The sequence below is a fragment of the Pseudomonas sp. 273 genome (genome assembly GCF_029201425.1).
Lineage (GTDB): Bacteria > Pseudomonadota > Gammaproteobacteria > Pseudomonadales > Pseudomonadaceae > Pseudomonas > Pseudomonas delhiensis.
Map to the genome: position 1 here is coordinate 6,542,918 of NZ_CP116775.1, position 227,675 is coordinate 6,770,592.

At 68.2% G+C, this 227,675-nt stretch carries 189 protein-coding genes and 15 pseudogenes (2 of these 204 running past the window's edge); 113 read left to right on the forward strand and 91 right to left on the reverse strand.

Translation table 11 applies throughout. The annotated features are described in order from the left end of the window. The 4 genes and pseudogenes from PKO50_RS29965 to PKO50_RS29980 all read left to right on the forward strand — a co-directional run. Positions 1-588: pseudogene (locus tag PKO50_RS29965) on the forward strand (polyamine ABC transporter substrate-binding protein); it begins 515 nt to the left of the window's first position. 109 nt (positions 589-697) lie between these two features. Continuing rightward, positions 698-2,116 carry an aminotransferase gene (locus PKO50_RS29970; RefSeq protein WP_275628045.1) on the forward strand — a complete coding sequence of 473 codons (1,419 nt, stop codon included), beginning with the start codon at positions 698-700 and terminating at the stop codon, positions 2,114-2,116. Between the two features lie 53 nt (positions 2,117-2,169). After that, entirely contained in the window at positions 2,170-3,030 is an 861-nt protein-coding gene (locus PKO50_RS29975; RefSeq protein ID WP_275630547.1) for a helix-turn-helix transcriptional regulator, read from the forward strand. A gap of 359 nt (positions 3,031-3,389) precedes the next feature. Beyond that, positions 3,390-4,397, forward strand: coding sequence for an alpha/beta hydrolase (locus tag PKO50_RS29980; RefSeq protein WP_275628046.1), 1,008 nt, complete (start codon positions 3,390-3,392; stop codon positions 4,395-4,397). A gap of 194 nt (positions 4,398-4,591) precedes the next feature. Here the strand turns inward: PKO50_RS29980 and choV are convergent, their stop codons facing one another. The 4 genes and pseudogenes from choV to PKO50_RS30000 form a co-directional block, all read right to left on the reverse strand. Beyond that, entirely contained in the window at positions 4,592-5,770 is a 1,179-nt protein-coding gene (gene choV / locus PKO50_RS29985) for a choline ABC transporter ATP-binding protein (RefSeq protein ID WP_109933581.1), read from the reverse strand. A gap of 10 nt (positions 5,771-5,780) precedes the next feature. After that, positions 5,781-6,613 (reverse strand): annotated as a pseudogene (gene choW, locus PKO50_RS29990) (choline ABC transporter permease subunit); the annotation flags it as partial. Between the two features lie 41 nt (positions 6,614-6,654). After that, complete coding sequence (locus tag PKO50_RS29995) at positions 6,655-7,593, reverse strand: choline ABC transporter substrate-binding protein (RefSeq protein WP_109933582.1); 939 nt, start codon at positions 7,591-7,593, stop codon at positions 6,655-6,657. Positions 7,594-7,813: 220 nt separating this feature from the next. After that, the gene (locus PKO50_RS30000; RefSeq protein ID WP_275628047.1) at positions 7,814-8,740 is read right to left on the reverse strand and encodes a choline ABC transporter substrate-binding protein; all 927 of its coding nucleotides are present in this window, start codon (positions 8,738-8,740) and stop codon (positions 7,814-7,816) included. A gap of 330 nt (positions 8,741-9,070) precedes the next feature. On the opposite strand from PKO50_RS30000, the gene PKO50_RS30005 reads away from it, so the two are divergent. Then, positions 9,071-10,447, forward strand: coding sequence for an L-serine ammonia-lyase (locus PKO50_RS30005; protein WP_275628048.1), 1,377 nt, complete (start codon positions 9,071-9,073; stop codon positions 10,445-10,447). 367 nt (positions 10,448-10,814) lie between these two features. Further along, complete coding sequence (locus tag PKO50_RS30010; protein ID WP_109936774.1) at positions 10,815-11,918, forward strand: GlxA family transcriptional regulator; 1,104 nt, start codon at positions 10,815-10,817, stop codon at positions 11,916-11,918. Positions 11,919-12,240: 322 nt separating this feature from the next. Here PKO50_RS30010 and siaD read toward each other — a convergent pair whose 3' ends face one another. The 5 genes from siaD to PKO50_RS30035 all read right to left on the reverse strand — a co-directional run bounded on the left by siaD (position 12,241) and on the right by PKO50_RS30035 (position 16,832). Further along, positions 12,241-13,038 carry a biofilm regulation diguanylate cyclase SiaD gene (gene siaD, locus PKO50_RS30015; protein ID WP_218281466.1) on the reverse strand — a complete coding sequence of 266 codons (798 nt, stop codon included), beginning with the start codon at positions 13,036-13,038 and terminating at the stop codon, positions 12,241-12,243. Positions 13,039-13,042: 4 nt separating this feature from the next. After that, positions 13,043-13,423, reverse strand: a complete 381-nt coding sequence (siaC, locus tag PKO50_RS30020) for a biofilm regulation phosphoprotein SiaC (protein ID WP_089392861.1) — start codon at positions 13,421-13,423, stop codon at positions 13,043-13,045. Between the two features lie 25 nt (positions 13,424-13,448). Continuing rightward, positions 13,449-13,991 (reverse strand): biofilm regulation protein kinase SiaB, encoded by a 543-nt coding sequence (siaB, locus tag PKO50_RS30025; protein WP_109936775.1) that lies wholly within the window; start codon positions 13,989-13,991, stop codon positions 13,449-13,451. A 9-nt stretch (positions 13,992-14,000) separates the two neighbouring features. Continuing rightward, positions 14,001-15,995: a biofilm regulation protein phosphatase SiaA gene (gene siaA / locus PKO50_RS30030; RefSeq protein WP_109936776.1), complete on the reverse strand. Its 1,995-nt coding sequence runs from the start codon at positions 15,993-15,995 to the stop codon at positions 14,001-14,003. A gap of 186 nt (positions 15,996-16,181) precedes the next feature. Further along, positions 16,182-16,832, reverse strand: coding sequence for an HAD family hydrolase (locus PKO50_RS30035; protein WP_275628049.1), 651 nt, complete (start codon positions 16,830-16,832; stop codon positions 16,182-16,184). Between the two features lie 203 nt (positions 16,833-17,035). Between PKO50_RS30035 and PKO50_RS30040 the strand changes: the two genes are divergently transcribed. Together PKO50_RS30040 and PKO50_RS30045 are read left to right on the forward strand one after the other, a co-directional pair. Then, entirely contained in the window at positions 17,036-17,644 is a 609-nt protein-coding gene (locus PKO50_RS30040; RefSeq protein WP_275628050.1) for a type IV toxin-antitoxin system AbiEi family antitoxin domain-containing protein, read from the forward strand. Then, positions 17,595-18,500 carry a nucleotidyl transferase AbiEii/AbiGii toxin family protein gene (locus tag PKO50_RS30045; RefSeq protein ID WP_275628051.1) on the forward strand — a complete coding sequence of 302 codons (906 nt, stop codon included), beginning with the start codon at positions 17,595-17,597 and terminating at the stop codon, positions 18,498-18,500. The genes PKO50_RS30040 and PKO50_RS30045 overlap by 50 nt, the downstream gene beginning before the upstream one ends. Positions 18,501-18,520: 20 nt before the next feature. Here the strand turns inward: PKO50_RS30045 and PKO50_RS30050 are convergent, their stop codons facing one another. Then, entirely contained in the window at positions 18,521-19,063 is a 543-nt protein-coding gene (locus PKO50_RS30050; RefSeq protein WP_109936779.1) for a gamma carbonic anhydrase family protein, read from the reverse strand. 78 nt (positions 19,064-19,141) lie between these two features. Between PKO50_RS30050 and prlC the strand changes: the two genes are divergently transcribed. Then, complete coding sequence (prlC, locus tag PKO50_RS30055; RefSeq protein ID WP_275628052.1) at positions 19,142-21,187, forward strand: oligopeptidase A; 2,046 nt, start codon at positions 19,142-19,144, stop codon at positions 21,185-21,187. Then, the gene (locus PKO50_RS30060; protein WP_275628053.1) at positions 21,187-21,453 is read left to right on the forward strand and encodes a YheV family putative zinc ribbon protein; all 267 of its coding nucleotides are present in this window, start codon (positions 21,187-21,189) and stop codon (positions 21,451-21,453) included. Before prlC ends, PKO50_RS30060 begins: the two co-directional genes overlap by 1 nt. Positions 21,454-21,751: 298 nt before the next feature. Here the strand turns inward: PKO50_RS30060 and PKO50_RS30065 are convergent, their stop codons facing one another. Continuing rightward, positions 21,752-24,262 (reverse strand): EAL domain-containing protein, encoded by a 2,511-nt coding sequence (locus PKO50_RS30065; RefSeq protein ID WP_275628054.1) that lies wholly within the window; start codon positions 24,260-24,262, stop codon positions 21,752-21,754. 277 nt (positions 24,263-24,539) lie between these two features. Here PKO50_RS30065 and PKO50_RS30070 point away from each other — a divergent pair, with 277 nt between their 5' ends. The 3 genes from PKO50_RS30070 (at position 24,540) to PKO50_RS30080 (ending at position 28,843) form a co-directional block, all read left to right on the forward strand. Further along, complete coding sequence (locus tag PKO50_RS30070) at positions 24,540-26,165, forward strand: inorganic phosphate transporter (RefSeq protein ID WP_275628055.1); 1,626 nt, start codon at positions 24,540-24,542, stop codon at positions 26,163-26,165. 657 nt (positions 26,166-26,822) lie between these two features. After that, positions 26,823-27,884: a PA0069 family radical SAM protein gene (locus PKO50_RS30075; protein ID WP_275628056.1), complete on the forward strand. Its 1,062-nt coding sequence runs from the start codon at positions 26,823-26,825 to the stop codon at positions 27,882-27,884. Positions 27,885-28,129: 245 nt separating this feature from the next. Then, on the forward strand, positions 28,130-28,843 hold the full coding sequence (locus PKO50_RS30080; protein WP_275628057.1) for a carbonic anhydrase: 714 nt from the start codon (positions 28,130-28,132) through the stop codon (positions 28,841-28,843). Between the two features lie 245 nt (positions 28,844-29,088). Here the strand turns inward: PKO50_RS30080 and PKO50_RS30085 are convergent, their stop codons facing one another. Next, a complete protein-coding gene (locus PKO50_RS30085) occupies positions 29,089-29,727 on the reverse strand; it encodes a hypothetical protein (protein WP_275628058.1) in 639 nt (212 codons plus the stop codon). Between the two features lie 372 nt (positions 29,728-30,099). Here PKO50_RS30085 and coxB point away from each other — a divergent pair, with 372 nt between their 5' ends. The 4 genes from coxB (at position 30,100) to PKO50_RS30105 (ending at position 34,401) form a co-directional block, all read left to right on the forward strand. Next, positions 30,100-31,224 carry a cytochrome c oxidase subunit II gene (gene coxB, locus PKO50_RS30090; RefSeq protein WP_109934442.1) on the forward strand — a complete coding sequence of 375 codons (1,125 nt, stop codon included), beginning with the start codon at positions 30,100-30,102 and terminating at the stop codon, positions 31,222-31,224. Positions 31,225-31,237: 13 nt separating this feature from the next. Continuing rightward, positions 31,238-32,833 (forward strand): cytochrome c oxidase subunit I, encoded by a 1,596-nt coding sequence (ctaD, locus tag PKO50_RS30095; protein WP_009614691.1) that lies wholly within the window; start codon positions 31,238-31,240, stop codon positions 32,831-32,833. A 103-nt stretch (positions 32,834-32,936) separates the two neighbouring features. Next, positions 32,937-33,494 carry a cytochrome c oxidase assembly protein gene (locus PKO50_RS30100; protein WP_064581580.1) on the forward strand — a complete coding sequence of 186 codons (558 nt, stop codon included), beginning with the start codon at positions 32,937-32,939 and terminating at the stop codon, positions 33,492-33,494. Between the two features lie 19 nt (positions 33,495-33,513). Then, positions 33,514-34,401, forward strand: a complete 888-nt coding sequence (locus PKO50_RS30105; RefSeq protein ID WP_109934440.1) for a cytochrome c oxidase subunit 3 — start codon at positions 33,514-33,516, stop codon at positions 34,399-34,401. 86 nt (positions 34,402-34,487) lie between these two features. Here PKO50_RS30105 and PKO50_RS30110 read toward each other — a convergent pair whose 3' ends face one another. Continuing rightward, entirely contained in the window at positions 34,488-34,691 is a 204-nt protein-coding gene (locus PKO50_RS30110) for a twin transmembrane helix small protein (RefSeq protein ID WP_009614697.1), read from the reverse strand. Between the two features lie 74 nt (positions 34,692-34,765). On the opposite strand from PKO50_RS30110, the gene PKO50_RS30115 reads away from it, so the two are divergent. The 15 genes from PKO50_RS30115 to PKO50_RS30185 all read left to right on the forward strand — a co-directional run bounded on the left by PKO50_RS30115 (position 34,766) and on the right by PKO50_RS30185 (position 48,400). Then, positions 34,766-35,497: an SURF1 family protein gene (locus PKO50_RS30115; protein WP_275630548.1), complete on the forward strand. Its 732-nt coding sequence runs from the start codon at positions 34,766-34,768 to the stop codon at positions 35,495-35,497. Further along, positions 35,475-36,041 carry a hypothetical protein gene (locus PKO50_RS30120; RefSeq protein ID WP_109934437.1) on the forward strand — a complete coding sequence of 189 codons (567 nt, stop codon included), beginning with the start codon at positions 35,475-35,477 and terminating at the stop codon, positions 36,039-36,041. Before PKO50_RS30115 ends, PKO50_RS30120 begins: the two co-directional genes overlap by 23 nt. Before the next feature lie 37 nt (positions 36,042-36,078). Then, positions 36,079-37,152: a COX15/CtaA family protein gene (locus tag PKO50_RS30125; protein ID WP_275628059.1), complete on the forward strand. Its 1,074-nt coding sequence runs from the start codon at positions 36,079-36,081 to the stop codon at positions 37,150-37,152. 28 nt (positions 37,153-37,180) lie between these two features. Next, positions 37,181-38,086, forward strand: coding sequence for a heme o synthase (gene cyoE, locus PKO50_RS30130; RefSeq protein WP_089392843.1), 906 nt, complete (start codon positions 37,181-37,183; stop codon positions 38,084-38,086). Between the two features lie 178 nt (positions 38,087-38,264). Continuing rightward, complete coding sequence (locus PKO50_RS30135; RefSeq protein ID WP_109934435.1) at positions 38,265-38,900, forward strand: SCO family protein; 636 nt, start codon at positions 38,265-38,267, stop codon at positions 38,898-38,900. 637 nt (positions 38,901-39,537) lie between these two features. Further along, positions 39,538-40,656 carry a Re/Si-specific NAD(P)(+) transhydrogenase subunit alpha gene (locus tag PKO50_RS30140; RefSeq protein ID WP_089392841.1) on the forward strand — a complete coding sequence of 373 codons (1,119 nt, stop codon included), beginning with the start codon at positions 39,538-39,540 and terminating at the stop codon, positions 40,654-40,656. Positions 40,657-40,718: 62 nt separating this feature from the next. After that, positions 40,719-41,039 (forward strand): NAD(P) transhydrogenase subunit alpha, encoded by a 321-nt coding sequence (locus tag PKO50_RS30145; RefSeq protein ID WP_009614711.1) that lies wholly within the window; start codon positions 40,719-40,721, stop codon positions 41,037-41,039. 2 nt (positions 41,040-41,041) lie between these two features. After that, positions 41,042-42,493: an NAD(P)(+) transhydrogenase (Re/Si-specific) subunit beta gene (locus tag PKO50_RS30150; RefSeq protein WP_275628060.1), complete on the forward strand. Its 1,452-nt coding sequence runs from the start codon at positions 41,042-41,044 to the stop codon at positions 42,491-42,493. A gap of 190 nt (positions 42,494-42,683) precedes the next feature. Beyond that, positions 42,684-44,180 carry an acetyl-CoA hydrolase/transferase family protein gene (locus PKO50_RS30155; RefSeq protein ID WP_275628061.1) on the forward strand — a complete coding sequence of 499 codons (1,497 nt, stop codon included), beginning with the start codon at positions 42,684-42,686 and terminating at the stop codon, positions 44,178-44,180. A 357-nt stretch (positions 44,181-44,537) separates the two neighbouring features. Beyond that, a complete protein-coding gene (locus PKO50_RS30160; protein WP_089392838.1) occupies positions 44,538-44,744 on the forward strand; it encodes a DUF1127 domain-containing protein in 207 nt (68 codons plus the stop codon). Between the two features lie 345 nt (positions 44,745-45,089). Continuing rightward, positions 45,090-45,242 (forward strand): DUF1127 domain-containing protein, encoded by a 153-nt coding sequence (locus tag PKO50_RS30165; RefSeq protein ID WP_275628062.1) that lies wholly within the window; start codon positions 45,090-45,092, stop codon positions 45,240-45,242. A 95-nt stretch (positions 45,243-45,337) separates the two neighbouring features. After that, complete coding sequence (locus tag PKO50_RS30170; RefSeq protein WP_089392819.1) at positions 45,338-45,655, forward strand: DUF2388 domain-containing protein; 318 nt, start codon at positions 45,338-45,340, stop codon at positions 45,653-45,655. Between the two features lie 120 nt (positions 45,656-45,775). Continuing rightward, positions 45,776-46,069 carry a DUF2388 domain-containing protein gene (locus PKO50_RS30175; protein ID WP_109934432.1) on the forward strand — a complete coding sequence of 98 codons (294 nt, stop codon included), beginning with the start codon at positions 45,776-45,778 and terminating at the stop codon, positions 46,067-46,069. 37 nt (positions 46,070-46,106) lie between these two features. Then, positions 46,107-46,442 (forward strand): DUF2388 domain-containing protein, encoded by a 336-nt coding sequence (locus PKO50_RS30180; RefSeq protein WP_109934431.1) that lies wholly within the window; start codon positions 46,107-46,109, stop codon positions 46,440-46,442. Next, complete coding sequence (locus PKO50_RS30185) at positions 46,442-48,400, forward strand: DUF4105 domain-containing protein (RefSeq protein ID WP_275630549.1); 1,959 nt, start codon at positions 46,442-46,444, stop codon at positions 48,398-48,400. The genes PKO50_RS30180 and PKO50_RS30185 overlap by 1 nt, the downstream gene beginning before the upstream one ends. Before the next feature lie 362 nt (positions 48,401-48,762). Here PKO50_RS30185 and PKO50_RS30190 read toward each other — a convergent pair. Together PKO50_RS30190 and PKO50_RS30195 are read right to left on the reverse strand one after the other, a co-directional pair. Beyond that, positions 48,763-49,781 (reverse strand): annotated as a pseudogene (locus tag PKO50_RS30190) (energy transducer TonB). A gap of 67 nt (positions 49,782-49,848) precedes the next feature. Beyond that, positions 49,849-50,817: a CobW family GTP-binding protein gene (locus tag PKO50_RS30195; protein WP_275628063.1), complete on the reverse strand. Its 969-nt coding sequence runs from the start codon at positions 50,815-50,817 to the stop codon at positions 49,849-49,851. Between the two features lie 74 nt (positions 50,818-50,891). Between PKO50_RS30195 and PKO50_RS30200 the strand changes: the two genes are divergently transcribed. Next, positions 50,892-51,254 (forward strand): NADH:ubiquinone oxidoreductase, encoded by a 363-nt coding sequence (locus PKO50_RS30200; RefSeq protein ID WP_109931666.1) that lies wholly within the window; start codon positions 50,892-50,894, stop codon positions 51,252-51,254. A gap of 245 nt (positions 51,255-51,499) precedes the next feature. Continuing rightward, the gene (locus PKO50_RS30205) at positions 51,500-52,147 is read left to right on the forward strand and encodes a gamma-glutamylcyclotransferase (protein ID WP_275628064.1); all 648 of its coding nucleotides are present in this window, start codon (positions 51,500-51,502) and stop codon (positions 52,145-52,147) included. 1 nt (position 52,148) lies between these two features. On the opposite strand, the gene PKO50_RS30210 is transcribed toward PKO50_RS30205, so the two are convergent. Further along, complete coding sequence (locus tag PKO50_RS30210) at positions 52,149-52,364, reverse strand: DUF3079 domain-containing protein (RefSeq protein WP_089392812.1); 216 nt, start codon at positions 52,362-52,364, stop codon at positions 52,149-52,151. Between the two features lie 189 nt (positions 52,365-52,553). Here PKO50_RS30210 and PKO50_RS30215 point away from each other — a divergent pair, with 189 nt between their 5' ends. Then, complete coding sequence (locus tag PKO50_RS30215; protein WP_109933126.1) at positions 52,554-53,135, forward strand: alpha/beta hydrolase; 582 nt, start codon at positions 52,554-52,556, stop codon at positions 53,133-53,135. 202 nt (positions 53,136-53,337) lie between these two features. Here the strand turns inward: PKO50_RS30215 and fusA are convergent, their stop codons facing one another. From fusA to PKO50_RS30235, 4 genes are all read right to left on the reverse strand, one after another. Beyond that, positions 53,338-55,386: an elongation factor G gene (gene fusA, locus PKO50_RS30220; protein ID WP_275628065.1), complete on the reverse strand. Its 2,049-nt coding sequence runs from the start codon at positions 55,384-55,386 to the stop codon at positions 53,338-53,340. Positions 55,387-55,723: 337 nt separating this feature from the next. Beyond that, positions 55,724-55,996 (reverse strand): hypothetical protein, encoded by a 273-nt coding sequence (locus tag PKO50_RS30225; RefSeq protein WP_275628066.1) that lies wholly within the window; start codon positions 55,994-55,996, stop codon positions 55,724-55,726. A 167-nt stretch (positions 55,997-56,163) separates the two neighbouring features. Beyond that, entirely contained in the window at positions 56,164-57,213 is a 1,050-nt protein-coding gene (locus PKO50_RS30230; protein ID WP_275628067.1) for a low specificity L-threonine aldolase, read from the reverse strand. Positions 57,214-57,534: 321 nt separating this feature from the next. After that, positions 57,535-58,194 (reverse strand): hypothetical protein, encoded by a 660-nt coding sequence (locus tag PKO50_RS30235; RefSeq protein ID WP_275628068.1) that lies wholly within the window; start codon positions 58,192-58,194, stop codon positions 57,535-57,537. A gap of 168 nt (positions 58,195-58,362) precedes the next feature. Between PKO50_RS30235 and PKO50_RS30240 the strand changes: the two genes are divergently transcribed. The 4 genes from PKO50_RS30240 (at position 58,363) to PKO50_RS30255 (ending at position 63,603) form a co-directional block, all read left to right on the forward strand. Beyond that, complete coding sequence (locus PKO50_RS30240; protein ID WP_275628069.1) at positions 58,363-59,739, forward strand: L-serine ammonia-lyase; 1,377 nt, start codon at positions 58,363-58,365, stop codon at positions 59,737-59,739. A 10-nt stretch (positions 59,740-59,749) separates the two neighbouring features. After that, positions 59,750-60,469 (forward strand): helix-turn-helix domain-containing protein, encoded by a 720-nt coding sequence (locus PKO50_RS30245; protein WP_275628070.1) that lies wholly within the window; start codon positions 59,750-59,752, stop codon positions 60,467-60,469. A 299-nt stretch (positions 60,470-60,768) separates the two neighbouring features. After that, on the forward strand, positions 60,769-61,980 hold the full coding sequence (locus tag PKO50_RS30250; protein ID WP_275628071.1) for a M24 family metallopeptidase: 1,212 nt from the start codon (positions 60,769-60,771) through the stop codon (positions 61,978-61,980). A gap of 321 nt (positions 61,981-62,301) precedes the next feature. Then, positions 62,302-63,603, forward strand: coding sequence for an MFS transporter (locus PKO50_RS30255; protein ID WP_177412070.1), 1,302 nt, complete (start codon positions 62,302-62,304; stop codon positions 63,601-63,603). A 57-nt stretch (positions 63,604-63,660) separates the two neighbouring features. Here the strand turns inward: PKO50_RS30255 and PKO50_RS30260 are convergent, their stop codons facing one another. Then, a complete protein-coding gene (locus tag PKO50_RS30260; protein WP_275630550.1) occupies positions 63,661-64,677 on the reverse strand; it encodes a GlxA family transcriptional regulator in 1,017 nt (338 codons plus the stop codon). A 386-nt stretch (positions 64,678-65,063) separates the two neighbouring features. On the opposite strand from PKO50_RS30260, the gene glyA reads away from it, so the two are divergent. From glyA to PKO50_RS30300, 8 genes and pseudogenes are all read left to right on the forward strand, one after another. Beyond that, positions 65,064-66,317, forward strand: coding sequence for a serine hydroxymethyltransferase (gene glyA / locus PKO50_RS30265; RefSeq protein WP_275628072.1), 1,254 nt, complete (start codon positions 65,064-65,066; stop codon positions 66,315-66,317). 125 nt (positions 66,318-66,442) lie between these two features. Continuing rightward, positions 66,443-67,693 carry a sarcosine oxidase subunit beta gene (locus tag PKO50_RS30270; RefSeq protein WP_109934638.1) on the forward strand — a complete coding sequence of 417 codons (1,251 nt, stop codon included), beginning with the start codon at positions 66,443-66,445 and terminating at the stop codon, positions 67,691-67,693. A gap of 134 nt (positions 67,694-67,827) precedes the next feature. Continuing rightward, on the forward strand, positions 67,828-68,151 hold the full coding sequence (locus PKO50_RS30275; protein ID WP_009614657.1) for a sarcosine oxidase subunit delta: 324 nt from the start codon (positions 67,828-67,830) through the stop codon (positions 68,149-68,151). A 2-nt stretch (positions 68,152-68,153) separates the two neighbouring features. After that, positions 68,154-71,173: pseudogene (locus PKO50_RS30280) on the forward strand (sarcosine oxidase subunit alpha). Positions 71,174-71,291: 118 nt separating this feature from the next. Then, positions 71,292-71,927, forward strand: coding sequence for a sarcosine oxidase subunit gamma family protein (gene soxG, locus PKO50_RS30285; RefSeq protein ID WP_275628073.1), 636 nt, complete (start codon positions 71,292-71,294; stop codon positions 71,925-71,927). A 55-nt stretch (positions 71,928-71,982) separates the two neighbouring features. Beyond that, positions 71,983-72,839, forward strand: a pseudogene (locus tag PKO50_RS30290) (formyltetrahydrofolate deformylase). 338 nt (positions 72,840-73,177) lie between these two features. Beyond that, positions 73,178-74,377 carry a formaldehyde dehydrogenase, glutathione-independent gene (fdhA, locus tag PKO50_RS30295; RefSeq protein ID WP_109934634.1) on the forward strand — a complete coding sequence of 400 codons (1,200 nt, stop codon included), beginning with the start codon at positions 73,178-73,180 and terminating at the stop codon, positions 74,375-74,377. Positions 74,378-75,021: 644 nt separating this feature from the next. Continuing rightward, positions 75,022-75,594, forward strand: coding sequence for a DUF1993 domain-containing protein (locus tag PKO50_RS30300; RefSeq protein WP_275628074.1), 573 nt, complete (start codon positions 75,022-75,024; stop codon positions 75,592-75,594). A 39-nt stretch (positions 75,595-75,633) separates the two neighbouring features. On the opposite strand, the gene PKO50_RS30305 is transcribed toward PKO50_RS30300, so the two are convergent. From PKO50_RS30305 to PKO50_RS30315, 3 genes are all read right to left on the reverse strand, one after another. After that, on the reverse strand, positions 75,634-76,668 hold the full coding sequence (locus PKO50_RS30305) for an ABC transporter substrate-binding protein (protein WP_275628075.1): 1,035 nt from the start codon (positions 76,666-76,668) through the stop codon (positions 75,634-75,636). Positions 76,669-76,989: 321 nt separating this feature from the next. Continuing rightward, complete coding sequence (locus PKO50_RS30310; protein WP_275628076.1) at positions 76,990-78,372, reverse strand: aspartate aminotransferase family protein; 1,383 nt, start codon at positions 78,370-78,372, stop codon at positions 76,990-76,992. Positions 78,373-78,533: 161 nt separating this feature from the next. Beyond that, positions 78,534-80,024, reverse strand: coding sequence for an aldehyde dehydrogenase (locus PKO50_RS30315; RefSeq protein WP_275628077.1), 1,491 nt, complete (start codon positions 80,022-80,024; stop codon positions 78,534-78,536). Positions 80,025-80,309: 285 nt separating this feature from the next. Between PKO50_RS30315 and PKO50_RS30320 the strand changes: the two are divergent. From PKO50_RS30320 to PKO50_RS30335, 4 genes and pseudogenes are all read left to right on the forward strand, one after another. Beyond that, a pseudogene (locus PKO50_RS30320) lies at positions 80,310-81,244 on the forward strand (LysR family transcriptional regulator). 412 nt (positions 81,245-81,656) lie between these two features. Then, a complete protein-coding gene (locus PKO50_RS30325; RefSeq protein ID WP_109934367.1) occupies positions 81,657-82,685 on the forward strand; it encodes a DUF5924 family protein in 1,029 nt (342 codons plus the stop codon). Positions 82,686-82,758: 73 nt separating this feature from the next. Next, complete coding sequence (locus tag PKO50_RS30330; protein ID WP_275628078.1) at positions 82,759-83,598, forward strand: thioesterase family protein; 840 nt, start codon at positions 82,759-82,761, stop codon at positions 83,596-83,598. Positions 83,599-83,715: 117 nt separating this feature from the next. After that, a complete protein-coding gene (locus PKO50_RS30335; RefSeq protein ID WP_275628079.1) occupies positions 83,716-86,682 on the forward strand; it encodes an autotransporter outer membrane beta-barrel domain-containing protein in 2,967 nt (988 codons plus the stop codon). Between the two features lie 422 nt (positions 86,683-87,104). Here PKO50_RS30335 and PKO50_RS30340 read toward each other — a convergent pair whose 3' ends face one another. From PKO50_RS30340 to speB, 4 genes and pseudogenes are all read right to left on the reverse strand, one after another. Further along, the gene (locus PKO50_RS30340; protein ID WP_275628080.1) at positions 87,105-87,506 is read right to left on the reverse strand and encodes a GFA family protein; all 402 of its coding nucleotides are present in this window, start codon (positions 87,504-87,506) and stop codon (positions 87,105-87,107) included. A gap of 11 nt (positions 87,507-87,517) precedes the next feature. After that, positions 87,518-88,248, reverse strand: a pseudogene (locus tag PKO50_RS30345) (phytanoyl-CoA dioxygenase family protein). Continuing rightward, complete coding sequence (locus PKO50_RS30350; protein ID WP_275628081.1) at positions 88,245-89,171, reverse strand: LysR family transcriptional regulator; 927 nt, start codon at positions 89,169-89,171, stop codon at positions 88,245-88,247. The pseudogene PKO50_RS30345 and the gene PKO50_RS30350 overlap by 4 nt, the downstream one beginning before the upstream one ends. Before the next feature lie 74 nt (positions 89,172-89,245). Next, positions 89,246-90,202, reverse strand: coding sequence for an agmatinase (speB, locus tag PKO50_RS30355; protein WP_275628082.1), 957 nt, complete (start codon positions 90,200-90,202; stop codon positions 89,246-89,248). A 282-nt stretch (positions 90,203-90,484) separates the two neighbouring features. On the opposite strand from speB, the gene PKO50_RS30360 reads away from it, so the two are divergent. The 3 genes from PKO50_RS30360 to PKO50_RS30370 all read left to right on the forward strand — a co-directional run bounded on the left by PKO50_RS30360 (position 90,485) and on the right by PKO50_RS30370 (position 91,980). Continuing rightward, on the forward strand, positions 90,485-90,712 hold the full coding sequence (locus tag PKO50_RS30360; protein ID WP_089392790.1) for a CopG family ribbon-helix-helix protein: 228 nt from the start codon (positions 90,485-90,487) through the stop codon (positions 90,710-90,712). Next, complete coding sequence (locus PKO50_RS30365) at positions 90,709-90,990, forward strand: type II toxin-antitoxin system RelE/ParE family toxin (RefSeq protein WP_089392789.1); 282 nt, start codon at positions 90,709-90,711, stop codon at positions 90,988-90,990. The genes PKO50_RS30360 and PKO50_RS30365 overlap by 4 nt, the downstream gene beginning before the upstream one ends. Before the next feature lie 258 nt (positions 90,991-91,248). Next, the gene (locus PKO50_RS30370; RefSeq protein WP_275628083.1) at positions 91,249-91,980 is read left to right on the forward strand and encodes an RcnB family protein; all 732 of its coding nucleotides are present in this window, start codon (positions 91,249-91,251) and stop codon (positions 91,978-91,980) included. A gap of 40 nt (positions 91,981-92,020) precedes the next feature. Here the strand turns inward: PKO50_RS30370 and PKO50_RS30375 are convergent, their stop codons facing one another. After that, positions 92,021-92,302 carry a DUF2218 domain-containing protein gene (locus PKO50_RS30375; RefSeq protein ID WP_109934375.1) on the reverse strand — a complete coding sequence of 94 codons (282 nt, stop codon included), beginning with the start codon at positions 92,300-92,302 and terminating at the stop codon, positions 92,021-92,023. Positions 92,303-92,399: 97 nt separating this feature from the next. On the opposite strand from PKO50_RS30375, the gene PKO50_RS30380 reads away from it, so the two are divergent. Then, positions 92,400-93,317 (forward strand): LysR family transcriptional regulator, encoded by a 918-nt coding sequence (locus PKO50_RS30380; RefSeq protein WP_275628084.1) that lies wholly within the window; start codon positions 92,400-92,402, stop codon positions 93,315-93,317. Between the two features lie 58 nt (positions 93,318-93,375). After that, positions 93,376-93,831 carry a GNAT family N-acetyltransferase gene (locus tag PKO50_RS30385; protein ID WP_275628085.1) on the forward strand — a complete coding sequence of 152 codons (456 nt, stop codon included), beginning with the start codon at positions 93,376-93,378 and terminating at the stop codon, positions 93,829-93,831. On the opposite strand, the gene PKO50_RS30390 is transcribed toward PKO50_RS30385, so the two are convergent. From PKO50_RS30390 to dksA, 3 genes are read right to left on the reverse strand one after another with little or no spacing between them, the layout of a single operon-like run. After that, the gene (locus PKO50_RS30390; protein ID WP_275628086.1) at positions 93,828-94,445 is read right to left on the reverse strand and encodes a DUF1826 domain-containing protein; all 618 of its coding nucleotides are present in this window, start codon (positions 94,443-94,445) and stop codon (positions 93,828-93,830) included. The two genes, PKO50_RS30385 and PKO50_RS30390, sit on opposite strands and share 4 nt — an antisense overlap. Then, positions 94,445-95,647 (reverse strand): zinc metallochaperone GTPase ZigA, encoded by a 1,203-nt coding sequence (gene zigA, locus PKO50_RS30395; RefSeq protein WP_275628087.1) that lies wholly within the window; start codon positions 95,645-95,647, stop codon positions 94,445-94,447. Before zigA ends, PKO50_RS30390 begins: the two co-directional genes overlap by 1 nt. Positions 95,648-95,674: 27 nt before the next feature. Continuing rightward, positions 95,675-96,103: an RNA polymerase-binding protein DksA gene (gene dksA / locus PKO50_RS30400; RefSeq protein WP_275628088.1), complete on the reverse strand. Its 429-nt coding sequence runs from the start codon at positions 96,101-96,103 to the stop codon at positions 95,675-95,677. Positions 96,104-96,208: 105 nt separating this feature from the next. On the opposite strand from dksA, the gene PKO50_RS30405 reads away from it, so the two are divergent. After that, positions 96,209-96,616 carry a hypothetical protein gene (locus PKO50_RS30405; RefSeq protein WP_275628089.1) on the forward strand — a complete coding sequence of 136 codons (408 nt, stop codon included), beginning with the start codon at positions 96,209-96,211 and terminating at the stop codon, positions 96,614-96,616. Positions 96,617-96,958: 342 nt separating this feature from the next. Here PKO50_RS30405 and PKO50_RS30410 read toward each other — a convergent pair whose 3' ends face one another. Further along, complete coding sequence (locus PKO50_RS30410; protein WP_275628090.1) at positions 96,959-98,146, reverse strand: N-acetylmuramoyl-L-alanine amidase; 1,188 nt, start codon at positions 98,144-98,146, stop codon at positions 96,959-96,961. Positions 98,147-98,214: 68 nt separating this feature from the next. Between PKO50_RS30410 and folE2 the strand changes: the two genes are divergently transcribed. Genes folE2 through PKO50_RS30430 form a run of 4 tightly spaced genes read left to right on the forward strand, consistent with a single transcriptional unit; the run spans position 98,215 to position 101,529 of the window. Beyond that, positions 98,215-99,108: a GTP cyclohydrolase FolE2 gene (gene folE2, locus PKO50_RS30415; protein WP_275628091.1), complete on the forward strand. Its 894-nt coding sequence runs from the start codon at positions 98,215-98,217 to the stop codon at positions 99,106-99,108. Next, entirely contained in the window at positions 99,105-99,770 is a 666-nt protein-coding gene (locus PKO50_RS30420; RefSeq protein ID WP_275628092.1) for an ATP-binding cassette domain-containing protein, read from the forward strand. The genes folE2 and PKO50_RS30420 overlap by 4 nt, the downstream gene beginning before the upstream one ends. Beyond that, positions 99,767-100,633 (forward strand): metal ABC transporter permease, encoded by an 867-nt coding sequence (locus PKO50_RS30425; protein ID WP_109934385.1) that lies wholly within the window; start codon positions 99,767-99,769, stop codon positions 100,631-100,633. The genes PKO50_RS30420 and PKO50_RS30425 overlap by 4 nt, the downstream gene beginning before the upstream one ends. A gap of 23 nt (positions 100,634-100,656) precedes the next feature. Continuing rightward, a complete protein-coding gene (locus tag PKO50_RS30430) occupies positions 100,657-101,529 on the forward strand; it encodes a metal ABC transporter substrate-binding protein (protein ID WP_275628093.1) in 873 nt (290 codons plus the stop codon). Here the strand turns inward: PKO50_RS30430 and PKO50_RS30435 are convergent. Together PKO50_RS30435 and cfaB are read right to left on the reverse strand one after the other, a co-directional pair. Then, a complete protein-coding gene (locus tag PKO50_RS30435) occupies positions 101,526-101,987 on the reverse strand; it encodes a GNAT family N-acetyltransferase (RefSeq protein WP_275628094.1) in 462 nt (153 codons plus the stop codon). The two genes, PKO50_RS30430 and PKO50_RS30435, sit on opposite strands and share 4 nt — an antisense overlap. A 600-nt stretch (positions 101,988-102,587) precedes the next feature. Then, positions 102,588-103,754: pseudogene (gene cfaB, locus PKO50_RS30440) on the reverse strand (C17 cyclopropane fatty acid synthase CfaB); the annotation flags it as partial. 279 nt (positions 103,755-104,033) lie between these two features. On the opposite strand from cfaB, the gene PKO50_RS30445 reads away from it, so the two are divergent. Next, on the forward strand, positions 104,034-105,512 hold the full coding sequence (locus tag PKO50_RS30445; RefSeq protein WP_109933188.1) for an MDR family MFS transporter: 1,479 nt from the start codon (positions 104,034-104,036) through the stop codon (positions 105,510-105,512). Positions 105,513-105,533: 21 nt separating this feature from the next. Here PKO50_RS30445 and PKO50_RS30450 read toward each other — a convergent pair whose 3' ends face one another. Then, on the reverse strand, positions 105,534-106,835 hold the full coding sequence (locus tag PKO50_RS30450; protein ID WP_275628095.1) for an MFS family transporter: 1,302 nt from the start codon (positions 106,833-106,835) through the stop codon (positions 105,534-105,536). 615 nt (positions 106,836-107,450) lie between these two features. Between PKO50_RS30450 and PKO50_RS30455 the strand changes: the two genes are divergently transcribed. Continuing rightward, a complete protein-coding gene (locus PKO50_RS30455) occupies positions 107,451-108,776 on the forward strand; it encodes an OprD family porin (protein WP_275628096.1) in 1,326 nt (441 codons plus the stop codon). Positions 108,777-109,342: 566 nt separating this feature from the next. Here PKO50_RS30455 and PKO50_RS30460 read toward each other — a convergent pair. The 4 genes and pseudogenes from PKO50_RS30460 to PKO50_RS30475 form a co-directional block, all read right to left on the reverse strand. Further along, positions 109,343-112,473, reverse strand: a pseudogene (locus PKO50_RS30460) (CusA/CzcA family heavy metal efflux RND transporter). Between the two features lie 15 nt (positions 112,474-112,488). Beyond that, positions 112,489-113,739, reverse strand: a complete 1,251-nt coding sequence (locus tag PKO50_RS30465) for an efflux RND transporter periplasmic adaptor subunit (RefSeq protein WP_275628097.1) — start codon at positions 113,737-113,739, stop codon at positions 112,489-112,491. A gap of 25 nt (positions 113,740-113,764) precedes the next feature. Continuing rightward, positions 113,765-113,935, reverse strand: a complete 171-nt coding sequence (locus tag PKO50_RS30470) for a hypothetical protein (protein WP_275628098.1) — start codon at positions 113,933-113,935, stop codon at positions 113,765-113,767. Continuing rightward, positions 113,935-115,197 carry a TolC family protein gene (locus tag PKO50_RS30475; RefSeq protein WP_275628099.1) on the reverse strand — a complete coding sequence of 421 codons (1,263 nt, stop codon included), beginning with the start codon at positions 115,195-115,197 and terminating at the stop codon, positions 113,935-113,937. The genes PKO50_RS30470 and PKO50_RS30475 overlap by 1 nt, the downstream gene beginning before the upstream one ends. Positions 115,198-115,647: 450 nt before the next feature. On the opposite strand from PKO50_RS30475, the gene PKO50_RS30480 reads away from it, so the two are divergent. Together PKO50_RS30480 and PKO50_RS30485 are read left to right on the forward strand one after the other, a co-directional pair. Next, positions 115,648-116,322: a heavy metal response regulator transcription factor gene (locus PKO50_RS30480; RefSeq protein ID WP_275628100.1), complete on the forward strand. Its 675-nt coding sequence runs from the start codon at positions 115,648-115,650 to the stop codon at positions 116,320-116,322. Further along, on the forward strand, positions 116,319-117,704 hold the full coding sequence (locus PKO50_RS30485; protein WP_275628101.1) for a heavy metal sensor histidine kinase: 1,386 nt from the start codon (positions 116,319-116,321) through the stop codon (positions 117,702-117,704). The genes PKO50_RS30480 and PKO50_RS30485 overlap by 4 nt, the downstream gene beginning before the upstream one ends. Here the strand turns inward: PKO50_RS30485 and PKO50_RS30490 are convergent, their stop codons facing one another. The 8 genes from PKO50_RS30490 to PKO50_RS30525 form a co-directional block, all read right to left on the reverse strand. Further along, positions 117,705-118,025 carry a co-regulatory protein PtrA N-terminal domain-containing protein gene (locus PKO50_RS30490; RefSeq protein WP_089390785.1) on the reverse strand — a complete coding sequence of 107 codons (321 nt, stop codon included), beginning with the start codon at positions 118,023-118,025 and terminating at the stop codon, positions 117,705-117,707. A 359-nt stretch (positions 118,026-118,384) separates the two neighbouring features. Continuing rightward, a complete protein-coding gene (glmS, locus tag PKO50_RS30495; protein WP_275628102.1) occupies positions 118,385-120,220 on the reverse strand; it encodes a glutamine--fructose-6-phosphate transaminase (isomerizing) in 1,836 nt (611 codons plus the stop codon). A 21-nt stretch (positions 120,221-120,241) separates the two neighbouring features. Beyond that, positions 120,242-121,003 carry a DeoR/GlpR family DNA-binding transcription regulator gene (locus PKO50_RS30500; protein ID WP_109934903.1) on the reverse strand — a complete coding sequence of 254 codons (762 nt, stop codon included), beginning with the start codon at positions 121,001-121,003 and terminating at the stop codon, positions 120,242-120,244. Between the two features lie 438 nt (positions 121,004-121,441). Further along, a complete protein-coding gene (locus PKO50_RS30505) occupies positions 121,442-123,304 on the reverse strand; it encodes a GGDEF domain-containing protein (RefSeq protein WP_275628103.1) in 1,863 nt (620 codons plus the stop codon). Then, on the reverse strand, positions 123,301-124,164 hold the full coding sequence (locus PKO50_RS30510; RefSeq protein WP_275628104.1) for an endonuclease/exonuclease/phosphatase family protein: 864 nt from the start codon (positions 124,162-124,164) through the stop codon (positions 123,301-123,303). Before PKO50_RS30510 ends, PKO50_RS30505 begins: the two co-directional genes overlap by 4 nt. Before the next feature lie 11 nt (positions 124,165-124,175). Then, positions 124,176-124,817, reverse strand: a complete 642-nt coding sequence (dsbA, locus tag PKO50_RS30515) for a thiol:disulfide interchange protein DsbA (RefSeq protein ID WP_089390780.1) — start codon at positions 124,815-124,817, stop codon at positions 124,176-124,178. A gap of 154 nt (positions 124,818-124,971) precedes the next feature. Continuing rightward, complete coding sequence (locus PKO50_RS30520) at positions 124,972-125,580, reverse strand: c-type cytochrome (protein WP_109934900.1); 609 nt, start codon at positions 125,578-125,580, stop codon at positions 124,972-124,974. Between the two features lie 44 nt (positions 125,581-125,624). Continuing rightward, positions 125,625-125,915 carry a c-type cytochrome gene (locus PKO50_RS30525; RefSeq protein WP_109934899.1) on the reverse strand — a complete coding sequence of 97 codons (291 nt, stop codon included), beginning with the start codon at positions 125,913-125,915 and terminating at the stop codon, positions 125,625-125,627. Positions 125,916-126,132: 217 nt separating this feature from the next. On the opposite strand from PKO50_RS30525, the pseudogene yihA reads away from it, so the two are divergent. Beyond that, positions 126,133-126,764, forward strand: a pseudogene (gene yihA / locus PKO50_RS30530) (ribosome biogenesis GTP-binding protein YihA/YsxC). A gap of 303 nt (positions 126,765-127,067) precedes the next feature. Here yihA and polA read toward each other — a convergent pair. Beyond that, the gene (gene polA / locus PKO50_RS30535) at positions 127,068-129,806 is read right to left on the reverse strand and encodes a DNA polymerase I (protein ID WP_275628105.1); all 2,739 of its coding nucleotides are present in this window, start codon (positions 129,804-129,806) and stop codon (positions 127,068-127,070) included. A 74-nt stretch (positions 129,807-129,880) separates the two neighbouring features. On the opposite strand from polA, the gene PKO50_RS30540 reads away from it, so the two are divergent. From PKO50_RS30540 to PKO50_RS30555, 4 genes are all read left to right on the forward strand, one after another. Continuing rightward, positions 129,881-130,171: a DUF2782 domain-containing protein gene (locus tag PKO50_RS30540; RefSeq protein ID WP_109934504.1), complete on the forward strand. Its 291-nt coding sequence runs from the start codon at positions 129,881-129,883 to the stop codon at positions 130,169-130,171. Between the two features lie 34 nt (positions 130,172-130,205). Beyond that, positions 130,206-131,156 (forward strand): homoserine kinase, encoded by a 951-nt coding sequence (locus PKO50_RS30545; protein WP_275628106.1) that lies wholly within the window; start codon positions 130,206-130,208, stop codon positions 131,154-131,156. Between the two features lie 205 nt (positions 131,157-131,361). Next, on the forward strand, positions 131,362-131,847 hold the full coding sequence (locus PKO50_RS30550) for a hypothetical protein (RefSeq protein WP_109934502.1): 486 nt from the start codon (positions 131,362-131,364) through the stop codon (positions 131,845-131,847). After that, a complete protein-coding gene (locus PKO50_RS30555; RefSeq protein ID WP_109934501.1) occupies positions 131,844-132,089 on the forward strand; it encodes a hypothetical protein in 246 nt (81 codons plus the stop codon). The genes PKO50_RS30550 and PKO50_RS30555 overlap by 4 nt, the downstream gene beginning before the upstream one ends. 466 nt (positions 132,090-132,555) lie before the next feature. On the opposite strand, the gene PKO50_RS30560 is transcribed toward PKO50_RS30555, so the two are convergent. From PKO50_RS30560 to PKO50_RS30570, 3 genes are all read right to left on the reverse strand, one after another. Further along, a complete protein-coding gene (locus PKO50_RS30560; protein WP_109934500.1) occupies positions 132,556-133,242 on the reverse strand; it encodes an NrdJb in 687 nt (228 codons plus the stop codon). 16 nt (positions 133,243-133,258) lie between these two features. Beyond that, positions 133,259-135,406, reverse strand: a complete 2,148-nt coding sequence (locus PKO50_RS30565; RefSeq protein WP_109934499.1) for an adenosylcobalamin-dependent ribonucleoside-diphosphate reductase — start codon at positions 135,404-135,406, stop codon at positions 133,259-133,261. Positions 135,407-135,863: 457 nt separating this feature from the next. Continuing rightward, the gene (locus tag PKO50_RS30570) at positions 135,864-136,784 is read right to left on the reverse strand and encodes a zinc ABC transporter substrate-binding protein (RefSeq protein ID WP_275628107.1); all 921 of its coding nucleotides are present in this window, start codon (positions 136,782-136,784) and stop codon (positions 135,864-135,866) included. A gap of 70 nt (positions 136,785-136,854) precedes the next feature. Here PKO50_RS30570 and zur point away from each other — a divergent pair, with 70 nt between their 5' ends. The 10 genes and pseudogenes from zur to PKO50_RS30620 all read left to right on the forward strand — a co-directional run bounded on the left by zur (position 136,855) and on the right by PKO50_RS30620 (position 147,044). Then, positions 136,855-137,361: a zinc uptake transcriptional repressor Zur gene (gene zur, locus PKO50_RS30575; RefSeq protein WP_089392773.1), complete on the forward strand. Its 507-nt coding sequence runs from the start codon at positions 136,855-136,857 to the stop codon at positions 137,359-137,361. Then, positions 137,361-138,089, forward strand: a pseudogene (gene znuC / locus PKO50_RS30580) (zinc ABC transporter ATP-binding protein ZnuC); the annotation flags it as partial. The gene zur and the pseudogene znuC, both read left to right, overlap by 1 nt. Positions 138,090-138,170: 81 nt before the next feature. Further along, positions 138,171-138,959 (forward strand): zinc ABC transporter permease subunit ZnuB, encoded by a 789-nt coding sequence (znuB, locus tag PKO50_RS30585; RefSeq protein WP_275630551.1) that lies wholly within the window; start codon positions 138,171-138,173, stop codon positions 138,957-138,959. A gap of 37 nt (positions 138,960-138,996) precedes the next feature. Then, positions 138,997-139,371 carry a hypothetical protein gene (locus PKO50_RS30590; RefSeq protein WP_275628108.1) on the forward strand — a complete coding sequence of 125 codons (375 nt, stop codon included), beginning with the start codon at positions 138,997-138,999 and terminating at the stop codon, positions 139,369-139,371. A 178-nt stretch (positions 139,372-139,549) separates the two neighbouring features. Then, complete coding sequence (locus PKO50_RS30595; RefSeq protein ID WP_275628109.1) at positions 139,550-140,560, forward strand: methionine ABC transporter ATP-binding protein; 1,011 nt, start codon at positions 139,550-139,552, stop codon at positions 140,558-140,560. Continuing rightward, the gene (locus PKO50_RS30600; protein ID WP_275628110.1) at positions 140,557-141,222 is read left to right on the forward strand and encodes a methionine ABC transporter permease; all 666 of its coding nucleotides are present in this window, start codon (positions 140,557-140,559) and stop codon (positions 141,220-141,222) included. The genes PKO50_RS30595 and PKO50_RS30600 overlap by 4 nt, the downstream gene beginning before the upstream one ends. Before the next feature lie 45 nt (positions 141,223-141,267). Further along, positions 141,268-142,050 (forward strand): MetQ/NlpA family ABC transporter substrate-binding protein, encoded by a 783-nt coding sequence (locus PKO50_RS30605; RefSeq protein WP_089392767.1) that lies wholly within the window; start codon positions 141,268-141,270, stop codon positions 142,048-142,050. Positions 142,051-142,622: 572 nt separating this feature from the next. Next, positions 142,623-144,703 (forward strand): annotated as a pseudogene (locus tag PKO50_RS30610) (3-hydroxyacyl-CoA dehydrogenase NAD-binding domain-containing protein). A 9-nt stretch (positions 144,704-144,712) separates the two neighbouring features. After that, positions 144,713-145,903 carry an acyl-CoA dehydrogenase family protein gene (locus PKO50_RS30615; RefSeq protein WP_275628111.1) on the forward strand — a complete coding sequence of 397 codons (1,191 nt, stop codon included), beginning with the start codon at positions 144,713-144,715 and terminating at the stop codon, positions 145,901-145,903. Between the two features lie 10 nt (positions 145,904-145,913). Then, positions 145,914-147,044 carry an acyl-CoA dehydrogenase gene (locus PKO50_RS30620; RefSeq protein ID WP_109933197.1) on the forward strand — a complete coding sequence of 377 codons (1,131 nt, stop codon included), beginning with the start codon at positions 145,914-145,916 and terminating at the stop codon, positions 147,042-147,044. 223 nt (positions 147,045-147,267) lie between these two features. On the opposite strand, the gene PKO50_RS30625 is transcribed toward PKO50_RS30620, so the two are convergent. Beyond that, on the reverse strand, positions 147,268-148,053 hold the full coding sequence (locus PKO50_RS30625; RefSeq protein ID WP_109933198.1) for an IclR family transcriptional regulator: 786 nt from the start codon (positions 148,051-148,053) through the stop codon (positions 147,268-147,270). A 182-nt stretch (positions 148,054-148,235) separates the two neighbouring features. On the opposite strand from PKO50_RS30625, the gene PKO50_RS30630 reads away from it, so the two are divergent. Continuing rightward, positions 148,236-149,867: an AMP-binding protein gene (locus PKO50_RS30630; RefSeq protein WP_275628112.1), complete on the forward strand. Its 1,632-nt coding sequence runs from the start codon at positions 148,236-148,238 to the stop codon at positions 149,865-149,867. A gap of 50 nt (positions 149,868-149,917) precedes the next feature. Further along, positions 149,918-151,453: a 3-hydroxyacyl-CoA dehydrogenase gene (locus PKO50_RS30635; RefSeq protein WP_275628113.1), complete on the forward strand. Its 1,536-nt coding sequence runs from the start codon at positions 149,918-149,920 to the stop codon at positions 151,451-151,453. 531 nt (positions 151,454-151,984) lie between these two features. On the opposite strand, the gene PKO50_RS30640 is transcribed toward PKO50_RS30635, so the two are convergent. Together PKO50_RS30640 and PKO50_RS30645 are read right to left on the reverse strand one after the other, a co-directional pair. Next, the gene (locus PKO50_RS30640; protein ID WP_275628114.1) at positions 151,985-153,040 is read right to left on the reverse strand and encodes an aminopeptidase; all 1,056 of its coding nucleotides are present in this window, start codon (positions 153,038-153,040) and stop codon (positions 151,985-151,987) included. Positions 153,041-153,125: 85 nt separating this feature from the next. Further along, positions 153,126-154,217: an aminopeptidase gene (locus PKO50_RS30645; RefSeq protein WP_275628115.1), complete on the reverse strand. Its 1,092-nt coding sequence runs from the start codon at positions 154,215-154,217 to the stop codon at positions 153,126-153,128. Positions 154,218-154,286: 69 nt separating this feature from the next. On the opposite strand from PKO50_RS30645, the gene PKO50_RS30650 reads away from it, so the two are divergent. Further along, entirely contained in the window at positions 154,287-154,712 is a 426-nt protein-coding gene (locus tag PKO50_RS30650; protein ID WP_089392758.1) for a hypothetical protein, read from the forward strand. Between the two features lie 65 nt (positions 154,713-154,777). Next, a complete protein-coding gene (locus PKO50_RS30655; protein ID WP_275628116.1) occupies positions 154,778-155,212 on the forward strand; it encodes a hypothetical protein in 435 nt (144 codons plus the stop codon). A gap of 10 nt (positions 155,213-155,222) precedes the next feature. On the opposite strand, the gene PKO50_RS30660 is transcribed toward PKO50_RS30655, so the two are convergent. The 4 genes from PKO50_RS30660 to PKO50_RS30675 all read right to left on the reverse strand — a co-directional run bounded on the left by PKO50_RS30660 (position 155,223) and on the right by PKO50_RS30675 (position 157,158). Further along, the gene (locus PKO50_RS30660; protein WP_099049091.1) at positions 155,223-155,435 is read right to left on the reverse strand and encodes a DUF1161 domain-containing protein; all 213 of its coding nucleotides are present in this window, start codon (positions 155,433-155,435) and stop codon (positions 155,223-155,225) included. A 148-nt stretch (positions 155,436-155,583) separates the two neighbouring features. Next, positions 155,584-155,808, reverse strand: a complete 225-nt coding sequence (locus PKO50_RS30665; RefSeq protein WP_089392756.1) for a DUF1161 domain-containing protein — start codon at positions 155,806-155,808, stop codon at positions 155,584-155,586. A 124-nt stretch (positions 155,809-155,932) separates the two neighbouring features. After that, on the reverse strand, positions 155,933-156,148 hold the full coding sequence (locus PKO50_RS30670; protein ID WP_089392755.1) for a dodecin: 216 nt from the start codon (positions 156,146-156,148) through the stop codon (positions 155,933-155,935). A gap of 125 nt (positions 156,149-156,273) precedes the next feature. Then, positions 156,274-157,158 (reverse strand): LysR family transcriptional regulator, encoded by an 885-nt coding sequence (locus tag PKO50_RS30675; protein ID WP_275628117.1) that lies wholly within the window; start codon positions 157,156-157,158, stop codon positions 156,274-156,276. A gap of 288 nt (positions 157,159-157,446) precedes the next feature. Here PKO50_RS30675 and trpB point away from each other — a divergent pair, with 288 nt between their 5' ends. Both trpB and trpA read left to right on the forward strand, forming a co-directional pair. After that, positions 157,447-158,655: a tryptophan synthase subunit beta gene (gene trpB / locus PKO50_RS30680; RefSeq protein ID WP_275628118.1), complete on the forward strand. Its 1,209-nt coding sequence runs from the start codon at positions 157,447-157,449 to the stop codon at positions 158,653-158,655. Continuing rightward, complete coding sequence (gene trpA, locus PKO50_RS30685; protein WP_275628119.1) at positions 158,652-159,458, forward strand: tryptophan synthase subunit alpha; 807 nt, start codon at positions 158,652-158,654, stop codon at positions 159,456-159,458. Before trpB ends, trpA begins: the two co-directional genes overlap by 4 nt. 213 nt (positions 159,459-159,671) lie before the next feature. Here the strand turns inward: trpA and PKO50_RS30690 are convergent, their stop codons facing one another. Beyond that, on the reverse strand, positions 159,672-160,607 hold the full coding sequence (locus tag PKO50_RS30690) for an AraC family transcriptional regulator (protein WP_275628120.1): 936 nt from the start codon (positions 160,605-160,607) through the stop codon (positions 159,672-159,674). 305 nt (positions 160,608-160,912) lie between these two features. Between PKO50_RS30690 and PKO50_RS30695 the strand changes: the two genes are divergently transcribed. After that, on the forward strand, positions 160,913-161,227 hold the full coding sequence (locus PKO50_RS30695) for an antibiotic biosynthesis monooxygenase family protein (RefSeq protein WP_275628121.1): 315 nt from the start codon (positions 160,913-160,915) through the stop codon (positions 161,225-161,227). A 6-nt stretch (positions 161,228-161,233) separates the two neighbouring features. Here the strand turns inward: PKO50_RS30695 and PKO50_RS30700 are convergent, their stop codons facing one another. The 5 genes from PKO50_RS30700 to PKO50_RS30720 all read right to left on the reverse strand — a co-directional run bounded on the left by PKO50_RS30700 (position 161,234) and on the right by PKO50_RS30720 (position 166,731). Next, positions 161,234-163,615: a TonB-dependent receptor gene (locus PKO50_RS30700; protein WP_275628122.1), complete on the reverse strand. Its 2,382-nt coding sequence runs from the start codon at positions 163,613-163,615 to the stop codon at positions 161,234-161,236. Positions 163,616-163,980: 365 nt separating this feature from the next. Continuing rightward, positions 163,981-164,898: a FecR family protein gene (locus PKO50_RS30705; RefSeq protein ID WP_109932807.1), complete on the reverse strand. Its 918-nt coding sequence runs from the start codon at positions 164,896-164,898 to the stop codon at positions 163,981-163,983. After that, a complete protein-coding gene (locus PKO50_RS30710; protein ID WP_275628123.1) occupies positions 164,895-165,416 on the reverse strand; it encodes a sigma-70 family RNA polymerase sigma factor in 522 nt (173 codons plus the stop codon). Before PKO50_RS30710 ends, PKO50_RS30705 begins: the two co-directional genes overlap by 4 nt. Positions 165,417-165,508: 92 nt before the next feature. Further along, positions 165,509-165,838, reverse strand: coding sequence for a DOPA 4,5-dioxygenase family protein (locus PKO50_RS30715; protein WP_275628124.1), 330 nt, complete (start codon positions 165,836-165,838; stop codon positions 165,509-165,511). Next, complete coding sequence (locus PKO50_RS30720) at positions 165,835-166,731, reverse strand: LysR family transcriptional regulator (protein ID WP_275628125.1); 897 nt, start codon at positions 166,729-166,731, stop codon at positions 165,835-165,837. Before PKO50_RS30720 ends, PKO50_RS30715 begins: the two co-directional genes overlap by 4 nt. Positions 166,732-166,859: 128 nt before the next feature. On the opposite strand from PKO50_RS30720, the gene betC reads away from it, so the two are divergent. The 3 genes from betC to PKO50_RS30735 are packed head-to-tail and all read left to right on the forward strand — an operon-like array spanning position 166,860 to position 170,882. Further along, positions 166,860-168,368, forward strand: coding sequence for a choline-sulfatase (betC, locus tag PKO50_RS30725; protein WP_275628126.1), 1,509 nt, complete (start codon positions 166,860-166,862; stop codon positions 168,366-168,368). A 35-nt stretch (positions 168,369-168,403) separates the two neighbouring features. Beyond that, on the forward strand, positions 168,404-169,327 hold the full coding sequence (locus PKO50_RS30730) for a choline ABC transporter substrate-binding protein (protein ID WP_275628127.1): 924 nt from the start codon (positions 168,404-168,406) through the stop codon (positions 169,325-169,327). Between the two features lie 7 nt (positions 169,328-169,334). Beyond that, a complete protein-coding gene (locus tag PKO50_RS30735) occupies positions 169,335-170,882 on the forward strand; it encodes a SulP family inorganic anion transporter (protein WP_109932798.1) in 1,548 nt (515 codons plus the stop codon). Between the two features lie 271 nt (positions 170,883-171,153). Here PKO50_RS30735 and aroE read toward each other — a convergent pair whose 3' ends face one another. Both aroE and hemF read right to left on the reverse strand, forming a co-directional pair. After that, positions 171,154-171,975, reverse strand: a complete 822-nt coding sequence (aroE, locus tag PKO50_RS30740; RefSeq protein ID WP_275628128.1) for a shikimate dehydrogenase — start codon at positions 171,973-171,975, stop codon at positions 171,154-171,156. A gap of 63 nt (positions 171,976-172,038) precedes the next feature. Further along, positions 172,039-172,962, reverse strand: a complete 924-nt coding sequence (hemF, locus tag PKO50_RS30745) for an oxygen-dependent coproporphyrinogen oxidase (RefSeq protein ID WP_109932794.1) — start codon at positions 172,960-172,962, stop codon at positions 172,039-172,041. A 182-nt stretch (positions 172,963-173,144) separates the two neighbouring features. Between hemF and PKO50_RS30750 the strand changes: the two genes are divergently transcribed. Beyond that, entirely contained in the window at positions 173,145-174,122 is a 978-nt protein-coding gene (locus PKO50_RS30750) for a quinone oxidoreductase (RefSeq protein ID WP_275628129.1), read from the forward strand. Positions 174,123-174,329: 207 nt separating this feature from the next. On the opposite strand, the gene PKO50_RS30755 is transcribed toward PKO50_RS30750, so the two are convergent. The 3 genes from PKO50_RS30755 to PKO50_RS30765 form a co-directional block, all read right to left on the reverse strand. Then, on the reverse strand, positions 174,330-174,887 hold the full coding sequence (locus PKO50_RS30755; protein WP_109932790.1) for a Sua5/YciO/YrdC/YwlC family protein: 558 nt from the start codon (positions 174,885-174,887) through the stop codon (positions 174,330-174,332). Between the two features lie 44 nt (positions 174,888-174,931). Next, a complete protein-coding gene (gene dprA / locus PKO50_RS30760; RefSeq protein ID WP_275628130.1) occupies positions 174,932-176,026 on the reverse strand; it encodes a DNA-processing protein DprA in 1,095 nt (364 codons plus the stop codon). Positions 176,027-176,165: 139 nt separating this feature from the next. Next, positions 176,166-177,191 carry a LysM peptidoglycan-binding domain-containing protein gene (locus tag PKO50_RS30765; RefSeq protein WP_109932786.1) on the reverse strand — a complete coding sequence of 342 codons (1,026 nt, stop codon included), beginning with the start codon at positions 177,189-177,191 and terminating at the stop codon, positions 176,166-176,168. Between the two features lie 137 nt (positions 177,192-177,328). On the opposite strand from PKO50_RS30765, the gene def reads away from it, so the two are divergent. Genes def through PKO50_RS30790 form a run of 5 tightly spaced genes read left to right on the forward strand, consistent with a single transcriptional unit; the run spans position 177,329 to position 181,869 of the window. Continuing rightward, positions 177,329-177,835, forward strand: a complete 507-nt coding sequence (def, locus tag PKO50_RS30770) for a peptide deformylase (protein ID WP_089392736.1) — start codon at positions 177,329-177,331, stop codon at positions 177,833-177,835. 56 nt (positions 177,836-177,891) lie between these two features. Further along, positions 177,892-178,836: a methionyl-tRNA formyltransferase gene (gene fmt, locus PKO50_RS30775; protein ID WP_275628131.1), complete on the forward strand. Its 945-nt coding sequence runs from the start codon at positions 177,892-177,894 to the stop codon at positions 178,834-178,836. Continuing rightward, the gene (gene rsmB, locus PKO50_RS30780; protein ID WP_275628132.1) at positions 178,833-180,143 is read left to right on the forward strand and encodes a 16S rRNA (cytosine(967)-C(5))-methyltransferase RsmB; all 1,311 of its coding nucleotides are present in this window, start codon (positions 178,833-178,835) and stop codon (positions 180,141-180,143) included. Before fmt ends, rsmB begins: the two co-directional genes overlap by 4 nt. Positions 180,144-180,164: 21 nt before the next feature. Next, positions 180,165-181,538 carry a Trk system potassium transporter TrkA gene (gene trkA, locus PKO50_RS30785; protein ID WP_275628133.1) on the forward strand — a complete coding sequence of 458 codons (1,374 nt, stop codon included), beginning with the start codon at positions 180,165-180,167 and terminating at the stop codon, positions 181,536-181,538. Between the two features lie 13 nt (positions 181,539-181,551). Continuing rightward, on the forward strand, positions 181,552-181,869 hold the full coding sequence (locus PKO50_RS30790) for a tetratricopeptide repeat protein (RefSeq protein ID WP_275628134.1): 318 nt from the start codon (positions 181,552-181,554) through the stop codon (positions 181,867-181,869). A gap of 254 nt (positions 181,870-182,123) precedes the next feature. Here the strand turns inward: PKO50_RS30790 and PKO50_RS30795 are convergent, their stop codons facing one another. From PKO50_RS30795 to PKO50_RS30835, 9 genes are all read right to left on the reverse strand, one after another. Next, complete coding sequence (locus PKO50_RS30795) at positions 182,124-183,503, reverse strand: aspartate aminotransferase family protein (RefSeq protein WP_275628135.1); 1,380 nt, start codon at positions 183,501-183,503, stop codon at positions 182,124-182,126. Positions 183,504-183,516: 13 nt separating this feature from the next. Further along, positions 183,517-184,974, reverse strand: a complete 1,458-nt coding sequence (locus tag PKO50_RS30800; protein WP_275628136.1) for an NAD-dependent succinate-semialdehyde dehydrogenase — start codon at positions 184,972-184,974, stop codon at positions 183,517-183,519. 131 nt (positions 184,975-185,105) lie between these two features. Then, a complete protein-coding gene (locus PKO50_RS30805) occupies positions 185,106-185,759 on the reverse strand; it encodes a 7-cyano-7-deazaguanine/7-aminomethyl-7-deazaguanine transporter (protein ID WP_089392591.1) in 654 nt (217 codons plus the stop codon). Between the two features lie 442 nt (positions 185,760-186,201). Beyond that, positions 186,202-186,684, reverse strand: a complete 483-nt coding sequence (locus tag PKO50_RS30810; protein WP_275628137.1) for an Lrp/AsnC family transcriptional regulator — start codon at positions 186,682-186,684, stop codon at positions 186,202-186,204. 28 nt (positions 186,685-186,712) lie between these two features. Beyond that, entirely contained in the window at positions 186,713-187,729 is a 1,017-nt protein-coding gene (doeB, locus tag PKO50_RS30815) for a N(2)-acetyl-L-2,4-diaminobutanoate deacetylase DoeB (protein WP_275628138.1), read from the reverse strand. 4 nt (positions 187,730-187,733) lie between these two features. Further along, on the reverse strand, positions 187,734-188,924 hold the full coding sequence (doeA, locus tag PKO50_RS30820) for an ectoine hydrolase DoeA (protein ID WP_275628139.1): 1,191 nt from the start codon (positions 188,922-188,924) through the stop codon (positions 187,734-187,736). Between the two features lie 141 nt (positions 188,925-189,065). Then, entirely contained in the window at positions 189,066-190,058 is a 993-nt protein-coding gene (locus PKO50_RS30825) for a cyclodeaminase (protein WP_275628140.1), read from the reverse strand. Further along, a complete protein-coding gene (gene eutB, locus PKO50_RS30830; protein ID WP_275628141.1) occupies positions 190,051-191,043 on the reverse strand; it encodes a hydroxyectoine utilization dehydratase EutB in 993 nt (330 codons plus the stop codon). The genes PKO50_RS30825 and eutB overlap by 8 nt, the downstream gene beginning before the upstream one ends. 260 nt (positions 191,044-191,303) lie before the next feature. Then, positions 191,304-192,698: a PLP-dependent aminotransferase family protein gene (locus tag PKO50_RS30835; protein ID WP_109933010.1), complete on the reverse strand. Its 1,395-nt coding sequence runs from the start codon at positions 192,696-192,698 to the stop codon at positions 191,304-191,306. A 405-nt stretch (positions 192,699-193,103) separates the two neighbouring features. Between PKO50_RS30835 and ehuB the strand changes: the two are divergent. From ehuB to ehuA, 4 genes and pseudogenes are all read left to right on the forward strand, one after another. Next, positions 193,104-193,957: pseudogene (ehuB, locus tag PKO50_RS30840) on the forward strand (ectoine/hydroxyectoine ABC transporter substrate-binding protein EhuB). Between the two features lie 60 nt (positions 193,958-194,017). Beyond that, positions 194,018-194,662 (forward strand): annotated as a pseudogene (ehuC, locus tag PKO50_RS30845) (ectoine/hydroxyectoine ABC transporter permease subunit EhuC); the annotation flags it as partial. Positions 194,663-194,672: 10 nt separating this feature from the next. Next, the gene (ehuD, locus tag PKO50_RS30850) at positions 194,673-195,329 is read left to right on the forward strand and encodes an ectoine/hydroxyectoine ABC transporter permease subunit EhuD (protein WP_275630552.1); all 657 of its coding nucleotides are present in this window, start codon (positions 194,673-194,675) and stop codon (positions 195,327-195,329) included. A gap of 23 nt (positions 195,330-195,352) precedes the next feature. Continuing rightward, positions 195,353-196,186, forward strand: a complete 834-nt coding sequence (ehuA, locus tag PKO50_RS30855; protein ID WP_275630553.1) for an ectoine/hydroxyectoine ABC transporter ATP-binding protein EhuA — start codon at positions 195,353-195,355, stop codon at positions 196,184-196,186. Between the two features lie 392 nt (positions 196,187-196,578). On the opposite strand, the gene PKO50_RS30860 is transcribed toward ehuA, so the two are convergent. From PKO50_RS30860 to PKO50_RS30890, 7 genes are all read right to left on the reverse strand, one after another. Continuing rightward, complete coding sequence (locus tag PKO50_RS30860) at positions 196,579-199,032, reverse strand: TonB-dependent receptor (protein ID WP_275628142.1); 2,454 nt, start codon at positions 199,030-199,032, stop codon at positions 196,579-196,581. 115 nt (positions 199,033-199,147) lie between these two features. Further along, on the reverse strand, positions 199,148-200,098 hold the full coding sequence (locus tag PKO50_RS30865; protein WP_275628143.1) for a FecR domain-containing protein: 951 nt from the start codon (positions 200,096-200,098) through the stop codon (positions 199,148-199,150). After that, complete coding sequence (locus tag PKO50_RS30870; RefSeq protein WP_275628144.1) at positions 200,095-200,604, reverse strand: sigma-70 family RNA polymerase sigma factor; 510 nt, start codon at positions 200,602-200,604, stop codon at positions 200,095-200,097. Before PKO50_RS30870 ends, PKO50_RS30865 begins: the two co-directional genes overlap by 4 nt. Positions 200,605-200,705: 101 nt before the next feature. Further along, entirely contained in the window at positions 200,706-200,972 is a 267-nt protein-coding gene (locus PKO50_RS30875; RefSeq protein WP_089392578.1) for a PilZ domain-containing protein, read from the reverse strand. Between the two features lie 56 nt (positions 200,973-201,028). Continuing rightward, on the reverse strand, positions 201,029-202,342 hold the full coding sequence (locus PKO50_RS30880; RefSeq protein WP_275628145.1) for an Nramp family divalent metal transporter: 1,314 nt from the start codon (positions 202,340-202,342) through the stop codon (positions 201,029-201,031). A gap of 16 nt (positions 202,343-202,358) precedes the next feature. Continuing rightward, on the reverse strand, positions 202,359-203,246 hold the full coding sequence (locus tag PKO50_RS30885; protein ID WP_089392576.1) for a lysophospholipid acyltransferase: 888 nt from the start codon (positions 203,244-203,246) through the stop codon (positions 202,359-202,361). Positions 203,247-203,535: 289 nt separating this feature from the next. Further along, positions 203,536-204,084: a DNA-3-methyladenine glycosylase I gene (locus tag PKO50_RS30890; protein ID WP_275628146.1), complete on the reverse strand. Its 549-nt coding sequence runs from the start codon at positions 204,082-204,084 to the stop codon at positions 203,536-203,538. A gap of 183 nt (positions 204,085-204,267) precedes the next feature. On the opposite strand from PKO50_RS30890, the gene glyQ reads away from it, so the two are divergent. The 6 genes and pseudogenes from glyQ to PKO50_RS30920 all read left to right on the forward strand — a co-directional run bounded on the left by glyQ (position 204,268) and on the right by PKO50_RS30920 (position 212,169). Further along, on the forward strand, positions 204,268-205,215 hold the full coding sequence (glyQ, locus tag PKO50_RS30895) for a glycine--tRNA ligase subunit alpha (RefSeq protein ID WP_109935347.1): 948 nt from the start codon (positions 204,268-204,270) through the stop codon (positions 205,213-205,215). Continuing rightward, the gene (gene glyS, locus PKO50_RS30900; RefSeq protein ID WP_275628147.1) at positions 205,215-207,269 is read left to right on the forward strand and encodes a glycine--tRNA ligase subunit beta; all 2,055 of its coding nucleotides are present in this window, start codon (positions 205,215-205,217) and stop codon (positions 207,267-207,269) included. Before glyQ ends, glyS begins: the two co-directional genes overlap by 1 nt. Positions 207,270-207,349: 80 nt before the next feature. Beyond that, positions 207,350-207,886 (forward strand): D-glycero-beta-D-manno-heptose 1,7-bisphosphate 7-phosphatase, encoded by a 537-nt coding sequence (gene gmhB, locus PKO50_RS30905; RefSeq protein WP_177412100.1) that lies wholly within the window; start codon positions 207,350-207,352, stop codon positions 207,884-207,886. A gap of 13 nt (positions 207,887-207,899) precedes the next feature. Further along, the gene (locus tag PKO50_RS30910) at positions 207,900-208,667 is read left to right on the forward strand and encodes a lysophospholipid acyltransferase family protein (RefSeq protein WP_109935344.1); all 768 of its coding nucleotides are present in this window, start codon (positions 207,900-207,902) and stop codon (positions 208,665-208,667) included. A 169-nt stretch (positions 208,668-208,836) separates the two neighbouring features. Then, positions 208,837-209,640 (forward strand): hypothetical protein, encoded by an 804-nt coding sequence (locus tag PKO50_RS30915; RefSeq protein ID WP_275628148.1) that lies wholly within the window; start codon positions 208,837-208,839, stop codon positions 209,638-209,640. Between the two features lie 157 nt (positions 209,641-209,797). Next, a pseudogene (locus tag PKO50_RS30920) lies at positions 209,798-212,169 on the forward strand (DEAD/DEAH box helicase family protein). Positions 212,170-212,304: 135 nt separating this feature from the next. Here PKO50_RS30920 and PKO50_RS30925 read toward each other — a convergent pair. From PKO50_RS30925 to dnaA, 5 genes are all read right to left on the reverse strand, one after another. Next, complete coding sequence (locus tag PKO50_RS30925; protein WP_275628149.1) at positions 212,305-213,717, reverse strand: ATP-binding protein; 1,413 nt, start codon at positions 213,715-213,717, stop codon at positions 212,305-212,307. Between the two features lie 160 nt (positions 213,718-213,877). Next, positions 213,878-216,298: a DNA topoisomerase (ATP-hydrolyzing) subunit B gene (gene gyrB / locus PKO50_RS30930; RefSeq protein WP_109935341.1), complete on the reverse strand. Its 2,421-nt coding sequence runs from the start codon at positions 216,296-216,298 to the stop codon at positions 213,878-213,880. Next, a complete protein-coding gene (recF, locus tag PKO50_RS30935) occupies positions 216,295-217,401 on the reverse strand; it encodes a DNA replication/repair protein RecF (protein WP_109935340.1) in 1,107 nt (368 codons plus the stop codon). The genes gyrB and recF overlap by 4 nt, the downstream gene beginning before the upstream one ends. A 10-nt stretch (positions 217,402-217,411) precedes the next feature. Next, positions 217,412-218,518, reverse strand: coding sequence for a DNA polymerase III subunit beta (gene dnaN / locus PKO50_RS30940; protein WP_109935339.1), 1,107 nt, complete (start codon positions 218,516-218,518; stop codon positions 217,412-217,414). A gap of 37 nt (positions 218,519-218,555) precedes the next feature. Next, a complete protein-coding gene (gene dnaA / locus PKO50_RS30945) occupies positions 218,556-220,124 on the reverse strand; it encodes a chromosomal replication initiator protein DnaA (RefSeq protein WP_275628150.1) in 1,569 nt (522 codons plus the stop codon). 539 nt (positions 220,125-220,663) lie between these two features. Here dnaA and rpmH point away from each other — a divergent pair. The 7 genes from rpmH to mnmG form a co-directional block, all read left to right on the forward strand. Then, positions 220,664-220,798, forward strand: coding sequence for a 50S ribosomal protein L34 (gene rpmH, locus PKO50_RS30950; RefSeq protein ID WP_003100258.1), 135 nt, complete (start codon positions 220,664-220,666; stop codon positions 220,796-220,798). 14 nt (positions 220,799-220,812) lie between these two features. Beyond that, on the forward strand, positions 220,813-221,220 hold the full coding sequence (gene rnpA, locus PKO50_RS30955; RefSeq protein WP_074980762.1) for a ribonuclease P protein component: 408 nt from the start codon (positions 220,813-220,815) through the stop codon (positions 221,218-221,220). Beyond that, on the forward strand, positions 221,213-221,461 hold the full coding sequence (yidD, locus tag PKO50_RS30960) for a membrane protein insertion efficiency factor YidD (protein WP_043270141.1): 249 nt from the start codon (positions 221,213-221,215) through the stop codon (positions 221,459-221,461). Before rnpA ends, yidD begins: the two co-directional genes overlap by 8 nt. A gap of 2 nt (positions 221,462-221,463) precedes the next feature. Then, positions 221,464-223,212 (forward strand): membrane protein insertase YidC, encoded by a 1,749-nt coding sequence (gene yidC / locus PKO50_RS30965; protein ID WP_275628151.1) that lies wholly within the window; start codon positions 221,464-221,466, stop codon positions 223,210-223,212. Positions 223,213-223,279: 67 nt separating this feature from the next. Continuing rightward, positions 223,280-224,647: a tRNA uridine-5-carboxymethylaminomethyl(34) synthesis GTPase MnmE gene (mnmE, locus tag PKO50_RS30970; RefSeq protein WP_089392564.1), complete on the forward strand. Its 1,368-nt coding sequence runs from the start codon at positions 223,280-223,282 to the stop codon at positions 224,645-224,647. Between the two features lie 198 nt (positions 224,648-224,845). Beyond that, positions 224,846-225,889: a PDDEXK nuclease domain-containing protein gene (locus PKO50_RS30975; protein WP_275628152.1), complete on the forward strand. Its 1,044-nt coding sequence runs from the start codon at positions 224,846-224,848 to the stop codon at positions 225,887-225,889. A 605-nt stretch (positions 225,890-226,494) separates the two neighbouring features. Further along, on the forward strand, positions 226,495-227,675 hold the 5' portion of the coding sequence (gene mnmG / locus PKO50_RS30980) for a tRNA uridine-5-carboxymethylaminomethyl(34) synthesis enzyme MnmG (RefSeq protein ID WP_275628153.1). The gene runs 712 nt beyond the window's last position; the window shows 1,181 of its 1,893 coding nt (coding positions 1-1,181); it begins with the start codon at positions 226,495-226,497; its stop codon lies beyond the right edge, outside the window.

Here is a 227,675-nt window from a genome sequence, read left to right on the forward strand (position 1 = left end):
CTGCGGGGTGACCATCATCGACTCGCCCACCGACGTCATCCCCTGGCCCTGGCCTACCTCAAGCGCGACCCGAACAGCGCCAACCCCGAGGACCTCAAGGCCGCCCAGGACCTGCTGCAGTCGATCCGCCCGTACATCCGCAAGTTCGACTCCACCAGCTACCTCAACGGCCTGGCCAACGGCGACCAGTGCATGGCCATGACCTGGTCCGGCGACTACGCCACCGCCCAGGCCCGCGCCGACGAGGCCGGGGCCAAGGTCAAGCTGGGCTACTTCGTGCCCAAGGAAGGCTCGCTGATCTGGTTCGACGACTTCTACATCCCGGCCGACGCGCCCCACGTGGCCAACGCCCACAAGTTCATCGAATACATGCTGCAGCCGAAGGTGGCCGCCGACGTCAGCGACTACATCCGCTACGCCAGCAGCAACATCGCGGCCAAGCCGCTGCTGGCCACCGAGGTGCGCGACGACCCGGCGATCTACCCGGACGCCGAGACGCGCTCGCGGCTGTTCACCCAGAAGGTCCAGGGGCCCAAGGCCACCCGGCTGATCACCAGGACGTGGAATGCGGTGAAGACCGGGACCTGACATCTGTTCAAGCAAGAGCCCCCTCTCCCCAGCCCTCTCCCTTCGGGGAGAGGGCTGGGGAGAGGGAAACGGAATTAACGAGTTGAAACCGCACTATCGAGGTACTGTCATGACCACCCCATCCGCCGCCTTCTTCGCCCAGTTCGACGACGAAAAGCTGGTCGCCGCCGACAAGGCCCACTACGTCCACGGCTACCACGTGTTCGACGACCACCGCGAGAACGGCGCGCTGAACATTGCCGCGGGCGAAGGCGCCTACATCTACGACACCAAGGGCAACCGCTACCTGGACGCCGTGGGCGGCATGTGGTGCACCAACATCGGCCTGGGCCGCGAGGAGATGGCCGAGGCCATCGCCGGGCAGGTGCGCCAGCTGGCCTACTCCAACCCCTTCTGCGACATGGCCAACGTCACCGCCATCCAGCTCTGCGAGAAGCTCGCCGAACTGGCCCCGGGCGACCTCGACCACGTGTTCCTCACCACCGGCGGCTCCACCGCGGTGGACACCGCCTACCGGCTGATCCAGTACTACCAGAACTGCCGCGGCAAGCACGCCAAGAAGCACATCATCAGCCGCGTCAACGCCTACCACGGCTCCACCTTCCTGACCATGTCCCTGGGCGGCAAGGTCGCCGACCACCCGGCCGAGTTCGACTTCCTCAAGGACTTCATCCACCACATCTCCTGCCCCAACCCCTACCGCGCGCCGGAGGGCATGACCGAGGCGGACTTCCTGGAATTCCTGGTCAAGGAGTTCGAGGACAAGATCCTGGAACTGGGCGCCGACAAGGTCGCGGCCTTCTTCGCCGAGCCGATCATGGGTTCGGGTGGCGTGATCATCCCGCCGAAGGGCTACCACAAGCGCATGTGGGAGGTATGCCGGAAGTACGACCTGCTCTACGTCGCCGACGAGGTGGTGACCTCCTTCGGCCGCCTGGGCGCCTTCTTCGCCTCCGAGGACGTGTTCGGCATGCAGCCGGACATCATCACCACCGCCAAGGGCCTGACCTCCGGCTACCTGCCGCTGGGCGCGTGCATCTTCTCCGACAGAATCTGGAAGGTCATCGCCGAGCCGAACCAGGGCCGTTGCTTCAGCCACGGCTTCACCTACAGCGGGCACCCGGTGAGCTGCATCTCGGCGCTGAAGAACATCGAGATCATCCAGCGCGAGAACCTGCTGGAGCACGTCAAGGACGTCGGCGCCTACCTGGAGCAGCGCCTGCAGGAACTGGCCGGGCTACCGCTGGTGGGCGACGTGCGCTGCCAGAAGCTGATGGCCTGCGTTGAGTTCGTCGCCGACAAGCGCAGCAAGACGCTATTCCCGGAGGAACTGAACATCGGCGAGAAGATCCACCTGCGGGCCCAGGCCCGGGGGCTGCTGGTGCGCCCGATCGTGCACCTGAACGTGATGTCGCCGCCGCTGACCATCACCCGCGAGCAGGTCGACGAAGTGGTCGACACCCTGCGCGAGGCCATCCTCGAGACCGCCGAGGACCTCAAGCGCAGCGGCGACTACGCGGGGCATTGATGCGCGGACGCGGCGCTTTGCAGCTGGTCGGCGGCGGCCGTATGCTGCCGACCATGAGCACACCGGCCACCCCACTCGATGCCCCACTCAACAGCCCGGCCCTGCATGCCTGGCATGCGGGGCTGGCGCGCGCCATGGCCGCGGTGGCCACGGCGGAATTCCCGGCGCGCCTGGTGGAGGCGCTGAACGCGCTGGTGCCCATCGAGTCCTCGCTGTTCGGCCTGGAGCGCAAGGGCCAGCCGCCGCGCCACCTGTTCCAGCACGGCATCCCCGAGGCCTACCGCGAGCCGCTGACCGAGCGCTACTACGCCCGCGGCTACCTGCTCGACCCCTTCTGCCTGGCCATCGAGGGCGGCCTGGCCGAAGGCTTCTACCCGCTGGCGGAAATCGCCCCGGACGACTTCTTCGCCAGCGAGTACTACAAGACCTACTACCTCAAGTGCGGCTCGGTGGAAGACAGCCACTACATCGTCGACCTCGACGCCCAGCGCAAGCTCTCCCTGTGCGTGTACCAGGGCCGCAGCGGCGCGCGCTTCAGCGAGGCGCAGACCGAGCTGCTGCGCGCCGCCCTGCCGCTGGTGCGCGAGCTGTGCCGGCAGTTCGAGAGCCGCGGCGGCCTCGACCTGCTGCTGGCCGGCGGCGACGCCGGCGCACAACCGGCGGCGGCGCTGAACCGGCACATCCGCGAAGCCTTCATGAACTTCGGCGGCGACTGCCTGACCGAGCGCGAACGGGAAATCGCCCACCTGCTGCTGCGCGGCCACTCGGTGAAGTCCAGCGCGCGGGTGCTGGACATCTCGCCGGAGACGGTGCGCATGCACCGCAAGCACCTCTACACCAAGCTCGAGATCAACTCCCAGGCGGAGCTGTTCTCGCTGTTCATCGACTGGCTGACCCGCGACGGGCCGGCCTGAAACGCCGACCGCCCGGACACCCATCCATCGCGGACGGAGTCCGCTCCTACGGGGGAGTCCAGCAACTGTCTAACCGGCTACGCCGAGCGGCTCTTCGTAGGAGCGAGCTTGCTCGCGAACAGACTCCGCTGCGGGGCTCATTCGCGAGCAAGCTCGCTCCTACGAGAAGCCGTGCCCACCGGAATGGTAGGACCTTGTCCGCGATAGCCGGAACCCCCGGGCGCGATTCGCGGATAAGATCCGCTCCTACGCCGCCCCACCCGCGCCATTCACCTGGCGCGATGGCACCCACGCCCTTCCCAGCCCTGGCCCTCCCCAGGCATGCTAGGGCATTCCCCACGCCCTCCCGAGGAAACCCCATGTTCCGACGCTGGCTCCCCGCCCTGCTGCTGGCCGCCGCCCTGCCGCTGCAGGCCGCCGAAACCCGGCCGACCTACGGTCCCGAACTGGAACGCTTCAACTACGCCTACCCGGTGGGGCACTTCAGCTTCGCCTCCCAGGGCAAGCACGTGCACATGGCCTACATCGACGTGAAGCCGGCCAAGCCCAACGGCCGCACGGTGGTGCTGCTGCACGGCAAGAACTTCTGCGCCGGCACCTGGGAGGCCAGCATCGCCGCCCTGAGCGCCGCCGGCTACCGGGTGGTGGCGCCGGACCAGATCGGCTTCTGCAAGTCCACCAAGCCGGAGCACTACCAGTACAGCTTCCAGCAGCTGGCCAGCAACACCCACGCCTTGCTGGACAAGCTCAGGCTGCACAAGGTGACGCTGCTCGGCCACTCCACCGGCGGCATGCTGGCCGCGCGCTACGCGCTGATGTACCCGCAGCAGGTCGAGCAGCTGGTGCTGGTCAACCCCATCGGCCTGGAGGACTGGAAGGCCCTGGGCGTGCCCTACCGCACCCCGGACCAGTGGTACGAGCGCGAGCTGAAGACCAGCGCCGAGGGCATCCGCAAGTACGAGCAGGCCACCTACTACGCCGGCCAGTGGAAGCCGGAATACGACAAGTGGGTGAACATGCTCGCCGGCCTCTACAACGGCTCCGGCCACGAGCGCGTGGCGTGGAACTCGGCGCTGCAGTACGACATGATCTTCACCCAGCCGGTGCTCTACGAGTTCGGCCAGATCCAGGCGCCCACCCTGCTGATGATCGGCACCCAGGACAACACCGCGATCGGCAAGGACATCGCCCCCGAGCCGCTGCGCGCCAAGCTGGGCAACTACGCCGAGCTGGGCAAGCGCACCGCCCAGGCCATCCCCCACGCCACCCTGGTGGAGTTCGACAAGCTCGGCCACGCGCCGCAGATCCAGGACCCGCAGGCGTTCCACGCGGCGCTGCTCAAGGGCCTGGCCGAGCTCAAACATTGAGGCTGGCCGCACCGATGGGCTCTTCGTAGGAGCGAGCTTGCTCGCGAACCGCACGGCACCGCAGCCGCCGGGAAATCCGTTCGCGAGCAAGCTCGCTCCTACGAGAAGCCGTGCCGCCTGCGCCCGTACCGCGAACGGTTACGCAAAACGAAAACGCCGGGCATCTGCCCGGCGTCTTCGCTTCCTCGGCCCCGTCAGCCCAGGTTCTTGCCCAGCAGCGCGTGGTACAGCTCGCTGTCGCCGAGCACCCCGACCACACGGCTCTGCTCTTGCAGGACCAGCTTGTGGCCGGTCTGGTAGCGGATCTGCAGGGCGTCGCGCATGCGGATGTTGACGTCCACCAGGGTCGGCTCGTGCTTGAGCCTCTCCACCGCGTCGCCCGGGCGCCATTGCTGCAGGTCGATGATGTTGCTGCCCTGGCGCGCGGTCTTGATCTGGTTGGTCTCGGTGAGGCCGATCCAGCAGTCGCGGCCCTGGTCGAAGCACACCTCGCCGTCCTGCCGGCGGCACTGGTCCAGGCCGCGCATCAGGCTGGAGCCGCACAGCACGTTGAGCGGGTTGGTGTGGGCGACGAAGGTGCGCACGTACTCGTCCGCCGGGCTCAGCACGATCTCCTCGGGCTTGCCGTGCTGGATGATGCGGCCGTCCTTCATGATGGCGATGCGGGTGCCGATCTTCAGCGCCTCGTCGAGGTCGTGGCTGACGAAGACGATGGTCTTGTGCAGTTGCCGTTGCAGCACCAGCAGTTCGTCCTGCAGCTGCTGGCGGATCAGCGGGTCGAGGGCCGAGAAGGGTTCGTCCATCAGCAGGATGTCGCCGTCCATGGCCAGCGCGCGGGCCAGGCCGACGCGCTGCTGCATGCCGCCGGAGAGCGAGTCCGGGCGTTTGTCGCGCCACTGCGACAGGCCCACCAGCTCGAGCTTCTCGTCGATCACCTTCTTCCGCTCGTTGGCCGGGCGGCCCTGCATCTCCAGGCCGAAGCCGATGTTCTCGGCCACGGTCAGCCAGGGCATCAGGGCGAACTTCTGGAAGACCATGGCGATGCGCTTGGTGCGCATGGTCTTGAGCGTCGCCGGCGAGCAGCTGGCGATGTCCACCTGCTGGCCTTCGTGCTCGATCAGCAGCTTGCCGCGGCTGACCTTGTTGAGGCCGTTGATGCAGCGCAGCAGGCTCGACTTGCCGGAGCCGGACAGGCCCATCATCACGCAGATCTCGCCGCGGTTGACGTCCAGGCAGGCGTCCTCCACGCCGAGCACCTGGCCGGTGCGCTTGAGGATTTCCTCGCGGCCCATGCCCTGGTCGAGCAGCTTGATGGCCTCCTTGGTGTGGGTGCCGAAGATCACATCCACGTGTTCGAAGCGAATCGCTGACATAGTGCTTACCTCCCCGCAGCGAGCGTTGCTTGCACACCCGGTCGAGCAGGATGGCGAGCAGGACGATGGCCAGGCCGGCCTCGAAGCCCAGGGAGATGTCCGCGGTGTTCAGCGCGTTCACCACCGGCTTGCCGAGGCCGTCGGCGCCTACCAGCGCGGAGATCACCACCATCGACAACGACAGCATGATGCACTGGGTGATGCCGGCGCCGATGCTGGGCATGGCGTGCGGCAGTTCGATACGGGTCAGCAGCTGCCAGCGTGAGCAGCCGAAGGCCTTGCCGGCGTCCATCAGCTCCCCGGCACGTCCTGGATACCCAGGCAGGTCAGGCGGATGGGCGCGGCGATGGCGAAGATCACGGTGGAGATCAGGCCCGGCACCACACCCAGGCCGAACAGCGTCAGGGTGGGGATCAGGTAGACGAAGGTGGGCACCGTCTGCATCAGATCCAGCAGCGGCCGCAGCGCGGTGTAGAACCAGGGCTTGTGCGCCGCGAGTATGCCCAGGGGCACGCCGATGGCGACGCACACCAGGGTGGCGAAGATGACCTGGGCGAGGGTCTCCATGGTTTCCTGCCAGTAGCCCAGGTTGAGGATCAGCAGCAGCGAGGCCAGGGCGAACAGGGTCAGGCCGACGCTGCGCTGGATGAAGTGCACCAGGCCCACCATGATCGCGGTGAGCAGCAGCGGGTGGAACCACAGCAGGCCGCCGGTGACACCATGGATGAGGAACTCGAGGACATCCGAGATCTTGTCGAAGACCGCCGAGCCATGGCGGGTGAGCCAGTCGACGAAGGCGGCGATGTGCTCACCGAGGGGGATCTTGTGTTCAGTCAGAAACATAGTGCGGGCCCATCAAGCAAGGTGGAAGCGACCGGCCGAGGTCACTTGGCGAAAGCGACCTTGGCCGCGGCGAGCGCCGGCTTGCCGTCACGCGTGGTGACGCCAGCCAGCCAGGCATCGAGCAGTTCCGGATGATCCTTCAACCAGGCCTTGGCCGCGTCCTCGGGCTTCTTGCCCCCGTTGAGCACGGCGTCCATCAGTTTGTTTTCCATGTCCAGGGTGAAGGTGAGGTTGGTCAGCAGCTTGCCGACGTTCGGGCATTCCTGGACGTAGCCCTTGCGCACGTTGGTGTAGATGGTCGCGCCACCGTAGTTGGGGCCGAACACGTCATCGCCACCCTGCAGGTACTGCATCTTGAAGCGGGTGTTCATCGGGTGCGGTTCCCAGCCCAGGAACACGATCCACTGGTTGCGCCGGTCGGCACGGCCCACCTGCGAGAGCATCCCGGCCTCGCTGGACTCCACCAGCTTGAACTTGCCGAGGTCGAACTGGTTCTTGTCGATCATGCCCTGGACCAGGCGGTTGCCGTCGTTGCCCGGCTCGATGCCGTAGATCTTGCCGCCGAGCTTGTCGGAGAACTTGACGATGTCGGCGAAGTTCTTCAGCCCGCCGTCGTAGGCGGCCTGGGTGACCGCCAGGGTGTACTTGGCGCCCTCCAGGTTGGCCCGCACGGTTTCCACCGAGCCGTTGTCGGCGTAGGGCTTGATGTCGTTGGCCATGCTCGGCATCCAGTTGCCGAGGAAGACGTCGAGGTCCTTGTTCGCCAGCGAGCGGTAGGTCACCGGCACGGAAAGCATGTTCACCTTGGTGGTGTAGCCGAGCGATTCCAGCACCTGGCGAGTGGTCGCGGTGGTGACGGTGATGTCGGTCCAGCCGACGTCGGAGAAGCGAACCGTGCCGCACGACTCAGGTTCAGCGGCCTGAACCACCAGCGGCGCACTCAGGGACACTGCCAGCAGCAAAGACTTGCAACCTTTCATGAGCGTACTCCTCTGCGGGATAGGGCGATCTGCGTGGGTTTCTAGGTGGGCCGCGCCGGGACGCGGGCCCTTTCTTCGTCGATTCGGAAACGATCATGGAACAGGAAAAATCCGCCGCATACCGGGTGCGTCGCAACCAGTGCAGGCGAAGTCGCAATCAGCACCAGGGGTGTCGCATCCAGTTCCACGGCCCTGTTCCGACGGCCCGGGGACGTCGCCTTCACTGCTGGACGACGGCCTTGGACGGGGCCTGGGCGCGCGGCTGCACGCCCTTGAGCCAGGCGTCGCGCACCTGCGGGTTGGCCTGCAACCAGTCCTTGGCGGCCTGGCGCGGATTGCTCCGTTCATTGAGCACCGCGTCCATCAGGCGGTTCTCCATGGCCAGGTCGAATTCCAGGTTGCGCAGCAACTGCGCGACGTTCGGGCATTCATCAAGATAGCCGGCCCTGACGTTGGTGTAGACGGTGGCACCGCCGTAGTTCGGGCCGAAATAGGCATCGCCGCCTTCCAGGTAGCGCATCTGCAGGCGGGTGTTCATCGGGTGCGGTTCCCAGCCGAGGAAGACGATCGGCTGCTTGAGGGCGCCGGCGCGGCGCACCGAGGCGAGCATGTCGGCCTCGCTGGACTCCACCAGCTTGAAGTCGCCCAGGCCGAAGGCCTTGTCGGCGATCATCTTGCGGATCAGCTGGTTGCCGTCGTTGCCCGGTTCGATGCCGTAGATCCGGCCGCCCAGCTGCTCCTTGAACTTCGCGATGTCGGCGAAGCTCTTCAGGCCGGCGTCGTAGGCGTACTGGGGAACGGCGAGGGTGTACTTGGCGCCCTCCAGGTTGGCCCGCACGGTCTGCACCGAGCCATTGTCGGCGTAGGGCTTGATGTCCGCGGCCATGCTCGGCATCCAGTTGCCGAGGAAGACGTCGATGCGCTTCTCGGCCATGGCCTTGTAGGTATCGGGAACGGAGAGACGCTCGACCTTGGTGCGGTAGCCCTGTTCGCTGAGCACCAGGCGGGTGACGGCGGTGGTGACGGTGATGTCGGTCCAGCCGACATCGGCGAAACGGACCAGCGAGCAGGACTGTGGTTCGGCGGCCTGGGCCAGGCCTGAGCAAAGAACGGGTAACGCCAACAGCGACAACAGAAGACACTTCATGAGGTCAGCCTCTAGCAATTACGGGGAGGGGTCAAGCACAGGTCCGAAGGCGAAACCCTAGCCGTTCGTCGACCGTTCATCATGAAACACCCCGAAATATGGGGCTGTCGACTGATTGATGTTGTCTATCGACTGCGTCTCAAATCCGTAATTATTTGTCGCATTAGCGACACCAACTGGCACGATTCTTCCCATGTCGCACGCCGCGGCGCTTTTGGATAAGGCCAAGTCGGTGCCGGACGCCGGCATCACCGGCCGAGGGCCGATGATGCCCCGCATCGGGAGCGCCCGCGGGCGCTCCGCATCAGCCCAGTTCCTGCGGAGGCCGGCATGGCTATCAGTGTGTTCGACCTGTTCAAGATCGGTATCGGCCCCTCCAGTTCGCATACCGTCGGCCCCATGCGCGCCGCCGCCCTGTTCGTCGCCGCCCTGCGCGAACGCCAGCTGCTCGAGCGCGTCGAGCGCATCGAAGTGAAGCTCTACGGCTCCCTCTCCGCCACCGGCGTCGGCCACGGCACCGACCGCGCCGTCATCATGGGCCTGATGGGCGAATGGCCCGACCGCATCGACCCCGGCCAGATCGCCCCGCGCATGGCCGAGCTGCTCGGCAGCGGCGAGCTGGTCCTGGCCGGCGAACGGCGCATCCCCTTCGACTGGGTCCGCGACATGCGCCTGCTGGAGGAGAACCTGCCCTACCACCCCAACGCCATGAGCCTGGTCGCCTACGAGAACGGCCAGGAACTCCATGCCGACACCTACTACTCCATCGGCGGCGGCTTCGTCGTCGACGCCGGGCAGGCCGCCGCCGGCTCCCTCGACCAGGACAGCACCCGCCTGCCCTACGACTTCGACAGCGCCGCCGAGCTGCTGCAGCTGTGCCGCCGCCACAACCTGCGCGTCTCCGAGCTGATGCTCGCCAACGAGCGCATGTGGCGCAGCGACACCGACACCCGCGACGGCCTGCTGCGCATCTGGCGTGCCATGCAGGACTGCGTCAACAGTGGCCTCAAGGCCGAGGGCATCCTCCCCGGCGGCCTCAACGTGCAGCGCCGCGCCGCCCGCCTGCACCGCAACCTGCTGGAGATCGGCAAGCCCAACGTCATCGGCTCCACCCTCAGCGCCATGGAGTGGGTCAACCTCTACGCCCTGGCGGTGAACGAGGAGAACGCCGCCGGCGGACGCATGGTCACCGCCCCCACCAACGGCGCCGCCGGCATCGTCCCGGCGGTGCTGCACTACTACATGCGCTTCAACCCCGATGCCAGCGAGCAGGACGTGGTGGACTTCTTCCTCGCCGCCGCCGCGGTGGGCATCCTGTGCAAGAAGAACGCCTCCATCTCCGGCGCCGAGGTCGGCTGCCAGGGCGAGGTCGGCTCCGCCTGCGCCATGGCCGCCGCCGGCCTGGCCGAGGTCCTCGGCGCCAGCCCCGAGCAGGTGGAAAACGCCGCCGAGATCGGCCTGGAGCACAACCTCGGCCTCACCTGCGACCCCGTCGGCGGCCTCGTCCAGGTGCCCTGCATCGAGCGCAACGCCATCGCCGCGGTCAAGGCCATCAACGCCGCCCAGATGGCCCTGCGCGGCGACGGCCAGCACTTCATCAGCCTCGACCAGGCCATCCGCACCATGCGCGACACCGGCGCCGACATGCACGACAAGTACAAGGAAACCTCCCGCGGCGGCCTGGCCGTCAGCATCATCGAGTGCTGACCCCGGTTCGCCCATCCGGGGAGCGGCGACGCCACCTTTTGGCGCACCGCGGCCCCATCCGGGAGCACGGCAGGCAAGCGTTACTTTCGGAAAATGATGGCACCCGGCGGCGACCGCCGCAGTGCTACCAAAGTCCCCAGGCCCCGCGCCCCATAGGCATTTGCGACATGCCGGAGGTCGCATCCGGGCTCCCAAAAGCGCCGTTCCCAGGCGCTTTTCTTTTTTTATTGAACGCCCAATCAACATAGGCACGGCATTTGCCTTGCTCTTGGCAAGCGTTGGTGACCTGTGGGTCACCCAGGCAGAAAAACAAGCATAAGAAAGCCCCTCAGGGGCGACCGTGACTAGCGTGAGGAGATCGAGCATCATGAATGCTTTCAACACCGGAGTTCCCCCGCAAAACCGAGCTCCGCAGTCCATCGGCTTCCTGCTGCTGGACAACTTCACCCTGATCTCCCTGGCCTCCGCGGTGGAACCGCTGCGCATGGCCAACCAGCTTTCCGGCAGGGAGCTGTACCGCTGGCACACCCTCACCCTCGACGGCCGCCAGGTGTGGGCCAGCGACGGCCTGCAGATCACCCCCGACGCCAGCACCGACGCCGCCCCGCCGATGGACAGCCTGATCGTGGTCGGCGGCGTGGGCATCCAGCGCAGCGTCACCCGCGAGCACGTCGTCTTCCTGCAGACCCAGGCGCGCCTGGGCCGCCGCCTCGGCGCGGTGTGCACCGGCAGCTGGGCCCTGGCCCGCGCCGGCCTGCTCGACGGCTACGACTGCAGCGTGCACTGGGAATGCCTGGCGGCGATGCAGGAAGCCTTCCCGCGGGTGGCCATGAGCACCCGCCTGTTCTCCATCGACCGCAACCGCTACACCTCCTCCGGCGGCACCGCGCCGATGGACATGATGCTGCACCTGATCGGCCGCGAGCACGGCCGCGAGCTGTCGGCGGCGATCTCGGAGATGTTCATCTACGAGCGCATCCGCAACGAGCAGGACCACCAGCGCGTGCCGCTCAAGCACATGCTCGGCACCAACCAGCCGAAGCTGCAGGAAATAGTCGCGCTGATGGAAGCCAACCTGGAAGAGCCCATCGACCTCGACGAGCTGGCGGTCTACGTCAACGTCTCGCGGCGCCAGCTGGAGCGGCTGTTCCAGAAGTACCTGCACTGCTCGCCGTCGCGCTACTACCTGAAGCTGCGCCTGATCCGCGCGCGCCAGCTGCTCAAGCAGACCTCCATGTCGATCATCGAGGTGGCCTCGGTGTGCGGCTTCGTCTCCACCCCGCACTTCTCCAAGTGCTACCGCGAATACTTCGGCATCCCGCCGCGCGACGAACGCCAGGGCCAGCCGATCGGCCAGCCGGTGATGGTCATGCCGATTCCCCAGGACCTGGCGCTGATGCCGCACTCCTCGGCGATCTCGGCGCTGAGCCAGGCGCAGGGGGAATCGACCTTCGCCAGCGTGAGGGTTTGAGGGGGCTTTTTGCGGTGGGGTGATTGCGATGGGGGTTCACCTGTCACTTCGGTGCCTGGGATTGGCTCCGCCCCTCTCCCTAACCCTCTCCCTGAAGGGAGAGGGGACCGTTCAGTGTGCTTGGGTGTTTCGGTGTTAGCCGGCTACTCCGCGGGTATCAGGACGAAACCATCCCTTCTCTCGGCACGGACTAGCCCCTCTCCCTTCAGGGAGAGGGCTGGGGAGAGGGTACGGAGGTGACCTGAGACACCCAGGCAACCGGCAAGCACCGTTCGCGAGCAAGCTCGCTCCTACGAACAGCCGTCAGGCCACAGGACGTAGCTCAACCACTCGCGACAGCGCTGGACACGCACTTGTCCCGCCCGCTGCGCTTGGCCTCCAGCAGGGCGGCGTCGGCGCGGCTGAGGGTTTGCGAGTAGCTCTCGCCCAGGCGGTATTCGGCCACGCCGAAGCTGGCCGTCACCGACAGCGCCTCGGTGCCCACGCGCACGGCCAGCGAGCGGATGTCCTGGCGCACCCGGTCGATCACCTGGCCGGCGTCGGCCAGGGCGGTTTCCGGCAGCAGCAGGAGGAACTCCTCGCCGCCCCAGCGCCCGCACAGGTCGTACTGGCGCAGCGCGGCCTGCATGGTGCAGCCGATCTCCACCAGCACGCGGTCGCCCACCTCGTGGCCCCAGGTGTCGTTGACCTGCTTGAAGTGGTCGATGTCGAGGATCACCAGCACGTAGGGCTTGCCGTGGCGCTGGGCACGCTCGCTTTCCTCGCGCAGGCGCTCCATCAGCAGGCGGCGGTTGCCGATGCCGGTCAGCGGGTCGTGGGTGGAGGCCTCGCGCAGCGCCACGTTGAGGTCGCGCATCATGTCCTGGTAGCGGTCGGAGATCCGCGCCACCTTCTCCAACTGGCGCAACTGCTTGTGGTAGCGCTCCGACAGCGTCGAGTTCTGCGCCCGCGCCATCGACTGGAAGCCGTCGGAAATCCGCGCGATGCGCTCCAGGCGCGCGAGCTGGTCGAGGGACTGCTGGTGCTTGAGGAACAGCGCCTCGCGCAGCGGATGGTCGAGGTACTGCGGGTCGGCCAGCAGTGCTTCGATCAACAGGTCCAGCTCGCGTTCGCTGTTCATGGCATCACTCGTCGTAGGGCTGTATGACGAACGGGAAGCTACAGTCTTCGCGGAATTCCTCGGCCAGCTCGGCGACGCGCTCGTTGCGGCGGTCGTAGTGCCAGCTCACCTGGGTCTGGCGGCCGCCGGCATGGGCCTCCTCGAGCAGGTCGAAGATGTCCATCATCGCCTTGATCGAGCTGGTATTGAGGTATAGCAGACGCAGGTCCAGGGACAACGGGCGCTGCGCTTCGGCGAGGAAGCGTTGCACCCACTCGATCACCTGGCCGAAGAGTTCGTAGGAGTTCTCGGGATAGGAGTCGCCCTGCATGGCCAGGACGCCGGCGTCCCAGTCACCGTGGATCGACGGGGTGGACTGGGTGCCACTGATGTGAAGGTCACTCATACCTTTGTATTCCTGAAACGCGTGGTCAGATCACGGCGCGCAGACTGAAGAAGGCGCGCCCGTCGGGTTGTTCGGTAAGGGAAGTCTGCAGGGGCGCGCTGGACTTGCGGGCAATGTCCAGCAGGCCCAGGCCCGCGCCGCTGCTGGCCCCGGCATCGCGCGGGCGGCGCAGCTGCTCCTTGTAGGCCGCCTTGAGCTGGGCCTTGTCGAAGCCGGCGATGTCCTCGATGCTGCGCACCAGTTCGCGGCCGTCCGCCAGCTCCACCAGGTTGCCGGCGGAAACCACGTAGTGGCCGTCCTCGTTGCGGGCGATGGCCACGGTGGCCGAGGCGTCCAGGTCGCCATAGCCGCGCTGGGTGGCGTAGTGGCGGATGTTCTGGGTCATCTCGATGTAGACCGCGAAGACGTCCATGGCTTCACTCGGGTGTGCCTGCTCGGCCTGCATGTAGTTGCGCAGGGCGTGGCCGATCTCCTCGATCAGGCTGCGCGAGATCGGGCCGTTGAAGCACAGCAGGATGCGTTGTCGGGTGTAGCTTTCACGCATGGCCAACAGGTCAAGTGTCTCCATGGCGTACTCCTACTCGAATCGGAAGGACAGGATGGTGATGTCGTCGCGTTGCGGCCGCTCCCCCTGATAGTCCGCCAGGGTAGCGGCAAAAACCCGCGCCTGCTCGGCCAATGGCAGACGTGAATGACGGCGCAACAGTTCGGCGAAGCGGCTGTTGCCGAAGCCGAAGCCGTGCTCGCCGCCGGCCTGGTCGAGGAAGCCGTCGGTGCACAGGTAGAAGGTCCAGCCCGGCTCCAGCGGCAGCTGGATATTCTCGTACTCTCCCTGGCGCTTGTCGCCGATGGCGCGGCGGCCGCCCTTGTATTCGCGAACCTCGTCACCATTGCTGGCGAACAGCGAGATCTTCGCCCCGGAGAAATGCAGCAACCGGCGGCCGTGGTCGACGCGCACGAAGCCGGCGTCCATGTTGGTGGCCAGGGCCTGGGTCACCCGCTCCTGGCTGATCATGCCGCGCATCACCTGGTCGGTCTCGCGCAGGATCGCCGCAGGATCGTGGCTCTGCACGCTGTCGATCGCATGGTCGATGGCGGCCAGCGCCAGCATGGTCATGAGCGCGCCGGGCACGCCGTGGCCGGCGCAGTCGACCACGCCGATCAGGCTGTCCTCGCCGCCTTCGCGGTAGATGTAGAAGTCGCCGCCGACCACGTCGCGCGGCTTCCACAGCACGAAATGGTGCCGGCCCAGGGACGCCTGCAACTGGCGGTCGGGCAGGATGGCGCGCTGGATCAGGCTGGCGTAGTCGATGGAGTCGCCGATCTTCTTCTGCGCCGCGGCCATCTCGCGGTTGGCCTGCTCCAGGGCCTGGGTGCGCTGGCGCACCTTGTCCTCCAGGTCCTCGGTGTGCCGGCGGACCTGCTCGGCCATGCTGGCGAAGGCCTCGGACAGCTCGCCGATCTCGTCGCCGCGGGACTTGGGCAACGGGTTGTCGTACTGCCCGGCGGCGATCGCCTTGGCCGACTGGCGCAGGCCGCGCAGCGGCTTGAGCAGCAGCAGCTCGACGGTATAGGCGAAGCCCAGCAGGAGCAGCGCCAGCAGCCCCGCCAGGGTGCCCGCCAGCGGCCAGATCCAGCGGCTGTCGAGCACCTGCGCGGCATGCAGGTCGACGGCGCTGAGCACGTGCCAGCGCAGCTCGGGAATGTAGGCGGTGGCCAGCAGCTGGCGCTTGCCGTCGAGGGTGGCCCAGAAGGTGCGCACCTCGCCCGGGTGCGCCTGGGCGTCGTCCAGCACCTGGCGCAGGCCCTTGCGTTCCTCGTCGCTGGCCAGCAGGTCGAAGACCCGGTGGCCGCCGTTGTCGGCGGTACCGGCGCCGGAGCTCAGGGCGATCAGCTTGCGGTCGGGGTGCGCCTGGATGGCGCCGTCGGCGTCGACGATCATCGGCGTCACCCCGGCCTCGCGGCGCGAGATGAACTGGTCGAGGAAGGCGGTCAGGTCCAGCCCGCCGCCGGCCAGGCCGACCTTGTGGTTGCCGGCGATGACCTGGACGTTGAACCAGACCTTGGTGGCGCGCAGCTTGGCGTCGTAGTTGACGTTGATGTTGTAGGGGCTGTCGCTGGCCATGGTCGCGAAGTACCAGGCGTCCTGCGGGTCGTCGCGGCTCAGGGTGTAGCGCGGGGCATTGGACAGCGGCGAGGTGGAGTCGTTGAAGTAATAGTGCAGCGAGGAGTCGACGATGACGAAGTAGGAGTATTCGCCCTGGTCGCCGCGGTAGCCGTCGGCCTCACGGAAGAAGCGAGTGCGCCGTTCGGAGTTGCCCTCTTCCAGCAGCCAGTCCTGGGTCACCACCGACTCGGCCAGGCGCCGCGACAGCGACAGCTCGCGGATCACCGGGGCGAGGATCTTCTGCTGGTTGAGCAGGGTGAAGTTCTTCGCATAGGCCAGGCCGAAGTGCGTACGGATGTCCTCCATCGCCTTCCAGCCGAGCAGCACCGCGGGAACCAACGCCAGAACGCAGGCCAGTAACAGCGCTACCACCGATTTGCCGCGCAATCCCCATCGTGCCGCCATGGCCGTCCCCAGAAATCCTGTTCGCCGAGTCAGTGTCGTTCTTTTGGCGAAAGCGCAATTGTGCAGGCGAGCCTTGCCCCAGGCAATGCAAATTAATGGCTAATTGCCATATTTTTGACGTCACCCGGTTGACTCATTCTAGACGCGATTTCCCCCACCGCCACGGCGCCACCGGCGGCCGGGGCCTCAACTGGCGGCGAAGGCCGCGCGCAGCTCGTCCAGGCTGGCGAAATAGTGCGCCGGGCCCTCGGCCAGCAGCTCCTCGCGGCTGCCGAAGCCATAGCCGACTCCAGCGGCGCTCAGGCCGTTGCGGTGTGCGCCGATCAGGTCGTGCTTGCGGTCGCCGATCATCAGCGTCTGCGCCGGGTCCAGGCCTTCGAGGCGCAGCAGGTGCTCGATCAGCTCGACCTTGTTGGTGCGGGTGCCGTCCAGCTCGCTGCCGTAGATCACCCTGAAGTGCCGGGCGAAATCGAAATGCCGGGCGATCTCGGCGGCGAACACCGTCGGCTTGCTGGTAGCGATATAAAGAGTGCGCCCCTGGCCACCCAGCAGTTCGAGCAACTCACCGACGCCCGCGAACACCCGGTTCTCGTACAGCCCGGTGTCCTTGAAGCGCACCCGGTAATGCTTCACCGCCTCCCAGGCGCGGCCCTCGTCGAAGCCATAGGTGCTCATGAAGCACTGCAGCAGCGGCGGCCCGATGAAATGCTCCAGCCGGCGCAGGTCCGGCTCGTCGATGCCGAGCTGGGCCAAGGCGTACTGGATCGAACGGGTAATGCCCTCGCGCGGGTCGGTGAGGGTGCCATCGAGGTCGAAGAGGATGTTCTGGTAGTGCATGGGCGAGGCTGCGGCTGTACAGGTCGGGGCGACAAGGATACTGCGGAGTCCATGATCGACACAGTCGGCTGCCGTTTCCGCCTGTCGGTGAGCGGACCCGCTGTCTCTACAAAAAATCACACAAACCGACACTTTCCGTTGAGCTTGCCGTGTATTGCTCTACACTAAGTTTCACTTAATGACACTTTATGCAGAGTTACGCCATGCGTAGCAGCCCTCAACCCTCCCTACGGCCACTCAACCGGCTGTATGACGGCCTTTACTCGCTGGCCACGCCCGAACGCTACCTGTTCACCCCCTCCGACATGCGCGCCCTGGTCCCGGATATCTCCGACCAGGCCTACCGCTCGATGCTCAGCCGTGCCGCCCGGGACAACAAGCTGGTACGCCTGTGTCGGGGACTTTACCTCTACAAGCTCGCCAAGGCCGACCTGGGCAACCTGCTCTATCACGCCGCCGCGCGCCTGCGGGCCAACGATTTCAACTACATCAGCCTGGAAACCGCGCTGAGCGATGCCGGGGTGATCTCGCAGGTTCCCATCCACTGGATCACGCTGATGTCTTCGGGACGCACCAGCCAGATTTCCTGCGGCCAGTACGGCACTATCGAGTTCATCCATACCGCCCAGAAACCGGCGGAACTGGTCGGCCAACTCGACTACGACAGCCGTTGCCGCCTGTGGCGCGCCAAACCTGCCCAGGCCATCCGGGACATGAAGGTGGCGAAAAGGAACCTCGACCTGATCGATTGGAGCATTGCCGATGAGCTTGTTCGACAGACTGGTGGACCAGGCGCTCAGCAACACCCCTGAACTCTCGCCATTGCGCGTGGTGGTGGAAAAGGAGCTGCTGCACCACGACATCATGCGCATCCTGAGCGAAGCCGGCCTGCTCGAAAAACTGTGCTTCATCGGCGGCACCTGCCTGCGTGCCTGCCATGGTTCGAGGCGCTTGAGCGAAGACCTGGATTTCACCGGCGGCGCCGACTTCGAACGGGAAGATTTCGCCCACCTGAAAGCGGCATTGGTCATCAGCCTGGAAAGCAAGTACGGCCTGGCAGTGGAGGTCAGCGAGCCCGTCCGGGAACAAGGCAATGTCGATACCTGGAAGCTGAAGGTGCAGACACGCCCGCAAGCTCCCCATTTGCCCGCCCAACGCATTCATATCGATATCTGCGCGATTCCGACCTACCAGAAGAAGCCCATGGCGCTGCTCAACCCCTACGGGGTGGACATGGGCACCGAAGGCCTGATCCTGAACACCGAAAGCCTCGAGGAAATCTACGTCGACAAGATCCTGGCCTTCGCGCTGCGCAGGAACCGCATCAAGAACCGCGACCTGTGGGACCTGGCCTGGCTGAAACAGCGCGGCATCGAGCCCGCCTACGAGCTGATTCCGGCCAAGCTCGCGGACCACCACGTGGAAGTCGCTATGTTCCTGCGCCTGGCAGAGGAACGCGTGAACGCCCTGCTCGGCGAGCCGCAGGTCAAGGTCGATTTCCGCCAGGAGATGCGTCGGTTCCTGCCCGCCGAGATCGTCGCCCAGACCGTCGACAACGAGCGCTTCTGGGAGTACCTGGCCAGCGCGGTCGATGCCTTGATGAAGCAGGTGAAGAGCAGCCTGGACAAGACCGGCCAGGCCGGCGAGCCGGACCGGTTCATCATGTGAGCTTCACGCGCCCGCTTCACTTACTCGGCATAACCCTCGGTGAGGTGCTGGTCCTTCAGCTTCACATAGTTGCCCGCGGTATAGGCGAAGAATGCCCGCTCCTTGTCGGTCAGCGGGCGGGCCTTCTTCGCCGGGCTGCCGACGTAGAGGAAGCCGCTTTCCAGGACCTTGCCCGGCGGGACCAGGCTGCCGGCGCCGAGGATCACTTCGTCCTCGATCACCGCGCCGTCCATGACGATGCAGCCCATGCCCACCAGCACGCGGTTGCCCACCGTGCAGCCGTGCAGCAGCACCTTGTGGCCGACGGTCACTTCGTCGCCGATGGTCAGCGGGAAGCCGTCGGGGTTGTAGGGGCCGGCGTGGGTGATGTGCAGCACGCTGCCGTCCTGGATGCTGGTACGGCTGCCGATGCGGATGCGGTGCATGTCGCCGCGCACGGTGACCAGCGGCCACACCGAGCTGTCGGCGCCGATCTCGATGTCGCCGATGAGCACGGCGCTGGGGTCGACGAAGACGCGCTCGCCGAGTTGCGGCGTTTTACCCTGATACGAACGTATGGCCACGATAGCTTTCCTTCAGGCTGCGGATGACGCCGATTGTATTTAAGATGGCCGGGTGTTTCCTCAGCCAAGGTTGCCACCGTGAGCGCGAATCCCCTTCTGCAGAACTACGACCTGCCGCCCTTCTCCGCCATCCGCCCCGAGCACGTGAAGCCGGCCATCGAGCAGATCCTCGCCGACAACCGCGCGGCCATCGCGCGCATCCTCGCCGAACAGGGCGCGAACCCGGGCTGGGATGGCCTGGTCCTGGCCATGGACGAGCTGCACGCGCGCCTGGGCGCCGCCTGGAGCCCGGTCAGCCACCTCAACGCCGTCTGCAACAGCGCCGAGCTGCGCGAGGCCTACGAAGGCTGCCTGCCGATGCTCTCGGCCTACTGGACCGAACTGGGCCAGAACCGCGAGCTGTTCAAGGCCTACGAGGCCCTGGCCGGCAGCCCCGCCGCGGCGAGCTTCGACCTGGCCCAGAAGACCATCCTCGAACACGCCCTGCGCGACTTCCGCCTGTCGGGCATCGACCTGCCAGCCGAGCAGCAGAAGCGCTACGCCGAGATCCAGGCGCGCCTGTCCGAGCTGGGCAGCCGCTTCTCCAACCAGCTGCTCGACGCCACCCAGGCCTGGACCAAGCACGTCACCGATGAGGCGGCCCTGGCCGGGCTGACCGACTCGGCCAAGGCGCAGATGCAACAGGCCGCGCAGGCCAAGGGCCTGGACGGTTGGCTGATCAGCCTGGAATTCCCCAGCTACTTCGCGGTGATGACCTACGCCCAGGACCGCGCCCTGCGCGAAGAAGTCTACGCCGCCTACTGCACCCGCGCCTCCGACCAGGGCCCCAACGCCGGGCAGAACGACAACGGCCCGGTGATGCAGGAAATCCTCGACCTGCGCCAGGAGCTGGCGCGCCTGCTGGGCTATGCCAACTTCTCGGCGCTGTCGCTGGCGACCAAGATGGCCGAGTCGCCCGAGCAGGTGCTGCACTTCCTGCGCGACCTGGCGGTGCGCAGCAAACCCTACGCCCAGCAGGACCTCGACCAGCTCAAGGCCTACGCCGCCGAACAGGGCTGCGCGCAGCTGCAGAGCTGGGATTCGGGCTACTACGGCGAGAAGCTGCGCGAGGCGCGCTACAGCGTGTCCCAGGAAGCGCTGCGCGCGTACTTCCCGGTGGACAAGGTGCTGTCCGGCCTGTTCGCCATCGTGCAGAAGCTGTACGGCATCCAGATCCGCGAGCTGCACGACTTCGAGCGCTGGCACCCGGACGTGCGCCTGTTCGAGATCGAGGAGCACGGCCAGCACGTCGGGCGCTTCTACTTCGACCTCTACGCCCGCGCCAACAAGCGCGGCGGCGCCTGGATGGACGGCGCCCGCGACCGCCGCCGTGACGCCGCCGGCCAGCTGATCGCCCCGGTGGCCTACCTGGTGTGCAACTTCACCCCGGCGGTGAACGGCAAGCCGGCGCTGCTGACCCACGACGAAGTCACCACCCTGTTCCACGAGTTCGGCCACGGCCTGCACCACCTGCTGACCCGCGTCGAGCACGCCGGCGCCTCGGGCATCAACGGCGTGGCCTGGGACGCGGTGGAGCTGCCCAGCCAGTTCATGGAGAACTGGTGCTGGGAACCCGAGGGCCTGGCACTGATCTCCGGCCACTACGAGACCGGCGCCCCCCTGCCGCAAGACATCCTGGAGAAGATGCTGGCGGCGAAGAACTTCCAGTCCGGCCTGATGATGGTCCGCCAGCTGGAGTTCTCGCTGTTCGACTTCGAGCTGCACACCAGCCACGGCGACGGCCGTAGCGTGCTCGACGTGCTCAACGGCGTGCGCGACGAGGTGGCGGTGATGCGCCCGCCGGCGTACAACCGCTTCGCCAACAGCTTCGCGCACATCTTCGCCGGTGGCTACGCGGCCGGTTACTACAGCTACAAGTGGGCCGAGGTGCTGTCGGCGGATGCCTTCTCGCGCTTCGAGGAGGAAGGCGTGTTCAACCCGCAGACCGGCGCCGCCTTCCGCGAAGCCATCCTGGCCAAGGGCGGCTCCCAGGAGCCGATGGCGCTGTTCGTCGCCTTCCGCGGCCGCGAGCCGTCGATCGACGCGCTGCTGCGCCACTCCGGCCTGACCGGGGAGGCTGCGTGATGACCGAGGTGAAGAAGCGCTTCATCGCCGGCGCCGTGTGCCCGGCCTGCAGCGAGCAGGACAAGATAGTGATGTGGGACGAGGACGGCGTGCCGCACCGCGAGTGCGTGGCCTGCGGCTACGCCGACACCCTCAATGCCCAGGGCCAGTCGGTGCCGAAGGAGCTGGCCACGCGGGTCAACGTCACCGGCCTGAAGAAACCGGCCGATCCGAAGGTGCAGGGGGTGCAGTTCTTTCCCAATCCGAAGTTGAAGAAGAAGGATTGAGGTAGGGGCGGGCTTGCTTGCGAAGGGTGCTCACCTGTGGTTTCGGTGTATTGGGCCGGCCCCGCTCCCTCTCCCTAACCCTCTCCCTGAAGGGAGAGGGGACCGTTCGGCGTGTTCGGGGGTTTCGGCGTTAGCCGGCTTGTACCGAGCCTCCGGCTAACACCAAGTCCTTTCTCGGCACGGACTAGCCCCCTCTCCCTTCAGGGCGGGGCGCGCAGCCGAGGGCTGGGGAGAGGGATCGGAGTCAACCCGACACGCCAGAACCACCGGCAAACCTGGTTCGCGAGCAAGCTCGCTCCTACAACCCCTTCCCCCTCCTCACCAACCACTCCTCCAGCGCCGCCGCCGGCAGCGGCCGCGAGAACAGGTAGCCCTGGGCCACCGGGTAGCCCTGCTGGCGCAGCAGTTCCAGTTGCGCCTCGTCCTCCACCCCTTCGGCGATCACCATCAGCTCCAGGCTGCGGCCGATGTTCATCACCGCGTCGGTCAGCGCCTGGGCCGCCGTGCCTTCGCGCAGGTCGGCGACGAAGCTGCGGTCGAGCTTCAGCTCGCGGATCGGCAGGCGGTGCAGGTAGCCGAGGCTGGAGTAGCCGGTGCCGAAGTCGTCCATCGACAGGCGCACGCCCAGGCCGTGCACCGCGCGGAGGATGTCGAGGGTCGCCGGGTGGTTGTCCAGCAGCATGCCTTCGGTGATTTCCACCACCAGGTCGCTGCCGGCCAGGCCGTTGCGGCGCAGCAGGTCCTGCAGGCGGGCCGGCAGGTCGGGGTCGCGGAAGTCGGCGGGGGACAGGTTGACCGCCACCGCCGGGATGTGGATGCCGCGCCGGCGCCAGTCGGCCAGTTGCCGGCAGGCCTCGCGCAGCACCCACTGGCTGAGTTCGCCGATGATGCCGCACTCCTCGGCCAGGGCGATGAAGCGGTTCGGCGCCACCGCGCCGAGTTGCGGGTGGCGCCAGCGGGCCAGGGCTTCCACGGCGTGCACGCCGCCGTCGTCCAGGCGCACCTGGGGCTGGTAGTGCAGGCTCAGGGTCTGGCGCTGCACGGCCTCGCGCAGCGCGCTCTCCAGGGCCAGGCGCTCCTGGGCGCGCTGGTTCATTTCGTCGCTGAAGAAGCGGTAGCTGCCACGGCCACCGTTCTTCGCCTGGTACATGGCGATGTCGGCGCGGTGCAGCAGCGTCTCCATGTCCCGGCCGTTGCTGGGGAACAGGCTGATGCCGATGCTCGCCAGGGTGATCAGGCTGACGCCGGCCACCCGGTGCGCCAGGGCCAGGCGGGCGAGGATGCGCTCGGCGACCTGCGAGGCGAGCAGGCCGCCGCAGTATGGCAGCACCACCACGAACTCGTCGCCCGACAGGCGCCCCACCAGGCCCTGCTCGCGCACCACCTCCTGCAGGCGCGCCGCCACCAGGCGCAGCAGCTCGTCACCGGCCGGGTGGCCGAGGGAGTCGTTGATCTGCTTGAAGCGGTCCAGGTCGATGAACAGCACCGCCATTTCCGCCTCGTCGTCCTCGATGCGCGTCATCGCCTGCTCGGCCTCGGCCAGCAGCAGGCTGCGGTTGGGCAGGCCGGTGAGGGTGTCGTAGAAGGCCAGCTGGCGGATGTGCGCGCGGGCCTCCTCGCGCTCCAGGGCCAGGGCGACGAGGGGCAGGCTGACGTCCACCAGGCGCAGGTGCAGCTCGTCCGGGCCGCGGCACTGCTCGTAGTAGAAGGCGAAGGTGCCGATGACGCGGCCCTCGCTGTTCTTGATCGGGCTCGACCAGCAGGCCTTCAGCCCCGGGGGCACCAGGTGGCGGTAGTCGTCCCACAGTGGGTCGCTGGCGATGTCGCTGACCATCACCGCCTTGCCACGGTAGGCCGCGGTGCCGCAGCTGCCGGCGCGGGGGCCCATGCGGGCGCCCTCGATGGACTGCGAGAAGTCCTCCGGCAGGCTCGGCGCGGCCAGCGGGTGCATGCGCCCCTGGGCATCCACGCGCAGGATCGAGGCCTTGACCTCCGGGGCGATGCGCTCCACCTCGCGGCACACCAGGTCCATCACGTCCACCAGCGGGCGCTCGCGCACCAGGGCGTCGAGCACCTTGTTCTGCAGCACCTCGTGCAGCTTGGTGTGGGTGATGTCGGTGAGCAGCATCACCGAGTTCACCGGCTGGCCACGGGCATCGAGGATGGGGTTGGCCACCACCGAGCACCACAGCGGCCGGCCGATCAGGTCGCGCACCAGTTCCTCGCTGCGGAACAGCCCGGCGCCGGCCTGGCGCCAGCGCCGCACACTGGCCTGGGGCACCTGCAGCAGCTCGGAGGGGTAGCGCCCCAGGGCCTGCTCGGCGTTCCAGCCGAACATGCGGCTGAAGCCGGCGTTGACGTAGAGGATGCGCCCCTCGCGGCCGGTGACGATGACCGCGTTGTCGGTCTCGTTGGCGGCCAGCGAGAGCACGTCCATCTGCTCGCGCTGGCGGCGCTGCAGGGTGCAGTCCTTGACGAAGGCGGTGAGCAGGCGCTTGCCGTCGAACTCGATGTGCGAGATCGACATCGAGCCCCACAGCCGGCTGCCGTCGCGGCAGCGCATCGGCACCTCGCTGCGGCTGCCGGCTATGCCCTCGGTGTCCAGGCTGGCGTCCAGGCGCGAGCGCACCTCGTCGGGCAGCAGCAGGCCGACGTCCTGCCCCAGCACCGCCTCGCGGGAATAGCCCCAGAGGCGCTCGGCGGCGGCGTTGAACAGCAGCACGCGGTTGTTCTCGTCGAGCACCACCACACCGTCGATGGCCTGTTCGAGAATCTGCGCGAAGACGTCCGGGAGCTGATCGTAGGGCATTGCTGGCATCCATCTCGGAAACGCACTTGGGCTCTCTTCCTGCATGACAGTGCCCTCGGGTGGCCCACCAGGAAAGCGTAGTGGCTGAAATACTGGCACGACTAATAGCCATTTGACATATCGCCTTGGTCGACTATCTCGGAAACATTGGAAGGCCACAGCGCCGCCCGGCGGACTAGGCTATTAGGCATTTCCCGGAAGGAGCCCGCAGTGCCCCCTCGACCCCTCTTCGACAGAAGTCCCCCGGGCCCCACCGCCGACAGGGAGCACAGCGGACGTGCTTGACCGCTACCAGTTGCTCCAGTCCCTGCGCGCCACGCGCATCTCGCGCATGCCGGTGAGCCCGGTGCTGCAGGAGGTGGCCTCGCCCACCGGGCAATTGCTGTTCTTCCTCCTGCTCGGCGGTGGCCTGGTCTACACCTTCGGCAACCTGGCCCTGGACATCCTCGCCCAGGGCGGCCAGCTGCGCCTGAACGGCACCCTGCTGGTGCTGGCCCTGGCGCTGCTGATCGCCCTGGGCTTCGAATTCATCAACGGCTTCCACGACACCGCCAACGCGGTGGCCACGGTGATCTACACCAACGCCCTGCCGCCGCAGGTGGCCGTGGGCTGGTCGGGGCTGTGGAACCTGCTCGGCGTGCTCTTTTCCAGCGGTGCGGTGGCCTTCGGCATCGTCACCCTGCTGCCGCTGGACCTGCTGTTGCGGGTGGACAGCGACGCCGGCCTGGCGATGATCTTCGCCCTGCTCGGCGCCTCCATCCTGTGGAACCTCGGCACCTGGTGGCTGGGCCTGCCGGTGTCGTCGTCGCACACCCTGATCGGTTCCATCGTCGGCGTGAGCCTGGCCCACGGCGCGCTGAGCGGCGAGCTGGGCATCGACGGCAGCGCCTGGGAGCAATTGCAGAAGGTCGGCTACACCCTGCTGCTGTCGCCGCTGCTGGGCTTTATCGGCGCCGGCCTGCTGCTCCTGGGCATGCGCGCGGTGGCACGGAGCAAGGTGTTGTTCAGCGCCCCGCAGGGCCGCCGGCCGCCGCCGCTGGGTATCCGCGCGCTGCTGGTGCTGACCTGCACCGGGGTGTCCTTCGCCCATGGTTCCAACGACGGGCAGAAGGGCATCGGCCTGATCATGTTGATCCTGGCCGCGCTGATGCCGCTGAGTTTCGCCGTCGACCGCAGCCAGGCGCCGACCCAGGTGCAGCAGCTGCGCGAGCTGGCGCACCGGGCCGAACTGCAGCTGCGCCGGCTGGCCCCGCAGGACATCCCCATGGCGCCGCGCCAGGTGCTGCTGGACTACCAGAACGAGCAGCACCTGACCCCCGAGGTACTGCCGGCGCTGGCCGCGCAGCTGCACAACATAGGCGCCCGCCTGCGCGGCCACGACGACCTGACCGGGCTGCCCGACGACGAGGTGCTGGCGCTGCACAACGAGCTGTACCTGAGCGTGGAGACCATCCGCCAGCTCGACCGCACCGAGCAGCTCTTCGACGTGGACACCTGGAGCACCCTGCAGGCCCTGCGCGACCGCAGCCTGGACACCGTCCAGTTCATCCCGCCGTGGGTCAAGGTGGCGGTGGCCCTGGCCCTCGGCCTGGGCACCCTGGTGGGCTGGCGGCGCATCGTCACCACCGTCGGCGAGGGCATCGGCAAGCAGCCGCTGACCTACGCCCAGGGCGCCAGCGCGCAGCTCACCGCGATGCTCACCATCGGCGCGGCGGATATCTACGGCCTGCCGGTGTCCACCACCCAGGTGCTCTCCTCCGGCGTCGCCGGGACCATGACCGCCAACGGCAGCGGCCTGCAATGGCAGACCATCCGCAACATGGCGCTGGCCTGGGTACTGACGCTGCCGGCGGCGATCTGCCTGGCGGCGTTGCTGTACTGGTCGCTGCGGGTGCTGCTCTGAACGGGCGCGGCCGGGGCTACGAACGGCCATTCGCCCCAACGTAGGGCGCATAACGCCTACGGCGTTATCCGCCGCTTGACCTTGGCGCCAGGCGCGCCTCGGGTTCGGCCTCGGAGCAGCTGTTTCCGGGCGCTCCGGACTCGGCCGAGACGCCGGACATGAGGCCGGTGTAGCGGCGGATAACCGCGAACGGTTATTCGCCCTACGTCGAGGGAGGGCTGAACGTAGGGCGCATAACGCCTACGGCGTTATCCGCCGCTTGACCTTGGCGCCAGGCGCGCCTCGGGCTTGGCCTCGGAGCACCTGCTTCCGGGCGCTTCGGGCTCGGCCGGGACGCCGGACATGAGGTCGGTGCAGCGGCGGATAACCGCGAACGGTTATTCGCCCTACGTCGAGGGAGGGCTGAACGTAGGGCGGATAACGCCTACGGCGTTATCCGCCGCTTGACCTTGGCGCCAGGCGCGCCTCGGGCTCGGCCTCGGAGCACCTGCTTCCGGGCGCTTCGGGCTCGGCCGAGACGCCGGACATGAGGTCGGTGCAGCGGCGGATAACCGCGAACGGTTATTCGCCCTACGCCCAGCCCGCCATCCATCGGTGGGGGCTGTCATTCGAAAAATAATACTGTATTTATATACAGTACTTTTCCGGAGCCAGCTCATGTCCAGCATCCTGCCACCGCGTGGTCGCGGCACCGCCAGCAATCCGCACAACCGCTTCGCCCCGACCCGCAGCGAGGCCGAGGACGATGGCTGGTACCAGGACGAGGCGCCGCCCTGCCGCGCCACCGAGGTGCGCAGTGAACAGGCGAAGACGGTGATCAGCCGCAACCAGTCGCCGGACGTCGGCTTCGACCGCTCGGTCAACCCCTACCGCGGTTGCGAGCATGGCTGCATCTACTGCTTCGCGCGGCCCAGCCATGCCTACTGGGACCTGTCGCCGGGCATCGACTTCGAGACGCGGCTGATCGCCAAGACCAACCTCGCCGAGCGCCTGGAAGCCGAGCTGAGCAAACCCGGCTACGTGCCGCGGCCCATCGCCCTGGGCATCAACACCGACGCCTACCAGCCGCTGGAGCGCGAGCAGCGCCTGACGCGCCAGGCGCTGGAAATCCTGCTGCGCTTCCGCCACCCGCTGCACATCATCACCAAGGGCTCGCTGATCCTGCGCGACCTCGACCTGCTGGGCGAGCTGGCCAGCCTCAACCTGGTCAGCGTGGCCTTCAGCCTCACCACCCTGGACAACGAGCTCAAGCGCATCATGGAACCGCGCACCGCCAGCCCCGGCGCGCGCCTGCGCGCCATGCGCACCCTGCACGAGCACGGCGTGCCGGTCAGCGCGGTGCTGGCGCCGATGATCCCGATGGTCAACGACATGGAGCTGGAGCGCCTGCTGGAAGCCGCCTGCGACAACGGCGCGCGTTCGGCCGGCTACATCCTGCTGCGCCTGCCGCTGGAGATTTCCGAGCTGTTCCAGCAATGGCTGCAGGCGCACTTCCCCGACCGCGCCGAGCACGTGATGAGCCTGATCCGCCAGAGCCGCGGCGGCAAGGACTACGACAGCCGCTTCGGCACGCGCATGCGCGGCGAGGGCGTGTTCGCCGACCTGCTGGCCAGGCGCTTCCAGGTGGCCGCGCGACGCCTGGGGCTGGACCGCCGCGACTATGCCGGGCTGGACTGCTCGCTGTTCCAGGTCCCGCGGGCGCAGATGAGCCTGTTCTGAGGAAAATTCGCAACATGCCCCAGCCATGATGGCTCGTCGACATCAGCCACGATCATGCCGGCAAAATCCAGCCAAAATCCGATATAGGGCGGCTGTTGAATTTTCTATTAAGCTGGCCGGACCAGGCTCGTGCAACCGGTGACTGGATAGTCACGAAAGACTTTTCCGATGGCTTGTGCCTTTTCCCCCAGGGCGGAACGTCGGCAAGCATGGGAAAATTCATCGTCACTCTTCGAGGCTCATACATGAACGACAAAACGCACGGTGAGGAGCACATCGCGGAGAACGCCGACGAGGCCCTGCGGCACATCGTCGAAGGTTTCCGCCAGTTCCGCGAGGAAGTCTTCCCGCAGCAGGAGGCGCTGTTCAAGAAGCTCGCCCATGCGCAGAACCCGCGCGCCATGTTCATCACCTGCGCGGATTCGCGCATCGTCCCCGAGCTGATCACCCAGAGCTTGCCGGGCGACCTCTTCGTCACCCGCAACGTCGGCAACGTGGTACCGCCCTACGGGCAGATGAACGGCGGCGTGTCCACCGCCATCGAGTTCGCCGTGATGGCCCTGGGCGTGCACCACATCATCGTCTGCGGCCACTCCGACTGCGGCGCCATGAAGGCCGTGCTCGACCCGCAGACGCTGGAGCGCATGCCCACGGTCAAGGCCTGGCTGCGCCACGCCGAGGTGGCCAAGACGGTGGTCGAGCAGAACTGCGGCTGCGCCAGCCACGAGACCCTGGGCATCCTCACCGAGGAAAACGTGGTGGCACAGCTCGACCACCTGAAGACCCACCCCTCGGTGGCCGCGCGCCTGGCCAGCGGCCAGCTGTTCATCCACGGCTGGGTCTATGACATCGAGACCAGCCAGATCAAGGCCTACGACGCCGAGGCCGGCCGCTTCCGCCCGCTGGACGGCGAAGGCCCGATCCCCATGGCGACGCCGCGCCCGCGTTATAGGCAATAAGGGCGGCTGCAAGCTGCAAGCTGCAAGCTGCAAGCTGCAAGCTGCAAGCTAGGAGCGTAGTCCCCCTGCTCCCTGGGCCTATGCGTTTCGTAGGAGCGAGCTTGCTCGCGAATGGGCCCCGCTGCGGAGTGTGTTCGCGAGCAAGCTCGCTCCTACGAAGAGCATCCTGGCACGGCCTGCAAGACAGTTGCTCCTACCAGGCTCTTCGCTCTTGCCTGCCGCCTGCCGCCTGCCGCCGCTCCTGATCAATTCAAATGCAATTCGACGCCGAAGCGCCGCGACAGGCACGGCCACTGCTTCCAGGCGGTGACCGTCTGCGGGTCGCTCAGGCGGGCGCGGTAGGCCTGCGCCGCGGGGCTGGAGAAGACACTGTCGTCGAGCATGGATTCCACCGCGTGGTGCACGGCCTCGTCCAGTTGGTTGGCGAAGGGCTCGCCGATCAGCTGGTGCGCCACCAGGTTGGCCACGGTGGTGTCCAGCGGGATCAACGGCTGGCCGAAGTGGGCGATGTAGCGGTCGTTCACTTCCTCCACCAGGCGGTGCGCCAGGTAGGCCTCGTCGAGCAGCGCGTCCAGGCCGTCGTGGCCGGCCAGCAGGTCCGGCGGGGTCAGGAAGAAGTGCTCGGCGACCTTCAGTACCGGCTTGATCCGCTCCTCGATGCCGGCATTGCGCGCCACGCTGGTGGCGGCTTCGAGGAACTCGGGGACCTGCTCGATATAGGCATGGACGAAGCGGGTGAGCACCTGGGTGGCGTCGTCGCCGCTGAGGTTGATGCTCGGGTGCAGGCTTGCCATCTGGCTGTGGATGAGCCGCGCCAGGTGCCCGTTGCGCGCCTCGAGCTGGTGGGCCTGCTGAATCAGTTCGCGCAGTGCTGCGATATTCATGACAACTCCAAGACAACTCGATTTGGAAAGTGAAGAAAGACCTTAGCCGGGCGGGGCCGCCAGCTAAGACGCGATCGTCATAATCACGCAACCTTTATGAGGTTCGGGCATATCAAGCCGCCACCATGGTAGCGCAAAGCCGCAGGTGGCGTGGCTTTGAGAGCACCTTTCGCAATTGCGGAGGAGTTTTTTGCGCTGCGTTGTTATGTCGCAACCCCTGGCTATACTCCGACTCGACACACCTGAACCTGATGAACCCGGCCTGCCTTGCACGTGCCGAGGCTCGGCGGTCAAAGTTTGCTGTCTTGGCGGTCGCTCCCTTGGCCGCTGGCATTTGCCGGCGGGATAAGAACAACGATAAGGGGAACCCGAATGCTGCGACATCCGCGTACCTGGATGGGCTTGCTGTCGCTCCTCGTGTTCGCTCCGGCGCACGCCGCCTGGACGGTGAACATGACCCCGGGGGCGACCGAGGTCAGTCGTAACGTGTTCGACCTGCACATGACCATTTTCTGGATCTGTGTGGTCATCGGCATCATCGTCTTCGGCGCCATGTTCTGGTCGATGATCGTCCACCGCCGCTCCACCGGCCAGCAGCCGGCGCATTTCCACGAGAGTACCGCAGTGGAGATCCTCTGGACCGTGGTGCCGTTCCTGATTCTGGTGGTGATGGCCATCCCCGCCACCCGCACCCTGATCCACATGTACGACACCACCGAGCCGGAGCTGGACGTGCAGATCACCGGCTACCAGTGGAAGTGGCAGTACAAGTACCTGGGCCAGGACGTGGAGTTCTTCAGCAACCTGGCCACCAGCCAGGAGCAGATCCACAACAGGGACCCCAAGGACGACCACTACCTGCTGGAAGTGGACAACCCGCTGGTGCTGCCGGCCGGGGTCAAGGTGCGCTTCCTGGTGACCTCCAGCGACGTCATCCACTCCTGGTGGGTGCCGGCCTTCGCGGTCAAGCGCGACGCCATCCCCGGCTTCGTCAACGAGGCCTGGACCAAGGTCGACGAGCCCGGCGTCTACCGCGGCCAGTGCGCCGAGCTGTGCGGCAAGGACCACGGCTTCATGCCCATCGTGGTCGACGTGAAGGCCAAGCCGGACTTCGACAAGTGGCTGGCCGAACGCAAGGAAGAGGCCGCCAAGCTCAAGGAGCTGACCAGCAAGGAGTGGACCAAGGAAGAACTCGTCACCCGCGGCGACAAGGTCTACCACACCATCTGCGCCGCCTGTCACCAGCCCGAAGGCCAGGGCATGCCGCCGATGTTCCCGGCGCTCAAGGGCTCGAAGATCGTCACCGGGCCCAAGGAACACCACCTGGAGACCGTGTTCAACGGCGTCCCGGGCACCGCCATGGCGGCCTTCGGCAAGCAGCTCTCGGAAGTGGACATCGCCGCGGTGATCACCTTCGAGCGCAACGCCTGGGGCAACAACGACGGCGACATGGTCACACCGCAAGAAGTAGTGGCCTACAAGCAGAAGCAAAAATAACGAGGAGCCTGCGATGAGCGCTGTGATCGACCATCCCGAGCATTCGCACGCCGGCGAGCACCACCACGGCCCGGCCAAGGGCCTGATGCGCTGGGTCCTGACCACCAACCACAAGGACATCGGCACCCTGTACCTGTGGTTCAGCTTCTGCGCCTTCCTCCTCGGCGGCTCCTTCGCCATGGTGATCCGCGCCGAGCTGTTCCAGCCGGGGCTGCAGATCGTCGAGCCGGCCTTCTTCAACCAGATGACCACCATGCACGGCCTGGTGATGGTGTTCGGCGCGGTGATGCCGGCCTTCGTCGGCCTGGCCAACTGGATGGTGCCGCTGATGATAGGCGCGCCGGACATGGCCCTGCCGCGCATGAACAACTTCAGCTTCTGGCTGCTGCCGGCGGCCTTCGGCCTGCTGGTGAGCACCCTGTTCATGCCCGGCGGCGGCCCCAACTTCGGCTGGACCTTCTACGCCCCGCTGTCCACCACCTTCGCCCCGCACAGCGTGACCTTCTTCATCTTCGCCCTGCACATGATGGGGATGAGCTCGATCATGGGCGCGATCAACGTGATCGCCACCATCCTCAACCTGCGCGCCCCGGGCATGACGCTGATGAAGATGCCGCTGTTCGTCTGGACCTGGCTGATCACCGCCTTCCTGCTGATCGCGGTGATGCCGGTGCTGGCCGGCTGCGTGACCATGATGCTGATGGACATCCACTTCGGCACCAGCTTCTTCAGCGCGGCCGGCGGCGGCGACCCGGTGCTGTTCCAGCACGTGTTCTGGTTCTTCGGCCACCCCGAGGTGTACATCATGATCCTGCCGGCGTTCGGCGCGGTCAGCGCGATCATCCCGGCGTTCAGCCGCAAGCCGCTGTTCGGCTACACCTCGATGGTCTACGCCACCGCCTCGATCGCCTTCCTGTCGTTCATCGTCTGGGCGCACCACATGTTCGTGGTCGGCATCCCGCTGGTGGGCGAGCTGTTCTTCATGTACGCCACCATGTTGATCGCCGTGCCCACCGGGGTGAAGGTGTTCAACTGGGCCTCGACCATGTGGCAGGGCTCGCTGACCTTCGAGGCGCCCATGCTGTTCGCCGTGGCCTTCGTCATCCTCTTCACCATCGGCGGCTTCTCCGGGCTGATGCTGGCCATTGCCCCGGCGGACTTCCAGTACCAGGACACCTACTTCGTGGTGGCGCACTTCCACTATGTGCTGGTGCCCGGGGCGATCTTCGGCATCTTCGCCTCGGTGTACTACTGGATACCCAAGTGGACCGGGCACATGTACGACGAGACCCTGGCCAAGCTGCACTTCTGGCTCTCCTTCATCGGCATGAACATGGCCTTCTTCCCCATGCACTTCCTGGGGCTGGCCGGCATGCCGCGGCGGATTCCGGACTACAACCTGCAGTTCGCCAACTTCAACATGGTCTCGTCCATCGGCGCCTTCCTGTTCGGCACCACCCAGCTGCTGTTCCTGTTCATCGTCATCAAGACCATCCGCGGCGGCAAGCCGGCCCCGGCCAAGCCCTGGGACGGCGCCGAAGGCCTGGAGTGGACGGTGCCTTCGCCGGCGCCCTACCACACCTTCAGCACCCCGCCGGAAGTGAAATGAACCGCCCTTCGTAGGAGCGAGCTCGCTCGCGAACGACTCCGCAGCGGGGCTGGTTCGCGAGCAAGGGCTAGGCGCCCCCCTCGCTCCTACGGGAGAGATAACCATGAGCGACGGCAACATCGAGACGCGCAAGCTGGTCACCCGCCTGCTGGTGGTGGTGGTGGCCATGTTCGCCTTCGGCTTCGCCCTGGTGCCGATCTACAACGTCATGTGCAAGGCCCTGGGCATCAACGGCAAGACTTCCGGCAGCGCCTACCAGGGCGGCCTCCAGCAGGTGGACATGGCGCGCCAGGTGAAGGTCGACTTCGTGGCCAACAACAACATCGACATGGTCTGGGAATTCCGCCCCGAGAGCGAAATGATCGTGGTGCACCCCGGGGCGGTGAACCAGATGCTGTTCGTCGCGCAGAACCCCACCAACAAGCCGATGACCGCCCAGGCCATCCCCAGCATCGCGCCCTCCACGGCCGCGCGCTATTTCCACAAGACCGAGTGCTTCTGCTTCACCCAGCAGGTCCTGCAGCCGGGCGAGCGCATCGAGATGCCGGTGCGCTTCATCGTCGACCGCGACCTGCCGGCGGACGTCCACCGCATCACCCTCGCCTACACGCTGTTCGACATCACCGCACGCAAGCCACCGGTGGCCAGCAACGACCGCTGACCGGCCCAGGAGAACAAGAATGGCAACCCACGATCCGTACTATGTCCCCGCGCAGAGCAAATGGCCGATCATCGCCACCATCGGCCTGCTCACCACGCTGTTCGGCGTCGGCACCTGGATGAACGACTACAGCGCCGGCAAGGAGGCCTCCCACGGGCCCTGGATACTCTTCGCCGGCGGGCTGATCGTCGCCTACATGCTGTTCGGCTGGTTCGGCAACGTCATCAAGGAAAGCCGCTCCGGCCTCTACAGCCCGCAGATGGACCGCTCGTTCCGCTGGGGCATGAGCTGGTTCATCTTCTCCGAGGTGATGTTCTTCGCCGCCTTCTTCGGCGCGCTCTTCTACATCCGCCACTTCGCCGGGCCCTGGCTGGGCGGCGAGGGCCACAAGGGCATCGCCCACATGCTCTGGCCGGAGTTCCAGTACACCTGGCCGCTGCTGAGCAACCCGGACAACAAGCTGTTCCCGCCGCCGAAGGAAGTCATCGAGCCGTGGAAGCTGCCGCTGATCAACACCATCCTGCTGGTCACCTCCAGCTTCACCGTGACCTTCGCCCACCACGCGCTGAAGAAGAACCACCGCGGCCCGCTGAAACTGTGGCTGGCGATCACCGTGGCCCTGGGCGTGGCCTTCCTGTTCCTGCAGGCCCACGAATACCACGAGGCCTACAGCGAGCTGGGCCTGACCCTCGGCTCGGGCATCTACGGCACCACCTTCTTCATGCTCACCGGCTTCCACGGCGCCCACGTGACCATAGGCGCGCTGATGCTGAGCATCATGCTGGTCCGCATCCTGCGCGGGCACTTCGACGCCGAGCACCACTTCGGCTTCGAGGCGGCCAGTTGGTACTGGCACTTCGTGGATGTGGTCTGGATCGGGCTGTTCATCTTCGTGTACGTGCTTTGAGGCGGCACGGCCTGTAGGAGCGAGCTTGCTCGCGAACCAGCTCCGCTGCGGAGTCGTTCGCGAGCAAGCTCGCTCCTACGAAAAGCTCAGAAGGTGGCGGAAGTGACCAGTTGCCCGGAGTAGAAGCCCCAGGCGACCAGGGCCAGGGTGAGCGCGGCGAGGATGACGCGCACGGTGAGGGCGTTGACCACGCGGGAACCGTGGCCCTCGTCCTTGACCAGGAAGAACAGTCCGCTGAACAGGCTGGCCACGGTGGCCAGCAGCAGAACGACGATCGCGGCCTTGAGCATGACGTGGCTCCGATTGCTGAGGGGGTAACTTGCAGTATAGCCAGCACGCCATCGACTCCCGCCCGCGCCACGGCGTGGCGGCGGTCTTCCGGCCGGGCCTGGCGCCGACCCTGGTGGTCCTGGCGCTACTCCCGCTGCTGGTGGCCCTGGGCTGCTGGCAGCTTTCCCGCGCCGCCGAGAAGCGCGTGCTGCTGGCCGCCGCCGAAGCGCGCCGCGAGGCCGCGCCGATTCCCGTCACGCAGCTCGAGGCCCTGGCCGAGCCGGCCTACGTGCGGGTGCGCCTGCAAGGCCGCCTGGACGCCGAGCACACCCTGCTGCTGGACAACCGCACCCGCGACGGCGCCGCCGGCGTCGAGGTGCTGCAGCCCTTCCACGACAAGGCCAGCGGCCTGTGGGTGCTGGTCAACCGCGGCTGGCTGCCCTGGCCCAACCGCCGCGTGGCGCCGGCCGTCGATACGCCCGGCGGCGAGCTGCTGCTCGATGCCTGGGCCTACGTCCCGCCACCCGGCGGCCTGCAGCTGGCCGATGCCCGGCAGCAGGCCTGGCCGCAGCTGGTCACCCGCGTCGAGCCGGACGCCACCTGGCAGGCCCTGGACCGCAACGGCCTGGCCCTGGAGCTGCGCCTGGAACCGGGCGACGCCGCCTTCGAGACCAACTGGCCGGTGGTCGCCATGGCCCCCGAACGCCACACCGGCTACGCCGTGCAGTGGTTCGCCATGGCCACCGCCCTGTTCGCCCTCTACCTCTACCTCGGCATCCGCCGCGCACGGGAGAAGCCCGCCCATGACCAGCCTGACCCTCGATGAAACCCAGCTGCGCCGCCGCAACCGCGGGCGCATGCAGTTGCTGCTGATCCTCGCCGTGGTATTCGGCCCCATGCTGCTGGCCACCGGCATGTACAAGTTCCGCTTCTGGGTGCCGGAAAGCCGCAGCTACCACGGCGAGCTGATCGCCAACGGCAGCACGCCCGCCGACCTGGGCGTGCAGGCCGACGCCGCCAGCGACCGCTGGCAACTGCTGGTCACCGCCCCCGCCGCCTGCGCCGCCGACTGCCAGCAGCTGGTGTACCTGGCGCGGCAGATCAACATCGGCCTGAACCGCGACGCCAACCGCGCCGAGCACGCCCTGGCCGCCGCCCAGGCGCTGCCGGCGGAGTTCCAGGCGCAGCTGGACAAGGACTATCCGCGCCTGAAGCGCTACGCCATGCAGCCCGCCGCCGGCGAGCAGGCGCCGCAGCTGTGGATAGTCGACCCCCACGGCAACCTGGTGCTGCGCTACGCCGCCGGCGCCAACGGCAAGCAGATCCTCGGCGACCTGCAACTGCTGCTGAAGCTCTCCCACATCGGCTGAGCGCAGGCCACGACAACGACAAGAACGGGGGCTGTGCATGACGAACACACCGCGTAAACCCGGCTTCCACGTCGCCGCCTTCGCCACCGCCCTGGCGCTGGTGGTGGTGCTGCTCGGCGCCTACACCCGGCTCACCCACGCGGGCCTGGGCTGCCCGGACTGGCCCGGCTGCTACGGCTTCATCCACGTGCCCAGCAGCGAGGCGCAGCTGGCCCACGCCGAGCAGCACTTCCCAGAGGCCCCGGTGGAGGCGCAGAAGGGCTGGAACGAGATGATCCACCGCTACTTCGCCGGCACCCTCGGCCTGCTCATCGCCGGCCTGGCGGTGCACGCGCTGCTGCGCCGCGGCCGCGACGGCCAGCCGCTGCGCCTGCCGTTGCTGCTGCTGGGCGTGGTGATCGCCCAGGCCGCCTTCGGCATGTGGACGGTGACCCTCAAGCTGTGGCCGCAGGTGGTCACCGCGCACCTGCTCGGCGGCTTCACCACCCTGTCGCTGCTGTTCCTGCTCAGCCTGCGCCTGTCCGGCGCCGTGCAACCGCTGCAGCGCGCCGGCGCGCCACGCCGCCTGGCGGCCTTCGCCCTGGCCCTGGTGGCGCTGCAGATCGCCCTGGGCGGCTGGGTGAGCAGCAACTACGCGGCGGTGGCCTGCATCGACCTGCCCATGTGCCACGGCCAATGGTGGCCGCAGATGGACTTCGCCAACGGCTTCCACCTGACCCAGCACATCGGCCCCAACTACCTGGGCGGGCAGCTCGACAGCGACGCACGCACGGCCATCCACATGACCCACCGCATGGGCGCCTTCTGCGTGGTGGCGGTGCTGCTGGTGCTGGCCTGGCGTATGCAGCGCGTCGGCCTGATCTACCCCACCGCGCTGATGCTGCTGGCGCTGTCGCTGCAGGTTGGCCTGGGCATCAGCAACGTGCTGCTGCACCTGCCGCTGCCGGTGGCAGTGGCGCACAACGGCGGCGGCGCCTGCCTGCTGCTGAGCCTGGTGCTGGTCAACTACCGGCTGCGCTCGCCGGTCACCGCCGCCAGCGTCGCCAGGGCCGGCCGGGCCCGTGCCCTGCCGGCGCTGGAACGACCGGTGGCCTATCCCTCGCAGGGCTGAACCCACTTCGACCAACGGAGAACCGAACATGGCCAGCGTACTGAGCGGCACCCGCAGCCAACCCGGCTGGCGCGATTACCTGGAGCTGACCAAACCCAAGGTGGTCCTGCTGATGCTGATCACCTCGCTGATCGGCATGCTGCTCGCCACCCGCAGCGGCGTACCCTGGACGGTGCTGCTGTTCGGCAACCTGGGCATCGGCCTGTGCGCCGGCGCGGCGGCGGCGGTGAACCACGTGGTGGACCGGCGCATCGACTCGATCATGGCCCGCACCCATCGCCGCCCGCTGGTGGAAGGGCGGTTGTCGCCCAGCGTGGCCCTGGGCTTCGCCCTGCTCCTGGCGCTGGCCGGGATGAGCCTGCTGCTGACCTTCACCAACGCCCTCACCGCCTGGCTGACCCTCGCCTCGCTGCTGGGCTACGCGGCGCTGTACACCGGCTTCCTCAAGCGCGCCACGCCGCAAAACATCGTGATCGGCGGCCTGGCCGGCGCCGCCCCGCCGATGCTCGGCTGGGTGGCGGTGACCGGGCACCTGTCGGCCGAGCCGCTGCTGCTGGTGCTGATCATCTTCGCCTGGACGCCGCCGCACTTCTGGGCCCTGTGCCTGCACCGCAAGGACGAGTACGCCAAGGCCGAGATCCCGATGCTGCCGGTGACCCACGGCGAGCGCTACACCAAGCTGCACATCCTGCTCTACAGCCTGGTGCTGTTCGCCGTCAGCCTGATGCCCTTCGCCATCCACATGAGCGGGCTGGTCTACCTGCTGGCCGCGCTGGCCCTGGGCGCGCGCTTCCTCGACTGGGCCTGGGCGCTGTACAGCGACAGCAGGCCCCATGCGGCCATCGGCACCTTCAAGTACTCTATCGCCTACCTGTTCCTGCTGTTCATCGCCCTGCTGGTGGACCATTACCTACCCATCCACATCGCGCTGTAACAGGAGTCGTAGGGCGAATAACGCTCCGCGTTATCCGCCGTTTGGCCTTGGCCCCAGACGGCTCCGAGGTTGACCTGGGAGTTGGCTGCAGGCTTGGGTGTAGCGGCGTATAACCGCGAACGGTTATACGCCCTACGTCCATGAACGCCCCTCGACCGCTCCCGACCACGAGAACCCCATGTCCCGAGTCAACAAGACCGTCCTCATCCTGGTAGCCATAGTCGCCGTCATCCTCGGCCTCACCGTGCAGAAGGTGCTCACCGAGAAACACCGCCTCGACCCCGCCGCCCTGCTCGACGCCGGCATCGTGCTGCTGCCGCAGAGCCGCGAGGTGCCGGCCCTGACCTTCCAGGACCAGGACGGCAAGCCGTTCGACACCGCCAGCCTCAAGGGCCGCTGGAGCCTGCTGTTCTTCGGCTACACCTTCTGCCCGGACGTCTGCCCCACCACCCTGGCGCAACTGCGCGAGCTGCAGGGCAAGCTGGCCCCCGAGGTGCGCGAGAAGCTGCAGGTGGTGTTCGTCAGCGTCGACCCGCACCGCGACACCCCGGCGCGCCTGAAGGAATACCTGGGCTTCTTCAACGCCGGCTTCCAGGGCCTGGTGGGCAGCGACGAGGCCATCCAGAAGCTGGCCAACGCCATGAGCATCCCCTACATCCCGGCCGACACCAGCAAGCCCAACTACACCGTCGACCACAGCGGCAACCTGGTGGTCATCGGCCCGGACGGCACCCAGCACGGCTTCATCCGCGCCCCGCTGAACAACGCCAAGCTCGCCGAACAGCTGCCCAAGGTGCTCGCCGACCAGGGCTGAGCCATTCGCCGGCACGCAGCCGGCCCATTCACCGCGCTGCTTTGTCGCAGCCAGGCAACGGCCACCCTCGGGTGGCCGTTCTTTTTTTTCATCACCCGCCTGCACAGCCTTGGACCAGGCCGTTTTTCCAGGCCGGCCCCGTCGCCTGCCCGAAAGCCAGGAAACACGCGCCGTGAGGCGCTTGTTGAGAATTTCCTGACTCTGTAGTCAATGTAAAAAATCTGCTACGGAATTCCAGGCATCAGGGATCACTCATATTTCAGATTAAAAACATTAATTAACACCTATAGATGCGCCTGAGGCAGGATTGACGGGCCTCTCACCGGGTTGCCGGGGGTTCTGATGAGCGGACATTCACGCCAGGGATAGCATTCTCCCCCGGTCACAATAGGCAATTAGGCTAAAAGCCAGGGCGGTAGCGCCCCTTGCCGGAACGGGGGAACTGCGGGTCCGAACGTGACTTGTAGTTCTTTTTTAGTACTACTTCAGAACTTCTTGCCGACCCAGTGGCTCGATTGCACAATGCCGCCGCCCAGCGGGTTCTGGACCCGCCCTTATCGCGGCATGCGTTGCCAGTTCGACAACCCGGCCGCCTTCCGGCGCCGGACTACTCAAGGATCACGCAGGAGATTTGTGAGTGCAGATCGGTGTCCCTCTCGAGACCCATGCCGGTGAAACACGGGTCGCCGCCACCGCTGAAACCGTCAAGAAACTGGTTGGCCAAGGCCACCAGGTGATCGTTCAGAGTGGCGCCGGCGTCAACGCCAGCCAGCCGGACAGCGCCTACGAGGCCGCCGGGGCGAAGATCGGCTCCGCCGCCGAAGCCCTGGGCGCCGAGCTGGTGCTCAAGGTGGTCGCCCCCAGCGCCGAGGAACTGGCGCAGATGAAGCCGGGCGCCGTGCTGATCGGCATGCTCAACCCCTTCGACAACGACAACATCGCGCGCATGGCCGAACGCGGCATCACCGCCTTCGCCCTGGAAGCGGCGCCGCGCACCTCGCGGGCGCAGAGCCTCGACGTGCTGTCGTCCCAGGCCAACATCGCCGGCTACAAGGCGGTGATGCTGGCGGCCAACCACTACCCGCGCTTCATGCCCATGCTGATGACCGCCGCCGGCACCGTGAAGGCCGCCCGCGTGCTGATCCTCGGCGCCGGCGTCGCCGGCCTGCAGGCCATCGCCACGGCCAAGCGCCTGGGCGCGGTGATCGAGGCCTCGGACGTGCGCCCGGCGGTGAAGGAGCAGATCGAGTCGCTCGGCGCCAAGTTCGTCGACGTGCCCTACGAGACCGACGAGGAGCGCGAGTGCGCCGAAGGCGTCGGCGGCTACGCCCGCCCCATGCCGGCCTCGTGGATGGAGCGCCAGGCCAAGGCGGTGCACGAGCGCGCCAAGCAGGCCGACATCGTCATCACCACCGCGCTGATCCCGGGCCGCAAGGCGCCGACCCTGCTCCACGAAGCCACGGTGCAGGAAATGAAGCCCGGCTCGGTGGTCATCGACCTGGCCGCGGCCCAGGGCGGCAACTGCCCGCTGACCGAAGCCGGGCAGGTAGTGGTCAAGCACGGCGTGACCCTGGTCGGCCACACCAACCTGGCCGCCATGGTCCCGGCGGACGCCTCGGCCCTGTACGCGCGCAACCTGCTCGACTTCCTCAAGCTGACCCTGTCCGCCGAAGGCTTCAAGGTCAACCTGGAAGACGACATCGTCGCCGCCTGCCTGATGTGCCGCGACGGCCAGGCCGTGCGCAAGAACGGCTGAGCCCTCCTTAATAAAGAAGAACCCGCCGGGCTTCAGCCCGGCCTAGAGACCGGTGAAAGACGATGGAAGAAATGCTGATCTCCCACGGGATCTACAACCTGATCATCTTCGTGCTGGCCGTGTACGTCGGCTACCACGTGGTATGGAACGTCACCCCCGCCCTGCACACCCCGCTGATGGCGGTGACCAACGCCATCTCGGCGATCGTCATCGTCGGCGCCATGCTGGCCGCCGCCCTGACCGTCACCCCGCTGGGCAAGATCATGGGCACCCTGGCCGTGGCCCTGGCCGCGGTCAACGTGTTCGGTGGCTTCCTGGTCACCCGCCGCATGCTGGAAATGTTCAAGAAGAAAGCGCCGAAAGCGCCGGCGGAGAAGCACTGACCATGAGCATGAACCTCGTCACCCTGCTGTACCTGATCGCCTCGGTCTGCTTCATCCAGGCCCTGAAGGGCCTGTCGCACCCGACCAGCTCGCGGCGCGGCAACCTGTTCGGCATGGTCGGCATGGCCATCGCCGTGCTCACCACCGTGGGCCTGGTGTTCAAGCTCGGCGCGCAACTGGCCGAGGGCGACAACGCCGCCGCCGGCATCGGCTACATCCTGGTCGGCCTGCTGATCGGCGGCAGCGCCGGTTCGATCATGGCCAAGCGCGTCGAGATGACCAAGATGCCCGAGCTGGTCGCCTTCATGCACAGCATGATCGGCCTGGCCGCGGTATTCATCGCCATCGCCGCCGTGGTCGAGCCGCAGTCGCTGGGCATCGTCCAGCACCTGGGCGACACCATCCCCACCGGCAACCGCCTGGAGCTGTTCCTCGGCGCGGCCATCGGCGCCATCACCTTCTCCGGTTCGGTGATCGCCTTCGGCAAGCTGTCCGGCAAGTACAAGTTCCGCCTGTTCCAGGGTGCACCGGTACAGTTCGCCGGCCAGCACCTGCTGAACCTGGTGCTGGGCCTGGCCACCCTGGGCCTGGGCCTGGTGTTCATGTTCACCGGCAACCTCGCCGCCTTCGCCCTGATGCTGGCCCTGGCCTTCATCCTCGGCGTGCTGATCATCATCCCCATCGGCGGCGCCGACATGCCGGTGGTGGTGTCGATGCTCAACTCCTACTCCGGCTGGGCCGCGGCGGGCATCGGCTTCTCGCTGAACAACTCGATGCTGATCATCGCCGGCTCCCTGGTGGGCTCCTCGGGCGCGATCCTCTCGTACATCATGTGCAAGGCGATGAACCGCTCGTTCTTCAACGTCATCCTCGGCGGCTTCGGCGCCAGCACCGACGACGCCGGCCCCGCCGGTGCGAAGGAAGCCCGCCCGGTGAAATCCGGCTCGGCCGACGACGCCTCCTTCCTGCTGACCAACGCCGACAGCGTGATCATCGTCCCCGGCTACGGCCTGGCGGTGGCCCGCGCCCAGCACGCGCTGATGGAGCTGGCGGAGAAGCTGACCCACCGCGGCGTCACCGTGAAGTTCGCCATCCACCCGGTCGCCGGCCGTATGCCGGGCCACATGAACGTGCTGCTGGCCGAGGCCGAAGTGCCCTACGAGCAAGTGTTCGAGATGGAGGACATCAACTCCGAGTTCGGCCAGACCGACGTGGTGCTGGTGCTGGGCGCCAACGACGTGGTCAACCCGGCGGCGAAGAACGACCCGAAGTCGCCGATCGCCGGCATGCCGATCCTCGAGGCCTACAAGGCCAAGACCGTGATCGTCAACAAGCGCTCGATGGCCAGCGGCTACGCCGGCCTGGACAACGAACTGTTCTACCTGGACAAGACCATGATGGTCTTCGGCGACGCCAAGAAGGTCATCGAGGACATGGTCAAGGCCGTCGAATAACGACAGCCGTCGATCCACGAGACACCGGCCGCGCGCCGGTGTCTTGCTTTGCCGCAAAGGAAAACCCTCTGGACTTTGGTAGTAAGGAAGGCAGTGGCGGGGCGATTTTTCGACCTTGGTATAAGGGCGAAAAATCGCCGAATCCCTAGACTGGCCGCCTTGCACTCCCCATAAAGCCTGAGGTTTTTCCATGTACCGTGATCGCGTGCGCCTGCCTTCCCTGCTCGAGAAGGTGATGACTGCTGACCAGGCCGCAGCCCTGATCCAGGACGGCATGACCGTCGGCATGAGCGGCTTCACCCGCGCCGGCGAAGCCAAGGCCGTGCCGGAAGCCCTGGCGCAGCGCGCCAGGCAGCAGCCGCTGAAGATCAGCCTGATGACCGGCGCGAGCCTGGGCAACGACCTCGACAAGCACCTGACCGAGGCCGGCGTGCTGGCCCGGCGCATGCCCTTCCAGGTCGACAGCACCCTGCGCAAGGCGATCAACGACGGCTCGGTGATGTTCATCGACCAGCACCTGTCGGAAACCGTCGAACAGCTGCGCAACCACCAGCTCAAGCTGCCGGACATCGCGGTCATCGAAGCCGTGGCCATCACCGAGGAAGGCCACATCGTACCGACCACTTCCGTGGGCAACTCGGCCAGCTTCGCGATCTTCGCCAAGCAGGTGATAGTCGAGATCAACCTGGCGCACAACACCAACCTGGAAGGCCTGCACGACATCTACATCCCGACCTACCGGCCGACCCGCACGCCGATCCCGCTGACCAAGGTCGACGATCGCATCGGCAGCACCGCCATCCCGATCCCGCCGGAAAAGATCGTCGCCATCGTCATCAACAACCAGCCGGACTCGCCCTCCACCGTGCTGCCGCCGGACAGCGAGACCCAGGCCATCGCCAACCACCTGATCGACTTCTTCAAGCGCGAAGTGGACGCCGGCCGCCTGGCGAAGAACCTCGCGCCGCTGCAGGCGGGCATCGGCAGCATCGCCAACGCGGTGATGTGCGGCCTGATGGAATCGCCCTTCGAAGACCTGACCATGTACTCCGAAGTGCTGCAGGACTCCACCTTCGACCTGATGGACTCGGGCAAGCTGCGCTTCGCCTCGGGCAGCTCCATCACCCTGTCGAGCCGCCGCAACGCCGACGTCTTCGGCAACCTGGAGCGCTACAAGGACAAGCTGGTGCTGCGCCCGCAGGAAATCTCCAACCACCCCGAGGTGGTGCGGCGCCTGGGGATCATCGGCATCAACACCGCGCTGGAGTTCGACATCTACGGCAACGTCAACTCCACCCACGTCGGCGGCACCAGGATGATGAACGGCATCGGCGGCTCGGGCGACTTCGCCCGCAACGCCCACCTGGCGATCTTCGTCACCAAGTCCATCGCCAAGGGCGGCAACATCTCCAGCGTGGTGCCCATGGTCAGCCACGTCGACCATACCGAGCACGACGTCGACATCCTGGTCACCGAGCAGGGCCTGGCCGACTTGCGCGGCCTGGCGCCGCGCGAGCGCGCCCGGGTGGTCATCGAGAACTGCGTGCACCCCTCCTACCGCGACGCCCTGGCCGCCTACTTCGAGGCCGCCTGCCTGCGCGGCGGGCACACCCCGCACATCCTGCGCGAAGCCATGAACTGGCACATCAACCTGGAAGAACGCGGCCACATGCTCGCCGCCAGCTGATCCGGCACGCCGGCGGGCCATTCCACAAAGAATGGCCCGCCAGGCTGGACAGTCGGAAAAAAACCACGTAAAAACACTCTCGAACAGTTTTTTATCCCACAGCGACTGTTCCACTTCTCCTACTGCCAACCCCGGCAGACCCTCTGAAAACCCCGCATTCCCCACCACCTGTGCACCATAACGGAGCACAGCGGTACAGTTCGCACCAAAAATGCCATTACAGTTCGCTGAAACAATTCGCTGACGCTATTTAATTCAAGGCAACTGTACCTATCGCGGCTGACCAAAAAGTCAGAAGATACTCCTCAACAACTTCCGCAACCCCACTACCCGCCAAAAGCGGGAAGGACGAAAATCATGGAACGTACCCTCGGTTCCGCCAACGTCAGCAGCATCCGTTCTTCCTCCACCGCCCACCGCAGCTTGGTCGGCACCGTCCGCCTGTGGCAGCGCCGCATCGAGAGCCGCCGCCAGCTGGCCCGCCTCGACTCGCGCCTGCTGGCCGACGCCGGCATCAGCGAAGCCCAGCGCTACGCCGAGCTGAACAAGCCGTTCTGGAAGTAAGCGATACAGCTTCAAACTGTTACGGTCCGCAATAGCTTTCACGGACTGTATCGGTCACACCGTAACGGGCCGCTCCCTCACAGGAAGCGGCCCGTACTGTTTTCGGCCTCCACGAAAGGCGCCCCGACAGGGTGCGGCCAAGCCGTACAGCCAGGCCCGACCACAGCCGTACAGTTGCCTCCTGCCGCAGCACTGTTCTCCCGGAATTTCCCCTACCTGCCTCTGCCTCCCCCGGGCGCCCGGTGCGAAGCTGAATCGCCCAGCACAACCGCGGAGGCCGCCGGCATGGAACGGGTTCTCGAAGGCAACAGCACGGACAGCAGTACAGTTCAAAACATCAGGGCAATGGTTCCGCGCCTGTTCGCCCTCCTTTGCCAGTGGCGCCGCAACGCCCACACCCGCCAGCAACTGGCCCTGCTCGGCGAACGCGAGCTGGCCGACGCCGGCATCGACCGCTGCCAGCGCGAGCGGGAACTTTCGAAACCTTTCTGGCGCTGACCGGCTGGTCGCCGCGGGCTGGCTCCGCTAGTCTGCATCGGTAACGCGCGGCAGCGTTGGCCGCGCGGTTTCATCTCGACTGGGAGTGTCCATCCATGAATCGTCTGCGCCTGCTCACCGCCGCCGCCCTGCTCACCTGCGCCAGCGGCGCCTTCGCCTCCAGCTTCATCGTCACCACCGATGCGCTGGTCGGCGCCACCAAGGCCACCTCCGACGGTACCACCGACATCACCAACTCCTTCCGCGACGACAAGATCGTCCTGGACGCCCGCGACGACGCCGCCACCTTCGTCGCCACCCAGGGGCAGGTGCGGGGCGCGCACCTGGAAGCGGCGCTGCGGCACATCCGCGGCAAGCTGCCGAGCCTGGCCGCCAACGACCTGCAACTGGCCCAGGCGATCCTGGTCATCTGATTCCCCGCCCCACCTGGCCCGGAGGCGCCTTTTCAGAGGGCCCGCCGGGCCTGCGAGGCTGGCTCTTGCCGGCGCATTCCGTTAGCCTTGTCGGCTGTGCTTTTCCGATCGCCTCAGCCCATGCGCAGCCTGCCATTCCTGCTCACCGGCCTCTGCCTGGCCACCCCCGTGCTGGCCTTCGAACAGACCACCATGTTCGTCGCCGGCAGCAGCTACGTGACCAGCAAAGTCACCAGTACGCCTTTCGAGAACAAACTGCTCGGTGCCGCCCGCGATGATGCCGCCAGCTACATCGCCACCGACGGCCAGGTGCGCGGAGCGCGCCTGGAACAGGCGTTGCGCTGGCTGCGCAAACAGCATCCGGAGCTCGCGGCGAACGATCGGGAACTGGCCGAAGCCATTCTTGCCCAATAAACCGTGAGCAGCCCTCGCTGCCGTTTCGGAGACACCCATGCGCCTCAGCTCGATCCCCAAGAGCCCCCTGATCCTCGGCCTGCTGCTGGCCGCCTGCGCCTCCAGCGTCCAGGCCCACTCGGTCGTCCGCCTGTTCAACATCAGCACCAACGCCACCGGCCGCAGCCTGGACTTCACCTCCGACACCACCACCTCGATCCGCGACATGAAGATCGTCCGCGAAGCCCGTGACGACGCCGCCAGCTTCGTCGCAAGCCAGGGCGCCATCCGCGGTGCGCAGCTGGAAGCGGCGCTGAAGGTGGTGCGCGAGCAGCTCCCGGAAGCGCGCGATGCCTCCGACCAGCAGCTGGCCGAAGCCATTCTCGCTCTGTGATCCCCCGCGGCCGCCGCTGGCTGGCGGCACTGAGCCTGCTCGCCGCCGCCAGCGCCCAGGCCGACCTGCGCCTGGCGCTGCAGCCCGACGGCCTCGCCCCGGCACAGCGCCAGGCCAGCCAGCAGCTGCTGGATGACGTCCGCCAGGCGCTGCCGCCGGCCTTCGTCCAGGCCCTGGACCGCCGCGTCGAGGTGGAGTGGCGCGACGACCTGCCGGGCAATGGCATGGGCCAGGCCCTGCGCCCCGGCGCCATCGCGCTGAACCGCAAGTACCTCGCCGCCCTCGCCGACGGCAGCGCCGCCACCCTCAAGACCGGCCGCAGCCATGGCACCCTGCGCCGCGAGCTGCAGGCCACGGTGGTCCACGAGCTGACCCACCTGTACGACCGCGGGCGCCTCTGGCTGCCCGCCGAGGCCCGGCTGATCCAGCGTTGCACGCGCCAGCAGGGCAGCACAGGGCGCATCGGCGAGGGCGCCGAGTGCCGCGGCCAGGCCAACCGCCGCTTCACCCTCTCCGACGACCCGCGCCTGCTCGACCTCGCCGGCTGGCCACAACTGGCCGGCAAGCGCGGCCAGCGCGAGCACGACAACCGCTTCGTCCTGCGCAGCCCGGACCGCTACGAGCTGAACAACCCGCGCGAGTTCGTCGCGGTGAACATGGAGTACTTCGTCCTCGACCCCAGCTACGCCTGCCGCCGCCCGGCGCTGTACCGCTACTACGCCGAGCGCTTCGGCGAGCGCCCGCAGCGCCAGGCCTGCGAACAGTCTTTCGCCTACCTCAACGCCGGCCGCGACTTCGGCCGCCAGCCGCTGGGCCGGCTGGACCCGGAGCGGGTCTACGAGGTCGACTACCTGCTGGCCGAGGCCAACGACCAGTGGGTCAGCCGCTGGGGCCACGCCATGCTGCGCCTGGTGGTCTGCGCCCCGGGCCGGCCGCGTGGCCCGGACTGCCGGCTGGACCTGGACCAGCACCTGGTGCTGTCCTACCGCGCCTTCGTCGGCGACCTGCAGCTGTCCAGCTGGGACGGCCTGACCGGCTCCTACCCGTCGCGGCTGTTCGTGCTGCCGCTGTCCCAGGTGATCGAGGAATACACCAAGATCGAGCTGCGCAGCCTGGCCTCGATCCCGCTCAGGCTCAGCCGCCAGCAGATCGACGAGCTGGTGGAGCGCGCCATGCAGGTGCACTGGGGCTACGACGGCAACTACTACTTCATCTCCAACAACTGCGCGGTGGAGACCCTCAAGCTGCTGCGCAGCGGCATCCCCGACGCACGCCTGCAGGACCTCGACAGCATCACCCCTTACGGCGTGGTGGAGATCATGGAGAACCGCGGCCTGGCCGACGCCAGCGTGCTCGACGAGCCCAAGCGCGCGCTGCGCCTGGGCTACCGCTTCGACTCCTTCCGCGACCGCTACCAGGCGATGTTCGAGGTGCTGCGCCAGCGCCTGGACATCCCCCAGGCCAAGGTCGAGGACTGGCTGGCCCTGCCCGCCAGCGAACGCCGCGCCTGGTTCGACAAGGCCGACCTGCGCGCCAGCGCCGCCATGCTGCTGCTGGAACAGGCCTCGCTGCGGCGCCAGCTGCAGCTGGCCCAGGACGAGCTGAAGCGCCTGTACCTGGGGCACCTCAACGATGCCCGCGCCGACCCCAAGCTGGTGGCGGCGGGCAAGACGCTGCAGCAGATCCTCGACGACAGCGGCTTCCTCAGCCAGCCGGCGGAGCTGCTGGACAGCGGCTACGGCCTGCCGCAGCCGGGCGAGTCGACGCGCCTGGAGCAGCAGACCCAGGCCCGCCAGGCGCGCCTGCGCCAGCTCAGCGACAACCTCGACCAGGAGGTCCGCGCGCTGCTGGAGCCGGAGCGCCGCGAGGAACTGCAGGCCCTGGAGGCCAACCTCAAGCAGCTCGGCGCGCACCTGCGGGCGCTGCACAAGGCGGCGGGTGGGTTCGAGTTGCCCTGAGGTTTCGTGCTGGCGAATGGTACTCACCTGCAGCTTCGGTGCGCTGGTTTGACTTCGGCCCCTCTCCCTAACCCTCTCCCTGAAGGGAGAGGGGACCGTTCGGTGTGCCTGGATGCTCTGGAGTCAGCCGGCAACACCGAAGGCATTCATTTGAAACCTTGCCTTATCTCGGCACGGACAAGCCCCCTCTCCCTTCAGGGCGGGGCGCGCAGCCGAGGGTTGGGGAGAGGGAAAGAAGCCGGACCGATACACCGAAGCTGCAGGTGAGCACCATTCGCCAGCAAGCCCGCTCCCACAACAGCCACCCCACCCCAAACGAAAAACGCGCCTTCAGGCGCGTTTTTCATCAACCGGGAAGCGCCTCAGCGGCGCCCCTCCAGCTTGAAGTAGAAGACCTTGGTCGCCTGCCGCGCGACGATGCGGCCGCCGCTGACGCGGGGTTCGAAGCGCCAGGTGTCCATGGCCTGGCGCACGGCGCTGTCGAACATCCGCGGCGGCGAGGAATCCAGCACCTGGATGTCGTCGATGCGGCCGTCGGCGGTGATGGTGAACAGCACCTTCACGTGGCCTTCGATACCGCGGCGCTGGGCCATCAGCGGGTACTTCGGCGAGTCCATGCGCAGCGGCTTGATGTCGCTGTCGTTGAGGCTGCCGGTGGGCAGGCCGGCCGGGCCCTGGGTGCCGGTCGGGGCGGCCTGGGCGCCCGGGGTGCTCTGGCCCACGGTCGGTGCGGCCGGGGCGGCGGCGGGGCGGGCGGCGTCGGCTGGGCCTGGGTTTGCTCCACCGGCTCGGGTTCGGGCTTGGGTTTCGGCTTGGGCTTGGGCGCCTTCTTCGGCACCGCCTTTTCCACCGGCTTGGGCTTGGGTTTCGGCGGCTCCGGCTTGGGCGGCTCGACCACCGGCTCCGGCGGCGTGGGTTGCGGCGGTTGCGGCTCGGGCGCGGCGGCCGGCGGCTCCTTCACCGGCTCGGGCTTGGGCGGCAGCTGCACCACGGTGACCTGCATGGTCGGCACTTCGCCACGGCCGAGGTTGAGCTCGTCGGGGCTGGGCATGGCCCAGACCAGGCCGGCAACCACCCCCAGGTGCAGCACCAGGGACAGCCCGGAAGACTTCCACCAGCCAGCCGGCTGGGGCGGCTGCTCCGCCTCTTCCACGCCTTCCACGGGCGCGGCGTAGGGAATCAGCAGTTCCTCGGCGACGGCCACTTCCTCGTCGCGGCGGGCGCCGGAGCAGTCCACCAGGCGCAGGTTGGCTTCACTGCCACGCTGGGCGCTGACGCAAGGCAGCGAGAGTCCTTCGTCGCTGTCGGAGGACGAAGGAAGTTCCGCGGCGGACGCGACGAGAGCAGAGCCCGCCGGCGAGCGCGATTGCGATGGCGCCATGGGAGAAGCCTGTGGGGAAATGACCAGAATCTGATAATTATTATCATTCGCCCCGCCGATGGCAACCTTATTGGCCATCGGCCAACCTGGCACAGGTCAACATTTGCTGCTGCAGGGCCTGCAGATCCTGCTCGGCGTCGAAGATCAGCTCCAGCCGATTGTCCCGCCGCCAGGCGCTGGGCTGCCAGGGTTCGGCGCCCGTCAGCCGGTTGCAGGCCTGCCAGCCGTCCTCGCAGTGCAGCACCGCCTTGGCCCGCAGCAGGCCGCCCAGGCCGGCCAGCCAGGCCTCCACCGCCGCGCGGCGGAAGCGCCAGTCGGCGTGCAGGCGCCAGCCGACGGCCTGGCGCCCACCCTCGCTGTGCACCTGCCGCAGGGGCGCGGCGCGGGTGAGCAGCACGGGCAGCTCGGCCATGGGCGCCGGCAGCTCCGCCGCTGCGTCCGATCCGATATTGGCGACGAACGGCAGGCGCGCGAAGGGCAGGCGCCCCTGCTCGGTCCAGACCTGCGGCAGCGCCGGCAGGTCGGCTTGCAGCCGCTCGCGGGCCGCCTCGTCCAGCCCTTCGCTCTTGTTCAGCACCAGCAGCGCGGCATCGGCCAGGGCGTCCCGTTGCGCCTCCGGCAGCGAAGCGCCTGCGGCCAGCGCCGCGGCGTCCAGCACCAGCAACAAGGGCTGTGGCGCCAGCACGCCGCGCCAGGGCGCCTCGCCCAGTTGGCGCAGCAGGGTGCGCGGGTGGCCGAGGCCGGAGGGTTCGATGAACAGCCGCTGCGGCCGCGCCTTGCGCAGCAGGCGGGCGAGGCCGACCTGGAAGGGCGCGCCGTTGACGCAGCACAGGCAGCCGCCGGCCACCTCGCCGATGGCCACGCCGTCGGCGTCGGTGGCCAGCAGCGCGGCGTCCAGGCCGACCTGGCCGAATTCGTTGACCAGCACCGCCCAGCGCTCGCCTGCCGGGCGCTGGGCCAGCAGGTTGCGGATCAGGCTGGTCTTGCCGGCGCCCAGTGGGCCGCCGATCACATGGGTGGGAATCTGTTCGAGCATGGCGCCATGTTGCCGCCTGACGAGGGCGGGGAAAAGCGCTAGAGTCGCCCCTTCGCTCAAAGGACCCCGCCTTCATGCGTCTGCCGGCCCTGCTCCTGTCGTCCTGCTTCGCCCTGCCCGCCCTCGCCCACGCCGAAGCCTGCGTGGTGCACAGCCGCGGCAGGAACCTCGACGTGAAGGTCTGCCAGCAGAACCGCAGCATCCCGGCGAAGCTGTTCCACGAGGGTTTCTGCCAGCCGCAACTGAAGGACCAGCAGGTCGAGGTGGCCTACGCCGACGCCTGCCCGACCGGCGCCTTCGGCGTCTGCGCCAACGCCCAGGTGCCCAACAGCCCCTACCGCCAGGACATCCACTACTACGGCGTGGCCAGCGACGCGCGCTTCCTCCAGCCGTTCTGCGAAAGCCAGAGCAAGGGCCAGTGGCAGGCCGGGCAGTGACCGTCATGCGCCTGTCATGGGCGGCTGCTCTACTGCTGGTCGGGTACCTCACACCCACTGGCACCCCACGCCAGCAAAGATCTTGGTGATAGGGCCGCCCCGCGCGGCCCTCTTTTTCGCCCCCTGCCATCCGGACCGGCGGTAGCGCCGTTCGTCCGCGCAAAGGTGTCTTGCGCAGCCGCCCCTTCTGTCAAAAGGTCACATCCGCTAAGTTTTCAGAGCGTGAGGTACCTTGGGGGTTACGCATGAGCACGTCTATGAACCTGGACGGCCCCTTCTATCCACCGGCGCTGGGGGCGCCGGAACGACTCAGCGCGGAGCAGTTGCGCGCCTCGCTGGAAATCACCATGGCCGAGCACGGCGGCGGCGCCGTGTGGCTGTTCGCCTACGGCTCGCTGATCTGGCGCCCGGAGTTCCCGGTGGCCGAGGCCAGCCGCGCGCGGGTGCACGGCTACCACCGCGGGCTCTACCTGTGGTCGCTGACCCACCGCGGCACCCCGGAGATGCCCGGCCTGGTGCTGGGCCTGGACCGCGGCGGCTCCTGCGGCGGCTTCGCCTACCGCCTGCCGGACGACGGCCTGGACGCCAACCTGTTCGCCCTCTGGCAGCGCGAGATGCCCTACGCCTCCTACCGCCCGGAGTGGCTCAGCTGCCGCCTGGAGGATGGCCGCCGGGTGCGCGCCCTGGGCTTCGTCCTCGAACGCCACCTGCCCAGCTACGCCGGCTCGCTGCCGGACAGCATCGTGCAGCGCGTGTTCGACAGCGCCCAGGGGCATTTCGGCACCACCCGCGAATACGTCGAGCAGACGGTCAGCGCGCTGCGCGCCTGCGCCATGCCCGACCTGAACCTGGAAGCCCTGCTGGCGCGCTGCTGCGCCAAGGCCCCCGGCTGAGTCAGGGCGCCGGCTGGCGCACCTCGACCGGCTGCGCGGGCGTCTCGTCCAGGCCCCAGGCGGGCTCGTCCGCCCAATCCTCGCCGAAGATCTCGATGGGGTGCTGGGTACGGCTGGAGCCATTGCCGCAGCCCATGGCCGAGGCCGGGCAGTAACGGTCGCAGCCCCAGCAGATGCGTTCGGGGTGAGCGGGGTGCAGGGGGAATTTCTTGGCCATGAGGGGTTCGCCTGGAGGGAATGGGCCCAGCTTCGATTCAACGCCTGCCGGGCCCCTGCGTACTTGTCGCGAATCAAGAAGTGCCGGAATAAGCAAATGCAGCATAAGCAAAGTATTTTTTATTCCTTAATTTATTGACGAACCCCACCTACACTGCCTCCCCATGACGACTTTCAGGGGGATGAACCCATGCGCAGCGACCGCGTCCGCTATGTCCTGGTGCCCGGCTGGCACGGCTCGGAGGACGAGCACTGGCAGAGCCACTGGCAGCGCGCGCTGCCCAACGCCTCGCGGGTGGAGCAGCGCGACTGGGTGGCGCCGCGGCATGTCGACTGGGTCGCCGAACTGGACCGCGAAATCCGCCGCCAGCCCGGCCGCGTGGTGCTGATCGCCCACAGCCTGGGCTGCGTCACTGTCGCCTCCTGGGCCCGCCGCGCCGGGCCGAAGGCCCTGGCCCAGGTCTCCGGCGCCCTGCTGGTGGCGCCCGCCGACGTCGAGCGCGAGACCTGCCACGCGGCGCTGCGCAACTTCGCCCCCATCGCCCTGGACGCCCTGCCCTTCCCCAGCGTGCTGGTGGGCTCGGACAACGACGCCGCCTGCAGCCCGCAGCGCGCCCTGCAGCTGGGCCGCGCCTGGGGCGCCGAGACGCTGATCCTGCCGAACGCCGGGCACATCAACGTGAAGTCCGGCCACGGCGCCTGGGAGGCCGGCTACCGCCACCTGTTCCGCCTGCAGTACCTGATCGACCAGCGGGAGCGGCGCCGGGCCTGAACGGCCGCGCCGGCTGCTGCGAGGAGCGCGCCCTGCGTTCGAGCGTAGGGCGAATAACCGTTCGCGGTTATCCGCCGCCGGCCGGAACAGAGGTGCCCGGGTCGATTGGCGGATAACGCCGTAGACGTTATGCGCCCTACGGGTTGGATGGGGCGGCGTAGGAGCATCGCGGATAAATCCGCTCCTACAAAAACCGGCCTCTTCAGTCTTCTTCCTGCACCGCCTTGTACCCACTGGCCAGGCGCTGCTGCACGTCCTGCGGCACGGGGCTGTAGTGGCTGGCTTCGAGGGTGAAGAAACCCTGCCCGGCGGTGATCGCCTTCAGCCGGTTGGCGTAGCCTTCCAGTTCGGCCAGCGGCACCTGGCCGCGCACCAGGGTGGCGCGGGCCGACAGCGGCTCGGTGCCCAGCACCTGGCCGCGGCGCCCGGTAAGGTCGGCGGTGATGTCGCCCAGGCGGGCTTCCGGCGCCGTCACCGCGATGTTCACCACCGGCTCCAGCAGCATGCCCCCGGCATTGCGCAGGGCGTCGAACATGGCCTTGCGCCCGGCGGCCTGGAAGGCGATGTCCTTGGAGTCCACCGAGTGGCTCTTGCCGTCGAATACCGTGACCTTCACGTCCTCCACCGGGAAGCCGGCCAGGGGGCCCGCGGCCAGCGCCGTGCGCACGCCCTTCTCCACCGAGGGGATGAACTGCCCCGGGATCACCCCGCCCTTGATCGCGTCGACGAACTCGAAGCCGGTCCCCCGCGGCAGCGGCTCCACCCGCAGGAACACCTCGCCGAACTGGCCGGCGCCGCCGGTCTGCTTCTTGTGCCGGCAGTGCCCCTCGGCCGGGCGCGTGGCGGTCTCGCGGTAGGGCACGCTGGGCGGGCGGGTGTTCACTTCCAGCTTGTAGCCGCCGGTCAGGCGTTCCAGCAGGTAGCGCAGGTGCAGCTCGCCCATGCCACGCAGCAGGGTTTCCTGGGTCGAGGCGTTGTAGTCCAGGCGCACGCACGGGTCCTCGGCCAGCAGGCGCTGCAGCACCTCGGCCAGGCGCTGCTCGTCGCCGCGGCGGCCGGCCTCGATGGCCAGGCCCTGCATGGGCGTGGGGAAGTCCAGCGGCGCCAGGCGGATGTGGTCCTCGTCGTGGGAGTCGTGCAGGACCACGTCGAACTCCAGTTCCTCGACCTTGCTCAGCGCGCCGAAGTCACCGGGGACCAGCTGCGGCACCTCCTCGTGGCGCTTGCCCTGCAGGCGCAGCAGGTGGCCGACCTTGAACGGCTTGCGGCCATCCCCGGCGAACAGCTGCATGTCGCGGCGCACGGTGCCCTGGTGCACGCGGAACACCGCCAGGCGGCCGACGAAGGGGTCGATCACCACCTTGAACACATGGGCCAGCACGTGGGCCTCGGGGTCCGGCTGCGAGCGAAAGGGCCGGGCGCCGCCCTGCTCGTCCAGGCGCTCGAACAGCGGCGGGTTGCCCTCGGCGGGGTTGGGCGCCAGCCGCGCCAGCACCTGCAGCAGTTCGTCGACGCCGGCGCCGGTGCGCGCCGAGACGAAGCACAGGGGGATCAGGTGGCCTTCGCGCAGGGCCCGCTCGAAGGGTTCGTGGAGTTCCTCCGGCTGGATCGAACCCTGCTCCAGGTAGCGCGCCATCAGCTCCTCGTCGACCTCCACGACCTGGTCGACCAGCGCCTGGTGCGCCTCCTCCACTGAGGAGAAGTCCGCCTCGCCGGCGGGCGCGAAGAAGCAGTCGGCCACCCGCGTGGCGCCGCCGGCCGGCAGGTTCAGCGGCAGCACCTCCTTGCCGAAGGCCTCGCGCAGGTCGGCCAGCAGCGCCGGCAGGTCGACGCGCTCGGCGTCGATCTTGTTCACCACCAGCATCCGGCACAGCCCGCGCTCGACGGCCCAGTCCATCATGCGGTGGGTATTCAGCTCGATGCCGTTCTGCGCGTTGACCACCACCAGCGCGGTCTCCACCGCCGCCAGGGCCGGCAGCGCGTGGCCGATGAAATCGGGCAGGCCGGGGGTATCGATGAGCTGGACGTGCGCACCCTCGTATTCGAAGTGCGCCAGCGCGGCGGACAGCGAGTGGTGGTAGTCGCGCTCCAGCGGGTCGGCGTCGCACAGGGTGTCGCCGCGTTCCAGCGAGCCCATCGCGGGGATGGCGCCGCTGCGCTGCAGCAGGGCTTCGGCGAGCAGCGTCTTGCCGCTGTCGCCATGGCCGACCAGGGCCACCGTGCGGATCTGTTCGACCGGGTAGTTCGACATGGGGCACCTCCCAGGCAGGGTAACGGGAAGTATAGGCAGCGCCCCGGAACGCCCTGGGCAAAAAACAGCCAAGCGCCGCGAGCCCAGCGGGCATGCCTGCCACAGCCGTTTCACCACAGCTTTTCCACAGCTTGCTGAAGGCCGCTTCCACAGCCAGTGTGGACAGTTCCACAGCCGCGTCGAAGACGCTGGAAAGCCCTGCGCCATGGGACTTTCAGCGCAATGCTGGCGATTTTTTGGGCAGTCCTGCTCAAGCCCCGTAAAGCCTGTCCAGTAGCAGTTTATCCACAGCTTTGCCACAGGCCGTTCAACAGAAGCCGTGGACAGCCCGCGACCATTAGCCGCCGGTTTTTTCCGCAGCGCCCACGGACAGGGCCGTTGGCGAAAAAACCAGCAATGCCCGGCAGGCCCCGCCGTTTCGTTCGCGCAGCCATTCACCGACAGCTTTTCCACAGCTTTCCCGCGCCTCGCTCCACAGCCTTTGTGGGCAACTCGCCGGCGGCCGGAAGCCGATGGCAAGTGCTTGGAAATCAAGGCCCGCGGGCAAATTCAGGTCGAAAAACGTACAGCCGCGCGCAGGCCTCGCCGGGCCTGGCGCCAAGGCATTCATGCACACTTTATCCACAACGCGGCCAACAGATTTCGGGGGCAGAATCCGGCCCGCCGGGCAAACCCCGAGCGCCCTGGCCCGGCCCAGGCGCCACGCGGCCGCAAGCCACCTGCGCACAGCCCGGCCACAGGCTGCGCACAGGGTTTTCGACAGATTCGGTGGACAACTCAGGCGGCGGCGCCCATCACCTCGCGGATGTCCCGCGCCAGGGCCTCGACGCGCTCGATCTCGGTGTCCCAGGAACACATGAAGCGCGCGCCGCCGGCGCCGATGAAGGTGTAGAAGCGCCAGCTGCGCTGGCGCAGGGCTTCCAGGGCCGGCTCGGACATCTGCAGGAATACCCCGTTGGCCTCCACCGGGAACATCAGCTGCACGCCCGGCACGTCGGCCACCCGCTGCGCCAGCAGGCGCGCGCACTGGTTGGCGTGGTTGGCGTAGTGCAGCCAGGCCTCGTCCTGCAGCACCCCGACCCAGGGCGCGGCGAGGAAGCGCATCTTCGAGGCCAGCTGGCCGGCCTGCTTGCAGCGGTAGTCGAAGCCCTCGGCCAGGGCGCGGTCGAAGAACAGGATGGCCTCGCCCACCGCCATGCCGTTCTTGGTGCCGCCGAAGCACAGCACCTCGACGCCGGCCTTCCAGGTCAGCTCCGCCGGCGAGGCGCCGAGGAAGGCGCAGGCGTTGGAGAAGCGCGCGCCGTCCATGTGCAGGTGCAGGCCCAGCTCGCGGCAGGTGGCGCTGAGCGCGCCCAGCTCGTCCGGGCGGTAGACGGTGCCGACCTCGGTGGCCTGGGTAATGCTCACCACGCGCGGCTTGGGGTAGTGGATGTCCTGGCGCTTCAGCGCGATCTCGCGGATCGCCGCGGGGGTCAGCTTGCCCTGCGCGTCGGTGCGCGCCAGCAACAGCTTGGAGCCGTTGGAGAAGAACTCCGGGGCGCCGCACTCGTCGGTCTCGACGTGGGCGGTCTCGGCGCAGATCACGCTGTGGTAGCTCTGGCACAGGGCGGCCAGGGCCAGGGAGTTGGCGGCGGTGCCGTTGAAGGCGAAGAACACCTCGCAATCGGTCTCGAACAGCTCGCGGAAGTGGTCTGAGGCGCGCGCCGTCCACTGGTCGTCGCCGTAGGCCCGCTCATGGCCGCGGTTGGCCTCGGCCATGGCGGCCCAGGCTTCGGGGCAGATGCCGGAATAGTTGTCGCTGGCGAATTGCTGGGAATTGTCGAACATCGAAAGCTGCCTCGGGGAAAGTCATCCACAGGCAGCGTAGCGAAATCGTGGCTTTTGTAGGAGCGGGGGCCGTTCGTGCCACCGGGGCGTCCGGCGTGGCCGGGGAATCCAATCGCGGACAAAGTCCGCTCCTACGTCCGTGCTCGACCGTAGGGCGAATAACCGTTCGCGGTTATCCGCCGCCGGCCGGAACGCCGGTGCCCGACGGGTTGGAAAGAGGCGGCGCAGCCTGCAAGACAGTTGCTCCTACGCACGTGCTTCCCTGTAACCGTAGGAGCGGACTCTGTCCGCGATTCGGCGGATAACGCCGCAGGCGGCCGATCAGGGCAACGCCGTCAGCTTCATCTGCTCGACGATGGGCACGAACAGCTGGCGCATGGACTGGGTGCTGCCGCCGTTGGGCTTGTCCGGGGTGCTCAGGGTCAGCACGTAGCGGCCCTTGATCAGCCCGGTGAGGCTGGACTCGCCGGCCTCGCCCTTGGCCGGGGCGACTATGCCCAGGGGGTCGCCCATGCGGGTGGTGTCGATCACCGGCAGGTAGTCCTCGCCGCCGAACTTGTCGGCGGTGCCATTCCTGATCGCGGTCTCGCGGGTCTTGTTCAGCAGCGTCAGGCTGGAATGGGTCATGTCGCGCAGCTTGTCCTGCACGCCGCGGTAGGCGATGGCCTGCTCGCTGTTGGCGTCCTGGGCCGGGGCCGGCATGCCGGTGTCGATCAGGCTGATCTCCAGGTGGCGGCTGCCGTCGGCGGTGCCGTAGACCAGCTTGGCGTCGTTGTAGCCGCATTCGCGGGAGATGAACGGGTAGCCGTACATTTCCTTGCTCGGCGGCAGGGCCTTCTCCAGCGGGTGGCCGCTGCAGCTGTCGGCCGGCACCGCGGCGGCGGCGGCCTTCTCGGCCTTGGCCTTGTCGTCGCCACCGCCGCAGCCGTGGAGGGTCGCGCCGAGCATCAGGGCGCTGAGCAGGATCAGGGAGCGTTTCATGGCGTCCTCGGGTTTGACAGTGGCGGCATTCTAGCCGCTGGGCGGCGCGGCGTGCAGCAGTGGCCCTGTGGCAGCCAGGTGCATTTTCGGGTCGGGAACGGACATCTTTTGCCCGGGCAGGCAGTCGAGAATCGGCGGCAGCGGCATCGCCATTCGAGGAGCCCCGGCATGGCCATCAGTGTGTTCGACCTGTTCAAGATCGGTATCGGCCCCTCCAGCTCGCATACCGTCGGCCCCATGCGCGCCGCCGCCCTGTTCGTCGCCGCCCTGCGCGAACGCCAGTTGCTCGAGCGCGTCGAGCGCATCGAAGTGAAGCTCTACGGCTCCCTCTCCGCCACCGGCGTCGGCCACGGCACCGACCGCGCCGTCATCATGGGCCTGATGGGCGAATGGCCCGACCGCATCGACCCCGGCCAGATCGCCCCGCGCATGGCCGAGCTGCTCGGCAGCGGCGAGCTGGTCCTGGCCGGCGAACGGCGCATCCCCTTCGACTGGGTCCGCGACATGCGCCTGCTCGAGGAGAACCTGCCCTACCACCCCAACGCCATGAGCCTGGTCGCCTACGAGAACGGCCAGGAACTCCATGCCGACACCTACTACTCCATCGGCGGCGGCTTCGTCGTCGACGCCGAGCAGGCCGCCGCCGGCTCCCTCGACCAGGACAGCACCCGCCTGCCCTACGACTTCGACAGCGCCGCCGAGCTGCTGCAGCTGTGCCGCCGCCACAACCTGCGCGTCTCCCAGCTGATGCTCGCCAACGAGCGCATGTGGCGCAGCGACACCGACACCCGCGACGGCCTGCTGCGCATCTGGCGCGCCATGCAGGATTGCGTCAACAGTGGCCTCAAGGCCGAGGGCATCCTCCCCGGCGGCCTCAACGTGCAGCGCCGCGCCGCCCGCCTGCACCGCAACCTGCTGGAGATCGGCAAGCCCAACGTCATCGGCTCCACCCTCAGCGCCATGGAGTGGGTCAACCTCTACGCCCTGGCGGTGAACGAGGAGAACGCCGCCGGCGGACGCATGGTCACCGCCCCCACCAACGGCGCCGCCGGCATCGTCCCGGCGGTGCTGCACTACTACATGCGCTTCAACCCCGATGCCAGCGAGCAGGACGTGGTGGACTTCTTCCTCGCCGCCGCCGCGGTGGGCATCCTGTGCAAGAAGAACGCCTCCATCTCCGGCGCCGAGGTCGGCTGCCAGGGCGAGGTCGGCTCCGCCTGCGCCATGGCCGCCGCCGGCCTGGCCGAGGTCCTCGGCGCCAGCCCCGAGCAGGTCGAGAACGCCGCCGAGATCGGCCTGGAGCACAACCTCGGCCTCACCTGCGACCCCGTCGGCGGCCTCGTCCAGGTGCCCTGCATCGAGCGCAACGCCATCGCCGCGGTCAAGGCCATCAACGCCGCCCAGATGGCCCTGCGCGGCGACGGCCAGCACTTCATCAGCCTCGACCAGGCCATCCGCACCATGCGCGACACCGGCGCCGACATGCACGACAAGTACAAGGAAACCTCCCGCGGCGGCCTGGCCGTCAGCATCATCGAGTGCTGAGGGCAGCGCCATGCACGACACCGCCCCGGCCCACGTGAACTTCCTGCTGCAGGACGGCTTCGACCTGTTCGCCCTGGCGCTGGCCCTGGAGCCGCTGCGCCAGGCCAACCTGCTGGCCGGCGCCAGCCGCCTCGGCTGGGCCCTGCTGAGCCTGGACGGCGGCGCGGTCAGGGCCAGCAGCGGCCTGTGCGTGAACTGCGACGCCAGCCTCGCGCAGCGCCCGCCCGCCGAGCTGCTGGTGCTCTGCGGCCCGGAAGGCTGCCGCCCGGCGAGCGACGACGGCGACTGCGCCAGCGCCCTGCTGCAACTGATCGGCCGCAGCCAGGGCCTGGCGCTGGCCCAGGCCGTGCGCACCATCCTCGACGAGGAACGCAGCCTGGGCGCCACCCAGGCCGCCGCGCCACCCCATGCCGGCCTGCAGCGCGCCATCGCGCTGATGCGCGCGCACCTCACGCGGCCCCTGGGCATGCCGCAGCTGGCGGCCACCCTGGGCCTGTCGCGGCGCCAGGTGGAGCGCCTGTTCCAGCGCTACCTGCAGTGCACGCCGGCGCGCTACTACCAGCGCCTGCGCCTGGCCCACGCCCGCCAGCTGCTGCGCGGCAGCGCCCGGCCGCTGGCCGAGGTGGCGCGGGCCTGCGGCTTCCCCTGCCAGCAGCACTTCGCCCGCTGCTACCGCGAGCACTTCGGCCGCCCGCCCACCCAGGAGCGGCGCCAGGCAGCGCTGCACTAGCCACTTTCCCGGTTGCACCACAGGCCCGCACGTGTCGGCAGCACGTCGCGGGCCTTTTTTTCCGGCGCAGAAAACACCCCCGTAGGATGGGTTGAGCTTGCGATACCCATCGCCATGGCCTGATGGGTATCGCTTCGCTCAACCCATCCTACGCAGAGCGCCCCGATGCGGGCCGAGCGGATACGTCCAAGTTCGGGTCGGATTCGTGCAAAAGAGCGCCCCGGCCTTCTGCTGCAATGCCTTCCAACGACGGGCCAGAAAGGCGCGTCGACCGACAAGAAGCAGCGAGGACGTACGCCATGCAAATGCCCCAGACGATCAGGATCCGCAACGGCCAGAAGGTCCGCCCGACCTTCTCCGAGCAGGAATACGCCAACCGCCAGGCCAGGCTGCGCGCCCACCTGGCCGAGGCGGGCATCGATGCCGCGGTCTTCACCTCCTACCACAACATCAACTACTACTCCGACTTCCTCTACTGCTCCTTCGGCCGCCCCTACGCCCTGGTGGTGACCCAGGACGCCGTGGTCAGCATCAGCGCCAACATCGACGGCGGCCAGCCCTGGCGCCGCACCCAGGGCACCGACAACATCGTCTACACCGACTGGCAGCGCGACAATTACTTCACCGCCATCCAGCAGGCCCTGCCCAGGGCCCGGCGCATCGGCGTGGAGTTCGACCACCTGAACCTGCAGAACCGCGACAAGCTCGCCGCCCGCTACCCCGAGGCCGAGCTGGTGGACGTGGCCGCCGCCTGCATGCGCATGCGCATGATCAAGTCCGCCGAGGAACACGCCATCATCCGCCACGGCGCCCAGGTGGCCGACATCGGCGGCGCCGCGGTGGTCGAGGCGCTGCACGACCAGGTGCCGGAATACGAGGTGGCCCTGCATGCCACCCAGGCCATGGTCCGCGAGATCGCCAAACGCTTCCCGGATGGCGAGCTGATGGACACCTGGACCTGGTTCCAGTCCGGCATCAACACCGACGGCGCGCACAACCCGGTGACTTCGCGCAAGGTGAACAAGGGCGACATCCTCAGCCTGAACTGCTTCCCGATGATCGCCGGCTACTACACCGCGCTGGAACGCACCCTGTTCCTCGACCATTGCTCCGACGAGCACCTGCGCCTGTGGGAGGTCAACGTGAAGGTGCACGAGGCCGGCCTGAAGCTGATCCGGCCGGGCGCGCGCTGCTGCGACATCGCCCGCGAGCTGAACGAGATCTACCTGGAACACGACCTGCTGCAGTACCGCACCTTCGGCTACGGCCACTCCTTCGGCACCCTCAGCCACTACTACGGGCGCGAGGCCGGCCTGGAGCTGCGCGAGGACATCGACACGGTGCTGGAAGCGGGCATGGTGGTCTCCATGGAGCCGATGATCATGCTCCCCGAGGGCCTGCCGGGCGCCGGCGGCTACCGCGAGCACGACATCCTGATCGTCAACCAGCAGGGCGCCGAGAACATCACCCGGTTCCCCTACGGGCCGCAGCGCAACATCATCCGTAAATGACCCCGCGAGCCGCGTGCGCACAGCACGCGGCTCGTTCGCTTCTGGAGCAAGCACCACCGCCAATGGCGGTGCCACGACCGATAACGACAACAAGAGGCTGCGCCCGCCGTACCCGCGCAAGCCATGACTCACCCGCTGCCGAACTTCCATTTCGATAACAACAGAGGTATGGGCAATGGTCACCTTCCCGCACGGCGCCAGCGGCGCCCCCGACATCCCCACGCGGCACTACACTGATTCCCACGCACGCCCGGCGGCGCAACGCCCGGGGGGTGCGCAATGAGCCTCTCCCAGCAACCCCTGGCCTACGGCCGAACCGCCATGAACGCCCCCCTCTGCGAGGAACGCCGCGTCCTGCGCCGGGCCGCCAGCGCGGCCTTCATGGGCAACTTCGTCGAGTGGTTCGACTACGCCGCCTACGGCTACCTGGCGGCGGTCATCGCCGTGGTGTTCTTCCCGCAGACCGACAAGGTCTCCGGCCTGCTGGCGGCCTTCGCGGTGTTCGCCCTGTCGTTCATCGTGCGGCCCATCGGCGGCATCGTCTGGGGCCACATCGGCGACCGCTTCGGCCGGCGCAACGCGCTGTCGCTGTCGATCCTGATCATGTCCGGCTCGACCTTCTGCATCGCCCTGCTGCCCGGCTACGCGCAGGTCGGCCTGGCGGCGCCCGGGCTGCTGCTGGCCATCCGCCTGGTGCAGGGCTTCTCCGCCTCGGGCGAATACGCCGGCGCCTCGGCCTTCCTCGCCGAGTACGCCCCGGAAGGCAAGCGCGGCTTCTACACCTGCCTGGTGCCGGCCAGCACCGCCGCCGGATTGCTGGTGGGCTCGCTGTTCGCCGCGCAGTTGTATGCGCACCTGGACAGCACCCAGCTGCACGAATGGGGCTGGCGCCTGCCCTTCCTGCTGGCCGCGCCCCTGGGCCTGATCGGCCGCTACATCCGCCTGCACCTGGCCGACACGCCCAAGTTCCGCGAGATGGAAGCGGCCATGGAGCACAGGCAGGGCCAGCACCGCACGCCCATCCGCGAGCTGTTCGGCACCCACCGCAAGCAACTGCTGGTAGCCGTGGGCGCCACCTGCCTGAACGCGGTGGCCTTCTACCTGATCCTCAGCTACATGCCGACCTACCTGTCCGCCGAGATGGGCATGAGCGAGAGCGACTCCTTCCTCGCTTCCACCGTGTCGCTGGCCACCTACATCGGCTTCATCTTCCTGATGGGCAAGCTGTCCGACCGCTTCGGCCGCAAGACCATGCTGGTGGCCGCCTCGCTGCTGTTCCTGGCGCTCACCGTGCCGCTGTTCCGCCTGCTGGGCGACCAGGGCTTCGCCTTCATCCTGCTGATCCAGATCGGCTTCGGCCTGATGCTGGCGATGAACGACGGCACCCTGCCCTGCTTCCTCGCGGAGATCTTCCCCACCCGCGTGCGCTACACCGGCTTCGCCTTCAGCTTCAACACCGCCAACGCGCTGTTCGGCGGCACCGCGCCCTTCATCGCCACCTGGCTGATCAGCCTCACCGGCAACAAGCTGGCGCCGGCCTGGATGCTGGTGGCCGCGGCGGCGGTGGCGCTGCTGGCGATGCTCTGCGTGCGGGAGACGGCGCACCGGCCGATGGAGGACTGAGCCGGCCCGTGGCAATGAGCGCAAGGCCGTACCCGCGAGGGTACGGCTTTTCGCGTTTCAGGCCCCCAGCGGGCTCTGCTTGCGCTGGCTGCGCGGCGAGCAGCCGAAGAAGCGGCTGTAGCACTTGGAGAAGTGCGCCGGCGAGGCGAAGCCGCAGGACAGGGCGATCTCGCGGATCTGCGCCTCGCTGCGCAGCAGCAGGTCGCGGGCGCGGTTCAGGCGCAGCTCCAGGTAGTACTGGCTGGGGGTGCGCTGCAGGTACTTGTGGAACAGCCGTTCCAGCTGGCGCACCGACACCTCGTTGAGCTGCGCCAGCTCCTCCAGCTCCAGCGGCTCCTCCAGGTTGGCCTCCATGATCGCCACTATCTGGCTCAGCTTGGGCTGGGCGCTGCCCAGCTTCTGCCGCAGGGGGATGCGCTGCTGCTCGCGGGAGCCGCGCATGCGGTCGCACAGCAGCAGCTCGGCGGCGCGGGTGGCGATCTCCACCCCGCCCGGCTCGCGGGCGATCAGCTGCAGGGTCATGTCCATGGCCGCGGTGCCGCCGGAGCAGGTGTAGCGGTCGCGGTCCAGCTCGAACAGCTGGTTGGAGATGACGATGCCGGGGAAGCGCTCCTTGAGCTGCTCGATGTCTTCCCAGTGGATGGTGCAGCGGTAGTCCTTGAGCAGCCCGGCGCTGGCCAGCAGGTGGCTGCCGGTGCAAATGCCGCCCAGCGGCACGCCCTGGCGGGCCAGCTTGCGCAGCCAGTCGAGCAGGCGCCGGTCGCACTTGGCCGGGATGGGGTTGGAGCCGACCACGAAGAGCGCATCCAGGTGCGGCACCGCCTCGATGCCGTGGTCGGGCACCACGCGCATGCCGTTGCTGGCGCGCACCGGCTCCAGGTCGGCGGCGATCTGCAGGGTGCGGTACAGCGGCCGGTGCGCCGCCAGGTTGGCCATGCGCAGGGTTTCCACCGCCGAGGCGAAGCCGATGGTGGTGAAGTTGGGCACCAGCAGGAAGCCGAAGGTCCTGGTGGCGGTGGCCGGAACGGCGTCGGGGAGACGTTCGCGGCCGCGGGTCGGTACAGCGCTGAGCATCATTTCGATACCTCCACTGCGATGGCTGGCGCGGCGATTTCCGCGGGGCGGGGCGACGGCAGTCAGGGCAGCCTGCTTTTCTTGTTCTTCTGCGACATGCGCGGGGGCGATGCCGGCCTCAAGCTTACACCCTTGTCGATGTCGCGCCGACGCCTTCGCGGCCGCCGCGGGCCCGGCGCAGACGAAGCAGGGACGGGCGGTGCAGCGCGTGGGTAGGTTTGGGCATTTTGACGTCGCAAACAGGCAAATGGGGGGCGGGCTATTGAGCACAATCGATCACAACTGGCTAATACCGACCCCTTCGCGCCGAGCCCCGCAGGCCCCCGGCGCGGGCGGTCAGGGCAGCCTCCACCCACAAGCGACGCGCCTGTCGCACGGAGACCGCGATGTTCAGCAAGCATGACCAGATCCAGGGCTACGACGACGAACTCTTCGCCGCCATGGCCGCCGAGGAAGAACGCCAGGAAGACCACCTCGAGCTGATCGCCTCGGAGAACTACACTAGCAAGCGCGTCATGCAGGCCCAGGGCAGCGGGCTGACCAACAAGTACGCCGAGGGCTACCCGGGCAAGCGCTACTACGGCGGTTGCGAGCACGTGGATAAAGTCGAGCAACTGGCCATCGACCGCGCCAAGCAACTGTTCGGCGCCGACTACGCCAACGTCCAGCCGCACTCCGGCTCCTCGGCCAACTCGGCCGTGTACCTGGCGCTGCTCAACGCCGGCGACACCATCCTGGGCATGAGCCTGGCCCACGGCGGCCACCTGACCCACGGCGCCAAGGTCTCCTCCTCCGGCAAGCTGTACAACGCCGTGCAGTACGGCCTGGACACCGCCACCGGGCTGATCGACTACGACGAGGTCGAGCGCCTGGCCGTGGAGCACCAGCCGAAGATGATCGTCGCCGGCTTCTCCGCCTACTCCAAGACCCTCGACTTCCCGCGCTTCCGCGCCATCGCCGACAAGGTCGGGGCGCTGCTGTTCGTCGACATGGCCCACGTCGCCGGCCTGGTGGCCGCCGGCCTGTACCCGAACCCGCTGCCCTACGCCGACGTGGTCACCACCACCACCCACAAGACCCTGCGCGGCCCGCGCGGCGGCCTGATCCTGGCCCGTTCCAACGAGGAGATCGAGAAGAAGCTCAACTCCGCGGTGTTCCCCGGCGCCCAGGGCGGCCCGCTGATGCACGTGATCGCCGCCAAGGCGGTGTGCTTCAAGGAAGCCCTGGAGCCGGAGTTCAAGGACTACCAGGCCCAGGTGATCAAGAACGCCAAGGCCATGGCCGAAGTGTTCATCGACCGCGGCTACGACGTGGTCTCCGGCGGTACCGACAACCACCTGATGCTGATCAGCCTGGTCAAGCAGGGCCTGACCGGCAAGGAAGCCGACGCCGCCCTCGGCCGCGTGGGCATCACCGTCAACAAGAACGCCGTGCCGAACGACCCGCAGAGCCCCTTCGTCACCTCGGGCATCCGCGTCGGCACCCCGGCCATCACCAGCCGTGGCCTGAAGGAAGACCAGTGCCGCGAGCTGGCCGGCTGGATCTGCGACGTGCTCGACCACCTGGGCGATGCCGACGTCGAGGCCAAGGTGGCCACCCAGGTCGCCGGGCTGTGCGCCGACTTCCCGGTCTATCGTTGAGATTCCCGCTGCCCTCCTTGTAGGAGCGAGCTTGCTCGCGAACCAACCCCCGCTGCGGGGCCATTCGCGAGCAAGCTCGCTCCTACGAAAAGAAAGGGCCGCCTAGAGATACCAGGAGCACCCACATGCAACGCTACTCCGGCTTCGGCCTGTTAAAGCACTCACTGAGCCACCACGAGAACTGGCAGCGCATGTGGCGCACGCCCACGCCCAAGCCGGTGTACGACGTGGTCATCGTCGGCGGCGGCGGCCACGGCCTGGCCACCGCCTACTACCTGGCCAAGGAACACGGCATCCGCAACATCGCGGTGGTGGAGAAGGGCTGGCTGGGCGGCGGCAACACCGCGCGCAACACCACCATCGTCCGCTCCAACTACCTGTGGGACGAGTCGGCGCAGCTCTACGAGCACGCCATGAAGCTGTGGGAGGGCCTGTCCCAGGACCTCAACTACAACGTCATGTTCTCCCAGCGCGGCGTCTACAACCTCTGCCACACCCTGCAGGACATGCGCGACGGCGAGCGACGCGTCAGCGCCAACCGCCTCAACGGCGTGGACGGCGAGCTGCTGAACGCCCAGCAGGTGGCCGAGGAAATCCCCTACCTGAACTGCACCAAGAGCGCCCGCTACCCGGTCATGGGCTCCACCGTGCAGCGCCGCGGCGGCGTGGCCCGTCACGACGCCGTGGCCTGGGGCTTCGCCCGCGCCGCCGACGCCCTGGGCGTGGACCTGATCCAGCAGACCGAAGTCATCGGCTTCCGCAAGCAGGACGGCGCGGTGATCGGCGTCGAGACCAACCGCGGCTTCATCGGCGCCAAGCGCGTCGGCGTGGTCACCGCCGGCAACTCCGGGCACATGGCCAAGCTCGCCGGCTTCCGCCTGCCGATCGAATCGCACCCGCTGCAGGCGCTGGTTTCCGAGCCGCTGAAGCCGATCATCGACAGCGTCATCATGTCCAACGCCGTGCACGGCTACATCAGCCAGTCGGACAAGGGCGACCTGGTCATCGGCGCCGGCATCGACGGCTACAACGGCTACGGCCAGCGCGGCTCCTACCCGGTGATCGAGCACACTCTGCAGGCCATCGTCGAGATGTTCCCGGTGCTCTCGCGGGTGCGCATGAACCGCCAGTGGGGCGGCATCGTCGATACCACCCCGGACGCCTGTCCGATCATCGGCAAGACCCCGGTGAAGAACCTGTTCTTCAACTGCGGCTGGGGCACCGGCGGCTTCAAGGCCACCCCCGGCTCGGGCAACGTCTTCGCCGCCACCCTGGCGACCGGCGAGCCGCACCCGCTGGCCGCACCCTTCTCCATCGAACGTTTCCACAGTGGCGCGCTCATCGACGAGCACGGCGCTGCGGCAGTAGCTCATTGAACACTCGCCCGCAGGGCGACAACTGATTCCCCTCTCCCGCTTGCGGGAGAGGGTGCCCGAAGGGCGGGAGAGGGTGGTTCGGCGAAGAGCCGGCGCCCCGCCTCCCACGGAAGGCAACCCCGGAGGTTTAGACCATGCTTCACATCTTCTGCCCCCATTGCGGCGAGCTGCGCTCCGAAGAGGAATTCCACGCCAAGGGCCAGGCGCACATCCCGCGCCCGCTGGACCCCGGCGCCTGCACCGACGAGGAGTGGGGCGACTACATGTTCTTCCGCGACAACCCGCGCGGCATCCACCACGAGCTGTGGGTGCACGCCGCCGGCTGCCGGCAGTACTTCAACGCCACCCGCCACACCGTGACCTACGAGATCCTCGAAACCTACAAGATCGGCGAGAAACCCAGCGTGACCAGCGCCGAGAAGAAACCCGCCGCCCAGCCCGCAGTCGCGAAGGCCTGAACATGAGCCAGATCAATCGCCTTTCCCGTGGCGGTCGCATCGACCGCAGCAAGCCGCTGACCTTCACCTTCAACGGCCAGCAATACCAGGGCTTCGCCGGCGACAGCCTGGCCGCCGCCCTGCTGGCCAACGGCGTCGACGTGGTCGGCCGCAGCTTCAAGTACTCCCGCGCCCGCGGCATAGTCGCGGCCGGCGCCGAGGAGCCCAACGCCATCCTGCAGATCGGCTCGCGCGAGGCCACCCAGGTGCCCAACGTGCGCGCCACCCAGCAGGCCCTGTACGCCGGCCTTGCGGCCAGCAGCACCAATGGCTGGCCGAACGTGCAGAACGACCTGATGGGCGTGTTCGGCAAGGTCGGCGGCAAGATGATGCCCCCGGCTTCTACTACAAGACCTTCATGTACCCGCAGTCCATGTGGCTGACGTACGAGAAGTACATCCGCAAGGCCGCGGGCCTGGGCCGCGCGCCCACCGAGGTCGACCCGGACAGCTACGACTGGATGAACCGCCACTGCGACGTGCTGGTGGTCGGCGCCGGCCCCGCCGGCCTGGCCGCGGCCCTGGCCGCCGCGCGCAGCGGCGCCCGGGTGATCCTGGCCGACGAGCAGGAAGAATTTGGCGGCAGCCTGCTGGACACCCGCGAGACCCTCGACGGCAAGCCCGCCGCCGAATGGGTGGAACAGGTGCTGGCCGAGCTGAAGTCGCTGCCTGAAGTCGTGCTGCTGCCGCGCGCCACGGTGAACGGCTACCACGACCACAACTTCCTCACCATCCACGAGCGCCTCACCGACCACCTCGGTGAAACCGCCCCGCTGGGCCAGGTGCGCCACCGCGTGCACCGGGTGCGCGCCAAGCGCGTGGTGCTGGCCGCCGGCGCCCACGAGCGGCCGCTGGTATATGCCAACAACGACCTGCCGGGCAACATGCTGGCCGGCGCCGTCTCCACCTACGTGCGCCGCTACGGCGTGGCGCCGGGCAAGAAGCTGGTGCTGTCCACCAACAACGACTACGCCTACCGCGTGGCCCTGGACTGGCAGGAAGCCGGCCTGGAAGTGGTGGCCATCGCCGACGCCCGCGCCAACCCGCGCGGCGAGTGGGTGGAAGAAGCCCGCAAGCGCGGCATGCGCGTCATCACCGGCAGCGCAGTGATCGAAGCACGCGGCAGCAAGCGCGTGACCGGCGCGAAGATCGCCGCCATCGACCCCATCCGCCTGAAAGTCACCGCCCCCGGCGACTGGCTGGACTGCGACCTGATCGCCAGCTCCGGCGGCTACAGCCCGGTGGTGCACCTGGCCTCGCACCTGGGCGGCAAGCCCGAGTGGCGCGAGGACATCCTCGCCTTCGTCCCCGGCGAAGGCCTGCAGAAGCGCATCTGCGCCGGCGCCGTGAACGGCGTGCTCCGCCTCGCCGACAACCTGCAGGACGGCTACAACGCCGGCACCCAGGCCGCCGAGGACGCCGGCTTCAAGGCCGCGCCCGGCGAACTGCCGAAGGCTTCCGAGCGGGTCGAGGAGCCGACCGTGGCGCTGTTCCAGGTGCCCCACGAGAAGCCCACCTCCCGTGCACCCAAGCAGTTCGTCGACCCGCAGAACGACGTCACCGCCGCGGCCATCGAGCTGGCCTGCCGCGAGGGCTTCGAGTCCATCGAGCACGTCAAGCGCTACACCGCGCTGGGCTTCGGCACCGACCAGGGCAAGCTGGGCAACATCAACGGCCTGGCCATCGCCGCCCGCGCCCAGGGCAAGAGCATCGCCGAGACCGGCACCACCATGTTCCGCCCGAACTACACCCCGGTGACCTTCGGCGCCGTGGCCGGCCGCCACTGCGGCCACCTGTTCGAGCCGGTGCGCTTCACCGCCCTGCACGCCTGGCACGTGAAGAACGGCGCCGAGTTCGAGGACGTCGGCCAGTGGAAGCGCCCCTGGTACTTCCCCAAGGCCGGCGAGGACATGCACGCCGCCGTGGCCCGCGAATGCCGCGCGGTGCGCGAGTCGGTGGGCCTGCTGGACGCCTCCACCCTGGGCAAGATCGACATCCAGGGCCCGGACGCCCGCGAGTTCCTCAACCGCGTCTACACCAACGCCTGGACCAAGCTGGACGTGGGCAAGGCCCGCTACGGCCTGATGTGCAAGGAAGACGGCATGGTCTTCGACGACGGCGTGACCGCGTGCCTGGCGGACAACCACTTCGTCATGACCACCACCACCGGCGGCGCCGCCCGCGTGCTGGAGTGGCTGGAGCTGTACCACCAGACCGAATGGCCGGAACTGAAGGTGTACTTCACCTCGGTCACCGACCACTGGGCCACCCTGACCCTGTCCGGCCCCAACAGCCGCAAGCTGCTGGCCGAGGTCACCGACATCGACCTGGACAAGGACGCCTTCCCCTTCATGACCTGGAAGGAAGGCAAGGTAGCCGGCGTGCCGGCGCGGGTGTTCCGCATCTCCTTCACCGGCGAGCTGAGCTATGAGGTGAACATCCAGGCCAACTACGCCATGGGCGTGCTGGAAGCCATAGTCGAGGCCGGCAGGAAGTACAACCTGACCCCGTACGGCACCGAGACCATGCACGTGCTGCGCGCCGAGAAGGGCTTCATCATCGTCGGCCAGGACACCGACGCCTCGGTGACCCCGGACGACCTCAACATGGGTTGGGCCGTGGGCCGCACCAAGCCCTTCTCGTGGATCGGCTGGCGTGGCATGAACCGCGCCGACTGCCTGCGCGAGGACCGCAAGCAGCTGGTCGGGCTGAAACCTACCAACCCCATGGACGTGCTGCCCGAAGGCGCCCAGCTGGTGTTCACCACCCAGCAGTCGATCCCGATGAACATGGTCGGCCACGTCACCTCCAGCTACATGAGCAGTACCCTCGGCTACGGCTTCGCCCTGGCGGTGGTCAAGGGCGGCCTGAAGCGCATGGGCGAGAAGGTCTACGCGCCCCTGGTCGACGGCCGGGTGATCGAGGCGGAAATCTGCAGCTCGGTGTTCTACGACCCGAAAGGCGAGCGGCAGAACGTGGATTGATTGAAAGCAGCTCCAGGCGGCAAGCCGCAAGCTGCAAGCAAAAGCCGATCCGCCCCCTCTCCCTTCCGGGAGAGGGCTGGGGAGAGGGAAAGCGCCAGAATCCCAAGGTGAACAGAACATGAGCAAAGCGAACCTCTACCAGCAATGCCCCGAGGCCGGGGTGAAAGTCGAGACCCCGCTGCACCACGCCGAGCTGGACAAGCTGGCCTCGCGCAGCGTCGCCAATGCGGGCGTCACCCTGCGCGAGAAGAAGCTGCTCGGCCACCTGGTGCTGCGCGGCAGCGCCCATGACGCGGCCTTCGCCGAAGGCGTGCACAAGGCCCTGGGCCTGGAGCTGCCGGTGGCCCTGACCCTGGTGGCCAAGGGCGACACCTCGCTGCAGTGGCTGGGCCCGGACGAGTGGCTGCTGATCGTCCCCGGCGGCGAGGAATTCGCCGTGGAGAAGAAACTGCGCGAAACCCTCGGCGAAGACCTGCACTACTCGGTGGTCAACGTCGGCGGCGGGCAGACCCTGCTGGAGCTCTCCGGGCCGAAGGTGCGCGAGCTGCTGATGAAGTCCACCAGCTACGACGTGCACCCGAGCAACTTCCCGGTGGGCAAGGCGGTGGGCAGCATCTTCGCCAAGTCCCAGTGCGTGATCCGCCACACCGGCGAGGACACCTGGGAACTGGTGGTGCGCCGCAGCTTCGCCGACTACTTCTGGCTGTGGCTGCAGGACGCCAGCGCCGAGTACGGCCTGCAGATCGCCGCCTGATCCCGGCGGGCGGGCCAGCCGGCCCGCCCTCCCGCGTCGCCACCGGAGCCACGCCATGAGCCGCACCCCCGATACCTGGATCCTCACCGCCGACAGCCCGAGCCTGCTCGGCACCGTCGACGTGGTGACGCGCCACCTGTTCGAACAGCAGTGCTACGTCACCGAGCACCACTCCTTCGACGACCGCCTGGCCCAGCGCTTCTTCATCCGCGTGGAGTTCCGCGCCCCTCGGGCTTCGACGAGGCGGCCTTCCGCGCCAGCCTGGCCGAGCGCGTCGAGCCCTTCCAGATGAAGACCGAGCTGACCCCGCCGGGCTACCGCAGCAAGGTGGTGATCATGGTCTCCAAGGCCGACCACTGCCTGAACGACCTGCTCTACCGCCAGCGCATCGGCCAGCTGCCGATGGACGTGGTGGCGGTGGTCTCCAACCACCCGGACCTGGAACCCCTGGCGCGCTGGCACGGCATCCCCTACCACCACTTCGCCCTCGACCCGAACGACAAGGCCGGGCAGGAAGCCAAGGTCTGGCGGGTGATCGAGGAAAGCGGCGCGGAACTGGTGATCCTCGCCCGCTACATGCAGGTGCTCTCGCCGGAGCTGTGCCGCAGGCTGGACGGCTGGGCGATCAACATCCACCACTCGCTGCTGCCCGGCTTCAAGGGCGCCAAGCCCTACCACCAGGCGTACCAGAAGGGCGTCAAGCTGGTCGGCGCCACCGCCCACTACATCAACAACGACCTCGACGAGGGCCCGATCATCGCCCAGGGCGTCGAGGCCGTGGACCACGCCCACTACCCCGAGGACCTGATCGCCAAGGGCCGCGACGTCGAGTGCCTGACCCTGGCGCGGGCGGTGGGCTATCACATCGAGCGGAGGGTCTTTCTCAACGCCAATCGGACGGTGGTCCTTTAAAGCGGCTGCAGGCTGCAAGCTGCAGGCGGGTGCCGCATGTCGAGCCCGCGCCGAACAAGCCCCCTCTCCCGCTTGCGGGAGAGGGTTGGGGAGAGGGGCTCTTGGGGCTTCACTCCCGACACGACTCTGGGTTCCCGCGTTCGCGGGAATGACGACGGGGGAACACCACCCTCCCCCGTCATCCCGCGAACGCGGGGAACCAGCAACAGGCAACACCGACAGACCCGCCGGCTGCCAGCTGTACCCCGGCCCTGTCGCGCAACAGACGACATCCCAGTGCAAAGCCGCGTGGCCGCCGCGCCGCGCATTTGTACCCACAACGACAAAGAGGAATGCGTATGTCTGGCAATCGTGGTGTGGTTTATCTCGGCCCAGGTAAGGTCGAGGTGCAGAACATCCCCTATCCGAAGATGCAGGACCCGCAGGGCAAGCAGATCGACCACGGGGTGATCCTGCGGGTGGTCTCCACCAACATCTGCGGCTCCGACCAGCACATGGTGCGCGGCCGCACCACCGCGCCCCAGGGCCTGGTGCTCGGCCACGAGATCACCGGCGAGGTGGTGGAGATCGGCCGCGGCGTGGAGACCATGAAGATCGGCGACCTGGTCTCGGTGCCCTTCAACGTCGCCTGCGGCCACTGCCGCACCTGCAAGGAGCAGCACACCGGCGTCTGCCTGACGGTCAACCCGGCCCGCGCCGGCGGCGCCTACGGCTACGTCGACATGGGTGGCTGGGTCGGTGGCCAGGCCGAATACGTGCTGGTGCCCTACGCCGACTTCAACCTGCTGAAGCTGCCGGACCGCGAGAAGGCCATGGAGAAGATCCGCGACCTGACCTGCCTGTCCGACATCCTGCCCACCGGCTACCACGGCGCGGTCACCGCCGGCGTCGGCCCGGGCAGCAGCGTGTACATCGCCGGGGCTGGCCCCGTGGGCCTGGCCGCTGCCGCCTCCGCCCGCCTGCTGGGCGCCGCGGTGGTGATCATCGGCGACGTCAACCCGACCCGCCTGGCCCACGCCAAGGCCCAGGGCTTCGAGATCGCCGACCTGTCCAAGGACACCCCGCTGCACGAGCAGATCGCCGACCTGCTGGGCGAGCCGGAAGTGGACTGCGCGGTCGACGCGGTGGGCTTCGAGGCCCGCGGCCACGGCCACTCGGGTTCGCAGCACGAGGCCCCGGCCACCGTGCTCAACTCGCTGATGGGCATCACCCGCGTGGCCGGCCAGATCGGCATCCCGGGCCTGTACGTCACCGAGGACCCGGGCGCGGTGGACGACGCCGCCAAGCATGGTGCCCTGAGCATCCGCTTCGGCCTGGGCTGGGCCAAGTCCCACAGCTTCCACACCGGCCAGACCCCGGTGATGAAGTACAACCGCCAGCTGATGCAGGCGATCATGTGGGATCGCATCAAGATCGCCGACATCGTCGGGGTGGAAGTCATCACCCTGGACGACGCGCCGAAAGGCTACGGCGAATTCGACGCCGGCGTGCCGAAGAAATTCGTCATCGACCCGCACAACCTGTTCCGCGCCGCGTAACCCGCGGCCAACGCTCCGACCGCGGCGTCCCCCGCCGCGGTTTCTCTCCAGGGGAGCCTTCGGGCTCCCTTTTTTTGCGCCGCATTCCCCTGTAGGAGCGCGCCCTGCGCGCGAATCGCGGGCAGGGCCCGCTCCTACGGTAAACATGACGCTCCGTGCCTCAACGGCCCCTCACCCTAACCCTCTCCCGGAGGGAGAGGGGACCGTTCGGCGTGTACGGGGAGGCTAGAGTCAGCCGGAGACAAAGGACTCACAGCCAGCACGCGCCGCATGCTCTTCGTAGGAGCGAGCTTGCTCGCGAACCGCATGGCACCGCGTCTGTTCGCGAGCAAGGCCCTGCCGGCGCAATCGCGGATAAATCCGCGCCTACAGGGATACTCCGTGCCTCAACGGCCCCCTCACCCTAACCCTCTCCCGGAGGGAGAGGGGACCGTTCGGCGTGTACGGGGAGGCTGGAGTCGGCCGGAGACAAAGGACTCACAGCCGGTACACGCCATCCTACGAAAAGCCGTGCTTCCCTGGAAGTGTAGGAGCGGACTCCGTCCGCGATATCCACTGCAGGCCGAGTACGACAGGGACTTCATGGCGCAGCACGGCCGGCGAGCCCGGACTAAGCTGACGGCTCCCCTTTCCCGGAGCCCGCCATGTCGCTGACCCGCCTTCTCGTCCCCTCGTTCACCCACATGCTGCAGAACCTGTCGCAATGGCTCGACAAGGCCGCCGCCCGGGAAAGCGCCGCCGGCAACGACGTCGACGGGCTGATGGCGCAACGCCTGGCGCCGGACATGTACCCGCTGGCCGCGCAGGTGCGCTTCGCCTGCTTCCAGGCGCTGGAGCCGACCTACCGGCTACGCGGCCTGGCCGTTCCGCAGGCGTGGCTACAGGTGCGCAACGACGGCTGGGCGTCGAACGAGCGGCCGGGCACCCTGGCCGAGGCCCAGGCCTGCATCGCCGAAGCACTGGCAGCGCTCGCCGACCTGCCCGGCGATGCGCTCGATGGCCGGCCCGAGGCGCCGATCGCGCTCGACCTGCCCAACGGCATCATCTTCGACATGGACAGCGAGCAGTACGCCCGCGATTGGTCGTTCCCGCAGTTCTATTTCCACTGCATCACCGCCTACGCCATCCTGCGCAGCCTGGGCGTCGAACTGGGCAAGGCCGACTACGTCGCGCACGTGCTGGCCTACGTCCGCCCGGGCACGCTGCCGCAGGGCTGAGGCCGCGGTGCCCGGCTCGCCGGGCACCTGCAGCGGCCGTCAGCGCGCCGCCCAGGCGTTGAAGCGCAGTTCCAGTTCCTCGCCGTGGTCGACCCAGAAGGCCGAGTCCACCGAGCGGGCGCCCTGCAGGTTGGCCGGGGCGGTGGGCAGGGCGGCCTGGACGTCGGCCGGCAGCAGTTCCAGGGTGCCCTTGTGCACCGGGCCATAGGGGATGTTCTCGGAGAACACCTTCTGCGTCTGCGGCTGGCTGGCGAAGGCGATGAATTTCTCGGCCAGGGCCTTGTTCGGCGTGCCCTTGACCACCGCCCAGTATTCCGGGTCGTAGAGGCTGCCCGGCCAGACGATGGCCAGCGGCACGCCTTCCTTCTGCGCGGCGGCGATGCGGCCGTTGTAGGCGGCGCTCATCACCACGTCGCCGGCGGCCAGCCACTGCGGCGGTTGCGCGCCGGCTTCCCACCACTGGATGTAGGGCTTGATCTCGTCGAGCTTCTTGAAGGCGCGGCTGACGCCATCGGCGGTGCCCAGCACCTTGTACAGGTCCTCGGGCTTCACGCCGTCGGCCAGCAGGGCCACCTCCAGGGTGTACTTGGCGCCCTTGCGCAGGCCGCGCTTGCCCGGGTAGTCCTTGACGTTCCAGAAGTCCGCCCAGGAGGTCGGCGCCTTGGCCAGGCGCTTGCTGTCGTAGGCCATGACCATGGACCAGACGTAGGTGGCCACGCCGCACTCGCTGAAGGTGCCGGGGACGAACTTCGACTCGTCGCCGATGGCGGCCGGGTCGATGCGCTCGAACAGGCCCTCGTCGCAGCCGCGCAGCAGCTCGGGGCTTTCCACCTCGACCACGTCCCAGGTGACCTTGCCGACGTCGACCATGGCCTTCACCTTGGCCATCTCGCCGTTGTACTCGCCGGCGATCACCTTGCCGGCGCCGCTGGCATCGAAGGGTTTGAAGTAGGCCTTGTCCTGGGCGGCCTTGGTGGCGCCGCCGAAGGAGATCACCGTGAGATCCTGCGCCTGGGCGGCGCCGGTGGCGGCGAGGACCGCGCAGGCGAGGATGCAATGCAAGGACGATTTCATGGAACGAACTCCCACAGCCGGTTGGCGTTGTTGGTTTGGATTGCTGGGCAGTTGCCGAACGGGCGGCAAAAAGGTTCCACGGCACGGGCCTGCGTGGGCCCGCGGCGTTGTTGTTGTTCGTTTTTCGTAGGAGCGGGCTTGCTCGCGAAGTCCGGCGCAAGATGGATTCCCTCTCCCCCCGCCCTGGCTGCGCGCCCCGCTCCGAAGGGAGAGGGAGCTGTTCGGAGCCGCCGGCTGGATCGGTGCTTACCGGCAGCTCGGGCCTAGGGAGAGGAGCCTTTCCGGCCCTTCGCGAGCAAGCTCGCGCCTACAGGTCGTGCCTTAAAGCACGCCGATCTCCTTCGCGGTGCGGTCCACCGCGATGCGCGTCTTGTCCACCAGCTCGTCCAGCTCGGCGCGGCCGGCCACCAGGGCCGGGGCCATGATCATGCGGCCGAGGGTGGAGCGGATGATCACGCCTTCCTCGAAGCCGATGGTGCGGCAGCGCCAGGCCAGGTCGTTCTCGTTGTCGAAGCGCTTGCGGGTGGCCTTGTCCTGCACGAACTGCAGCGCCGCCACCAGGCCGGCGCCCTGGATCTCGCCGATCAGCGGGTGGTTGCCGAACACCTCGCGCAGGCACTGCTGCAGGTAGGGGCCGGTGTCGTTCTTGACCTGGGTGACGATGCCCTCGTCGCGCAGCGCCTTGAGGTTGGCCACGGCCACCGCCGCCGCCACCGGGTGGCCGGAATAGGTCAGGCCGTGGGCGAACACGCCGCCCTGCTCCACCAGCACCTCGGCGATGCGCTTGCTCAGCACCAGGCCGCCCATGGGGATGTAGCCGCTGGTCAGGCCCTTGGCGATGGACAGGGTGTCCGGCTCGAAGCCGAAGTGCTGGTGGGCCATCCATTCGCCGGTGCGGCCGAAGCCGCCGATCACTTCGTCGGCGCACAGCAGCACGTCGTACTTGCGGCAGATGCGCTGGATTTCCGGCCAGTAGCTTTCCGGCGGGAAGATCATGCCGCCGGCGCCCTGGAAGGGCTCGGCGATGAAGCCGGCGACGTTCTCGGCGCCCAGTTCGAGGATCTTGTCCTCCAACTGCTGCGCGCAGCGGCGGCCGAATTCCCCGGGGGTGAGGTCGCCGCCGTTGGCGAACCAGTAGGGCTCGTCGATGTGGGCGATGTCCGGGATCATGCCGCCCATCTCGTGCATGAACTTCATGCCACCCAGCGCGGTGGCCGCCAGGGTCGAGCCGTGGTAGCCGTTCCAGCGGCCGATCATGATCTTCTTCTGCGGCTTGCCGAGGATCTGCCAGTAGCGGCGCACGGTGCGGATCAGCACCTCGTTGGATTCGGAGCCGGAGTTGGTGTAGATGGCGTGGCTGTAGTGGCCCGGCAGCAGGCTGAAGAGCAGCTCGGACAGCTCGATCACCGCCGGGTGGGTGGTGTGGAAGAACATGTTGTAGTACGGCAGCTGGTCCATCTGCGCGCTGGCCGCGGCGGTCAGGTCCTTGCGGCCGTAGCCGAGCTGGGTGCACCACAGGCCGGACATGCCGTCCAGGTAGCGGTTGCCGTCGTTGTCCCACAGGTACAGGCCCTCGCCGCGCACCATCACCCGCGGGCCTTCGGCGTTCAGCGCCTTCTGGTCGAGGAAGGCGTGGATGTGGTGGGCCGCGTCGGCCGCCTGGTAGTCGCAGGTCTCGCGTTGCGCATTGCGGTTGTCGGTCATCGACTTTCTCCTAGTTCCCTCGGCGGTGCTCCGGCAGCCGGCCTGAGGGGTTGGCAGGGGATCGAGGGCGACGGACTTACCTGGGCAGTCTCACCGGCCGTCTCGAGCGGTTCGCTGGGGCAGAACGGGCCGGCGGTGCGCCGCCGGCCCTGCGCCTGCCCTCAGCGCAGCTGGAACCAGGTGGTTTTCAGCTGGGTGTACTTGTCGAACGAATGCAGCGACAGGTCGCGGCCGAAGCCGGACTGCTTGCCGCCGCCGAAGGGGATCGCCGGGTCCAGGGCATCCACGGTATTCACCGACACGGTGCCGACGTTCAGCCGGCCGGCCACGCGGTGGGCGCGGTTGAGGTCGTCGCTCCAGACCGAGGCGGCCAGGCCGAAGGGGCTGTCATTGGCCAGGCGCAAGGCCTCGTCCTCGCTGTCGAAGGCGGTCACCGCCAGCACCGGGCCGAAGACTTCCTCGCGGGCCAGGCGCTGCTGCGGGTCGACATTCGTGAAGATGGTCGGCTCGATGAAGTTGCCCGAGCCGTTGAAGCTCAGCTGGCGGCCGCCGCAGGCCAGGGTGGCGCTGGAGCCGCGGGTTTCCTCGATGAAGCGCAGGATGCTCGCGGTCTGCCTGGCGTCGACGATGGCGCCGGCGTGGCTGGCCGGGTCCAGCGGGTCGCCCGGGGCCCAGTCGCGGGCCTTGGCGATCAGGCGCTCGACGAATTCGTCGTGGATGGAGCGCTCCACCAGCAGCCGCGAGTTGGCCGAGCAGACCTCGCCCTGGTTGAAGAAAATGCCGAATGCCGCTTTTTCAGCCGCAAGATCGAGGTCGCGGCAATCGGCGAACACGAGGTTCGGGCTCTTGCCGCCACACTCCAGCCACACCTGCTTGAGGTTGGACTGGGCGGAATACTGCATGAAGTACTTGCCCACTTCGGTGGAGCCGGTGAACACCAGGCAGTCCACGTCCGGGTGGAGGCCCAGGGCCTTGCCGGCCTGCTCGCCGAGGCCCGGCACCACGTTCAGCACGCCCTCGGGCAGGCCGGCCTCCAGGGCCAGCTCGGCCAGGCGCAGGGCGGAGAACGGCGACTGCTCGGCCGGCTTGAGCACCACCGAGTTGCCGGCGGCCAGGGCCGGGGCCAGCTTCCAGGCGGCCATGTCGAGGGGGAAGTTCCACGGCACCACGGCGCCGATCACGCCCAGGGGTGCGCGGGTGATGGTGGCCAGGGCGCTGGGCGCGGTGGGGGCGACCTGGTCGTAGAGCTTGTCCAGGGCCTCGGCGTACCAGGAGAAGACGCCGGCGGCGCCGGGCACGTCGATGTTCCAGGCGTCCATCACCGGCTTGCCCATGTTCAGCGAGTCCAGCAGGGCCAGCTCGTCGCGGTGGGCCAGCATCAGCTCGGCCAGCTTCAGCAGCACGGCCTTGCGCTCGCGCGGCGCCATGCGCGCCCAGGGGCCCTGCTCGAAGGCGCGGCGGGCGCTGCGCACGGCGGCGTCGACTTCGGCCGCGCCGCAGGCGGCGACGTTGGCCAGCAGGCGGTTGGTGGCCGGGTCGATGGAAGCGAAGGTGGCGCCGTCGGCGGCGGCCACGCGGCGGCCATCGATCAGGGCGGCGTCGATGAAGGTCTGGCGGGCTGCACGCTGCTGCCAGTCGCTGAGTTGATACACCAGGGCACTCCTGCTCACGAGCAATTATTGTTTTGTTCTGTGGTGCCCTGATGGTCGCGCATGCCCCGGCGGAGGAAAAATATTAAATATGTCTTCGGGGTATATGAAAAAGCTGGGCAGGCGCGCACCGGCAAAGTGCGCCATGCTGGGTTATGGTGCGGCACCTGGAGGCGCTTCGACGCCCACTGGCGCATGCCGGCGGGCCCGAACCTTGCTTCCCGATGAACCGATGACACAACGAGAGCGCGCACGCCACCGGCGAAGCCGCGCCATAGAGGTCTTGCAGTGGCTTCCTATACCTTGCGGCAACTGAAGTATTTCGTGACCACCGTGGAGTGCGGCAGCGTGGCCGAGGCCTCGCGCAAGCTCTACATCGCCCAGCCGTCTATCTCCACGGCGATCAAGGGCCTTGAGGAGAGCTTCGGCGTGCAGCTGTTCATCCGCCACCACGCCCAGGGCGTGTCCCTCACCCCCAGCGGCGCGCGCTTCTACCGCAAGGCCCAGGAACTGCTGCGCATGGCCCACGAGTTCGAGCAGAACGCCCTGGCCGACAACGACGTGGTGGCCGGACAGATCGACCTGGCCTGCTTCGAGACGGTGGCGCCACTGTACCTACCGCGGCTGATCGCCGGCTTCCGCGAGCGCTACCCGGGGTGGAGATCCGCATCCGCGACGGCGAGCAGCAGGAACTGGTGCAGGGCCTGACCTCCGGGCGCTTCGACCTGGCCCTGCTGTACCGCCACGACCTCGACGGCACCATCGAGACCGAGCCGCTGATGCCGGCGCAGCGCCCCTACGCCCTGCTCCCGGCCGACCACCGCTTCGCCCACCAGGCCCAGGTGTCGCTGCGCGACCTGGCGCTGGAGCCGATGATCCTGCTCGACGTGCAGCCCAGCCGCACCTACTTCGTGAGCATCTTCGAGGAACTGGGGCTGACGCCGAACATCGCCTTCAGCTCGCCCTCCATCGAGATGGTGCGCGGCATGGTCGGCCAGGGCTTCGGCTTCTCGGTGCTGGTCACCCGGCCGCATTCGGAATGCACCTACGACGGCAAGAAAGTGGTGATGGTGAACATTGCCGAGGACGTCAGCGCCTCCGGCCTGGTGGCCGCCTGGCTCAAGCGCGCGCAGTTGACCAAGCCGGCGCGGCTGTTCGTCGACTATGCCCGCGAGGAACTGAGCGGCGGGGTGGTGTCAGAGCCCGCACACAAGCCTTCGTAGGATGGGTTGAGCGGAGCGATACCCATCGCCACGACCGCATGGGTTTCGCAAGTTCAACCCATCCTACGGGGCTGAATGCCAACCCTTGTAGGAGCGGGCCCTGCCCGCGATTCGCGCGCAGGGCGCGCTCCTACAGGGGAATGGCGTGGGTGAGGCGGCGTAGGAGCGGATCTCATCCGCGAATCGCGCCGGAACCTCCGGCTATCGCGGACAAGGTCCTACGTTGCAGGCATGGCTTCTCGTAGGAGCGAGCTTGCTCGCGAACAGATTCCGTTGCGGGGCTCATTCGCGAGCAAGCTCGCTCCTACGAAGAGCCGCCGGCCCCTACCCTCTGTCCAGCACCGCTGCCCCGCGGCCGGCACAAGCGCTACAATCCCCGGCCTTTTCCGTTGTCCGGCTTCGGCCCCTCGTCATGCTTGTGTTGAAAACCCGCGTGCAGCGCCTGGTGGCGCTGGCCCTCTCGATCCTGGAACGCTACCCGCGGCTGATCGCCCTGTTCGGCTTCTGCTCGGGGCTGTTCAGCTTCATGATGGTCGACCGCCACCGCGCCGGCTTCGCCCGCGTCATGGCCATCGTCATGCTGATCAGCTGGCTCTGGCTGATGCTGGAGAACCTGCTCACCCAGCGCTTCAAGGAGCGCTTCGGCTGGTCGGTGCCGCCGGGGCTGCTGCGCTACGCGACCCAGCTGATCCACCAGGAAAGCCTGTTCTTCGTCCTGCCGTTCTTCTTCGTCACCACCACCTGGAACAGCGGCCAGGCCCTGTTCACCGGCGCCCTGGGGCTGGCCGGGCTGATCGCCATCACCGACCCGGTCTACTACAAGTGGCTGGCGCCGCGGCGCTGGACCTTCCTCGGCTACCACACCCTGACGCTGTTCGCCGTGCTGCTCACCGCGCTGCCGCTGATCCTCCAGCTGAGCACCCCGGAAAGCTACCGCTGGGCGCTGGGCATCGCCGTGGCGCTGTCCTTCCCCAGCCTGGTGGTGTCGGTGGGCATCCACAAGTGGTGGCGCTGGTTCGCCCTGCTCGGCCTGACCCTGTGCATCGGCGTGGTCGGCTGGTTCGGCCGCGCCTGGGTGCCGCCCTCCACCCTGTGGCTGGCGGAAATGGCGGTCACCGAGCAGTTCGACAACAGCCAGCGCACCCCCGGCGACAGCGTCGAGCAGGTCAGCGCCGCGCAGATCCGCAGCCAGGGCCTCTACGCCTACACCGCCATCAGCGCCCCGCGCGGCCTGGACGAGCGCATCTTCCACGTGTGGCGGCACAACGGCCAGGAAGTCGACCGCATCGCCCTGGACATCCACGGCGGCCGCGAGGCCGGCTACCGCGCCTGGACGCACAAGCAGAACTTCCCCGGCGACCCGGTCGGGCGCTGGCAGGTGCAGGTGCTCACCGAGGTCGGCCAGGTGATCGGCACCCTGCGCTTCGAGGTCACGCCCTGACCGCCCGGTTCGCTTGACCGCGCCCGGGCCGCTCCCCTAAAAGGACCGGATACCCGCGCCGAGAGCACCGAGCATGACCGATTCCGCCCTGCACCCCTTCGACCGCGCCCTGGCCCTGGAGGCCGATGCCGGCGACGCCGACCTGTTCCACGGCCACACCAGCGACGACTACTGGAACATGGTCGGCCCCTTCGGCGGCATCACCGCCGCCACCCTGCTGCAGGCCGTGCTGCGCCACCCGCGGCTGCTCGGCGCGCCCATCGCGCTGACGGTGAACTTCGCCGCCGCCATCGAGGCCGGCGCCTTCGCCGTGCGCGCCACGCCGATCCGCACCAACCGCTCCACCCAGCACTGGCTGCTGCAGCTGAGCCAGGTCGACGCCGACGGCGTGGAACAGGTCTCCACCACCGGCACCGCGGTCACCGCCCTGCGCCGCGAGACCTGGAGCGAGCTGGACCTGGTGCGCCCGCAGGCCGAGGCGCCGGCGCAGACGCCGCCGCTGAACACCAGCGGCAAGGGCGTGGCCTGGGTGCAGCAGTACGAGATGCGCGCCATCGACGGCGCCTTCCCCAGCACCTGGGACGGCAGCGGCGAGCACAGCCGCACCCGCCTCTGGCTGCGCGACGCCCGGGCGCGGGCGCTGGACTTCCCGGCCCTGGCGGCGATGAGCGACATCTTCTACCCGCGCGTCTGGCTGCGCCGCGCCACCCCGGTGCCGGCGGGCACCGTGTCGATCACCACCTACTTCCACACCGACGCCGCGCAACTGGCCGAAGTCGGCAGCGGCTACCTGCTCGGCGAGGCCCGCGGCCAGGCCTTCCGCAACGGCTACTTCGACCAGGCCGCGGAGCTGTGGAGCGAGGCCGGCGAGCTGCTCGCCACCAGCAACCAGATCGTCTACTACAAGCAGTGACGGCAGGGGCCGGGCGCCGCGGCGCCCGGCCTTGGCAAAAAGCCAGCATGGTTACAAAAACGTAAGATTGCATCGCTATAAACGACGGCCACTTCCAGAAGAAAAAAGGTCGTCGCCATGTCGTTCAAGCCTTCCCCGCTGGCGTTCAGCATCGCCCTCGTCTTCAGCGCCGGCGCCCACGCCGCGCCCGCCGGCCCCATCGTCATCAGCACGCCCAGCACCAGCAAGCAGACCCTGTCCGGCCAGACCAGCCTGCAGGTCACCAGCAGCGGCAGCATCACGGCCAGCGACAAGACCGTCGCCCTGAAGGACGCCACCAGCGGCACGGGCGTGGTGGTCGACAACAGCGGGCAGATCACCGCCACCGCCGGCCGCGCCATCGAAAGCTCGGGCAACACCGCCACCACCCGCGACTACCAGATCTACAACCGCGCCGGTGCCGGCATCAGCGCCACCGACGACGCGGTGCGGGTGAAGGACGGCTTCGACAACGGCAGCCTGCTGCTGGACAACGCCGGCACCATCCGCTCCACCGGCGGCGGCCAGGCAGTGGACTTCGACGACCTGCGCAGCGGCGTGCCGGTGACCATCGTCAACCGCGCCGGCGGGGTGATCCACGGCGACGCCAACGACGGCATCCGCCCCGGCGCCAACGCCACCATCAGCAACTACGGCGAGATCAGCAGCGGCGACATGATCGACGCCGACGCCAAGAACGACGGCATCGACTTCCAGGACGCCGAGGGTGGCACCGTGGAGAACCACGGGCTGATCTCCGGCGGCCGCCACGGCATCACCACCGACGTCGGCGCCACCCTGGTCAACTACGCCGACGGCGTCATCATCGGCCGCAACGGCTCGGGCTACGGCTCCGACGGCAACGGCACCGTCACCAACTACGGGCGCATCACCGGCGCCTACAACGGCCTGGTGCCCGATGGCGACGGCGATGGCGTGGACATCGACCTGATCGGCCACATCGAGAACCACGGGATCATCGAAGGCTCGGGCGCGGCAGGCGTCGACAAGGGTGGTCAGCCCAACGGCAGCGAGGGCATCGCCATGGGCGGCGGTAGCGTCTACAACGGCGCCGGTGCCCTGATCAGCGGTGCCAGCCGCGGCATCCTGGTGGACGACGGCTCCGCCGGCAGCGGCTACGGCGCCACCACCCTGGAGAACCACGGCACCATCGAAGGCCTCGCCTCTACCGGCGTGACCCTGGTGGGCGACTTCGCCGACAACGTCATCAACGACGGCCTCATCCACGGCGGCAACGGCATCGCCCTGGAGTTGGGCGGCGGCGACGACAGCCTCACCCTGCTCGCCGGCAGCCGCTTCGAAGGCCTGGTGGACGGCGGCGATGGCCGGGACCTGGTGGCCTTCGACGACGCCCGCGGCGGCAGCTTCGGCCAGAGCCGCGGCTTCGAGCGCCTGGAAGTGCGCCAGGGCGCCTGGACCCTCACTGGCGCCGGCGACTTCAGCGAAGGCGGCGAGGTCTTCGCCGGCGCCCGGCTGACCAACCAGGGTGGCATCGCCGGCAGCCTGCAGGTGGACAGCGGCGCCAGCTACGCCGGCAGCGGCAGCGTCGGCGGCCTGGACGTCAGCGGCACCCTGCTGGCCAACCCGCAACAAGGTGCCGCCCAGGTGACCGGCGACCTGGCGCTGCGCAGCGGTTCGACCCTGGCCTACGGCGTGGAGGCCGACGGCAGCCATGCCACCCTGCAGGTGGACGGCCACGCAACCCTGGACGGCGCGCGCCTGGCCCTGCAGGCCGGCCCCGGCAACTACCCCTGGCAGAGCAGCTACCAGGTGCTGAACGCCAACGGCGGCGTCGACGGCCGCTTCGCCGAGGTCAGCAGCAACTTCGCCTTCCTCACCCCGAGCCTCAGCTACGGCACCAACAGCGTGGACCTGCAGCTGACGCGCAACGACGTGCAGTTCGCCGACCTGGCCAGCAGCGGCAACGGCCGCGCCGCCGCCAACGCCCTGCAGGGCCAGGGCCTGGGTACCCTGTACGACGCGCTGATCACCAGCGACGCCGGCAACGCCGGCCGCGCCGTGGAACAGCTGGCCGGCGCCAGCAACGCCAACCTGGCCGCCGCCACCCTGGCCGGCAGCCAGGCGGTGGGCAGCGCCATGCTCGGCGCCCTGCGCCAGCTCGGCGGCGGCCTGCTGGTGGCCAGCGACGACCGCGATACCCCGCAGCTGGCCGCCCTTGGCGTGCCCAGCGAAGCGCGCAACCTGAACGACCCCAACGCCGCCGGCCGCCTCTGGCTGCAAGGCATCGGCAGCCACGGCCAGCTCGACGGCGAACACGGCAGCGGCGACCTCGACCAGAACACCGGCGGCACCCTGCTGGGCGCCGACTGGGCAGTGGACGGCCACTGGCGCCTGGGCGTGCTGGGCGGCTACTCGCACACCGACCTCGACGGCCAGGGCGGCACTGCCGGCGACATCGACAGCTGGCACCTGGGCACCTACGCCCTACGCCAGGACGGCCCGCTGGCCCTGCGCCTGGGCGCGGCCTACAGCAGCCACGACGGCGAGAGCAAGCGCCGCGTCGAGTTCGACGGCTTCAGCGACCGCCCCAGGGGCAACTACGACGCCCACGGCTGGCAGGCCTTCGCCGAGGCCGGCTACCAGCTCGGCGAAGGCCGCCTGAGCGCCGAGCCCTACGCCAACCTCGGCTACCAATACTACAAGCGCGATGCCTACGACGAGAAAGGCGGCGCCGCGGCCCTGCACGTGGACGAGCAAAGCCAGCACAACTTCAGCAGCACCCTCGGCGTGCGCACGGCCTGGCTCGCCAGCCTGGACAACGGCATGAGCCTGACCCCACGCCTGGGCCTGGGCTGGCGCCACACCTACGGCGACCTGGACAGCAGCACCCGCCAGGCCTTCCTCGCCGGCGGCGGCGCCTTCAGCGTCCAGGGCACCGCGCTGGACCGCAACAGCCTGCTGCTGGACCTGGGCCTGGACCTGGGCCTCTCGGCCCGCCACAGCATCGGCCTGGCCTACAGCGGCGAGAAAGGCAGCCAGGCGCAGAACCATGCGCTGGTTGCGCAGTGGCAGATGGTGTTCTGAAACGCCGCGTAGGGCGTATAACCGTTCGCGGTTATACGCCGTTTCACCTTGGCCCAGCCACGAGCCAGGGTCGACCTGGGGTGAACTTCGGCCGTCGCCCAGGTCAGCCTCGGAGTTAGAGACAAGTCTGGTGTAGCGGCGTACAACCGCGAACGGTTGTACGCCCTACGGCTGGTAAAGGGTCTACCGGCTGGGCTCGGGTGCTTGAGCTGAAGAGCGCCCTCTCCCTAACCCTCTCCCTGAAGGGAGAGGGGACCGTTCGGAGTGCGTGGGTATTCCTGAGTCAGCCGGCAGCGCTGAAGGTTTCCGGCTGAAACCATTCCTCCTCTCGGCACGGACAGGCCCCCTCTCCCTTCAGGGAGAGGGCTGGGGAGAGGGTACGGAACCGATCCAGCGCACAAGAACCGCCGGCTAGCTCGCCCCTACAAAACCTCCTCATCCTCCCCCGGCAACTGCTCATCCAGATGCAACCAAGGCACCCGGCTCTTCACCCAAACATGCCTTTGCGGCGGCGCCACCTCCGGATGATCAAAGGTCGCCACAGTCACATCCAACGTTTCCGGCGTCCGCTCCGTCTCGAACACCACCTGCGCCCCACAGTTCCCACAGAACAACCGCCGATTGCCCGGACTCGACACATAGCAGGCCGGCTCCCCCTTCAACCAACGAAAGCTACTACGCGGCACCGTCGCCCAGGTGACCACGATGCCGCCGCTGCTGCGCCGGCAGATGGAGCAGTGGCAGTGGCCGACGTCGTCCAGCTCGGCGGTGAATTCGTAGCGCAGGGCGCCGCAGTGGCAGCCCCCCTGGTGGGTCTGGCTCATGGCCGGGTTCCTCAGTCGTATTCCGCTGCCTCGTGGTCGCCCAGCAGGCGGCGCTGGCGGGGTGTGCAGGCGGCCAGCACTTCGGGGTCGAAGCGCCAGTCGAGATAGGGCGAGAACTTCTGCGCCACCATGCGCCGGCCATAGTGCACCTGCAACAGGTAGCGCGTGCGCTGGCTCAGGTTGCGGCTGCCGGAATGCCACAGCTCGCTGCGGAACAACAGGCAGTCGCCGGCGCGGCACAGCACCGGCTCGGTCGCCCTGCCCCGCCAGCTGCGCTCGTCCGGGCGCGGCGCGCGGCCGGCGCGGTGACTGCCGGGAATCACCCAGGTCGGGCAGAGTTCATGGTCTATGTCGTCGAGGTAGACCTGCGCCGTGCAGATGAACATCGGCAGCTCGAAGCCGCCCAGCAGCAGCGCCTCCGGCAGGCGCAGCGGCAGGTGGTCCAGGTGCATGTCGCTGCCGATGAAGCCGGGGTGGCAGCGCCAGGCGGTCTGGCCAATGACGTGGCAGTCCTCGCCCAGGGCCGCCTCGGCCACCTCGATCAGCCCTGGGGGTCGAGGTACGCCAGCCAGCGCGGCGAGCGGTTGAACACGCACTTGTAGTGGTCCACCAGGCCCTCGTAGTCCCAGTGGATCGGCCGCAGTCCGTCGATCAGCCCGCGCACCTCGGCGACCTGCACGGCCTCCAGCAGGCCGGGCAGCAGTACGAAGCCATCCTCGTGCAAGGCGTGCAGCGCGTTCATGCTTCCAGCCCTCCCCTGCCCAACTGCGCCTGGGCCCGCTCCAGGGCGGCGAGGAAGGCGCCCAGGGCTTCGCCGGGCTCGGCGCCCTGGCGCGTCACGCAGTGGAATTCCGAGTGGTAGGCCAGCTGCGCCGGGCGGATCGCCCGCAAGCGCCCCTCGGCGGCCCAGGCGGCGGCGTAGGGCGTCGGCAGGTAGCCGATGAAGGTACCGCTGAACACCAGGTTGGCGATGGCCTCCATGCTGTAGGCGGTGGTCGTGCGATTGAACACCAGGCCGTGGGGGCGCCGGCTCTCGGCCATGTAGCCGCGGCCGACGTAGTCGGCGGCGCAGATCGCCTCCAGGCCCGGCTCGTCGTCGGCGCGGGCGAAGAACGGGTGGCCGGGGGCGCAGTAGAGGTTCTGCTCTTCGCTGAACAGCAGCTGGTAGCGCAGCCCGGACAGGCGATGGTGGAAGGCGCCGATGGCCAGTTGCAGGCCCTCCTCCAGCACGGCGTTCTCCAACTCGTCCGGGCGCTGGGTGTGCAGGTTCAGGCGCACGCCGGGGTTGTCCTGGCGGAACAGGCGGATGGCCAACGGCAACGGCCAGCAATGCTGCCCGACCACGCCGTCGACGCAGCCCAGGTACAGGGTCTCGCGGTCGCGCCCGCCAAGACCGGTGACCTGCTCGCGAAAACGCTCGATGTCGACGAACAGGCCCTGGGCCGCGTCGTACAGTTCCTGCCCCTCCTCGGTGAGCTGGAAGCCGCTGCTGCCGCGGCGGCACAGCGAATAGCCCAGGCGCAGCTCGAGGTCGCGCACCAGCACGCTCAGGCGCGACAGGCTGGTGTTCAGGCGCACCTGGGCGGCGGTGAAGCCGCCGGCCTCGACGATGGCGCAGAAGGTGCGCAGCAGGCGCAGGTCGATGTCGGAAAGGTTGCCGAGCATGAGGGTTCTCGCGGCGGCGGGCGCAGGTCTTCGTTATAGCCCCGCGGGCGCCGCCGCGTGAACCCCCGCGGCGGTCAGCGGCGTTGCGCGAGGGCGTCGGCGAGGATGCACAGCAGCTCGAACATCATGGTCGCGCCGACCAGCGCGGTGGCGCCGCCCAGGTCGAACGGCGGCGAAACTTCCACCACGTCCGCACCGACCAGGTTCAGGCCCTGCAGGCCGCGGACCATGTGCTGCGCCTGCAGCGTGGTCATGCCGCCGATCTCCGGGGTGCCGGTGCCGGGGGCGAAGGCCGGGTCGAGCACGTCGACGTCGAAGCTGACGTAGGTCGGCCCGTCACCCACCACCCGGCGCGCCTCGGCGAGTGTCGCCTCGACGCCCAGCGCGACGAACTCTTCCATGTGGATGACACGGATGCCGCATTCCTTGGCGAAAGCCTCGTCGTCCGCCGAGTACACCGAGCCGCGGATGCCGATCTGCACGGTGCGCCGCGGGTCCAGCAGGCCCTCCTCGATGGCGCGGCGGAACGGCGTGCCGTGGGTGTAGGGGTTGTCGCCGAAGTAGCGGTCGTTGGTGTCGGAATGGGCGTCGAAGTGGACCATGCCGATCGGCCGCTCGGCGGCCAGGGCGCGGAAGATCGGCAGCGTCACCAGGTGGTCGCCGCCCACCGACAGCGGCACCGCGCCGGCGGCGTGGATTCGCCGGTAGAAGCCCTCGATGCGCTTGAGCGCGTCGAGCAGGTCGATGGGGTTCACCGGGGCGTCGCCCAGGTCGCCGACGCGCACCAGGTCGTAGGGCGCGATGCGGCTGACGTGGTGCACCTTGCGCATCAGGCTCGACTGGTTGCGCACCTCGCGCGGGCCATGGCGGGCGCCGGCGCGGTTGGTGGTGCCGCCATCCCAGGGCACGCCGACCAGGGCGATGTCCACCTGGGCCGGGTCCTCGAAGATCGGCAGGCGCATGAAGCTGGGGATGCCGGCGAAGCGCGGGACCTCGGCGGCGTCCACCGGTTGCGGGAAGTCATGGGGCACGGGGTCGTCTCCTGGTCGGGAAGGGCTGTCCGGCTAGCCTGGACCACCCCGTGGCGGCGGCAAATCCCGGATGCGGCAACTCGACTTGCGCCGCCGCGAAAGTGCCTTGCAGGCCGCGCCACCCGGGCGTTTCAGCCCAATTCTGGCGAAACCGCGGCGCAGCCTCCTCCGGTTTGCCTCCCCTGCCCCGCCGCGATCTTTTCGGCACCGCCAAGTGCCTGATTCGTATACGTATGTTATCGTTGTAAACACTGTATACAGCGTAAACGGACTGCTCAGAAATTGACCACCGTAATCTCCTTCCGCGCCGATGACGCCCTGGCCAGGGCCCTGGACCAGCTGGCCCGGGCCACCCACCGGGACCGCCCCTACCACCTGCGCCAGGCCCTGGCGCAGTACCTGGAACGCCAGAGCTGGCACGTGGCGGCCATCGACGAGGGCCTGGCCGACGCCAACGCCGGGCACCTGCTGCCGCACGCGGAGATAGAAGCCAAGTGGGGGCTGGCATGAGCCTGCAGTGGACGCACAAGGCGGCGGCCGACCTGGACGGCCTGTACGACCACTACGTGGTACTGATCGGCCCGGAGAAGGCGCTGAAGGCCGTCCAGGACATGGTCGGCCAGGTGAAGGCGCTGGCCGACCTCAGCCTGAGCAGCGTCGGCCGGCCCAGCGAAGTACCCGGCGTGCGCGAATTGCCCCTCGAACGCTGGCCCTACCAGGCCGCCTACAGGGTGAAGGGCCGGGATGTACAAATTTTGCGCATCGATTCTGTGGATAACCCGGGGTAAAAGTGTCCACACGGTTACAAAATATTTCAAAGTATTGACTTATTTGGTTTGTACAAAAATAGATCAAATGCATCACACAAGGTAATTTGGTCTGTTTATGACCATAAATCTCAAAATCGATCTAGTTACGACCGAACTCTGATAAATCGTCTTTTCATGTAGCGACGAATTTTTCGAGTTCGGAACTTTTCCCGGCATTTCCCTGTCCACTTTCCTGACTTTCCCGGCCATTTCGCCGCCCTGCCCGACGACCCGACCATGCCCAACACAGCCTCCCTCCGCGCCCTCTGCCTGGGCCTGCTGCTGCCCGTCGGCGCGGCCTTCGCCTGGAACGCCAACGACGCCCAGCAACAGCAGCAATGGCAGGAGCAACAGCGCCAGCAACAGGAACAGCAACGCCAGATGGCCGAGCAACAGCGCCGGCAGAACGAGGAACAGCAGCGCCGCCAGCAGGAGCAGCAACGCCAGCAGCAGGAACAGCAGCGGCAGATGGCCGAGCAGCAACGTCGGCAGATGGAGGACCGGCAGCGCCAGCAACAGGAGTTCCAGCGCCAGCGCGACGAACAGCGCCGCCAGGCCGAGCAACAGCTGCGCCAGGAAGCCCAGCGCCGCCAGCAGGAACAGCAGCGGCGCTGGCAGGAAGAACAACGCCAGCAGGCCGAGCGCGACCGCCAGTGGCAGGATGAACAGCGCCGCCAGGCCGATGAGCGCCAGCGCCAGTGGGAAGAGGCGCAACGCCGCCAGCAGGAGCAGCGGCAACGCGAATGGGAAGACGCCATGCGCCGCCAGGAGGCCGAGCGCCGGCACTGGCAGACCGGCCAGTACCTGCCGCCGGAATACCGCGCGCAGCGCTACTACGTGGAGGACTGGCGTAGCCGCCAGCTGCCGCCGCCGGCCTATGGCTACCAGTGGCAGGAAGTGGACGGGAACTACCTGCTGATCGAACTGGCCAGCGGCCTGATCCAGCAGATTCTCAGCGGCCAGCGCTGAACCGCGCCGGCCACGGCGGCAAAGGAAAAGGGCAGGGGGCTCAGCTCCAGTTCACCGGCAGTTGGCCTTCCTTCCAGGCGAAGCGGTCGAGGTGGCTGACCACCACCTGCTGCACCCGCGCCAGGCGTTCGGCGTCTTCGGCCTCGGCCTGCAGATGCAGGGCGGCGGCGTCGGCCTTCAGCCGGCAGGTGCCGAACTCGAAGCTCAGCACGCCGCTGTCCTCGCTCAGTTCCACCGGCAGCTTGTGGGCGAAATGGTTGCACAGGCGCTTGAGGTAGCGGGCGCCATCGGGGGTGGGCACGTCGGCACGGGAAGTCGGCATCGTTCATCCTCTTCTTTCAGAGCCTTCGCATGCTAGGCAGGAGAAAGCCCGGGAAAAACCGGCTATCGTGCCTTTCACTCTTAAGCGGAGCTTCACAATGGACAACCTCCGAGGCATGGCCATCTTCGCCACCGTAGTCGCCCGCGGCTCCATGGCGGCCGCCGCCGAGGCCCTGGACATGAGCCCGTCGGCGGTCAGCCAGCAGATCCGCAAGCTGGAGGCGCAGGCCCAGGTGACCCTGCTGCACCGCACCACCCGCAAGCTCACCCTCACCGAGGCCGGCGAGGCCTTCTACCGCAGCTGCGCGCAGATGCTGGCGATCGCCGAGGAGGCCGAGCAGCGCCTGGGCGAATGGCGCGAGGCGCCGGTGGGCGAGCTGCGCCTGGCGGCGCCGGTGGGCTTTTCCGGGCGGCTGATCACCGAGGCGCTGCGCCCGCTGCTGGAGAACCACCGCCAGCTGCGCCTGCAGCTGTTCTTCCACGACGAGCAGATCGACCTGGTCGAACAACGCATCGACCTGGCCATCCGCGTCGGCAACCTGGCCGACTCCAGCCTGGTGGCGCGCCACCTGGGCGACTGGCACAACCTGGTCTGCGTGGCCCCGGCCTACCTGCGCCGCTGCGGGGCTATCGACCATCCCGAGCAATTGTTGCAGGTCGACTGGCTGGCGCTGAACACCCGCGGCCACAGCCAGCCGCTGCACTTCGAAGGGCCGGACGGGGAGAGCTGTCGCCTGCGCCTGGAACCACGGGTGGCGGCCAACAGCATGCTCGCCCTGCGCCAGTTCACCCTCGACGGCCTGGGCGTGTCACTGCAGCCGGAGCCGGAGGTGCGCGACGCGCTGGAGGAGGGCAGGCTGCTGCGCCTGCTGCCGCGCTGGAGCCTGCCGGGCTACGGCATCTACGCCGTGACGCCGCGGCGCGACGCCCAGCCGGCCAAGGTGCGGGTGGCCATCGAGGCGCTGCGCCGGCACCTCGGCGGGCTGTCGCCGACGGGGCCGCGGGTGGCTGTGTGACGCGCCCGGGCGTGAGAGGATGGGCGGCCCTTTCCACCTTCCGCCGGAGCCTCACGCCATGGACCTCACCTGGAGCTGCCAACACCACAGCGAGCTGAGCAAGGAGACGCTGTACGCCCTCCTGCGCCTGCGCTGCGAGGTCTTCGTGGTGGAACAGAACTGCCCCTACCAGGACATCGACGGCCAGGACCTGGCGGGCGACACCTGCCACCTGATGGCCCACGAGGGCGGCCAGCTGCTGGCCTACCTGCGCCTGCTCGACCCGGCGACGCACGACGGTGAGGTGATCATCGGCCGCGTCATCACCGCCGCCGCCGGGCGTGGCCGCGGCCTTGGCCACCAATTGATGCAGCGCGCCCTGGACGAAGCGGCACGGCGCTGGCCGGGCAGCCCGGTGTACCTCTCCGCCCAGGCGCACCTGCAGGGCTACTACGGCCGCTACGGCTTCGTCGCCGAGGGCGAGGTCTACCTGGAAGACGACATCCCGCACATCGACATGCGCCGCCCGGCCTAGAGCCAGTCCAGGGTCAGCAGCAGGCGCCGCGAGCCCGGTGCCGGGCAGGGCGAGCGGTGGACGATGCCGGCGCCCTCGTTGCCGATCCATTTCTCGCCCTTGAACAGCCCCACGTCGCCCACCTCCAGGCGCTGGACGCACGTCGACTCAGCTTCGCCGAGGCGATCGCGGGGCAGGGCGCCTTCCTCCAGCCATTCGCTGGCGCAGCCGGCGTAGCTGGTGACCAGCCGCAGCGGCACCTGGTCGACATGGAAGCGCGGGCACATGGCCCGCTCCAGCGCGCGCAAGCGCAGGCCCACGCGGCGCGCGCCGGTGAGGCAGGCGAAGGCTTCCACCAGCCAGGCCAGGTCGCTGGCGAAGAGCGCGGCGCCGGGGCCGTCGCCGAACAGGCCGTCCAGCTGCCGGCTGCGCCCGGCCTCGTCCAGTTCGAGGTTCGCCTGGCAGCCGTAGAGCGTCTCGCCGGCGAGCAGGTGAGCGGCGAAGGCCGCCACGTCCGGGTACAGGCGGCGGCGCCAGACCGCCAGGTTGACGTCGTCGCGCAGCACCTCGGCGAGCACCTGCGGGTCCTCGCCCAGCACCTGGCGCGGCGTGCGCTGCAACTGCGGGGCGAGCATCAGGCCTCCTCCGTCCAGGACTCGAAGGGGTCGGCCAGGCGCGCCCAGGCCTGGGGCCCGGCGGCGAACTCGGCGTCGTCCAGCAGGCAGGCGTCGAGCTCTTCTTCCAGGCGCTCGAAATCAATGCCCTGGCCGATGAACACCAGTTCCTGGCGGCAATCGCCGGTGTCGGCGTTCCAGTGGCGCAACACCTGGCGCAGGCCGTCCTCGTCCTGCGGCCAGCGTTCCTTCGGCACGAAGCGCCACCAGCGCCCGGCCAGGCCGTGGCGCATCAGGCCGCCGGCCTGGGACCAGCTGCCGGCCTCGCGGTAACGGCTGGCCAGCCAGAAGAAACCCTTGGAGCGCAGCAGCCGGCCGTTGGCCCAGGGCTGGGCGAGGAAGGCGTGGAAGCGCTGCGGGTGGAAGGGCCGGCGCGCCCGGTAGGCGCGGGAGGCGATGCCGTATTCCTCGGTCTCCGGCACGTGCTCGCCGCGCAGTTCCTTGAGCCAGCCGGGGGCCTGGGCGGCGCGCTCGAAGTCGAAGCGGCCGGTGTCGAGGATCCACTCCAGCGGCACCTGGCCCATGACCATGGGGCGGATCTCGGCGTCGGGGTTGAGGCCGCGGAGGATCGCCAGCAGCTCCTCGCGCTCGTCGCTGGAGATGAGGTCGACCTTGCTGACCAGGATGACGTCGGCGAACTCCACCTGGTCGATCAGCAGGTCGGCGATGGAGCGCTGGTCTTCCTCGCCCAGGCTCTCGCCGCGGCTGGCCAGGCTGTCGCTGCCCTGGTAGTCGCGCAGGAAGTTGAGGCCGTCGACCACGGTGACCAGGGTGTCCAGCCGCGCCAGGTCGGACAGGCTGCGGCCCTGTTCGTCGCGGAAGGTGAAGGTCTCGGCCACCGGCAGCGGCTCGGAGATGCCGGTGGACTCGATCAGCAGATAGTCGAAGCGGCCCTCGGCGGCCAGCCGCGCGACTTCCTCCAGCAGGTCCTCGCGCAGGGTGCAGCAGATGCAGCCGTTGCTCATCTCCACCAGCTTCTCTTCGGCGCGGTTGAGGCTGACGTCGCGCTGTACCTGCGCGCCGTCGATGTTGATCTCGCTCATGTCGTTGACGATCACCGCCACGCGGCGGTGCTCGCGGTTCTTCAGCACCTGGTTGAGCAGGGTGCTCTTGCCGGCGCCGAGGAAGCCGGAAAGGACGGTGACGGGTAGGCGTTGGTTCACGGTGGTGGCTCTCTTTTCTGATGTTCTTCAGGCGTTGCGCAGGTGCAGCTCGCGACGCTCCTGGCGTTCCTTGGCCTCGACGCTGAGGCTGGCGGTGGGGCGCAGCAGCAGGCGGCGCAGGCCGATCGGCTCGCCGGTCTCGGCGCACCAGCCGTAGTCGCCGCGGGCCAGGCGCTCCAGGGCCTGGTCGATCTTGTCCAGCAGCTTCTTCTCGCGCTCCAGCAGGCGCAGTTGCCACTGGCGCTGCTCCTCGCGGCTGGCGACGTCGGCCTCGTCGCCGGGCCGCTCGTCCTCGCGCAGCGCGTCGAACTCGCCCTCGATGCGCGCCTGCAGCTCCTCGCGCTGGCGCAGCAGCAGGGCCTGGAAGAAGGCCCGCTGGGCTTCGTTCATGTAGGCGCTGGCGGGTTGCGCCAGTAGTTGCCGTTCACTGAGGACCGGCTCGGGTTGCGGGGTCATGGCGGCCTCCGGAAGGATAGGATCGAATTGTTATAATATAACATTTCAGTTTCGACAATCCGACGGCGTACCATGGAGGCCCGCCAAGCCCGCCCCGAGGTCCCGATGAAAGCCGCCGCCCTGACGCTCTGCCTGCTGTTTCTGGCGCCCCTGGCGCAGGCCGCGGGCGAGCCGCCGCTGCCGTTCCCCGGCCTGCCGCCGGCGGCCTGCGCCTGGCTGGCCAACGTGCTGGCCTGCATGGACCGCGACGGCAGCCACTACAGCGTCGCCACCCTCGGCCACGACACCTACCTGCGCGGCTTCGACGCCGCCAGCGGCCAGCGCTGGGCGCAGACCGGCACGCGCTACGGGCGCCTGACCTTCTTCAGCGGCGTGAGCAGCGACGGCCAGGTGTGGGTGGGCTCCAGCCGCGGCATCGGCTGGACCCACGTCAGCCGCCTCAGCAGCTCCAGCGGCGGCCAGGCGAAGCTGACCTGCGGCCGGGTCAGCGGGTGCAGCCAGCAGGTGCGGTAGGGCGCATAACGCCTACGGCGTTATCCGCCGTTTGACCTCGATCCCAGGCGCGCTTCGGGTTCGGCCACGGAGCACCTGTTTCGGGGCACTCCGAGCTCGACCGCGACGCCGGGCATGAGCTGGGTGTAGCGGCGTATAACCGCGAACGGTTATACGCCCTACGCCAAGGGTGGGCCAGGCGTAGGGCGCATAACGCCTACGGCGTTATCCGCCGATTGACCTCGATCCCAGGCGCGCTTCGGGTTCGGCCACGGAGCGCCTGTTTCGGGCCACTCCGGGCTCGACCGCGGCGCCGGACATGAGCTGGGTGTAGCGGCGTATAACCGCGAACGGTTATACGCCCTACGCCTTCCCCTGCTCCCGCAACGCCGCCAACAGGCTCCCCACCGGCGGGCGCTGGCGGAAATAACCGTGCAGGCCATCGAAGATCGCCCCGGCCAGGGCCTGTTGGTGCCGCGCATCGTGCAGGCGTCGACAATCGGCGTCGTTGGAGATGAAGCCGGTCTCCACCAGGATCGAGGGGATGTCCGGCGACTTGAGCACGGCGAAGCCGGCCTGGTCGACGCGTTCCTGGTGCAGCCGGGTAATGCCGCCCAGGCTGCGCAGCACGCTGTGGCCCAAGTCCAGGCTGGAGGCGATGGTGGCGTTCAGCGACATGTCGAGGATCACCTTGGCCAGCGCCGGGTCCTTGTCCTGCAGGGGCAGGTTGCCGCTGGCGCCGATCAGGTCGGCGCCGTTCTCGCGCTGGGCCATGAAGCGCGCCAGGGTCGAGGTGGCGCCGTGCTCGGAGAGGGCGAACACCGAGGCGCCGGAAGCCGTGCGGCGGGGCGCGGCATCGGCGTGCACCGAGACGAACATGTCGGCGTTGTATCTCCGCGCCACTTCCACGCGCTGGCGCAGCGGGATGAACACGTCGACGTTGCGCACCAGGCGCGCCTTGAAGCCGGGTTGCCGGTCGATGCGCCGGGCCAGGTTCTGCGCGATCAGCAAGGCCACGTCCTTCTCCCGCTCGCCGCGCGAGCCCAGGGCGCCGGGGTCCTTGCCGCCATGGCCGGCGTCCACCACCACGAGGATGTCGCGGCCCTTGCCGCTGGCTTTCGCCGCGGCCACCGCGGGCGCCGCAGCCGGCGCCCGCGCCGGATGCAGGTCGAGCACCAGGCGATGGCCTTTGCCGGCCTCGGGCGCCAGGGCGAAGGCCTGCAGCCGCACCGGCTCGGCCAGGTCCAGCACCAGGCGCGTGCCGCCGTCGGCCAGGCGCCCGCTGCGCAGGCCGCGCAGCGGGCCGGACGGGGCAGGGGAGGCCAGGGGCGCGCCGAGGCCGGCGCCTTCCAGGTCGACCACCAGGCGTTCCGGCGCGGAAAGGCTGAAGGTGCGGTAGCGGAACGGACCGTCGAGGTCCAGCACCAGGCGCAGGCCGTCGCCGCTGGGCTCGCTGCGGGCCCCCAGCAGGCGTGGGCCGGCGAGCAGGTCCAGGGCGGGGAGCCAGGCGGCGCTGGCGAGCAGGCTTTGCAGCAGGCGGCGTCGATTCATGGCGCTTGCAGGAAGGAGGAGGAAGCAATACGTTATATTATAACATTCACGAGCACCAGCCATTCCCCATGACCGCCTTCCTCCCGGACGTCGCCAGCCAGGCCGCGTCCGACACCCTCGCCCTCGACTGGGTCGGCATGCAGGGCATCGCCCTGCCGCTGCGCCTGCACGGCGAACGCCTGGGCGCGCTGGCCGACGCCGGCGTCAGCCTGGACGACGCCGCCACCCGCGGTATCCACATGTCGCGCCTGTACCTGGCCCTGTCCCGCCTGGAACGGGCCGAGCTGGGCCCGCGGCTGCTGCGCGAAGTCCTCGACGACTTCCTCGCCAGCCACGCCGGCCTGTCGCGCCGCGCCAGCCTGCGCCTGGCCTTCGACGCCCTGCTCGAACGCCCGGCGCTGGTCAGCCCGCTCAGTGGCTGGAAGCGCTACCCCTGCGAGGTCCACGCGCAGTTGGACGAGCAAGGCCTGCGCCTGGAACTGCGCCTGCGCCTGGCCTATTCCTCCACCTGCCCCTGCTCGGCGGCCCTGGCCCGCCAGTTGATCCAGCAGCGCTTCGCCGCGGACTTCGCCGGCCGCGAACCGAGCCACCGGGAAGTCCACACCTGGCTCGGCAGCAGCGCCGGCATAGTCGCCACGCCCCACAGCCAGCGCAGCTTCGCCGACCTACGCCTGCACCTGCGCGAAGAGCTGCCGGGCCTGCCGCTGCGCGAGCTGCTCGACTGCGCCGAGGCCGCCCTGGGCACTGCCGTGCAGACCGCGGTGAAGCGCGCCGACGAGCAGGCCTTCGCCCTGGCCAACGGGCAGAACCTGATGTTCTGCGAGGACGCCGCCCGCCGCCTGCACCGCGCCCTGGCGCAACGCGACGAACTGGACGCCTTCGCGCTGACCGTGGTGCATGCCGAAAGCCTCCACGCCCATGACGCCGTGGCCCGCAGCCAGTGGCGCCGGGAGGCCCCATGATCCATTGCCAGGCCCTGCAGTGGGGCCCGCCGCGCCTGCCGCTGACGCCGCCGCTGAACCTCGACCTGGCCGCCGGCAGCCTGACCGCCGTGGTCGGCGCCAACGGCTGCGGCAAGAGCAGCCTGCTGAAGGTCATCGCCGGCCTGCAGAAGCCCCTGGCCGGGCGCGTGCGGGTGGAATTGCGGCCGCGGGAAATCGGCTACCTGGTGCAGCAGCAGGCCCTCGACCGGCAGTTCCCCATCAGCCTTGGCGAACTAGTCGGCGCCGGTTTCTGGAACAGCCGCCTGCCCAGCGCCGCGCGCCGCGAACAGCTGCGCCGGGCGCTGGCCGAGTGGCAGCTGGAAGGCCTGGAGCAACGCCCGCTGGCGGCGCTCTCCGGCGGCCAGTTGCAACGCGCCCTGCTGGCCCGCCTGGGGCTGCTGGACAGCCCGCTGCTGCTGCTCGACGAGCCCGACGCCTGCCTCGACGAAGCCGGCCAGGCGCTGCTCTGGCAACGCATCCAGGCCTGGCACCGCGAGGGCCGCACCCTGTTGCTGGTCTGCCACGACCTGGCGCTGGTGCGCGAGCGCGTGCCCGACTGCCTGCGCGTGGCCGCCGAGGGCTGCCGCCACGGCCGCTGCCGCGACCTGCTGGGCCCGGGCGGCCTGGCGCGGGTGGCATGATGGCCCTGCACGCGCTCTGGCAGCCCTTCGTCGAGTTCGCCTTCATGCGCCGGGCGCTGCTCGGCGGCGTGGTCCTGGCGCTGAGCGCCGCGCCGCTGGGCGTATTCCTCATCCTGCGGCGCATGAGCCTGATCGGCGACGCCATCGCCCACGGCATCCTCCCCGGCGCCGCCATCGGCTTCTGGCTGGCCGGGCTGTCGCTGCCGGCGCTGACCCTCGGCGGCCTCGGCGCCGGCCTGGCGGTGGCCGGCCTGGCCGCCTGGGTGACGCGCCACACCGGCCTGCGCGAGGACGCCAGCCTGGCCGCGGTCTACCCCATTTCCCTGGCCAGCGGCGTGCTCCTGCTGGGCCTGGCCGGCAAGCGCCTGAACCTGCTGGAGCTGCTGTTCGGCTCGGCCCTGGCGGTGGACCGCACGACCCTGCTGGGCATGCTCGGCGTGGCCGTGCTCAGCCTCGGCGTGCTCGCGCTGATCTACCGCAGCCTGCTGCTGGACAGCCTCGACCCGCTGTTCCTGCGCAGCGTCAGCCGCCTCGGACCCTTCGCCCACGGGCTGTTCCTGGGCCTGGTGGTGCTCAACCTGGTGATCGGCTTCCAGGCCCTGGGCGCATTGATGATGGTCGGCCTGATGATGCTGCCGGCCGCCGCCGCGCGCTTCTGGAGCCGCCGCCTGCCGGCGCTGCTGGCGCTGGCCGCGGGCTTCGGCGCGCTCGCGGTATGGCTGGGCCTGGCGGCGTCCTACGCCTGGTCGCTGCCCAGCGGGCCGGCCATCGTCCTGCTCGCCGGCCTGTTCTACCTGTTCTCCGTGCTGTTCGGCCCGGTGCACGGCCTGTTGCGCCGCGGCCTGCTGCCCATCCCGCAATGACGTCCCCTTCGAGGAAAACCACCATGCGTGTCCTGCTGCTCCTGCTCGCGTTCTGCCTGCCCCTGTCGCTGCCCGCCGCCGAAAAGCCGAGGGTGGTGACCAGCTTCAGCATCCTCGCCGACATGACCCGCGCGGTCGGCGGCGAGCACATCCAGCTGAACAACCTGGTCGGCCCCGACAGCGACGCCCACACCTACGAGACCACCCCGGACGACGCCCGCGCCGTGCGCCAGGCGCAGCTGGTGGTGGAGAACGGCCTGGGCTTCGAGCCCTGGCTCGACCGCCTGGTGAAGAGCACCGAGACCGGCGCCAGGGTCATCCAGGCCAGCCACGGGGTGATCCCGCGCAGCCTGGAGGAGGACGGCCGGACCATCCCCGACCCGCACGCCTGGAACAACCTGGCCAACGCCGACCTCTACGTCGGCAACATCGCCAGGGCCCTGGCGCAAGTCGACCCGGCCAACGCCGCCGACTACCAGCGCAACGCCAAGGCCTATCTGGAGCAGGCCCACGCACTGCTGGCCTACGCCAAGGACAAGCTCGGCAAGCTGCCCGCCGACCGCCGCACCCTGGTCACCTCCCACGACGCCTTCGGCTACCTCGGCCAGGCCTACGGCCTGAAGCTGCTGGCGCCCCAGGGCCTGTCCACCGAGCGCGAGGCCTCGGCCACGGAAGTCGCCGAGCTGATCAGGCAAATCCGCGAGCAGCACATCCGCGCGGTCTTCGTGGAGAACATCAAGGACCCGCGGCTGATGCAGCAGATCGCCGAGGAAAGCGGCGCGAAGATCGGCGGCACCCTGCATTCCGACGCCCTGGCCAGCGAAGGCCCGGCCAGCACCTACCTGGGCCTGTACCGCAGCAACGTCGACACCCTGTACCAGGCGCTGGGCGACTAGAGCACCAGGCTCAGGCGCAGGCGGTCGCGGCAGGGAATGCCGTTCTCGACGATGGGCTCGGGGTAGTTGAGGCTGAAGTAGTCGGGCTCCACCGCGCAGATGCGAAAGCCCATGCGCTGGTAGAGCCCTAGCTGCGCCAGGCTGGAATTGCCGGTGGCGATATCCAGCCGCAGCGCCCCGGCCACCCGCGCCGCCTCGATGGCCGCGGCCAGCAGCCGCTTGCCCAGCCCACGGCCCTGCCAGGCCTCGTCCACCGCCAGGTTGGTGACCTCCAGCACGCCCCAGCTCACCGGCGTCAGCGCCAGCACGCCGCGGACTGCCTCGCCCTCGACCAGCGCCAGCAGGCGGGATTGCGGGAGGTAGCGTTCGATCTGTTCGCGGCTGGGGTCGGCGAGCAGGAGCAGGGGCCAGGGGCTTGGGTGAGGGGGAGTTCCTGGAGGGTGGGCACGGGAGGGCATCCGGGCGGGGCTGGAGGGGCATATTGTGCCGCAGAGGAAGCGAGGTTGCTTGAGAACGGAGCGTGCTGGATGCAGTAGTGCTTTGGGGTGACTCCGCTCCCTCTCCCCAACCCTCGGCTGCGCGCCCCGCCCTGAAGGGAGAGGGGGCTTGTCCGTGCCGAGAAAGGATTTGGTGTTAGCCGGGTGCTCGGTACAAGCCGGCTAACGCCGAAACATCAGCGCACACCGAACGGTCCCCTCTCCCTTCAGGGCGGGGCGCGCAGCCGAGGGTTAGGGAGAGGGCGCTCTTCAAGGCACGCACCAATCCTCCCGGCAGACAACATCGCGGACAGAGTCCGCTCCTACGGGGAAATGCCACGCCTTCCGGCAACCTGTAGGAGCGAGCTTGCTCGCGAACGGACTCCGCAGCAGGGTTTATTCGCGAGCAAGCTCGCTCCTACGAAGAGCATTTCGGCGCGGGCCGCAAGACAGTTGCTCCTACGAGTGGCCCCGGCACCATGCCCATGTAGGAGCGCGCCCTGCGCGCGAATCGCGGGCAGGGCCCGCTCCTACAGGTGGCACCGGAGCGCGATCTGGCCGCGCCTCAGGCGTAGATGTCCCCCGGCTCCACGGCACCTCGTGGCTGCCGTCCGCGTGGGGCTTGCTGGCGAGGATCTGGTGCAGGTTGATCCAGCCCTTCTTGAAGCCGTAGGCGCAGCCGGCCAGGTACAGGCGCCAGATGCGCAGGGCCTGTTCGGGGACCAGCCTGGCCGCCTCCGCCAGCTTCGCTTCCAGGTTGGCGCTCCAGAAGTCCAGGGTGCGCGCGTAGTGCAGGCGCAGGCCCTCGACGTCGACCACTTCCAGGCCCGCCTCGCTCATGCGCGCCACCGCCAGGGACAGGTGCGGCAGTTCGCCGTGGGGGAACACGTAGCGGTCGATGAAGTCGCCGGCGCCGCGGCCCACCGGGCGGCCGTCGGTGTGCTTGGCGGTGATGCCGTGGTTCATCACCAGGCCGCCGGGGCGCACCGCGTCGTACAACTGCTGGAAGTAGATGCCCAGGTTGGCGTGGCCGACGTGCTCGAACATGCCCACGCTGACCACCTTGTCGAAGCGGCCGTCGCGCGGCAGGTCGCGGTAGTCCAGCAGCTCCAGCGTCACCTTGCCTTCCAGGCCCTCGGCCTTGACCCGCTCGCGGCCGAGCTTGAGCTGCTCTTCGCTGAGGGTGATGCCGTGTACCTGGGCGCCGAACTCCCGCGCCGCCAGGCGGGCCAGGCCGCTCCAGCCACAGCCGACGTCGAGCAGGCGCTCGCCGGGCTTCAGGCGCAGCTTGCGGCACAGGTGGCGCAGCTTGGCCAGCTGGGCCGTGGCCAGGTCCTCGCTGCCGGTCTCGTAGTAGGCGCAGGAGTAGACCATTTCCGGATCCAGCCACAGCCGGTAGAAATCGTTGGAAAGGTCGTAGTGGTAGTGGATGGCCTCGGCGTCGGTGCGCTTGTCGTGGCTCTCGCGGATGAAGTCGGTGGGGCCGTCGTCGGCGCCCAGGGCCTCGCTCAGGGCGTCGCCCATGGCGATCACGTCGCCGATCGGCCCCTCGATGTCCATGCGCTTCTCGACGTAGGCGCGGCCAAGGGCGTCCAGGCTGGGGTGGGTGATCTCGGTCAGCAGCGTGGGATCGCGGACGATCAGCGTCACCTGCGGGTCCGGGCCGAGGTCGAAGGCCTGGGCCTCGCCGACGCGGATGCGCAACGGCAACTGCAGGGACAACAACTCAGAGGGCAGGTTGGCTTTCATGCATTCCTCCTGGTCACGAACAGAAAAACTATAGAACAGGACTCCCATAGCCTTCCCCTATGAGGGTTCCCGCCCTTCGTCTATCGATGGATTCGGCGGCAGGTGCGAACGAAGCGCTGCCAAAGCGTAGCAGGAGATTTCTGACAGTCAGCTTGTCCATATCGAGATAGAGCCTTTCCCGGATTGCAAAAGTGCGACAGCGCGCCACAGGTGCAATCCGTTAGACTGCTAAGCATCCAACCCGTCCCAACGAATTTTCCTTACGCCCAAGGGGGGTTCTTGAATACCTTCAGCCAGCCGCGTCCGCCGGTGCGCACCATCCTCATCGGGCTGATGCTGGCGATCTTCCTCGGCGCGCTCGACCAGACCATAGTCGCCGTCTCGCTGCCCGCCATCTCCGCCGGTTTCGCCAACTTCGACCTGCTGGCCTGGGTGATCTCCGGCTACATGGTCGCCATGACCATTTCCATGCCCATCTACGGCAAGCTCGGCGACCTCTACGGGCGCCGCCGGCTGATGCTCTTCGCCACCGCGCTGTTCACCTTCGCCTCGCTGCTCTGCGGCCTGGCGCAAAGCATGGAGCAGCTGGTGCTGGCGCGGGTGCTGCAGGGCGTGGGCGCCGGCGGGCTGATGTCGGTGAGCCAGGCGATCATCGGCGACATAGTCCCGCCGCGCGAACGCGGCCGCTACCAGGGCTACTTCAGCAGCATGTACGCGGTGGCCAGCATCGCCGGCCCGGTGCTGGGCGGCCTGCTCACCGAGTACCTATCCTGGCGCTGGGTGTTCCTGATCAACCTGCCGGTGGGCCTGGTGGCCTTCGCGGTGTCGCGGCGCACCCTGGTAGGCCTGCCGGTGCCGGGCCGGCGGCCGCGCATCGACTACCTGGGCACCGCGCTGATGATCGCGGGCCTGGGCAGCCTGCTGCTGGCCATCACCGACGTCGGCCAGGGCGCCGACTGGCGCGATGCCAGGCTGCTCGGCCTGTTCGCCGCGGCCCTGGCGCTGCTGGTGCTGTTCGTCCTGCAGGAGCGCCACGCCGCCGAGCCGCTGGTGCCCATGCAGCTGTTCGCCATCCGCGCGGCGACGCTGAGCTGGATGGTCGGCTTCTTCGCCAGCTTCCAGATCATCTCGCTGTCGGTGCTGGTGCCGCTGCGCTTCCAGTCGGTGACCGGCGCCGGCGCCGACAGCGCCGCGCTGCACATGCTGCCGCTGGCCATGGGCGTGCCCATCGGCGCCTACTGCTGCGGCCGCCTGACCACCGTACTGGGCCGCTACAAGCCGCAGATAGTCGCCGGCGCGCTGCTGCTGCCCTGCGCGGTGGCCGGCCTGGCCCTGACCACACCCTCCAGCTTCTGGCTGTCGGGGCTGTTCATGCTGCTGTGCGGCACCGCCGCCGGCACCCAGTTCCCCACCAGCCTGGTGGCCGCGCAGAGCGCCGTGGAGCATCGCCACCTGGGGGTCGCCACCAGCAACACCACGCTGTTCCGCTCCCTGGGCGGCGCGGTAGGCGTCGCCCTGATGTCGGCGATCCTCCTGGCCATGCTGCAGCCGCTGGCGGCCGGGGAGGGCTTCGGCCACGGCATCTCCGCCAACGAACTGCTCGCCAGCCTCGCCGGCCCCGGCCACGAGGACCGCCGCCTGCTGCTGGACGAGGTGTTCCGCCGGCTGTTCCTGGTCAATGCCGGCGTCGGCGTGCTGGCGCTGCTGATCGCCCTGGCGCTGCCCAACAGCCGCCTGCGCGGCAAGGTGGAGGACTGAGCCTCCACCGGCCGGGGATGGTCAGTCCTCGTCGTTGAGGTAGCTGACCTTGCGCAGGTCCGGCAGCAGCAGGCAGACCACCAGCGCCACGCCGCACATCACCGAGACGTAGATGTAGAAGTACGACTCCACGCCCAGGTTCTTCAGGCCCAGGGCCACGTATTCCGCCGAGCCGCCGAAGATGGCGTTGCCCACCGCGTAGGACAGGCCCACGCCCAGGGCGCGGATTTCCGGCGGGAACATCTCCGCCTTGATCAGCCCGCTGATGGAGGTGTACAGGCTGACGATGGCCATGGCCGCGATGATCAGCACGAAGGCCAGGTAGGGGCTGGTGGTGGTCTTGAGCGCGGAGAGGATCGGCCAGGTGCAGAGCATGCCCAGCACGCCGAACCAGAGCATCGAGGTCTTGCGCCCGATGCGGTCGGAGAGGGCGCCGAACAGCGGCTGCATGCACATGTAGAGGAACAGCGCGAAGGTCATCACGCCACTGGCCACCTTGGCGTCCATGCCCACGGTGTTGACCAGGTATTTCTGCATGTAGGTGGTGAAGGTGTAGAAGATCAGCGAGCCGCCGGCGGTGAAGCCGAGCACGGTGAAGAAGGCGCGCTTGTGGTGGGCGAACAGCTCGGTAAGGGTGCCGGACTCCTTGCGGTGCAGGTTCTCGTCCTTGGCCGTCTCGCTGAGCGAGCGGCGCAGGTAGAAGGCGATCACCGCGGTGATGGCGCCGACCACGAAGGGAATCCGCCAGCCCCAGGCGCGCAGCTCGTCGTTGCTCAGCAGCTGCTGCAGGATCACCACCACCAGCACCGCCAGCAGCTGGCCGCCGATCAGGGTGACGTACTGGAAGGAGGCGAAGAAGCCGCGCTGGCCCTTGAGCGCCACCTCGCTCATGTAGGTGGCGCTGGTGCCGTACTCGCCGCCCACCGACAGGCCCTGGAACAGCCGCGCCAGCAGCAGGCCGGCCGGCGCCAGCACGCCGACGGTCTCGTAGGTGGGCATCGCCGCGATGGCCAGGGAGCCGCCGCACATCATCAGCACCGAGATCATCATCGCCGTCTTGCGCCCCTTCTTGTCGGCGATGCGGCCGAACATCCAGCCGCCGATCGGGCGCATCAGGAAGCCGGCGGCGAACACCCCGGCGCTGTTGAGCAGCTGCACGGTGGGGTTGTCCGAGGGGAAGAAGGCATGGGCGAAGTAGATGGCGGTGAAGGCGTAGACGTAGAAGTCGAACCACTCCACCAGGTTGCCGGAGGAGGCGCCGACGATGGCGAAGATGCGTCGGGTACGTTCTTCGGCAGAGTAATGCGGTATGGGTGCGTTCATGCGGGCTCTCTCGTCGATGAAGCTGTTATTGGCGTTGTACGGCGGGCCTCCCTGTCCGCCGGACGAGGTGTGGCGGGCCGCAGCCTGCCGACACAATCTGTTACAGGAGTATAGCCCCCTGCCGATAGCCAGCTAACGATGAATCCCGCCCATGGCCGGCGGCCCGGCCATTGAAAGGGCGAATATCGAACGCCCGTTCGGCATTTCCGATTGACCGGCACAAGGCCAGCTTCTATCGTTTCGCCACCCACGCGTGCCTGCCGGGACTACTTGTCAGGTACCCCTCGGTGGGCCGCAGGGTCCGACCTTGTCCACAAGACAAGGTCGATTACCTTCCCCTCGCAGGGCGGCTCCTGCCGCAAAGCCTCGGTGCCCCGTCCACACCCCCGGACGCGCAGGCACCGGGGGGATAATGGTCCCCCCGCCCCACCTCCCCGTCGTCGCCCCGTGCCCGTCCGCCGCCGCCCGGCTGACGGAATTGTCATGTCCGCCTCATCTCCGGGTCATTCCGCCGTCATCAGGATGGAGCCTGCCCGCGCGCGGCCCCGCCGCCGCGGGCGCACAACGACAACGCGGCGCGCCCCGCGCAGCCGCCTGCACACCATGGAGCGATCGATGACACAGCGGAACATTCCCCTGGCCCTTTCCCTGCTCGCCGCCGGGCTGGCCAACCCCCTGGCCGGCGCCGAGGAAAGCGCCGAAGGCTTCCTCGAAGGCAGCCGCCTGGACATCCTCAACCGCAACTTCTACTTCAACCGCGACGACCGCCACGGCCAGGCCAGCCCCAAGGGCAACGGCTATTCCGAGGCCTGGGCCCAGGGCCTGGTGGGCCGCTACCAGTCCGGCTACACCCAGGGCACGGTGGGTTTCGGCGTCGACGCCTTCGCCATGCTCGGCATCCAGCTGGACAGCGGCGACGGCCGCAACGGCGGGCACAGCTCCTTCGACGTGCTGCCGGTGGACGCCCGCGGCCGCACGCAGAACGAATACGCCAAGGCCGGCGGCGCCGCCAGGTTGCGCCTGTTCGACACCGAGCTGCGGGCCGGCGACGTGTTCCCGCAGACCCCGGTGGTGCACTACGGCGACTCGCGCCTGCTGCCCGAGACCTTCCGCGGCGTGACCCTGAACAACGCCAGCCTCGAGGGCCTGGACCTGCAGGCCGGGCGCCTGCATTCGATGAGCCAGCCCAACGAGCGCAAGATGAGCGAAGGCTTCTCGACCTTCTACGCCGGCCCCGTGGACGCCCCCTGGATCGCCTACCTGGGCGGCGACTACGCGCTCACCGACGAGGTCAGCCTGAGCCTCTACGGCAGCCGCCTGAAAGACGCCTGGAAGCAGTACTACGCCGCCACTTCGGCGACCTACCCGCTGGCCGACGGCCTGGACCTGATCGGCGGCTTCACCTACTACAAGTCGGTGGACGACGGTGGCCGCGAGCTGCTGGGCGAATTCAATACCAACATCTGGAGCGGCAAGCTCGGCGTACGCTTCGGCGCCCACACCCTGGCCCTGAGCCACCAGCGCAACAACGGCAACAACGACTTCGACTACCTGCGCCAGTCGGACTCGATCTACCTGGACAACTCCATCCAGTACACCGACTTCAACTCGCCGAAGGAGCGTTCCTGGATGCTCCGCTACGACCTCGACATGCAGGCCTACGGCGTGCCCGGCCTGAGCTTCATGACCCGTTACGCCCGCGGCGGCGACGCCGACTACAGCCATGCCAACGCGGTGTACATGCGCCGCGACGAAAACGGCGACCCACTGACCGACCAGAAGCGCTGGGAGCGCGACATCGAGGCGAAGTACGTGGTGCAGGACGGCAGCCTGAAGGACCTGTCCTTCCGCCTGCGCCAGGCGACGACGCGGGCCACGGCCTTCGAGTCGGACCTGGACGAGGTGCGGCTGATCGTCGAGTACCCGCTGCGGGTGCTTTGAGGTCCAGCTGTGGATAAGGCCCCTGCGGGGGCCTTTTTCGTTTGCGGGGGTGGTTTGGCTTTTCGTAGGAGCGAGCTTGCTCGCGAATGGTGGTCTGCCGGGACTTCGGTGCCTGGCCTGAAGAACGCCCTCTCCCTAACCCTGGCTGCGCGCCCCGCTCCGAAGGGAGAGGGGACCGTTCGGAGTGCTCGGGTATTTCGGCGTTAGCCGGGCAGCACCGTTGGTTTCCGGCTGAAACCATTCCTCCTCTCGGCACGGACTAGCCCCCTCTCCCTTCAGGGCGGGGCGCGCAGCCGAGGGCTGGGGAGAGGGAGCGGAGTCAAACCAAAATACCGAGGCCGCCTGGAAACGCTGTTCGCGAGCAAGCTCGCTCCTACACAAAAGCCCAACCTCTCCCTATCAAAATCGTCATCCCCACCTCAGCATCCTGTTACCGACGACAGGTTCCAATAACCCCCGTCAGCCCCCACTCGTGTGAACTGACGGTCGTCCCGGCAGCGAAAGCTCCTTTGGTGAGAGACGGCCCCTGAGGCGCCCACCTGCGGGCGCCTTTTTTTCGGCCGGGCTCAGGCCGCCTCGTCGCGGCGGTGGGCCCAGCGGTACAGCGCCGGCAACACCAGCAGCGTGAGCGCAGTGCTGGAGAGAATGCCCCCGATCACCACCGTAGCCAGCGGCCTTTGCACCTCGGCGCCGGTGCCGGTGGCCAGGGCCATGGGCACGAAGCCCAGGGAGGCCACCAGGGCCGTCATCAGCACCGGGCGCAGGCGCGTCAGGGCGCCCTCGCGGATGGCCGCGTCGAGGCCGCGGCCTTCCTCGCGCAGGTTGCGGATGAAGGCGAGCATCACCAGGCCGTTGAGCACCGCCACCCCGGACAGGGCGATGAAGCCCACCCCGGCGGAGATCGACAGCGGGATGTCGCGCAGCCACAGCGCCGCCACCCCGCCGGTGAGGGCGAAGGGGATGCCGGTGAACACCAGCAGGCCGTCGCGGACGTTGCCGAACATCATGAACAGCAGCACGAAGACCAGCAGCAGCGCCACCGGCACCACCACCTGCAGGCGCTCGGCCGCCGACTGCAACTGCTCGAACTGGCCGCCCCAGGCGGTCCAGTAGCCGGCCGGCACCTGCACTTCGCCGGCCAGGCGCTGTTCGGCCTCGGCGACGAAGGAGCCGATGTCGCGGCCGCGCACGTTGGCGCTGACCACCACCAGGCGCTTGCCGTTCTCCCGGCTGACCTGGTTCGGCCCCTGCAGCAGCTGCAGCCGCGCCACCTGGCCGAGGGGATGAAGGCGATGCGCCCGTCGGCACCGGCCGGCAACGGCAACAGCAGCCGCGACAGGCCGTCGACGTCGCTGCGCTGCGCCTCGGGCAGGCGCACCAGCAGGTCGAAGCGGCGGTCGCCCTCGAACAGCGTGCCGGCCTGGCGCCCGCCCACGGCGATGGCGACGAAGTCCTGCACGTCGCCGACGGCCAGGCCGTAGCGCGCCGCCCGCTCGCGGTCGATGTCGAGGGTCAGCACCGGCAGGCCGCCGGTCTGCTCCACCTTCACCTCGGAGGCGCCGGGCACCTGGCGCAGGGCCTCGGCGATCTTCCCGGCGGTCTGCTCGAGCACCGCCATGTCGTCGCCGAAGACCTTCACCGCCACGTCGCTGCGTACCCCGGAGATCAGCTCGTTGAAGCGCAGCTGGATCGGCTGCGACAGCTCGTAGTTGCTCCCCGGCACCTCGGCGGCGGCGCGCTGGATCTCCGCCACCAGCTGCGCGCGCGGCTTGCGCGGGTCCGGCCAGTCCTGCTGCGGGCGCAGCATCAGGTAGCTGTCGGAGATGTTCGGCGGCATGGGGTCGGAGGCGATCTCGGCGGTGCCGGTGCGGGCGAACACCCGCTGCACCTCCGGCACCCGGGCGAGGATGTGGCGCTCCAGGCGCGCCTGTAGCGCCACCGACTGCGTCAGGCTGGTGCCCGGCACGCGCAGCGCCTGCAGGGCGAAGTCGCCCTCGCTGAGGCTGGGCACGAACTCGCTGCCCATGCGCGTGGCCAGCAGGCCGGCGCCCAGCACCAGCAGCGCGGCGCCGGCGAACACCCGCGCGCGGTGGCCCATCACCCAGCCCAGCACCGGCTCGTAGCCGCGGCGGGCGCCGCGCATCAGCCAGTTCTCCCGCTCCTGCACCCGGCCGCTGACGAAGATCGCGATGGCCGCCGGCACGAAGGTCACCGACAGCAGCATGGCGCCGAACAGCGCGATGACCACGGTGAAGGCCATGGGGTGGAACATTTTCCCCTCGACGCCGGTGAGGGCGAAGATCGGCAGGTACACCACCATGATGATCAACTGGCCGAAGATCAGCGCGCGGCGTGCCTCCTTCGACGCGGCGAACACCTCGTGCAGGCGCTCGCTGCGCGTCAGCAGGCGGCCGTGGTGCTGCTGGGCGTGGGCCAGGCGGCGGATGGCGTTCTCGACGATGACCACGGCGCCGTCGACGATGATGCCGAAGTCCAGCGCGCCCAGGCTCATCAGGTTGGCGCTGACGCGGTTGGCGAACATGCCGCTGAAGGTGAACAGCATGGCCAGCGGGATGACCATGGCGGTGATCAGCGCCGCGCGGAGGTTGCCGAGGAACAGGAAGAGCACGGCGATGACCAGCACCGCGCCCTCCAGCAGGTTCTTCTTCACCGTGGCGATGGCCTTGTCCACCAGTTGCGTGCGGTCGTACACCGGCACCGCGCGCACCCCCGCCGGCAGGCTGCGGTTGACCTGCTCCAGGCGCTCGGCCACGGCGGCGGCGACGCTGCGGCTGTTCTCGCCGATCAGCATGAACACCGTGCCCAGCACCACCTCGCGGCCGTTCTCGGTGGCCGCGCCGCTGCGCAGTTCGCGGCCGATCTGCACCTGGGCCAGGTCGCGCACGCGGATCGGCGTGCCGTCCAGGTTGGCCACCAGCACGTTGCCGATGTCCTCCAGCCCGGCCAGTTGCCCCGGCGCGCGCACCAGCAGCTGCTCGCCATTGCGCTCGATGTAGCCGGCGCCGACGTTGCCGTTGTTGCGCTCCAGGGCCGCCAGCAGATCGGCCAGGGTCAGGCGGTGCGCGGCCAGGCGCTGCAGGTCCGGCGCCACCTGGTACTGCCGGGCCTGGCCGCCGATGGTGTTGATCTCGGCCACGCCGGGCACGTTGCGCAGCTGCGGCTTGACGATCCAGTCCTGGATCACCCGCAGGTCGGTGGGGGTGTAGGGCGTGCCGTCCTCCTTGCGCGCGTCCTCGGCGGCCTCGATGGTCCACAGGAAGATCTCGCCCAGGCCGGTGGAGATCGGCCCCAGCGCCGCCTCGGCGCCTTCGGGCAGCTGCTCGCGGGCCTGCTGCAGGCGCTCGTTGACCAGTTGCCGGGCGAAGTAGATGTCGGTGCCGTCGGCGAAGATCGCCGTCACCTGCGACAGCCCCGAGCGCGAGATCGAGCGCGTCTGCTGCAGGCCCGGCAGGCCGGCCATGGCGGTCTCGATGGGGTAGGTGATGCGCTGCTCGGTCTCCAGCGGCGAGTAGCCGGGGGCGGCGGTGTTGACCTGCACCTGGACGTTGGTGATGTCGGGCACCGCGTCGATCGGCAGCTTCTGGTAGCTGGCCACGCCCAGGACGGCCATGCCCAGCACGGCGAGCAGCACCAGGTAGCGCTGCTCGATGGCGAAACGGAGGATGCGTTCGAACATGGGGGGCTCCGGCGGTCAGTGGGCGTGCTCGGCGCTGGCCTTGCCCAGCTCCGACTTGAGGACGAAGCTGCCGGCGGCGGCGACCTGCTCGCCGGCCGCCAGGCCCTGCAGCACCTCCACCCGGCCCTGGCCGCGGGCGCCCAGGCGCACCGGCTGGGCGACGAAGGCGCCGTCGCGGCGGACGAACACCACGTCCCGTTCCTCCAGGCGCTGCACGGCCGCCTCCGCCACGCTGACCGCCGCCGCCCGCGGCGCGGCGGCCAGCGTCACCTGCACCGGCAGGCCCGGCCGCCAGGCGCCGCCGGGGTTCGCCACCACCACCCGGGCGCTGGCCATGCGCGACTGCTCGCCCAGCAGGCTGCCGACCTGGGCGACGCGGCCCTCGGCGCGCATGCCCAGGTCCACCGCCTCGACCTGCGCCGCCTTGCCCAGCTGCACCCAGGCCAGGTCGCGCGGCGCCACAGCGAAGGTGGCCCAGACCCGCGACAGGTCGGAGAGGGTGAAGGCGGCGCTGCTGGCATCGACCACCTCGCCCAGCACCAGGTGCTTCTCCACCACCACGCCGTCGAAGGGCGCGCGCAGTTCGTAGCGGTCGCCGCCGGCACCGCCCAGGGCGCCGAGCTTCTGCCGCGCGTTGGCCAGGGCGATCTCGGCTTCCTGGCGGGCCTGGCGCGCCTGCAGGTAGTCCTGCTCGGCGGAGACCTTTTCCCGCCACAGCTGGCGCTCGCGCTCATCGGTCACCCGCGCCAGCTCGACGCGCTGCTGCGCCGCCGCCAGTTCGCTGCGCAGGTCGGACAACTGCGGGCTGGCGATCACCGCCAGCAGCTCGCCGCGCTTCACCGCCTGGCCCAGCTCGGCCGCCACCTGCTGCACCACCCCGGCCACCCGCGGCACCAGGTGCGCGGTGCGGTCGGCGTCGAAGGCGATCTCGCCGGGCAGCGTCAGGCGCGCGGACAACGCCGCCGGCGCGGCAGGCTCCAGCGCCACGCCGGCCGCATGCAGCTGCTCGTCGCTCAGGCGCAGGCCGGCGTCCTCTTCCTCGCCATGCTCGCCGGCCCCGGCGTGGTGCTCGTCGTCGCCGTGACCTTCGGCATCGGCATGCGCCCCGGCGGCGGCCTCGCCATGGTGTTCGCCGTCGGCGTGGGCGCCCGCCTCGCCGTGCCCTTCGGGCGCCTGGGCGGCACCGCCCGGCAACAGGGTGGCGACGCCGACCAGCGCCAGCAGGAACAGCACGGCGGCGGCGATCTTCATTTCTCTCGACTTCATGGACTCTCCCGGATGGCCCCGCGCCTCAGGCGCCGATCAGGCTCGACAGCGCGCCCAGGGCGCGGAACAGGTCATGGATGCACCAGTGCCCGGCGGCGAAGCCGTGGGCCTGGCAGGGAAGGGGGCCGCCGGTGGCCAGCGCTACCGCCGCCAGCAACACCGGCGACAGCCGGGCGCACAGGGAGCGCCCGGCCATCAGCGCGACGCCAGGTCGCCGAAGATGCGCTCGGTGCGCCCGCGGGCCTCGGCGAGGCGGGCCAGCGCCTGCAGGTACTGGTCGCGCGCGGCGAGCAGGGTGCGCTGGGCGTCAAGCACTTCCAGGAAGCCGAACTTGCCCATCTCGAAACCGCGGGTGGCGCTGTCCAGGGCCTGGCGCGCGGCCGGCAGCAGGGTGTCGCGCAGGGTCCGCGCCTCGTGCTGCGCAGTGCCCCACAGGTCCAGGGCCTGCTGCGTCTCGCGGCGCAGGCGCAGCTCGGTGGCGTTGCGCAGGTCGCGGGCCTGGTCGGCGCGGCGCGCCTCGGCCAGCAGGCGGCCCTGGTTGCGGTCGAACAACGGCAGCGGCAGGGACAGCCCGACCAGGTTCACCCGCTCGCGGGCCTCGTGGTCGTACTGGCTGCCCAGGCTGACGTCGAGGTTGGGCACGCGCTCGGCCCGCGCCAATTGCACGGCGGCCTCGCGCTGGTCGACCTGCAGCAGCGCCAGGCGCAGCTCGGCGGCCTCGTCCAGGCGCCGCAGCAGCTGCGCGGCCTGGGGCGGCGCCGGCAGATCGGCGTTGCCAGCCACCTCGGCGAACCCCGCTTCGGCCTGCCCCATGAGCCCGGCCAGCACGCGGTAGGCCTGGTCGCGGCCGATGCGTGCGCGCTGCAGGTCCAACTCCACCTCGGCCAGTTGCACCTGTGCCCGCGTCGCCTCCAGCGGCGCCGACTTGCCGGCGCGCACCCGCGCCTCGGCGGCGCGCAGGCCGCGCTGGCCAAGCGACACCGATTCCTCGCCCAGGCGCAGGCGCTCCTGGGCCTGCTGGGCGGCCTGGAAAGCCTCCAGCACCTCGGCGCGTAGCGCGTTGCGGCGCACTTCCAGCTCCATTTCGGCGATCGCCTCGCCACGTTCGGCCACGGCCACCCGCGCGCCACGCTTGCCGCCCAGCTCCAGGGGCTGGGTCAGGGAGAGGGTGGTGGTGGAACGGTCGCGGCGGGTGTCTTCCGTCTCCCAGGACAGGCTCGGGTTCGGCAGCAACGCCGCCTGGCGCCGCTCGCCCTCGGCGATGCCCGGGCCACGGGCCACGGCGGCCAGCTCGGGGTTGGCGCCCAGCGCGCTGCGCAGGGCCTCGTCGAAGCCCAGGGTGCGGGCCTCGACTGGCCCGCCCAGAAGGCCGAACAGCAGCAGGAACAGCGACAGGGGCGCCGGCCACGGACACAAGTCCGCAGCCGGCCGCCGGAACAGGGCACGACGGTAGGACACGGCACACCTCGGGAAACGACCTCGGACGGAAACCGCGGGCGGCTTCCACGTATGAATCGGCGGCAACTTTCGGAAAGTTGCGCCAAGTGTCGCCAAGGTAATGCCGGCCTTTTATCGGCAAGGTGACCTGCCAATTACAAATATGACAGACAAGGAAAAAGCGTTTTATTCCTGTCTACCATTGCCCGTGCCGCTATTCGCGGCCGGCTCCCCATTCCCGGCGCCAGTCAGACAACCCCATATGCATCAGCGGCTTATGCGTCCAGGAAAGGCGCCTGGGCAATATCCGGAAACATCATTGGACGGGCCTGGATATTGACCCTTTAGCAACTACAGCCCTCAGCCTCGCCCACCGTTAATTACCGGAAAGTTCCGAGCGGATATATCCGTAAATCGCACAACGAATATGAACAGAATTGTCAGATTACTGAATGGAAGGTGACTGCCCATATGCGAATCCTAGTGGTGGAAGACGAAGCCAAGACCGCCGATTACCTGCACCAGGGCCTGAGCGAGAGCGGCTTCGTGGTCGACCGCGCCGGCAATGGCGTCGACGGCCTGCACCTGGCGCGCCAGGGCAGCTACGAACTGATCATCCTCGACGTGAACATGCCGCAGATGGACGGCTGGGAAGTGCTCCGCCAGCTGCGCCGCGAGAGCGACACGCGGGTCATGCTGCTCACCGCCCGCGGCCGCCTGGCCGAGCGCGTGCGCGGCCTGGAGCTGGGCGCCGACGACTACCTGGTGAAGCCCTTCGAGTTCCCCGAGCTGCTCGCCCGGGTGCGCACCCTGCTGCGCCGCAGCGAGCGGGTGAGCGCGCCGCCGGTGCTGCAGGTGGCCGCCCTGGAGCTGGACCCGGCGCGCCACCGCGCCTACCGCGAGGGCCGGCGCATCGACCTGACCACCAAGGAATTCGCCCTGCTGCACCTGTTGATGAGCCGCAGCGGCGAGGTGCTGACGCGCACCCAGATCATCTCGCTGGTGTGGGACATGAACTTCGACTGCGACACCAACGTGGTGGAGGTCACCATCCGCCGCCTGCGGTTGAAGGTCGACGACCCCTTCGACAGCAAGCTGATCCACACCCTGCGCGGCGTCGGCTACGTGCTCGAGGTCCGCGAATGAAGCCGGCCACCCTGTCCACCCGCCTGGGCCTGGGCATCGGCCTGCTGTGCGCCGGCCTGGTGGTGGTGCTCGCGCTGCTCGCCTACGGCGCCCTCGACCACGAGTTGCAGAGCCGCGCGCGCAACGAGCTGGCCGACAAGCTCGGCCAGGTGCGCCATGCCCTGGGCGCGGGGCTGGACGACCGCGACCTGGTCCGCGGCCCCCACGAGCTGCTGGACGTGGTGGCCGGCCACGACAACCTGTCGCTGACCCTGCTCGCCCCGCGCCCGGGCCAGGCGCCGCTGCTGGACACCGGCCCGCCGCTGCGCCGCGCCAGCCTCGACCGCCTGCTGCCGGGCGCCGGCCTGGGCTACCACGCCTGGGCCGACGCCGGCGGCCAGCGCCTGCTCACCGCCAGCAGCGTGGTGCGCCTGGCCAACGGCGCCAGCGTGCGCGTGCTGCTGACCCTGGAGCGCAGCAACGACGACGCCCTGCTCGGCGCCTTCCGCCGCTCGGTGCTGGCCGGCGTGCCCTTCCTGTTGCTGCTGGTGGGCCTGGGCGCCTGGTACGCGGTGCAGCGCGGGCTGTCGCCGCTACGGCGCTTCCGCCGGGTGGCGGCGAACATCTCCACCGAGGACCTCAGCCACCGCATCCCGGTGGAGAAGCTGCCCCTGGAGCTGGGCGAGGTGGCCCAGGCGCTGAACGTGATGCTGCACCGCCTGGACCAGGGCGTGCAGCAGCTCACGCAGTTCTCCGACGACCTCGCCCACGAGCTGCGCTCGCCGATCGGCAACCTGATGGGCAAGGCCCAGGTGACGCTCTCGCGGGAGCGCCCGGCGGAGGAGTACAAGGCGGTGCTGGCCTCGGGCATCGAGGAGCTGGAACGGCTGTCGCGCATCGTCAGCGACATGCTGTTCCTGGCCCAGGTCAACCAGGCCCAGGTGCCCTTCGAGCGCCTGTCGCTGGGGGACGAGGCCACCCGCGTGGCGGAGCTGTTCCTCTACGCCGCGGAGGACAAGCGGGTGGACATCGAGCTGAGCGGCGACGCCTGGGTGACGGGCGAGCGCCTGATGGTCCAGCGGGCGATCTCCAACCTGCTGTCCAACGCCATCCGCCACACCCCGGAAGGCAGCCGGGTGTGCATCGACATCGAAAGCGGCATGGAAGGCGCCACCCTCAGCGTCGCCAACCCCGGCCCGGGGATAGCGCCGCAGCACCTGCCGCGGCTGTTCGAGCGCTTCTACCGCGCCGATGGCGGCCGTTCGCGGGCCGAGGGCGGCACCGGCCTGGGCCTGGCCATCGTCCGCTCGATCATGAGCCTGCACCGTGGCAGCGTCGCGGTGGACAGCCGGCCGGAGGGGCCGACCTGCTTCCACCTGCGCTTCCCCGAGGCGGCCGCCTGATCACTTGCCGCGGTTGCAGCTGACGCGCTCGGCGCGGTACTCCAGGCGCTGCTCGGCGCCGCCCGAGTCCAGGTAGCGCATGCGCACCGGCACCACGCCGCAGCCCTTGGCCGGCGAGACCTCCAGGACCTGGGCGATGTCCAGGCGCATGCCGTACTCGTAGCGCCGGTAGTCCGCGGCCGCCGTCTCGGCGGCGCCGCGCATGGCCACCTGGCGGGCCTGCTCCATGCGCGCGAAGGTGCGGTCGCCACCGCTCTCGGCCAGGGCCAGGGACGAAACGCCGAGCAGGCCGGCGAGCAGGAAGGGGCGGATCGGGTTCATGGCAGTCACCTCGTCGGTGGTGGTGGAAACTGCCTTCACCTTAAGCAGCCGGCCCTAACGGGAGCCTGAGGGGCGCATGACGATTCGGTAATCCGCCGGCGGCAACCGCATCCGGCCCGCGGTGTAGGGCGCATAACGCCTATGGCGTTATCCGCCATTACCGTCGGGCACCGGTGTTTCCGGCCAACGGCGGATAACCGCGAACGGTTATGCGCCCTACGGGTTGCCCCGGCACCAGGCCCATGTAGGAGCGCGCCCTGCGCGCGAATCGCGGGCAGGGCCCGCTCCTACAGGTGGCGCCAACGGTGGACGCACCAAGGCCCCTCGCGGGGCCTTTTTCATGCATCCGGGCGCGCGGCTTATTCCACGGTCACCGACTTGGCCAGGTTGCGCGGCTGGTCGACGTCGGTGCCCTTGAGCACCGCCACGTGGTAGGACAGCAGTTGCAGCGGCACGGTGTAGAGGATGGGCGCCAGGCAGTCGTGGATCGGCGGCATGCTCACCACGTGGGTGCCCGGACCGTTGCCGATGCCGCTGTTGGCCTCGGCGAAGACGATCAGCTCGCCGCCGCGGGCGCGGACTTCCTGCAGGTTGGACTTGAGCTTTTCCAGCAGCTCGTTGTTCGGCGCCACCGTGACCACCGGCATGTCGGCATCCACCAGGGCCAGCGGGCCGTGCTTGAGCTCGCCGGCCGGGTAGGCTTCGGCGTGGATGTAGGAGATTTCCTTGAGCTTCAGCGCACCTTCCATGGCCACCGGGTACTGGGCGCCGCGGCCGAGGAACAGGGTGTGGTGCTTCTCGGCGAACAGCTCGCCGACCTTCTCCACCACCTTGTCCATCGCCAGGGCTTCCTCCAGGCGCGTCGGCAGGCGGCGCAGGGCTTCCACCAGCTCGGCCTCGACGCCCTCGCCCAGGCGGTCCTGCACCCGGCCGATGGCCAGGGTCAGCAGCAGCAGGGCCACCAGCTGGGTGGTGAAGGCCTTGGTCGAGGCCACGCCGATCTCCGGGCCGGCCAGGGTCAGCAGGGTCATGTCCGACTCGCGCACCAGCGAGCTGGTGGCCACGTTGCAGATCGCCAGGCTGGAGAGGAAGCCCAGCTGCTTGGCGTTGCGCAGCGCGGCCAGGGTGTCGGCGGTCTCGCCGGACTGGGAGATGGTGACGAACAGGGCGTCGGGCTGCACCGCCACCTTGCGGTAGCGGAACTCGCTGGCCACCTCGACCTGGCAGGGGATGCCGGTCAGCTCTTCCAGCCAGTAACGCGCCACCAGGCCGGCGTGATAGCTGGTGCCGCAGGCGACGATCTGCACGTTGCGCACCTTGGCGAACAGCTCGGCGGCGTTCGGCCCGAAGTTCTCCACCAGCACCTGGCCGGCGCCCAGGCGGCCTTCCAGGGTGCGCTGCACCACCTTGGGCTGCTCGTGGATTTCCTTGAGCATGAAGTGGCGGTACTCGCCCTTGTCGGCGGCCTCGGCGCCCTCGTGGTACTGCACCGCCTCGCGCTTCACCGGGCGGCCTTCGGCGTCCCACAGCTGCACGCTGTCGCGGCGCAGCTCGACGATGTCGCCTTCTTCCAGGTAGATGAAGCGGTCGGTGACCTGGCGCAGGGCCAGCTGGTCGGAGGCCAGGAAGTTCTCGCCCAGGCCCAGGCCGACCACCAGCGGGCTGCCGCTGCGGGCGGCGACGATGCGGTCCGGCTGGTCCAGGCTGATCGCCGCCAGGCCGTAGGCGCCGTGCAGCTCCTTGACCGTGGCCTTGAGCGCGCTGGCCAGGTCGCCCAGCTCGCGCAGGCGCAGGTGCAGCAGGTGGACGATGACCTCGGTGTCGGTCTGCGAGCTGAACACGTAGCCCTCGCCCTTGAGGTACTCGCGCAGCTCCTCGTGGTTCTCGATGATGCCGTTGTGCACCACCGCCAGGCGGTCGTGGGAGAAGTGCGGGTGGGCGTTGGCCTCGCTGGGCGCGCCGTGGGTGGCCCAGCGGGTGTGGGCGATGCCCAGGTGGCCGGCCAGCGGCTGCTCGGCCAGGGCCTGCTCCAGGCTCGCCACCTTGCCGACGCGGCGGCGGCGCTGCAGTTCGCCGGCGGCGTCCACCAGGGCCAGGCCGGCGCTGTCGTAGCCGCGGTATTCGAGGCGCTTGAGGCCTTCGATCAGGATCGGGGTGACGTTGCGTTCGGCGATGGCGCCTACGATTCCACACATGGGGCGTTCTCCTGGGTTCGTTCAGCGCGCGCGTATGACTTTCACGCCGCGCGCCTCGATCTGGGCACAGGCCTCGTCGCTGAGGCGCTCGTCGGTGATCAGGGTCTGGACGCTGCTCCACGGCAGCTCCAGGTTGGGCATGCGCCGCCCGAGCTTGTCGGCCTCGGCCATGACGATCACCTCGCGGGCGACCTCGGCCATCACCCGGCTGAGCCCGAGCAGTTCGTTGAAGGTGGTGGTGCCGCGCGCGGGGTCGAGGCCGGCGGCGCCGATGAACAGCTGGTCGAAGTCGTAGGAACGCAGCACCTGCTCCGCCACCTGGCCCTGGAACGACTCCGAGTGCGGGTCCCAGGTGCCGCCGGTCATCAGCAGCACCGGCTCGCGCTCCAGCTCGCGCAGGGCGTTGGCGACGTTCAGCGAGTTGGTCATCACCACCAGGCCGGGCTTGTGCCCGAGCTCGGGGATCAGCGCGGCGGTGGTGCTGCCGCTGTCGATGATGATCCGCGCGTGCTCGCGGATGCAGGCTGCCGCGGCACGGGCGATGGCCTGCTTGTAGGGCGACAGCGGCGGGCTCGGCTCGGCCAGCAGTTCCTGCGGCATGGGCACCGCGCCGCCATAGCGGCGCAGCAGCAGGCCGTTGCTCTCCAGGGCGGCCAGGTCCTTGCGGATGGTCACCTCGGAGGTGGCGAAACGCCGGGCGAGGTCGTCCACGCTGACCTCCCCCTGCTGGTTGAGCAGGGCGAGTATCTCGTGGCGGCGCTGGGGCGTGTTGCGTTTCGACATGAAGGCTTATGTTTCGATTCGAAAGTTATAGGTGCGAATCAAAACCCAAGAGCTTTCATTCGTCAAGCTTGGATGATGAGAGGTCGGGGCTTGGGGCGGCGCGGATCTCATCCGCGAAACGCACCGGGACGTCCGGCTATCGCGGACAAAGTCCGCTCCTACGGTTCCAGGGAAGCACGGTCGTAGGAGCGGACTCCGTCCGCGATTGGATTCACCGGCCACGCCGGACGCCCCGGTGGCACGGATGGCGGCGGATAACCGCGAACGGTTATTCGCCCTAGCCCGTGCCATTCCCCATAGGGCGCATAAGCCTACGGCGTTATCCGCCATGATCGCGGACAAAGCCCGCTCCTCCAGGGATATGCCGTGCCTCGGCAAATTGTAGGAGCGGGCCCTGCCCGCGATTCGCGCGCAGGGCGCGCTCCTACAGGGGGCGGCCTAGCCCATCTCCAGGCGGTTGCGGCCGCCGCGCTTGGCGCGGTACAGGGCCTGGTCGGCGCGTTCGAAGGCCACTTCGTTGCGCTCGCCAGTGCGGAACTGGGTGAGGCCGGCGGAGCAGGTGATGACCAGCGGTTCGCCCTTGAAGTGGAAGGGGATGCGCTCCACCGCCGTGCGCAGCGCTTCCAGCAGCTGGCGGCCGCCGTCCAGGGGGGTGGAGGGCAGCAGCACGACGAATTCCTCGCCGCCGAAGCGGGCGATGAAGTCGGTCTTGCGCAGGCGCTTGGCCAGTTCGCCGGCGATGATCTTCAGCACCTTGTCGCCGGCCAGGTGGCCGTAGTCGTCGTTGATGCGCTTGAAGTGGTCGACGTCCAGCACCGCCAGCAGCAGTTCGCCGCCGAAGCGCTGGACCCGCGCCACCTCCAGTTCCAGGCGCTCGCTCAGGGCGGCGCGGTTGGGCAGGCCGGTGAGGGGGTCGGTCAGGGCCTTCTGCCGCTGGTCCTCGATGCTGGCCTGGAAGGTGCGCGCCTCTTCCTCCATCGAGGAAACCCGCGCCACCAGCGCCTGCAGGCGCTCCCCGGCCTCGCGCTCGCGGGCCTCGCGTTCCTGGCGGTGCCGCTCGATGCTGCCGAGCAGGCCTTCCAGGCGCCCTTCCACCGAGCGCTTGAGGCTGTCCAGGTCGGTGGCCTGCTGCACGCTGCTCTGCAGGCCGCTGACCTGGTCGCGCAGGTCGTCGTCCAGGCGCCGGGCGCTGTCGGACACGGCGTCCTGGCCCTGCTGCACGGCGCCGAGGCTGTCGAGGAAGGTGCTCAGGCGGTCGTTGAGCTGGTGCAGGTAGCCTTCGAAGGCAGCCTGGCCGCTGTCGTTGAGGGCCAGCACCAGCACCGCCAGGTCATCCAGCACCGGCACCAGTTCGTACCAGTTCAGGCTGCCGTTGATGCGTTCACGCAGGGCCTGGGCCTGCGGGCGGTAGGCGGCCGGCAGCTGCAGCTGGTCGAGCAGGTTCAGCAGGCTGGCCTCGATGTGCGGCGCCACGGCGCTGTAGCCGGGCTCGGGCATCGGCGGCAGGGCGTAGTGCTGCTCGCCCTCGCCGTCCAGCAGCACCGGGCGCGGCGCGCTGGGGATGAGGTCGGCGGGCAGCGGCAGGCTGTCCAGCAGTGCAGCGGGCGGCGCGGGCGACGGCGGCTCGGGGTCGGCCTGTACCGCCACCGCGGCAGGCGCCGGGGCCGGGGCCGCGATGGCCGCGGCGGCCTCGGCACTCACTGGCGCCGCCGGCGTTTCGCTGGCCGGCGTGCCAGGGGTGACGGTTGCGGGCTGGGCGGGGCCGTCCTCGTCCTCTTCGCGGCCACCGAACAGGCGCTGCAACAGGCCGGGGCGCGGCGCCTCGGCGTCGGCCAGTTGCTCCAGCACGCGCCGCTGCAGGTTGCCCAGCTCGCCGAGCAGCACCGGCAGCTCGCGGGACTGGCTGGCGCGCGCCTCCAGGTCGCGGGCGAACAGCTTCAGCGGCAGGCGCACGTCCCGCGGCAGGTCCAGGCCCAGCAGCTGCTGGGCGATCTGCTGCAGCGCCGTGACGTTCTGGCGGATGCGCTGCTGGCGGCGCTGCTCGGAGTCCAGCACGGTCTTTTCCAGGCGCGGGATGAGCCGCGCCAGGCCGGCGTCGATGTCGTTGCGGCGCAGCAGCTCGCGCAGTTCCTGCATGCACTGGTCGACCGCCTTGTCGCTGCCCTCGGCGGCCAGGCTGCTACGCACCAGGCCGCGGCGCAGCAGGTCGACGCGCACCTCCCAGCGGCGCTCCAGGCGCTCCTGCTGGTCGATGTTGGCGAGGTACTTTTCCTTCCAGCGCTGGTTGTCGTCGCGGCTCATCGAGCGTCCTTGAGAGAAAGCGCGGAGTCTTGCCGGCAGCCGTCCGGCAGGCGGATCTCCACGGCCACCGGCAGGTGGTCGGAGATCGGCTCCGGCAGCACGCTGACCCGCTCCAGGGTCAGCCCGGGGCTGAGCAGGATATGGTCCAGGCAGCGCTGCGGGCGCCAGCTGGGAAAGGTCGCCTGGACCTGCGGTGCGATCAGCCCGAGATCGCGCAGCGGCGAGGTCTCCAGCAGGTCGGTGGCGTGGGTGTTCATGTCGCCCATCAGCACCTGGTGGCGGTAGCCCTGCAGCAGCTCGCGGATGTAGGCGAGCTGGCGGGTGCGCGTACGCGGGCCCAGGGCCAGGTGCATCATGATCACGGCCAGGGCGTTGTCGCCTTCGCCGAAGCGCATGAGGATGGCCCCGCGGCCGGGCGGGCCGGGCAGCGGGTGGTCTTCCAGCAGGGTCGGGCGCAGGCGGCTGAGCAGGCCGTTGCTGTGCTGGGCGATGCGCCCGAGGTTGCGGTTGAGCTGCTGGTACCAGTAGGGGAAGGCGCCCAGTTGGGCCAGGTGCTCCACCTGGTTGACGTAGCCGGAGCGCAGGCTGCCGCCGTCGGCCTCCTGCAGGGCCACCAGGTCGTAGCCGGACAGCAGGTCGCCGATGCGCTGCAGGTTGCCGGCGCGCCCGGCGGCGGGCAGCAGGTGCTGCCAGCCGCGGGTCAGGTAGTGGCGGTAGCGCTCGGTGCTGATGCCCACCTGGATGTTGAAGCTGAGCAGGCGCAGGCGGCCGTCGGCGGGATAGCCGGATTCGGCGGCCTGCGAATTGACCTGCGCGGGGCGGGAAGCGACCACCCGCTGCTGGCGGAGCCTGCTCAGCATCGCGGCTTACCTCACTGGGCGGCCTTGGCGGCGTCGCGTTCCTTGGCGATCAGGAAGTCGGCCAGTTCCAGGGCCTTCTCCGGGCCGCCGGCCGAGCCGATGTCGAAGCGGTACTTGCCGTTGACCACCATGGTCGGTACGCCGCTGATCTGGTAGGCCATGGCCAGCTTCTTGTCCTTCTCGATCTGGCCCTTGATGGCGAACGAGTCGAAGGTGCTGAGGAACTTGTCCTTGTCCACGCCCAGCGGGGCGAGGAATTCGGCCATTTCTTCCGGGGTGGCCAGTTTCTTGCCTTCCTTGTGGATGGCCTCGAACACGGCGGTGTGCACCTTGTGCTCCACGCCCATGGCTTCCAGGGTCAGGAACAGCTGACCGTGGACGTTCCAGATACCGCCGAACATGGCCGGGATGCGGACAAAGTGCACGTCGGCCGGCAGCTTCTCGACCCACGGGTTGATGGTCGGTTCGAAGGCGTAGCAATGCGGGCAGCCGTACCAGAACAGCTCCACCACCTCGATCTTGCCGGGCTTGGACACCGGGACAGGGGTGCTCAGCTCGGTGTACTGCTTGCCGGATTCGAACTCGGCGGCTTGCGCGCTGAGACCGAACAGGCCGGCGAAGGCCAGTACGGCGGTGAAAATCAGGTTACGCATGGTTCACTCCTTGGCTGGATCGGTGGCGCCGCGGCGCGGCCGTGGTTGGACTCGAGAGGCCGGCGGCGGTTCCAGGCATTGTAGTGGCGCCGGATACGAAAAAGGGTGGCCGAAGCCACCCTTTTTTTTCAAGCCGTGCCGCGCGGCACAGGCCTCAGTGCAGGCCTTCGATGTAGCTGGAGACGGCGGCGATGTCCTTGTTGGACAGCTTGGCGGCGATGCTGCGCATGATCATGCTGTCGCCGTCGTTGGTGCGGTCGCCTTCGCGGAAGTTGGTCAGCTGCTTGGCCACGTAGGCCGCGTGCTGGCCGCCCAGGTGCGGGAAGGCGGCCGGCTCGTTGCCCACGCCGTTGGGCGAGTGGCAACCGGTGCAGGCGGGCATGCCCTCGGCCAGCTTGCCGCCGCGGTACAGGGCCTCGCCGGCGGCGACCAGCTTGGGATCGGCGGCGCCGACGCTCATCTTCTGGCTGGAGAAGTAGGCGGCGATGTCGGCCAGGTCCTGGTCGCTGAGGTTGGTCAGCAGGCCGGTCATCTCCAGCACGGTACGCTTGCCATCCTTGATGTCATGCATCTGTTTGAGCAGGTACTTGTCCCCCTGGCCCGCCAGTTTCGGGAAGTTCGGCGCCATGCTGTTGCCATCGGCACCATGGCAGGCGCCGCACACGGCGGCCTTCGCCTGGCCGGCCTTGGCGTCGCCGACTTCGGCGTGGGCCATACCGGTCAGTCCCAGGGTCAAGAGCAGACTCACGATTATTTTGTTCATCAGCTAATCCATTACGGCTAAAGGTGAAAGTAGAGAGGCTGGGGTTACTGGGACATCCACTGGATGATCGCCTTGTAGTCCTCGGCACTGCAGTCGGTGCACAGGCCACGCGGGGGCATGGCGTTGAAACCGTTGGTGACGTGCTGCACCAGCGTATCCATGCCTTTGTCCAGGCGCGGTTTCCAGGCTGCGGCGTCGCCCTTCTTCGGGGCCATTGGCAACTGGCCAGCATGACAGGCACCGCAAGCCCGGTTGAATACCGCCTCCGGGTCCTGCGCGGCCTGCACGCCGGGAGCCAGCGCGGCGGCTACGGCTGCGAACAGCAGTTTCTTCATGATCGTCCTCATCGGGAGGGAACGTCCGCGTTCTATTGCGCGGCCGGTTGATTATCGCGTTCCCGTGGCGCCCGACCCTGGGGGATAAAGCGCACACAAAATCCGCGGCATTATATACTTCGCCTGCCTGTTCGAAAACGAGACCGGCCCCCGCGACACCGAGTCGCACCCCGCCGCGGAAGCCCCCCATGCCCCCAAGACACCTGCCAAGAACCCCATCCTCGGCCTTTGCCAGCAAGCAACCTTCCTCATCAGCGCGGCCAAGGTCGAGCAGTGCCCGGAGGACAGCGGCCGCGAAGTCGCCTTCGCCGGCCGTTCCAACGCTGGTAAGTCTAGCGCGCTAAATGCACTCACCCATGCCAATCTGGCGCGAACCTCGAAAACCCCCGGGCGCACCCAGCTGCTGAACTTCTTCCGCCTGGACGACGAGCGCCGCCTGGTCGACCTGCCCGGCTACGGCTACGCCAAGGTGCCGATCCCGCTGAAGCTGCACTGGCAGCAGCACCTGGAGGCCTACCTGAGCAGCCGCGAGAGCCTGGCCGGGGTGGTGCTGATGATGGACATCCGCCATCCGCTGACCGAGTTCGACCGCCTGATGCTCGACTGGGCCCAGGCCAGCCGGCTGCCGATCCACGTGCTGCTGACCAAGGCCGACAAACTGGCCTTCGGCGCGGCGAAGAACGCGCTGCTCAAGGTGCGCCGCGAAATCCAGCAGGGCTGGGGCGACGTCGCCAGCGTGCAGCTGTTCTCGGCGCCCAAGCGCGAGGGGTGGAGGAGGCGCAGCAGGTCCTGGCGGCCTGGCTGGGCCTGCAGCCGGAAGGGGACGAGGAAGCGGCCGAACAGGCCTGAAGGCCCGCCGCAGGGGGTGCCGGCAGGCCGCCGGCACTTTCGCGCGGGCAAAAAAAACCCCGAGCTTCGTATGGGGAGGGGGAAGTTCGGGGTTTAAGTCCGGACCGCTAGGGCGGGGTCCAGGATTCTGCCAACACTAAACACTGCAAAGGAGCATCGAAGGGCTTCTCCAGCCATTCACGAGTTCTGACCCGGGCTGCGGTGGGAAAGTTCAGTGGCGGATGAAAAAAATTTCCCCCGGTCCTTTTCAGGGATTCCCGAGACGCCCCGCAGGGCCCGCCGCACGGGCCCTGCGACCGTTCGTCAGTGGGCTTGGTCCCAGTTCGAACCGCTGCCGGTTTCGACGATGAGCGGTACCGCCAGCTGCGCCGCCGCCCCCATCAGTTCCCGCAGTTTCGCCGCGACTTCCTCGACCAGGCCCTCGCGCACTTCCAGCACCAGTTCGTCGTGCACCTGGAGGATGACCCGGGCATCGACGCCGCTGGCCTGCAGCCAGTTATCCACGTCGACCATGGCGCGCTTCATGATGTCCGCCGCGGTGCCCTGCATGGGCGCGTTGATCGCGGTGCGCTCGGCGGCCTTGCGCATGGCCTGGTTCTTCGAGCCGATTTCCGGCAGGTACAGGCGGCGGCCGAAGAGGGTCTCGACGTAGCCCTGCTCGGCGGCCTGGGCGCGGGTGCGCTCCATGTAGGCCAGCACCCCGGGGTAGCGGGCGAAATAGCGGTCGATGTAGGCCTGGGCCTCCTTGCGCTCGACGCCGATCTGCTTGGCCAGGCCGAAGGCGCTCATGCCGTAGATCAGGCCGAAGTTGATGGCCTTGGCGCGGCGGCGCTGCTCGGGGGTGACTTCTTCCAGCGCCAGGCCGAAGACCTCGGCGGCGGTGGCGCGGTGCACGTCGCGGTCGTGGCGGAAGGCATCCAGCAGGCCTTCGTCCTGGGCCAGGTGGGCCATGATGCGCAGTTCGATCTGCGAGTAGTCGGCCGACAGCAGCCGGCAGCCCGCGGGGGCGACGAAGGCCTGGCGGATGCGCCGGCCCTCGGCGGTGCGGATCGGGATGTTCTGCAGGTTCGGGTCGGTGGAGGACAGCCGCCCGGTGGCGGCCACCGCCTGGTGGTAGCTGGTGTGGATGCGCCCGGTGCGCGGGTTGATCTGTTCCGGCAGCTTGTCGGTGTAGGTGCTCTTGAGCTTGCTCAGGGAGCGGTACTGCATGATCACCTTGGGCAGCTCGTAGTCCTGCTCGGCCAGGTCGGCCAGCACGTTCTCGGCGGTGGACGGCTGGCCGGTGGCGGTCTTGGCCAGCACCGGCAGGCCGAGCTTCTCGTAGAGGATGGCGCCGAGCTGCTTGGGCGAGCCGAGGTTGAACTCCTCGCCGGCCAATTCGAAGGACTTGCGTTCCAGTTCGACCATTTTCTCTCCCAGTTCGCGGCTCTGCAGCCCCAGGAGGTTGGCGTCTACCAGCGCGCCGTTGCGCTCGATGCGCGCCAGCACCGGCACCAGCGGCATCTCGATCTCGGTCAATACCCTGGCCAGCGACGGGATGGCCTGCAGCTTCTCCCACAGGGCGTGGTGCAGGCGCAGGGTCACGTCGGCGTCCTCGGCGGCGTAGGGGCCGGCCTGCTCCAGGGCGATCTGGTCGAAGGTCAGCTGCTTGGCGCCCTTGCCGGCGATGTCCTCGAAGCGGATGGTGCTGTGGCCCAGGTACTTCAGCGCCAGGCTGTCCATGTCGTGGCGGGTGGCGGTGGAGTTGAGCACGTAGGACTCGAGCATGGTGTCGAAGGCCACGCCCCGCACGGCGATCGGCGTGCTGGCGTTGGCCAGGACGTTGATGTCGTACTTGGCGTGCTGGCCGACCTTGGCCTTGTCCGGGTCTTCCAGCAGCGGCTTGAGGGCCCGCAGCACGGCGTCGCGGTCCAGCTGCTGGGGCACGCCCATGTAGCTGTGGGCCAGGGGCACGTAGGCCGCCTCGCCCGGCTCGACGGCGAAGGACACGCCCACCAGCTGCGCCTGCTGGGCGTCGATGCTGGTGGTCTCGGTGTCGAAGGCGACCAGTTCGGCGGCCTGCAGCTTCTGCAGCCAGGCATCGAAAGCGGCCTGCTCCAGCACCGTTTCATAGCGCGATTCCTGCGCCGGGGCGTCCTCGGCGGGACTCTCGCCGGCCTCCTTGGCCTCGCGCAGCAGGTCGTCCAGCCAGTTCTTGAACTCCAGCTGGCGGTACAGCTCGATCAGCGCCTCGCGGTCCGGCTCGCCCGGGTGCAGCGCGTCCAGCTCGACGTCCAGGGCGACGTCGGTCTTGATGGTGGCCAGCTGGTAGGACAGGTAGGCCTGCTCGCGGTTTTCCTCGAGCTTGGCCGGCAGGCCCTTGGCGCCGCGGATCGGCAGCTCGGGCACCTTGTCCAGGCTGGCATAGAGCACGTCGAGGCCGCCGCCGACGCCGGTGAGCAGGCCCAGCGCGGTCTTCTCGCCGACCCCGGGCACGCCGGGGATGTTGTCGACCTTGTCGCCCATCAGCGCCAGGTAGTCGATGATCAGCTCAGGACCGACACCGAATTTCTCTTTCACGCCATCCACGTCCAGCGTGCTACCGGTCATGGTGTTGACCAGCGTAATGTGCCCGTCGACCAATTGGGCCATGTCCTTGTCGCCGGTGGAGATCACCACCGGGCGCTGCGCCGCGGCGCTGCTGCGGGCCAGGGTGCCGATCACGTCGTCGGCCTCCACCCCTTCCACGCACAGCAGCGGCAGCCCGAGCGCGCGCACCGCCGCGTGCAGCGGCTCGATCTGCACCCGCAGCTCGTCCGGCATCGGCGGGCGGTGCGACTTGTACTCGGCGAACAGCTCGTCGCGGAAGGTCGGGCCCTTGGCATCGAAGACCACCGCGAAGGGGCTGTCGGGGTACTGCTTGCGCAGGCTCTTGAGCATGTTCAGCACCCCCTTCACCGCGCCGGTGGGCATGCCGGTGGAGGTGGTCAGCGGCGGCAGGGCATGGAAGGCGCGGTACAGGTAGGAAGAGCCGTCCACGAGGACGAGGGGTGCTTGACTCATGAGTGGAATCAACCTTTTCCGGAGGCCAGGGGCTAGAATGACCCCAGCCGAATCGACAAAGGAACAAGGTTATCATGCGCAGTCGCAAACGCTGGTTGCTCGCCGCCCTGCTGGCCGTATCCCCCCTGATCGCCATGGCGGTGGACGAGGAAGCGCCGACGCCCGAACCGGATGTGACCATCCGCCAGGAGGGCGACAAGACCATCCAGGAATACCGGGTCAACGGTTTCCTCTACGCCATCAAGGTCACACCCAAGCATGGCAAGCCGTATTTCCTGGTGCGCCAGGACGGCAGCGATGGCAATTTCATCCGTTCCGACCAGCCGGACAAGCTGATCCCGCAGTGGCAGATCTTCAGCTGGTAACCCATCAACCCCATGGCGCTCACGAGGCCTGAGCATGTCGGTATTCACCCCTCTTGAGCGTTCCACCCTGGAAGGCTTCCTCGCCCCCTACGGACTGGGGCGCCTCCAGGACTTCCGCGGCATCCCCGAGGGCTCGGAGAACAGCAACTTCTTCGTCAGCCTGGAACGCGGCGAATTCGTCCTGACCCTGGTCGAGCGCGGCCCGGTGCAGGACCTGCCGTTCTTCGTCGAACTGCTGGACGTGCTCCACGAGGCCGACCTGCCAGTGCCCTACGCCCTGCGCACCGAATCCGGCGAGGCCCTGCGCCAGCTGGAGGGCAAGCCGGCGCTGCTGCAGCCGCGCCTGCCCGGCCGCCACGAGCGCCAGCCCAACGCCCACCATTGCGGCGAGGTCGGTGCCCTGCTGGCGCGCCTGCACCTGGCCACCCGCGTGCGCATCATCGAGCGCCCCAGCGACCGCGGCCTGAGCTGGATGCTGCACCAGGGCGAGCAGCTCGCCTCGCATCTGGCCCCAGCCCCACGCGAACTGCTGGAGAACGCCCTGGAGGAAATCGCCCGCCTGCTCGCCGAACAGCCCGAGCTGCCGCGCGCCAACCTGCACGCCGACCTGTTCCGCGACAACGTGCTGTTCGACGGCCCGCACCTGGCCGGGGTGATCGACTTCTACAACGCCTGCTCGGGCTGGATGCTCTACGACCTGGCGATCACCCTGAACGACTGGTGCTCCCACGAAGACGGCGAACTCGACGGCCCCCGCGCCCGTGCATTACTGGCCGCCTACGCCAGCCGCCGGCCGTTCACCGCCCTGGAGGCGGAGCTGTGGCCGGAGATGCTGCGCGTGGCCTGCGTACGCTTCTGGCTGTCGCGCCTGATCGCCGCCGAGGCCTTCGCCGGCCAGGACGTGCTGATCCACGATCCGGGCGAGTTCGAGCGGCGCCTGGCGAAGCGGCAGCAGGTGGAGATTCATTTGCCGTTTGCGTTGTAGGGCCGGGAGCGTTGGTGGATTTACGCAACTGATCCGGACATGAGGATCAGTTACGAGAACGATAATTTGTAGGAGTATTACGACCCGGAATATCCAGGCGCTTGGATGCATGTCAGGACTTTCGTCTTTGCGCCTCAAGGACTATTCCAAGCCACGCGAATCCTTTCTGCTAGGGCCTTTTATGCCTTTATGAACGAGGCCCCGTATGGAAACGCAACAACAGTCGGTTTGTAGCAGCCAAGGCATCTGTTTCGCACTGACCCGCATCCGTTTGCAGCCCCATGAGCGCAATCGTCTGAGATTGCTGCGTTATTCCTCTACGTCGCTGCTGAATCAGGATATCGCCGACTTTGTCACGGAAGTCTTCGACTATATGCAGGTCAAGAACAGGGAATGCAGCCTTGAAGTCGCCCTGTCCGAACCGCTGACTCGGCAACTGGCGGATGCCCTCAATACGCAGAATCTCCAGGTCGCCCTTACCCTGAGCAGCATTGCCGGGGCCCTGGTAGGCTTCGGCAACAAGGTCGCCGGAGTTGCCGCAGGCGGAGCGGTGAGAAAGTACGCGCGCTCTCGACTGAGAAACTTTCATTCCGGCGACAGGATACTGAGTGTGGCGGCCAGGGTCAGTGGCGGTATCGGTCCTCAGGCTACCCTGCAATCAACCCTGATCACCCGAGCCCGCCCGACATGACGCTCAGCGAGTTCATCCATCTGTTCGTCGCCATCGTCCTGATGTTGGTGTTGTTCCGCTTCGTGCGGAAAAGTTCGAGCCGGACCTGGCTGGCAGTGGCGCTGGTGATAGTGGGCGGAGCCTTGATGTATGGGCGCCCGTCATTCCAGTTATGGATACTCGATTTGCCGATGGTGGGGTTGTTCTGTTTCATCATCGGCGTTTGCTTCTTCTTCGAACGCAATAAGGCGGCTGGCGAGTAGGAGCGGATCTCATCCGCGAATCGCGCCGGGGCGTCCGGCTATCGCGGACAAGGTCCGCTCCTACAGGGGTATGGCATGGGTGGGGTGGCACCGTAGGGCGAATAACCGTTCGCGGTTATCCGCCGTTGGCCGGAATGCCGGTGCCCGATGGCAACGGCGGATAACGCCGGAGGCGTTATCCGCCCTACGACCGCACCACCGGAGGGGACACGTGGCCGGCGGCAATCGCGGACAGAGTCCGCTCCTACGGCTCCAGGGAAGCACGATCGTAGGAGCGGACTCTATCCGCGATTAGTTCGGCCCCGGCACGGCCATCCGGTCGTTTCTCAGCGCGACGCATGCGGGTGTAAAGATCCAGGCCGGAGTGGACATCCCTGTCGATACTCCTCTGCCCAAGGTCAACCCCGGCCCGGCCATCCATGGCCGGTCGTTCGCCGGGCGAAGCATGCTTCGCAAAGACTCCGGCTCACCCACATTTCGAATATCCGCAGTTCAGGCAGGTCGCGCAGCCGTCCATCTGTACCACCGCCATGGTGTTGCACTTGCCGCACAGCTGGGCGCCGGCGGGGAAGCCTTCGCCGGGTTCGGCCTTGTTGGTGCCCTGGGCCGCTTCGTAGGCTGCGCGTTTTTCGGCCAGGTACAGGCGTTGTTCCTCGTCGATCTCCGGGCCCTGCATCAGGCCGATGGCCACCAGGTGGCGCTCCACCACCGCGCCTATCTCGGCGACGATGGAGGGCATGTAGATGCCGCCGCGCTTGAGGTAGCCGCCGCGCGGGTCGAACACGGCCTTCATTTCCTCGACCAGGAAGGTGCAGTCGCCGCCCTTGCGGAACACCGCCGACATGATGCGGGTGAGGGCGACTATCCACTGGAAGTGGTCCATGTTCTTCGAGTTGATGAAGATTTCGAAGGGCCGGCGCTGCTCGTAGGGGGTGCCCGGGTTGAGCACCACGTCGTTGATGGTCACGTAGAGCGCGTGCTCGAACAGCGGCGACTTCACCTTGTAGGTGGCGCCCACCAGCATTTCTGGGCGCTGCAGGGTTTCGTCCATCTTCACCACGGCGGCCGCCGCCGCGGCTTCGGCGCGGGCCTTTTCCTCGGCCACGTCGACCACTTCGAAGCCCTTGATCTTCTGGGCGATTTTCACTGTCATCTGCGATCTCCGCGGCTCAGAACTTGCCGTAGTAGCCTTCTTTCAAGGCGTCGAACAGGTTCGCGGCGCTGTGTATCTCGCCGTCGTACTCGACTTCCTCGTTGCCCTTGAGCTCCACCGTGCTGCCGTCTTCCAGCTCGAAGCGGTAGAGGGTCTTCTCCAGGTCGGCGTCCTTGACCAGCACGCCCTGGAACGCCGCCGGGTTGAAGCGGAAGGTGGTGCAGCCCTTCAGGCCCTGGCGCCAGGCGTAGAGGTAGATGTCCTTGAACTGCTCGAAGGGGTAGTCGGTGGGCACGTTGGCGGTCTTGGAGATGGACGAGTCGATCCACTTCTGCGCCGCCGCCTGGATGTCCACGTGCTGCTGCGGGGTGATGTCGTCGGCGGTGACGAAGTACTCCGGCAGGCGGTGCTTGCCATCCTCGGCGTCGGGCACGGCCTTGGCGTCGACCTTGGCGCGGTAGGCCAGCAGCTCGTAGCTGAACACCGAGATCTTTTCCTTGGTCTTGCGCCCGGCGCGGATCAGGTTGCGCGAGTAGTGGTGGGCGAAGCTCGGCTCGATGCCGTTGGAGGCGTTGTTGGCCAGGCTCAGGCTGATGGTGCCGGTGGGCGCGATGGAGCTGTGGTGGGTGAAGCGCGCGCCGTGCCGGGCCAGGGCCTCGACCAGCTGCGGGGCGTGCTCGGCGATGCGCTGCATGTAGCGCGAATACTTGGAGTGGAGGACGCGGCCGGGCACGCGGTCGCCCACTTTCAGGCCGTCGGCGACCATCTCCGGGCGCTTGCGCAGCATTTCCGCGGTCACTTCGTAGTCCTGCGCCAGCACCGGCGCCGGGCCCTTCTCCAGGGCCAGGTCGAGGGCCACTTCCCAGCCCACCAGGGCCATCTCGCGCGCCACTTCCTCGGTGAACACGCAGGCCTCGGGGCTGCCGTAGCGCAGCTTGAGCATGGTCAGCGTCGAGCCCAGGCCGAGGAAGCCCATGCCGTGGCGGCGCTTGCCGAGGATTTCCTCGCGCTGCTGGGCCAGCGGCAGGCCGTTGACCTCCACCACGTTGTCGAGCATGCGGGTGAACACCCGCACCACCTCGCGGTAGCGCTCCCAGTCGAAATGCGGCTCCTCGCCGAAGGCGTCGATGACGAAGCCGGTGAGGTTCACCGAACCCAGCAGGCAGGAGCCGTAGGGCGGCAGCGGCTGCTCGCCGCAGGGGTTGGTGGCGCGGATGGCCTCGCACCACCAGTTGTTGTTCAGTTCGTTGACGCGGTCGATGAGGATGAAGCCCGGCTCGGCGTAGTCGTAGGTGGACACCATGATCATGTCCCACAGGTGCCGTGCCTTGACGCGCCCGTAGATGCGGCAGGCGACGCGGCCGTCGTCGCCGACCAGGTAGTCGTCGTGCACCGGCCAGTCGCGCCAGAGCACCTGGGCCGGGTCGTCCAGGTCGACCTCGTCGACCTCCTTGTGGTGCACCGGGAACACCAGCGGCCAGTCGGCGTCGGCCTGCACCGCCTGCATGAAGTCGTCGGTGACCAGCAGGCTGAGGTTGAACTGGCGCAGCCGGCCGTCCTCGCGCTTGGCGCGGATGAACTCGCGCACGTCCGGGTGGGCGACGTCGAAGGTGCCCATCTGCGCGCCGCGGCGGCCGCCGGCGGAGCTCACGGTGAAGCACATCTTGTCGAAGATATCCATGAACGACAGCGGCCCGCTGGTGTGCGCGCCGGCGCCGGAGACGTAGGCGCCGCGCGGGCGCAGGGTGCTGAACTCGTAGCCGATGCCGCAGCCGGCCTTGAGCGTCAGCCCGGCCTCGTGGACTTTCTGCAGGATGTCGTCCATGGAGTCGTGGATGATCCCGGAGACGGTGCAGTTGATGGTCGAGGTAGCCGGCTTGTGCCCCTGGGCGCCGGCGTTGGAGATGATCCGCCCGGCCGGGATGGCGCCGTGGCGCAGGGCCCAGAGGAAGCGCTCGTACCAGTGCTCGCGGGTGGCGGCGTCGGGCTCGACCTCGGCCAGGGCGCGGGCCACCCGCTGCCAGGTCGCGTCGACGGTGGCGTCGATGGGCGTGCCGTCCTTCTGCTTGAGCCGGTACTTGCTGTCCCAGATGTCCTGGGACGCCGGCTGCAGTTCGAGTGCCGCCTGGTCCATGCCCTGTGGGCGCGCATCGGTCTTGGCCATCCGCTGAAGATCCTCCCGTTGGTGCGCGGCCGGCTTGGGGCAGACCGCAATATCTAGTTATCCAGTAAATACACGAAACTACATATTGTGTATTTAGTCCTGTCGGAGACTCTAGTACCCGGAAGAGGTATTTGCCTATGAGGCGATGGGACGCAGGGGGAAAGTGTAGGTGAGCGGGGGCGAGAGAGGGGATTGGGGTGGGGCAAGAGCCCAGGAGCGCAAGAGCGCCCTCTCCCTAACCCTCTCCCTAAAGGGAGAGGGGACCGTTGGGCAGGGTCGGAGGTTAGGAGTTAGCCGGCAACGCCGAAATTTTCAGGCTGATGCCTGTTCTCTTCTCGGCACGGACTGACTGGCCCCCTCTCCCTTCAGGGAGAGGGTTGGGGAGAGGGAACGGACCCGATTCAGCACCATGGCCCCCGGGAGGCACCATTCCCTCTCAACCTACCAAAACACCAATTCAGAGCTTCTCCAGGCACCCGGCGAATTCGTCGGCCAGGTTGCCCAGCAGCTTTTCGTAGCCGTTGGCGTCGACCTTGACCGCCACGCCCAGGTCGTCCAGCTCGGCCAGTTGCACCGGCAGGCCGGCGCTGAGGGTATCGGCCAGGCGCGGGCGGATCGGCGGTTCGCTGAAGATGCACGACGGGCCGGCCTTCTGCAGTTGCGCGCGCATGGCGGCGACGTGGCGGGCGCCCGGCTGCACGTCCGCGGACAGGGCGAAGACCCCGGTGTGGCGCAGGCCGTAGGCTTCCTCGAAGTAGTCGAAGGCCTCATGGAAGACGAAGTAGGGCTTGCCCATCAGCGGCGCCAGGCGCTGCTTCAGGCGCGCGTCGAGCTGCTCCATGCGCTCGTCGAAGGCCTTGAGGTTGGCCTGGTAGCGCCCGGCGTTGAGCGGGTCGGCGATGGCCAGGTCCTCGGCCATGCGCGCGGCGATGGCCTGGGCGTTGGCCGGCAGCAGCCAGAGGTGCGCGTCCACGGTGCCGGGGCGGTGGTCGTGATCATGGTCCTCGTAGTCGGCGTGGCCCATGTTCTCGAAGTTGACGAACTTGCGCAGGTGCATGCCCGGCAGTTCCTGCACCGCCACGCTGGGCGCCTGGCGGGCCTGCAGCGGCTTGTCGAGGAACACCTCCATGTCCGGGCCTATCCAGTAGAACAGCTGGGCCTCGCGCAGGCGGCGCACGTCCGAGGGGCGCAGGGCGTAGCTGTGCGGCGAGGCGCCGGGCGGCAGCAGCACGTCGGGGCTGCCTTCGCCGTCCTGGACGGCGGCGGCGATCAGTTGCAGCGGCTTGATGCTGGTCAGCACCTTGACCTCGGCGCTGGCGCCGAGGCTGAGGAGCAGGGTGCAGCAGGCGAGGAACAGGGCGGAAGGGCGCAGGGACACGGCGGACTCACACGGGAAGGGAGGTAAAGGGTAATATAATAACGTCTCCGTACCCGAGCGTCGTCGCCGCATGTACAAGTTGATGCCCACCACCCCGCTAGCCTGCCGCCCGCATGACCACGCCAACTGCGTGGCCGGCGCCCTGGCCGAGGCCGACGCGCTCTGCGCGCGCCAGGGCGTGCGCCTGACCGAGCTGCGCCGGCGCGTGCTGGAGCTGGTCTGGCAGAGCCACAAGCCGCTGGGCGCCTACGACATCCTCGCCGTGCTCAGCGAGGCGGACGGCCGCCGCGCCGCGCCACCCACCGTCTACCGGGCGCTGGACTTCCTCCTGGAAAACGGCCTGGTGCACCGCATCGCCTCGCTCAACGCCTTCGTCGGCTGCAACAACCCCGAGCACGCCCACGAGGGCCAGTTCCTCATCTGCCGCGCCTGCCACACCGCCATCGAGCTGGAGCAGCCGGCCATCAGCCAGGCGATAGTCGCCGGCGCCGAGGGCGTCGGCTTCGTGGTGGAGACGCAGACCGTCGAAGTGGTCGGGCTCTGCGCCGCCTGCGCGCCGAAGCAGCGGGAGGCCTGATGAGCCAGCCCCTGGTCCGCCTCGAAGGGGTGGGCGTGCGCTATGCCGGCCAGGCGGTGCTGCAGAACGTCAGCCTGAGCATCGCCGCCGGCGAGATCGTCACCCTGATCGGCCCCAACGGCGCCGGCAAGACCACCCTGGTGCGCAGCGTGCTGGGCCTGCTCAGGCCCGACAGCGGCACGGTGTGGCGCCAGCCGAAGCTGACCATCGGCTACATGCCGCAGAAGCTCCACGTCGACCCCACCCTGCCGCTCTCGGTGCTGCGCTTCCTGCGTCTGGTGCCGGGCGTGGGCCGCGAGCAGGCCCTGGCCGCGCTCAAGGAAGTGGGCGCCGCGCACGTACTGGACAGCCCGCTGCAGACCGTCTCCGGCGGCGAACTGCAGCGCGTGCTGCTGGCCCGGGCGCTGCTGCGCAAGCCGCAACTGCTGGTGCTGGACGAGCCCGTGCAGGGCGTCGACGTGGCCGGCCAGGCCGAGCTGTACCGCCTGATCACCCGCCTGCGCGACCGCCTGGGTTGCGGCGTGCTGATGGTCTCCCACGACCTGCACCTGGTGATGAGCACCACCGACCAGGTGGTCTGCCTGAACCGCCACGTGTGCTGCCACGGCCACCCCGAGCAGGTCAGCGGCGACCCGGCCTTCGTCGAGCTGTTCGGCCAGGACGCCCGCAGCCTGGCGGTCTACCACCACCACCACGACCATTCCCACGACCTGCATGGCGAGGTGGTGCCGCAGCGCACCGGCCTGGCCATCCAGGGCAAGCTGCGCCCTCTACAAGGGCAGGTCCACAAGCACGGCCCGACTGCAACCATGGCTGATTTCCTTCTCTACGCGCTGCTGGCCGGGCTGTCCCTGGCGCTGGTCGCCGGCCCCCTGGGCTCCTTCGTGGTCTGGCGGCGCATGGCCTATTTCGGCGACACCCTGTCCCACGCCGCGCTGCTCGGCGTGGCCCTGGGCTTCCTGCTGGACGTCAGCCCGACCCTCGCGGTGACCGTCGGCTGCGTGCTGCTGGCCGTGCTGCTGGTGACCCTGCAGCAGCGCCAGCCGCTGGCCGCCGACACCCTGCTGGGCATACTCGCGCACAGCACCCTGTCCCTGGGCCTGGTGACCCTGAGCTTCATGAAGGAAGTTCGGGTGGACCTGATGGCCTACCTGTTCGGCGACCTGCTGGCGGTGAGCCAGACCGACCTGCTGTGGATAGTCGCCGGCAGCGCCCTGGTGCTGGGGCTGATCTGCTGGCTGTGGCGGCCGCTGCTGGCGATCACCGTGCACGAGGAGCTGGCGCGGGTCGAGGGCCTGCCGGTCACCGCCATCCGCCTGGCGCTGATGCTGCTGATCGCCATCGTCATCGCCGTGGCCATGAAGATCGTCGGCGTGCTGCTGATCACCTCGCTGCTGATCATCCCCGCCGCCGCGGCCCAGCGCCACGCCCGCAGCCCCGAGCAGATGGCCGCCGGCGCCACCCTGGTGGGCCTGGTGGCGGTGTGCGCGGGGCTTGCGCTGTCCTGGTTCAAGGACACCCCGGCCGGGCCGTCCATCGTGGTCAGCGCGGCGGCGCTGTTCCTGCTGAGTTTTGTCCTGCCGCGGCGGACGGTGTAGAATTTGTCGATTTTTTGATCAATCGAGAATGACTGGCATGAAGTCCCTTGCCCTCCGTCTGCTTTCCGTCCTCTCCCTCGCCCTGCTGCTGAGCGCCTGCCAGAGCCTGCCCGGCCAGGCGCCGGGCGGTTCCGGCTTCGAGGCCCGCCTGGCCGCCGGCCAGCTGGAAGCCGCGCAACTGCAGCTGGGCCAGGAGCACGAGGACGCCGCGCAGCTGGCCGAACGCCGCCAGCGCCTGGCCGACGCCTACCTGCAACGCAGCCGCGAAGCCCTGCAGGCCGGCGACGTCAACGGCGCCAGCAACGCCCTGGCCCGCGCCCGCTCGCTGATGCCGCGCGCCCCGGCGCTGGCCGCCGACGTCAAGGACATCGGCCAGCCCAAGGCCGCCGCCCCGGTCAAGTGCGAGCCCTGAAAACCGCGTCCGCCCGTCTTATTCCCTTTCGCTCGGCCCTTATCCGAACAAGGATTAATCGGCTATAGCAAAGCAGGGTAAAATGCGCGGTTTTTGCCGAGCGCCTACGCTCGTTTGCCAGGACACCCCGGCAGAGCGCGCCATTCCCACACTTCGCCGTACCCACAAGGTTCGCCACGTGATCGAATTCCACGACGTCCACAAGACCTACCGCGTCGCCGGCCGCGACATCCCGGCCCTGCAGCCGACGAGCCTGAGCATCGGCGCCGGCCAGGTGTTCGGCCTGATCGGCCACTCCGGGGCCGGCAAGAGCACCCTGCTGCGCCTGATCAACCGCCTGGAAGAGCCCAGCGGCGGGCGCATCGTCATCGACGGCGAGGACGTCACCGCCCTCGACGCCGACGGCCTGCGGCGCTTCCGCCAGCGCGTCGGGATGATCTTCCAGCACTTCAACCTGCTGGCCTCCAGGACCGTGGCCGAGAACATCGCCATGCCGATGAAGCTGGCCGGCACCTTCAGTGCCGCGCAGATCGCCGCGCGGGTGGACGAACTGCTCAAGCGCGTGGGCCTGCAGGACCACGCCCGCAAGTACCCGGCGCAGCTTTCCGGCGGCCAGAAGCAGCGCGTCGGCATCGCCCGCGCCCTGGCCTGCGGGCCCAAGCTGCTGCTCTGCGACGAGGCCACCAGCGCCCTAGACCCGCAGACCACCGGCCAGGTCCTGCAGCTGCTGGCGGAAATCAACCGCGAGCTGAACCTGACCATCGTGCTGATCACCCACGAGATGGACGTGATCCGCCGCGTCTGCGACCGCGTGGCGGTGATGGACGCCGGGCGCATCGTCGAGCAGGGCGAGGTGGCCGACGTGTTCCTCCACCCGCAGCACGAAACCACCCGCCGCTTCGTCTTCGAGGCCGAGCGCGTGGACGAGGGCGAGCGGCACGACGACTTCGCCCACGTGCCCGGGCGCATCCTGCGCCTGACCTTCCGCGGCGAGGCCACCTACGCCCCGCTGCTGGGCACCGTGGCGCGGCAGACCGGGGTGGACTACAGCATCCTCGCCGGGCGCATCGACCGCATCAAGGACCAGCCCTACGGCCAGCTGACCCTGGCCCTGGTGGGCGGTGACATGGAGGCGGCGATGGCCCAGTTGAACGCCGCCGAGGTGCACGTGGAGGTGCTGCGCGCATGAGCGACTTCTTTATCAATATCGACTGGTCGGAGATCCTCCAGGCCAGCATCGACACCTTCTGGATGCTCGGCGGCTCGCTGCTGTTCACCGTCATCCTAGGCCTGCCCCTGGGCGTGCTGCTGTTCCTCACCGGGCCCAGGCAGATGTTCCAGAACCGCGCGGTCTACGCCCTGCTGTCCTTCGTGGTCAACGTGCTGCGCTCGCTGCCGTTCATCATCCTGCTGATCGTGATGATCCCCTTCACCGTGCTGGTCACCGGCACCTCCCTGGGCGTCGCCGGGGCCATCCCGCCGCTGGTGGTGGGCGCCACGCCGTTCTTCGCGCGCCTGGTGGAAACCGCCCTGCGCGAGGTGGACAAGGGCATCATCGAGGCCACCCAGGCCATGGGCGCCAGCACCCGGCAGATCATCTGGAACGCCCTGCTGCCGGAGGCCCGCCCGGGCATCATCGCCGCCGTCACGGTCACCGCCATCACCCTGGTGTCCTACACCGCGATGGCCGGCGTGGTCGGCGCCGGCGGCCTCGGCGACCTGGCCATCCGCTTCGGCTACCAGCGCTTCCAGACCGACGTCATGGTGGTCACCGTGATCATGCTGCTGGTGCTGGTGCAGATCCTGCAGACCGTCGGCGACAAGCTGGTGGTCCACTTCTCGCGCAAATAACCACAAGGCCCGCGGGCCACAGGAAAATCCCAAAAGGAGCGATCCATGAAGAAACTGCTTGCCGCCTTCGCCGCCACCGCGGCGCTGTCGATCACTGGCGCCCACGCGGCCGAAACCCTCAGCGTGGCCGCCACCCCGGTGCCGCACGCGGAAATCCTCAACTTCGTCAAACCCATCCTGGCCAAGGAAGGGGTGGAGCTGAAGGTCAAGGAATTCACCGACTACGTGCAGCCCAACACCCAGGTCGCCGAGAAGCGCCTGGACGCCAACTTCTTCCAGCACCAGCCGTACCTGGACGAGTTCAACAAGTCCAAGGGCACCAGCCTGGTGGCCGTGACCGGCGTGCACATCGAGCCGCTGGGCGCCTACTCCAGCAAGTACAAGAAGCTCGACGAGCTGCCCTCCGGCGCCACCGTGGTGATCCCCAACGACGCCACCAACGGCGGCCGCGCCCTGCTGCTGCTGGCCAAGACCGGCCTGATCAAGCTCAAGGACGAGAAGAGCATCACCGCCACCCCGAAGGACATCACCGACAACCCGAAGAACATCAAGGTGCGTGAACTGGAAGCCGCGACCCTGCCGCGCGTGCTGAACCAGGTCGACCTGGCCCTGATCAACACCAACTACGCCCTGGAAGCCAAGCTGAACCCGACCAAGGACGCCCTGGCCATCGAGGGTTCCGACTCGCCCTACGTGAACATCCTGGTCGCCCGCCCGGACAACAAGGACAGCGACGCCATGAAGAAACTGGCCGCCGCCCTGCACAGCCCCGAGGTGAAGCAGTTCATCCTGGAGAAGTACAAGGGTGCTGTGGTTCCGGCGTTCTGATCGCCGACCGCAGCCGCTACCGAAGAAGCCGCGCCCCACAAGGGCGCGGCTTTTTTCTTGCCTGTAAACAAGCTGCAACGGCGGGGGCCTATAACGACCTTTCCACGACTTCTTTTTCGCTTAACAGACCGCTTTTCCAGATTCAGGCAGGGGAGAGCGGTCTTTTTTTGCCTGCGCTTCGCCCGCCGCTTTCGTGGGAGCGAGCTTGCTCGCGAACGGATTTCCAGGCGGGCCTATGGTGTTTGTCCGAAGAGCGCCCTCTCCCCAGCCCTCTCCCTGAAGGGAGAGGGGGCTTGTCCGTGCCGAGAAAGGATTTGGTGTTAGCCGGGTGCTCGGTACAAGCCGGCTAACGCCGAAACATCAGCGCACACCGAACGGTCCCCTCTCCCTTCAGGGAGAGGGTTAGGGAGAGGGAACGGAGTCAAGCCATGGCGCCGAAGCAGCCGGGAGGCACCGTTCGCGAGCAAGCTCGCCCCCACAAAAGCCCCCTCGACAACCCCCAGTGATCTTTATATTCTGCACAGCGAAACATAATTCCGTTAAAAACCACAATTACAACGGAGACGCTGAGCATGTCCGAGGTAGTGCAGGTCGAACGTCATGGCGACGTGGCCCTGATCAAGGTCGACAATCCCCCGGTCAACGCCCTGGGCCTGGCCGTGCGCGCCGGGTTGCTGCGGGCCTTGCGCGAGGCAGAGGCGGATGCCGCGGTGCGGGCGGTGGTGCTGGTCTGCGCAGGGCGCACCTTCATGGCCGGGGCCGACATCAAGGAGTTCGGCAAGCCGCCGCAGGCGCCCTCGCTGCCCGAGGTGGTCGAGGCCATCGAGGTGTCCGCCAAGCCCAGCGTGACGGTGATCCACGGCACGGCTTTGGGCGGTGGCCTGGAAGTGGCGCTGGCCTGCCACTACCGCATCGCCCGGGCCGACGCCCAGGTCGGCCTGCCGGAAGTGAAGATCGGCCTGCTGCCCGGCGCCGGCGGCACCCAGCGCCTGCCGCGCCTGGTCGGCGTGGGGCGGGCGCTGGACATGATCGTCTCCGGCAACCCGGTCAAGGCCCCGCAGGCCCTGGAATACGGCATCCTCGATGCGATCGTCGAAGGCGACCTGGCCGAGGCCGGCCTGGCCTATGCCCGCCGCCTGCTCGACGAAGGCCGAGGCCCGCGCCGCACCGGCGAGCGCCAGGTGGAAGGCGACGCCGCGCTGATCGCCGCCAGGCACGCCGAGGTGCAGAAGCGCACGCCCGGCCTGTTCTCCCCGCTGCGCTGCGTCGCCGCGGTGGAGGCCGCCACCCGCCTGCCCCTGGCCGAGGGCCTGAAGCGTGAGCGCGAGCTGTTCCAGGAATGCCTGGCGTCGCCCCAGCGCGCCGCCCTCATCCACGCCTTCTTCGCCGAGCGCGAAGCGGCGAAGATCGCCGGCCTGCCCACCGACACCCCGGTGCGCGAAGTGCGCACCGCCGCGGTGATCGGCGGCGGCACCATGGGCGTGGGCATCGCCCTGTGCTTCGCCAACGTCGGCATCCCGGTGAAGCTGCTGGAAGTCGACGGCGCCGCCCTCGACCGCGCCCTGCAGCGCGCCCGCGCCACCTGCCAGGCCAGCGTCGAGCGCGGCAGCCTCACCGTCGAAGCCATGGAGAAGCGCCTGGGCCTGATCCAGGGCGTGCTCGACTACGCCGCGCTCGCCGACGTGGACCTGGTGATCGAAGCGGTATTCGAAAGCCTGGAAGTGAAGCGCCAGGTGTTCGAACGCCTGGACGCCGTGTGCAAGCCCGGCGCCATCCTCGCCAGCAACACCTCGTCGCTGGACCTCGACGCCATCGCCGCCTTCACCCGGCGCCCGCAGGACGTGGTCGGCCTGCACTTCTTCAGCCCGGCCAACGTCATGCGCCTGCTGGAAGTGGTGCGCGGCCGCGAGACCGGCGCCGAAGTGCTGGCCAGCGCCATGCAGCTGGGCAAGCGGCTGAAGAAGGTCGCGGTGGCGGTGGGCGTGTGCGACGGCTTCGTCGGCAACCGCATGATCTTCCAGTACGGCCGCCAGGCCGAGTTCCTGCTGGAAGAGGGCGCCAGCCCGGCGCAGGTGGACAGTGCCCTGCGCGACTTCGGCATGGCCATGGGCCCGCTGGCGGTGCGCGACCTCTCCGGGCTGGACATCAGCCACGCCATCCGCGAGCGCCAGCGCCCCGGCCTGAAGCCCGGGCAGACCCTGCCCACGGTGCTCGACCACCTGTACGCCGCCGGCATGCTCGGGCAGAAGAGCGGCGCCGGCTTCTACCTCTACCCGCAAGGCTCGCGCACCCCGCAGGACAACCCGGCGCTGCCGGCCATGCTGGAGCAGGCCGCCGCCGCGCGCGGCATCGCCCGCCAGCCGGTGAGCGCCGAACACATCGTCGAGCGCTGCATCTTCGCCCTGGTCAACGAGGCCGCGCGCATCCTCGACGAGGGCATCGCCCAGCGCGCCAGCGACATCGACCTGATCTTCCTCAACGGCTACGGCTTCCCGGCCTGGCGCGGCGGCCCGCTGTTCCACGCCGACAGCCTGGGGCTGGACCAGGTACTGCAACGCATCCGCGAGTTCCACCAGCGCTTCGGCGCCTGGTGGGAGCCGGCCCCCTGCTCGAACGCCTGGTGGCCGAAGGCCGCCGCTTCGCCGACCTCTGAGGACCCGCCATGGACATCCACTTCACCCCCGACGAACTGGCCTTCCGCGACGAGGTGCGCGCCTTCCTGCGCGCCAAGCTGCCCGCGGACATCGCCAGCAAGGTGCGCCTGGGCAAGCACCTGGCCAAGCAGGACCACCAGCGCTGGCAGCGCCTGCTCAGCGAACAGGGCTGGTACGCCACCCACTGGCCGGTGGAGTTCGGCGGCACCGGCTGGAATGCCGTGCAGAAGCACATCTTCGAGGAGGAATGCGCCGCCTTCGGCGCGCCGCGCACCATCCCCTTCGGCGTGAACATGGTGGCCCCGGTGATCATCAAATTCGGCACGCCCGAGCAGCAGGCCCACTACCTGCCGCGCATCCTCGACGGCACCGACTGGTGGTGCCAGGGCTATTCCGAGCCGGGCGCCGGCTCCGACCTGGCCAGCCTCAAGACCCGCGCGGTGCGCGAGGGCGACCACTACATCGTCAACGGCCAGAAGACCTGGACCACCCTCGGCCAGCATGCCGACTGGATCTTCTGCCTGGTGCGTACCGACCCGGAAGCCCAGCAGCAGCGCGGCATCAGCTTCCTGCTGATCGACATGCAGTCGCCGGGCATCACCGTGCGGCCGATCATCACCCTGGACGGCGAGCACGAGGTCAACGAAGTCTTCTTCGACAACGTGAAAGTGCCGGTGCAGAACCTGGTGGGCCGCGAGAACGAAGGCTGGACCTGCGCCAAGTACCTGCTCACCTACGAGCGCACCGGCCTGGCCGGCATAGGCGCATCCAAGGCGGTGCTGGCACACCTGAAACGCGTGGCCAGCCGCGAGCTATGCGACGGCAAGCCGATGCTGGAAGACCCGCTGTTCCGCGCCCAGGTGGCCGAGGTGGAGATGCAGCTGATGGCCATCGAGATGAGCACCCTGCGCATCCTCGCCGCGGCCCGCGAAGGCGGCGTGCCGGGGGCGGAAAGCTCGATCCTCAAGGTCAAGGGCACCGAGATCCGCCAGGCCATCAGCCACCTGCTGCGCAAGGTCATCGGCCCCTACGCGCTGCCCTTCATCGAGGAAGAGTTCGAGCTGGGCGCCGAGCCGCTGCACGCCGACTACGCGGCGGCGCCGGCCAGCCAGTACTTCAACCTGCGCAAGCTGTCGATCTTCGGCGGCTCCAACGAAATCCAGAAGAACATCGTCTCGAAGATGATTCTCGAGCTGTGAGGGCGTGAGCATGGACTTCAAACTCAGCGAAGAGCAGCAGATGCTGCAGGACACCGCGGCGCGCCTGGTGCGCGACGAATACGCCTTCGACAAGCGCGAGGGCTTCGCCGCCAGCGAGCCGGGCTACAGCGCCGGGTTCTGGCGCCAGCTGGGCGAACTGGGGCTGACCTCGGTGTCGCTGCCCGAGGCCTACGGCGGCTTCGGCGGCGGCGTGGACAGCATGCTGGTGCTCACCGAACTGGGCCGCGGCCTGTGCCTGGAGCCCTACCTGCAATCGGTGGTGCACGCCGGCGGGCTGCTCGCCCAGCTGGGCAGCGAGGCGCAGAAGGCAAGCTGGCTGCCGCGCATCGCCAGCGCCGAGGCGCAGTTGGCCGTGGCCCTGGAAGAGCCGCAGAGCCACTACCAGCTGCACGACGTGCAGACCCGCGCGGAAAAGGCCGGCGACGGCTGGAAGCTCGGCGGCCGCAAGGCCGTGGTGATCGGCGGGCAGAGCGCCACGGCGCTGCTGGTCTCGGCGCGGGTCTCGGGCAACGCGCGGGACGAGGCGGGCATCGGCCTGTTCCTGCTCGACCCGCAGCAGAGCGGCGTGCAGCGCCGCGCCTACCCGACACTCGACGGGCAGAAGGCCTGCGAGCTGTTCCTCGACGGCGCCGTCGCCGAAGCCGTCGGCACGCCCGGCGAAGCCTTGCCGGCGCTGCGCTACCAGCAGGGCCGCGCCATCGCCGCGCAGTGCGCCGAGGCCCTGGGCAGCATGCAGGAAGCCTGCGCCCTGACCCTCGACTACCTGAAGACGCGCAAGCAGTTCGGCGTGCCCATCGGCAAGTTCCAGGTGCTGCAGCACCGCATGGTGGACATGCGCAGCGAGCTGGAACAGGCCACGTCCATGGCCATCCTCGCCGCCTGCGTGGCCGACCAGGAAGACGGCGCCGAGCGCAGCCGCACCCTGGCGGCGGCCAAGTTCATCGTCACCCGCGCCGGGCGCTACATCGCCGAACAGGCGATCCAGCTGCACGGCGGCATCGGCATGACCTGGGAGTACGTGCTGGCGCACCACGCCAAGCGCCTGGTGATGCTCGGCCACCAGCTGGGCGACGACGACCATCACCTGAAGGCCTATGCGGGGTTGATGGAGGTGGCCTGAGGTAGGCCTACGGCCCCCCACCCCAACCCTCCAGGAGAGGGTTGGGGTGGGGGAAGCGGCGTGCTCACGAAGTGACGTAGGGCGTATAACCGTTCGCGGTTATACGCCGCTACACCGCGCCTGAAGGCCGACGCCGAGGTCGAACTCGCAACGCCCTGAAACCCTGGCCAGGCGGCGTATAACGCTCCGCGTTATACGCCCTACGACATGCTCACGAAGCGAATCAGGCGCCGAGGCTCTCGATATCCCGCGCCAGCATCTCCAGCTCGTGGGCCAGGGTGCCCTTGAGCGTCTCCTCGCTGAGCTGGAACGAGGGCGCGCCGCAGGTCAGCGCCATCAGCCCGCCGTCGGCCAGGCGCAGCGGCACGCCAGCGGCGCGCACGTTGCGGTCCCAGTCGCCGAGGGAGAGGCAGAAGCCGTGCTCGCGGTATTCCTCGAAGGAGTGCTCCAGGGACGTGCGCAGCGTCGCCCAGTCGCCCTCGTGGCGGGCTTCCAGCGCCTGCAGCAGGTGCTCGCGCTCCTGCTCCGGGGTCGCCGCCAGGTAGGCGCGGCCGGCGGCGGTGGTGGCCAGCGGCAGGCGCACGCCGGCGTCCATGCGCAGGGAGGTGGCTTCCGGCGGGCGGCAGTTCTCCACGTAGATCATCGACAGCCAGTCGCGGCAGGTCAGGCCCACGGTGGTGTTGGTGCGGCGGGCGAAGGCCTCCATGTACGGCTTGGCCAGCTGGCGCACGCGCAGGTTCGACACGTAGGCGTAGCCCAGGGCGAGCACGCCGGAATCCAGCTGGTACTTCTCGTGCTGCTGCGAGTAGCTGAGGTAGCCGAGCCTGGTCAGCGTGTACGTCATGCGCGACACGGTCGGCTTGGGCAGCCCGGTGATCCGCGCGATCTCCTGGTTGCCCAGCACCACCGAGCCGTGGGTGAAGGCGCGCAGCACGTCCAGGCCGCGGGCCAGGGCCTCGACGAACTTGCGGTCCTTGGGTGCGCTGGAGTCTTCGAAATCGTCGCTCATGCTGCCTCGGCATCGGGAAATGGGGGCCGGAGCGGCGTCCGGCGCGGGCGAACGATAGCAGATCGGCATGCCGCGGACAGCAGGGGCGGCACGCCATTGCATGCCCAAAGGCTATCGCATACCATCGATTTCGACATCATGTTTCGCAGAGCAGAACAACAATTCACTGATGGAGGGCGCCGATGCCCGTCACTGCCGAAAGTCATGTCGCCGCGCAATTCGCCGCGCGCGGTTACCGCAACGTCCACGACCTGCTGCGCGACGCCAGCCGCGAACACCCCGGGCGCCCGGCCTTCTCCTGCGCCGGCGGCAGCCTGGACTTCGCCGGGCTGGAACGCCAGGCCGACGCCTTCGCCCGCTACCTGCGCCACTGCGCCGGCCTGCAGCCCGGCGAGCGCCTGGCGCTGATGCTGCCCAATTCCCTGCAATACCCCATCGCCGCCTTCGGCGCGCTCAAGGCCGGGCTGGTGCTGGTCAACACCAACCCGCAGTACACCGCCGGCGAGCTGAGCCACCAGCTGCGCGACTCGGGCGCCGTGGCCATCCTGCTGCTCGACCGCCTGCTGCCGCTGCTGCGCAAGGTCCAGGGCGAGAGCGCGGTGCGCCAGGTGCTGCTGACCTCGGCGGAGGACCTGGAAGCCCCGCAGTACGCCTGCGACGAACCCGACGCCAGCCGCTTCATGCAGGCCCTGCGCCTGGGCGCCGAGGCCCCGCCGCTGGACGCCGAGCCGGGCCTGGAGCGCCTGGCCCTGCTGCAGTACACCGGCGGCACCACCGGCCTCTCCAAGGGCGCCATGCTGACCCACTACAACCTGCTGGCCAACGTCATCCAGACCCTGGAGCTGTTCATGCGCCCGGGCCTGCTCGACCCGGCCACCGACGTGCGCATCGCGCCGCTGCCGCTGTACCACATCATGGCCTTCTCCACGAACTGCCTGAGCTCCGTGGCCATGGGCCTGCACACCGTGGTGATCCGCGACGGCCGCAACCTCGACGAGATCATCGAGGCCATGCGCCGCTACTCCTTCAGCCTGCTCAGCGGGCTGAACAGCCTGTTCGTCGGGCTGATGAACCACCCGGCCTTCGAAAGCCTGGACTTCAGCCACCTGAAGTGGGTGACCAGCGGCGGCGCGCCGCTGAACCTGGAAGTCGGCCGGCGCTGGCAGGCGCTCACCGGCGCCCCGGTGCTGGAGGGCTTCGGCCTGACCGAGGCATCGCCCGTGGTGTGCACCAACACCCGGCTGACGCCCTACCGCGAAGGCTTCGTCGGCCAGCCGCTGATCGATACCCAGGTGCGCATCCTCGACGAGGAAGGCAACGACTGCCCGCCCGAGGTGCCCGGCGAGCTGTGCCTGCGCGGCCCGCAGGTGATGCTCGGCTACTGGCAGCGCCCGGAGGAGACCGCCCAGGTGCTGGACGCCGACGGCTGGCTGCGCACCGGCGACATCGCCCTGCAGGACGCCAACGGCCTGCTGAAGATCGTCGACCGCAAGAAGGACATGATCCTGGTGTCGGGCTTCAACGTCTTCCCCAACGAGGTGGAGGACGCGGTGATGCGCCACCCCGGCGTGCGCGAGTGCATCGCCATCGGCGTGCCGGACCTGCGCAAGGGCGAGTCGGTGAAACTGTTCGTCAGCCTGCGCGACCCGGCCCTGGACGCCGCCGCCATCATCGCCCACTGCCGCGAGCACCTCACCGGCTACAAGGTGCCGAGCTTCGTCGAGATTCTCGACGAGCTGCCCAAGACCTCGGTGGGCAAGATGCTCCGCCGCCAGCTGCGCGACCTGGAAAAACAACGGAACCCCACGGCGTGACCCCAGCGACTAAGGTGAAGACAAGCCAGTCAGACGGGGGCCACCAGCCCATGCCAGAGAGCAACCTTCCCGTGTTCCGGCGCATCGGCGTGATCGGCGCCGGTGCCATGGGCCGCGGCATCGCCCAGCTGTTCGCCAGCGCCGGGGTGCCGGTGCAGCTCTACGACAGCCGCGCCGAGAGCATCCAGCAGGCCCTGGCGTTCAACCGCGAGCTGCTCGAACGCGCCGCCGCCAAGGGCAGGCTCGACGCCGATGCCCTGGCCGCCACCCTGCAGCGCCTGCGCCCGGCCCACGGCCTGGACGAGCTGGCCGGCTGCGACCTGCTGATCGAAGCCATAGTCGAGGACCTGGGCGCCAAGCAGGCGCTGTTCGCCGAGCTGGAGGCGCGGGTGGCCGAGGACGCGGTGCTGGCCAGCAACACCTCGTCGCTGTCGATCACCCGCATCGCCGCGCGCTGCCGCCACCCCGAGCGGGTCGCCGGCTTCCACTTCTTCAACCCGGCGCCGCTGATGCGCATCGTCGAGGTGGTGCGCGGCCAGCGCACCGCCGAGGCGGTGGTGACGCGCCTCTCACGTCTCGCCGAGCAGGCCGGGCACTTCCCGGCGGTGAGCCCGGACAGCCCCGGCTTCATCGTCAACCACGCCGGCCGCGCCTACAGCACCGAGGCCCTGCGCATCCTCGGCGAGGGCATCGCCAGCGCCGCGCAGATCGACCGCATCCTGCGCGACGGCGCGGGCTTCCGCATGGGCCCCTTCGAGCTGTTCGACCTGACCGGGCTGGACGTTTCCCAGGCGGTGATGGAATCGCTGTACCAGCAGTTCTACCAGGACCCGCGCTACCTGCCCTCGCCCCTGGCGGCGCAGCGGGTGGCCGCCGGCCTGCTGGGGCGCAAGAGCGGCGAGGGCTTCTACCGCTACCAGGATGGCCAGCCGATCCGCGAGGCCGAGCCGCAAGCCGAACCGGTGCTGCTGGACCGCCCGTTCTGGCTCGACAGCCAGGACCCGGAACTGCGCCACCACGTCGGCCAGCTGCTGATCCAGGCCGGACTGGTGCTGGAGAGCGCCGAGGCGCCCTCGGCCCGGGCCATCTGCCTGGTCACCCCGCTGGGCGAGGACGCCAGCACCCGCATCGACGCCCTCGGCCTGCCGCCGGAGCGCAGCCTGGCCCTGGAAAGCTTCGGCGACCTCGACAAGCGCCGCGTGCTGATGCGCCAGCCGGCCCTCGACCCGCAGCTGGAGGCCCAGGCGCGCCAGGCCCTGGGCGCCGACGGCGTGCCGGTGGAGGTGATCAACGATTCCGCCGGCTTCGTCACCCAGCGGGTGATCGCCAGCGTCGTCAACCTGGGCTGCGAGATCGCCCAGCGCGGCATCGCCACCCCGCTGACCCTCGACCGCGCGGTGCAACTGGCCCTGGGCTACCCCTTCGGCCCGCTGGCCTTCGGCGAGCACTACGGCGCCGCGCGCATCCTCACCATCCTCCAGGGCCTGCAGGCCTGCTACGGCGAACCGCGCTACCGCCCCAGCCCCTGGCTGCGCCGCCGCGTACAGCTGGACCTGCCGCTGCACGCCCCGGATGCCGCGGACTGACCCCGGAGCCCCTTGTAGGAGCAACTGTCTTGCAGGCTGCGCCGCCTCTTTCCAACCCGTAGGGCGCATAACGCCTACGGCGTTATCCGCCGCGGCCGTCGGGCACCGGCGTTCCGGCCAACGGCGGATAACCGCGAACGGTTATTCGCCCTACGGTCGAGCACGGTCGTAAGCGGGCCCTGCCCGCGATTTCGCGCGCAGGGCGCGCTCCTACAGGGAAGCTACGCAGGTGGGGATGGCGTAGGAGCGGACTCCGTCCGCGATCATGGCGGATAACGCCGTAGGCGTTATGCGCCCTACGAACTATCGCGAACGCGGGAACCACAGGGTTCGCGAGCAAGCTCGCTCCTACAATTCCAGGGAGGTACGGTCGTAGGAGCGGGCCCTGCCCGCGAATCGCGCGCAGGGCGCGCTCCTACAGGGAAACTACGCAGGTGGGGATGGCGTAGGAGCGGACTCCGTCCGCGATAGGCCCAGCGCCGGCCCTGCCGGCGAAATCGCGGATAAATCCGCGCCTACGGGAGACATGCTTCACAACCACCGAAACCGCCCATCCGCAAGCTGCTCCAACGCCGCCTGGCGCTGCGCCGCGGGCAGGGCGCCGAGCCTTGCGGCCTGGGCGTAGAACGCCGGCCAGTCGCCGTCGACCTGGCGGTACAGCGCGGCGAAGGCCGGCACCCACTGGTCGTAGAGCGCGAAGGGCAGCAGCGTGGCGTTGTTCAGCGGCCCGTCGACCCAGCCGTCGAACAAACCCTTGCCGCCCCAGCGCCGGACCACCAACTGCCGGTATTCGCTACGCAGGCGCTCGAACTCGGCGGCCTTGCGCGTCCGCATGGCCTCCGGCGGCAGGCCGCTGGCGTAGAGCGCCTGCAACCGCGCCCGGGTCGCCAGCACCAGGGCCGCCAGCGCCTCGCGCTGCCGCGGCCCCGTGTCCGCCGGCAGCGGTCGGCCGCGGGAAGCCAGCCACTGGCGCAGCCCCTCGCGCTGCACGAAGACCGCCAGGGATTCGTTGAAGGCGGTGTCGCCGGGCAGGTACAGGCGCTGGTGGGCCAGCTCGTGGAAGATCAGCTCGGCCTGGTGCGCCTCGTCGCCGAGCATGGTGCTGAGGATGGGCGCGTCCTCGCGCCCGGGGATGGTGAAGGCCGCGGCCGCGCCTATGCAGGTGTCCAGGCCCTGGCGCTGCAGCTCGGCCGCCGCGCGGCGGGCGGCGTGGGGATCGTAGAAGCCCAGGTAGCTGACGCAGCCGGCGCGGGGAAAGCAGCGATCGCGCGGCCGCAGGGAGAACTCGTCGGTGGCGAACAGGTTCCACACCGCGTAGTCCCGGCCCAGGTCGGCGTAGCGGCGGTAGCTGGCGTTGTCCGGCAGGTCCAGGCGGCGGCTGGCGAAGTCGCGGGCGGCCACGGCGGCGGCGAGCAGGCGCCGGGTGCGCGCATCGGTGCCGGGGTCGGCCAGCACCTCGGCCACCGGCAGGGCGTTGGCCAGCACTTCCCGCTGGCCCTGGTGCAACTGCTCCTGGTAGCTCTCGGCGGCGCAGGCCATCAGCAACGGCAGGCACAGGCAGGCCAAGGTGCAGGGGGCGAAGCCCATGGCGCACCTCCATGCCCGTTGACCCGGGGCAGGGGGGCCATGAGGGCCCGCGGAAAGTCAAAAAAACGACTATCTACGGGTGAGATTAGCGCAGGCTGACGAATTCGCCGGCTTTCAGTCGCTCCAGGGCCGCCTGGCGCTGCTGCGCGGGCAGGGCGCCGAGCTTTTCGACCCGCGCATAGAACGCCGGCCAGTTGCCGCCCACCTGGCGCAGCAGGGTGGCGAAGGCCGGCACCCACTGGTCGTAGAGGCCGAAGGGCAGCAGCTTGGCGTTGTTCAGCGGGCCGTTCACCCAGGCGTCGTAGGGGCACTTGCCGGCCCATTCGCGCTGGCACAGCACGCGGTAGTCGCGGCGCAGGCGCTCGAATTCGGCGGCCTTGGCGGCGCGCTTGTCGGCTTCGGGCAGGTCGCGGGCATAGAGTTCCTTCAGACGCTCGCGGGTGTCCAGCACCAGGCGGGTGAAGCCTTCGCGCTGGCGCACGCGGCTGGCCTGCTCCGGCGGCAGGCCGCGGAAGGCGCGCCAGCGGCGGCCGCCCTCCTGCTCGACGAAGCTGGCATAGGACTCGTTGAAGGCGGTATCGCCGGGCAGGTAGAAGCGCTGGTGGGCCAGCTCGTGGAACAGCGTCTCGGCCAGGCGCTGGTCGTCCCAGCGCAGCATGCTGCTGATGATCGGGTCGTCGAACCAGCCGAGGGTGGAGTAGGCCTCCACGCCACCGACGTAGACGTCCCAGCCCTGCACCTTCAGGCGCTGCGCCTCGGCCTTTGCCCCGGCCTCGGCGTAGTAGCCGCGGTAGGCCACGCAGCCGGCGATGGGGAAGCAGTGGGTGAGCGGCTGCAGCGACAGTTCCGGCGCGGCGAACACGTTCCACACCACGTAGGGCCTGCGGATATCGCTGTACAGGCGGTAGCTGCGGTTGTTCGGCAAGGCCAGCTCGGCGCTGGCGAAGGCGCGGGCCTCCTGCGACAACGCCAGGCGCTGGCGCAGCCTGGCGTCGCGGGCGGGGTCGGCGACCACCTCGGCCACCGGTTCGCGGGCCGCCAGCAACTGCAGCTGGCCGCTGCCCAGCTGGCCGTAGTAGCCGGCGCTGGAACAACCGCCCAGCAGGAAGAAGGCCAGGCAGGGAACCCAGCGGGGCAATCGGCGGTCGAGAAACGCAATACACGGGCGGGCGGGCATGCGCGGCACATTAGCACAGGCCCCTCACCGCCGCTGCCTCGCACAACAAGACTGCCCTGGAGTGTACCCATGCGCCCGCTGCTGCTCGCCACCGGCCTGCTCGTCCTGAGCGGTTGCTCGCTGATCCTGCCGCAACCCGACCCCAACCGTGCCTGGATCGACCTCGACACCACCGGCCAGAGCGACCTCTCGGCCCTGGAGGTGGACGACAAGCCCTGGCACAGCACCCGCTACTTCGAGGTCGACCCCGGCCAGCACGAGTTGCGCGTGCGCTACCAGTTCCAGGTCGAGCCGCAGAACATCGGCTCCGAGGCCGCGGTTTCCGAGGCGATGTGGCGCGACTGCCAGCTGACCCTCAAGTACAAGGACTTCGGCGCCGGCCAGCGCTACCGCCTGGAGACCGGCAGCATCGGCTTCTACCCCTGGGCGCGGCTCTACGACGACCAGGCCAACGAAATCGCCCGCGGCCGCACCGGGCGCTGCGAGAAGGTCTGAGCCACGCGCCGCGGCGCCGCCCAGGGGGTATGCTGGAAGGATTCCCCGCTTCGAGCGACACCGCCATGCGCAAACTTCCGCTGCTGTTCCTGCCGGCCCTGCTGTGTGCCTGCGCCGGCCCGCTGCCGGCCCACGACCCGCAGCTGGCCTGGGTCGACCTCTACACCCAGCCGGCCAACACCCTGCTCGCCGAGCGCCTGGACAACCAGGTGCTGCGTGACGGCCGCTTCTTCCAGGTGCCGCCGGGCAAGCACGAGCTGGAGGTGCGCTACCAGTACGAGATTCCCGGGGGAGGCGGCGGCGGGCTGGCGATGAGCGACAACACCACGCAGATCACCTGCCGCGTGTGGCTGACCTACGACAACTTCGCCCCCGGCCAGCGCTACCGCCTGGAAGTGCGCCCGCAGCTGCGCAAGGCCCTGGCCCTGCTCACCGACGCCAGCGGCCGGCTGGTGGCCAAGACCGACTTCCAGGGGCGGATGAACTGCGGGCTGTTCTGAGCCGGGCGGCTCAGTCGTCGTTCTTCTGGTAGATGATCTTGCGCGTGCCGCCCTCGCAGCTGCCGACCACCATGCTGGGGTCCTTCACCTCGGCGTTGGTGACTATCTCCAGGGTGTAGGCGGTCACCCCGGCGGACTGGATCTTGGTCTCGATCTCCGCCTTGAGTTCCTCGCACGGCTTGGTCTTCGCCTGGGCGGCGCCCGCGCAGGCCAGGGCCAGCATCAGCACGGCGAACTTGCACACGGTCATGGCATTCCCTCGTCAGCCCCACCACGGGGCGCCCTATCCTAACGAGAGACAGCGCGGCGGCGACAGAGTGCCAAACGACGAAAGGGCGCCAATGGCGCCCCTTCGCGGTCCCGCGGCGGCTTCAGTGCCGCGAGTAGACGATCTCCTTGCTGCCGCCCTCGCAGGTGCCGACCACCTGGCGCCCGCCGCCCGCGCCCTTGTCGACGATCTCCAGGGTGTAGCCCGAGACGCCCTTGGCCTGGAGCTTGGCGTCGATCTCGGCCTTGAGCTCCTCGCACGGCTTGCCGGCGGCCAGGGCGCTTCCCGCCAAGGCCAGCAGGCCGGCGGCCAACAACACTTTCTTCATGGCTGATGCTCCTTCGCTGAACGAATGGACGAAGGGCCCGCTGGGCCCGTGTGAACGGCCGCGCCACGGCGGCCATGCAAGCCCCCGGAGCCCCGGCCCGCGGGCGCCCGGCGGCGAATGCCGGTCAGCTGTCGGCGATCTTGAAGCCGACCTTCAGCGTCACTTGGTAATGCCCCACCGCACCGTTCTCGATATGCCCGCGGGTGTCCACCACCTCGAACCATTCCAGGTCCCGCAACGACTTCGAGGCCTCGGCCAGGGCGTTGTTGATGGCGTCCTCGATGCTGGTGCGCGAGGAACCGACCAGCTCGATCTTCTTGTAGGTGTGATGGTTCGACATCGGGTGCTCCTTGGCGCGCCTGGCGGCGCACAGTGCTGAATGTCCTCGTAGGACACTAGCCGAGCCCTGGAAGTGCAGCAAATTGCCGCCAGCGGCCAATGGCCACGCGCCAGGGCGCGGCCAGGTCAGCCCAGCTCGCCCCGCAGCCAGCGGGCCAGGCGTTCGGCGCGGGCGTCGGTGCGTCGCGCCGGGGCCCACAGCGCCAGGCGCGCGGCGGTTTCGACGAAGCCCCAGGGCGCGGCCAGGCGGCCCGCGGCGAGGTCGTCGGCCACCAGCGCCTGGGGGGCGATGGCCACGCCCAGGCCGGCCACCGCCGCCTCCAGCAGGTAGTACAGGTGCTCGAAGCCCTGGCCCAGGCGCAGCGCGCCGGTGTCCAGGCCCTGGGCGAGCGCCCACTGCGGCCAGGCCTGGGGCCGCGAGGTGGTGTGCAGCAGTGCCTCGCCCAGCAGCGCCCGGGGCGCGGCCCGTTGCAACTCGGCGAAGCGCGGGTGGCGTGGGCTGAGCACCGGGCCGATGCGCTCGGCGGCCAGCTCGAACACCTGCATGTCCGCCGGCCATGGCGGCTCGGCGAACAGCAGGGTGGCGTCGACGCCGCCGCGCCGCGGGTCCTGCTCACCCTCGCTGGCCGACAGTTGCAGGCGCAGTTCCGGCAGCTCGCGGTTGAGGCGGTCCAGGCGCGGGATGAACCAGCGGGCCAGCAGGCTGCCCGGGCAACCGAGCACGAAGGGCGCCTCGCCGCCGGCCTGGCGCAGTTCGGTGCAGACGCGGCGCAAGCGCTCGAAGGCATCGCCGCTGGCCTCGCCCAGGCGGCGGCCGGCATCGGTGAGTTTTACGCCGCGCCCGTCCTTGGCCAGCAGGGCCACGCCGAGGTCTTCCTCCAGTTGCCGCAGCTGCCGGCTCACCGCGCCGTGGGTGACGTGCAGCTCGGCTGCCGCCTGGCCTACGCCGCCAAGGCGGGCCACGGCGTCGAAGGCGCGCAGGGCGTTGAGCGGGGGAAGGTCGCGGCTCATGGCGTTCAACCTGTGAGTTTTCCTGACATGTCTGGGCGATCTTATCGCTTTTCCCGCCTGCCCGGCAGTCGTATCCTCGGCACATTCCGTAGGAGCAACGGCCTTGCGCCGAGGTGCTCTTCGTAGGATGGGTTGAGCTTGCGAAACCCATGCGGTTGCGCTGATGGGTATCGCTTCGCTCAACGCCATCCTACGAAAAGCCGTGCTTCCCTGGAGGTGTAGGAGCGGGCCCTGCCCGCGATCGCGCCCAGGGGCGCTCCTACCTACCGACACAAGAGGAACCTTCCCATGTCCACATTGCGCACCGGTCCCGACGCCAAGGGCCTGTTCGGCAGCTTCGGCGGCCAGTACGTCGCCGAGACCCTGATGCCGCTGATCCACGACCTGGCCCGCGAGTACGACAAGGCCAAGGACGACCCGGAATTCCTCAAGGAGCTGGCCTACTTCCAGCGCGACTACGTCGGCCGCCCGAGCCCGCTGTACTTCGCCGAGCGCCTGACCGAGCACTGCGGCGGGGCGAAGATCTACCTCAAGCGCGAAGAGCTGAACCACACCGGCGCGCACAAGATCAACAACTGCATCGGCCAGATCCTCCTGGCCAAGCGCATGGGCAAGCAGCGCATCATCGCCGAGACCGGCGCCGGCATGCACGGCGTGGCCACCGCCACCGTGGCGGCGCGCTTCGGCATGAAGTGCGTGGTCTACATGGGCACCACCGACATCGACCGCCAGCAGGCCAACGTCTTCCGCATGCGCCTGCTGGGCGCCGAGGTGATCCCGGTCACCGCCGGCACCGGCACCCTCAAGGACGCCATGAACGAAGCCCTGCGCGACTGGGTGACCAACGTCCACGACACCTTCTACCTGATCGGCACCGTGGCCGGCCCGCACCCCTACCCGGCGATGGTCCGCGACTTCCAGGCGGTGATCGGCAAGGAAACCCGCGAGCAGCTGGCCGAGAAGGAAGGCCGCCTGCCCGACTCCCTGGTCGCCTGCATCGGCGGCGGCTCCAACGCCATGGGCCTGTTCCACCCGTTCCTGGATGACGCCAGCGTCAAGATCATCGGCGTGGAAGCCGCCGGCCACGGCATCGAGACCGGCAAGCACGCGGCCAGCCTGAACGGCGGCGTGCCCGGCGTGCTGCACGGCAACCGCACCTTCCTGCTGCAGGACGAGGACGGCCAGATCATCGACGCCCACTCCATCTCCGCCGGCCTGGACTACCCCGGCATCGGCCCTGAACACGCCTGGCTGCACGACATAGGCCGCGTCGAGTACACCTCGATCACCGACCACGAGGCGCTGCAGGCCTTCCATACCTGCTGCCGCCTGGAAGGCATCATCCCGGCGCTGGAGTCCTCCCACGCCCTGGCCGAGGTGTTCAAGCGCGCGCCGAACCTGCCCAAGGACCACATCATGGTGGTGAACCTGTCCGGTCGTGGCGACAAGGACATGCAGACCGTCATGCACCACATGCAACAGGAGCAGAAAGCATGAGCCGCCTGCAGACCCGCTTCGCCGAACTGAAACAGCAGAACCGCGCCGCCCTGGTGACCTTCATCACCGCCGGCGACCCGGGCTACTCCACCTCGCTGGACATCCTCAAGGGCCTGCCCGAGGCCGGCGCCGACGTGATCGAGCTGGGCATGCCGTTCACCGACCCCATGGCCGACGGCCCGGCGATCCAGCTGGCCAACATCCGCGCCCTGGGCAACGGCCAGAACCTGGCCAAGACGCTGAAGATGGTCCGCGAGTTCCGCGCCGGCAACGACAGCACCCCGCTGGTGCTGATGGGTTACTTCAACCCAATCCACTACTACGGCGTCGAGCGTTTCATCGCCGATGCCAAGGAAGCCGGCGTCGACGGCCTGATCATCGTCGACCTGCCGCCGGAGCATAACGAGGACCTGTGCCAGCCGGCCCAGGCCGCGGGGCTGGACTTCATCCGCCTGACCACCCCGACCACCGACGACAAGCGCCTGCCCACCGTGCTGGAAGGCAGCTCGGGCTTCGTCTACTACGTCTCGGTGGCCGGCGTGACCGGCGCCGGCGCGGCAACCCTGGAGCACGTCGAGCAGGCCGTGGCGCGCCTGCGCCGCCACACCGAGCTGCCGGTGGCCATCGGCTTCGGCATCCGCACCCCGGAACACGCCGCCAGCATCGCCCGCCTGGCCGACGGCGTGGTGGTGGGCTCGGCGCTGGTGGACAAGATCGCCAGCGCGCAAAGCTCCGCCGACGCCGTCGAAGGCGTGCTGGGGCTGTGCCGCGAGCTGGCCGAGGGCGTGCGCAAGGCGCGCTGACAGGCCGGGTTCGCGAGCAAGCTAGCGCCTACGTGAAGCGTCGTAGGATGGGACGAGCGGAGCGATACCCATCGCCATGGCGGAAAGCCGCGAACGGGTCGCCATGGAGCGAGGGTAGATCGAGGTCAGGCGGCGTATAACCGCGAACGGTTATACGCCCTACGTTTCTGCGGTTCGCGAGCAAGCTCACGCCTACGAAGAGCTTTCCGCCGTTCAGGCCGGCATCGCCGTATCGCCCAGCGCGTTGCGCAGGCTGGCCAGGTCGCGCAGCGGCGGGGCGCCGAACAGGCGGCTGTATTCGCGGCTGAACTGCGAGGGGCTCTCGTAGCCCACGCGGTGGCCGGCCACCGCCACTTCCAGGCCCTCGGAGAGCATCAGCCGGCGCGCCTCCTGCAGGCGCAGCTGCTTCTGGTACTGCAGCGGGCTGAGCGCGGTGACTTCCTTGAAGCGGTGGTGCAGGGTCGAGGCGCTGAGGTTGACCTCGCGGGCCAGGTCGTCGATGCGCAGGGCCTTGTCGTAGTTGCGGTTGAGCCATTCGATGGCGCGGGTGACGCGGTGGGTCTGGCTGTCGGTCATCGCCAGGTCGTGCAGCAGGTGGCCCTGGGGCCCGCGCAGCAGGCGGTAGAGAATCTCGCGGATGAACAGCGGCGCCAGCATGGGGATGTCGCGCGGGCTGTCGAGCAGGCGCATCAGCCGCAGCAGGGCGTCGAGCACCGTGGTGTCCAGGCGTTGCAGGTAGATGCCGCGGCTGGCCGGGCGCGGGGTGGCGCCGGCCAGGCCGGCGTCGGCGATCAGCCGGGTCAGCTCGCCGGGGTCGATGTCCAGGCGCAGCGACAGGTAGGGCTTGTCCGGCGAGGCGTCGACCACCTGGCCGGACACCGGCAGGGTCACCGAGACCACCAGCAGGTTGAGCTCGTCGTAGCGGTAGATTTCCGGGCCGACGCGGATTTCCTTGCTGCCCTGGGCGATGACGCACAGCGCCGGGCGGTACAGGGTCGGCATGCGGCCTTCGCTGGGCTGGTCCATGCGCGCCAGCGACAGCGCCTCGATGGCGGTGTCGTGGACGCCGGAGAGGCTGTTGCAGTGGCGCTCGATGATATCGGCCAGTTCCTGGCGACTGGCGGTGACGGGGTCGTGGGGCTGCGACATACGGGGGCCTCCGAAAGTGGCGGCGTCCAGCTTACGCCCGGGCCCGGGCGGGAAGTGTGACAGGGCGACGGGCGCTGGAGGATCGGGCAAGCAATCGGCAGGATCGTACAAGCTGGCCGCCACGGGAAGCCCCCATCATGCCAGCCAGGCCGGGGAATCCGCCGTTTCGGGCAAGGCGCCGGCGATGGCGCAGGATCGGGCAAGAAGCCGGCAGCATCCGTCTACCGCTGGCCAGGGCCCCGCCCCTACTCTGGCACAACCGGGCCGAGCCCCATTCCAGTGCCCGGGACAGGAGGAAATCGCCCATGGCCATTCGCCAACCGCTCGAACACCACCTGCTGATCCAGTCCCGCCCCGGCCACGAGGCCGAGCTGGCGCAACTGCTGGACCGCCTGATCAGCGCCGCGCACCAGGTGCCCGGCTGCCAGTCCTACGAGGTGCTGCTGCCGGCCACCACCAGCGACTTCTGGCGCCTGCGTGGCCGCTGGGCCGACGCCGAAAGCCTGCAGGCCTACCTGGAACTGCCGCTGCAACAGCTGCTGGGGGAAATCCTCCAGCACCACGCCCTGAGCCTGCACACCCACCTGGACGCGCCGCGCGAGGATTCCCGCGCGGCCTGAGCCCCCTCAGTACTCCATGCGCCAGCCCAGGGTGAAGGTACGCCCGCGGCCCTGGTAGTCGTAGAGGTAGGCCGGCCCGTAGGTCGGCGAATAGAACAGTGTCGCCCGCTGCCCCCACACGGTGCTGTACTCGCGGTCCAGCAGGTTCTGGATGCCCGCGCTGAAGGTGCCGAACCCCGTCTTGCGTTCCCCCATCAGGTCGAAGGTGGTGTAGCCGTCGATCTCGTGGTCGGCGTCGTCCTTCAGGCTCATGGCGTGGTTGGCCTGCAGCCGCGCGCTGTTGACCTCGTCGTTCCAGCCAACGAAGGCGGTGGCCTTGGACAGCGAGGCGTAGCGCGCGTCGCGCTTGATCCAGTCGCCGTCGGCGTCCTCTTCCTCGGAACGCACCAGGTGCAGGGTGGTGCCGCCCTGCCAGCCGTTCTCGAAGTAGCGCGTCAGCGCGCCCTCGAAGCCGAAGTCGCGGCTCTTCTGGTCGACCACGTCGATGGTCAGGGTGGCCTGGTCGGTGGTGATGACCTTGTCCGACCAGATGTAGTACAGCGCGGTCTGCGCCTGCCAGTTCATGTCCGCGTAGCGCCAGCCCAGCTCGACCTGGCGGCTCTTGATCCCGGCCAGCGGGTTGTCGTCCACCGACAGCCCGGGCTTGCCGTAGTACTTGGCCGGGTCGGGCAGGTCGAAGCCCTCGCTGTAGTTGCCCCACAGCTGGTGGCCGTTGTGGAAGTCGTAGATGGCGCCGAGGTTGAACAGGTTGACCTGGTAGTCGTTGCTGCCGCCGGGCACGCCCTTGAAGTCGTCGACCTCGACGTCCATCTTCTGGTGCCGCGCGCCGCCGGAGAGGGTCAGGTCGTCGGTCAGCTTCCAGTCCAGCTGGCCGTAGAACGACAGGCCGTCGACCACGTAGCTGGGGTAGCGCGGCGCGCTGCTGGCGGTGCCCAGGTCGAGGCCGCCGCTTTCCGAGGAGACCAGTTGGTCGAAGGTCTTCTGCTCGGCGTTGAAGCGCTCGTGGTCCAGGTCCACGCCGTAGGTGAACTTGAAGGCGTCCCACTGCTTGCTGAACAGGCCCTTGAGGCCGCTGACCTCGAAGTTCTGCTGCGAGGCGGCGAAGTACACCCCGTTCACCCCGGCCGGCTTGCCGGCGTTGTAGTAGGGGAAGGGGTAGAAGTTGTCGTCTTCCTTGCGGTAGTAGACCTGCAGGTAGAGGTCCTGGTCCAGCAGGTTGGCGTGGTGGTAGTTGGCGTTGAGCAGCAGGCGGCGGGTCTGCGGCTCCAGGTCGGTGTCCATGCCGCTGCGGATCTGCGCGTCGTCCAGGTCCGACGGGGCCTTGTAGTTCAGGTGCGGAAAGTAGATGCCGGTGCTGCCGTCGTTGCCCGAGTCGTAGTACTGGGCCAGCAGGTCCAGGCTCTGCTCGTCGGTGAACTGCGCGGTGAGGTTGCCCATGACGTCGACGGTGCGGTTGTACTGCAGGTCGGTCTGGGTGTTGTCGATGAAGATCTGGTTGCCGGCGCCGTCGTAGAAGGCCTCGTTCTTCTCGGCGGAGACGCCGAGGCGGCCGCTCAGGCGATCGGTGCCGCCGCTGACCGACTGGGCCAGGCGGGTGGAGAGGTCGTCGCTGTTGTTGAAGCCGCTGCTGGCGCCGAGCTGGCTCTCGAAGCGGGCGCCGCCGGGCGCGCCCTTCCTGGTGATGATGTTGATGATGCCGCCGGTGGCGCCGCCGCCGTAGATGGCGCTGGCGCCGGAGAGCACCTCGATGCGCTCGACGTTGAACGGCGAGATGCTGTCGAACTGCCGCGACAGGCCGCGGGAGCTGTTCTGGCTGACGCCGTCGATCATCACCAGCACGTTGCGCCCGCGCATGTTCTGGCCGTAGTTGGTGCGCCCCTCCGGGGCCAGGTCGAGGCCGGGCACCAGCTTGCCCACGGCCTCCTTGAGGCTGACGCCGGTGTCCAGCTGTTCGCGCAGCTGGGCCTGGTCGACCACCCAGACGGTGCCGGGGATGGAGCTGATGTCGGTGGGGGTGCGCGCGGCCACGCTGATCTGCGTCGGCGCCATGCTCAGTGGCTCGCCGCCGGCGGCCTTCTCGCGCTGCAGCACGACGGTGCGCTCGTCGCTGAAGCTCCAGCGCATGCCGCTGCCGGAAAGCAGCCTGTCCAGCGCTTCCTCGCGGCTGTAGCGGCCATCCAGGCCGGGGCTCTTCAGGCCCTGGACGTCCTCGGAGTTGAACAGCAGGTGCAGGCCGGCCTGGTCGGCGAACTGCGTCAGGGCGCTGTCCAGGCTACGCGGCGCGATGTGCAGCTCGAGGTCCCCGGCGGCCAGGGCCAGGGGGCTGGCGCCGCCGAGCAGGGTGGCCAGGGCCAGGGCGCGGTACAGCGGGGAGAAGCGGTGATGCATGCGGTGGTTTCCGTTCTTGTGGGCGTGGGCGCGTTTGTTGGGAATTCTTCGCGTTCATGCCTACGACGAAACGGGGGGCTGACCTTGCAGTGGGGGATCGAAAAAATTTTCATTTGCAGGGGACGGCTGTAGGAGCGAGCTTGCTCGCGAACAGCGCTTACCGGCAGCTTCGGTGTGTTGGTTTGGCGCCGCACCCTCTCCCCAGCCCTCTCCCTGAAGGGAGAGGGGGCTAGTCCGTGCCGAGAGGAGGAATGGTTTCAGCCGGACACCAACGGCGCTGCCGGCTGACTCAGTAATATCCAAACGCTCCGAACGGTCCCCTCTCCCTTCAGGGAGAGGGTTAGGGAGAGGGCGCTCTCCAACCCCTACGAAGAAACCGGCCTGACCACCACCAACCAAGGCAACCGCGTCACCCGCACCGGCTGCAACCGCTGCAACGTCTGCAGCAACGCATCAGGATCATCCAAATCGAACACCCCGCTGACCTTGTGCCGGCGCAGCGCCTCGTCGGTCAGCAGGATGCGCCCCGGCAGGTAACGCTCCAGCTCCGCCAGCACCTCGCCCAGCGGGCGCTGGTTGAAGATCAGCTTGCCGCGCTGCCAGGCGCTGGCGCTGTCCAGGTCCAGCGGCTGCACCGGGCCGGGGGCGGCCTGGTAGGCCAGGCGCTCGCCGGCGGCCAGGCGCACCGCCGGTTTGCCGCCGGCCTCCACTCGCACCACGCCCTCGGTCACCGCCACCTGTACGCCCGGCCCGCGGCTGTCGACGTCGAAGCGGGTGCCCACGGCGGTCACCTCGCCATCGCCCGCGTGCACCACGAAGGGCCGCTGGGCGTCCTTGGCCACCTCGAACAGCGCCTCGCCGCCGTACAGGCGCAGGCTCCGGCGGCTGGCGGAAAAGTCCACCGAAAGCGCGCTGGCACTGTTCAGCCAGACGCGGCTGCCGTCGGCCAGCTCGACCAGCCGGCGTTCGCCGGTGCGGGTGGCGTAGTCGGCGTAAATCCCGGCCACGGGCGTGGGCAGGGCCGCCGCCACGGCCAACGCGGCGACGCAAGCGGCCGCCGCCACGACAGCCAGGCGGCGCGGGCGCAGCAGGCGGTGGCGGCGGGCCACGCGGGTGGCCGGCAAGGCGCCCCACAGGGCTTCGGCGCTGCGCGCGGCACTTTCGTGTTCCGGGCTCTGCGCGCGCCATTGGATGAACTCGCGGCGGCGGCCGGCCTCGACGCGGCCGGAGTGCAGTTCCACCAGCCAGTCGAGGGCCTGGTTCTCCAGGTCGATGCGGCTCATGGCTGCGCCTCCTGCTGTAGCAGGTGGTCGCGGCAATGGCGCATGGCCTGGACGATGTACTTGCCCACCATGCTCTCGGAGACGCCGAGGCGGCGGGCAATCTGCGCGTGGGTCAGGCCGTCCAGGCGGTTCATCAGCAGTGCCTGGCGGGCCTTGGGCGGCAGTCGGTCGAGGGCGGCGTCGAGCTGTTCCAGGGCCTCGCGGGCGAGCAGGCGCGATTCCAGGCCGGCGCCGGGGTCGCTGACTTCGTTGGCCGCCGTTTCCTCGACGTGCAACTCGGCCAGCCGGCCCTCGCGGCGCAGGTTGTCGATGGCCAGGTTGCCGGCGACGCGGAACAGGTAGGCGCGGGGGTCCTGCACCTCGGTGTCGGGGTTCTGGTCGGCCAGGCGCAGCCAGGTGTCCTGGGCCACGTCGGCGGCGCGCTGGTTGTCGCCCAGGCGGCGGGCGAGGAAGCGCAGCAGGTCCGCATAGTGCGCCTGGAAGCTCTGCAGGAGGCTGGAGGAGGCGAAACGCCGCATGATGACCGCGATACCCTGGAATACCGGCCCGCCGCGGGCGGGCCGCCGGTAAAGCGGGCAAGCATACAACGAATCGAGAATCATTATCGAATTCAGCCGAACTGCGACAGGTCCAGCGGCCGCACGGCGCCCATCCAGATGGCGTGGTCGCGGTGGTCGCGCAGGTCGTCGCCGGTGTCCGGGTGGATGAACACCACCAGGCCGCCGCGGTGCAGCGCCAGCCAAGGCACCACGGCGGCGAAGGCTTCGCTGCCGAAGGCCAGCTGGCAGCTCCAGTCCGGGTGCGGGCCGACCGGGCGCTGGTGCATGCGGCCCATCTTTACGCCGAACAGGCGCACCGCCTCCTCGCAGAGTTCGCGGGCCTGCTCCAGGCTGTCGGCATCGTAGTAGACGTGGGCGTGGTAGCCGTGGATCTCGTTCATTCGTCCTGTTCCAGTTCGGCGCGCAGCCAGTCGACGAAGGGCTGCAGCAGGCGGGCGCGGCGCTTGCGCTCGGGCAGCACGGCGTAATAGCCGTAGCGCGACGCCGCGCTCTCGCGGATGGGCCGGCACAGTAACCCCTGCTCCAGCAGTTCGTCGACCAGGTGGCGCCAGCCGATGGCCACGCCCTGGCCGGCGATTGCCGCCTGCACCAGCAGCGTGTAGTTGTCGAAGCGTAGCCCGGAAGCCTCCGGCGGGCGCGGCAGCTCCAGGGCGCGGAACAGGCCCGGCCAGTCGAACCAGCGGCTGTGGGCCTCGGGCTTCAGGTGCAGCAATGGCAGGCGCTGCAGCTCCTCCAGGGGCAGCGGCGCCTGGCGCTCGCCGAGCAGGCGCGGGCTGCACACCGGGAAGACTTCCTCGCCGAACAGCAGCAACGGCTCGCCATGCTTGAAGCGCCCGTCGCCGAAGGCAATGGCCACGTCCACGTCGCTGCGCAGGCTGCTGGGGCTGCGCTCGCTGCTCAGCAGGCTGACGTCCAGTTCCGGGTGCCGCAGGCGGAAGCGCGGCAGGCGCGGCATCAGCCAGTAGGCGGCGAAGGCGAAGTCGGTGGCCACCTGCAGCACCTCCTGGGTGCGCCGGGCGCTGACCGCGGCGACGCCCGCCTCCAGCTCCGCCAGCCCGGTCTGCACGTGGCGCAGCAGCAACTGGCCGCTTTCCGTCAGAACGATGCCGCGGTGCACGCGGTCGAACAGACGCACGCCCAGTAGCTTCTCCAGGCGCTTGATCTGCTGGCTCACCGCCGGCTGGCTGCTGCCCAGTTCGGCGGCGGCCGCGGTGAAGCCCTGCTCGCGGGCGGCGCACTCGAATACGCGGAGCAGTTCCAGGGGCAGGCTCATGGTTGCGCCACCCATAAGCTGGTGTTATCCGAAGCATGTATGGCCATGCGGTTTACCCCCTGCCGGCGCGGCGTGACACTGCTGTCACGCACTATTCCATAACAACCGTGCATAGGATAAGTCCCGCCATGCCACGCCCGAACATTCTCTTCATCATGGCCGACCAGATGGCCGCGCCGCTGCTGCCCCTCCACGATGCCGCCTCGCCCATCCGCATGCCCAACCTGATGCGCCTGGCCGAGCGAGCCGTGGTGTTCGACTCGGCCTACTGCAACAGCCCGCTGTGCGCGCCCTCGCGCTTCACCCTGGTGAGCGGCCAGCTGCCGACGAAGATCGGCGCCTGGGACAACGCCGCCGACTTCGCCGCCGACGTCCCCACCTACGCCCACCACCTGCGCCGCCTGGGCTACCGCACGGCGCTGTCGGGCAAGATGCACTTCTGCGGCCCGGACCAGCTGCACGGCTATGAGGAGCGCCTGACCAGCGACATCTACCCCGCCGACTACGGCTGGGCGGTGAACTGGGACGAGCCGGAGGTGCGCCCCAGTTGGTACCACAACATGTCCTCGGTGCTGCAGGCCGGGCCCTGCGTGCGCACCAACCAGCTGGACTTCGACGACGAGGTGGTGTTCAAGGCGCGCCAGTACCTCTACGACCACGTCCGCGAGCACGCCGAGCAGCCGTTCTGCCTGACCGTCTCCATGACCCACCCCCACGACCCCTACACCATCCCCCGCGAGTACTGGGACCTGTACCGCGACGAGGACATCCCGCTGCCGTCGGTGGAACTGGCGCAGCACGAGCAGGACCCGCACTCCCAGCGCCTGCTCAAGGTCATCGACCTGTGGGGCAAGCCGCTGCCGCCGGAGAAGATCCGCGACGCCCGCCGCGCCTACTTCGGCGCCTGCAGCTACGTCGACGCGCAGATAGGCGCGCTGCTCAGGACCCTGGAGGAATGCGACCTGGCCGAGAACACCCTGGTGGTGTTCTCCGGCGACCACGGCGACATGCTTGGCGAGCGCGGCCTCTGGTACAAGATGCACTGGTTCGAGATGGCCGCCCGCGTGCCCATGCTGATCCACGCCCCGGGCCGCTTCGCGGCGCGCCACGTGGCCGAGTCGGTGTCCACCCTCGACCTGCTGCCGACCCTGGTGGAACTGGCCGGCGGCGAGCTGCCGCAGGACCTGGAGCTGGACGGCCGTTCGCTGCTGCCGCACCTGCAAGGCCAGGGCGGGCACGACGAGGTGATCGGCGAGTACACCGCCGAAGGCACCCTCAGCCCGCTGATGATGATCCGCCGCGGCGACTACAAGTTCGTCTACTCCGAACAGGACCCTTGCCTGCTCTATGACCTGAAGAACGACCCGCGCGAGCTGGAGAACCTGGCCGGCTCGGCGGCGCACCGCGAGCTGTTCGACGCCTTCCTGGCCGAAGCCCGGCAGCGTTGGGACATCCCGGCGATCACCGCCCGCGTGCTGGCCAGCCAGCGCCGCCGGCGCTTCGTCGCCGACGCCTTGCAGCGCGGCAAGCTGACCAGCTGGGACCACCAGCCCTTCGTCGATGCCAGCCAGCAGTACATGCGCAACCACATCGACCTGGACGACCTGGAGCGCCGCGCCCGCTATCCCAAACCCTGATAACCAAAACCAGAAGAAGCCGAGGGGAGATGAGCATGACCAAGTTAAGTGCATTGCTGCTGGCCACCACCATGGCGCTGGCCGGCCAGGCCGCGCGGGCCGAGGACGAAGCCTGCGCCACGGTGAAACTGGCCGATCCGGGCTGGACCGACATCGCCGTGACCAACGGCGTCGCCAGCTTCCTGCTCGACGCCCTGGGCTACCAGGCCAAGGTCGACACCCTCTCGGTGCCGATCACCTACGGCGGCCTGCGCGACGGCCAGGTGGACGCCTTCCTCGGCAACTGGATGCCGGCGCAGCAGGGCTTCCACGACCAGTTCATCGCCAGCGGCCAGGTCACGCAACTGGCGAAGAACCTGGAAGGCACCGAGTTCACCCTGGCCGTGCCGACCTACGTCTACGACGCCGGGGTGAAGAACTTCGCCGACCTGCAGAAGCACGCCGACCAGTTCAACCACAAGGTCTACGGCATCGGCTCGGGCGCGCCGGCCAACCAGTCGATCCAGAAGATGATCGGCGGCAACGAGTTCGGCCTGGGCGACTGGAAGCTGGTGGAATCCAGCGAGCAGGCCATGCTCGCCGAGGTGAGCCGGGCGGTGAAGCGCGACCGCTGGATCGTCTTCCTCGGCTGGACGCCGCACCCGATGAACGTGAAGTACGACATGAAGTACCTGGCCGGCGGCGACAAGTACTTCGGCAGCACCGGCAGCGTCTACACCGTCACCCGCAACGGCTACGCCAAACAGTGCCCGAACAGCGCGAAGCTGCTGGCCAACCTGAGCTTCGACCTGAAGATGGAGAATGCCATCATGGCCGAGGTGCTGGAGAAGAACGTCGCCAACCAGCAGGCGGTGAAAGCCTGGATCAAGGCCAACCCGCAGGTCCTGGGCAAATGGTTGGACGGCGTGAAGACCCGCGATGGCGGCGACGCCCTGGCCGCCGTGCAGGCTAGGCTCTGAACCGCCGATGACGCGCCTGCTGCCGTTTCTTGCCTGGCTGCCAGGCTTAGGCCCGCGCGGGGTGGCGCGCGAGGCCTGGGTCGGCCTGGCCGGCGCGGTGCTGGCCCTGCCGCAGTCCATCGCCTATGCGCTGATCGCCGGGCTGCCGCCGCAGTACGGGCTCTACGCGGCCATGCTGCCGGTGGCGGTGGCCTGCCTGTGGGGCTCGTCGAGGCACATGGTGGGCGGGCCCACCGCGGCCATCTCGGTGGTGCTCTACGCCACGGTGGCGCCCCTGGCGCCGCCGGGCAGCGAGCTGTTCATCCACTACGTGCTGCTGCTGACCTTCCTCGCCGGCCTCCTGCAATGGGCCCTGGGCGCGATGCGCGCCGGGGTGCTGCTGAACTTCGTCTCGCACTCGGTGATGCTCGGCTTCACCCTGGGCGCGGCGCTGGTCATCGCCCTGGGCCAGTTGCCTTACCTGCTGGGCGTTGAAGTGCACAGCCGCGGCAGTGCCCTGGACGGCACGCGCCTGCTGCTGGCGCGCCTGGGCGAGTGCGACCCGGCGTCCCTGGCCATCGGCCTGCTGAGCCTGGCGGCGAGCCTGCTGTGCCGCTGGCTGCGGCCGCGCTGGCCGGCGCTGATGCTCGGCCTGCTGCTGGCCAGCCTGGCGGTCTGGGCGCTGCCCGCCTGGTTCGGCGGCGTGGCGCGGGTGCAGGCCTTCGCCAGCGCGCTGCCGCCATTCAGCCCGCTGCAGGCCGACGCGGCGAGCATCGCCGCGCTGCTGCCCGGCGCCCTGGCCTGCGGCCTGCTGGGCCTGGTCACCAGCCTGTCCATCGCCCGCGCCCTGGCCGCGCGCAGCCAGCAGGTGCTGGACGCCAACCGGGAAATCCGCGCCCAGGGCCTGTCCAACCTGCTCGGCCCCTGGTTCTCCGCCAGCCTCTCGGCAGGCTCCTTCACCCGCTCCGGGCTGAACCTCGAAGCCGGCGCGCGCACACCGCTGGCCGGGATGTTCTCCGCCGCCTGGGTCGCGGTGCTGGCGGTGGCCGGCGCCGGGCTGATCACCCACATCCCGCTGCCGGCCATGGCCGGCGGCATTCTGCTGATCGCCTGGGGCCTGGTCGACCGCCCGGCGCTGCGCGCCCTGTGGCGCGGCAGCCGCAGCGAGTTCGCGGTGATGGCCCTGACCGCCGCGGCGACCCTGCTGCTGCCGCTGCAGAACGCCATCTACCTGGGCGTGCTGGCCTCGCTGCTGCTCTACCTGCGGCGCACCTCGCAGCCGCGGGTGGAACGCTGGCAGGCCAGCGAGGAGGAAGTGCTGCGGGTGGAGGGCTCGATCTTCTTCGGCGCCTGCGACTACCTGCAGCGCCTGATCCAGGCCAGCCAGGGCCGGCGCCTGGTGCTGGACGCCAGGCACGTGAACTTCATCGACTTCGCCGGCGCGCACATGCTCCAGCAGGAAGCCCGAAGGCTGGCCGGGGAGGGCCGCCACCTGGTGCTGCGCCACGCCCGCCCGCGGGTGCGCGAGGAACTGGCGAAACAGATCGGCGAAGGCGCGGTTTTGCAGGTGGAGTAGGGCGCATAACGCCCAAGGCGTTATCCGCCGATTGGCCATGGCCCCAGAGCGCGCAAGGTTCAGCCTCGGAGTGAGCGATGAGATCGGTCAAGCGGCGTATAACCGCGAACGGTTATACGCCCTACGTTACCGGCGAGCTCCGAGCTATCGGCGCGCTCCGAACAGCCCCCTCTCCCTTCAGGGAGAGGGTTGGGGAGAGGGAGCGGAGTCAACCTGAACGCCAAAGCCCCGGTGAGCACCGTTCGCGAGCAAGCTCGCTCCTACGAAGGGCCTAACCCGCCAACTGCCGCCGCAACTCATCCAGCACCGGCCGCGAATCCGGCCGCACGCCGCGCCACAGCACGAAGGCCTCCGCTGCCTGCTCCACCAGCATGCCCAGGCCGTCGATGCAGCGCGCCGCGCCCTGTTCGGCGGCCCAGCGGTTGAAGGCGGTGGTTTCCTTGCCGTACATCATGTCGTAGCAGACGGTGTGCCCCGGGCGGATCAGCGCCGGGTCGATGGGCGGCAGCTCGCCGGCCAGGCTGGCCGAGGTGCCGTTGACGATCAGGTCGAAAGGCTCGTCGCGCAGGTCGAAGCCACCGGCGCGCACCTGGCCCAGGTCGGCGAATTCGCGGGCCAGTTGCTCGGCCTTGGCCGCGGTGCGGTTGAGCACCACCAGCGCCGCCGGGCCTTCGGCCAGGAAGGGTTCGAGAATGCCACGCACCGCGCCGCCGGCGCCCAGCACCAGCACACGGCGGCCCTTGAGCGCCACGCCGTTGTTCACCACCAGGTCGCGGGTCAGCCCGGCGCCGTCGGTGTTGTCGCCCAGCAGGCGGCCGCCGTCGAGCCGCTTCAGGGTGTTCACCGCGCCGGCGCGGCGGGCGCGCCCGGTAAGCTCGCTGCACAGGCGGTAGGCGTCTTCCTTGAAGGGCACGGTGACGTTGGCGCCCAGGCCCTCGGCGAAGAACGCGCGGGCGGCCCCGGCGAAGTCGTCCAGGGGCGCCAGCCGGGCGTCATAGGAGAGCGCCTGGCCGGTCTGCTCGGCGAACAGGCGGTGGATCAGCGGCGACTTGCTGTGGCCGATGGGGTTGCCGAAGACGCAATAGCGGTCCATGGGTTTCCTGAGCTGCAAGCTGAAAGCCGCAAGCTTGAAGCTTTTTGCCTGCGGCTTCCAGCTTCAGGCTTCAGGCTTCAGGCCCAGCCAATCGCGGTCCTGCAGGAAATACTCGGTCAGCCGCGCCTCTTCGCTGCCCGGCTCGGGCTTCCAGTCGTAGCCCCAGCGCACCTGCGGCGGCAGCGACATGAGGATGGACTCGGTGCGCCCGCCGGACTGCAGGCCGAACAGGGTGCCGCGGTCGTAGACCAGGTTGAACTCCACGTAGCGGCCGCGGCGGAACTCCTGGAACTGGCGCTGCTGTTCGGTCCAGGGGGTGTCCTTGCGCTTGCGCACGATGGGCAGGTAGGCCTGGATGTAGGCGTCGCCGATGGCCCGCAGGAAAGCGAAGCAGGTGTCGAAGTCCCACTGGTTCAGGTCGTCGAAGAACAGGCCGCCGATGCCGCGCGGCTCGTTGCGGTGCTTGAGGTGGAAGTAGCGGTCGCACCATTCCTTGTAGCGCGGGTAGACGTCCTCGCCGAAGGGCGCGCAGGCCTCGCGGGCGACCCGGTGCCAGAGCACGCAGTCTTCCTCGTGGGCGTAGTAGGGCGTCAGGTCGAAGCCGCCACCGAACCACCATACCGGTTCCTCGCCTTCCTTCTCGGCGATGAAGAAGCGCACGTTGGCGTGGGAGGTGGGCACGTGGGGATTGCGCGGGTGGATCACCAGCGACACGCCCAGGGCCTGGAAGCCGCGCCCGGCCAGTTCCGGGCGGTGCGCGCTGGCGGACGGCGGCAGGCCGGCGCCGAACACGTGGGAGAAGTTCACCCCGCCCTTCTCGATCACCGCGCCATCGCCGATCACCCGGGTGCGGCCACCGCCGCCGGCCGGGCGCTCCCAGGCGTCTTCGGCGAAGCGGGTGGCGCCGTCCTCGGCTTCGAGTGCGGCGCAGATGCGGTCTTGGAGGTCGAGCAGGTAGGCCTTCACGGCCTGGATACGGTCGGTCACGGGACACCCCTTGGAGCGGAAAGCCGCGCGGCGCTTGGGCCGCAGGTCGGAGAGAGGGCGCCAAGCATAGCATTGCCGATGGACAACCAATGCTTGACGGCGATCAACAGGCCGGCTTGGATGAAAGACTTTTCCCAAAGCGTTGCCGGCCAGCCCGGCGGCGCATGCAGCAGGAGATCCACATGGCCAAGCGCATCCAGTTCGCCCGCACCGGCGGCCCCGAAGTCCTCGAGTACACCGACTACACCCCGGCCGAGCCGGGCCCGAAGGAAGTCCGCGTACGCAACCGCGCCATCGGCCTGAACTTCATCGACACCTACTTCCGCAGCGGCCTCTACCCGGCCCCGGCGCTGCCCTCCGGGCTGGGCACCGAGGGCGCCGGCGAAGTGGAGGCGGTGGGCAGCGAGGTCACCAGCGTCAAGGTCGGTGACCGCGTGGGTTACGCCACCGGCCCGCTGGGCGCCTACAGCGAGCTGCACGTGCTGCCGGCGGCGAACGTGGTGAAGCTGCCCGACGCCATCGACTTCGAGACCGCCGCCGCGGTCATGCTCAAGGGCCTGACCGTGCAGTACCTGCTGCGCCAGACCTACAACGCCCAGCCCGGCCAGACCGTGCTCTGGCACGCGGCCGCCGGCGGCGTCGGGCTGATCGCCTGCCAGTGGGCCAAGGCCCTGGGGGTGAGGCTGATCGGCACCGTCGGCTCGGCGGCCAAGGCCGAGCTGGCCAAGGCCCACGGCGCCTGGGCGACCATCGACTACAGCCACGAGAACGTGGCGGAGCGCGTGCTGCAGCTCACCGACGGCAAGAAGTGCCCGGTGGTCTACGACTCGGTGGGCAAGGACACCTGGCCGATCTCCCTCGACTGCGCCGCCCCGCGCGGGCTGATCGTCAGCTTCGGCAACGCCTCGGGGCCGGTGGACGGGGTGAACCTGGGCATCCTGGCGCAGAAGGGCTCGCTGTTCGTCACCCGGCCGACGCTGTTCGGCTACGCCAACACCCCCGAGCGCCTGCAGGCGATGGCCGACGACCTGTTCGGCATGCTCGTCTCGGGCAAGGTCAAGGTGGAGATCAACCAGCGCTACGCCCTGGCCGACGCGGCCAAGGCCCAGACCGAGCTGGCGGCGCGGCGGACTACCGGGTCGACCATCCTGCTGCCTTGAGGGAAACGGCACGGCTTCTCGTAGGAGCGAGCTTGCTCGCGAACAGTGCTCAGCTGTGACTTCGGTGTTTTAGTTTGGCTCCGTCCCCTCTCCCCAACCCTCTCCCGCAAGCGGGAGAGGGTTGGGGAGAGGGCGCTCTGAACGCCAACATCCACTGTCCCCGGCAAATTCGGTTCGCGAGCAAGCTCGCTCCTACGAAGAGCCCCCTCAGGCCGGGCGCACGGTCCGGCCGGTGACCAGGTCGCGGATCACGCTGGGGTTGCGCCGGCCGCCGAGCTTGCCGTCGAGCACGCCGTCCAGCTCGCCGCGGAAGTACTGCTCCACCCGCAGCCGCGAGCGCGCCGCCGGGCGTCCGGCGGGGTTGGCCGAGGTGGACACCAGCGGGCCGGTGAGCGCGCACAGCTCGCGCACCAGCGGGTGTTCGCTGACGCGCAGGGCCACGCTGTCGTGCTGGCCGGTGATCCATTCCGGCAGGCGGTCCTGGTGCGGCACCAGCCAGGTGTTCGGGCCCGGCCAGGTGGCGCCCAGGCGGTCCTGCCATTCCTGCGGCAGGTCGGCCAGCAGGAAGTCGAACTGGCGGATGTTGTCGGCCACCAGGATCAGGCCCTTCTCCACCGGCCGCTCCTTGATCGCCAGCAGGCGGTAGACGGCGTCCTCGTTCCAGGGGTCGCAGCCCAGGCCCCAGACCGCTTCGGTCGGGTAGGCGATGACGCCACCGTCACGCACTATCTTGGCCACACGCTGCACACGCCAGCTGCTGATCATCGGGGAACTCCAGGGAAATCACGATTGCGCGGCAGTTTACGGGTTCAACCGCCGCGATGCACCCAGACGCCGGCCTCGCAGGCCACCTTGCCCTCCAGTTCCAGCTCGGTCAGCGCCGCCAGCACCTGCGGCAGCGCCCAGCCGGAGCCTGCGGCCAGCGCCTCGCTGCCCAGCGGCGCGGCGCGCAGCAATTCCAGCAGCGGGTGCGCTGGCGACTGCGGGGCCGGCTCACCGGCCGGAGCCCCGGCGGTCCAGCCGCTCAGGCCGTCGAGGATGTCGTCGATGCGCTCCACCAGGGTGGCGCCCTGGCGGATCAGCTCGTGGCAGCCCCGCGCGCCGGGATGGTGGATGGAGCCGGGGATGGCGTAGACCTCGCGGCCCTGCTCGGCGGCCAGCCGCGCGGTGATCAGCGAGCCGCTGGCCGGGCTGGCCTCGACCACCAGCACGCCCAGGGACAGGCCGCTGATGATGCGGTTGCGCCGCGGGAAGTTGTCCGGCCGCGGCGGGCAGTCCAGCGGCAGCTCGGACAGCAGCGCGCCGCCGCCCTCGACGATGCGCCGCGCCAGCCCCAGGTGGCGGCGCGGGTAGAGCCGGCACAGCCCGGTGCCGAGCACCGCCAGGGTCGGCCCGCCGGCCTCCAGGGCGCCTTCGTGGGCGGCGCCGTCGATGCCCAGGGCCAGCCCGCTGGTGATGGCGAAGCCGCCGCCGGCCAGGCTGCGGGCGAAGGCGCGGGCGGTGTCCAGCCCCGGGCGGCTGGCGCGGCGGCTGCCGACCACCGCCAGTTGCGGCTGCCCCAGCACGCCGCGGGCGCCCTCGACGAACAGCAGCGGCGGCGCATCGGCCAGTTCCGCCAGCAGCGCGGGGTAGTCCTCGCTGTCCCACATCAGCAGGTGCCGCTCGGGCCCTTCCAGCCAGCGCAGGGCCTCGGCCGCCGCCTGGCGGGTGGCTTCGCTGCGCCGCGCCTCGGCGCTGGCCGCCGGCAGGCCGAGGGAACGCCAGGCCGCGGCGGGTGCGCTGAGGGCGGCGGAGGCGCTGCCGAAGGCCGCCAGCAGGGCCGTGAAGCGCCGCGGCCCCAGTTCGGGCAGGGCGTGCAGGCGCAGGCGGGCTTCCAGTTCGGCGGGGGAGGCTTGGCGAGGCATGGCGGCAGTCCTTGGCGCTTTGGCGGGAAGCCCGACTATGCCGCGTCCGCCGGCCGCCGCCTGCCGGACGCTTCGGAAGATGCGGCCGGCAGAAACGAAGAACCCCGCCGCGGCGGGGTTCTTCGTACAAGCGTGGGGATCAGGGGTTGCGCACCTTGTCCTGCACTTCCAGCGAGCGGTTGGCGGTGAGCACCAGGCCGTAGCTGAGGCGGTTGTAGGTGCGGAAGATCATCACCAGGCCGGAGCGCTCGTCGGGGATCTTCACCAGGTCGCCGCTGACGCGGTCGCGCACCGTCTCGCCGAGCTTGTAGATGGCCAGCACGTTGCCTTCCTCGAGGCCGTCGCGGGAGCCCTTGTCGATGGTCACCACGTCGTACTTGCCGATCTGGGTGACGCCGCGCGGCACGTCGATGATGCTGCCCTTGATCGGCGTCTTCGGCTCGCTGGGCATGAAGAGGGAGGTCACCGCGCGTTCCTCGGTGGGGAACAGGCGGTCGCCCGGCCGCACTTCCTGGGTGGTCCGCGTCAGGTTGAGGGTGGCGATGTCGTCTTCCTTGGCGGTCACCCGGGCGCTGCCGACGTCCATGGCGTCGACGCCGAGGACTTCCTTGGTGTCCGGGTCGGTGTAGATCTTGCCCTGGCGGAAGATGCCGTAGCTGCCCTCCTCGGCCAGGGAGTCGCCGCGGGCGTAGGCGCGGTCGCCGGCGCCGCTGACCACGCGCTCGGCATCGCCGGCGACCATGTAGGGGGCGTTGCTGAAGTCGCCCTCGCTGTCGACGATGCGGTTGGACAGCAGGAAGGCGTTGATCTTGTCCAGCGGGATGGTCGGCACCGCTTCGGCCATCGGCGTGCTGCGCACCTTGGGCGACAGCTTGATGGTGCCGTGGGAGGCACCGCGGTTGAGCACCAGGCGCGGCTGGCCGTCGATGTACACCAGGCTCAGGACGTCGCCGGGGTAGATCAGGTGCGGGTTGCGGATCTGCGGATTCACCTGCCAGATCTCCGGCCACTTCCAGGGCTTGCTCAGGAACTTGCCGGAGATGTCCCAGAGGGTGTCGCCCTTGACCACCGTATAGCGGTCGGGGTGGCCATCCCTGAGTTCCACGGCACCCTGCGCCATGCTTCCTGCCGCCAGCAGCAGCACGGCGAGTAGTGTTTTCCTCATGCGGTGAATCCCTTTATTATGTATACACATGAAACACCGGAAAGCCGCCCCTACCGGGCTTTCCAGCGTTTTTCGATGCTGCTCAGCATATTAGCAGCCGATTTTTACTTTATTCCACAAGTGCATCACAAACGCATATGGCCATTCTGAACATCCTCGAATTCCCCGATCCGCGCCTGCGCACGATCGCCAAGCCTGTCGAGGTGGTCGACGATAGCGTGCGCCAACTGGTCGACGACATGTTCGAAACCATGTACGAGGCCCCCGGCATCGGCCTGGCCGCCACCCAGATCAACGTGCACCAGCGCATCGTGGTGATGGACCTGTCCGAGGACAAGTCCGAGCCGCGCGTGTTCATCAACCCGGAACTGGAAACCCTCACCGACGAAATGGGCGAGTACCAGGAAGGTTGCCTGTCGGTGCCCGGCTTCTACGAGAACGTCGACCGCCCGCTGCGCGTGCGCGTCAAGGCGCTGGACCGCGACGGCAAGGCCTTCGAGGAAATCGCCGAGGGCCTGCTGGCGGTGTGCATCCAGCACGAGTGCGACCACCTCAACGGCAAGCTGTTCGTCGACTACCTGTCGAACCTCAAGCGCGACCGGATCAAGAAGAAGCTGGAAAAGCAGCACCGCCAGCGCGCCTGACCCCTCCTCCCCAAAGGCTTGCCCCGGCAAGCCTTTTTTCTTTAGCGAGCCTACGCATGAGCCAAGCATTGCGCATCGTCTTCGCCGGTACCCCGGAATTCGCCGCCGAGCACCTCAAGGCCCTGCTCGACACCCCGCATGAGATCTTCGCCGTCTACACCCAGCCGGACCGCCCGGCCGGCCGCGGGCAGAAGCTGATGCCCAGCCCGGTCAAGCAGCTCGCCGCGCAGCACGGCCTGCCGGTGCTGCAGCCGCCGACCCTGCGCGACGCCGCGGCCCAGGCCGAACTGGCGGCGCTGCGGCCGGACCTGATGGTGGTGGTCGCCTACGGCCTGATCCTGCCCCAGGCGGTGCTCGACATCCCGCGCCTGGGCTGCATCAACAGCCACGCCTCGCTGCTGCCGCGCTGGCGCGGCGCCGCGCCCATCCAGCGCGCGGTGCAGGCTGGCGACGCGGAAAGCGGCGTGACCGTGATGCGCATGGAGGCAGGCCTGGACACCGGGCCGATGCTGCTCAAGGTCAGCACGCCGATCAGCGCCGAAGACACCGGCGGCAGCCTGCACGACCGCCTGGCGCGCCTGGGCCCGCCGGCGGTGGTCGAGGCCATCGCCGGCCTGGCCGCCGGCACGCTCGAGGGCGAGGTACAGGACGATGCCCTGGCCACCTACGCGCACAAGCTGAGCAAGGATGAGGCGCGCCTGGACTGGAGCCGCCCGGCCGTGGAACTGGAGCGCAGCGTGCGCGCCTTCGACCCCTGGCCGGTGTGCCACACCACGCTGAACGGCGAGCCGCTGAAGGTCTGGGCCGCGCGCCTGGGCGAGGGCAGGGGCGAGCCCGGCAGGATTCTCGACGCCAGCCGCGACGGCCTGCTGGTCGGCTGCGGCGAAGGCAGCCTGCTGCTGACCCGCGTGCAGCTGCCCGGCGGCAAGCCGCTGGCCTTCGCCGACCTGTTCAACAGCCGCCGCGAGCAGTTCGCCGCCGGCCTGGTGCTCGGCCAATGAGCACCAGCCCGCGCCTCGCCGCGGCCCGTGCATTGGCCGCGGTGCTCGCCGGCCGCGCCTCGCTGGGCAGTTCGCTGCCGCCGCAACTGGAACTGGTCGCCCCGCGCGACCGCGGCCTGACCCAGGAGCTGGCCTTCGGCACCGCGCGCTGGCAACCACGCCTCGCCGCCCTGGCCGCGCGCCTGCTGCAGAAGCCGTTCAAGGCCGGCGACCGCGACGTCGAGGCGCTGCTGCTGGTCGGCCTGTACCAGCTGCTCTACACCCGTATTCCGCCGCACGCGGCCATCGGCGAAACCGTTGGCTGCGCCGACAAGCTGAAGAAGACCTGGGCCAAGGGCCTGCTCAACGCCGTGCTGCGCCGCGCCCAGCGCGAGGGCGAAGTGCTGCTGGCCGACGTCGACCGCGACCCGGCGGCGCGCCTGGCCCACCCGCGCTGGCTGCAGAAGGCCCTGAAGCAGGCCTGGCCGGAGCAGTTCGAAGCCATTTGCGCGGCGAACAACGCCCACCCGCCGATGACCCTGCGGGTGAACCGCCGCCAGGGCAGCCGTGACGCCTACCTGGCCGAACTGCAGGCCGCCGGCATCGAGGCCGTGCCCTGCACCTACAGCCGCGACGGCATCCAGCTAACCCAGCCCTGCGACGTGCTCGATCTGCCCGGCTTCGCCGAAGGCCGCGTGAGCGTGCAGGACGAGGCCGCGCAACTAGCCGCCGACCTGCTCGAACTGGCTCCCGGCCAGCGCGTGCTCGACGCCTGCTGCGCCCCCGGCGGCAAGACCTGCCACCTGCTGGAGGCCGAACCCGGCCTGGCCGACGTGCTCGGCGTGGACCTGGAAGCATCGCGCCTGGTGCGCGTGCGCGAGAACCTGGCGCGCCTGCAGCTGGACGCCAGCCTGGTAGCCGCCGACGGCCGCGACACCGGCGCCTGGTGGGACGGCAAGCCGTTCCAGCGCATCCTGCTGGACGCGCCCTGCTCGGCCACCGGGGTGATCCGCCGCCACCCGGACATCAAGCTGACCCGCGCCGCCGAAGACATCCCGGCCCTGGCGCAGCTGCAGGGCGAGCTGCTCGACGCGCTGTGGCCGACCCTGAAGGTCGGCGGCATCCTGCTCTACGCCACCTGCTCGGTGATGCCGCAGGAGAACCGCGAGTCGATCGCCGCCTTCCTCGCCCGCACCCCCGGCGCCCGCGAACTGGACCTGGCCGGGCCCTGGGGCCTGAAGCAGGAGCATGGGCGCCAGCTGCTGCCGCAAGAAGGCGGACACGACGGCTTCTACTATGCCAAGCTCATCAAGATATCCGCCCGCTAGAGCCCGGACGAGCGCGACCCCATGAAGATCATCATCCTCGGTGCCGGCCAGGTCGGCGGCACCCTGGCCGAGCACCTGGCCAGCGAAGCCAACGACATCACCGTGGTCGACACCGATGGCCAGCGCCTGCGCGACCTCAACGACCGCCTGGACATCCGCACCGTGCACGGCAAGGCCTCCTTCCCCACGGTGCTGCGCCAGGCCGGCGCCGACGACGCCGACATGCTGGTGGCGGTGACCAACAGCGACGAGGTGAACATGGTCGCCTGCCAGGTGGCCTACACCCTGTTCAACACGCCGACGCGCATCGCCCGGGTGCGCGAGGCGGCCTACCTGACGCGCACCGGCCTGTTCGACAACGAGGCCATCCCGGTGGACGTGCTGATCAGCCCGGAACAGGTGGTGACCAACTACATCAAGCGCCTGGTCGAGTACCCCGGCTCCCTGCAGGTGATCGACTTCGCCGAGGGCAAGGCCCAGCTGGTGGGCATCAAGGCCCACTACGGCGGCCCGCTGGTGGGCCAGGAGCTGCGCCAGCTGCGCGAGCACATGCCCAACGCGGACACCCGGGTGGCGGCGATCTACCGGCGCAACCGGCCGATCATCCCCCAGGGCGACACCGTGATCGAGGCCGACGACGAGGTGTTCTTCATCGCCGCCAAGGCCCACATCCGCGCGGTGATGGGCGAGATGCGCCGGCTGGAGGAGAACTACAAGCGGATCATCATCGCCGGTGGCGGCAACATCGGCGAACGCCTGGCCGAGGCCATCGAGAACCGCTACCAGGTGAAGATCATCGAGATGAACCCGACACGCTGCCGGCACCTGTCGGACAACCTCGACAGCACCATCGTGCTCCAGGGCAGCGCCTCGGACCGCGACCTGCTGCTGGAAGAGAACATCAACGAGACCGACCTGTTCCTGGCCCTGACCAACGACGACGAGGCCAACATCATGTCCTCGCTGCTGGCCAAGCGCCTGGGCGCGCGCAAGGTGATGACCCTCATCAACAACCCGGCCTACGTCGACCTGGTGCAGGGCGGCGAGATCGACATCGCCATCAGCCCGCAGCTGGCCACCATCGGCACCCTGCTGACCCACGTGCGCCGCGGCGACATCGAGAGCGTGCACTCCCTGCGCCGCGGCGCGGCCGAGGCCATCGAGGTGGTGGCCCACGGCGACGCCAAGTCGAGCAAGGTGATCGGCAAGCGCATCAGCGACGTGCACCTGCCGCCGGGCACCACCATAGGCGCGGTGATCCGCGACGAGGAAGTGCTGATCGCCCACGGCGAGACGGTGGTGGAATCCGGCGACCACGTGATCCTCTTCGTGGTCGACAAGAAGCGAATCCGAGACGTCGAACGGCTGTTCCAGGCCGGTCTGACGTTCTTCTGAAGGAGGCCGGGCGATGCTCGAAGGCCTGGAAAAAATGCTCGCCAAGGGCATCGACAACCCGCTGCTGCGCTTCGGCCTGGGCAAGGGTTATCTGGATGCCGGCGATGCCGCCAAGGCGGCGGAACACCTGCGCCGCTGCGTGGAGCAGGACGCGAAGTATTCCGCCGCCTGGAAGCTGCTGGGCAAGGCCCTGCAGGCCCAGGGCGACCTCGACGGCGCCCGCGCCGCCTGGACCGACGGCCTGGCCGCGGCCCAGGCCCACGGCGACAAGCAGGCGGAGAAGGAAATGACCGTGTTCCTGCGCAAGCTGGACAAGGCCAGGGGCGGCTGAACCCGCCGCCCCTTGTAGGAGCGGGCCCTGCCCGCGATTCGCGCGCAGGGCGCGCTCCTACAGGAGAACGGTGTGGTGGGGCAGCGTAGGAGCGGATCTCATCCGCGAATCGCGCCGCAACGCCCGGCTATCGCGGACAAGCTACCAAACCACCGGATACACCGGCTTTTCGTAGGAGCGAGCTTGCTCGCGAACGGCCCCGCTGCGGAGTCTGTTCGCGAGCAAGCTCGCTCCTACAAGGACGTGCCGGAGTTTCAGAGCACCTCCGCCGCCACCGCGTCCACCGCGGCCTTGGCGATGCCCACCACTTCGTCCGCCTCGGCGCGGGTCAGCACCAGCGGCGGGGCGAAGCCGAGGATGTCGCCGTGAGGCATGGCGCGGGCGATCATGCCGCGTTCCAGGCACGCCGCCGAGACCTTCGGGCCGACCTTCAGCGCCGCGTCGAAAGGCGTGCGCGCCTCGCGGTCGGCCATGAACTCCAGCGCCGCCAGCATGCCGTCGCCGCGCACCTCGCCCACCAGCGGGTGGCCCTCGAAGGCCTGGCGCAGCTGCTGGTTGAGGTAGCTGCCGACGTCCGCCGCGTTGGCGGTGATGTTCTCGCGCTCGAGGATGTCCAGGTTGGCCAGGGCCGCCGCCGCGCAGATGGGGTGGCCGGAGTAGGTCCAGCCATGGCCCATGGCGCCTTCGCGGGTGGAGGCGCTGTCGATCACGTCCCAGACCTTCTCGCCGACGATCACCGCCGACAGCGGCGCGTAGGCGCTGGTCAGGCCCTTGGCGGTGGTGATCAGGTCCGGGCGCATGCCGTAGCGCTGGCTGCCCATCCTGTCGCCCAGGCGGCCGAAGGCGCAGACCACCTCGTCGGCGATCAGCAGCACGTCGTACTTCGCCAGCACCGCCTGGATCGCCGCCCAGTAGCCCTGGGGCGGGACGATGATGCCGCCGGTGCCCATCAGCGGTTCGCCGATGAAGGCCGCCACGGTGTCCGGGCCCTCGGCGAGGATCAGGTTCTCCAGCTCCTCGGCGCAGTGGCGCACGAAGGCCGCTTCGTCCATGCCCGCCGGGGCCTTGTAGAAGTGCGGGCAGAGGGTGTGCTTGACGCCTTCCACCGGCAGGTCGAAGTGCTGGTGGAAGCTGGCCAGGCCGGTGAGGCTGCCGGTGACGATGCCCGAGCCGTGGTAGCCGCGCTGGCGCGAGATGATCTTCTTCTTCTGCGGGCGGCCCAGCACGTTGTTGTAGTAGCGCACCAGCTTGACCTGGGTCTCGTTGGCGTCGGAGCCGGAGAGGCCGTAGTAGACCTTCTTCATCCCCGCCGGCGCCCAGTCGCGGATGATCCGCGCGGACAGCTCGATGATCGCCTCCGAGGAATGGCCGACGTAGGTGTGGTAGTAGGCCAGCTGCCTGGCCTGCTCATGGATGGCGTCGGCCACTTCGGTACGGCCGTAGCCGATGTTCACGCAGTACAGCCCGGCGAAGGCGTCCAGCAGCTCGCGGCCCTGGTGGTCGCGGATGCGCACGCCCGAGGCACCGGTGATGATGCGCCCGGGCAGGGCGCCGCTGGCGTGGTCGTGGGCGTGGGTGGAAGGGTGCATGAAGTGCGCACGGTCCTGTTCGAACAGCTTGGCGTAGTCGGTCATGGCGGTGTTCTCCTCAGATGGCGCCGTGGTGCAGGCAGAAGTACTTGGTCTCGACGAAGGGCTCGAAGCCCTCGCTGCCGCCCTCGCGGCCCAGGCCCGAGGCCTTCATGCCGCCGAAGGGGATGGGGTGGCCGGTGAACCGGGCGCCGTTCACCGCGACCATGGCGAATTCCAGGCGGCGCATCAGCGGCCACACCTGGTCGAGGCGCTGCCCACAAATGTAGGCCGCCAGGCCGTATTCGCTGTCGTTGGCCAGCTCGACGGCCTGCTCCAGGTCGTCGTAGGCCGTCACCCCGGCGATGGGGGCGAAGTTTTCCTCGCGCCAGATGCGCATGGCCGGGGTGACGTCGGCCAGCAGCGTGGGCTGGTGGAACCAGCCGCCCAGGGCGTGGGGCTCGCCGCCGGCGAGCAGGCGCGCGCCGCTGTCGATGGCCTCGCGCACCCGCTCGCAGGTGGCGTCGAAGGCCGCCTGGTGCATCAGCGGGCCTATGTCGCTGCGCTCGTCGCTGGCCGGGCCCACGCGCAGCGTCCGCACGGCGCTGGCGAAGCGCTGCAGGAAGGGTTCGTAGAGCTCGCGGGCGACGAGGATGCGGTTGGCCGCGCAGCAGTCCTGGCCGGAGGTCTGGAACTTGGCGTCGACGGCGAATTTCACCGCCTGCTCCAGGTCGGCGTCGGGCAGCACGATGAAGGGCGCGTTGCCGCCCAGTTCCAGCGCCACCTTCTTCACGTCCTGGGCGGCGGCCTGCAGCACCAGCTTGCCGACGCGGGTGGAGCCGGTGAAGCTGACCGCGCGCACGCGGCTGTCGCGCACCAGGGTCTCCATGGCCATCTGCGGCTCGCCCAGCACCACGTTGAAGGTGCCGGCGGGCAGCCCGGCCTCCTCGGCCAGCTGGGCCAGGGCGAAGGCCGAGTAGGGTGTCTCGTGGGCCGGCTTGACCACCACGCTGCAGCCGGCGGCCAGGGCGGCGGCGGCCTTGCGGGTGATCATCGCCGCGGGGAAGTTCCAGGGGGTGAGCAGCACGGCCACGCCCACCGGTTCCATCACCGTGCCCAGGTGGGCGCCGGGGATGTGGCTGGGGATGTTGCGCCCGTCCAGGCGCCGGGCCTGCTCGGCGAACCAGGGGATGAAGCTGGCGGCGTAGTCGATCTCGCCACGCGCCTCGGCCAGGGGCTTGCCCTGTTCCAGGGAAAGGATCTGCGCCAGGTCCTCGCGGTGCTGGCGGATCAGCTCGGCCCAGCGCAGCAGGGGCGCGGCGCGCTGGTCCAGGGAGAGCTTGCGCCAGGCCGGGAAGGCCGCGGCGGCGGCGTCCACCGCGGCGACTATCTGCTCGCGCTCGAGCAGCGGCACGTGGCCGATGACTTCGCGGTCGGCCGGGTTCTCCACGGCGATGCTGGCGCCGCTGGCGCTGTGCAGCCACTGGCCGTTGACGTAGCACAGCGACTTGAAGAGCAGGGGGTGGGCGTAGGACATGACGGCGTCTCCTCGCAGGTGGCATGGGGACCATCCTAGGGGGAGCGCCGTGGCGGTTTTTTCCTAAGGCCGGGGCGGCGGCGGCAATTCTTTCCGCAGATGCGCCGCGGGCTTTACGTTTTTCGCCCGCCTCAGCAGGCGCTGGCGGAACGCCGGCCCAGGCCCTGGAGGATGGCGCGCAGCAGCACGCCGTAGAGTGGCACGAAGAGGATCAGCATGACTGCCAGCTTGACGCCGTAGTCCACCGTGGCGATTTCCACCCAGTGCTGCGCCATGAAGGGGTTGTCGCTGCGCCAGAAGGCGATGGAGAAGAAGGTGAAGGTATCCAGCAGGTTGCCGAACAGGGTCGACACCACCGGGGCGATCCACCACTGGCGCAGCCGGCGCAGGCGGTCGAACACCTGGATGTCGAGGAACTGGCCGAGCGCGTAGGCCAGGAAGCTGGCCAGGGCGATGCGCCCGACGAAGGTGTTGAACTCGCCCAGCGCGGCGAAGCCGCGGTAGCCGCCGTCCTGGAACAGCACCGAGACCACGTAGGAGGCCAGCAGCGCCGGCCCCATCACCCGGGCGATGACGCGCCGCGCCGGGCTCTTGCCGAGCAGGCGCACGGTAAGGTCGGTGGCCAGGAAGATGAACGGGAAGCTGAACGCACCCCAGGTGGTCTGCCAGCCGAACAGGGTCATGGGCAGCTGCACCAGGTAGTTGCTGGCGATGATCACGAGGAGGTGGAAGACGACCAGGCCGGCCAATGCGCCGCGCCGAGCCGCCGGGGAAAGCGCCGACATGCTGGATCCTTTTTCGTCGATGGGGTGAGGGAACCCATGCCCGGCCCTGTGCCGAGCGGGGCGCATTCTATAGGAGATTGAACCTGGAGTCAGGTTTTTTGGGTGTTTTTTGTGCAGGGGGTGGGGTTGTTGTGGGGGCGGGTTGCTCGCGAAGGGTGTTCTACCGGAAGGAATTGGCTGGGGCCAAGAGCGCCCTCTCCCTAACCCTCTCCCTGAAGGGAGAGGGGACCGTTGGGCAGACGCTGATGTTCTGGAGTCAGCCGGCGACGCCGAAGGTTTCCGGCTGAAACCATTCCTCCTCTCGGCACGGACTAGCCCCCTCTCCCTTCAGGGAGAGGGCTGGGGAGAGGGAGCGGAGTCAACCCAACACACCAGAGCCACCGGGAAACACCATTCGCGAGCAAGCTCGCTCCTACGAAAAGAAAGACAGCGCAGCGCGGCATCAGGCGCCCTCCAGCGCCTCCGCCGGCACGGCCGCATCCAGCGTCTTGATCACCTTGGTGACGATGTAGGTGAAGTAGCGCTCGATCCCCAGGTCCTCCAGCAGCAGCTGGTCGATGAAGCGCTGGTAGTGGTCGACGTCGCGGGCCTGGACCATGGCGATGTAGTCCACCCCGCCGCCGGTGGCGTAGCAGAAGCCCACCTCCGGCGCCTGCTGCAGGCGCTGTTCGATGCGGCGCATGTCCTGGGCGGTGTGGCGGCCCAGGGTGATCTCCACCAGCACCTGCTGCTGGCGGAACAGCGCCGGCCAGTCGATCTGCGCGCGGTAGCCCTTGATCAGGCCGGCCTCCTCCAGCTTGCGCACGCGCTCCCAGGCCGGGCTGACCGAGAGGTTGATGGCCTCGGCCAGGCTCGACTTGGTGATGCGCCCGTCGCCGGCGAGGATGCGCAGGATCTTCAGGTCGTAGCGGTCGAGCTTGATCATCGCCACCTCCGGCGCCGCGGCGCGCGCATCAGCCCAGGACCTCGGCGACCACCACCAGGGTGTCGCCGCTCTGCACCAGGCCGGGGAAGTGCCGGGCGGCGAGGATGCCGCCGCGCTTGGCCCGGTACTCCACCGGCGCGGCGCCGGTGCGCAGCACGTCGTGCACCCGCGCCAGCACCTCGCCGCGCTCCACGCGCTCGCCCAGGTCGCGGCACATCTCCAGCAGGCCCTGGTGCTCGCTGGCGACGAAGCAGTCGCCGTCGGGCATGTCGAGCATCACCGAGTCCGCGTGCTCGACTTCGCCACGCAGGATGCCGGCCTGCACCAGCACGTTGCGCACGCCACGGCGGGCGATGGCCACGCTGCGCGCGGTGCTGCTGCCGCCGCCACCCAGCTCGGTGGTGACGAACAGCTTGCCCTGTTCCTCGGCGGCGCTGTCGTACATGCCCACCGCGTCCAGTTCCAGCATGCGCATGGCATAGGGCGCGGCGAAGGCGCGCATCAGCGCCTCGCTGGCTTCCTGCTGGGCCTTGTCCGGCAGCACGTGGCAGGCGGCGAAGGGCAGGAAGTCGAGGGTGCGGCCGCCGGAGTGGATGTCCAGCACCACGTCGGCCAGCGGCAGCAGGGTGCGCTGGAAGTAGTCGGCGATCTTCTGCGTCACCGTGCCGTCCGGGCGGCCGGGGAAGCTGCGGTTGAGGTTGCCGGCGTCGATCGGCGAGGTGCGCTTGCCGGCGAGGAAGGCCGGGGTGTTCATGAAGGGCACGATGATCACCCGGCCGCGGATGTCCTCGGCGCGCAGTTCCTGGGCCAGGCGGCTGAGCGCCACCGGGCCTTCGTACTCGTCGCCGTGGTTGCCACCGGTGAGCAGCGCGGTGGGACCCGCGCCGTTCTTCACCACGCAAATGGGGATCATCACCGCGCCCCAGGCCGAGTCGTCCCGCGAGTAGGGCAGCTTGAGGTGGCCGTGCTGCACGCCGTCGCGCGCGAAGTCGACGCTGGTGGCGATGGGGTTGTGGCGCAGCCCTTTATCGAGTGGCAGTGTCATCGCTTCACTCCTTCACGAACAACTGGCGCGGGTAGTCGCAGAAGGTCTGCACGCCAGTGTCGGTGATCAGGATGCTTTCGGTGATCTCCAGGCCCCAGTCGTCCATCCACAGGCCGGGCATGAAGTGGAAGGTCATGCCCGGTTGCAGCACGCTTTCGTCGCTGGGGCGCAGGCTCATGGTGCGTTCGCCCCAGTCCGGCGGGTAGCTGATGCCGATGGGGTAGCCGCAGCGGCTGTCCTTGTGGATGCCGAACTTCTGCAGCACGGCGAAGAAGGCGCGGGCGATGTCGCCGGTGGTGTTGCCCGGTTTGGCCGCCTCCAGGCCGGCGGCGATGCCTTCGACCACGGCCTTTTCCGCGTCGAGGAAGTGCTGCGGCGGCTTGCCCAGGTAGAGGGTGCGCGACAGCGGGCAATGGTAGCGCTTGTAGCAGCCGGCGATCTCGAAGAAGGTGCCGGCGCCCCGTTCGAAGGGCGTGTCGTCCCAGGTCAGGTGCGGCGCGCTGGCATCCGCACCAGTGGGCAGCAGTGGGACGATGGCCGGGTAGTCGCCGCCATGGCCGTCGGCACCGAGGATGCCGGTGCTGTAGATCTGCGCCACCAGTTCGTTCTTGCGCATGCCCGGCTCGATGCGCTCGAGGATGTGCGCGTGCATCTTCTCGACGATGCGCGCGGCGATGCGCATGTACTCGATCTCCCGCGGCGATTTCACCGCGCGCTGCCAGTTGACCAGCGCGGTGGCGTCGACGAAGCGCGCCTGCGGCAGGTTGGCCTGCAGCGAACGGAAGGCGGCGGCGCTGAAGTAGTAGTTGTCCATCTCCACGCCGATGGCCAGGGCCTGCCAGCCGCGCGCGGCGATCACCTCGCGGGCCAGGTAGTCCATGGGGTGGCGCTCGCTGGACTGTACGTAGTGGTCCGGGTAGCCGACGATGTCGTCGGCGCCCATGAACACCGTGCGGCGCGCGCCGTTGGCGTCCTGGCCGCGGCCGAACCACACGGGGTCGCCGTCCAGCGCCAGCAGCACGCACTGGTGCACGTAGAAGGACCAGCCGTCGTAGCCGGTGAGCCAGGCCATGTTCGACGGGTCGCTGACCAGCAGCAGCTCGATGCCGCGCTGCTGCATGCTGGCGCGGACCTTGGCCAGGCGCTGGGCGTATTCCTCCCTCGCGAAGGGGAGGTTGACGACGATTTCGGGCATGCGGAAATCCTCTGGATGAGTGGTGTCACGGGGGCTCTTGTAGGAGCGAGCTTGCTCGCGAATCCGCCCAGCGCCGGCGCGGCCGAAGAATCTGTTCGCGAGCAAGCTCGCTCCTACAGGTGTTTGTCCGGTATGAAGCGGTCAGCTGTGGAACTTGAACCCCTTGCCCATGCGCTGCGCGCGCTGGAAGGCCAGGCCGGCGATGGCGGTGTCCTGGGCGCCGGTGCCGGTGAGGTCGCAGAGAGTCACGTCCCGGGCGCCGCGGCGGCCCGGGCGTTGCCCGGCGATGACCTGGCCGAGCTCGGCGAAGTCGGCGCCCGCCGCCACCGCGCCGGCCTCGATGGCGTGGTGCAGCTCGCCCAGCACGCGGGTCTGGCTCAGGCGGTCGGCGACGTAGCAGTCCAGCGCCGCCAGCGCCTCGGCGGCGATCTCGTTCTTGTGCTCGGCGTCCGAGCCCATGGCGGTGATGTGCAGGCCCGGGCGCAGGTGGCGCTTCTCGATCAGCGGCTCGCGGCTGGGCGTGGTGGTGATGGCGATGTCGGCGCCTTCCAGGGCCTCGTCGACGCTGGCGCAGGCGGTGACCGGGATGCCCAGGGCGCTGCTCAGTTCCGCGGCGCACTGGCGCGCCTTGGCCATATCGCGGGCCCAGAGGCTGGCACGCTCGATCGGCCGCACCAGGCACAACGCCTTGAGCTGCAGGCGCGCCTGCTCGCCGGCGCCGAGGATGGCCACCTGGCGGGCGTCCTCGCGGGCCAGCCATCTGGCCGCCACGGCGCCGGCGCAGGCGGTGCGCACGGCGGTGAGGTAGCCGTTGTCCAGCAGCAGGGCATCGAGCAGGCCGGTGTGGGCGGACAGCAGCATCATCATGCCGTTGAGGCTGGGCAGGCCGAGCTTCGGGTTGTCGAAGAAGCCCGGGCTGACCTTGATGGCGAAGCGCGGCAGGCCCGGCAGGTAGGCGGTCTTCACGTCCACCTCGCCGTTGTGCTCGGGGATGTCCAGGCGCAGGATCGGCGGCATCGCCACCGCCGCCGTGGCCAGCAGGCGGAAGGCCTGCTCGACGGCGTCGAGGCTTTCGGGGTCCAGCGCCACGCAGGCGCGCAGGTCGGCTTCGCTGAGCAGGGTGACGTCAGCCATGCAGGGTGTCCTCGATGATGCGTTGGTGTTGTTCGATGGCGATGTTGCGGCCGCTGACCACCACCACCACCGGCCCTTCGGCGGCGATGCGGCCCTCCAGCAGCGCGGCGATGCCCACCGCCGCGGCGCCCTCCACCACCTGGCGTTCCTCACGGTAGGCGTGGCGGATGCCGGCGGCGATGGCTTCCTCGCCGAGCAGGTGCAGCTCGTCGCAGTAGGCGCGGGCGAGTTCGAAGGTGTAGCGGTTGTCCAGGCCGATGCCGCCGCCGAGGGAATCGGCGAGGGTCGGCAGCTCTTCCACCTCGACCGGGTGGCCGGCCTGGAGGCTGGCGGCCATGGCCGCGCCGCGGGCCATGCTGATGCCGTGCAGGCGGATCGACGGGTCGGCGGTTTTCAGCGCCAGGGCCACGCCGCCGAACAGGCCGCCGCCGGACAGCGGCACCAGCACCTGGCGCACCTGCGGCAACTGTTCGAGGATTTCCAGGCCCAGGGTGCCCTGGCCGGCGATGATCTGCGGGTGATCGAAAGGCGGCAGCAGGGCAGCGCCCTGCTCGCGGGCGATGCGCTCGGCCTCGGCCTGGGCGTCGTCCTGGCTGTCGCCGACGATGCGCACCTCGGCGCCCAGGGCGCGGATGGCCTCGACCTTGTTCGCCGGCACCAGGCGCGACAGGCAGATGCTGGCCGGCACGCCGAGCACGCGGGCGGCATGGGCGAGGGCGCGGCCGTGGTTGCCGGTGGAGGCGGCGACCACCCCGCGGGCCTTCTGCGCGTCGTCCAGCTGGGCGATGGCGTTGCTGGCGCCGCGCAGCTTGAAGCTGCCGGTGGCCTGCTGCGACTCCAGCTTCAGGTACACCGGCGCGCCGAGCAGGGCCGACAGGCTGGACGAGTGCTCCAGCGGGGTCTGCCGCACCAGGCCGCGGATGCGCTGGCGGGCGCGGTACAGCTCGATCAGGGGATCTCGTTGGCCATGGCGGCCTCCCGACAATGCAGTCGGGCCGAGTGTATGAGCGGGAAATTGTCGCGTTGAATGTACTAGGACGATGTCGTGGAGATTGTCATTCGGCGCAGAGGAATACCCCGGAGCGTAGGGCGTATAACGCTCCGCGTTATCCGCCGCTTGACCTTGGCCCCATGCCGCTCGGTGCCGAGCACGAAGCCGCCCCCAAGCCGCGCCAAGCCCAACCACGAAGTTGCCGGCAAGGAAGGTGAAACGGCGGATAACCGCGAACGGTTATACGCCCTACGTCAGAAATCGTGGATCTTCGGGTATTGGCCGAACAGCTCGCGCATGTCGTCCAGGGCCTGGGCCATGCGTTCGTCGCTGCATTCGGCGCCCATGCACAGGCGCACCGCGCGCGGGCGCGGGGTGCCGCGGACCATGAAGGGGTCCGGCGAGGTCACGGCGATGTGCCGGTGGCGCAGTTCGCGCACCAGGCTGTCCAGCTCCCAGTGCTCGGGAATGCCGATCCAGCAGCTCAGGGCCTGGGGCGCATGGCCCAGCAGGTGCTCGGCGAAGCGCTCGGCCACCAGCGCCTGGCGTGCCGCCAGCAGGCGGCGCTGGCGTTCCACCAGGGCCTGGGCGTTGCCGTTGTGGATCCAGCGGGTGGCCACTTCGGCCAGCAGCGGCGCGGCCATCCAGCTGTTCACCCGCAGGATGCTCTCGGTGCGCAGGGCCAGGCGCCGCGGCACCACCAGGTAGCCGATGCGCAGGCCGGTGAGCACGCTCTTGGTGAAGCTGGTGCAGTAGAACGACAGGTCCGGCAGGTAGTGGCTCAGGGGCGGCGCGCGGCGCTCGCCCAGCAGCGGGCCGTAGACGTCGTCCTCGATGACGTAGACGCCGAAGCGCTGGGCGATGGCGGCGATCTCCCGGCGCCGCGCGTCGCTCATCAGGCTGGAGGTGGGGTTGTTCAGGTTGGGCGTGCACACCAGCGCGGTGACCCGCTCGTTGGCGCAGAGGTCCTCGAAGTGCTCCGGGTCTATACCCTCGCGGTCGATCTCCACGCCCTTCAGGGTGAAGCCGAGCACCTGGGAATTGCCGATCACGCCGTGGTCGGTGAGCTGCTCGCAGAGCACCACGTCGTCGGGCCCGGCCAGGGAGGCGAGGGCGAGGAAGATGGCGTGGGCGGCGCCGTTGGTGATCAGCAGGTCGTCGCGCTCGCAGCGCAGGCCCTGCTGCGCCAGCCATTGCGCCGCCGCCTCGCGGTGGCTGTCGAAGCCGGCGATCGGCCGGCAGGCGCGCATCCACGGCTGGTCCGCCTCCTGGGCCAACTGGCGGCAGGTGTCCTGCCACAGGCGGTCGTGGTCGTCGGTGTGTACGATGCTGGCGATGGAGAAGTCCACCAGGGCGCGCTCCGGGTGGTCGAGCATGTAGCGCGACACGCCCTCGGTCATGCGCCGCGAAACGAAGCTGCCGCGGCCCACCTCGCAGCGCACCAGGCCCTGGCGCTCCAGTTCCTTGTAGGCGTTGGTCACCGTCTGCACGCTGATGCCCAGGCCGTCGGCCACCTGGCGTTGCGGCGGCAGGCGCTGGCCGTCGTGCAGGCGACCCTGCTCGATCTCGGCGGCGATGGCCTGGACCAGTGTCTTGTACTTGGATTCGCCGACCCGCAGGCCGGCCAGCGCCTGGCGCCAGCTTTGCATGATGGGCATTCCCCTTCGGTCTCCGGCACAGGGTGATGGATCAGGGCATTTCCATGGATTGTCCTAGTGCAATTCCGGCGCTGGGAAGCCTTTTGTATGCTCGGGCCGACCAGCCGGTCATGCCGCCGCCCGCCGCGGCGCAAGGCCGGCGCAGAAAAAAGCCGCGGATGGGGCGCTCGCGACAGGGCGTTTTTTCCGCCGCGACGGCGCCGATCGGGAACAGCCGCAAGGCCGGACGGCTTAGTCTGCAACGCAACGAATGCCCTGCGTCGGGGCAGTACTTCGGAAGGCCCGCCCGGCGGGTCCCACATAACAACAACAGTCGCACGACATCGCTACCTGCCATCCACCGCCGCGCCCCAACACCACAACAAGGCCGGCACGAGAAGATCAGGAGATCCGAAGATGAGTACCGCCCCCCTTTCCCTGCGTCGCCTGAACCTGGCCTGCGCCCTGCTGGCGGGCCTTGCGGCCAGTTTCGCCAGCCAGGCCGAGACCACCCTGGAACGCATCCAGAGCACCGGCACGGTGCGCATCGGCTACGCCAACGAGGCCCCTTCGCCTACACCGAGACCTCCGGCAAGGTCACCGGCGAGTCGCCGGAGATCGCCACCAAGGTGTTCGCCGCCATGGGCGTGAAGAAGGTCGAGCCGGTGCTCACCGAGTGGGGCGCGCTGATCCCCGGGCTGCGCGCCGGGCGCTTCGACGTGATCGCCGCCGGCATGTACATCACCCCGCCGCGCTGCCAGCAGGTGATCTTCACCGACCCGCACTACCAGATCCCCGATACCCTGCTGGTGAAGAAGGGCAACCCGAAGAACCTGCACAGCTACGCCGACGTGGCGAAGAACCCGGACGTGCGCCTGGCGATCATGTCCGGCACCGCCGAGCTGGGCTACGCCCGCGCCGAGGGGGTGAGCGACGAGCAGATCGTCCAGGTCCCGGACACCACCGCGCAGCTGCAGGCGGTGCGCGCCGGCCGCGCCGACGCCAGCGTCGGCACCGCGCTGACCATGAAGGGCCTGGCGGCCAAGGGCGGCGACGGCGTCGAGGCCATCGCCGACTTCAAGGACGACCCGGCCCACATCGGCTACGGCGCCCTGGCCTTCCGCCCGGAGGACAAGGACCTGCGCGACGCGGTGAACCAGCAACTGAAGAAGTGGCTGGGCAGCGACGAGCACCTGCAGACGGTCAAGCCGTTCGGCTTCGACAAGTCCAACCTGACCGACAAGAGCGCCGCCGAGCTCTGCAAACAGTGACCGCAGGGGGCCCCGCCCCCTCGGCCGTTCCGTCGAACCTGTCGATACGGGATGCGCAACATGGGTGAATTGCTTCCGCTGCTGCTGGAGGGCGCCTGGGTCACCGTCCAGGTCACCTTCTTCGGCTCGCTGCTGGCCGTGGCCCTGGCCATAGTCGCCGCGCTCGGCCGCCTGGCGCCCTGGCCCGCGGTACGCTGGCTGGCCATCGGCTACATCGAGCTGTTCCGCGGCACCTCGCTGCTGGTGCAGCTGTTCTGGCTGTTCTTCGTACTGCCGCTGCCGCCGTTCAACCTGGAGCTGGGCGCCTACACGGTGGCCATTCTCGGCCTGGGCCTGCACATCGGCGCCTATGGCGCGGAGGTGATGCGCGGGGCCATCGGCTCGGTGCCCAAGGGGCAGTACGAGGCGGCGCTGGCGCTGAACATGACGCCGTTCACGCGCTTTCGCCGGATCATCCTGCCGCAGGCGCTGCTGTGCGCCATACCGCCGGGCACCAACCTGCTGATCGAACTGCTGAAGAACACCTCGCTGGTGTCGCTGATCACCCTCTCGGACCTGACCTTCCGCGCCCGCCAGCTGGACCAGGCGACCTTCGAGACGCTGAAGATCTTCACCCTGACCCTGGTGCTGTACTTCGCCATGGCCCAGGCCATCGTCTTCCTCATGCGCCGCCTGGAACGCCGGCTGGGGCATGGGCGCATCCGGGAGGCCTGTGATGAAGCTGTTCGACTGGCAATTCGCCTGGCATATCCTGCCGCAGCTGCTGCACGCCTCGCTCAAGACCATCGGCATCACCCTGGTCGGCTTCGCCCTGGCGGTGGTCTTCGGCCTGCTCTTCGCCCTGGCCCGGCGCAGCCGGCACATCTGGCTGTCGTGGCCGGCGGCCTGGCTGATCGAGTTCATCCGCAGCACGCCGCTGCTGATCCAGGTGTACTTCCTGTTCTACGTGCTGCCCAGCTACGGGTTGAACATGACCTCGCTGGTGGCCGGCACCCTGGGCATCGCCCTGCACTATGCCTGCTACACCGCCGAGGTCTACCGCGCCGGCCTGGAGTCGGTGCCGCGCGGGCAGTGGGAGGCGGTCACGGCGCTGAACTTCTCGCCGTGGCGGGCCTACCGCCAGGTGATCCTGCCCCAGGCCATCCGCCCGGTGCTGCCGGCCCTGGGCAACTACCTGATCGCCATGTTCAAGGACACCCCGGTGCTCTCGGCGATCACCGTGGTGGAAATCATGCAGCAGGCCAAGAACATCGGTTCCGACAGCTTCCGCTACCTGGAGCCGATCACCCTGGTCGGGGTGTTCTTCCTGCTCATCAGCATCAGCCTGGCCGGCGTGGTCCGCCAGGTGGAAAAACGCACGGCACTGCCATGAAAGCGCCCACCGGAGGAAACCCCATGACCGTCCTGTCCATGACCACCCGGCCGCTGGCCGACGAGGCCCCGCGGGCACAGACCGCCCAGCCGATGGTACGCTTCCGCGATGTGTGCAAGAGCTACGGCAGCTTCACCGTGCTGAACCACCTGGACCTGGAGGTGGGCGCCAACGAGAAGGTCGCCATCATCGGCCCCAGCGGCTCCGGCAAGTCGACCCTGCTGCGCGCCCTGATGACCCTGGAGGGCATCGACAGCGGGGTGATCGAGGTGGACGGCGACCCGCTCACCCACCAGTTGCGCAACGGCGAGCCGGTGCGCGCCTCGGAGGCCCACGTGCGCCGCGTGCGCGGCAAGATCGGCATGGTGTTCCAGAGCTTCAACCTGTTCCCCCACATGAGCGCCCTGAAGAACGTGATGGAAGCGCCGGTGCAGGTGCTGGGCATGCGCCGCGACGAGGCCCGCGAGCGCGCGGTGGAGCTGCTGGAGATGGTCGGCCTGGGCAACAAGCTGGAGCACTACCCCTCGCAGCTCTCCGGCGGCCAGCAGCAGCGCGTGGCCATCGCCCGCGCCCTGGCCATGCGGCCGAAGGTGATGCTGTTCGACGAGGTGACCTCGGCGCTGGACCCGGAGCTGTGCGGCGAGGTGCTCAACGTGGTGCGCCGGCTCGGCACCGAGCACAACCTGACCATGCTGATGGTCACCCACCAGATGGGCTTCGCCCGCGAGTTCGCCGACCGGGTGTGCTTCTTCCACCAGGGCAACATCCTGGAGCAGGGCACCCCGGAACAGCTGTTCGGCCACCCGCAGCACGAGCGGACGCGGTGTTTCCTCAGTGCGGTGAACGAGGCGAGTTGAGGGGGCTGGTTTTTGTAGGAGCGAGGGGGCGCCTAGCTCTTGCTCGCGAACAGGGCTCAACTGTGATGTCAGTGTGTTGGCTCAGCTCCGCTCCCTCTCCCCAGCCCTCGGCTGCGCGCCCCGCCCTGAAGGGAGAGGGGGCTTGTCCGTGCCGAGAAAAGGAATGGTTTCAGCCGGCAGTCCCTGTGCTAGCCGGCTGACTCCAGAACATCAGCGTCTGCCCAACGGTCCCCTCTCCCTTCAGGGAGAGGGTTAGGGAGAGGGCGTTCTTTGGCCCCCTGCCAATTCCTGCCGACGGAACACCCTTCGCGAGCAAGCTCGCTCCTACGAAAAGCCGAGCCCCCATGTAGGAGCGCGCCCTGCGCGCGATTTCGCGGGCCAGGCCCGCGGTATCAGAACCGATACTCCGCACTGACCAACAGATTGCGCGGCTCGCCGTAGTAGCCGCCGTAGAAGGTGGTATCCAGCGCGCTCAGGTACTTCTTGTCGAACAGGTTGTTGACGTTGAGCGTCGTCGACAGCTGCTCGCTGAGCTGGTAGCGCGCCATCAGGTCGACCACCGTGTACTGCTCCTGCCTGGCCTTGACCGTCTTGCCCAGGTCCCAGGGCGTGTCGGTGAAGTGGATGCCGCTCTGCCAGTTGGCGCCGCCACCGACGGTCAGGCGGTTCCAGGCGCCGGGCAGGCGGTAGGTGGTCCACAGCTTGAACATCTCCGCCGGCGCCACCGTGTTGATGCGCTCGCCCTCGGCGTCCTTGGTGACGCTGTGGCTGTAGCTGGCGGTGAGGTTCCAGCCCGGCGCCAGCTCGCCGCCGGCCTCCAGGTCGAAGCCCTTGGTCCTGGCGCCCTGCACGGCGCGGTAGGCGGGTTCGTCGAGGGTGCCCACGACGATCTGCCCGGGGTCGGCCTCGGCCAGGTTGTCCTGCTTGATCTCGTAGTAGGCGATGCTGGTGTTCAGGCGGCCGTCGAAGAACTCGCTCTTCAGGCCCACTTCGTAGTTGTCGCCTTCGCGCGGGTCCAGCGGCCGGCCGCTGCGGTCGCGCTCGCTCTGCGGGCGGAAGATGCTGGTGTAGCTGGCGTACACCGAGTGCTGCTCGCTGAGGTCGTAGACCACGCCGGCGTAGGGCGTGACCTGGCCGCTCTCGCGCATGCGCGTGGTGCTGCTGAAGTCGGCGAAGGCGGGCACCACGTAGTCCAGCGAGTAGCTGTACTTGTAGTCGCTGGCGCGGGCGCCGAGGATCACCGACAGGGCGTCGGTGGGGCGCAGGCGGGTGGCCAGGTAGACGCCCTGCTGGTAGATCAGGGTGTCGTTGTCCATCAGCGGGCCCTCGGACACCGGGCGCGGCGTGCGGTTGTCCCAGGTGTAGATGTTCACCTCGCGGCCTTCGAGGTCGTCGAGGTCGGGGTCGTTGTGGTCCTCGTACTTCGACCAGCTGTAGCCGAGCACCAGTTCGTGCTCGCGGCCCAGCAGCTGGAACGGCCCCTTGGCCATCAGGTCGACGCCGGTCTGCTTCTGCCAGCCGCTGCCGTCGCCGCCGTACAGGCGCAGGCCGTCGCCGGTCACTTTGTCCGGGTAGCCCCAACTGGCCGAGGCCAGGGACAGGTCGCGGGTGCTGTAGAGCTGGTTGAGCGCGAGTTTCAGCGACCAGTCGCCGGCCAGGCGCTGTTCCAGGGTGTAGAAGGTGCTCAGGGTGTCCTGGTCGCGGTGGCTCCAGCGCGAGGCCGGGTTGAACGAGCGGGAGAAGTCGGTCTGGCTGCCGTCGCTGTAGAAGATCGGGAAGCTGCCGTAGGAAACGCCGCGCGGCGCGTACTTCTGGTAGTCGACGCCGAAGGTGAGCAGGGTGCTGTCGCTCAGGTCGGCCTCGAGGATGCCGTAGTAGACCTGCTTTTCCTGCTGGTAGTGGTCGACGTAGCTGTTGTTCTGCTGGTAGGCGATGACACTGCGCCCGCGCAGCCGGCCGTTGTCGGTCAGCGGCCCGGAGACGTCCGCCTCGGTACGGTACAGGTCCCAGGAGCCGAGGCCGGCGCTGACGTAGCCCTGGAACTCGGCGGTGGGTTTCTTGCGCACCAGGTTGACCGTGCCGGAAGGGTCGCCGGCGCCGGTCATCAGCCCGCTGGCGCCGCGCAGCACTTCCACCCGGTCGTAGATGGCCATGTCCGACAGGCTCTGCGGCGTGGCGGTGGTGCTGGGGATCAGGGTGGTGGGCACGCCGTCGTACTGGAAGCTGTCCACCGTGTAGCCGCGCGACCAGATGTTGAAGCGCTCGCTGTCGTAGTGCTGCACCGAGACGCCGGGGGTCTGCTCCAGCACGTCGGTGAGGCTGTGCAGGCCCTGGTCGGCGATGCGCTGGCGGGTCATCACGCTCACCGATTGCGGCGTCTCGCGCAGGGACAGGCCGAGGCCGGTGGCGGTGCTGCTGGCGCCAGTGGTGTAGGCGCGGGTGGCCTCGCTGGGCGCGTCGGGGGCGAACTCCGAGACCACGGTGTCGTCCATCTTCAGCGCCGCGTCGGGCCGTGGCGCCAGGGTGTAGCTGCCGTCGGACTGGCGCTCGGCCTGCAGGCCGGTGCCTTCGAGCAGGCGGCCCAGGGCGGTTTCCACCGGGTAGCTGCCCTGCAGCCCGGGGCTGCGCTTGCCGGCGGTGAGGTTGGCGTCCACCGAGAGCAACACCCCGGCCTGGCTGGCGAAGCGGTTCAGGGCCTGGTCCAGGCCGCCGGCGGGAATGGCGTACTGCTGCTGCGCCTCGGCCGCCCAGGCCGGCGGGCAGAACAGCGGGGTGACGGCCAGCGCGGCGGCGAAGGTGCCGGGGCGCAGGGCGGCGGCCAGGCGGGCGAGGGGCATTCTGGGCATTGCGGGAGGTTCCTCTTGGGCAGGGCTCTGCAGGGGGTTCAAGAGGTATCCCGGACGAGCCGGCGAAACCGACAAGCGCCGCTGGAGTTTTTTTCGATGAACCGTTGGCGGCGAGTCAGGCGCGGCGTTCCACCGTCACCCAGTAGCGGGTGCGGTAGCTCACCCGCACCGGCAGGCTGCGCTCCAGGGCGGCGAGCACACGGCCGGTGTCGGCCAGCGGGAACACGCCGGTGAGCAGCAGCCCGGCGGCATCCTCGGCGCAGCGCAGCAGGCCGGGACGATGGCGCCCCAGTTCGACGAGGAACTGCCCCAGCGGCTGGCGCTCGGCGATCAGCCGGCCTTCGCTCCAGGCGCTGGCATTGCCGTCGGCGGCCTGCAGCGCACCGATGCCCTCGGCGTTGAACCACAGGCGCTGGCCGGCCTGCAGGCGCACGGCGGCGGCATGCCGCGGCAGGATATCGAGTTGTCCCTGGTAGAGGTCGACGCGGCTGCCGCCGTCCAGTTCGCGCACGGCGAAGCGCGCGCCGCGGGTGCGGATGTCGCCGGCGGCGGTCTCGACCACCAGCGGCCGCGCCTCCTGCACGGCCTGGCAGAGGATTTCCCCGGCCAGCAGGCAGATGCGCCGCTGGCTGGCGTCGAAGCGGATGTCCACGGCGCTGTCGCTGTTCAGGTCCAGCTGGCTGCCGTCGGCCAGGCGCAGGTGGCGCCGTTCGCCCTTGGCGGTGCGCTGGTCGGCGAAGGTCTCGCGCCAGGGCAGGTCGCCGGCCAGGTAGGCGCTGCCGCCGGCGGCAAGCAGCAGGCCGAGCGTCTTCAGCAGGTCGCGGCGGCGGCGGTCCGGCAGCTCGCCCAGCACCTGGCGGGCGGTGGCGGCGGGCACGCTGGCCAGGGTGCCCTGCAGCTGCTGCAGGCGCTGCCAGGCGCGGCGGTGCTCGGGGTCGGCGGCATGCCAGGCGGCGAAGGCCGCGTGCTGGTCGGTGTCCAGCTCGCCGCCCCAGTGCAGCATCAGCCACTCGCTGGCACGTTCGACCACGGCCGGGGCCACCGGCGCTTCGGCTGGGCGTTTCATGCTTCGTAGAGCACCTGGTAGCAGGCCTGGATGGCGCGGATCATGTACTTCTGCACCGAGCTGAGGCTCACCTCCAGGCGTTCGGCGATCTGCGCGTAGCCCAGCCCCTCGAACTGCGACATGAGGAAGGCCGCGCGCACCTTGGCGGGCATGCGCTCGAGCATGGCGTCGATGCGCACCAGGGTTTCCAGGATGATGGCGCGGGTTTCCAGGGACGGGGTTTCCGGCTCGGGCAGCTGGGCGATGCTGTCCAGGTAGGCCTGTTCGATGCGCTGCCGGCGCCACTGGTCGACCACCAGGTTGCGGGCGATCTGCACCAGGTAGCTGCGGCCTTCCTGGCGGGCCGGGTAGCGGCCGGAGACCAGCAGGCGCAGGAAGGTGTCATGGGCGATGTCGGCGGCACGCTCGCGGTCGCCCAGGCGCCGCCGCAGCCAGCCGTGCAGCCAGCCATGGTGGTCGAGGTAGAGCTGCTGCAGGGATTCCTTCGCGCCAGTTGCCGCCGACATGGGCCGCCCATCCGCTCAATTGATAAGTATTATCATTAACGTCTTGGCGGCGGAATATACGGCCCAGCCGGGGCCGGCGGCAAGCCTGGGCGCGGCGAACCTCAGTCGGAGTCGACGAAACGCAGGCCGGCGCCCTCGGCGTCGGTGCGCATGACTTCCATCTGCAGCACCGGCGCTTCCATGGGCAGGTCCTGCACCTGGCCCTGCACGCGGGTGCCGGGAGGGAGCGCGGCCAGCGCCGCGTGGCGCACATAGACACCGCCGTCGGAGAGGTCACGGGTGTGGCCGATGACCTCGCCGAAGCTCGCGTGGACGATCTTGATCCTGCACTTCATCGGGGTACGCGGGTACTGCCTCTGATTCGCCATGCTCGGCATCCGTCCGGAATGTCAGCGGCATAGTCGGCCCGATCCACCGCCGCCGGTCAAGCGGCCAGTTGCCCCAGCAGCCAGAGGTTGGCGCCGCTGATGACGACGAAGAGCAGCCAGGCCAGCGCACGGGTCGGCCAGCGGTTGACGAACTCGCCCATCAGCGCGCGGTCGCCGGTGAAACGGATCAGCGGCCAGAGCGCGAAGGGCAGCTGCAGGCTGAGCACCACCTGGCTGAACACCAGCAGCTTGCCCACCGCCCTGTCGCCCATCAGCATCACCCCCAGCAGCGCCGGGATCAGCGCCAGGGCGCGGGTGATCAGGCGACGCTGCCAGCAGGGGATCTTCATCTGCAGGAAGCCTTCCATGATCACCTGGCCGGCGATGGTGCCGGTGAAGGTGGAACTCTGCCCGGAGGCGAGCAGCGCCACGCCGAACAGTATGGCGGCCAGGCCGGCGCCGACCAGGGGTTCGAGCAGGCGGTAGGCGTCCTGGATTTCGGTGACGTCGGAATGCCCGGTCTCGTGGAAGGCAGCGGCGGCGAGGATCAGGATGGCGGCGTTGATCAGCAGCGCCAGGCTCAGCGAGACCACGGTGTCCAGCCGCGCCAGGCGGATCGCCGAGGCCTTGCCCTGGCTGCCGGCCACCGCGCGGGTCTGCACGATGGAGGAGTGCAGGTAGAGGTTGTGCGGCATCACGGTGGCGCCGAGGATGCCGATGGCCAGGTACAGCGGCTCGCGCTGGCCGAGGGTGTCCAGGCTGGGCACGAAGCCGGCGGCGACGTCCGGCCAGTACGGCTTGATCAGCACCAGCTCGACCACGTAGCAGGCGCTGATGGTGATGATCAACCCCAGCATGATCGCCTCCAGGTGGCGGAAGCGCTGGCCCTTGAGGCCGAGGACGATCAGGGTGTCGAGGGCGGTGAGGAGGATGCCGCCGGTGAGGTTCACGCCCAGCAGCAGGTGGAAGGCCAGGGCGCAGCCGAGCACTTCGGCCAGGTCCGTGGCGATGATCGACAACTCCGCCAGCAGCCACTGCACCTTGGCCATGGCCGGGCTGTAGCGCTGCCGCGAGAGCTGCGCCAGGTCCTGCCCGGTGACGATGCCCAGGCGCATGGCCAGGCACTGCAGGACCATGCCGGCCAGGCTCGACAGCAGCACCACGTAGAGCAGCTGGTAGCCGAAGCCGGAACCGGCCTCGATGGCCGTGGCCCAGTTGCCCGGGTCCATGTAGCCGATGGAGACCAGCAGGCCGGGCCCGGCGAACTGCAGGATGCGCTTCCACAGCGGCGCGCTGGGCGAAACGACGACGCTACCCCTGACCTCGGAAGGGCAGAAGGGCGCGGTGGCGGTGGTCGGTAGTCCCCACATGCTGGCGTCCCTCAGCTCAGTACCACTTGGCTTCGCCTTCGGGGCGTTTCTTGAAGCGCTTCATGGTCCACATGTACTGGCTGGGGTAGTCGCGCACGTAGCGGGCCAGCTCGCGGCTCAGGGCGGCGACCGAGACTTCCATGTTCTTGTCGTACATGTCCGCCGGCGCAGCCTCGAGGATCACCTTGTAGCCGCTGCCGTCGGGCAGGCGCACCGCGTGGAAGAACACCCCGCGGGCCTTGCCGCGCGACAGCAGGGACGGCACGAACTTGCTGGTCAGCGCGGTGGTGCCCAGGTAGGGCACGAACAGCCCGGAGCCCAGGTCCGGCTCCGGGTCGCAGGGAATGCCGACGCAGCCGCCGCGCTTCACTTCCTTGATCACGCTCATGATGCCTTCCGGGGTGGACGGTGCCACGCGGTTGCCCAGCTGCACGCGCTGCTTCTTCAGCAGTTCGTCCACCGCCTTCAGCTTCGGCGGGCGGTAGAAGATGATCGGCTTGGCGTAGGAGCAGTAGAAGTGGTTGAGCACTTCCCAGTTGCCCAGGTGGCTGGTGATGCCGACCAGGCCGTCGCCGGAGGCCAGGGCCTCTTCCAGCACCTCCATGCCCTCCACCTCGCGGATGTACTGCAGCGACTTCTGCGGCGGCCAGATCCAGGCGCAGGCGCTCTCGGTGAGGGTCCTGCCGATGTCCATCAGGCTGCGCCCCACCAGCTTGTCCAGCTCCGCGGCGGACAGCTCGGGGAAGCAGTGCGAGATGTTGATGCGCGCCACCTCGCGGGAGCGGTTGGGCAACTTCCACATCAGCCAGCCAATGGCGGCCCCCAGCCCCTGCACCGCCCGCCAGGGCAGCATGGCGAACAGACGCAGCCCGCCCACCACCAAGGCACCTTTGAATTTCTCCACGGAATGCTCCTTCAGCCGAATGCGCACATTCTAACCAGCGGGCATGGGCGAAGGCGAAAGGCGCGCGGCAATGGGGGCGATAGAAACAGCTTGAATCCACCGTAGGGCGCATAACGCCTACGGCGTTATCCGCCGTTTGGCCTTGGTCCAAGGCTGCTCCGGGTCTGACCACGGAGCACCTCTTTCCGAGTGCTCCGAGCTCAACCGCGAAGCCGAGCATGAGCTAGGTGAAACGGCGTATAACCGCGAACGGTTATACGCCCTACGGTGCTACGAACTCCATCCGCGATCAGGACAGCTCCGCGTGACGATCGCAATCGAGGGTATGGTCCATCACCATCCCCGTGGCCTGCATGAAGGCGTAGCAGATGGTCGGCCCGACGAAGGTGAAGCCGGCCTTCTTCAGCGCGCGGCTCATGGCTTCGGCTTCGGGCGTCACCGCCGGCACGTCGCCGCGGCCGCTGAAGCGGTTGACCTTCGGCCGGCCGCCGACGAACGACCAGAGGAATTCCACCGGCTCGGGCAGCGCCAGCCAGGCCTGGGCGTTCTGCCGCGCAGCCCTGAGCTTGGCCAGGTTGCGGATGATGCCCGGGTCCTGCATGCGCTGCTCGATCTCCTCGTCGCTCATGCGCGCCAGGCGCTGGGGGTCGAAGCCGAACAGCACCTCGCGGTAGCGCTCGCGCTTGCGCAGCACGGTGATCCACGACAGCCCGGCCTGGGCGCCCTCCAGCACCAGCATCTCGAACAGCGCCTGGGGGTTCCTCTGCGGCACGCCCCACTCGGTGTCGTGGTAGGCGATGTACAGCGGGTCGTCGTTGCACCAGAAGCAGCGGGGCATGGCGGTCGTCCTGACGGGGCGAAGGGAGGTCCCACTATAGCCGGAACACTGTATGAAGATACAGTCAAATACCCACTTCCCGCCGTTTGCGAATTCATCCGAAAACGTGCGCGCACCCCAAGCGGCACGCGGCTTCGGGTATACTGCGGGGTTTTCGTCGCATACCCAGCACAGGTGAAATTCGTGAGCCAGACTACGCCCGCCGTGCGCACCTTCCAGGACCTGATCCTCGCCCTGCAACAGTACTGGGCCGACCAGGGCTGCGTGGTGCTGCAGCCCTACGACATGGAAGTTGGCGCCGGCACCTTCCACACCGCCACCTTCCTGCGCGCCATCGGCCCGGAGACCTGGAACGCCGCCTACGTGCAGCCCAGCCGCCGGCCGACCGACGGCCGCTATGGCGAGAACCCGAACCGCCTGCAGCACTACTACCAGTTCCAGGTGGTGCTCAAGCCCAACCCGGAGAACTTCCAGGAGCTCTACCTGGGTTCGCTGCAGGCCATCGGCATCGACCCGCTGGTGCACGACATCCGCTTCGTCGAGGACAACTGGGAATCGCCGACCCTCGGCGCCTGGGGCCTGGGCTGGGAAATCTGGCTGAACGGCATGGAGGTGACCCAGTTCACCTACTTCCAGCAGGTCGGCGGCATCGAGTGCTACCCGGTCACCGGCGAGATCACCTACGGCCTGGAGCGCCTGGCCATGTACATCCAGGGCGTCGACTCGGTGTACGACCTGGTGTGGGCCGACGGCCCGTTCGGCAAGGTCACCTACGGCGACGTGTTCCACCAGAACGAAGTGGAGCAGTCGACCTACAACTTCGAGCACGCCAACGTCGAGAAGCTGTTCGAGCTGTTCGACTTCTACGAAAGCGAAGCCAACCGCCTGATCGAGCTGCAGCTGCCGCTGCCGACCTACGAGATGGTGCTCAAGGCCTCGCACACCTTCAACCTGCTGGACGCGCGCCGGGCCATCTCGGTGACCGAGCGCCAGCGCTACATCCTGCGCGTGCGCACCCTGGCCCGCGCCGTGGCGCAGAGCTACCTGCAGGCGCGCGCGCGCCTGGGCTTCCCCATGGCCACCCCCGAATTGCGTGACGAAGTACTGGCCAAGCTGAAGGAGGCCGAATAATGAGCGCGAAGGATTTCCTCGTCGAACTGGGCACCGAAGAGCTGCCGCCCAAAGCCCTGAAGAGCCTCGGTGAAGCCTTCCTGGCCGGCATCGAGAAGGGCCTGAAGGCCGCCGGCCTGGGCTACTCCGCCGCCCGCTGCTACGCCGCGCCGCGCCGCCTGGCGGTGCAGATCGACCAGCTCGCCGTGCAGCAGCCCGACCGTACCGTCAACCTCGACGGCCCGCCCGTGCAGGCCGCCTTCGACGCCAGCGGCAACCCCACCCAGGCCGCCCTCGGCTTCGCCAAGAAGTGCGGCGTGGACCTGGAGCAGATCGACAAGAGCGGGCCCAAGCTGAAGTTCAGCCAGACCATCGCCGGCCAGCCGGCCGCCGGCCTGCTGCCGGGCATCGTCGAAGCCTCGCTGAACGAGCTGCCGATTCCCAAGCGCATGCGCTGGGCCGCGCGCCGCGAAGAGTTCGTGCGCCCGACCCAGTGGCTGGTGATGCTCTTCGGCAGCGAGGTGGTGGACTGCGAAATCCTCACCCGGAAGGCCGGCCGCGAATCCCGCGGGCACCGTTTCCACAACCCGGACAACGTGCTGATCTCCAGCCCCGCCAACTACCTGGAAGACCTGCGCAGCGCCCACGTGCTGGCCGACTTCGCCGAGCGCCGCGAGATCATCGCCAAGCGCGTCGCCGAACTGGCCGCCGAGCAGCAGGGCACCGCCATCGTGCCGCCGGCCCTGCTGGACGAAGTGACCGCCCTGGTCGAATGGCCGGTGCCGCTGGTCTGCTCCTTCGAGGAACGCTTCCTCGCCGTGCCCCAGGAAGCGCTGATCACCACCATGCAGGACAACCAGAAGTACTTCTGCCTGCTGGACGCCAACGGCAAGCTGCTGCCGCGCTTCATCACCGTGGCCAACGTGCAGAGCAAGGCCCCCGAACACATCGTCTCGGGCAACGAGAAGGTCGTGCGCCCGCGCCTGACCGACGCCGAGTTCTTCTTCAAGCAGGACCAGAAGCAGCCGCTGGAGGCCTTCAACGAGCGCCTGAAGAACGTGGTGTTCCAGGCCCAGCTCGGCACCGTGTTCGACAAGGCCGAGCGAGTGTCCGCCCTGGCCGCCTTCATCGCCGAACGCATCGGCGGTGACGCGAAGAACGCCGCGCGCGCCGGCATCCTCTCCAAGTGCGACCTGGCCACCGAGATGGTCGGCGAGTTCCCGGAAATGCAGGGCATCGCCGGCTACTACTACGCCACCGCCGGCGGCGAGGCCAAGGACGTCGCCCTGGCGTTGAACGAGCAGTACATGCCGCGCGGCGCCGGCGCCGAGCTGCCGAGCACCCTGACCGGTGCCGCGGTAGCGGTGGCCGACAAGCTCGACACCCTGGTCGGCATCTTCGGTATCGGCATGCTGCCCACCGGTAGCAAGGACCCGTACGCCCTGCGCCGTGCCGCCCTGGGCGTGCTGCGCATCCTGATCGAGAAGCAGCTCGACCTCGACCTGGGCGAGGCCATCGCCTTCGCCGTCGGCCAGTACGGCGACAAGGTCAAGGCCGAGGGCCTGGCCGCCCAGGTCCAGGACTTCATCTTCGACCGCCTGCGCGCGCGCTACGAGGACGAAGGCGTCGACGTGGCCGTGTACCAGGCCGTGCGCGCCCTGACGCCGACCGCGCCGCTGGACTTCGACCAGCGCGTGCAGGCCGTGCAGGCCTTCCGTCAGTTGCCCGAAGCCGAGGCCCTGGCCGCAGCCAACAAGCGCGTGTCGAACATCCTGGCCAAGGCCGAGGGCGAGGTACCGGCGAGCGTCGACGCCGGCCTGCTCAACGAGGCCGCCGAGAAGGCGCTCGGCAGCGCCGTGGCGAACGCCGAAGGCGAAGTGGCTCCGCTGGCCCAGGCTCGCGACTACCGCGCCGCCCTGGCTCGCCTGGCGGCCCTGCGCGCACCGGTGGACGCCTTCTTCGAGGAAGTCCTGGTCAACGCCGACGACAGCGCCGTGCGCGCCAACCGCTACGCCCTGCTGGCGAAGCTGCGCGGCCTGTTCCTCGGCGTCGCCGACATTTCCCTGCTGGGCTGACGCCCAGTGGCTACAGGCTTCAGGCCCCAGGCTGCAGGTGATGCAGCCCGGCCTGCAGCCTGTGGCTTGCATCCTGTAGCCTGAACATGAAACTACTGATCCTCGACCGCGACGGTGTCATCAACCAGGACTCCGACGCGTACATCAAATCCCTCGACGAGTGGATTCCCCTTCCCGGCGCCATCACTGCCATCGCCCGCCTGAGCCGGGCCGGCTGGACGGTCGCGGTGGCCACCAACCAGTCCGGCATCGCCCGCGGCTACTACGACCTCGCCACCCTGGAAAACATGCACGCGCGCCTGCGCGAGCTGGTGGCGGAGCAGGGCGGCGAACTGGGGCTGATCGTCCATTGCCCCCATGGACCCGACGAAGGCTGCGAGTGCCGCAAGCCGAAGCCGGGTATGCTCAGGCAGATCGCCGCGTACTACGACGTTTCGCTCAAGGGCGTCTGGTTCGTCGGCGACACCCGGGGTGACCTGGAAGCCGCCCTGGCCGTCGATTGTCAGCCCGTGCTGGTGAAGACCGGCAAGGGCGAACGCACCCTGGCCAAGGCGCTGCCCGAAGGCACGCTGGTCTTCGATGACCTGGCCGCCGTCGCCTCCCACCTCTTGCCCTAAGGACCCGCTGACCATGTCGACAGTGCAGGCCATCAGAACCGTTCTCTTCTACCTGCTGCTGTCGGCCAGCGCCTTCCTCTGGGGCACCCTCAGCCTGCTGATCGCGCCCTTCCTGCCGTTCCGCGCGCGCTACCGCTTCGTGGTCCAGCGCTGGTGCCGCTTCGCCGTCTGGCTGGCCTGGCACATGGTTGGCGTGCGCTACCGCCTCAGCGGCCTGGAAAACATCCCGCAGAAGCCCTGCGTGATCCTCTCCAAGCACCAGAGCACCTGGGAGACCTTCTTCCTCTCCGGCTACTTCGAACCGCTGAGCCAGGTACTCAAGCGCGAACTGCTGTTCGTGCCCTTCTTCGGCTGGGCCCTGGCCCTGCTCAGGCCCATCGCCATCGACCGCAGCCAGCCCAAACTGGCCCTCAAGCAGCTCGCCAAGCAGGGCCACGAGCGCCTGCAGCAGGGTGCCTGGGTGCTGATCTTCCCGGAGGGCACGCGCATCCCCACCGGCGAGCTGGGCAAGTTCTCCCGCGGCGGCGCGGCCCTGGCGGTGAATGCCGGCCTGCCGGTGCTGCCCATCGCCCACAACGCAGGCCACTGCTGGCCGAAGAACGGCTGGGCCAAGTACCCGGGCACCATCGAGGTGGCGATCGGCCCGCTGATGCATGCCGAAGGCGAAGGCCCGCGCGCCATCGCCGAACTCAACCAGCGCGCCGAGGAATGGGTGGCCCGGACCCTGCGCGAGATGGGCGAGCTGCCGGCACAGGCAGCGCCCAAGGCCGACGTGGCCTGAGCCGGATAGCCAGGCTGTAGAGGACAGGGCCCAATGGGCCCTGTTTTCGTTTCTGGCGCACGATCGGGCGTCACGGCACCCGTCCCCTGGTTTTTGTCCGATACGCCCTCCACGCGCGTCCCTGGCGGCCTATAAGCTCAAAGGCAGGCCCCAGGGAAGAGCGCTCGCCATGCCCCCGATCGAACCGCGTCCAGCCACCTCCATCCTGCTCCTGCGTGAAGCGGAGGAGGGCGACGAGCTGGAAGTCTTCATGCTGCAGCGTAACCCCCAGGTGGCCTTCTGCGGCGGCGCCCTGGTGTTCCCCGGCGGCAAGCTGGAAGACGCCGACGGCCACGCCCGGTTCCGCCAGCACTGCCTGGGCGCCGATAGCCTGGACGACGACGAACTGCGTTTCCGCGTGGCGGGGCTGCGCGAACTCTTCGAGGAAAGCGGCATTCTCCTGGCCCGCCGGCGAGGCTGCGAAGGACTGCTCGATGGCACAGCACTCGCCGAGCTGAAGGCTCGCTGGCAGCGTCACATCCAGGGCGACGCCAGGCGCTTCCTGGAACTGCTGGAAGAGGAGGCCCTGCTCCTCGCCATCGACCAGCTGGAACCCTTCGCCCACTGGGTCACCCCGGCCTTCCTCGACAAGCGCTTCGACACCCGCTTCTTCATCGCCGCCGCCCCGGCCGGACAGGCCGCCCTGCACGATGGCGGCGAGGCGGTGGACTCGCTGTGGATCAATCCGCAGCGCGCCCTGGAGGAAGGCGAAGCGGGCCGCCACAGCCTGGTCTTCGTCACCGCGCAGAACCTGCGCCTGCTGCTGGGCATCGACAACCTCGCCCAGGCCCTGGCCATGGCCCGCCAACGCCCGCGGCGCAGCGTGCAACCCTGGCTGGAGGACATCGGTGGCATCCGCCATCTGTGCATTCCCGAGGATGCCGGTTATCCCGAGGCGGTCTTTCCGTTGCGGCCGGGTGGGGGGGGGTTCTGAGTTTCCCCTGAATCCTGAATAGAGATTGGAGAGGAGAAGGCAGAGCCGGAGAAAATTCACGGCCAGACCATTTGGCTTTATGGTGGTCTTGCCGCGGCATTGCCGGTGTGGCGATCCAGGCGGCTAGAAGGGTTTGAAAGAAAGGTTGTCTTTTGTGGTGAGTGACACAGAATTGCTGGAACGTTTGCGGGCGGAGAACGCCCGTCTGATCGGGCTACTGGAAGCCCATGGCATCGACTGGCGCGACGCCGGGAAACAACCGGCCCATACACCCAGGCCGATAAATCCTCTCGATACGAACGCCAAGCTCGCGCTCTTCAAGCGGCTATTCAGAGGCAGGGCCGATGTATTTGCCTTGCGCTGGGAAAGCAAGGCAGGCAAGTCCGGCTACTCACCTGCCTGCGCCAACGAGTGGCGGCCTGGCGTATGCCAGAAACCCAGGATCAAATGCGGCGACTGCTCCCATCGACAACTGATTCCCTTGACCGATCAGGTGCTCTACAGGCACCTGGCGGGGGAGATCGTCATGGGCATATACCCGCTGCTGCCGGATGACACCTGTTACTTCCTCGCCGTGGATTTCGACGAAGCCGATTGGCGAGACGATGCCACGGCGTTCGCTCAATCCTGTCATGAGCTGAATATTCCAGTGGCTCTGGAGATCTCGCGCTCAGGCAAGGGTGCGCACGCCTGGATATTCTTCGAGCACAACGTTCCTGCATATGAGGCACGGCAGCTGGGTTCGGCGGTCATCAGCCACACCTGCGAGCGCACCCGCCAGTTGGCGTTGACGTCCTACGACCGACTGTTTCCGAACCAGGACAGCATGCCCAAGGGTGGCTTCGGCAACCTGATCGCATTGCCTTTGCAGAAGAAGGCCCGCGCATTGGGTGGAAGCATATTCGTCGATGAGACGCTGACGCCCTACCCGGATCAATGGGCATTCCTGGCCAGCATTCAGCCAATGCCGGTTCAGGATATTGCCCTCACCATGCAACAGGCCACGGGCGGGCGTCATCCGTTGGACGTCATCGAAGTCACGGACGAGGAGGATCGCAAACCCTGGCACCCCGCCTCGATAACATCCCGAAAACTGACCGGCCCCCTGCCGACGTCTATCAATGCAACCCAGGCCAACCAGCTCTATTTCGAGAAAGCAGAACTCCCCCAGCCGTTGGCCAACAAGCTCATCAGGCTTGCAGCCTTTCAGAATCCCGAATTCTACAAGGCCCAAGCCATGCGTTTGCCGGTATGGGACAAGCCTCGGATCATCGGCTGCGCAGAGAATTTTCCCCAGCACATCGCCTTGCCTCGCGGTTGCCTCGATGAAGTGCGGACACTGCTGCAGGAGAATGCCATCGGCCTGGTACTCCACGACGAGCGCTATCAAGGGGAGCCGATCGCGGCCAACTTCGCAGGAAGGTTGCGCCCTGATCAGGAAGCGGCACTCGAAGCCGTTCTGGAACACGAAACGGGGGTTCTCTGCGCCCCCACCGCATTCGGCAAGACCGTCACAGCGGCGGCCCTGATCGCCAGGCGGGGGTGAATACGCTGGTCCTGGTGCACAGGACGGAGTTGCTGCAGCAGTGGAGAGAACGCCTGCAGACTTTCCTTGGCGTAGGCAAGGGCATTGTCGGCAGCATCGGCGGCGGCAAGGCAAAGCCCACCGGCATCATCGATGTGGCCGTGATGCAATCACTGTCCCGCCAGGGCGAAGTCAACGAGCAGGTGAAACAGTATGGGCAAGTCATCGTGGATGAATGCCATCACCTATCGGCCTTTTCCTTCGAATCCATCCTCAAGACCGCTCGCGCCAAATACGTGTTGGGCCTGACAGCCACACCGGTACGCCGAGATGGACAACAACCGATCATCTTCATGCAATGCGGGCCGATACGACATACGGCGACCCGTCCCGAAAGCGCACCGGCCGATCTGTTGGTGATACCGAAATGGTTATCCCAACCCATCGCCATGCCTGAAGGCTCGGGTATCCAGGACGTGTTCCAGCAGGTCGCCAGGGATACGGATAGAACGGAAAGAATCGTGGCCGCGGTGAACGCCGCCTTCGAGGAGGGCAGAAAGGTCCTGGTGCTGACGGAGCGAACGGACCATCTCAGCGCCATCGAAGAAAGATTGTCTGCGCAGATCAAGGACCTGTTCACATTGCATGGACGGCTTTCCAGGAAGCAACGCACTGCGCTGATGGAAAGCCTGGCCGCGCTGCCCAACGACGCACCACGAGTCATCCTGGCTACCGGAAAACTGATAGGGGAGGGCTTCGATCATCCCGCGCTGGATACCCTGGTACTGGCAATGCCGATCTCCTGGAAGGGGACGCTTCAGCAGTATGCGGGACGGCTGCATCGTGAGCATGCAGACAAGGCCGATGTCCGCATCATCGACTTCGTGGATGCAGGGCACCCGGCTTTACTTCGGATGTGGAACAAGCGTGAGGACGGCTACAGGGCAATGGGTTATCGCTTTGCGGATGCTGCCAGTTCTCCGGGGTTGTTCGACCGAGGCTGAAACACTGCTCGACTGCTGTCCCTGGGGCCCGAGATGGGTATCGACGACAATAGCGATTAAATGAGCCAGGCCGCGCCAGGCCTGCTTTTCAGTGTTGCGAAGCCCGCCTGCCAACGTCAGCGATTATATGAAACCTCAAGCCCAGAAAGGCACGTACTTGGCGTAACGCTTGGAGGTATTCTCCGGATCATCGAGCTTTACCAACCCTTGCATCACCGTGGCGGCGATGATCTGGGAAACGCTTGCGCTCTTGGCCCTGGTGTCTTCCAGCTTGAAGCGCTCACGAAGACTCTGGTTCGTCATCTTCTCGTTGCTGACATACCTGAGGCAGCAGTGCAGATAGCAGGCACGCACCCGCTCGACAGGTTCCATGTCAGCGAACTCCTTGTGAGCGTACAAGGCGACGGTGGTGTGCAGTGGAGAAACACGAACATGTGGAGCTGGCAGTTGGTAATACTCGGTACTGGAAACAACCTTGTCGATGCCGCTGCCCTTTTCCTCGCAGATTCCCATCCGCCGCATCAAGTCCGCGAGCCTCTCATTGCGTGACTTGTATTCATCGACGAATCGTTCGGTGGGAATCAACGGCTGTCCCGGGTTGGTGATCTCGATGCGGTCCGCATAAATTTCGATCGTCACCGACCCTCCCGTCTCGTCGAAGTCCTGGTGCACCAGAGCATTCGCAATCAGCTCCCGGATCGCCAGCTCAGGGAACATACGGGCTTCCTCGCGCAGTGCCTGGCCGATCACCTCGTTCATCGGCAGTTGGCCGTTGACGTAACTGATCAGCCCCTCGAATCCCACCGCATAGCCCTTCTGCCCAATCAGATCGCGCTCCGTAGCCAGCTTGTTCTTCCCTTTGTACGTCACTACGCGCACCGCCTTGCGCTGCAAGAACTCGAACTCGCGCAGATCCTTGGCCAGCAACAACGCGCCCAGGTTGGTGATTCGGTATCCGGCAGTCTCGGTCGCGACGAATCTCTCGCTGACCAGTCGCGCAAGAATGCCTTCACGGGTCGCAGCGAGAGGCATCTTCAGCAGGTCGAAGAACGTCTGTACATCCAGTAGGGAAACCACAGCATCCGCCTCCACCGGTACAGAGGCATAACCACTGAGGAAATCCGGCTGTCCTTCTGCGAATATTCGCTTCAACTGGTCCTGGGTCATCGGCACCAGTTCTTCACCAGAACGCATCAGGTAGGCGCCTTCGTAATGCAGTGGCTGGCCGATAGGGCGCGAGGGAACCTCGAACACCAGAACCCGTCCGTCAGGGTGAAGCAGTTCCCGGACATCAACCCGAATGCGCAGCGCTTCGAGAATCCTCGACTTGATCTGACCCGGCTTTGCGAAGGCCGAAGTGCCCACTACCTGGCGTGGCGATCTGTCAGTAACCCCAAGCACAAGATACCCACCGCCTTCATTGGCCAGGGCCACGCAGTAACGCAGCAGCTTCACGGTGTCGTACTGCTGCTTGGCTTCCTTGAATTCCAGATGCTCCGTCTCGGAAGAACCCCCAAGCCAACACTGAAGAATATCCAGTTCACTCATGCACGCTCCCAGGAGAGGCGGATAGGTGAATCATTCTGGCAATAAAAAAACCCCGACTTACCTTTCGGAGAGCCGGGGTTTTCAAGAGCAGAACGGGAGCTAACGTTTACCAGAATATCCGTTCAACGTTGTCAGAACCGGAATGCCCCAATTACATCGATCAAACGTCCAGGTTCGACACCGCCAGGGCGTTGCTTTCGATGAAGTCGCGGCGCGGCTCCACGGCATCGCCCATCAGGGTGTTGAAGATCTGGTCGGCGGCGATGGCATCCTCGATGGTCACCTTCAGCATGCGGCGGACGTTCGGGTCCATGGTGGTTTCCCACAGCTGGTCCGGGTTCATCTCGCCGAGGCCTTTGTATCGCTGGATGCTGTGGCGCTTGGTGCCTTCGGCCATCAGCCACTCGAGCGCGTCCTTAAAGCTGGAGACCGGCTTCTTACGCTCGCCCTTCTGCACGTAGGCGCCTTCTTCCATCAGGCTGTTCAGCTTGGCACCCAGCTCGGTGACCGAGCGGTAGTCGTTGCTGGCGAAGAAGTCGCGGTTGAAGGTGACGTAGTTGGACAGGCCGTGGGCGATCATCTCCACCTCCGGCAGCCACAGGTGGCGCTCGCGATCCTCGCGCAGGCTGGCGGTGTAGGTCAGGCCGGACTTCTCGGAGGTCTTCAGGCGCGCCTGGTACTGTTCCAGCCAGGCCTGCATGGCGGCCTGGTCGCCCAGTTGCTCGACGTCGATGCGCGGCAGGTAGACGAAGTGCTCGGTCAGGTCCTGCGGGTACAGGCGCGACAGGCGGGAGAGGGTACGCATGACGGTGCGGTACTCGTTGACCAGCTTCTCCAGCGCCTCGCCGGACAGGCCCGGGGCGCTTTCGTTGACGTGCACGCTGGCGTCCTCGAGGGCCGACTGGGTCATGTATTCCTCCATGGCCACGTCGTCCTTGATGTACTGCTCCTGCTTGCCTTTCTTCACCTTGTACAGCGGCGGCTGGGCGATGTAGATGTAGCCGCGCTCGACCAGCTCGGGGAGCTGGCGGAAGAAGAAGGTCAGCAGCAGGGTGCGGATGTGCGAACCGTCGACGTCAGCATCGGTCATGATGATGATGTTGTGGTAGCGCAGCTTGTCGATGTTGTACTCCTCGCGCCCGATGCCGCAGCCCAGCGCGGTGATCAGGGTGCCCACCTCCTGGGAGGAGAGCATCTTGTCGAAGCGAGCCTTCTCGACGTTGAGGATCTTGCCCTTGAGCGGCAGGATCGCCTGGGTCTTGCGGTTGCGGCCCTGCTTGGCAGAACCGCCCGCGGAGTCACCCTCCACTATGTAGAGTTCGGAGAGGGCGGGGTCCTTCTCCTGGCAGTCGGCGAGCTTGCCCGGCAGGCCGGCGATGTCCAGCGCGCCCTTGCGGCGGGTCATCTCGCGGGCCTTGCGCGCGGCCTCACGGGCGCGGGCGGCGTCGATCATCTTGCCGACCACGGCCTTGGCCTCGTTGGGGTTCTCCAGCAGGAAGTCGGCGAAGTACTTGCCCATCTCCTGTTCCACCGCGGTCTTCACCTCGGAGGACACCAGCTTGTCCTTGGTCTGCGAGCTGAACTTCGGATCCGGCACCTTCACCGAGATGATCGCGGTCAGGCCTTCACGGGCGTCGTCGCCGGTGGTGGCGATCTTGTACTTCTTCGCCAGGCCTTCCTGCTCGATGTAGTTGTTCAGGTGGCGGGTGAGGGCGGAGCGGAAGCCCGCCAGGTGAGTGCCACCGTCACGCTGCGGAATGTTGTTGGTGAAGCAGAGGATGTTCTCGTTGAAGCTGTCGTTCCACTGCAGGGCGACTTCCACGCCAACGCCGTCTTCTTCGCGCTGGGTGTTGAAGTGGAACACCTGGTTGACGATGTTCTTGTTGGTGTTCAGGTACTCGACGAAGGCGCGCAGGCCCCCTTCGTACTTGAACAGCTCCTCCTTGCCGGTGCGCTCGTCGCGCAGCAGGATGCCCACGCCGGAGTTGAGGAAGGACAGCTCACGGATGCGCTTGGCCAGGATGTCCCAACTGAAGTGGATGCTGGTGAAGGTCTCGTCGGAGGCCTTGAAATGCACCTCGGTACCCGAGCCATCGGTCTCGCCCACCGGGCGCAGGGGGAACTGTGGCACGCCGTGGCGGTAGATCTGCTCCCAGACCTTGCCTTCGCGGCGGATGGTCAGGCGCAGTTCCTCGGAGAGCGCGTTCACCACGGACACACCCACGCCGTGCAGGCCACCGGACACCTTGTAGGAGTTGTCGTCGAACTTACCGCCGGCGTGCAGCACGGTCATGATGACCTCGGCTGCGGAAACCCCTTCTTCCTTGTGGATATCGACAGGAATGCCACGGCCGTTGTCGCGGACGGTGATCGATTCATCGGTGTGGATGGTGACGCTGATCTCGCTGCAGTAGCCAGCCAGGGCTTCGTCGATCGAGTTGTCCAGCACCTCGAACACCATGTGGTGCAGGCCGGTGCCATCGTCCGTGTCGCCGATGTACATGCCCGGACGCTTGCGTACCGCGTCCAGCCCCTTCAGCACCTTGATGCTGTTAGAGTCGTACGTGTTGTTCTCGCTCATTCTTCACTCCCGAGGGTGGTCTGAGAGACATGCCCATGTTCCACGTGGAACATCGCAACCGGCGTGTCCGTTCGCCAGCTGTCCTTCAATGGTTCAGGGTCGACGCAGGTGATGAATACCTGGCAACCCAAATCTTCAAGCAACCGGCACAACGAACGCCGGTGCTTTTCGTCGAGTTCCGAGGGCAGGTCGTCCACCAGGTAGACGCACTGGCCTCGCTTGGCCTGATTGATCAGGTGCCCCTGGGCAATACGCAGGGCGCAGACTACGAGTTTCTGCTGCCCCCGCGACAGGATATCTGCCGCGTTATGCCCGCCCAGGCGAATTCGTAGATCGGCCCGTTGCGGCCCAGCCTGGGTGTGCCCCATCTGCTGGTCGCGCAACAAGCTGCCATTCAATACTTCGCCCAGCTCGCGATCCTTGTCCCAGCCGCGGTAATAACTGAGGGTGAGCTGGTCCAACTGGATCAGCTCGCCCAGCGTCTGTTCGAAGACCGGTTTGAGCGTCTGGATATAGGACCGCCGATAGCCATCGATTTCGTCGCTGGCACTGCACAATTCGCGGTCCCAGGCAGCCTGCGAAGCACCGTCCAGTCTACCATGTCGGAGCCACGAGTTCCGCTGGCGCAGCGCCTTCTGCAGCCGCTGCCAGGCGACCATGAAGCGTTGTTCCACGTGGAACACACCCCAGTCGAGGAACTGCCGGCGAATCTTCGGAGCCCCCTCCAATAGACGGAAGCTGTCCGGGTTGATCAGCTGCAACGGCAAGGTTTCCGCCAGCTGGGCGGTGCTGCGTGCATTCTGGCCGTCAATGCGAATCTGGAACTCGCCCTGGCGCTCCCGGGAAATCCCCAGGTTGCTGGTCATGCCATTGGCCAGCTGGACCTGGCCGAAGACGGTGCAGGCGGCCTGTTCGTATTGGATGACCGGTTGCAAGCGCTGGCTGCGGAAGGAGCGGGCGAGGCCGAGCAGGTGGACGGCTTCGAGCACGCTGGTCTTGCCGCTGCCGTTTTCGCCGTAGAGGATGTTGATACGAGGGGAGGGGGAGAAGGTCACCGGGTGCAGGTTGCGCACCGCGGTGACCGAGACGCGGGTCAGTGACATTCAGTGAAGGTCAGAGACGCATCGGCATGACGACGTAGGCGGAGTCGTCGTTGTCGGCTTCCTGCAGCAGGGCGCTGCTGTTGGCGTCGGAGAGGATCATGCGAACCTGCTCGGTGCCCATCACGCCCAGTACGTCCAGCAGGTAGCTGACGTTGAAGCCGATTTCCAGGCTGCTGCCGTTGTAGTCGACCTGCACTTCTTCTTCCGCTTCCTCCTGCTCCGGGTTGTTCGCCTGGATTTTCAGCAGGCCGGAGGTCAGTTGCAGGCGAATGCCGCGGTACTTCTCGTTGGAGAGGATCGCAGTACGGCTGAAGGCCTCGCGCAGCAGCTGGCGGTCACCGATCACCAGCTTGTCGCCGCCCTTGGGTAGCACGCGCTCGTAGTCGGGGAACTTGCCGTCCACCAGCTTGGAGGTGAAGGTGAACTCGCCGGTGGTGGCACGGATGTGGTGCTGGCCGAGGACGATGTCCACCTGGCCGTCCTGCTCGGTGAGCAGACGCGCCAGTTCCAGGATGCCCTTGCGCGGCACGATGACCTGATGGCGGTCCTGGGCCTCCGGCACGCCGCCGCTGAAGGAGCACATGGCCAGGCGGTGGCCGTCGGTGGCCACGGCACGCAGGGTGCCGTTGGACACTTCCAGGAGCATGCCGTTGAGGTAGTAGCGAACGTCCTGCTGGGCCATGGCGAAGCTGGTGCGGTCGATCAGGCGGCGCAGCTTGCTCTGCACCAGGCTGAAGGTCAGCGAGCCCGGGCCTTCCTCGACGGTGGGGAAGTCGTTGGCCGGCAGGGTGGACAGGGTGAAGCGGCTACGGCCGGCCTTGACCAGCAGCTTCTGCTCGTCGACACGGATGTCGATCAGCGCATCGCTGGGCAGGCTCTTGCAGATGTCCATGAGCTTGCGCGCCGGGACGGTGATTTCGCCCGGTTCGGCCGGCTCTTCCAGGGTGACGCGGCCAACCAGTTCGACCTCGAGGTCGGTACCGGTCAGCGACAGCTGCTGGCCCTGGACCACCAGCAGCACGTTGGAAAGAACCGGCAGCGTCTGGCGGCGCTCGACCACACCAGCGACCAGTTGCAGGGGTTTCAACAGAGCTTCGCGTTGAATGGTGAAATGCATGGTCTAATCCCTTGCCTCGTGGGGCTGCAGCTTGGCCTCAGGTGGTCAGCGTACGCAGCAGGTTCTTGTAGTCCTCGCGGATGTCCGCGTCGGATTCCTTCAATTGAGCGATCTTACGACAGGCGTGCAGCACCGTGGTGTGGTCCCGACCACCGAAAGCCACGCCGATTTCCGGCAGGCTGTGGTTGGTCAGCTCCTTGGACAGGGCCATGGCCACCTGGCGCGGACGCGCCACCGAGCGCGAACGGCGCTTGGACAGCAGGTCGGCGATCTTGATCTTGTAGTACTCGGCGACGGTGCGCTGGATGTTGTCGATGCTGACCAGCTTGTCCTGCAGGGCCAGCAGGTCCTTCAGCGACTCGCGGATCAGCTCGATGGTGATCGGCCGGCCCATGAAGTGGGAGTGGGCGATCACCCTTTTCAGGGCACCCTCAAGCTCGCGCACGTTGGAACGGATGCGCTGGGCGATGAAGAAGGCCGCGTCATGCGGCAACTCCACCTTCGCCTGCTCGGCCTTCTTCATCAGGATGGCCACGCGGGTTTCCAGCTCCGGCGGCTCCACCGCCACCGTCAGGCCCCAGCCGAAGCGCGATTTCAGGCGCTCTTCCAGGCCTTCGATCTCCTTCGGGTAGCGGTCGCTGGTGAGGATCACCTGCTGGCCGCCTTCGAGCAGGGCGTTGAAGGTGTGGAAGAACTCTTCCTGGGAACGCTCCTTGCGGGCGAAGAACTGGATGTCGTCGATCAGCAGGGCATCCACCGAGCGGTAGAAGCGCTTGAACTCGTTGATGGCGTTCAGCTGCAGGGCCTTGACCATGTCTGCGACGAAGCGCTCCGAATGCAGGTACACGACCTTGGCGTTCGGGTTCTTCTTCAGCAGGTGGTTGCCCACGGCGTGCATCAGGTGCGTCTTGCCCAGGCCCACGCCCCCATAAAGGAAGAGCGGGTTGTAGCCGTGCTTGAGGTTGTCCGCCACCTGCCAGGCCGCGGCACGGGCCAGTTGGTTGGACTTGCCCTCGACGAAGTTCTCGAAGGTGAAGGTGCGGTTCAGGTAGCTGGTGTGCTTGAGCGCGCCTTCCACCTGCACGTTGCGCTCGGTGCGCACCGCGGGCGCCGAGGGCATGGCGGCGACGGCGGCGAGCGGGTCGATGCTCGGGCTGGACTCGTCGATGTCGGGCATCGGCTCCTGCACGTTGAGCTGCATCTGCTGCACCCGGCTGGCCGCTTCGGCCTGGGCGGGCGCCTCGGCCTGGTAGGCCTGGGCCTTGGCGGCGCGCACCTGCGCCGGCGACGGCGGCGGGGTGATGGTCGGCGCGGGCATCGCGTGGCTCTGCGGCATCAGCGCAGGGCGCGGGGCTCGGCTGCGGCGGCTGCCGATGAGCAGCGAAAGGGCGGGTATCTGCCCATTGCCGCGTTCACCCAGCAGTTCGAGCAGACGCCCCATGTATTTTTCGTTGACCCAGTCCAACACGAAACGGTTCGGTGCGTAGACACGCAGCTCCTCGCCCTCGGCCTCGACCTGCAGCGGCCGGATCCAGGTGTTGAATTGCTGGGATGGCAGCTCGTCGCGGAGCAATTCCACGCACTGCTGCCAGAGTTCCACGGACACGGGTATCCCCAGGATTTGGAAAGGAATGGAACGAAAAGGAAAGCGCAATTGTAGCCGTGCGCTACGGACTTATCCACATGAGAAATCAACAAGTGGGCAAGCAAAATCAAGGTGTTAATGATGGCATATGGCGATGGCCGGCGCACCCTGAAAGTTGTGGATAACCCCTGCATCGACCCAGGGATGGATGGGGGTGGAAAGCTGTTGAAAACCATCGCTGTGGACAAACAGGTCTTTCTTCCCCAGATTATCCACCGCGGCTGCACAGGAGTGTCACCGCTTCTCGACACCTTCATGAAATCCGCCATGGCCCGCAAACAGTGGCCAGAATTGACTTATCCACAGATTTGGCGGCGCCCTATAACAATCGCTTCCACTATCTTTTAAAGACCTTTTCTCCCTGTCTTTTATTTCAGCGCAATTCCACTGGGCGATTCCGGCTGGTTGGAAATTGACCTGACTCCGGGTTTTCACTAGAATCGCCGGTCTCTTTAAACGGGGTCCCTGCGACCTCAGGTCATCAATCCAGGTACCGAACAATGAAACGTACTTTCCAACCCAGCACTCTCAAGCGCGCTCGCGTCCACGGTTTCCGCGCTCGCATGGCCACCAAGAACGGCCGTCAGGTTCTGTCGCGTCGTCGCGCCAAGGGCCGCAAGCGTCTGACCGTCTGATTCGCCCGGCACAGGTGGTGAGTCGAGGATTCGACCGGGAAAAGCGTCTTCTGACAGCCCGGCATTTCACAGCGGTCTTCGACTCCCCCAGCGCCAAGGTTCCCGGTAAGCATGTCCTGCTGCTGGCGCGCGAAAACGCTCTGGATCACCCCCGCCTCGGCCTGGTGATCGGCAAGAAGAACGTCAAGCTCGCCGTCGAGCGCAACCGCCTCAAACGCCTGATCCGCGAATCGTTCCGGCACAACCAGGAAGCCCTGGCCGGCCTGGACATCGTGGTCATTGCGCGCAAGGGGTTGGGTGAATTGCAGAACCCCGAACTGCACCAGCAATTCGGCAAGCTCTTCAAACGCCTGCTGCGCAACCGACCCCGGCCGGAAAGCGCAACCGAACCTCCGGGGGTCGCCGACAGTTCCCATGCGTAGACTGGCGCTGCTTCTCATCCAGTTTTACCGCTACGCCATCAGCCCCTTGATGGCCAGTCACTGTCGCTTTCACCCCAGCTGCTCCTGCTACGCGTACGAAGCCATCGAACACCATGGCTTCCTGCGCGGCGGCTGGCTGGCCCTGCGTCGCCTGGGCCGCTGCCATCCCTGGCATCCCGGTGGCTATGATCCCGTGCCGCCCGCCACTTCCAAGCATCGCCCATCCTCGACGGCCGAGTAACCATGGACATCAAACGCTCGATCCTCATCGTCGCCCTGGCTATCGTGTCCTATGCGCTGGTTCTCCAGTGGAACAAGGACTACGGTCAGCCCGAACTGCCGGCCCAGACCGCGTCGTTCAACCAACAGTCCCAGGGCCTGCCGGATACGTCCGTGCCTGCCACCGGCACTGCCAGCGCCGACGTACCGACCGCCCAGAGCGGCGAAACCGGGCTGCCCAGCGCCCAGCAACCAGCAGCCTCCAACGGCCAGCTGATCCAGGTGAAGACCGACGTCCTCGACCTGGCCATCGACCCCCGTGGCGGTGACGTGGTGCAACTGGGCCTGACCCAGTACCCGATGCGCCAGGATCGCCCGGACCTGCCCTTCGCCCTGTTCGAGCATGGCCAGCGCACCTACCTCGCGCAGAGCGGCCTGACCGGCACCGACGGTCCGGACGCCGCCGTCGCCGGCCGCCCGCTGTACAGCAGTACCAAGACCCAGTACCAGCTGGCCGACGGCCAGGACCAACTGGTGGTCGACCTGAACTTCGCCCGCGATGGCGTCAGCTACATCAAGCGCTTCACCTTCCACCGCGGCCTGAAGACCGACTGCAGCGACAAGGAAAAGGCGCAGAAGAAGCTCGACTGCATCAACCCGAACGCCTACCAGATCGACGTCACCTACCTGGTCGACAACCAGAGCGGCAAGCCCTGGAGCGCTTCGCTGTTCGCCCAGCTCAAGCGCGACGCCAGCGCCGACCCGTCGTCCACCACCGCCACCGGCGTGTCCACCTATCTGGGCGCAGCGGTCTGGACCCCGGAGAAGCCCTACGTGAAGGTGTCCATGAAAGACATGGACAAGGAGCCCTTCAAGCAGAGCCTGCAGGGCGGCTGGGTAGCCTGGCTGCAGCACTACTTCGTCACGGCCTGGGTGCCCGCCAAGGGCGACACCCACAACGTGATGACCCGCAAGGACCCCCAGGGCAACTACATCGTCGGCTTCACCGGCCCGACCCTGAGCGTGCCCGCCGGCGCCAAGGGCGAGACCAGCCTGACCCTGTATGCCGGTCCCAAGCTGCAGAAGTACCTGGGCGAGCTGTCCCCGGGCCTGGAGCTGACCGTCGACTACGGCCCGCTGTGGTTCATCGCCCAGCCGATCTTCTGGCTGCTGCAACATATCCACGGCCTGGTCGGCAACTGGGGCTGGTCGATCATCCTGCTGACCATCGTCATCAAGCTGGCCTTCTTCCCGCTTTCCGCCGCCAGCTACAAGTCGATGGCGCGCATGCGTGCCGTCTCGCCGAAGATGGCCGCGATCAAGGAGCAGCACGGCGACGATCGCCAGAAGATGTCCCAGGCGATGATGGAGCTGTACAAGAAGGAGAAGATCAACCCGCTGGGTGGCTGCCTGCCGATCCTGGTGCAGATGCCGGTGTTCCTCTCCCTCTACTGGGTACTGCTGGAAAGCGTGGAGATGCGCCAGGCCCCGTGGCTGGGTTGGATCACCGACCTCTCGGTGAAGGACCCGTTCTTCATCCTGCCGATCGTCATGGGCGCCACCATGCTGGTCCAGCAGATGCTCAACCCGACCCCGCCGGATCCCATGCAGGCCAAGGTGATGAAGCTGATGCCGATCATCTTCACCTTCTTCTTCCTGTGGTTCCCGGCCGGCCTGGTGCTGTACTGGGTGGTCAACAACTGCCTGTCCATCGCCCAGCAGTGGTACATTACCCGGCAGATCGAAGGCGCGAGCAAGGCCAAGACCGCCTGACGCCACGCCCTCGGCCCAGCCTACAGAACGCCCCCTCGTGGGGCGTTCTGCTATCCGGAGGAAAGCCATGAACGCAGCCCGTGAAACCATCGCCGCCGTCGCCACCGCCCAGGGCCGGGGTGGCGTCGGCATCGTCCGCGTCTCCGGGCCCCGGGCGCTGCCCATCGCCATCAGCCTCAGCGGCCGCGAGCCGCAGCCGCGCTTCGCCCACTACGGGCCCTTCTACGACGACGAAGGCGAGGTGATCGACGAAGGCCTGCTGCTGTTCTTCCGCGGCCCCAACTCCTTCACCGGCGAGGACGTGGTAGAGCTGCACGGCCATGGCGGCCCCGTGGTGCTCGACATGCTCCTGCAGCGCTGCCTGGAACTGGGCTCGCGCCAGGCCCGCCCCGGCGAGTTCAGCGAGCGCGCCTTCCTCAACGACAAGCTCGACCTGGCCCAGGCCGAGGCCATCGCCGACCTCATCGAGGCCAGCTCGGCCCAGGCCGCGCGCAATGCCGTGCGCTCGCTGCAGGGCGAGTTCTCGCGGCGCGTGCACCAGCTCACCGAACAGCTGATCCAGTTGCGCATCTACGTCGAGGCGGCCATCGACTTCCCCGAGGAGGAAATCGACTTCCTCGCCGATGGCCACGTGCTGTCGCAGCTCGACAAGGTCCGCGCGGAACTCGCCGGCGTCCTGCGCGAAGCCGGCCAGGGCGCGCTGCTGCGCGACGGCATGACGGTGGTGATCGCCGGCCGGCCCAACGCCGGCAAGTCCAGCCTGCTCAACGCCCTGGCCGGGCGCGAGGCGGCGATCGTCACCGATATCGCCGGCACCACCCGCGACGTGCTGCGCGAACATATCCACATCGACGGCATGCCGCTGCACGTCGTGGACACCGCCGGCCTGCGCGACACCGAGGACCATGTGGAAAAGATTGGCGTGGAACGCGCGCTCAAGGCCATCGGCGAAGCCGACCGGGTGTTGCTGGTGATCGACTCCACCGCGCCGGAAGCCGCCGACCCCTTCGCCCTCTGGCCGGAATTCCTCGACGAGCGCCCGGACCCGGCGCGGGTCACGCTGATCCGCAACAAGGCCGACTTATCCACAAGCCCGGTGGGCATCGAGGAAAGCGCCGACGGCCACGTCACCCTGACTCTCTCCGCGCGATCCGGCGAAGGCCTGGACCTGCTGCGCGAACACCTGAAGGCCTGCATGGGCTTCGAACAGACCGCCGAAAGCAGCTTCAGCGCCCGCCGCCGCCACCTGGAAGCGCTGCGCCAGGCCGGGCAGCACCTCGACCACGGCCACGCCCAGCTGCTGCTCGCCGGCGCCGGGGAACTGCTGGCCGAGGACCTGCGCCATGCCCAGCAGGCCCTGGGGGAGATCACCGGGGCGTTCAGCTCCGATGACCTGCTGGGGCGGATCTTCTCCAGCTTCTGCATCGGGAAGTGATGTAGCGCCGGACCTGCTGCGGCTCTACCGCATGCAAGCGAGGCCTTTGAGAAAATTCTGGCTACATCCAGGAAAGCAAGAAGGGAACAGTGCGAGATAGTCGCCACACTGCCGGCAGCGTGGCGCGATGTGACGATCATGCGGATGCCGAAGCTGTGGATATCTGAATGAGCGCCCTCCGAAGGGAGTGACATCGCCATGACCGACAAGCCGACCTCCCTTTCCACCGCCCCGCAAGGCTATGCCGACTGGCTGGTCGACGTTAAGAGCCGCATCCACGCTGCGCAACAGCGCGCCACGCTGGCGGTCAACCGCGAACTGGTGCAGCTCTATTGGCAGATCGGCCGCGATATCCTGCAACGGCAGGCGAAGCAGGGATGGGGAGCCAAGGTGATCGACAGGCTGGCCCAGGACCTGCGATCGGCCTTTCCGGACATGAAGGGCTTTTCCCTGCGCAATCTCAAATATATGCGGGCCTTTGCCGAGGCCTGGCCGGATGAGTCATTTGTGCAAGAGGTGCTTGCACAATTGCCCTGGTACCACCACCTGGCGCTGCTGGATAAGCTACCCGGGCCCGAAACCCGTAAGTGGTATGCGGCCAAGGCAATCGAGCACAACTGGTCGCGCAACGTGCTGGTGATGCAGATCGAAGCCGGTCTGCTGGAACGAACCGGCAAGGCCGTGACCAACTTCGGGGCCCACCTGCCCAAGGCGCAATCCGACCTGGCCACCGAGTCGCTGAAAGACCCGTACCGCTTCGATTTTCTGGGGCTTGGCGAACAGGCGCAGGAGCGCGAGATCGAGCAGGCACTGGTGCGACACGTCACCGACTTCCTGCTGGAACTGGGCGCGGGCTTTGCCTTCGTCGGCCGGCAGGTGCCGCTGGAGGTAGGCGGCGAGGAGTTCTTCATCGACCTGCTGTTCTATCACCTCAAACTGCGCTGCTACGTGGTGATAGAGCTGAAGGCGGGCAAGTTCAAGCCGGACCACCTGGGGCAACTGAGCTTCTACCTGACGGCTGTGGATCGCCAGGTGAAGAACGAACACGACAGCCCCACCATCGGCCTGCTGTTGTGCAAGAGCCATAACAAGGTAGTGGCCGAATACGCCCTGGGCGACAAGTCGCAGCCCATGGGCATTGCCGAATACAAGCTGCTGCAATCGCTGCCGGAAGCACTTCGGACCAGCCTGCCCACGATCGAGCAGATCGAGCGGGAACTCGGCGGCCACTCCGGGGAATGATCGGCATCCGAGGAAGACTCTACCAACGAGTCGATCTTCAACTCGAACCTTCTCTTATCCACATCACGCATCCCCTGTGGATGATGTGTGCAAGCCCCCCTTTTCCCCATCTTTTTTTCAACCAGGTGTGGACAGCGCCCAAGCTAAAAAGACGCACAGTCCCCACGAAATCTAGCCTGCAAGGGTCTATACACACGCCACCTGAACCCTGTGGAAAACTACCGTATAGGTCCGTAGACAACCCGGTGGCCAAACCCGGGGATAACCGCCCTGTGTATAACCATGCATTCCATACACAGGTGTTCAACCGTAAATGCCCCGCTTCCCGACACCTTCGGCACAGGCTTATCCTTGGCTGTAAATATCGTCGCAGAAGGGCTCGACCCACTTATCCACAAAAAATGTCCACACCAAACATAATCACTAGCTCTAAAAAGATTTAAAAATTCCCTCTCTCTTTTTTTTGTGAATGAAGCATTCCCCGGTGTGACACTCGAAAGGCCGATTGGCTACTTTTCATACAGGTCCCTTCAATCGGCAGGGCTAAGCCCCTATACTGTGCGGCTCTCTTTTTCTTTCCCTGATCGACAGGCACGAGGTGCGTGGTGGATTTCCCTTCCCGTTTTGACGTGGTAGTGATCGGCGGTGGCCATGCCGGCACGGAGGCCGCGCTGGCGGCCGCACGCATGGGCGTGAAGACCCTGCTGCTCACCCACAATGTGGAAACCCTGGGCCAGATGAGCTGCAACCCGGCCATCGGCGGCATCGGCAAGAGCCACCTGGTCAAGGAAATCGATGCCCTGGGCGGGGCCATGGCCCACGCCACCGACAAGGGCGGCATCCAGTTCCGCGTGCTCAACAGCCGCAAGGGCCCCGCCGTGCGTGCCACCCGTGCCCAGGCCGACCGCGTGCTGTACAAGGCGGCGGTCCGCGAGATCCTGGAAAACCAGCCGAACCTGTGGATATTCCAGCAGGCCTGCGACGACCTGATCGTCGAGCAGGACCAGGTGCGCGGCGTGGTGACCCAGATGGGGCTGAAATTCCACGCCGACCAGGTGGTACTGACTGCAGGCACCTTCCTCGGCGGACTTATCCACATCGGCCTGCAGAACTACTCCGGCGGCCGCGCCGGTGACCCGCCGGCCATCGCCCTGGCCAAGCGCCTGCGCGAGCTGCCTTTACGCGTCGGCCGGCTGAAGACTGGCACGCCGCCGCGCATCGACGGCCGCAGCGTCGATTTCTCGGTGATGACCGAACAGCCCGGCGACACCCCGATCCCGGTGATGTCCTTCCTCGGCTCGAAGGAAGAACACCCGCGCCAGGTCAGCTGCTGGATCACCCACACCAACGCGCGCACCCACGAGATCATCGCCAGCAACCTCGACCGCTCGCCGATGTACTCCGGGGTCATCGAGGGCATCGGCCCGCGCTACTGCCCGTCGATCGAGGACAAGATCCATCGCTTCGCCGACAAGGACAGCCACCAGGTCTTCCTCGAACCCGAAGGCCTGACCACCCACGAGCTGTACCCCAACGGCATCTCCACCTCGCTGCCGTTCGACGTGCAGTTGGAGATCGTCCGCTCGATCCGCGGCATGGAGAACGCCCACATCGTTCGCCCGGGCTACGCCATCGAGTACGACTATTTCGACCCGCGCGACCTGAAGTACAGCCTGGAGACGAAAGTCATCGGCGGCCTGTTCTTCGCCGGCCAGATCAACGGCACCACCGGCTACGAAGAGGCTGGCGCCCAGGGCCTGCTCGCCGGCGCCAACGCCGCGCTGCG

Coding starts and splice junctions, on each gene's coding strand:
- PKO50_RS30150 (WP_275628060.1), top strand. CDS start 41,042: ATGAGCATGAACCTCGTCACCCTGCTGTACCTGATCGCCTCGGTCTGC.
- trpB (WP_275628118.1), top strand. CDS start 157,447: ATGTCCACATTGCGCACCGGTCCCGACGCCAAGGGCCTGTTCGGCAGC.
- PKO50_RS30250 (WP_275628071.1), top strand. CDS start 60,769: ATGCAAATGCCCCAGACGATCAGGATCCGCAACGGCCAGAAGGTCCGC.
- PKO50_RS30800 (WP_275628136.1), bottom strand. CDS start 184,974: ATGTCCTACGCCCACCCCCTGCTCTTCAAGTCGCTGTGCTACGTCAAC.
- PKO50_RS30165 (WP_275628062.1), top strand. CDS start 45,090: ATGGTTCCGCGCCTGTTCGCCCTCCTTTGCCAGTGGCGCCGCAACGCC.
- PKO50_RS30865 (WP_275628143.1), bottom strand. CDS start 200,098: ATGAAACGCCCAGCCGAAGCGCCGGTGGCCCCGGCCGTGGTCGAACGT.
- PKO50_RS30385 (WP_275628085.1), top strand. CDS start 93,376: ATGGACCTCACCTGGAGCTGCCAACACCACAGCGAGCTGAGCAAGGAG.
- PKO50_RS30750 (WP_275628129.1), top strand. CDS start 173,145: ATGGCCAAGCGCATCCAGTTCGCCCGCACCGGCGGCCCCGAAGTCCTC.
- fmt (WP_275628131.1), top strand. CDS start 177,892: ATGAGCCAAGCATTGCGCATCGTCTTCGCCGGTACCCCGGAATTCGCC.
- PKO50_RS30765 (WP_109932786.1), bottom strand. CDS start 177,191: ATGAGGAAAACACTACTCGCCGTGCTGCTGCTGGCGGCAGGAAGCATG.
- ehuD (WP_275630552.1), top strand. CDS start 194,673: ATGAAGCTGTTCGACTGGCAATTCGCCTGGCATATCCTGCCGCAGCTG.
- PKO50_RS30520 (WP_109934900.1), bottom strand. CDS start 125,580: ATGAACAAAATAATCGTGAGTCTGCTCTTGACCCTGGGACTGACCGGT.
- PKO50_RS30545 (WP_275628106.1), top strand. CDS start 130,206: ATGTCGGTATTCACCCCTCTTGAGCGTTCCACCCTGGAAGGCTTCCTC.
- zur (WP_089392773.1), top strand. CDS start 136,855: ATGTACAAGTTGATGCCCACCACCCCGCTAGCCTGCCGCCCGCATGAC.
- yidD (WP_043270141.1), top strand. CDS start 221,213: ATGCGTAGACTGGCGCTGCTTCTCATCCAGTTTTACCGCTACGCCATC.
- siaD (WP_218281466.1), bottom strand. CDS start 13,038: ATGAACAGCGAACGCGAGCTGGACCTGTTGATCGAAGCACTGCTGGCC.
- PKO50_RS30630 (WP_275628112.1), top strand. CDS start 148,236: ATGCCCGTCACTGCCGAAAGTCATGTCGCCGCGCAATTCGCCGCGCGC.
- PKO50_RS30565 (WP_109934499.1), bottom strand. CDS start 135,406: ATGGCCAAGACCGATGCGCGCCCACAGGGCATGGACCAGGCGGCACTC.
- PKO50_RS30340 (WP_275628080.1), bottom strand. CDS start 87,506: ATGAGCCAGACCCACCAGGGGGGCTGCCACTGCGGCGCCCTGCGCTAC.
- PKO50_RS30590 (WP_275628108.1), top strand. CDS start 138,997: ATGAAGTCCCTTGCCCTCCGTCTGCTTTCCGTCCTCTCCCTCGCCCTG.
- PKO50_RS30690 (WP_275628120.1), bottom strand. CDS start 160,607: ATGTCGCAGCCCCACGACCCCGTCACCGCCAGTCGCCAGGAACTGGCC.
- PKO50_RS30205 (WP_275628064.1), top strand. CDS start 51,500: ATGAGCACGTCTATGAACCTGGACGGCCCCTTCTATCCACCGGCGCTG.
- folE2 (WP_275628091.1), top strand. CDS start 98,215: ATGACCGCCTTCCTCCCGGACGTCGCCAGCCAGGCCGCGTCCGACACC.
- PKO50_RS30790 (WP_275628134.1), top strand. CDS start 181,552: ATGCTCGAAGGCCTGGAAAAAATGCTCGCCAAGGGCATCGACAACCCG.
- PKO50_RS30700 (WP_275628122.1), bottom strand. CDS start 163,615: ATGCATCACCGCTTCTCCCCGCTGTACCGCGCCCTGGCCCTGGCCACC.
- PKO50_RS30635 (WP_275628113.1), top strand. CDS start 149,918: ATGCCAGAGAGCAACCTTCCCGTGTTCCGGCGCATCGGCGTGATCGGC.
- PKO50_RS30390 (WP_275628086.1), bottom strand. CDS start 94,445: ATGCTCGCCCCGCAGTTGCAGCGCACGCCGCGCCAGGTGCTGGGCGAG.
- PKO50_RS30860 (WP_275628142.1), bottom strand. CDS start 199,032: ATGCCCAGAATGCCCCTCGCCCGCCTGGCCGCCGCCCTGCGCCCCGGC.
- PKO50_RS30045 (WP_275628051.1), top strand. CDS start 17,595: ATGAGCTTGTTCGACAGACTGGTGGACCAGGCGCTCAGCAACACCCCT.
- PKO50_RS30650 (WP_089392758.1), top strand. CDS start 154,287: ATGCGCCCGCTGCTGCTCGCCACCGGCCTGCTCGTCCTGAGCGGTTGC.
- PKO50_RS30255 (WP_177412070.1), top strand. CDS start 62,302: ATGAACGCCCCCCTCTGCGAGGAACGCCGCGTCCTGCGCCGGGCCGCC.
- gyrB (WP_109935341.1), bottom strand. CDS start 216,298: ATGAGCGAGAACAACACGTACGACTCTAACAGCATCAAGGTGCTGAAG.
- soxG (WP_275628073.1), top strand. CDS start 71,292: ATGAGCAAAGCGAACCTCTACCAGCAATGCCCCGAGGCCGGGGTGAAA.
- PKO50_RS30600 (WP_275628110.1), top strand. CDS start 140,557: ATGAGCGACTTCTTTATCAATATCGACTGGTCGGAGATCCTCCAGGCC.
- PKO50_RS30420 (WP_275628092.1), top strand. CDS start 99,105: ATGATCCATTGCCAGGCCCTGCAGTGGGGCCCGCCGCGCCTGCCGCTG.
- PKO50_RS30915 (WP_275628148.1), top strand. CDS start 208,837: ATGCCCCCGATCGAACCGCGTCCAGCCACCTCCATCCTGCTCCTGCGT.
- PKO50_RS30555 (WP_109934501.1), top strand. CDS start 131,844: ATGACGCTCAGCGAGTTCATCCATCTGTTCGTCGCCATCGTCCTGATG.
- siaA (WP_109936776.1), bottom strand. CDS start 15,995: ATGGCGGCACGATGGGGATTGCGCGGCAAATCGGTGGTAGCGCTGTTA.
- PKO50_RS30425 (WP_109934385.1), top strand. CDS start 99,767: ATGATGGCCCTGCACGCGCTCTGGCAGCCCTTCGTCGAGTTCGCCTTC.
- PKO50_RS30540 (WP_109934504.1), top strand. CDS start 129,881: ATGCGCAGTCGCAAACGCTGGTTGCTCGCCGCCCTGCTGGCCGTATCC.
- PKO50_RS30380 (WP_275628084.1), top strand. CDS start 92,400: ATGGACAACCTCCGAGGCATGGCCATCTTCGCCACCGTAGTCGCCCGC.
- PKO50_RS30645 (WP_275628115.1), bottom strand. CDS start 154,217: ATGCCCGCCCGCCCGTGTATTGCGTTTCTCGACCGCCGATTGCCCCGC.
- PKO50_RS30655 (WP_275628116.1), top strand. CDS start 154,778: ATGCGCAAACTTCCGCTGCTGTTCCTGCCGGCCCTGCTGTGTGCCTGC.
- ehuA (WP_275630553.1), top strand. CDS start 195,353: ATGACCGTCCTGTCCATGACCACCCGGCCGCTGGCCGACGAGGCCCCG.
- coxB (WP_109934442.1), top strand. CDS start 30,100: ATGCTGCGACATCCGCGTACCTGGATGGGCTTGCTGTCGCTCCTCGTG.
- PKO50_RS30175 (WP_109934432.1), top strand. CDS start 45,776: ATGCGCAGCCTGCCATTCCTGCTCACCGGCCTCTGCCTGGCCACCCCC.
- PKO50_RS30620 (WP_109933197.1), top strand. CDS start 145,914: ATGGACTTCAAACTCAGCGAAGAGCAGCAGATGCTGCAGGACACCGCG.
- PKO50_RS30675 (WP_275628117.1), bottom strand. CDS start 157,158: ATGAGCCGCGACCTTCCCCCGCTCAACGCCCTGCGCGCCTTCGACGCC.
- PKO50_RS30240 (WP_275628069.1), top strand. CDS start 58,363: ATGGCCATCAGTGTGTTCGACCTGTTCAAGATCGGTATCGGCCCCTCC.
- def (WP_089392736.1), top strand. CDS start 177,329: ATGGCCATTCTGAACATCCTCGAATTCCCCGATCCGCGCCTGCGCACG.
- PKO50_RS30410 (WP_275628090.1), bottom strand. CDS start 98,146: ATGAATCGACGCCGCCTGCTGCAAAGCCTGCTCGCCAGCGCCGCCTGG.
- ctaD (WP_009614691.1), top strand. CDS start 31,238: ATGAGCGCTGTGATCGACCATCCCGAGCATTCGCACGCCGGCGAGCAC.
- fusA (WP_275628065.1), bottom strand. CDS start 55,386: ATGTCGAACTACCCGGTCGAACAGATCCGCACGGTGGCCCTGGTCGGC.
- PKO50_RS30510 (WP_275628104.1), bottom strand. CDS start 124,164: ATGCTGAGCAGGCTCCGCCAGCAGCGGGTGGTCGCTTCCCGCCCCGCG.
- PKO50_RS29970 (WP_275628045.1), top strand. CDS start 698: ATGACCACCCCATCCGCCGCCTTCTTCGCCCAGTTCGACGACGAAAAG.
- PKO50_RS30910 (WP_109935344.1), top strand. CDS start 207,900: ATGTCGACAGTGCAGGCCATCAGAACCGTTCTCTTCTACCTGCTGCTG.
- glyA (WP_275628072.1), top strand. CDS start 65,064: ATGTTCAGCAAGCATGACCAGATCCAGGGCTACGACGACGAACTCTTC.
- PKO50_RS30715 (WP_275628124.1), bottom strand. CDS start 165,838: ATGAACGAGATCCACGGCTACCACGCCCACGTCTACTACGATGCCGAC.
- PKO50_RS30525 (WP_109934899.1), bottom strand. CDS start 125,915: ATGAAGAAACTGCTGTTCGCAGCCGTAGCCGCCGCGCTGGCTCCCGGC.
- recF (WP_109935340.1), bottom strand. CDS start 217,401: ATGTCACTGACCCGCGTCTCGGTCACCGCGGTGCGCAACCTGCACCCG.
- PKO50_RS30810 (WP_275628137.1), bottom strand. CDS start 186,684: ATGATCAAGCTCGACCGCTACGACCTGAAGATCCTGCGCATCCTCGCC.
- PKO50_RS30500 (WP_109934903.1), bottom strand. CDS start 121,003: ATGTCGAAACGCAACACGCCCCAGCGCCGCCACGAGATACTCGCCCTG.
- PKO50_RS30330 (WP_275628078.1), top strand. CDS start 82,759: ATGACCGATTCCGCCCTGCACCCCTTCGACCGCGCCCTGGCCCTGGAG.
- rpmH (WP_003100258.1), top strand. CDS start 220,664: ATGAAACGTACTTTCCAACCCAGCACTCTCAAGCGCGCTCGCGTCCAC.
- PKO50_RS30490 (WP_089390785.1), bottom strand. CDS start 118,025: ATGAACCCGATCCGCCCCTTCCTGCTCGCCGGCCTGCTCGGCGTTTCG.
- PKO50_RS30485 (WP_275628101.1), top strand. CDS start 116,319: ATGAAGCCGGCCACCCTGTCCACCCGCCTGGGCCTGGGCATCGGCCTG.
- PKO50_RS30665 (WP_089392756.1), bottom strand. CDS start 155,808: ATGAAGAAAGTGTTGTTGGCCGCCGGCCTGCTGGCCTTGGCGGGAAGC.
- PKO50_RS30640 (WP_275628114.1), bottom strand. CDS start 153,040: ATGGGCTTCGCCCCCTGCACCTTGGCCTGCCTGTGCCTGCCGTTGCTG.
- PKO50_RS30375 (WP_109934375.1), bottom strand. CDS start 92,302: ATGCCGACTTCCCGTGCCGACGTGCCCACCCCCGATGGCGCCCGCTAC.
- PKO50_RS30065 (WP_275628054.1), bottom strand. CDS start 24,262: ATGCCCTACGATCAGCTCCCGGACGTCTTCGCGCAGATTCTCGAACAG.
- PKO50_RS30010 (WP_109936774.1), top strand. CDS start 10,815: ATGAATGCTTTCAACACCGGAGTTCCCCCGCAAAACCGAGCTCCGCAG.
- PKO50_RS30560 (WP_109934500.1), bottom strand. CDS start 133,242: ATGACAGTGAAAATCGCCCAGAAGATCAAGGGCTTCGAAGTGGTCGAC.
- PKO50_RS30335 (WP_275628079.1), top strand. CDS start 83,716: ATGTCGTTCAAGCCTTCCCCGCTGGCGTTCAGCATCGCCCTCGTCTTC.
- fdhA (WP_109934634.1), top strand. CDS start 73,178: ATGTCTGGCAATCGTGGTGTGGTTTATCTCGGCCCAGGTAAGGTCGAG.
- PKO50_RS30470 (WP_275628098.1), bottom strand. CDS start 113,935: ATGGCCGGGCGCTCCCTGTGCGCCCGGCTGTCGCCGGTGTTGCTGGCG.
- PKO50_RS30880 (WP_275628145.1), bottom strand. CDS start 202,342: ATGTGGGGACTACCGACCACCGCCACCGCGCCCTTCTGCCCTTCCGAG.
- PKO50_RS30350 (WP_275628081.1), bottom strand. CDS start 89,171: ATGCTCGGCAACCTTTCCGACATCGACCTGCGCCTGCTGCGCACCTTC.
- PKO50_RS30080 (WP_275628057.1), top strand. CDS start 28,130: ATGAACGACAAAACGCACGGTGAGGAGCACATCGCGGAGAACGCCGAC.
- PKO50_RS30310 (WP_275628076.1), bottom strand. CDS start 78,372: ATGACCGACAACCGCAATGCGCAACGCGAGACCTGCGACTACCAGGCG.
- PKO50_RS30825 (WP_275628140.1), bottom strand. CDS start 190,058: ATGGCTGACGTCACCCTGCTCAGCGAAGCCGACCTGCGCGCCTGCGTG.
- betC (WP_275628126.1), top strand. CDS start 166,860: ATGCCACGCCCGAACATTCTCTTCATCATGGCCGACCAGATGGCCGCG.
- PKO50_RS30040 (WP_275628050.1), top strand. CDS start 17,036: ATGCGTAGCAGCCCTCAACCCTCCCTACGGCCACTCAACCGGCTGTAT.
- PKO50_RS30000 (WP_275628047.1), bottom strand. CDS start 8,740: ATGAAGTGTCTTCTGTTGTCGCTGTTGGCGTTACCCGTTCTTTGCTCA.
- dsbA (WP_089390780.1), bottom strand. CDS start 124,817: ATGCGTAACCTGATTTTCACCGCCGTACTGGCCTTCGCCGGCCTGTTC.
- PKO50_RS30200 (WP_109931666.1), top strand. CDS start 50,892: ATGCGTCTGCCGGCCCTGCTCCTGTCGTCCTGCTTCGCCCTGCCCGCC.
- doeA (WP_275628139.1), bottom strand. CDS start 188,924: ATGCCCGAAATCGTCGTCAACCTCCCCTTCGCGAGGGAGGAATACGCC.
- PKO50_RS30450 (WP_275628095.1), bottom strand. CDS start 106,835: ATGAACGCACCCATACCGCATTACTCTGCCGAAGAACGTACCCGACGC.
- PKO50_RS30430 (WP_275628093.1), top strand. CDS start 100,657: ATGCGTGTCCTGCTGCTCCTGCTCGCGTTCTGCCTGCCCCTGTCGCTG.
- PKO50_RS30925 (WP_275628149.1), bottom strand. CDS start 213,717: ATGAGTGAACTGGATATTCTTCAGTGTTGGCTTGGGGGTTCTTCCGAG.
- trkA (WP_275628133.1), top strand. CDS start 180,165: ATGAAGATCATCATCCTCGGTGCCGGCCAGGTCGGCGGCACCCTGGCC.
- PKO50_RS30305 (WP_275628075.1), bottom strand. CDS start 76,668: ATGAAATCGTCCTTGCATTGCATCCTCGCCTGCGCGGTCCTCGCCGCC.
- PKO50_RS30480 (WP_275628100.1), top strand. CDS start 115,648: ATGCGAATCCTAGTGGTGGAAGACGAAGCCAAGACCGCCGATTACCTG.
- PKO50_RS30370 (WP_275628083.1), top strand. CDS start 91,249: ATGCCCAACACAGCCTCCCTCCGCGCCCTCTGCCTGGGCCTGCTGCTG.
- PKO50_RS30550 (WP_109934502.1), top strand. CDS start 131,362: ATGGAAACGCAACAACAGTCGGTTTGTAGCAGCCAAGGCATCTGTTTC.
- PKO50_RS30455 (WP_275628096.1), top strand. CDS start 107,451: ATGACACAGCGGAACATTCCCCTGGCCCTTTCCCTGCTCGCCGCCGGG.
- PKO50_RS30755 (WP_109932790.1), bottom strand. CDS start 174,887: ATGATCAGCAGCTGGCGTGTGCAGCGTGTGGCCAAGATAGTGCGTGAC.
- rsmB (WP_275628132.1), top strand. CDS start 178,833: ATGAGCACCAGCCCGCGCCTCGCCGCGGCCCGTGCATTGGCCGCGGTG.
- PKO50_RS30625 (WP_109933198.1), bottom strand. CDS start 148,053: ATGAGCGACGATTTCGAAGACTCCAGCGCACCCAAGGACCGCAAGTTC.
- PKO50_RS29980 (WP_275628046.1), top strand. CDS start 3,390: ATGTTCCGACGCTGGCTCCCCGCCCTGCTGCTGGCCGCCGCCCTGCCG.
- PKO50_RS30615 (WP_275628111.1), top strand. CDS start 144,713: ATGGACATCCACTTCACCCCCGACGAACTGGCCTTCCGCGACGAGGTG.
- PKO50_RS30300 (WP_275628074.1), top strand. CDS start 75,022: ATGTCGCTGACCCGCCTTCTCGTCCCCTCGTTCACCCACATGCTGCAG.
- PKO50_RS30405 (WP_275628089.1), top strand. CDS start 96,209: ATGAAAGCCGCCGCCCTGACGCTCTGCCTGCTGTTTCTGGCGCCCCTG.
- PKO50_RS30730 (WP_275628127.1), top strand. CDS start 168,404: ATGACCAAGTTAAGTGCATTGCTGCTGGCCACCACCATGGCGCTGGCC.
- PKO50_RS30245 (WP_275628070.1), top strand. CDS start 59,750: ATGCACGACACCGCCCCGGCCCACGTGAACTTCCTGCTGCAGGACGGC.
- PKO50_RS30075 (WP_275628056.1), top strand. CDS start 26,823: ATGTCCAGCATCCTGCCACCGCGTGGTCGCGGCACCGCCAGCAATCCG.
- PKO50_RS30225 (WP_275628066.1), bottom strand. CDS start 55,996: ATGAATGCCTTGGCGCCAGGCCCGGCGAGGCCTGCGCGCGGCTGTACG.
- PKO50_RS30465 (WP_275628097.1), bottom strand. CDS start 113,739: ATGAAGTCGAGAGAAATGAAGATCGCCGCCGCCGTGCTGTTCCTGCTG.
- PKO50_RS30435 (WP_275628094.1), bottom strand. CDS start 101,987: ATGCCCTCCCGTGCCCACCCTCCAGGAACTCCCCCTCACCCAAGCCCC.
- PKO50_RS30710 (WP_275628123.1), bottom strand. CDS start 165,416: ATGCGGCGTTTCGCCTCCTCCAGCCTCCTGCAGAGCTTCCAGGCGCAC.
- PKO50_RS30365 (WP_089392789.1), top strand. CDS start 90,709: ATGAGCCTGCAGTGGACGCACAAGGCGGCGGCCGACCTGGACGGCCTG.
- PKO50_RS30195 (WP_275628063.1), bottom strand. CDS start 50,817: ATGCTCGAACAGATTCCCACCCATGTGATCGGCGGCCCACTGGGCGCC.
- PKO50_RS30155 (WP_275628061.1), top strand. CDS start 42,684: ATGTACCGTGATCGCGTGCGCCTGCCTTCCCTGCTCGAGAAGGTGATG.
- PKO50_RS30235 (WP_275628068.1), bottom strand. CDS start 58,194: ATGAAACGCTCCCTGATCCTGCTCAGCGCCCTGATGCTCGGCGCGACC.
- dprA (WP_275628130.1), bottom strand. CDS start 176,026: ATGCCTCGCCAAGCCTCCCCCGCCGAACTGGAAGCCCGCCTGCGCCTG.
- PKO50_RS30100 (WP_064581580.1), top strand. CDS start 32,937: ATGAGCGACGGCAACATCGAGACGCGCAAGCTGGTCACCCGCCTGCTG.
- PKO50_RS30180 (WP_109934431.1), top strand. CDS start 46,107: ATGCGCCTCAGCTCGATCCCCAAGAGCCCCCTGATCCTCGGCCTGCTG.
- glmS (WP_275628102.1), bottom strand. CDS start 120,220: ATGTGTGGAATCGTAGGCGCCATCGCCGAACGCAACGTCACCCCGATC.
- PKO50_RS30035 (WP_275628049.1), bottom strand. CDS start 16,832: ATGCACTACCAGAACATCCTCTTCGACCTCGATGGCACCCTCACCGAC.
- PKO50_RS30275 (WP_009614657.1), top strand. CDS start 67,828: ATGCTTCACATCTTCTGCCCCCATTGCGGCGAGCTGCGCTCCGAAGAG.
- cyoE (WP_089392843.1), top strand. CDS start 37,181: ATGGCCAGCGTACTGAGCGGCACCCGCAGCCAACCCGGCTGGCGCGAT.
- PKO50_RS30215 (WP_109933126.1), top strand. CDS start 52,554: ATGCGCAGCGACCGCGTCCGCTATGTCCTGGTGCCCGGCTGGCACGGC.
- PKO50_RS30170 (WP_089392819.1), top strand. CDS start 45,338: ATGAATCGTCTGCGCCTGCTCACCGCCGCCGCCCTGCTCACCTGCGCC.
- PKO50_RS30505 (WP_275628103.1), bottom strand. CDS start 123,304: ATGAGCCGCGACGACAACCAGCGCTGGAAGGAAAAGTACCTCGCCAAC.
- PKO50_RS30875 (WP_089392578.1), bottom strand. CDS start 200,972: ATGGCGAATCAGAGGCAGTACCCGCGTACCCCGATGAAGTGCAGGATC.
- PKO50_RS30695 (WP_275628121.1), top strand. CDS start 160,913: ATGGCCATTCGCCAACCGCTCGAACACCACCTGCTGATCCAGTCCCGC.
- trpA (WP_275628119.1), top strand. CDS start 158,652: ATGAGCCGCCTGCAGACCCGCTTCGCCGAACTGAAACAGCAGAACCGC.
- PKO50_RS30145 (WP_009614711.1), top strand. CDS start 40,719: ATGGAAGAAATGCTGATCTCCCACGGGATCTACAACCTGATCATCTTC.
- PKO50_RS29975 (WP_275630547.1), top strand. CDS start 2,170: ATGAGCACACCGGCCACCCCACTCGATGCCCCACTCAACAGCCCGGCC.
- siaB (WP_109936775.1), bottom strand. CDS start 13,991: ATGGAGACACTTGACCTGTTGGCCATGCGTGAAAGCTACACCCGACAA.
- choV (WP_109933581.1), bottom strand. CDS start 5,770: ATGTCAGCGATTCGCTTCGAACACGTGGATGTGATCTTCGGCACCCAC.
- doeB (WP_275628138.1), bottom strand. CDS start 187,729: ATGACACTGCCACTCGATAAAGGGCTGCGCCACAACCCCATCGCCACC.
- PKO50_RS30325 (WP_109934367.1), top strand. CDS start 81,657: ATGCTTGTGTTGAAAACCCGCGTGCAGCGCCTGGTGGCGCTGGCCCTC.
- aroE (WP_275628128.1), bottom strand. CDS start 171,975: ATGGACCGCTATTGCGTCTTCGGCAACCCCATCGGCCACAGCAAGTCG.
- dksA (WP_275628088.1), bottom strand. CDS start 96,103: ATGACCCCGCAACCCGAGCCGGTCCTCAGTGAACGGCAACTACTGGCG.
- PKO50_RS30105 (WP_109934440.1), top strand. CDS start 33,514: ATGGCAACCCACGATCCGTACTATGTCCCCGCGCAGAGCAAATGGCCG.
- PKO50_RS30120 (WP_109934437.1), top strand. CDS start 35,475: ATGACCAGCCTGACCCTCGATGAAACCCAGCTGCGCCGCCGCAACCGC.
- PKO50_RS30160 (WP_089392838.1), top strand. CDS start 44,538: ATGGAACGTACCCTCGGTTCCGCCAACGTCAGCAGCATCCGTTCTTCC.
- PKO50_RS30705 (WP_109932807.1), bottom strand. CDS start 164,898: ATGAGCCGCATCGACCTGGAGAACCAGGCCCTCGACTGGCTGGTGGAA.
- glyS (WP_275628147.1), top strand. CDS start 205,215: ATGAGCGCGAAGGATTTCCTCGTCGAACTGGGCACCGAAGAGCTGCCG.
- mnmE (WP_089392564.1), top strand. CDS start 223,280: ATGAACGCAGCCCGTGAAACCATCGCCGCCGTCGCCACCGCCCAGGGC.
- PKO50_RS30805 (WP_089392591.1), bottom strand. CDS start 185,759: ATGTCGGCGCTTTCCCCGGCGGCTCGGCGCGGCGCATTGGCCGGCCTG.
- PKO50_RS30125 (WP_275628059.1), top strand. CDS start 36,079: ATGACGAACACACCGCGTAAACCCGGCTTCCACGTCGCCGCCTTCGCC.
- PKO50_RS30060 (WP_275628053.1), top strand. CDS start 21,187: ATGACCGAGGTGAAGAAGCGCTTCATCGCCGGCGCCGTGTGCCCGGCC.
- PKO50_RS30870 (WP_275628144.1), bottom strand. CDS start 200,604: ATGTCGGCGGCAACTGGCGCGAAGGAATCCCTGCAGCAGCTCTACCTC.
- polA (WP_275628105.1), bottom strand. CDS start 129,806: ATGAGTCAAGCACCCCTCGTCCTCGTGGACGGCTCTTCCTACCTGTAC.
- PKO50_RS30605 (WP_089392767.1), top strand. CDS start 141,268: ATGAAGAAACTGCTTGCCGCCTTCGCCGCCACCGCGGCGCTGTCGATC.
- yidC (WP_275628151.1), top strand. CDS start 221,464: ATGGACATCAAACGCTCGATCCTCATCGTCGCCCTGGCTATCGTGTCC.
- PKO50_RS30720 (WP_275628125.1), bottom strand. CDS start 166,731: ATGAGCCTGCCCCTGGAACTGCTCCGCGTATTCGAGTGCGCCGCCCGC.
- PKO50_RS30270 (WP_109934638.1), top strand. CDS start 66,443: ATGCAACGCTACTCCGGCTTCGGCCTGTTAAAGCACTCACTGAGCCAC.
- PKO50_RS30260 (WP_275630550.1), bottom strand. CDS start 64,677: ATGCTCAGCGCTGTACCGACCCGCGGCCGCGAACGTCTCCCCGACGCC.
- PKO50_RS30890 (WP_275628146.1), bottom strand. CDS start 204,084: ATGCCCCGCTGCTTCTGGTGCAACGACGACCCGCTGTACATCGCCTAC.
- PKO50_RS30735 (WP_109932798.1), top strand. CDS start 169,335: ATGACGCGCCTGCTGCCGTTTCTTGCCTGGCTGCCAGGCTTAGGCCCG.
- PKO50_RS30975 (WP_275628152.1), top strand. CDS start 224,846: ATGACCGACAAGCCGACCTCCCTTTCCACCGCCCCGCAAGGCTATGCC.
- PKO50_RS30135 (WP_109934435.1), top strand. CDS start 38,265: ATGTCCCGAGTCAACAAGACCGTCCTCATCCTGGTAGCCATAGTCGCC.
- PKO50_RS30670 (WP_089392755.1), bottom strand. CDS start 156,148: ATGTCGAACCATCACACCTACAAGAAGATCGAGCTGGTCGGTTCCTCG.
- PKO50_RS30795 (WP_275628135.1), bottom strand. CDS start 183,503: ATGACCGACTACGCCAAGCTGTTCGAACAGGACCGTGCGCACTTCATG.
- PKO50_RS30210 (WP_089392812.1), bottom strand. CDS start 52,364: ATGGCCAAGAAATTCCCCCTGCACCCCGCTCACCCCGAACGCATCTGC.
- PKO50_RS29995 (WP_109933582.1), bottom strand. CDS start 7,593: ATGAAAGGTTGCAAGTCTTTGCTGCTGGCAGTGTCCCTGAGTGCGCCG.
- PKO50_RS30230 (WP_275628067.1), bottom strand. CDS start 57,213: ATGTTCGACAATTCCCAGCAATTCGCCAGCGACAACTATTCCGGCATC.
- PKO50_RS30835 (WP_109933010.1), bottom strand. CDS start 192,698: ATGCAAAGCTGGCGCCAGGCGCTGGCCGGCCTGCGGGTCGGCGAATCC.
- PKO50_RS30005 (WP_275628048.1), top strand. CDS start 9,071: ATGGCTATCAGTGTGTTCGACCTGTTCAAGATCGGTATCGGCCCCTCC.
- siaC (WP_089392861.1), bottom strand. CDS start 13,423: ATGAGTGACCTTCACATCAGTGGCACCCAGTCCACCCCGTCGATCCAC.
- dnaN (WP_109935339.1), bottom strand. CDS start 218,518: ATGCATTTCACCATTCAACGCGAAGCTCTGTTGAAACCCCTGCAACTG.
- znuB (WP_275630551.1), top strand. CDS start 138,171: ATGGCTGATTTCCTTCTCTACGCGCTGCTGGCCGGGCTGTCCCTGGCG.
- PKO50_RS30660 (WP_099049091.1), bottom strand. CDS start 155,435: ATGCTGGCCCTGGCCTGCGCGGGCGCCGCCCAGGCGAAGACCAAGCCG.
- PKO50_RS30085 (WP_275628058.1), bottom strand. CDS start 29,727: ATGAATATCGCAGCACTGCGCGAACTGATTCAGCAGGCCCACCAGCTC.
- PKO50_RS30110 (WP_009614697.1), bottom strand. CDS start 34,691: ATGCTCAAGGCCGCGATCGTCGTTCTGCTGCTGGCCACCGTGGCCAGC.